The 230686-nt window shown below is 49.6% G+C and carries 232 protein-coding genes, 2 tRNA genes, 1 other RNA gene, 4 pseudogenes and 1 riboswitch (2 of these 240 only partly in view); of the genes and pseudogenes, 154 read left to right on the top strand and 85 right to left on the bottom strand.

Going from position 1 to position 230686, the window contains the following annotated elements:
* From QMO62_RS10905 to QMO62_RS10885, 5 genes are all read right to left on the bottom strand, one after another.
* Positions 1–65 carry the 5' portion of an accessory gene regulator B family protein gene (locus QMO62_RS10905; protein ID WP_284640998.1) on the bottom strand. Its footprint begins 493 nt before the window's first position, so 65 of the gene's 558 nt are visible here — the first part of the coding sequence; its start codon is at positions 63–65; its stop codon lies beyond the left edge, outside the window.
* Positions 62–754: a hypothetical protein gene (locus QMO62_RS10900; protein ID WP_284640997.1), complete on the bottom strand. Its 693-nt coding sequence runs from the start codon at positions 752–754 to the stop codon at positions 62–64. Before QMO62_RS10900 ends, QMO62_RS10905 begins: the two co-directional genes overlap by 4 nt.
* Before the next feature lie 173 nt (positions 755–927).
* Positions 928–1515: a CPBP family intramembrane glutamic endopeptidase gene (locus QMO62_RS10895; protein WP_284640996.1), complete on the bottom strand. Its 588-nt coding sequence runs from the start codon at positions 1513–1515 to the stop codon at positions 928–930.
* Between the two features lie 723 nt (positions 1516–2238).
* Positions 2239–2889 (bottom strand): hypothetical protein, encoded by a 651-nt coding sequence (locus QMO62_RS10890; protein WP_284640995.1) that lies wholly within the window; start codon positions 2887–2889, stop codon positions 2239–2241.
* A gap of 31 nt (positions 2890–2920) precedes the next feature.
* A complete protein-coding gene (locus QMO62_RS10885; RefSeq protein WP_284640994.1) occupies positions 2921–3586 on the bottom strand; it encodes a helix-turn-helix domain-containing protein in 666 nt (221 codons plus the stop codon).
* Between the two features lie 165 nt (positions 3587–3751).
* On the opposite strand from QMO62_RS10885, the gene QMO62_RS10880 reads away from it, so the two are divergent.
* The 3 genes from QMO62_RS10880 to QMO62_RS10870 all read left to right on the top strand — a co-directional run bounded on the left by QMO62_RS10880 (position 3752) and on the right by QMO62_RS10870 (position 7551).
* A complete protein-coding gene (locus tag QMO62_RS10880) occupies positions 3752–4189 on the top strand; it encodes a hypothetical protein (protein ID WP_284640993.1) in 438 nt (145 codons plus the stop codon).
* Positions 4190–4342: 153 nt separating this feature from the next.
* Positions 4343–6382 (top strand): glycoside hydrolase family 15 protein, encoded by a 2040-nt coding sequence (locus QMO62_RS10875; protein WP_284640992.1) that lies wholly within the window; start codon positions 4343–4345, stop codon positions 6380–6382.
* The gene (locus QMO62_RS10870) at positions 6379–7551 is read left to right on the top strand and encodes a glucose 1-dehydrogenase (protein ID WP_284640991.1); all 1173 of its coding nucleotides are present in this window, start codon (positions 6379–6381) and stop codon (positions 7549–7551) included. The genes QMO62_RS10875 and QMO62_RS10870 overlap by 4 nt, the downstream gene beginning before the upstream one ends.
* A gap of 18 nt (positions 7552–7569) precedes the next feature.
* Here QMO62_RS10870 and QMO62_RS10865 read toward each other — a convergent pair whose 3' ends face one another.
* Both QMO62_RS10865 and QMO62_RS10860 read right to left on the bottom strand, forming a co-directional pair.
* The gene (locus QMO62_RS10865; RefSeq protein WP_284640990.1) at positions 7570–8235 is read right to left on the bottom strand and encodes a LysR family transcriptional regulator substrate-binding protein; all 666 of its coding nucleotides are present in this window, start codon (positions 8233–8235) and stop codon (positions 7570–7572) included.
* Between the two features lie 25 nt (positions 8236–8260).
* Positions 8261–8428: a LysR family transcriptional regulator gene (locus tag QMO62_RS10860; RefSeq protein ID WP_284640989.1), complete on the bottom strand. Its 168-nt coding sequence runs from the start codon at positions 8426–8428 to the stop codon at positions 8261–8263.
* 128 nt (positions 8429–8556) lie between these two features.
* Between QMO62_RS10860 and QMO62_RS10855 the strand changes: the two genes are divergently transcribed.
* Complete coding sequence (locus QMO62_RS10855) at positions 8557–9186, top strand: NADPH-dependent F420 reductase (protein ID WP_284640988.1); 630 nt, start codon at positions 8557–8559, stop codon at positions 9184–9186.
* Between the two features lie 12 nt (positions 9187–9198).
* Here the strand turns inward: QMO62_RS10855 and QMO62_RS10850 are convergent, their stop codons facing one another.
* Positions 9199–10056, bottom strand: coding sequence for an AraC family transcriptional regulator (locus tag QMO62_RS10850; protein ID WP_284640987.1), 858 nt, complete (start codon positions 10054–10056; stop codon positions 9199–9201).
* Between the two features lie 60 nt (positions 10057–10116).
* On the opposite strand from QMO62_RS10850, the gene QMO62_RS10845 reads away from it, so the two are divergent.
* The 7 genes from QMO62_RS10845 to QMO62_RS10815 all read left to right on the top strand — a co-directional run bounded on the left by QMO62_RS10845 (position 10117) and on the right by QMO62_RS10815 (position 17098).
* The gene (locus tag QMO62_RS10845; RefSeq protein ID WP_284640986.1) at positions 10117–10545 is read left to right on the top strand and encodes a disulfide oxidoreductase; all 429 of its coding nucleotides are present in this window, start codon (positions 10117–10119) and stop codon (positions 10543–10545) included.
* A 125-nt stretch (positions 10546–10670) separates the two neighbouring features.
* Positions 10671–11969: an alpha-glucosidase/alpha-galactosidase gene (locus QMO62_RS10840; protein ID WP_284640985.1), complete on the top strand. Its 1299-nt coding sequence runs from the start codon at positions 10671–10673 to the stop codon at positions 11967–11969.
* Between the two features lie 116 nt (positions 11970–12085).
* A complete protein-coding gene (locus QMO62_RS10835) occupies positions 12086–13114 on the top strand; it encodes a polysaccharide deacetylase family protein (RefSeq protein ID WP_284640984.1) in 1029 nt (342 codons plus the stop codon).
* A gap of 138 nt (positions 13115–13252) precedes the next feature.
* The gene (gene racE / locus QMO62_RS10830) at positions 13253–14065 is read left to right on the top strand and encodes a glutamate racemase (RefSeq protein WP_284640983.1); all 813 of its coding nucleotides are present in this window, start codon (positions 13253–13255) and stop codon (positions 14063–14065) included.
* Positions 14066–14118: 53 nt separating this feature from the next.
* Complete coding sequence (locus QMO62_RS10825) at positions 14119–15321, top strand: M14 family metallopeptidase (protein ID WP_284640982.1); 1203 nt, start codon at positions 14119–14121, stop codon at positions 15319–15321.
* A 222-nt stretch (positions 15322–15543) separates the two neighbouring features.
* Positions 15544–15777, top strand: coding sequence for a hypothetical protein (locus tag QMO62_RS10820; protein WP_284640981.1), 234 nt, complete (start codon positions 15544–15546; stop codon positions 15775–15777).
* Positions 15778–15907: 130 nt separating this feature from the next.
* Entirely contained in the window at positions 15908–17098 is a 1191-nt protein-coding gene (locus tag QMO62_RS10815; protein WP_284640980.1) for an MFS transporter, read from the top strand.
* Positions 17099–17160: 62 nt separating this feature from the next.
* Here the strand turns inward: QMO62_RS10815 and QMO62_RS10810 are convergent, their stop codons facing one another.
* Both QMO62_RS10810 and QMO62_RS10805 read right to left on the bottom strand, forming a co-directional pair.
* A complete protein-coding gene (locus tag QMO62_RS10810; RefSeq protein ID WP_284640979.1) occupies positions 17161–18270 on the bottom strand; it encodes an AI-2E family transporter in 1110 nt (369 codons plus the stop codon).
* Positions 18271–18285: 15 nt separating this feature from the next.
* Positions 18286–18675 (bottom strand): winged helix-turn-helix transcriptional regulator, encoded by a 390-nt coding sequence (locus tag QMO62_RS10805; protein WP_284640978.1) that lies wholly within the window; start codon positions 18673–18675, stop codon positions 18286–18288.
* Positions 18676–18850: 175 nt separating this feature from the next.
* On the opposite strand from QMO62_RS10805, the gene QMO62_RS10800 reads away from it, so the two are divergent.
* A complete protein-coding gene (locus QMO62_RS10800) occupies positions 18851–19798 on the top strand; it encodes an aldo/keto reductase family protein (RefSeq protein WP_284640977.1) in 948 nt (315 codons plus the stop codon).
* Positions 19799–19856: 58 nt separating this feature from the next.
* Here QMO62_RS10800 and QMO62_RS10795 read toward each other — a convergent pair whose 3' ends face one another.
* Complete coding sequence (locus QMO62_RS10795) at positions 19857–20741, bottom strand: LysR family transcriptional regulator (RefSeq protein WP_284640976.1); 885 nt, start codon at positions 20739–20741, stop codon at positions 19857–19859.
* Positions 20742–20865: 124 nt separating this feature from the next.
* Between QMO62_RS10795 and thrC the strand changes: the two genes are divergently transcribed.
* From thrC to QMO62_RS10765, 6 genes are all read left to right on the top strand, one after another.
* Positions 20866–22146, top strand: a complete 1281-nt coding sequence (gene thrC / locus QMO62_RS10790; RefSeq protein ID WP_284640975.1) for a threonine synthase — start codon at positions 20866–20868, stop codon at positions 22144–22146.
* A 67-nt stretch (positions 22147–22213) separates the two neighbouring features.
* A complete protein-coding gene (locus QMO62_RS10785) occupies positions 22214–22516 on the top strand; it encodes an iron-sulfur cluster assembly accessory protein (protein ID WP_284640974.1) in 303 nt (100 codons plus the stop codon).
* Positions 22517–22553: 37 nt separating this feature from the next.
* Positions 22554–22775 (top strand): YuzB family protein, encoded by a 222-nt coding sequence (locus QMO62_RS10780; protein ID WP_284640973.1) that lies wholly within the window; start codon positions 22554–22556, stop codon positions 22773–22775.
* 99 nt (positions 22776–22874) lie between these two features.
* Positions 22875–24119: an MDR family MFS transporter gene (locus QMO62_RS10775; protein ID WP_372516715.1), complete on the top strand. Its 1245-nt coding sequence runs from the start codon at positions 22875–22877 to the stop codon at positions 24117–24119.
* 75 nt (positions 24120–24194) lie between these two features.
* A riboswitch (cyclic di-GMP riboswitch) is annotated at positions 24195–24284 on the top strand.
* 99 nt (positions 24285–24383) lie between these two features.
* Positions 24384–24656, top strand: coding sequence for a hypothetical protein (locus QMO62_RS10770; RefSeq protein WP_284640971.1), 273 nt, complete (start codon positions 24384–24386; stop codon positions 24654–24656).
* A 99-nt stretch (positions 24657–24755) separates the two neighbouring features.
* The gene (locus QMO62_RS10765) at positions 24756–25568 is read left to right on the top strand and encodes a DUF2935 domain-containing protein (protein ID WP_284640970.1); all 813 of its coding nucleotides are present in this window, start codon (positions 24756–24758) and stop codon (positions 25566–25568) included.
* A 71-nt stretch (positions 25569–25639) separates the two neighbouring features.
* On the opposite strand, the gene QMO62_RS10760 is transcribed toward QMO62_RS10765, so the two are convergent.
* Positions 25640–26494 carry a helix-turn-helix domain-containing protein gene (locus QMO62_RS10760; RefSeq protein ID WP_284640969.1) on the bottom strand — a complete coding sequence of 285 codons (855 nt, stop codon included), beginning with the start codon at positions 26492–26494 and terminating at the stop codon, positions 25640–25642.
* 145 nt (positions 26495–26639) lie between these two features.
* Here QMO62_RS10760 and QMO62_RS10755 point away from each other — a divergent pair, with 145 nt between their 5' ends.
* The 3 genes from QMO62_RS10755 to galE all read left to right on the top strand — a co-directional run bounded on the left by QMO62_RS10755 (position 26640) and on the right by galE (position 30218).
* Positions 26640–27932 carry a Gfo/Idh/MocA family protein gene (locus QMO62_RS10755; RefSeq protein WP_284640968.1) on the top strand — a complete coding sequence of 431 codons (1293 nt, stop codon included), beginning with the start codon at positions 26640–26642 and terminating at the stop codon, positions 27930–27932.
* A gap of 168 nt (positions 27933–28100) precedes the next feature.
* Positions 28101–29015, top strand: a complete 915-nt coding sequence (locus QMO62_RS10750) for a DHH family phosphoesterase (protein ID WP_284640967.1) — start codon at positions 28101–28103, stop codon at positions 29013–29015.
* A gap of 192 nt (positions 29016–29207) precedes the next feature.
* Positions 29208–30218, top strand: coding sequence for a UDP-glucose 4-epimerase GalE (gene galE / locus QMO62_RS10745; RefSeq protein ID WP_284640966.1), 1011 nt, complete (start codon positions 29208–29210; stop codon positions 30216–30218).
* Between the two features lie 18 nt (positions 30219–30236).
* Here the strand turns inward: galE and QMO62_RS10740 are convergent, their stop codons facing one another.
* Positions 30237–31397 (bottom strand): THUMP domain-containing class I SAM-dependent RNA methyltransferase, encoded by a 1161-nt coding sequence (locus QMO62_RS10740; RefSeq protein ID WP_284640965.1) that lies wholly within the window; start codon positions 31395–31397, stop codon positions 30237–30239.
* Between the two features lie 138 nt (positions 31398–31535).
* Between QMO62_RS10740 and QMO62_RS10735 the strand changes: the two genes are divergently transcribed.
* Entirely contained in the window at positions 31536–32174 is a 639-nt protein-coding gene (locus QMO62_RS10735) for an O-methyltransferase (RefSeq protein WP_284640964.1), read from the top strand.
* Positions 32175–32256: 82 nt separating this feature from the next.
* Here QMO62_RS10735 and lepB read toward each other — a convergent pair whose 3' ends face one another.
* The 7 genes from lepB to QMO62_RS10700 form a co-directional block, all read right to left on the bottom strand.
* Positions 32257–32748 carry a signal peptidase I gene (gene lepB / locus QMO62_RS10730; RefSeq protein WP_284640963.1) on the bottom strand — a complete coding sequence of 164 codons (492 nt, stop codon included), beginning with the start codon at positions 32746–32748 and terminating at the stop codon, positions 32257–32259.
* A gap of 27 nt (positions 32749–32775) precedes the next feature.
* The gene (locus QMO62_RS10725) at positions 32776–32982 is read right to left on the bottom strand and encodes a hypothetical protein (RefSeq protein ID WP_284640962.1); all 207 of its coding nucleotides are present in this window, start codon (positions 32980–32982) and stop codon (positions 32776–32778) included.
* Positions 32983–33038: 56 nt separating this feature from the next.
* On the bottom strand, positions 33039–34247 hold the full coding sequence (locus tag QMO62_RS10720) for an MFS transporter (protein ID WP_284640961.1): 1209 nt from the start codon (positions 34245–34247) through the stop codon (positions 33039–33041).
* A gap of 119 nt (positions 34248–34366) precedes the next feature.
* Positions 34367–35119: a metallophosphoesterase family protein gene (locus QMO62_RS10715; protein WP_284640960.1), complete on the bottom strand. Its 753-nt coding sequence runs from the start codon at positions 35117–35119 to the stop codon at positions 34367–34369.
* Positions 35120–35169: 50 nt separating this feature from the next.
* The gene (locus tag QMO62_RS10710) at positions 35170–36138 is read right to left on the bottom strand and encodes an ABC transporter ATP-binding protein (protein ID WP_284640959.1); all 969 of its coding nucleotides are present in this window, start codon (positions 36136–36138) and stop codon (positions 35170–35172) included.
* Between the two features lie 35 nt (positions 36139–36173).
* Positions 36174–36968, bottom strand: a complete 795-nt coding sequence (locus tag QMO62_RS10705; RefSeq protein ID WP_284640958.1) for an ABC transporter permease — start codon at positions 36966–36968, stop codon at positions 36174–36176.
* Positions 36965–37741 carry an ABC transporter permease gene (locus QMO62_RS10700; RefSeq protein WP_284640957.1) on the bottom strand — a complete coding sequence of 259 codons (777 nt, stop codon included), beginning with the start codon at positions 37739–37741 and terminating at the stop codon, positions 36965–36967. Before QMO62_RS10700 ends, QMO62_RS10705 begins: the two co-directional genes overlap by 4 nt.
* A gap of 350 nt (positions 37742–38091) precedes the next feature.
* Here QMO62_RS10700 and QMO62_RS10695 point away from each other — a divergent pair, with 350 nt between their 5' ends.
* Together QMO62_RS10695 and QMO62_RS10690 are read left to right on the top strand one after the other, a co-directional pair.
* Complete coding sequence (locus QMO62_RS10695) at positions 38092–39483, top strand: CapA family protein (RefSeq protein ID WP_284640956.1); 1392 nt, start codon at positions 38092–38094, stop codon at positions 39481–39483.
* Positions 39484–39943: 460 nt separating this feature from the next.
* Positions 39944–41038, top strand: a complete 1095-nt coding sequence (locus QMO62_RS10690) for a citrate synthase/methylcitrate synthase (RefSeq protein WP_284640955.1) — start codon at positions 39944–39946, stop codon at positions 41036–41038.
* A gap of 46 nt (positions 41039–41084) precedes the next feature.
* On the opposite strand, the gene QMO62_RS10685 is transcribed toward QMO62_RS10690, so the two are convergent.
* Entirely contained in the window at positions 41085–42794 is a 1710-nt protein-coding gene (locus QMO62_RS10685; RefSeq protein WP_284640954.1) for a glycoside hydrolase family 2 protein, read from the bottom strand.
* 155 nt (positions 42795–42949) lie between these two features.
* Here QMO62_RS10685 and QMO62_RS10680 point away from each other — a divergent pair, with 155 nt between their 5' ends.
* Both QMO62_RS10680 and QMO62_RS10675 read left to right on the top strand, forming a co-directional pair.
* Positions 42950–43783 carry a helix-turn-helix domain-containing protein gene (locus QMO62_RS10680; RefSeq protein ID WP_284640953.1) on the top strand — a complete coding sequence of 278 codons (834 nt, stop codon included), beginning with the start codon at positions 42950–42952 and terminating at the stop codon, positions 43781–43783.
* 64 nt (positions 43784–43847) lie between these two features.
* On the top strand, positions 43848–44477 hold the full coding sequence (locus QMO62_RS10675) for a fumarylacetoacetate hydrolase family protein (protein WP_284640952.1): 630 nt from the start codon (positions 43848–43850) through the stop codon (positions 44475–44477).
* Between the two features lie 66 nt (positions 44478–44543).
* On the opposite strand, the gene QMO62_RS10670 is transcribed toward QMO62_RS10675, so the two are convergent.
* Positions 44544–45725, bottom strand: coding sequence for an HD domain-containing phosphohydrolase (locus QMO62_RS10670; protein ID WP_284640951.1), 1182 nt, complete (start codon positions 45723–45725; stop codon positions 44544–44546).
* A 149-nt stretch (positions 45726–45874) separates the two neighbouring features.
* Here QMO62_RS10670 and QMO62_RS10665 point away from each other — a divergent pair, with 149 nt between their 5' ends.
* Positions 45875–46711: a DUF92 domain-containing protein gene (locus QMO62_RS10665; RefSeq protein WP_372516714.1), complete on the top strand. Its 837-nt coding sequence runs from the start codon at positions 45875–45877 to the stop codon at positions 46709–46711.
* A gap of 184 nt (positions 46712–46895) precedes the next feature.
* On the opposite strand, the gene QMO62_RS10660 is transcribed toward QMO62_RS10665, so the two are convergent.
* The 4 genes from QMO62_RS10660 to QMO62_RS10645 all read right to left on the bottom strand — a co-directional run bounded on the left by QMO62_RS10660 (position 46896) and on the right by QMO62_RS10645 (position 52273).
* On the bottom strand, positions 46896–49379 hold the full coding sequence (locus QMO62_RS10660; RefSeq protein ID WP_284640949.1) for a beta-propeller domain-containing protein: 2484 nt from the start codon (positions 49377–49379) through the stop codon (positions 46896–46898).
* Positions 49380–49499: 120 nt separating this feature from the next.
* Complete coding sequence (locus tag QMO62_RS10655; RefSeq protein ID WP_284640948.1) at positions 49500–49787, bottom strand: LapA family protein; 288 nt, start codon at positions 49785–49787, stop codon at positions 49500–49502.
* A gap of 296 nt (positions 49788–50083) precedes the next feature.
* A complete protein-coding gene (gene pepF / locus QMO62_RS10650; RefSeq protein WP_284644919.1) occupies positions 50084–51874 on the bottom strand; it encodes an oligoendopeptidase F in 1791 nt (596 codons plus the stop codon).
* Positions 51875–52090: 216 nt separating this feature from the next.
* The gene (locus QMO62_RS10645; RefSeq protein ID WP_284640947.1) at positions 52091–52273 is read right to left on the bottom strand and encodes a hypothetical protein; all 183 of its coding nucleotides are present in this window, start codon (positions 52271–52273) and stop codon (positions 52091–52093) included.
* A gap of 154 nt (positions 52274–52427) precedes the next feature.
* On the opposite strand from QMO62_RS10645, the gene QMO62_RS10640 reads away from it, so the two are divergent.
* On the top strand, positions 52428–54110 hold the full coding sequence (locus QMO62_RS10640) for a thiamine pyrophosphate-binding protein (RefSeq protein WP_284640946.1): 1683 nt from the start codon (positions 52428–52430) through the stop codon (positions 54108–54110).
* A gap of 48 nt (positions 54111–54158) precedes the next feature.
* Here the strand turns inward: QMO62_RS10640 and QMO62_RS10635 are convergent, their stop codons facing one another.
* Positions 54159–54956 carry a TerC family protein gene (locus QMO62_RS10635; protein ID WP_284640945.1) on the bottom strand — a complete coding sequence of 266 codons (798 nt, stop codon included), beginning with the start codon at positions 54954–54956 and terminating at the stop codon, positions 54159–54161.
* 281 nt (positions 54957–55237) lie between these two features.
* Positions 55238–55429 (bottom strand): hypothetical protein, encoded by a 192-nt coding sequence (locus tag QMO62_RS10630; protein ID WP_284644918.1) that lies wholly within the window; start codon positions 55427–55429, stop codon positions 55238–55240.
* A gap of 265 nt (positions 55430–55694) precedes the next feature.
* Here QMO62_RS10630 and QMO62_RS10625 point away from each other — a divergent pair, with 265 nt between their 5' ends.
* Positions 55695–56405 carry a class I SAM-dependent methyltransferase gene (locus QMO62_RS10625; RefSeq protein ID WP_284640944.1) on the top strand — a complete coding sequence of 237 codons (711 nt, stop codon included), beginning with the start codon at positions 55695–55697 and terminating at the stop codon, positions 56403–56405.
* A gap of 86 nt (positions 56406–56491) precedes the next feature.
* Positions 56492–56689, top strand: coding sequence for a cold shock domain-containing protein (locus tag QMO62_RS10620; protein ID WP_284640943.1), 198 nt, complete (start codon positions 56492–56494; stop codon positions 56687–56689).
* A gap of 167 nt (positions 56690–56856) precedes the next feature.
* Here the strand turns inward: QMO62_RS10620 and QMO62_RS10615 are convergent, their stop codons facing one another.
* From QMO62_RS10615 to QMO62_RS10590, 6 genes are all read right to left on the bottom strand, one after another.
* On the bottom strand, positions 56857–57504 hold the full coding sequence (locus tag QMO62_RS10615) for a nitroreductase family protein (RefSeq protein ID WP_284644917.1): 648 nt from the start codon (positions 57502–57504) through the stop codon (positions 56857–56859).
* Positions 57505–57675: 171 nt separating this feature from the next.
* Positions 57676–58770: an efflux RND transporter periplasmic adaptor subunit gene (locus QMO62_RS10610; protein ID WP_284640942.1), complete on the bottom strand. Its 1095-nt coding sequence runs from the start codon at positions 58768–58770 to the stop codon at positions 57676–57678.
* Positions 58771–58786: 16 nt separating this feature from the next.
* Positions 58787–60181, bottom strand: a complete 1395-nt coding sequence (locus QMO62_RS10605; protein WP_284640941.1) for an ABC transporter permease — start codon at positions 60179–60181, stop codon at positions 58787–58789.
* The gene (locus tag QMO62_RS10600; RefSeq protein WP_284640940.1) at positions 60178–60870 is read right to left on the bottom strand and encodes an ABC transporter ATP-binding protein; all 693 of its coding nucleotides are present in this window, start codon (positions 60868–60870) and stop codon (positions 60178–60180) included. The genes QMO62_RS10605 and QMO62_RS10600 overlap by 4 nt, the downstream gene beginning before the upstream one ends.
* Positions 60871–61027: 157 nt before the next feature.
* Positions 61028–62218 carry an MFS transporter gene (locus tag QMO62_RS10595; protein WP_284640939.1) on the bottom strand — a complete coding sequence of 397 codons (1191 nt, stop codon included), beginning with the start codon at positions 62216–62218 and terminating at the stop codon, positions 61028–61030.
* Positions 62219–63580 (bottom strand): multi antimicrobial extrusion protein MatE, encoded by a 1362-nt coding sequence (locus tag QMO62_RS10590; RefSeq protein WP_284640938.1) that lies wholly within the window; start codon positions 63578–63580, stop codon positions 62219–62221.
* A gap of 205 nt (positions 63581–63785) precedes the next feature.
* Here QMO62_RS10590 and QMO62_RS10585 point away from each other — a divergent pair, with 205 nt between their 5' ends.
* The 4 genes from QMO62_RS10585 to pfkA are packed head-to-tail and all read left to right on the top strand — an operon-like array spanning position 63786 to position 66829.
* Positions 63786–64103: a hypothetical protein gene (locus QMO62_RS10585; protein WP_284640937.1), complete on the top strand. Its 318-nt coding sequence runs from the start codon at positions 63786–63788 to the stop codon at positions 64101–64103.
* 37 nt (positions 64104–64140) lie between these two features.
* Positions 64141–64752 (top strand): hypothetical protein, encoded by a 612-nt coding sequence (locus tag QMO62_RS10580; RefSeq protein WP_284640936.1) that lies wholly within the window; start codon positions 64141–64143, stop codon positions 64750–64752.
* Between the two features lie 37 nt (positions 64753–64789).
* A complete protein-coding gene (locus tag QMO62_RS10575; protein ID WP_284644916.1) occupies positions 64790–65815 on the top strand; it encodes a tetraprenyl-beta-curcumene synthase family protein in 1026 nt (341 codons plus the stop codon).
* Between the two features lie 48 nt (positions 65816–65863).
* Positions 65864–66829, top strand: coding sequence for a 6-phosphofructokinase (pfkA, locus tag QMO62_RS10570; RefSeq protein WP_284640935.1), 966 nt, complete (start codon positions 65864–65866; stop codon positions 66827–66829).
* A gap of 73 nt (positions 66830–66902) precedes the next feature.
* Here the strand turns inward: pfkA and QMO62_RS10565 are convergent, their stop codons facing one another.
* Positions 66903–67343, bottom strand: coding sequence for a peroxiredoxin (locus tag QMO62_RS10565; protein ID WP_284640934.1), 441 nt, complete (start codon positions 67341–67343; stop codon positions 66903–66905).
* A gap of 159 nt (positions 67344–67502) precedes the next feature.
* On the opposite strand from QMO62_RS10565, the gene QMO62_RS10560 reads away from it, so the two are divergent.
* The 4 genes from QMO62_RS10560 (at position 67503) to QMO62_RS10545 (ending at position 70431) form a co-directional block, all read left to right on the top strand.
* A complete protein-coding gene (locus tag QMO62_RS10560; protein WP_284640933.1) occupies positions 67503–67709 on the top strand; it encodes a DUF3906 family protein in 207 nt (68 codons plus the stop codon).
* 92 nt (positions 67710–67801) lie between these two features.
* Positions 67802–68335 carry an NADPH-dependent FMN reductase gene (locus QMO62_RS10555; RefSeq protein ID WP_284640932.1) on the top strand — a complete coding sequence of 178 codons (534 nt, stop codon included), beginning with the start codon at positions 67802–67804 and terminating at the stop codon, positions 68333–68335.
* A gap of 94 nt (positions 68336–68429) precedes the next feature.
* Positions 68430–69131, top strand: coding sequence for a uracil-DNA glycosylase (locus tag QMO62_RS10550; protein WP_284640931.1), 702 nt, complete (start codon positions 68430–68432; stop codon positions 69129–69131).
* 151 nt (positions 69132–69282) lie between these two features.
* On the top strand, positions 69283–70431 hold the full coding sequence (locus QMO62_RS10545; RefSeq protein WP_284644915.1) for an MFS transporter: 1149 nt from the start codon (positions 69283–69285) through the stop codon (positions 70429–70431).
* Between the two features lie 75 nt (positions 70432–70506).
* Here QMO62_RS10545 and tatA read toward each other — a convergent pair whose 3' ends face one another.
* The 5 genes from tatA to QMO62_RS10520 form a co-directional block, all read right to left on the bottom strand.
* Positions 70507–70740, bottom strand: a complete 234-nt coding sequence (tatA, locus tag QMO62_RS10540; protein WP_284640930.1) for a twin-arginine translocase TatA/TatE family subunit — start codon at positions 70738–70740, stop codon at positions 70507–70509.
* A 117-nt stretch (positions 70741–70857) separates the two neighbouring features.
* Positions 70858–71052: a hypothetical protein gene (locus QMO62_RS10535; RefSeq protein WP_284644914.1), complete on the bottom strand. Its 195-nt coding sequence runs from the start codon at positions 71050–71052 to the stop codon at positions 70858–70860.
* A gap of 166 nt (positions 71053–71218) precedes the next feature.
* Positions 71219–72055: a YitT family protein gene (locus QMO62_RS10530; RefSeq protein WP_284640929.1), complete on the bottom strand. Its 837-nt coding sequence runs from the start codon at positions 72053–72055 to the stop codon at positions 71219–71221.
* Positions 72056–72101: 46 nt separating this feature from the next.
* Complete coding sequence (locus QMO62_RS10525; protein WP_284640928.1) at positions 72102–72830, bottom strand: DUF4247 domain-containing protein; 729 nt, start codon at positions 72828–72830, stop codon at positions 72102–72104.
* A gap of 24 nt (positions 72831–72854) precedes the next feature.
* Positions 72855–73385 carry a DUF4178 domain-containing protein gene (locus QMO62_RS10520; protein ID WP_284640927.1) on the bottom strand — a complete coding sequence of 177 codons (531 nt, stop codon included), beginning with the start codon at positions 73383–73385 and terminating at the stop codon, positions 72855–72857.
* Between the two features lie 290 nt (positions 73386–73675).
* On the opposite strand from QMO62_RS10520, the gene cshA reads away from it, so the two are divergent.
* The 4 genes from cshA (at position 73676) to QMO62_RS10500 (ending at position 76768) form a co-directional block, all read left to right on the top strand.
* Positions 73676–75259, top strand: coding sequence for a degradosome RNA helicase CshA (cshA, locus tag QMO62_RS10515; RefSeq protein WP_284640926.1), 1584 nt, complete (start codon positions 73676–73678; stop codon positions 75257–75259).
* A 133-nt stretch (positions 75260–75392) separates the two neighbouring features.
* A complete protein-coding gene (locus QMO62_RS10510; RefSeq protein WP_284640925.1) occupies positions 75393–76208 on the top strand; it encodes a YesL family protein in 816 nt (271 codons plus the stop codon).
* 78 nt (positions 76209–76286) lie between these two features.
* A non-coding RNA gene (gene ssrS, locus QMO62_RS10505) (6S RNA) lies at positions 76287–76468 on the top strand.
* 96 nt (positions 76469–76564) lie between these two features.
* Positions 76565–76768, top strand: coding sequence for a transaldolase family protein (locus tag QMO62_RS10500; protein ID WP_284640924.1), 204 nt, complete (start codon positions 76565–76567; stop codon positions 76766–76768).
* Between the two features lie 74 nt (positions 76769–76842).
* Here the strand turns inward: QMO62_RS10500 and xylB are convergent, their stop codons facing one another.
* Positions 76843–78375, bottom strand: a complete 1533-nt coding sequence (gene xylB / locus QMO62_RS10495; RefSeq protein WP_284640923.1) for a xylulokinase — start codon at positions 78373–78375, stop codon at positions 76843–76845.
* Positions 78376–78805: 430 nt separating this feature from the next.
* Between xylB and QMO62_RS10490 the strand changes: the two genes are divergently transcribed.
* A complete protein-coding gene (locus QMO62_RS10490) occupies positions 78806–79195 on the top strand; it encodes a DUF1499 domain-containing protein (RefSeq protein ID WP_284640922.1) in 390 nt (129 codons plus the stop codon).
* A gap of 94 nt (positions 79196–79289) precedes the next feature.
* Here the strand turns inward: QMO62_RS10490 and tpx are convergent, their stop codons facing one another.
* Complete coding sequence (gene tpx, locus QMO62_RS10485; protein ID WP_284640921.1) at positions 79290–79808, bottom strand: thiol peroxidase; 519 nt, start codon at positions 79806–79808, stop codon at positions 79290–79292.
* Between the two features lie 105 nt (positions 79809–79913).
* Here tpx and gltC point away from each other — a divergent pair, with 105 nt between their 5' ends.
* Positions 79914–80813, top strand: a complete 900-nt coding sequence (gltC, locus tag QMO62_RS10480) for a glutamate biosynthesis transcriptional regulator GltC (RefSeq protein WP_284640920.1) — start codon at positions 79914–79916, stop codon at positions 80811–80813.
* On the opposite strand, the gene QMO62_RS10475 is transcribed toward gltC, so the two are convergent.
* Positions 80806–80955 carry a hypothetical protein gene (locus tag QMO62_RS10475; protein ID WP_284640919.1) on the bottom strand — a complete coding sequence of 50 codons (150 nt, stop codon included), beginning with the start codon at positions 80953–80955 and terminating at the stop codon, positions 80806–80808. The genes gltC and QMO62_RS10475 overlap by 8 nt on opposite strands.
* 131 nt (positions 80956–81086) lie before the next feature.
* Here QMO62_RS10475 and QMO62_RS10470 point away from each other — a divergent pair, with 131 nt between their 5' ends.
* On the top strand, positions 81087–82904 hold the full coding sequence (locus QMO62_RS10470) for an ABC transporter substrate-binding protein (protein WP_284640918.1): 1818 nt from the start codon (positions 81087–81089) through the stop codon (positions 82902–82904).
* 60 nt (positions 82905–82964) lie between these two features.
* Here QMO62_RS10470 and QMO62_RS10465 read toward each other — a convergent pair whose 3' ends face one another.
* On the bottom strand, positions 82965–83645 hold the full coding sequence (locus tag QMO62_RS10465; protein WP_284640917.1) for a zinc metallopeptidase: 681 nt from the start codon (positions 83643–83645) through the stop codon (positions 82965–82967).
* 62 nt (positions 83646–83707) lie between these two features.
* Positions 83708–84139, bottom strand: a complete 432-nt coding sequence (locus tag QMO62_RS10460; protein WP_284640916.1) for a MerR family transcriptional regulator — start codon at positions 84137–84139, stop codon at positions 83708–83710.
* A gap of 355 nt (positions 84140–84494) precedes the next feature.
* On the opposite strand from QMO62_RS10460, the gene QMO62_RS10455 reads away from it, so the two are divergent.
* From QMO62_RS10455 to QMO62_RS10445, 3 genes are read left to right on the top strand one after another with little or no spacing between them, the layout of a single operon-like run.
* The gene (locus tag QMO62_RS10455) at positions 84495–85889 is read left to right on the top strand and encodes an ammonium transporter (protein WP_284640915.1); all 1395 of its coding nucleotides are present in this window, start codon (positions 84495–84497) and stop codon (positions 85887–85889) included.
* 35 nt (positions 85890–85924) lie between these two features.
* Positions 85925–87001: a DUF294 nucleotidyltransferase-like domain-containing protein gene (locus QMO62_RS10450; RefSeq protein ID WP_284640914.1), complete on the top strand. Its 1077-nt coding sequence runs from the start codon at positions 85925–85927 to the stop codon at positions 86999–87001.
* Positions 87002–87010: 9 nt separating this feature from the next.
* Positions 87011–87745 carry an exonuclease domain-containing protein gene (locus QMO62_RS10445; RefSeq protein WP_284644913.1) on the top strand — a complete coding sequence of 245 codons (735 nt, stop codon included), beginning with the start codon at positions 87011–87013 and terminating at the stop codon, positions 87743–87745.
* A 38-nt stretch (positions 87746–87783) separates the two neighbouring features.
* On the opposite strand, the gene QMO62_RS10440 is transcribed toward QMO62_RS10445, so the two are convergent.
* Together QMO62_RS10440 and QMO62_RS10435 are read right to left on the bottom strand one after the other, a co-directional pair.
* A complete protein-coding gene (locus QMO62_RS10440) occupies positions 87784–88257 on the bottom strand; it encodes a M67 family metallopeptidase (protein ID WP_284640913.1) in 474 nt (157 codons plus the stop codon).
* Between the two features lie 24 nt (positions 88258–88281).
* Positions 88282–89601 (bottom strand): MFS transporter, encoded by a 1320-nt coding sequence (locus QMO62_RS10435; protein WP_284640912.1) that lies wholly within the window; start codon positions 89599–89601, stop codon positions 88282–88284.
* A gap of 161 nt (positions 89602–89762) precedes the next feature.
* On the opposite strand from QMO62_RS10435, the gene QMO62_RS10430 reads away from it, so the two are divergent.
* Positions 89763–90305, top strand: a complete 543-nt coding sequence (locus QMO62_RS10430) for a TlpA family protein disulfide reductase (RefSeq protein WP_284640911.1) — start codon at positions 89763–89765, stop codon at positions 90303–90305.
* Positions 90306–90365: 60 nt separating this feature from the next.
* Here the strand turns inward: QMO62_RS10430 and cimA are convergent, their stop codons facing one another.
* Positions 90366–91985 (bottom strand): citramalate synthase, encoded by a 1620-nt coding sequence (gene cimA / locus QMO62_RS10425; protein ID WP_284640910.1) that lies wholly within the window; start codon positions 91983–91985, stop codon positions 90366–90368.
* A gap of 187 nt (positions 91986–92172) precedes the next feature.
* Between cimA and QMO62_RS10420 the strand changes: the two genes are divergently transcribed.
* The 8 genes from QMO62_RS10420 to QMO62_RS10385 all read left to right on the top strand — a co-directional run bounded on the left by QMO62_RS10420 (position 92173) and on the right by QMO62_RS10385 (position 102579).
* Positions 92173–93480 (top strand): DNA polymerase IV, encoded by a 1308-nt coding sequence (locus QMO62_RS10420; RefSeq protein ID WP_284640909.1) that lies wholly within the window; start codon positions 92173–92175, stop codon positions 93478–93480.
* Complete coding sequence (mobB, locus tag QMO62_RS10415; RefSeq protein WP_284640908.1) at positions 93477–93980, top strand: molybdopterin-guanine dinucleotide biosynthesis protein B; 504 nt, start codon at positions 93477–93479, stop codon at positions 93978–93980. Before QMO62_RS10420 ends, mobB begins: the two co-directional genes overlap by 4 nt.
* Positions 93981–94119: 139 nt before the next feature.
* Entirely contained in the window at positions 94120–94356 is a 237-nt protein-coding gene (locus QMO62_RS10410; protein WP_284640907.1) for a ferredoxin, read from the top strand.
* A 143-nt stretch (positions 94357–94499) separates the two neighbouring features.
* Positions 94500–96332 carry a CHASE2 domain-containing protein gene (locus tag QMO62_RS10405; protein ID WP_284640906.1) on the top strand — a complete coding sequence of 611 codons (1833 nt, stop codon included), beginning with the start codon at positions 94500–94502 and terminating at the stop codon, positions 96330–96332.
* 151 nt (positions 96333–96483) lie between these two features.
* Positions 96484–98559 carry a FecR family protein gene (locus QMO62_RS10400; RefSeq protein WP_284640905.1) on the top strand — a complete coding sequence of 692 codons (2076 nt, stop codon included), beginning with the start codon at positions 96484–96486 and terminating at the stop codon, positions 98557–98559.
* Between the two features lie 26 nt (positions 98560–98585).
* Complete coding sequence (locus QMO62_RS10395; protein WP_284640904.1) at positions 98586–100205, top strand: stalk domain-containing protein; 1620 nt, start codon at positions 98586–98588, stop codon at positions 100203–100205.
* A gap of 112 nt (positions 100206–100317) precedes the next feature.
* On the top strand, positions 100318–101073 hold the full coding sequence (locus QMO62_RS10390) for an HD-GYP domain-containing protein (protein ID WP_284640903.1): 756 nt from the start codon (positions 100318–100320) through the stop codon (positions 101071–101073).
* 99 nt (positions 101074–101172) lie between these two features.
* Positions 101173–102579: a L,D-transpeptidase family protein gene (locus QMO62_RS10385; RefSeq protein WP_284640902.1), complete on the top strand. Its 1407-nt coding sequence runs from the start codon at positions 101173–101175 to the stop codon at positions 102577–102579.
* Here the strand turns inward: QMO62_RS10385 and QMO62_RS10380 are convergent.
* Positions 102576–102710, bottom strand: coding sequence for a hypothetical protein (locus tag QMO62_RS10380; RefSeq protein WP_284640901.1), 135 nt, complete (start codon positions 102708–102710; stop codon positions 102576–102578). The two genes, QMO62_RS10385 and QMO62_RS10380, sit on opposite strands and share 4 nt — an antisense overlap.
* Positions 102711–102886: 176 nt before the next feature.
* On the opposite strand from QMO62_RS10380, the gene QMO62_RS10375 reads away from it, so the two are divergent.
* Genes QMO62_RS10375 through QMO62_RS10350 form a run of 6 tightly spaced genes read left to right on the top strand, consistent with a single transcriptional unit; the run spans position 102887 to position 107926 of the window.
* Positions 102887–103990 carry a quinone-dependent dihydroorotate dehydrogenase gene (locus tag QMO62_RS10375; protein ID WP_284640900.1) on the top strand — a complete coding sequence of 368 codons (1104 nt, stop codon included), beginning with the start codon at positions 102887–102889 and terminating at the stop codon, positions 103988–103990.
* A 16-nt stretch (positions 103991–104006) separates the two neighbouring features.
* On the top strand, positions 104007–104810 hold the full coding sequence (gene yjbM / locus QMO62_RS10370) for a GTP diphosphokinase (protein ID WP_284640899.1): 804 nt from the start codon (positions 104007–104009) through the stop codon (positions 104808–104810).
* 16 nt (positions 104811–104826) lie between these two features.
* Positions 104827–105249 (top strand): DUF309 domain-containing protein, encoded by a 423-nt coding sequence (locus QMO62_RS10365; RefSeq protein WP_284640898.1) that lies wholly within the window; start codon positions 104827–104829, stop codon positions 105247–105249.
* Positions 105250–105285: 36 nt separating this feature from the next.
* Positions 105286–106320: an ABC transporter ATP-binding protein gene (locus QMO62_RS10360; RefSeq protein ID WP_284640897.1), complete on the top strand. Its 1035-nt coding sequence runs from the start codon at positions 105286–105288 to the stop codon at positions 106318–106320.
* Entirely contained in the window at positions 106317–107132 is an 816-nt protein-coding gene (locus QMO62_RS10355; RefSeq protein WP_284640895.1) for an ABC transporter permease, read from the top strand. Before QMO62_RS10360 ends, QMO62_RS10355 begins: the two co-directional genes overlap by 4 nt.
* Positions 107133–107137: 5 nt before the next feature.
* Positions 107138–107926: an ABC transporter permease gene (locus tag QMO62_RS10350; RefSeq protein WP_284640893.1), complete on the top strand. Its 789-nt coding sequence runs from the start codon at positions 107138–107140 to the stop codon at positions 107924–107926.
* Between the two features lie 72 nt (positions 107927–107998).
* On the opposite strand, the gene QMO62_RS10345 is transcribed toward QMO62_RS10350, so the two are convergent.
* A complete protein-coding gene (locus QMO62_RS10345; RefSeq protein ID WP_284640891.1) occupies positions 107999–109963 on the bottom strand; it encodes a hypothetical protein in 1965 nt (654 codons plus the stop codon).
* A 155-nt stretch (positions 109964–110118) separates the two neighbouring features.
* Positions 110119–110628 carry a thioredoxin family protein gene (locus QMO62_RS10340; RefSeq protein ID WP_284640889.1) on the bottom strand — a complete coding sequence of 170 codons (510 nt, stop codon included), beginning with the start codon at positions 110626–110628 and terminating at the stop codon, positions 110119–110121.
* A gap of 220 nt (positions 110629–110848) precedes the next feature.
* On the opposite strand from QMO62_RS10340, the gene QMO62_RS10335 reads away from it, so the two are divergent.
* The 3 genes from QMO62_RS10335 to QMO62_RS10325 are packed head-to-tail and all read left to right on the top strand — an operon-like array spanning position 110849 to position 113969.
* Positions 110849–112387 (top strand): RsmB/NOP family class I SAM-dependent RNA methyltransferase, encoded by a 1539-nt coding sequence (locus tag QMO62_RS10335; RefSeq protein WP_284640887.1) that lies wholly within the window; start codon positions 110849–110851, stop codon positions 112385–112387.
* Between the two features lies 1 nt (position 112388).
* Positions 112389–113138: a pseudouridine synthase gene (locus QMO62_RS10330; protein WP_284640885.1), complete on the top strand. Its 750-nt coding sequence runs from the start codon at positions 112389–112391 to the stop codon at positions 113136–113138.
* 36 nt (positions 113139–113174) lie between these two features.
* Positions 113175–113969: a Cof-type HAD-IIB family hydrolase gene (locus tag QMO62_RS10325; RefSeq protein ID WP_284640883.1), complete on the top strand. Its 795-nt coding sequence runs from the start codon at positions 113175–113177 to the stop codon at positions 113967–113969.
* Between the two features lie 62 nt (positions 113970–114031).
* Here QMO62_RS10325 and QMO62_RS10320 read toward each other — a convergent pair whose 3' ends face one another.
* Complete coding sequence (locus QMO62_RS10320; protein ID WP_284640882.1) at positions 114032–114130, bottom strand: YjcZ family sporulation protein; 99 nt, start codon at positions 114128–114130, stop codon at positions 114032–114034.
* 197 nt (positions 114131–114327) lie between these two features.
* On the opposite strand from QMO62_RS10320, the gene QMO62_RS10315 reads away from it, so the two are divergent.
* Together QMO62_RS10315 and QMO62_RS10310 are read left to right on the top strand one after the other, a co-directional pair.
* Positions 114328–115428, top strand: a complete 1101-nt coding sequence (locus QMO62_RS10315) for a hypothetical protein (protein ID WP_284640880.1) — start codon at positions 114328–114330, stop codon at positions 115426–115428.
* Positions 115429–115454: 26 nt separating this feature from the next.
* Positions 115455–115592 (top strand): hypothetical protein, encoded by a 138-nt coding sequence (locus QMO62_RS10310; protein ID WP_284640878.1) that lies wholly within the window; start codon positions 115455–115457, stop codon positions 115590–115592.
* 306 nt (positions 115593–115898) lie between these two features.
* On the opposite strand, the gene QMO62_RS10305 is transcribed toward QMO62_RS10310, so the two are convergent.
* Positions 115899–117293, bottom strand: a complete 1395-nt coding sequence (locus QMO62_RS10305) for an RsmF rRNA methyltransferase first C-terminal domain-containing protein (protein WP_284640876.1) — start codon at positions 117291–117293, stop codon at positions 115899–115901.
* 129 nt (positions 117294–117422) lie between these two features.
* Here QMO62_RS10305 and queD point away from each other — a divergent pair, with 129 nt between their 5' ends.
* A complete protein-coding gene (gene queD, locus QMO62_RS10300) occupies positions 117423–117893 on the top strand; it encodes a 6-carboxytetrahydropterin synthase QueD (protein ID WP_284644912.1) in 471 nt (156 codons plus the stop codon).
* 2 nt (positions 117894–117895) lie between these two features.
* A complete protein-coding gene (locus QMO62_RS10295; RefSeq protein WP_284640874.1) occupies positions 117896–118585 on the top strand; it encodes a 7-carboxy-7-deazaguanine synthase QueE in 690 nt (229 codons plus the stop codon).
* 37 nt (positions 118586–118622) lie between these two features.
* Here the strand turns inward: QMO62_RS10295 and QMO62_RS10290 are convergent, their stop codons facing one another.
* Positions 118623–119018 (bottom strand): helix-turn-helix domain-containing protein, encoded by a 396-nt coding sequence (locus tag QMO62_RS10290; RefSeq protein ID WP_284640873.1) that lies wholly within the window; start codon positions 119016–119018, stop codon positions 118623–118625.
* A 195-nt stretch (positions 119019–119213) separates the two neighbouring features.
* On the opposite strand from QMO62_RS10290, the gene QMO62_RS10285 reads away from it, so the two are divergent.
* On the top strand, positions 119214–119423 hold the full coding sequence (locus QMO62_RS10285) for a helix-turn-helix domain-containing protein (RefSeq protein ID WP_284640871.1): 210 nt from the start codon (positions 119214–119216) through the stop codon (positions 119421–119423).
* 88 nt (positions 119424–119511) lie between these two features.
* Here QMO62_RS10285 and QMO62_RS10280 read toward each other — a convergent pair whose 3' ends face one another.
* Complete coding sequence (locus QMO62_RS10280) at positions 119512–120666, bottom strand: GGDEF domain-containing protein (RefSeq protein ID WP_284640870.1); 1155 nt, start codon at positions 120664–120666, stop codon at positions 119512–119514.
* A 164-nt stretch (positions 120667–120830) separates the two neighbouring features.
* Between QMO62_RS10280 and QMO62_RS10275 the strand changes: the two genes are divergently transcribed.
* From QMO62_RS10275 to QMO62_RS10265, 3 genes are read left to right on the top strand one after another with little or no spacing between them, the layout of a single operon-like run.
* Positions 120831–121961, top strand: coding sequence for a glycosyltransferase family 4 protein (locus QMO62_RS10275; RefSeq protein WP_284640868.1), 1131 nt, complete (start codon positions 120831–120833; stop codon positions 121959–121961).
* 18 nt (positions 121962–121979) lie between these two features.
* Positions 121980–123257, top strand: a complete 1278-nt coding sequence (locus QMO62_RS10270; RefSeq protein WP_284640866.1) for a metallophosphoesterase family protein — start codon at positions 121980–121982, stop codon at positions 123255–123257.
* 55 nt (positions 123258–123312) lie between these two features.
* A complete protein-coding gene (locus QMO62_RS10265; RefSeq protein WP_284640864.1) occupies positions 123313–126444 on the top strand; it encodes an AAA family ATPase in 3132 nt (1043 codons plus the stop codon).
* A gap of 363 nt (positions 126445–126807) precedes the next feature.
* Here QMO62_RS10265 and QMO62_RS10260 read toward each other — a convergent pair whose 3' ends face one another.
* Positions 126808–127734: an EamA family transporter gene (locus tag QMO62_RS10260; RefSeq protein ID WP_284640862.1), complete on the bottom strand. Its 927-nt coding sequence runs from the start codon at positions 127732–127734 to the stop codon at positions 126808–126810.
* 21 nt (positions 127735–127755) lie between these two features.
* Positions 127756–128517, bottom strand: coding sequence for a glucose 1-dehydrogenase (locus QMO62_RS10255; protein ID WP_284640860.1), 762 nt, complete (start codon positions 128515–128517; stop codon positions 127756–127758).
* 87 nt (positions 128518–128604) lie between these two features.
* Between QMO62_RS10255 and QMO62_RS10250 the strand changes: the two genes are divergently transcribed.
* Positions 128605–128853, top strand: a complete 249-nt coding sequence (locus tag QMO62_RS10250) for a hypothetical protein (protein WP_284640859.1) — start codon at positions 128605–128607, stop codon at positions 128851–128853.
* A 27-nt stretch (positions 128854–128880) separates the two neighbouring features.
* Positions 128881–129318 carry a hypothetical protein gene (locus QMO62_RS10245; protein WP_284640857.1) on the top strand — a complete coding sequence of 146 codons (438 nt, stop codon included), beginning with the start codon at positions 128881–128883 and terminating at the stop codon, positions 129316–129318.
* Here QMO62_RS10245 and QMO62_RS10240 read toward each other — a convergent pair.
* On the bottom strand, positions 129244–130290 hold the full coding sequence (locus QMO62_RS10240; RefSeq protein WP_284640855.1) for a YkvI family membrane protein: 1047 nt from the start codon (positions 130288–130290) through the stop codon (positions 129244–129246). The genes QMO62_RS10245 and QMO62_RS10240 overlap by 75 nt on opposite strands.
* 167 nt (positions 130291–130457) lie before the next feature.
* Here QMO62_RS10240 and QMO62_RS10235 point away from each other — a divergent pair, with 167 nt between their 5' ends.
* Positions 130458–131072 (top strand): DedA family protein, encoded by a 615-nt coding sequence (locus tag QMO62_RS10235; RefSeq protein ID WP_284640853.1) that lies wholly within the window; start codon positions 130458–130460, stop codon positions 131070–131072.
* Between the two features lie 48 nt (positions 131073–131120).
* Here QMO62_RS10235 and QMO62_RS10230 read toward each other — a convergent pair whose 3' ends face one another.
* A complete protein-coding gene (locus QMO62_RS10230) occupies positions 131121–131816 on the bottom strand; it encodes a DUF4309 domain-containing protein (protein ID WP_284640851.1) in 696 nt (231 codons plus the stop codon).
* Between the two features lie 301 nt (positions 131817–132117).
* On the opposite strand from QMO62_RS10230, the gene QMO62_RS10225 reads away from it, so the two are divergent.
* Together QMO62_RS10225 and QMO62_RS10220 are read left to right on the top strand one after the other, a co-directional pair.
* Positions 132118–132687 carry a xanthine phosphoribosyltransferase gene (locus tag QMO62_RS10225; protein WP_284640849.1) on the top strand — a complete coding sequence of 190 codons (570 nt, stop codon included), beginning with the start codon at positions 132118–132120 and terminating at the stop codon, positions 132685–132687.
* A gap of 150 nt (positions 132688–132837) precedes the next feature.
* On the top strand, positions 132838–133161 hold the full coding sequence (locus QMO62_RS10220; RefSeq protein WP_284640847.1) for a hypothetical protein: 324 nt from the start codon (positions 132838–132840) through the stop codon (positions 133159–133161).
* 68 nt (positions 133162–133229) lie between these two features.
* Here QMO62_RS10220 and QMO62_RS10215 read toward each other — a convergent pair whose 3' ends face one another.
* Positions 133230–133595: a hypothetical protein gene (locus QMO62_RS10215; protein WP_284640845.1), complete on the bottom strand. Its 366-nt coding sequence runs from the start codon at positions 133593–133595 to the stop codon at positions 133230–133232.
* A 111-nt stretch (positions 133596–133706) separates the two neighbouring features.
* Between QMO62_RS10215 and QMO62_RS10210 the strand changes: the two genes are divergently transcribed.
* The 3 genes from QMO62_RS10210 to QMO62_RS10200 all read left to right on the top strand — a co-directional run bounded on the left by QMO62_RS10210 (position 133707) and on the right by QMO62_RS10200 (position 134700).
* On the top strand, positions 133707–133934 hold the full coding sequence (locus tag QMO62_RS10210; RefSeq protein WP_284640844.1) for a hypothetical protein: 228 nt from the start codon (positions 133707–133709) through the stop codon (positions 133932–133934).
* A gap of 55 nt (positions 133935–133989) precedes the next feature.
* Complete coding sequence (locus QMO62_RS10205) at positions 133990–134208, top strand: hypothetical protein (protein ID WP_284640842.1); 219 nt, start codon at positions 133990–133992, stop codon at positions 134206–134208.
* Between the two features lie 108 nt (positions 134209–134316).
* Positions 134317–134700, top strand: coding sequence for a hypothetical protein (locus tag QMO62_RS10200; protein ID WP_284640840.1), 384 nt, complete (start codon positions 134317–134319; stop codon positions 134698–134700).
* Positions 134701–134732: 32 nt separating this feature from the next.
* Here QMO62_RS10200 and QMO62_RS10195 read toward each other — a convergent pair whose 3' ends face one another.
* Positions 134733–134960 carry a hypothetical protein gene (locus QMO62_RS10195; RefSeq protein ID WP_284640839.1) on the bottom strand — a complete coding sequence of 76 codons (228 nt, stop codon included), beginning with the start codon at positions 134958–134960 and terminating at the stop codon, positions 134733–134735.
* 329 nt (positions 134961–135289) lie between these two features.
* Here QMO62_RS10195 and QMO62_RS10190 point away from each other — a divergent pair.
* The 3 genes from QMO62_RS10190 (at position 135290) to QMO62_RS10180 (ending at position 136073) form a co-directional block, all read left to right on the top strand.
* Positions 135290–135373, top strand: a tRNA-Leu gene (locus QMO62_RS10190).
* Positions 135374–135419: 46 nt separating this feature from the next.
* A tRNA-Leu gene (locus QMO62_RS10185) sits at positions 135420–135503 on the top strand.
* Positions 135504–135587: 84 nt separating this feature from the next.
* A complete protein-coding gene (locus QMO62_RS10180) occupies positions 135588–136073 on the top strand; it encodes a GNAT family N-acetyltransferase (protein ID WP_284640837.1) in 486 nt (161 codons plus the stop codon).
* A 42-nt stretch (positions 136074–136115) separates the two neighbouring features.
* Here QMO62_RS10180 and QMO62_RS10175 read toward each other — a convergent pair whose 3' ends face one another.
* Positions 136116–136556 (bottom strand): Hsp20/alpha crystallin family protein, encoded by a 441-nt coding sequence (locus tag QMO62_RS10175; protein ID WP_284640836.1) that lies wholly within the window; start codon positions 136554–136556, stop codon positions 136116–136118.
* A gap of 267 nt (positions 136557–136823) precedes the next feature.
* On the opposite strand from QMO62_RS10175, the gene argS reads away from it, so the two are divergent.
* Complete coding sequence (argS, locus tag QMO62_RS10170) at positions 136824–138545, top strand: arginine--tRNA ligase (protein WP_284644911.1); 1722 nt, start codon at positions 136824–136826, stop codon at positions 138543–138545.
* Positions 138546–138650: 105 nt separating this feature from the next.
* On the top strand, positions 138651–138863 hold the full coding sequence (locus tag QMO62_RS10165; protein WP_284640834.1) for a YqzE family protein: 213 nt from the start codon (positions 138651–138653) through the stop codon (positions 138861–138863).
* Between the two features lie 86 nt (positions 138864–138949).
* Here the strand turns inward: QMO62_RS10165 and QMO62_RS10160 are convergent, their stop codons facing one another.
* From QMO62_RS10160 to QMO62_RS10150, 3 genes are all read right to left on the bottom strand, one after another.
* Positions 138950–139900: a glutamate--cysteine ligase family protein gene (locus QMO62_RS10160; RefSeq protein WP_284640832.1), complete on the bottom strand. Its 951-nt coding sequence runs from the start codon at positions 139898–139900 to the stop codon at positions 138950–138952.
* Between the two features lie 179 nt (positions 139901–140079).
* On the bottom strand, positions 140080–141141 hold the full coding sequence (locus tag QMO62_RS10155; RefSeq protein ID WP_284640830.1) for a YqhG family protein: 1062 nt from the start codon (positions 141139–141141) through the stop codon (positions 140080–140082).
* On the bottom strand, positions 141138–142937 hold the full coding sequence (locus tag QMO62_RS10150) for a DEAD/DEAH box helicase (RefSeq protein WP_284640828.1): 1800 nt from the start codon (positions 142935–142937) through the stop codon (positions 141138–141140). The genes QMO62_RS10155 and QMO62_RS10150 overlap by 4 nt, the downstream gene beginning before the upstream one ends.
* Before the next feature lie 162 nt (positions 142938–143099).
* Here QMO62_RS10150 and lipM point away from each other — a divergent pair, with 162 nt between their 5' ends.
* Complete coding sequence (gene lipM / locus QMO62_RS10145; RefSeq protein ID WP_284640826.1) at positions 143100–143948, top strand: octanoyltransferase LipM; 849 nt, start codon at positions 143100–143102, stop codon at positions 143946–143948.
* A gap of 32 nt (positions 143949–143980) precedes the next feature.
* On the opposite strand, the gene dat is transcribed toward lipM, so the two are convergent.
* Complete coding sequence (dat, locus tag QMO62_RS10140; protein ID WP_284640824.1) at positions 143981–144811, bottom strand: D-amino-acid transaminase; 831 nt, start codon at positions 144809–144811, stop codon at positions 143981–143983.
* 241 nt (positions 144812–145052) lie between these two features.
* Between dat and QMO62_RS10135 the strand changes: the two genes are divergently transcribed.
* The 4 genes from QMO62_RS10135 to QMO62_RS10120 all read left to right on the top strand — a co-directional run bounded on the left by QMO62_RS10135 (position 145053) and on the right by QMO62_RS10120 (position 150054).
* Complete coding sequence (locus QMO62_RS10135; protein ID WP_284640823.1) at positions 145053–147599, top strand: adenosylcobalamin-dependent ribonucleoside-diphosphate reductase; 2547 nt, start codon at positions 145053–145055, stop codon at positions 147597–147599.
* A 251-nt stretch (positions 147600–147850) separates the two neighbouring features.
* Positions 147851–148240, top strand: coding sequence for a carbohydrate-binding protein (locus QMO62_RS10130; protein WP_284640821.1), 390 nt, complete (start codon positions 147851–147853; stop codon positions 148238–148240).
* Between the two features lie 562 nt (positions 148241–148802).
* Complete coding sequence (locus QMO62_RS33550; protein WP_372516666.1) at positions 148803–148949, top strand: hypothetical protein; 147 nt, start codon at positions 148803–148805, stop codon at positions 148947–148949.
* 250 nt (positions 148950–149199) lie between these two features.
* Positions 149200–150054: a GNAT family N-acetyltransferase gene (locus QMO62_RS10120; protein WP_284640819.1), complete on the top strand. Its 855-nt coding sequence runs from the start codon at positions 149200–149202 to the stop codon at positions 150052–150054.
* A 13-nt stretch (positions 150055–150067) separates the two neighbouring features.
* On the opposite strand, the pseudogene QMO62_RS10115 reads toward QMO62_RS10120, so the two are convergent.
* From QMO62_RS10115 to QMO62_RS10105, 3 pseudogenes are all read right to left on the bottom strand, one after another.
* Positions 150068–150247: pseudogene (locus tag QMO62_RS10115) on the bottom strand (DUF6262 family protein); the annotation flags it as partial.
* A pseudogene (locus QMO62_RS10110) lies at positions 150240–150590 on the bottom strand (tyrosine-type recombinase/integrase); the annotation flags it as partial. The pseudogenes QMO62_RS10110 and QMO62_RS10115, both read right to left, overlap by 8 nt.
* Positions 150577–151218 (bottom strand): annotated as a pseudogene (locus tag QMO62_RS10105) (IS110 family transposase); the annotation flags it as partial. The pseudogenes QMO62_RS10110 and QMO62_RS10105, both read right to left, overlap by 14 nt.
* A 310-nt stretch (positions 151219–151528) precedes the next feature.
* Here QMO62_RS10105 and QMO62_RS10100 point away from each other — a divergent pair.
* The 12 genes and pseudogenes from QMO62_RS10100 to QMO62_RS10045 all read left to right on the top strand — a co-directional run bounded on the left by QMO62_RS10100 (position 151529) and on the right by QMO62_RS10045 (position 159358).
* Positions 151529–151987, top strand: a complete 459-nt coding sequence (locus tag QMO62_RS10100; RefSeq protein ID WP_284640818.1) for an NUDIX domain-containing protein — start codon at positions 151529–151531, stop codon at positions 151985–151987.
* A 136-nt stretch (positions 151988–152123) separates the two neighbouring features.
* A complete protein-coding gene (locus tag QMO62_RS10095) occupies positions 152124–152588 on the top strand; it encodes a GNAT family N-acetyltransferase (protein WP_284640816.1) in 465 nt (154 codons plus the stop codon).
* Positions 152589–152716: 128 nt separating this feature from the next.
* On the top strand, positions 152717–153427 hold the full coding sequence (locus tag QMO62_RS10090) for a M24 family metallopeptidase (RefSeq protein ID WP_284640815.1): 711 nt from the start codon (positions 152717–152719) through the stop codon (positions 153425–153427).
* 255 nt (positions 153428–153682) lie between these two features.
* A complete protein-coding gene (locus QMO62_RS10085; protein ID WP_284640813.1) occupies positions 153683–154066 on the top strand; it encodes a hypothetical protein in 384 nt (127 codons plus the stop codon).
* Between the two features lie 131 nt (positions 154067–154197).
* Entirely contained in the window at positions 154198–154710 is a 513-nt protein-coding gene (locus tag QMO62_RS10080) for a GNAT family N-acetyltransferase (protein WP_284644910.1), read from the top strand.
* Positions 154711–154883: 173 nt separating this feature from the next.
* Positions 154884–155372 carry a hypothetical protein gene (locus QMO62_RS10075; RefSeq protein WP_284640811.1) on the top strand — a complete coding sequence of 163 codons (489 nt, stop codon included), beginning with the start codon at positions 154884–154886 and terminating at the stop codon, positions 155370–155372.
* A 598-nt stretch (positions 155373–155970) separates the two neighbouring features.
* Positions 155971–156168, top strand: a complete 198-nt coding sequence (locus QMO62_RS10070; RefSeq protein ID WP_284640809.1) for a hypothetical protein — start codon at positions 155971–155973, stop codon at positions 156166–156168.
* Positions 156169–156564: 396 nt separating this feature from the next.
* Positions 156565–157254 (top strand): DUF2711 family protein, encoded by a 690-nt coding sequence (locus tag QMO62_RS10065; RefSeq protein WP_284640807.1) that lies wholly within the window; start codon positions 156565–156567, stop codon positions 157252–157254.
* Between the two features lie 189 nt (positions 157255–157443).
* Positions 157444–157752: pseudogene (locus tag QMO62_RS10060) on the top strand (ArsR/SmtB family transcription factor); the annotation flags it as partial.
* Positions 157742–158443 carry an MIP/aquaporin family protein gene (locus QMO62_RS10055; RefSeq protein ID WP_284640805.1) on the top strand — a complete coding sequence of 234 codons (702 nt, stop codon included), beginning with the start codon at positions 157742–157744 and terminating at the stop codon, positions 158441–158443. The pseudogene QMO62_RS10060 and the gene QMO62_RS10055, both read left to right, overlap by 11 nt.
* 13 nt (positions 158444–158456) lie before the next feature.
* Positions 158457–158879 (top strand): arsenate reductase (thioredoxin), encoded by a 423-nt coding sequence (arsC, locus tag QMO62_RS10050; protein WP_284644909.1) that lies wholly within the window; start codon positions 158457–158459, stop codon positions 158877–158879.
* A 5-nt stretch (positions 158880–158884) separates the two neighbouring features.
* Complete coding sequence (locus tag QMO62_RS10045; RefSeq protein ID WP_372516713.1) at positions 158885–159358, top strand: ArsI/CadI family heavy metal resistance metalloenzyme; 474 nt, start codon at positions 158885–158887, stop codon at positions 159356–159358.
* A gap of 200 nt (positions 159359–159558) precedes the next feature.
* Here the strand turns inward: QMO62_RS10045 and QMO62_RS10040 are convergent, their stop codons facing one another.
* Positions 159559–159942, bottom strand: a complete 384-nt coding sequence (locus QMO62_RS10040) for a hypothetical protein (RefSeq protein ID WP_284640801.1) — start codon at positions 159940–159942, stop codon at positions 159559–159561.
* 296 nt (positions 159943–160238) lie between these two features.
* On the opposite strand from QMO62_RS10040, the gene QMO62_RS10035 reads away from it, so the two are divergent.
* The 5 genes from QMO62_RS10035 to QMO62_RS10015 all read left to right on the top strand — a co-directional run bounded on the left by QMO62_RS10035 (position 160239) and on the right by QMO62_RS10015 (position 166138).
* Positions 160239–160661: a GNAT family N-acetyltransferase gene (locus QMO62_RS10035; protein ID WP_284640799.1), complete on the top strand. Its 423-nt coding sequence runs from the start codon at positions 160239–160241 to the stop codon at positions 160659–160661.
* A 671-nt stretch (positions 160662–161332) separates the two neighbouring features.
* A complete protein-coding gene (locus QMO62_RS10030; RefSeq protein ID WP_284640797.1) occupies positions 161333–162214 on the top strand; it encodes a TniQ family protein in 882 nt (293 codons plus the stop codon).
* Between the two features lie 214 nt (positions 162215–162428).
* Entirely contained in the window at positions 162429–163088 is a 660-nt protein-coding gene (locus QMO62_RS10025) for a TnsA endonuclease N-terminal domain-containing protein (protein ID WP_284640795.1), read from the top strand.
* On the top strand, positions 163081–165165 hold the full coding sequence (locus QMO62_RS10020) for a TnsB C-terminal domain-containing protein (protein ID WP_284640793.1): 2085 nt from the start codon (positions 163081–163083) through the stop codon (positions 165163–165165). Before QMO62_RS10025 ends, QMO62_RS10020 begins: the two co-directional genes overlap by 8 nt.
* Position 165166: 1 nt before the next feature.
* Positions 165167–166138, top strand: a complete 972-nt coding sequence (locus QMO62_RS10015; protein WP_284640792.1) for a TniB family NTP-binding protein — start codon at positions 165167–165169, stop codon at positions 166136–166138.
* Here the strand turns inward: QMO62_RS10015 and QMO62_RS10010 are convergent.
* The 3 genes from QMO62_RS10010 to QMO62_RS10000 are packed head-to-tail and all read right to left on the bottom strand — an operon-like array spanning position 166135 to position 167624.
* Positions 166135–166449, bottom strand: a complete 315-nt coding sequence (locus QMO62_RS10010) for a hypothetical protein (protein WP_284640790.1) — start codon at positions 166447–166449, stop codon at positions 166135–166137. The two genes, QMO62_RS10015 and QMO62_RS10010, sit on opposite strands and share 4 nt — an antisense overlap.
* Before the next feature lie 3 nt (positions 166450–166452).
* Entirely contained in the window at positions 166453–167199 is a 747-nt protein-coding gene (locus QMO62_RS10005) for an HNH endonuclease (RefSeq protein ID WP_284640788.1), read from the bottom strand.
* On the bottom strand, positions 167196–167624 hold the full coding sequence (locus QMO62_RS10000; protein WP_284640786.1) for a DUF6884 domain-containing protein: 429 nt from the start codon (positions 167622–167624) through the stop codon (positions 167196–167198). Before QMO62_RS10000 ends, QMO62_RS10005 begins: the two co-directional genes overlap by 4 nt.
* 739 nt (positions 167625–168363) lie before the next feature.
* Here QMO62_RS10000 and QMO62_RS09995 point away from each other — a divergent pair.
* Entirely contained in the window at positions 168364–168834 is a 471-nt protein-coding gene (locus QMO62_RS09995) for a hypothetical protein (protein WP_284640785.1), read from the top strand.
* Positions 168835–168878: 44 nt separating this feature from the next.
* On the opposite strand, the gene QMO62_RS09990 is transcribed toward QMO62_RS09995, so the two are convergent.
* Together QMO62_RS09990 and QMO62_RS09985 are read right to left on the bottom strand one after the other, a co-directional pair.
* The gene (locus QMO62_RS09990; protein ID WP_284640783.1) at positions 168879–169136 is read right to left on the bottom strand and encodes a hypothetical protein; all 258 of its coding nucleotides are present in this window, start codon (positions 169134–169136) and stop codon (positions 168879–168881) included.
* A gap of 14 nt (positions 169137–169150) precedes the next feature.
* Positions 169151–169798: an immunity protein Imm33 domain-containing protein gene (locus tag QMO62_RS09985; RefSeq protein WP_284640782.1), complete on the bottom strand. Its 648-nt coding sequence runs from the start codon at positions 169796–169798 to the stop codon at positions 169151–169153.
* An 86-nt stretch (positions 169799–169884) separates the two neighbouring features.
* Between QMO62_RS09985 and QMO62_RS09980 the strand changes: the two genes are divergently transcribed.
* The 6 genes from QMO62_RS09980 (at position 169885) to QMO62_RS09955 (ending at position 174307) form a co-directional block, all read left to right on the top strand.
* Positions 169885–170820, top strand: a complete 936-nt coding sequence (locus QMO62_RS09980) for a YxiH-YxzG fusion protein (protein WP_284640780.1) — start codon at positions 169885–169887, stop codon at positions 170818–170820.
* 17 nt (positions 170821–170837) lie between these two features.
* The gene (locus tag QMO62_RS09975; RefSeq protein ID WP_284640778.1) at positions 170838–172175 is read left to right on the top strand and encodes an SMI1/KNR4 family protein; all 1338 of its coding nucleotides are present in this window, start codon (positions 170838–170840) and stop codon (positions 172173–172175) included.
* A 564-nt stretch (positions 172176–172739) separates the two neighbouring features.
* On the top strand, positions 172740–173096 hold the full coding sequence (locus QMO62_RS09970; protein ID WP_284640776.1) for a hypothetical protein: 357 nt from the start codon (positions 172740–172742) through the stop codon (positions 173094–173096).
* 110 nt (positions 173097–173206) lie between these two features.
* A complete protein-coding gene (locus QMO62_RS09965; protein WP_284640774.1) occupies positions 173207–173521 on the top strand; it encodes a hypothetical protein in 315 nt (104 codons plus the stop codon).
* A 114-nt stretch (positions 173522–173635) separates the two neighbouring features.
* Entirely contained in the window at positions 173636–173776 is a 141-nt protein-coding gene (locus tag QMO62_RS09960) for a CbrC family protein (RefSeq protein ID WP_284644908.1), read from the top strand.
* A 27-nt stretch (positions 173777–173803) separates the two neighbouring features.
* On the top strand, positions 173804–174307 hold the full coding sequence (locus QMO62_RS09955; protein ID WP_284640772.1) for a HEAT repeat domain-containing protein: 504 nt from the start codon (positions 173804–173806) through the stop codon (positions 174305–174307).
* 665 nt (positions 174308–174972) lie between these two features.
* Here the strand turns inward: QMO62_RS09955 and QMO62_RS09950 are convergent.
* A complete protein-coding gene (locus QMO62_RS09950; protein WP_284640770.1) occupies positions 174973–175314 on the bottom strand; it encodes a helix-turn-helix domain-containing protein in 342 nt (113 codons plus the stop codon).
* A gap of 163 nt (positions 175315–175477) precedes the next feature.
* Between QMO62_RS09950 and QMO62_RS09945 the strand changes: the two genes are divergently transcribed.
* From QMO62_RS09945 to QMO62_RS09925, 5 genes are all read left to right on the top strand, one after another.
* Positions 175478–175807, top strand: a complete 330-nt coding sequence (locus QMO62_RS09945; RefSeq protein ID WP_284640768.1) for a hypothetical protein — start codon at positions 175478–175480, stop codon at positions 175805–175807.
* On the top strand, positions 175804–177498 hold the full coding sequence (locus QMO62_RS09940) for a TniQ family protein (RefSeq protein WP_284640767.1): 1695 nt from the start codon (positions 175804–175806) through the stop codon (positions 177496–177498). The genes QMO62_RS09945 and QMO62_RS09940 overlap by 4 nt, the downstream gene beginning before the upstream one ends.
* A gap of 167 nt (positions 177499–177665) precedes the next feature.
* Positions 177666–182255 carry an NACHT domain-containing protein gene (locus QMO62_RS09935; RefSeq protein ID WP_284640765.1) on the top strand — a complete coding sequence of 1530 codons (4590 nt, stop codon included), beginning with the start codon at positions 177666–177668 and terminating at the stop codon, positions 182253–182255.
* Positions 182256–182431: 176 nt separating this feature from the next.
* Positions 182432–183154 (top strand): hypothetical protein, encoded by a 723-nt coding sequence (locus QMO62_RS09930; RefSeq protein ID WP_284640763.1) that lies wholly within the window; start codon positions 182432–182434, stop codon positions 183152–183154.
* Between the two features lie 63 nt (positions 183155–183217).
* Positions 183218–183697 (top strand): hypothetical protein, encoded by a 480-nt coding sequence (locus QMO62_RS09925; RefSeq protein WP_284640762.1) that lies wholly within the window; start codon positions 183218–183220, stop codon positions 183695–183697.
* Between the two features lie 519 nt (positions 183698–184216).
* Here the strand turns inward: QMO62_RS09925 and QMO62_RS09920 are convergent.
* Entirely contained in the window at positions 184217–185272 is a 1056-nt protein-coding gene (locus QMO62_RS09920; protein ID WP_284640760.1) for a hypothetical protein, read from the bottom strand.
* Positions 185247–185837, bottom strand: coding sequence for a sigma-70 family RNA polymerase sigma factor (locus QMO62_RS09915; protein WP_284640759.1), 591 nt, complete (start codon positions 185835–185837; stop codon positions 185247–185249). Before QMO62_RS09915 ends, QMO62_RS09920 begins: the two co-directional genes overlap by 26 nt.
* Before the next feature lie 386 nt (positions 185838–186223).
* On the opposite strand from QMO62_RS09915, the gene QMO62_RS09910 reads away from it, so the two are divergent.
* From QMO62_RS09910 to rsiV, 8 genes are all read left to right on the top strand, one after another.
* A complete protein-coding gene (locus tag QMO62_RS09910) occupies positions 186224–187201 on the top strand; it encodes a LacI family DNA-binding transcriptional regulator (RefSeq protein ID WP_284640757.1) in 978 nt (325 codons plus the stop codon).
* Between the two features lie 151 nt (positions 187202–187352).
* Positions 187353–188669: an ABC transporter substrate-binding protein gene (locus tag QMO62_RS09905; RefSeq protein WP_284640756.1), complete on the top strand. Its 1317-nt coding sequence runs from the start codon at positions 187353–187355 to the stop codon at positions 188667–188669.
* A 116-nt stretch (positions 188670–188785) separates the two neighbouring features.
* Positions 188786–189670, top strand: a complete 885-nt coding sequence (locus QMO62_RS09900; RefSeq protein WP_284640754.1) for a carbohydrate ABC transporter permease — start codon at positions 188786–188788, stop codon at positions 189668–189670.
* Positions 189670–190494 carry a carbohydrate ABC transporter permease gene (locus QMO62_RS09895; RefSeq protein WP_284640752.1) on the top strand — a complete coding sequence of 275 codons (825 nt, stop codon included), beginning with the start codon at positions 189670–189672 and terminating at the stop codon, positions 190492–190494. Before QMO62_RS09900 ends, QMO62_RS09895 begins: the two co-directional genes overlap by 1 nt.
* An 18-nt stretch (positions 190495–190512) precedes the next feature.
* Positions 190513–191970 (top strand): glycoside hydrolase family 32 protein, encoded by a 1458-nt coding sequence (locus tag QMO62_RS09890; RefSeq protein WP_284640750.1) that lies wholly within the window; start codon positions 190513–190515, stop codon positions 191968–191970.
* A 20-nt stretch (positions 191971–191990) separates the two neighbouring features.
* Positions 191991–192974, top strand: a complete 984-nt coding sequence (locus QMO62_RS09885; RefSeq protein WP_284640748.1) for a carbohydrate kinase family protein — start codon at positions 191991–191993, stop codon at positions 192972–192974.
* Positions 192975–194402: 1428 nt separating this feature from the next.
* Complete coding sequence (sigV, locus tag QMO62_RS09880) at positions 194403–194906, top strand: RNA polymerase sigma factor SigV (RefSeq protein ID WP_284640745.1); 504 nt, start codon at positions 194403–194405, stop codon at positions 194904–194906.
* A 1-nt stretch (position 194907) separates the two neighbouring features.
* Positions 194908–195780, top strand: a complete 873-nt coding sequence (rsiV, locus tag QMO62_RS09875) for an anti-sigma-V factor RsiV (RefSeq protein WP_284640743.1) — start codon at positions 194908–194910, stop codon at positions 195778–195780.
* A 90-nt stretch (positions 195781–195870) separates the two neighbouring features.
* On the opposite strand, the gene QMO62_RS09870 is transcribed toward rsiV, so the two are convergent.
* The gene (locus tag QMO62_RS09870; RefSeq protein ID WP_284640741.1) at positions 195871–197157 is read right to left on the bottom strand and encodes an NCS2 family permease; all 1287 of its coding nucleotides are present in this window, start codon (positions 197155–197157) and stop codon (positions 195871–195873) included.
* Between the two features lie 131 nt (positions 197158–197288).
* Between QMO62_RS09870 and QMO62_RS09865 the strand changes: the two genes are divergently transcribed.
* Complete coding sequence (locus QMO62_RS09865; RefSeq protein WP_284640740.1) at positions 197289–198179, top strand: LysR family transcriptional regulator; 891 nt, start codon at positions 197289–197291, stop codon at positions 198177–198179.
* A 53-nt stretch (positions 198180–198232) separates the two neighbouring features.
* On the opposite strand, the gene QMO62_RS09860 is transcribed toward QMO62_RS09865, so the two are convergent.
* Both QMO62_RS09860 and QMO62_RS09855 read right to left on the bottom strand, forming a co-directional pair.
* Positions 198233–198436 carry a tautomerase family protein gene (locus QMO62_RS09860; RefSeq protein ID WP_284640738.1) on the bottom strand — a complete coding sequence of 68 codons (204 nt, stop codon included), beginning with the start codon at positions 198434–198436 and terminating at the stop codon, positions 198233–198235.
* 10 nt (positions 198437–198446) lie between these two features.
* Positions 198447–199613: a YbfB/YjiJ family MFS transporter gene (locus QMO62_RS09855; protein ID WP_284640737.1), complete on the bottom strand. Its 1167-nt coding sequence runs from the start codon at positions 199611–199613 to the stop codon at positions 198447–198449.
* 136 nt (positions 199614–199749) lie between these two features.
* Between QMO62_RS09855 and QMO62_RS09850 the strand changes: the two genes are divergently transcribed.
* From QMO62_RS09850 to cysI, 3 genes are all read left to right on the top strand, one after another.
* Positions 199750–200610, top strand: a complete 861-nt coding sequence (locus tag QMO62_RS09850) for a LysR family transcriptional regulator (RefSeq protein WP_284640736.1) — start codon at positions 199750–199752, stop codon at positions 200608–200610.
* Positions 200611–200807: 197 nt separating this feature from the next.
* Positions 200808–202628 carry an assimilatory sulfite reductase (NADPH) flavoprotein subunit gene (locus QMO62_RS09845; protein ID WP_284640735.1) on the top strand — a complete coding sequence of 607 codons (1821 nt, stop codon included), beginning with the start codon at positions 200808–200810 and terminating at the stop codon, positions 202626–202628.
* 28 nt (positions 202629–202656) lie between these two features.
* Positions 202657–204375 carry an assimilatory sulfite reductase (NADPH) hemoprotein subunit gene (cysI, locus tag QMO62_RS09840; protein ID WP_284640733.1) on the top strand — a complete coding sequence of 573 codons (1719 nt, stop codon included), beginning with the start codon at positions 202657–202659 and terminating at the stop codon, positions 204373–204375.
* A 63-nt stretch (positions 204376–204438) separates the two neighbouring features.
* Here cysI and QMO62_RS09835 read toward each other — a convergent pair whose 3' ends face one another.
* Together QMO62_RS09835 and QMO62_RS09830 are read right to left on the bottom strand one after the other, a co-directional pair.
* The gene (locus tag QMO62_RS09835) at positions 204439–204885 is read right to left on the bottom strand and encodes a YfmQ family protein (protein WP_284640731.1); all 447 of its coding nucleotides are present in this window, start codon (positions 204883–204885) and stop codon (positions 204439–204441) included.
* A gap of 80 nt (positions 204886–204965) precedes the next feature.
* Positions 204966–206381 carry an aminotransferase-like domain-containing protein gene (locus QMO62_RS09830; RefSeq protein WP_284640729.1) on the bottom strand — a complete coding sequence of 472 codons (1416 nt, stop codon included), beginning with the start codon at positions 206379–206381 and terminating at the stop codon, positions 204966–204968.
* Between the two features lie 108 nt (positions 206382–206489).
* Between QMO62_RS09830 and QMO62_RS09825 the strand changes: the two genes are divergently transcribed.
* Both QMO62_RS09825 and QMO62_RS09820 read left to right on the top strand, forming a co-directional pair.
* Complete coding sequence (locus QMO62_RS09825; RefSeq protein WP_284640727.1) at positions 206490–207206, top strand: AzlC family ABC transporter permease; 717 nt, start codon at positions 206490–206492, stop codon at positions 207204–207206.
* Positions 207197–207526: a branched-chain amino acid transporter permease gene (locus QMO62_RS09820; protein ID WP_284640725.1), complete on the top strand. Its 330-nt coding sequence runs from the start codon at positions 207197–207199 to the stop codon at positions 207524–207526. Before QMO62_RS09825 ends, QMO62_RS09820 begins: the two co-directional genes overlap by 10 nt.
* 50 nt (positions 207527–207576) lie before the next feature.
* Here the strand turns inward: QMO62_RS09820 and cobA are convergent, their stop codons facing one another.
* Positions 207577–208350 (bottom strand): uroporphyrinogen-III C-methyltransferase, encoded by a 774-nt coding sequence (gene cobA / locus QMO62_RS09815; protein ID WP_284640723.1) that lies wholly within the window; start codon positions 208348–208350, stop codon positions 207577–207579.
* 358 nt (positions 208351–208708) lie between these two features.
* On the opposite strand from cobA, the gene nirB reads away from it, so the two are divergent.
* From nirB to QMO62_RS09770, 9 genes are all read left to right on the top strand, one after another.
* A complete protein-coding gene (gene nirB / locus QMO62_RS09810; RefSeq protein ID WP_284640721.1) occupies positions 208709–211141 on the top strand; it encodes a nitrite reductase large subunit NirB in 2433 nt (810 codons plus the stop codon).
* Positions 211142–211179: 38 nt separating this feature from the next.
* Entirely contained in the window at positions 211180–211518 is a 339-nt protein-coding gene (gene nirD, locus QMO62_RS09805) for a nitrite reductase small subunit NirD (protein ID WP_284640719.1), read from the top strand.
* 27 nt (positions 211519–211545) lie between these two features.
* Positions 211546–212364 carry a formate/nitrite transporter family protein gene (locus QMO62_RS09800; RefSeq protein WP_284640718.1) on the top strand — a complete coding sequence of 273 codons (819 nt, stop codon included), beginning with the start codon at positions 211546–211548 and terminating at the stop codon, positions 212362–212364.
* Between the two features lie 567 nt (positions 212365–212931).
* Positions 212932–213600 (top strand): HlyD family secretion protein, encoded by a 669-nt coding sequence (locus QMO62_RS09795; RefSeq protein WP_284640716.1) that lies wholly within the window; start codon positions 212932–212934, stop codon positions 213598–213600.
* A 13-nt stretch (positions 213601–213613) separates the two neighbouring features.
* On the top strand, positions 213614–214942 hold the full coding sequence (locus tag QMO62_RS09790) for an efflux RND transporter periplasmic adaptor subunit (protein ID WP_284640714.1): 1329 nt from the start codon (positions 213614–213616) through the stop codon (positions 214940–214942).
* A gap of 11 nt (positions 214943–214953) precedes the next feature.
* A complete protein-coding gene (locus tag QMO62_RS09785) occupies positions 214954–216588 on the top strand; it encodes a DHA2 family efflux MFS transporter permease subunit (protein WP_284640713.1) in 1635 nt (544 codons plus the stop codon).
* A 67-nt stretch (positions 216589–216655) separates the two neighbouring features.
* Entirely contained in the window at positions 216656–218386 is a 1731-nt protein-coding gene (locus QMO62_RS09780; RefSeq protein ID WP_284640712.1) for a hypothetical protein, read from the top strand.
* A 167-nt stretch (positions 218387–218553) separates the two neighbouring features.
* Complete coding sequence (locus QMO62_RS09775) at positions 218554–218994, top strand: MarR family winged helix-turn-helix transcriptional regulator (protein WP_284640711.1); 441 nt, start codon at positions 218554–218556, stop codon at positions 218992–218994.
* A gap of 367 nt (positions 218995–219361) precedes the next feature.
* On the top strand, positions 219362–220411 hold the full coding sequence (locus tag QMO62_RS09770) for an aldo/keto reductase (RefSeq protein ID WP_284640710.1): 1050 nt from the start codon (positions 219362–219364) through the stop codon (positions 220409–220411).
* Between the two features lie 95 nt (positions 220412–220506).
* Here QMO62_RS09770 and QMO62_RS09765 read toward each other — a convergent pair whose 3' ends face one another.
* Positions 220507–220953, bottom strand: a complete 447-nt coding sequence (locus QMO62_RS09765) for an Lrp/AsnC family transcriptional regulator (protein WP_284640709.1) — start codon at positions 220951–220953, stop codon at positions 220507–220509.
* 238 nt (positions 220954–221191) lie between these two features.
* Between QMO62_RS09765 and QMO62_RS09760 the strand changes: the two genes are divergently transcribed.
* The 10 genes from QMO62_RS09760 to QMO62_RS09715 form a co-directional block, all read left to right on the top strand.
* A complete protein-coding gene (locus QMO62_RS09760) occupies positions 221192–221800 on the top strand; it encodes a YitT family protein (RefSeq protein WP_284640708.1) in 609 nt (202 codons plus the stop codon).
* A 260-nt stretch (positions 221801–222060) separates the two neighbouring features.
* Positions 222061–222549: a DinB family protein gene (locus QMO62_RS09755; protein ID WP_284640706.1), complete on the top strand. Its 489-nt coding sequence runs from the start codon at positions 222061–222063 to the stop codon at positions 222547–222549.
* A 209-nt stretch (positions 222550–222758) separates the two neighbouring features.
* Positions 222759–222950, top strand: a complete 192-nt coding sequence (locus tag QMO62_RS09750) for a hypothetical protein (RefSeq protein WP_284640704.1) — start codon at positions 222759–222761, stop codon at positions 222948–222950.
* 218 nt (positions 222951–223168) lie between these two features.
* Positions 223169–223600: a GreA/GreB family elongation factor gene (locus QMO62_RS09745; protein WP_284640702.1), complete on the top strand. Its 432-nt coding sequence runs from the start codon at positions 223169–223171 to the stop codon at positions 223598–223600.
* A gap of 197 nt (positions 223601–223797) precedes the next feature.
* Positions 223798–225609 carry a cache domain-containing sensor histidine kinase gene (locus QMO62_RS09740; protein WP_284640700.1) on the top strand — a complete coding sequence of 604 codons (1812 nt, stop codon included), beginning with the start codon at positions 223798–223800 and terminating at the stop codon, positions 225607–225609.
* Positions 225593–227218: a response regulator gene (locus tag QMO62_RS09735; protein ID WP_284640699.1), complete on the top strand. Its 1626-nt coding sequence runs from the start codon at positions 225593–225595 to the stop codon at positions 227216–227218. Before QMO62_RS09740 ends, QMO62_RS09735 begins: the two co-directional genes overlap by 17 nt.
* A gap of 147 nt (positions 227219–227365) precedes the next feature.
* Positions 227366–228736 carry an ABC transporter substrate-binding protein gene (locus tag QMO62_RS09730; protein ID WP_284640697.1) on the top strand — a complete coding sequence of 457 codons (1371 nt, stop codon included), beginning with the start codon at positions 227366–227368 and terminating at the stop codon, positions 228734–228736.
* Between the two features lie 74 nt (positions 228737–228810).
* On the top strand, positions 228811–229710 hold the full coding sequence (locus QMO62_RS09725; RefSeq protein WP_284640695.1) for a carbohydrate ABC transporter permease: 900 nt from the start codon (positions 228811–228813) through the stop codon (positions 229708–229710).
* A 10-nt stretch (positions 229711–229720) separates the two neighbouring features.
* Positions 229721–230608: a carbohydrate ABC transporter permease gene (locus tag QMO62_RS09720; RefSeq protein WP_284640693.1), complete on the top strand. Its 888-nt coding sequence runs from the start codon at positions 229721–229723 to the stop codon at positions 230606–230608.
* A 10-nt stretch (positions 230609–230618) separates the two neighbouring features.
* Positions 230619–230686 carry the start of a heparinase II/III domain-containing protein gene (locus QMO62_RS09715; protein WP_284640691.1) on the top strand. Its footprint extends 2026 nt past the window's final position, so 68 of the gene's 2094 nt are visible here — the first part of the coding sequence; the start codon lies at positions 230619–230621; the stop codon falls past the right edge of the window.

The following is a 230686-nucleotide window of genomic DNA, read 5'->3' as shown; positions in this document are numbered from 1 at the left end:
GCATTAGGGTTGTTTTTTCTTATTATTGTTGCAATGCAATTAGCGGAGCTATCAATGATGTTCATCGATTTTTGAGCCTCTCATGTTTGTCTCGCAGTAACTTCTTGTTGTGTCTATATGCAATCGTAATTCCAATTAGGAAAAAAACACATAGTCCAATTAAAAGAGCTCCATGCGTTGTAAATCTAGAATACGAAAGAGCGGTCAGCTGAATAACTAGCATACTTAGCACAAGTATTGCAGTTATTGCAAAATTATACTTTTTCATTCCATTTTTCATTGTCATTTCCCTGGTCATGAAATGAAAACCAAACTTACGATAACGAATATAATAAGTGATAACTAGTAAAAGAATTGTTACGATTAAATAAGATGTACTGGAATGCAGAATATTACTGCGTATTAAGGTAGGAGAAGTTAGACCAAGCGTAGTTCCTAATGATACAATGCCATATTCAATGATGCCACCAAGTAACGAGCCTAAAAAAGTAATAAGCAGCGAGTAGTAGACCGGCAAATTAAACAATAATGTAATTAAAATAACTTCTGCTGTAAGCATACTCGGAACCGCATATTCTCGTAGCATAACAATATCTCTTAAATAAAATTGAATTGCGGTCATTGCAAATGAAATAATTATGTATTTGTAGTAATGGTACTTAAGTGGGAAACGAAATAATGAAAGGGTTAGTATCGTTATTGCAAAAAATTCGATGAGTGAAACAGAAAATTTGACAATATAATGCAATAACAAATTAACCATCCTCCTAACAATATAGACCAAAAGATACAATTTATAAATAGACTTAAAGTCACATTTAAAGCAATTTTCGATAATAAAAAAAAATTAATCCAATATTAAGTTTAATACACTACGCAATAAGAAACAAGTAGAAATTTGTCGAATAAAGAGGAAAAAACTCCTGATTAAGTGATTTTAATGGTTTGTGCAAGTATAGCAGCGTAATTCAAAATGATATGTGCATAGATGTTCGGTAAATTGGAAGATTGCTTATAGCTTATATAACAAAGAATCATGCCAACGGCAAAATATGCTAATGCGCGTTGCATTGAAAAATGCGCTAAGGAGAATAGAAGAGAACTTAAAACGGCACCTGAAAAAAAACCGAATTTTTGATGAAGAAAGCCGAATATTATCTTTCGATAAACAATTTCTTCGATGATAGGTCCTATGAGAACAATATTTACAGCCATTACCGCATAATTCGACAACAACTGTTCGGTTAGATTTATCTCAGCCGGAAACATTAGGGCGCAGGCAGCATGTGCATAGACACCAACTTGTATTCCAAGCCATGCCTTTAACATAATTTCTTTACTTATAAGTTGTTGAAAATCAAAAAATTTGATTTCATCTTTCAGTAAATAAATCACAGCAATTATACTAATTAAGGGTAAAAAAGAAACGGTATATTTATTTAAGAAAAATAATGACGGGCCAGGACCTGTAAAGAGAAAAAAAATTACGAGAATCAATATATAGTTTTTATTCATAATTGTTGTATGCCCCTAAGAGTTTAAATCTTTCTGATATAATAATAGTACCAGTATGAAGAAAGAGGAGATAAGTAGTAAAAATGTATAATAAAATAAATTATCATAGAGATATAATATGATACTAATTTGTAGAATAATGAAAGCGCTTATAGCAGTAGTGAATAGAATTTTTTTATTCATTGCATGTAAGGGGATTATTGGATCATTCCTTACATTCAAATAGGAAAAGCCTAAGCGATATTTATGCAAAGACCACGCCAAAATAAAATTAATTCCTGATATTATCCATCCAGGCCAGTTGATATATCCTTGAATATGACTTATTGTTCGCCCCCAATGGAAAGAACTTAACACTAATGAACTCAATAATTCAACGAGCAAGCCAATTGCAAAGGCTGGCGTAGCAATAAAAATGGAGTGAATACATCCAAACTTAAAAATATGCATGAAGCAAAGAACTGTAACTACAGGCATTAAAACAGTTAACAAAAAAGGGGATTCCAGAGTTTGAATACAAACTGATGCAAAAGTTAGGATTAAAGTACTGTAAATCATTTGAGAGATGTATCTGGTAAATGACAATCTATAAATTCCAAGCCCAATCAAAATCAAGCTAAACCACATTGGGATATATGTTAAAGACATTGCAAATATATCGAAAAGCATTGGTGGCTCCTACCTTCAATTTCCAAAAGGGGATTTTGCGAATAGAACTTGTGGTTACTCTATTAGTTCTTTACGATAGGCAATACGGATTCCGATTCCAAAGACGATAAACATAAAAATGTGTTTAATAACAATAAATTCTTCGAAAAAATAGTTAACGAATCCACTAATAGCTATTAGAATCAGAGAAAAAACTGTTATATAGAAAAGATGTTTAGTTAAGCCTTTTAAAATAATAGGATGATTGCGTTGAGAAGTGATAAATGAAAAACCTAAACGATATTTGTTTAAGGCCCAGCAAAGTATAAGATTAAATAAAGTAATAGCTAATCCAATAATCCAATTGTTATTACTCTGTAAATTACTTATGGCAGTTTGATGTTCAAATTTAGACAATAAAAAAGTAAGTGAAAATTCAGCAGCTATATTTATACCATAACTGATGCCAATAATAATTGTTGAGAACCCCCAATGAATGCGAAAAATCAGCCTAAGGCACAAAATGGCACAAATAGGCTGAACGATGGCGGTTAAAAAACCTTTATCGAAATATTGGATATTAGCGGAAATATAGCTTAGCAATAATGCAGAAACGATGATTTGATAGTAGTAATGTTTTAGATTGAAACGGAATACACTTAAACCAAGAGATAAAAGCAGTGTCCAATTGAAAGCATAAATTAAGTAGTATTTAAAAAATTGCATTACCGCTAGCCCCTATTAGTTGAAATGATGATTACATATTCTCTGAAGTTGGTGAGAGGCTCGCGCTTCTACTGATACGCCCGTAATGGAACTCAAGGCTTGAATTGGTATTGTACGCCACGGTTCGAAGCAGCAGATCATGATACTTCTTCTGGCGGATCGCGGTCATCATGACGCTTTTCCCGGAGCCGGATTCATGGAAGTAGAGCTTGCCGCTGCGCTGATCATACTTCTTAATGAAGGTAAAGTTCACGTAAAGATCCGCGTCGACTTTCTTAAAATCATGCTCCTCCAAACGATCCAGAAAACTGCTGAAGTCGATCAAAGAATCGATGCTGTGCGTTTCCACCGAATCTGCCATATGGTAAGTAATGTCCTTGGTGCCGATCTCGATGTACTGCACCTTCTTCAGGTCGACATCGAAGCGGGCCGGAGCCGAAGTTCCGGCAACATCCTCACTCATGAGGTGTCCTGCTTTAATCATTAATTCAGTATATGGGTAGCCGTAAGCGACAGACAGCTTCTTCAGCGTGTCGGGCGACGGAGTAATCTTCTCATTCGTAGAGCGGTTTCTCTCGAGCTCCAGGTCACGAATGTACGCATGGGACAGTCCGCTTTTCTTAGCTGCCTCCCTTAAGGACATCGAACCGCGAAGCGACTCAAGGAATCTCCCAAAATCAGGAATTGGTTGTGCCACTTTGCATTTCCCCCTTTCTAAACATATTGTAATGGACAAGCCGCAGAAATGAAATAGGCAATCTAAAATTCCTTTTAGAATTTAATTATGCCTTGACTGTATGTAATATTAATAATACGATTTAAGTAACTACATCGTTTGAACAGCAGGAGGGGGGAAGTCATTGTGAGAGATAAGATCATGAACCGCTGGAGCACTTATGAGCCCTTCTATGTCCATTTCAACGGATACAAGGTTGCAGATATCGTTATTACTAGCCATGCTCTCAGCAGGTGGAGCGAAAGGGTAGAGGACGAACAAGGCGGTATTGAACATATATGCCATTTTTTGTGGGACAGATTGAAGAATGAATGCGTGCAGCCTTACTATGCGAACGAGAAGGACGTCTATCTGATTGATGACGATCTGGTCATGGTAGCGGAATTCATGCAAATGAAAGATGAGACCGACATTGCCGGAAATCCGTTACATAAAATGATCGTCGTTACATTCCTTGGAAGGGTGTCCCAAGACATTCAGCTTCGGGATCTTAAGGCTTACTATTCATGGCTTCGTCACTCTCGTAGAATGACTTTGGTGAAGCACGGAAGAAAACGAAAATAAATTCATATTAAAACAGTTGGGGACTAGCAGAGGCTGGTCCTTTTTTAATTCATTGTACCAAAAAATACCATTCGTGACTAGGGGGCTGTTTCATGAATAAATTCCTTCCAGTCTCGGGAAATTAGGGATAGTAAGGAAGGGAGTGGCTTATTCATGGCACGTGACTTGCCGATCGGCAATGGCAATGTTTTGATTAACTTTGACGGCAGCTACAATCTCCGTGATATCTATTACCCCTATGTCGGACAAGAGAATCAGGCGATTGATCATTTATCCCATTTTGGGGTGTGGACCGCCGAGGACTTCTTCTGGATCGACCACCCGGAGGTGAAACGGCAAAGCGGCTATTTGAACGATTCGATGGTGACGAATGTTAGCTGTGCTCATGAACGTCTGGGCCTCGACATGCTGCTTCGCGACGGGGTGGATGCTCAGGAGAACGTTTTTGTGCGGAAGGTAACGATGAATAACAAATGGGATCGCGAACGGACAGTGAAGCTGTATTTTCACCTTGATCTTCATTTGTATGGCGTGGGCGTCGGAGATACAGTGTATTATGATCCGGATTTGCGGTCATTGGTATTTTATAAAGGGCATCGCTATCTGTCGCTTTCGTGTGCTGTGGACGGGCAGCAGGAGGCTCGGCCATCCGCCTATGCAATCGGACAGAAGGAAATTCACGGTCTTCAGGGGACTTGGCGCGATGCGGAGGACGGCCGGCTGGGTGGAAATCCGATTGCACAAGGATCTGTCGACGGGACGATCGAGCTGGAGTTCACCGTGCCGGCCGGCGGCAGTACGGTAGCGTGGTTCTGGATATGCTTCGGACGGGATTACAAGGAGATCGCGAAGCTTGAACGGTCCGTCCGGGCTGCCCATCCGCATGCGCTGCTGCAGCGCACCTATAACTATTGGCTGGAGTGGCTGGAGCGGGATCGACATGAGCTTCGTTTGCTCGACAAGGATATCGCGTCCTTTTACCGGAGAAGCCTGCTGATCATCCGTACCAATACGGACAATCGGGGGGCGATCCTGGCGGCGAATGATTCGGATATTTTGAAATTTGCCAAGGATACGTATTCTTATATGTGGCCAAGGGACGGAGCCTTGATCTCCCATGCGCTCGATCGTTCCGGTTATCATGCCTTGACGAAGCGGTTCTTTGGATTCTGTAAACGGGCTTTGACGGAGGAAGGCTATCTGCTTCACAAATATAATCCCGACGGATCGGTTGGCTCCAGCTGGCATCCGTGGATCAATGCGCAGGGGGAGAAGCAGTTCGCGATCCAAGAAGACGAGACGGCTCTCGTTCTTTATTCGTTGTGGCATCATCATCGCTTGGCCCGAACCTTGGACGAAGCCAAAGAGGATTATGAGCAGTTCGTTGTCCCTGCCGCCAATTTCCTGGTGAGGTACAAGGATGCATCGGGGCTTCCGCTCCCTTCCTATGATTTGTGGGAGGAGCGGTATGGAGTCCATTTGTTCACGGTAGCGAGCGTATATGCCGGACTTTTGGCGGCGGCACAATTCGCCGATTACTACGAGGACAAGGCGAGGGCCCAGCATTACAGGGATTCGGCGGAGCAAGTAAAACAAGCCGTTGAGCGATCCTTCTTCTCGCAGCGGGAGAACCGTTTTATTCGTTCCCTTTATTGGAACCATGAGCAGAACACGTACGAGCCGGATTGGACTTTGGATGCGAGTATCTATGCTGTATTCGATTTCGGCTTGTTCCCGGCGGACGATCCCCGCGTAGTCAGCACGATGAAGGCGATTCGGGAAAAGCTGTGGGTGCAGACGGAGGTCGGAGGACTGGCGCGGTATACGAACGATTACTATCATCAGGTGACGAAGGATGTGGGGCGCGTGCCGGGCAATCCTTGGTTTATCTGCACGCTGTGGTACGCCGAATGGGTTATCGCCGTCGCGAAAAGCGAGGATGAACTGAAGGAGGCGGAGGAGCTGCTGCGGTGGACGATGCGCCATTCGCTTCCTTCCGGCGTGCTTGCGGAGCAGCTCCATCCTTTCACCGGCGAACCGTTGTCGGTTTCGCCCCTGACCTGGTCTCATGCTTCGTTCGTAAAGGTCGTCCAGGAATACCTCTCGAAGCTGAAGCTGTTCAAGCATAAGCGGCGCGGCAGGGAAGACGAGAGCGACACAAGGCTGCTGCAAAAGGCGGGTGCGCCGCAATGAAGGCGATTCGAGTGACAGGGATCGGCGAGGCTGCGGAGACAGGTGCCTCTGCGAAGCTGGAGCTGGCCGAGGCGAGTCAGCCGGCTCTGCGCGGGCCGCAAGATGTGCTGGTGCGAGTCCTATGCGTGGGACTTGACGGAACGGATCGCGAGATTATGAGCGAGCATTACGGCGTGCCGGCGACCGGGGAGACGGCGCTGACCATCGGCCACGAGTCGCTGGGCGTCGTGGCCGAGGCCGGGCCGGAGTCGGGCTTTCTGCCCGGCGAGCTGGTTTGTGCGCTCGTGCGGCGGCCTTGCCGCGAGCCGGATTGTGTCAGCTGCCGGAACGGGCAGCAGGATTACTGCGAGACAGGACTGTATGTCGAGCGAGGCATTAAGGGCGCGGACGGGTACCTGTCCGAGTATTATGTCGAGGATGCGCGTTATCTGGTCAGGGTTCCCGCTGCCGCTCTCGCTTATGGCGTGCTTGCCGAGCCGCAAAGCATCGTGGAAAAGGTGTGGGAGGAGGTCCAGCACATCCAGCAGCGGCTCGTCTGGCAGCCGAAGACCGCCGTGGTGCTTGGTTCCGGGCCGCTAGGGCTGCTAGCAGCCCTCACCTGCCGCTGTCTCGGACTCGACACCGTGGTATGGTCCAAGACGCCTGCGGATGCTCCGGCTGCGGAGCTCGTTCGCGCCTGCGGGGGCCTCTTCCGCGAGGCGGAGGAAGGGGCGGGAGCGCTCGGCGCCTTCCTTCAGGGAGCGGGCAAGCGGGCTGATCTGATCTTCGAATGCACGGGCTTCAGCCCGCTGGCCTTCGAGGCGATGACAGCGCTTGGGCCGAACGGCGTCTTGGCTCTGCTGGGAGTAACGCCGGGGAACCGAAGCTTGTGTATTTCCAGCGACCTGATCAATCAGGAGCTGGTGCTGGAGAATAAGTGCATTGTAGGCTCGGTGAACGCTTCGCGGAAGGATTTCGAAACGGGCCTCTACCGCCTGCAGCAAATGGAGGCCAAGTTCCCGGGGGTACTGGGTCGGATGATGACGGATCGGCTTGCACTGGAGCAGGTGACCGCGCTGGAATGGGGGAGCATCGGGATTAAAGCGGTAGTCGATGTGGTTCCCCGTGAGCAATGGTCCGTGTATGTACAGCCGGAAGCGAGCGAGGTTAGCTACAGCTTCTCGGTGTAGGACGGCAGACTTACAAGACTAGACCGACTGCAGCTTGCGCAGGAGCCGCTTGGCAAGTTTCTCTCCCGAGGCGGCCAAGGAGATGCTGCGTTCGAAGCCGAAGTCAACGATCGGGCGAACACAAAGTCCGAGTCCCGAAGCGGCGGCGGCCGCGGATTCAGGGAGGATGGCACAGCCTGCTCCCGCCGCGACGTAGCTGAGAAGCGATTCACCGAAGGAAAGCTCCGCTGTAATGACAGGAGTCATCCGCTGCAGCTGATAGGCCGCGGCGATCGTTTGCCTGACGTCACAGTCGGCAGGATGTACTACCAGCGGCTCGCTGCGGAGGTTTCCCAGCCTCAATGGCGATGCGGTGCCGCTCAAGGAATGCCCTTGAGGTAATACGACCAAATAAGGCTCAGTTAACAGAGGCGCAGCCCAGATAGGGGGCTGCGCATATTTGCTTTCCAGCAGGGCGCAGTCCAAGGAGCCTTGCTGCAGAGCTTTGAGCAGCGCAGCAGAAGTTGGGTACACTCGAATGTCTAGGTGCATCTGCTTTTGCCGGAGACGAAGCACTTTAGGAGGCAGGTAATGCAAGGCGAGACTCGGAAGCGCTCCGACTGTGTATTGCTCGCATTCCCGGTGCACCTGCAGCTCCGCTTCGAGCTCGCGAAGCTCGGCAAGGATCCGGTGCGCCTTCAGCACCAGCTTCTCCCCGGCTTCCGTCGCCTCAATTCCCGCCGGCGTACGGGGGCAGCAGCTTCACGCCGAGATGCTCTTCCAATCGGGCCATTTGCTTGCTAAGCGCAGGCTGCGACAGATGCAGCTTCTCGGCTGCCTTGGACAGGCTTCGTGCTTGAACGGCTTGAACGAAGCTTTCCAGCCAATCGATTTGCATCCTGCCTCACCTCTCAATCTAGCATGATGATATAACTGTTGGTTATACCCTTAATCCGAAGCGGAAGTTCCCGGCACATCCCTCGCATGATACGCTGGGTCTATTCCAAGCGAAAGGGGTAGCATTCTATGAACATCAGTATCATCGGAACCGGCCGCATGGGCCGGGCTCTGGCCGCAGCCTTAAGCTCCGCCGGCAAGGAGATTCAATGGGCCTCCCGATCGTATGACCGGGTTCGTGAGCTAACGCAGGAGCTTGGCATACACGCCGAGCCGGTTCGCATGGAGCAAGCGCTTCGAGCTTCCATTATCATCCCGGCCCTATGGCATCAGGACCTGCTGACCTGGCTGCCTCACCATGCTTCCAAGCTGCAGGGGAAAATTCTCGTCGATATCACGAATCCTTTTAACGCAACCTTTGATGATTTTACAACCGATTATCACACATCCTCGGCGGAGGAGCTCCAGAAGCTTGTCCCCGAAACCAAGCTGGTAGGGGCATTCAAAAACACCTTTTGGGAGGTGTTTCAAAGGCCGGAGCATAACGGACTTTACAGCGATGTGTATGTGACCGGAGATGACGAGGAGGCGAAGCGCTTGGTCATCTCCGTCCTTGAGGGCATTCCGTTCCGTCTCCTTGATGGCGGTGCGCTTCGAAACAACCGGGTTATCGAACGGATGACGCTTTACTCAAGAGAGCTGTCCAAGCGGTATGAGCATTATCCCCATGTGTCTTGGCGGCTTTGGGGCGGACAATAGCCAATGGTTCCCTTATTGCGAACAATCGTAAGGATTGCTGAGGTCCTGGCGGTACTCGGAAGGCGAGCGGCCATACCACTTTTTGAATTGCTTGGAAAAATAGAGCGGGTCGCTGAAGCCGACGGAGGAGGCGACCTGCTCGATGGTGAGCTTCTCGTGCAGCAGCAGCTTGGCGCGCTCCATTCGAATTTTTAGCAAAAAGCTCATGGGCGACATTCCGGTATGCTGCTTGAACATCTTGGACAGATGCGTCCGGTGATAGCCCAGCGTCTGCGCCATCTGCTCAATCGAGATTTCCTGATAGTACTGCAGCGTCAGCCACCGGATCGCCTGCTCCACCTGCTGCTGAATGACGGAGCCCTCCTCCTTCGGGATGCTGGCTTCCGTCTGATTCTGCATGTATTCGCCAAGGATCAGCCGCAAATATCCGCCCGCCAGCATATCGGCGGAAGGCGTGCCGGACTGCAGGGTCCGCATGACCCGGTGATACAGAGCGGCCATCCGGCGCTCCGCAGCGGCAGTCGCCACCGGCTGCCCGCGCGTGATGCCGCTTAGGTTGAGCAACTCCTCCGCGCTGGAGCCCTTGAAGCCGATCCAGCGGTAACGCCAGGGCTCCTGCTCATCGGAGGTATAACTGACCAGCTCCCCCGGATAAATGAAAAAGCTGTCTCCGGCCTTCAACTGGTAATCCTTCCCCAGCGTGCGGAAGGTTCCCCTCCCCGAAAGGACGTAATGAACGAGATAATAATCGAGCACCTGGGGGCCGACGGCGTGCAGAGGGTGCGTCTGCGAAACGCCGCCGAACAGCACCGTGAGCTCTCCTTTGCCGGGACGCGGATTAAAGGAGGTAGACGTATTCATTTCGCTCATATGGTACACCTCTTTCGGATTTGATATGATAGGACTATTGTGAAAGGGGAGACGTGTTATATGAATTGGAAATCAATCGTTCGCGAGAACGGACTACATCTGTCCTGGCTTGTGGCGACGGTGGCGACGGTGGGAAGCTTGTATTTTTCCGAGGTTCTCGGCTACCTTCCGTGCAAGCTGTGCTGGTACCAGCGCATTCTGATGTATCCACTCGTGATTATACTGGGCATCGCTGCGGTGCGCAAGGATCACAAGGTGTTTCTGTACGTGCTGCCGCTTTCGGTTTGGGGAGCGGGCATTTCGCTGTACCATTACCTGATGCAGAAGACCCCTTGGTTCAAAACGGGGGCTGCCGCCTGCGGCCTTGTCCCGTGCGACGTGGACTATATCGACTGGTTCGGCTTCGTTACGATTCCGTTCCTGGCTCTTGTGGCTTTTATCCTCATTACGGTTCTTCAGCTTTTGGTTTGGCGCGCGACGCGAGATTAACTTCATCATAGAAACTACATTTCTCCATGAACAAGTGGTTTGTCTCCATATGCATTCCTTGCGGGTCGGAGTATAGTCGAGATAAGCAAAACAAATCACTTTCCGATCCCAAGGAGGCACTTATCATGTCCAAAATTACTTTCTTAGGCGCAGGCAGCACGGTTTTCGCCAAAAATGTATTGGGTGACTGCATGCTGACCCCGTCTCTTCAAGGCTTTGAGCTGGCTTTGTTCGATATCGATCCGGAGCGGCTCAAGGACTCGGAGAACATGCTGAATAACCTGAAGCATTCCACTGGAAGCGGCTGTACTGTGAAAGCGTATACCGACCGGAAGGAAGCGCTGCGCGGAGCCAAATATGTGGTAAATGCCATTCAGGTAGGCGGCTACGACCCTTGTACGATTACAGACTTCGAAATTCCGAAGAAATACGGTCTGCGCCAGACGATCGCCGACACGCTGGGGATTGGGGGCATATTCCGTAACCTGCGGACGATTCCGGTTATGCTTGATTTTGCCAAGGATATTCAAGAGGTGTGCCCGGATGCCTGGTTCCTGAATTACACGAATCCGATGGCGGTATTGACCAATGCGATGATTACTTACGGCGGCGTGAAAACCGTGGGCTTGTGCCATAGTGTGCAGGTATGTATGCCGCGTCTGTTCAAAGATCTGGGTCTCGAAACGGAAGGGGTAAAAACGAAGATTGCGGGCATCAACCATATGGCTTGGCTGCTGGAGGCGACAAAGGATGGCGTTGATCTGTATCCGGAGATCAAGCGCCGTGCCGCCGAGAAGCAGAAGGAAACGCACCATGACATGGTTCGCTACGAGCTGATGCTCCGCTTCGGCTACTATGTGACGGAGTCCTCCGAGCACAATGCGGAATACCACCCGTACTTCATTAAGCGAAATTATCCGGAGCTGATCGAGCGCTTCAATATTCCTCTGGACGAATACCCTCGCCGCTGCATCCGACAAATCGAACGCTGGAAAACGATGCGCGAGGAGCTTGTTAACGATAAGAACCTGGAGCACAAGCGTTCCAACGAATACGCATCTTACATCTTCAACGCGATGGAAACAAATACTCCGTTCAAAATCGGCGGCAACGTGATGAATACCGGCCTCATTACCAACCTGCCGAAGGAAGCGTGTGTTGAGGTGCCATGCCTTGTGGACCGCAGTGGAGTAACACCAACCTATGTGGGTGACCTTCCTCCGCAGCTGGCCGCGCTGAACCGCACCAATATCAACACGCAGCTGCTGACGCTGGAGGCGGCTATTACCGGGAAGAAGGAGCATATTTATCATGCGGCTCTGCTCGACCCTCACACGGCTGCCGAGCTTTCCATCGACGATATTGTGGCGATGTGCGACGATTTGATCGAAGCCCACGGCGACTGGCTGCCGAAATTCAACTAGGCTCATCAGGAAAGAATCATCCTCTGGATGGTTCTTTTCTTTTCGCTTTTTTGGTAAAATGGAAGGCGAACATCATTTCGCGTGAGGCAGCTTGCCGCTAAAAAGGTGGATAATCGATGAAGCGACAGACGACGAAGTTGACGAAACATGTACTGATAAGCACCCTCCTGGCTTTTGCTCTAACAGCATGCTCCAGTGAGCCTATCGCAGAGCCTGCGCCCTCTGAGTCTCCCAAGACACCTGAGCCGGCAGCTCAAGTCGTGCCTGCCCCCCCGGTACCGGCTCCGCAAGCCGCTATGGAAACGCCGCAGCCCGCTCCGGCTAAGGAAGAGCCCGCAGCCTCGCAGGAAACCGTCCCTTCGAGCGTTTACAACGGAGGCGTAAAGAACCCGGCTGCTGCTGCGATCGGCACGCCTAAGCCCGCTGCCAAGCCCTCCGGGACTGCAGCGGACAAGACCCCGTTATCGTGGTACTACATGAAAAAGCCAAAGGGACAGGTGCCGAACTTCCCGGCAGACACCAAGAAATTCACCGAGGACATGAAGGCCCTCTACGTAGGGACCGGAAAAAAGGTATATTTGACCATCGATACGGGCGGCGCCCTTGGAGATATCGATACGCTGATCCAATCGCTGAAGGATAATGACGCCAAGGCCAACTTTTTTATTGCGGGATATAATGTGAAGAAGAATCCGGATTATGTACGACGGCTGGTAGCGGACGGACATCTGGTAGCTAACCATACGATGACCCATACGGACATGACCACACAATCGGACGAGCAGGTTCGCAAGGAGATACAGGATTTCGAGAAGCTGATCAAGGACGTGACGGGGCAAGACGTACAGCCCTACTTCCGGTTTCCCTACGGAAGGTACAACCTGCACCTGCTGAAGATGGTTTCGGATATGGGATACACCTCCGTATTCTGGTCCACTGCGATGAGGGACTGGGAGCCGCGCAAGAACGGGGCGGAGGATCCATACAACGACATCATGAACAACCTGCATGACGGCAATATCATCCTCATGCACCAAGGCTCGCCGGAAAACATTGAAGCGCTGGACCGCATTGTGAAAGAAGTAAAAAAAGCAGGATATGAATTTGCACTCTTATCGGATATTACTCCTCCTAAAGACCGCTGACCGGCGGTTTTTTCTTTTGTAGAAATCGGATTCGGCTGTTGTTCGTCGGTACCAAACCTTGTCACGCTACATACGCTGTAGGAGAAAGCGAATGTGAAGTGAAGCAACCCATCCTACGGATAAAGGAAGCGAGAGGACGTGCAGCAACCGATAGCCATATTGGATTCGGGAGTCGGCGGTTTGACGGTTGCCAAGGAGATCATGAGGCAGCTGCCGAAGGAGTCGATCATTTACTTCGGCGATACCGCAAGAGCACCCTACGGTCCGCGTCCGGCGGAGGAAGTAGCCCGTTTCACGCATCAGGTCATCGATTATTTATGCGAGCTGTCGCCCAAGATGGTTGTCATCGCCTGTAACACGGCTACGGCCGTAGCACTGGACGAAGCGCGCAGCAGGCTGGCGGTTCCCGTGGTAGGAGTAATTCATCCGGGAGCCCGGGCGGCGATCAAGATGACCCGCAACCAAGTGGTTGGCGTGATTGGAACGGAAGGTACGATCCGAAGCGACGCGTATACGACGGCTCTCCGACAAATCTGTCCGGGTATTCAGGTGATCAGCCTGGCTTGTCCCGATTTGGTGCCTTTAGTGGAGAAAGGAATATTCGATCCCAATGAGGTCGCTCCGATTGTGGAGCGTTCTTTGATGCCGCTGCGGCAGCATCCGATCGATTGTCTCATTCTGGGGTGCACGCACTATCCGTATTTATCGGATTCGATCTCCGAATTCATGGGCCCGCATGTCAATTTAATCAGTTCCGCGGAAGAGACCGCTAGAGAAATCAGCACATTGCTATATCATCGCGGATTACTGGCAGGGGACATGAATCAGGCTGAGCATCGTTATTTTTGCAGCGGGGATCCCCGAATGTTCCGCGACATTGCTGAGAGCTGGCTGCAGCAGAAGGTCGATGTGACTCCCGTGCGATGGGAGGTTCTGAATAATATTTCATAATACGTCATATGCATTAACGAATCCTTGATTGAGGACGAAGGAGGAGCTAAGGCATGACGTTTCCTTACGTAGTGCAGCAGGGCGATACCTTGTATCGCATCGCAAGAAGATATCGTATGAACGTAACGGCACTCCTAAGTGCAAATCCGCAGCTTCAGGAGAATGGGTACATCTATCCCGGGCAAGTGATTCAAATCCCGGTGATGCCCACTAGCATGTATGTGATTCAGGCCGGCGACAGCTTCTTCGAGATCGCCCGGCGCTTCAATATCGACCTTGGGGATCTGCAGGCTGCGAATCCGGGCGTGGATCCCCGGCGTCTGCGCATCGGACAAACCATTATTCTCCCGATAAGCCGTGGCATGAAAATCGTAGACACTTCCAATGAGTACGGATTCGCCGAGCTGCAGGAGGACCTGCAGCTGCTTCAGCAGCGCTATCCGTTTCTCGAGCTGGGCTCCATCGGAACCACTGTCCTCGGACGCTTGATCCCGGTTGTCAGAATTGGAACGGGTCCCAAGGAGGTTCATTACAACGGCTCGTTTCATGCGAACGAATGGATAACAACGTCGCTGCTCATGAATTTTCTCGAGGAATATGCCTATTCCTACGCTAATGGAATCCCGCTTCGGGGCAGGGACGTGCGTGCTTTGTTCGAGCAGACGTCTCTGTGGATCGTTCCCATGGTAAACCCTGATGGCGTCGAGCTGGTGTTTCAGGGAGCAAGTCCGGATAACCCATATTACGCACAGCTGATTGAGTGGAACTTCGGATCCCGCAATTTCTCGCGGTGGAAGGCCAATATCCGCGGCGTCGATCTGAATGACCAATTTCCGGCGAACTGGGAAATTGAACGTGACCGCAGGGAAGTGACCGGTCCGGGTCCCCGGGATTATACCGGGACGGCTCCGCTCACAGAGCCAGAAGCGGCCGCCATGGCAAGTTTTACGGAGGATCATGAGTTCCGGCTGGTTGTTGCATTCCATACCCAAGGACAAGAAATTTATTGGAATTACCGGGATATGGAACCGGAGGAATCGGAGGCGATAGCAGATCGTTTCGCGCAGGTGAGCGGGTACCGGGCAGTAAAGCTTAACGGAAGCGATGCCGGATACAAGGACTGGTTCATACAGGAATTTCGGCGGCCCGGGTTTACGATCGAGGCGGGCATTGGCGTAAATCCGCTGCCGGTCTCCCAGTTCCGGCAAATCTATGATGATGTCATCGGAATCATGCTTGAAGGTTTAATCGTGTAGGACGACAGCTCCAGGGCTGCATTACCTGCTTAAGTAGGCAGGAAGCTGCTGTGGGGCTTTTTCGTGCGAACCGCTTACCCTGGATGCAACCATGACAAGCCCTATGCTTTCATCGTACAATAGAGATGAGCAGTCCGCTGAGTCGCGGATGCTTCGAACGGTCAATCCTGCGATGCAATACAGAACCGGCAGGTTGTCCATACAAGCTAAGGGGGTGCCGACATGTGGAAACGATTGTTGTCCTTGCGATCCTGGGGTCATGTGTTTCGCCGCATTGTGCCGCTGCTGCGTTCGCCGCGTGTGCCGCTGTACGAGAAGCTGCTGTTTGCCGTGCCGGTGCTGGTTTACTGGATCATGCCTGATGTGATGCCGTACCTTCCCATCGATGATATTGCGGTGGGACTGCTGCTTATGAATTGGTTTACGAATCGGGCGGAACGTAAATATGGCGCTTGAATCCATAAGCTTCACAAAATATCCTTAGTTACCTGCGGGTAACTAAGGATATTTCTTTTTAGTGCTTACCTGAACGGCGGCTATCCCTTATAGTGTAGTATGTAGGGCAATCAGAAGGAGATGACATCCTGTGCAGGTCAGCAATCATATCAAGCGGCTGCTACTCATGAATTTATCGGCAACGATCATCTTTAACTACATTGGGATCTTTGTCAATTTGTATGTTTGGGAGAAAAGCAAGAGCATTTTCGATGTTACCTGGCTCAACCTGATTCTCTTTATTTCGTGGAGCATCGCTTTTGCGACCGGTTCCAGGCTGCTTTCACGGTTCTCAACACGTTTCCTAATACGGGGGACGGCTATCGCGGGAGCCTTAACTTTCCTTCTGCTCATGTTCCTGGAGCTGGATAACAAGGTGCTGTGGCTGACACTTCTCGGTCTGCCTATAGGCGTCATGTGGGGGTTTTACGCTTCGGCTCAAAATATAACGCTGACCATTTACGGGAGAGGAAAGGATTTCGAAGGCTACTTCTCCGTGGCCAGCATCATCGGACAGGTCGTTTCCATCCTGAATCCGATTGCCTTTGCCCTGGTCATTAAGTGGCTAGGATACTCGGGCTCCTTCCTGCTCATGTTCTTATTCGTAACGGCACTGCTCACGGTCTCCTTCTTCATTCCGGAGATTTCTTTGTCTCGGGAGCCCGAGCCTTTGTTTCATCGCATGAGATTTCGCCAGGTCTTTACCAGTAAGTCCCTAAGGTACATGGTACCGTCCTGTCTGGCGGCAGGTATTTTCCTGCAATTCCAGGGACTTTTTGCCCTGATCTTTACCTTCTCCGTATCGAGCGACAAGCTGGTGATTGCACTGCTGAACGTGATGTACGCTTGCTCATCCATTACCGCCATGATCATCTACCGACGGGTGCAAGCGAAGGAGGGCTTATGGCTTACGATCGGGATGGCTGCGATCTGCATCGGCTTCCTGATTCCGTTGTTTCCGAAGGCGCCATTGCTGGTGGTTTCCAATATATTGACGACCGTGGGGATGTTTTATTTCGGTACGGTCTGGAACACGAGGCAATTTCGGATCATCTGCCGGCATACCGTGATGGAGCAGGCTCGAATTTTGCTTTGGCGCGAATGGTTTCTGAACGTGTCCCGAATTACGATGCTGGTGCTGATCCTTTTCGTTAAGGAGCTTCGGGGGCCTACCTTCATCGCGTTAATCGGTCTCGCCATTGTTTCGGCTATGCTGATTCCGTATTTCTCGGCCAAGAGCACAGAGGCGATGGAGGAAGCGATGCCGCAGGAAAATGGATGAACATACGACAAAGCCGCCGGCACCTACATGGATGCATCGGCGGCTTTTGCTATGCTATTCGGTTAATCAATCGCGGGCTTATCCGCTTCATACTCCTCGGCAGGCATCCGAATCCAGCGCTTCAGATAGCCTTGCTCGTAAAGTGCCTTGATCAGAATGATAAGGATAGGGGACAGGATCAAGCCCGCCACTCCGAACAGGGAGAGGGAGATGATCATAAACGACAGCATCGTGAAGGCGGAAACCCCCAGCGAATCCCCGGTAATCTTCGGCTCCATAATCTGGCGCACGCCTGTCACAATCACTAGCAGAACCGTCAGCCAGATGGCGAGCGTCGTTTGGCCTACAACGAGCAAATAAATGATCCAAGGGATGAACAGCGTTGCCACGCCTAGCAAAGGAAGCACGTCGAATATCCCGGCGAGCAGCGCGATGGAGAAGGCGTTATGGACTCGAAGCGCGATTAGCGCGATAAAAATGATGAAAAATGTCAAGCTGATCAGCTTGGCTTGCGCTTTTACATAAGTGACAATACCGACGAGCACATTCTCTTTCAGAAACAGGAAAGCCTTCTTGAAGGTCTTTGGTGTCTTCTGGTCGGCGACCCGGCGCCACGTTTCGATCTCGATACTCAGGAAGTAAGCGAGGATGATCGCAATGACGAAGTTGACGACAAAGGTGGAGAAGGAGGTCAGCATCGTGAAAAGCGCCATCAGGAAGGAACGGGCAATTCCGGTGAGCTTCTGTGTAATCTGTGTCGTATATTGACTCACCTGTTCAATCAGATCAGGGGGCAGCATTCCTTCAATCTGCTGCTGCAGCTCACCGCTTCGCAAAATGATTTGATTCTGAAGCACATCGGCGTATTCAGGCAGCTTATCCGTGAGATGTAAGATTTGCGTTGTAAAAATGACGCCGATCCCCGCAATGGCTCCTAAAATGACCAAAACGAAGATTACGGTCGATATCGCTGAGGCAATGGCCTTCTGAATACCGCGCCGGTGCAGGAAGCGGGCGAACGGCTCAATGATCAGGTAAACGACGAACGCCAGAAAAATCGGCGTTGCAATCCGGTACAGGTAGCTGAACAACAGCATGAACAGGTACACGGTTAACACAAGCAGCGCGATGTCGAACGCGGTTTTATAATATTTCCGGTAAAAGGAGAGCATGGTTCACCTCGATCATTAAGGCTTGGAAGCGCCGGTGTCACACCATTTGGCGGCCCACAGCTTCATTTCCTTCAAAATTTGATGCAAATCCTCGCCCTTCGGAGTCAGCTTGTACTCCACCGTAACGGGGACGGTCGGATAAGCCGTGCGTTCTAGCACGCCGTTCTCCTCCAGATGCCGCAGCGTATCGGTAAGCGATTTGGGACTGATGGAAACGATCTTCCTCTGAAGTTCGCCGAAGCGCATGGTTCCTCCGAACAGCTCTCGGAGCACCAGGAAGGACCACTTGCCCCCAATGACATCAAGCGCCCTTTCGATCGAGCATTCGATATGCACCGGCTGCTTGGGAATATAATTGCTGGCTGCTTGCTGACGGGCTGTCGACTCTTTTTCAGGTAATGTCATGTACGTTCAATCCTTTCCCAAAGTTCGTTGTTGTGATTTGAATAGAAGGTAACTTTTAGGTAAGTATATATAATTTATGTAATAATATCAAAAAAACTTCACTACTTTCCAGAAACTTCTGAGCGGGCTACAATGGCTATGAACCTAAATCCATAGTTACTGTAGGAGGTACAAAATGGAATATCGTCGTTTAGGCAGAAGCGGGTTGAAGGTAAGCGAAATTAGTCTCGGCAGCTGGCTCACTTATGGCGGATCCGTCGACAGCAAGGCATCGGAGGCTGTGGTGGACCGCGCGTATGAGCTGGGTATCAATTTCTTTGACACGGCGAATGTGTACCACCGGGGTGCGGCAGAGGAGATCGTAGGCGCCGCCCTGAAAAAATATCCGCGCGAATCGTATGTTCTGGCCACGAAGGTGTTCTTCCCTATGGGGGACGGTCCGAATGACCGGGGCTTGTCCCGCAAGCACATCATGGAGCAGTGTGAGGCAAGCCTCAAGCGGATGAAGGTGGATTACATCGATCTGTACCAGTGCCACCGCTATGATCCGAATACGCCGCTCGAAGAGACATTACGGGCGCTGGATGATTTGGTTACACAGGGGAAGGTGCTGTATGTCGGTGTCAGCGAATGGAGCGCGGTCCAGATCAATGATGCGATTCATATGGCGAAGGAGCTGAACCTGGATCGCATTGTGTCTAACCAGCCGGTGTACAACATGATTAACCGGTATATCGAAAAGGATATAGTCCCTGTCTCCGAACGTGAAGGGGTCGGCCAGGTGGTCTTCTCGCCGCTTGCGCAGGGTGTGCTGACAGGAAAGTACAAGCCGGGCGCACCGCTGCCCGAAGGCTCCCGTGCCACCGATCCGAAGTCGAACGCCTTCATCGGCCGTTACTTGGAGGATGAGCTCCTGCAGAAGGTAGAGAGGCTTGGATTTATCGCTGAGCGGAACGGCATCTCCTTGGCGCAGCTGGCTTTGGCCTGGAATTTGCGCCTGTCGAACATCTCCAGCTGCATCATCGGGGCTTCCCGGCCGGAGCAGGTGGATGAGAATGTCAGGGCGTCCGGCGTGAAGCTGTCGGAGGCGGATCAGCAGGAAATCGAAGACATTCTGGCTTAGTATGGAAAGCCCGCTTGCGCAGCATGGCTGTTCGCAAGGGGCTTTCTTATTTGCCGTGTCAAGACTGGGCCAGGATATACTCGACAAACAAGCTGGAAGCCGGCGATAACAGTCGGTCGCTTCGTGTGCATAGCGCAATCGAGTTGGACATGCTGCAGTCCTCGACCAGTACGCGGCAAACCTCTCCCCGTCGGATCGGCTCGCTGACCTCCAGCGCGGACACGAAGGCCGCACCGAAGCCGGCCGCTACGGAGCGAATCGATTCGGATAGACCGGTAAGCTGCAGTGCGGCGCGAGGGGGCTCCGCTCCATGCAGCCTGCAGAGAGAGAACAGCGCTTCGCGGGCAAAGCTGCCGGGCTCCCGAAGCACGAACGGGACCTTCATCATCTTCGCAAACGTCACCTGTTTCCCTGCAAGCTCATGGCGTGCCGCTACAATAAAAATAAGCTCGTCCCGCAGTAGCTCCTTCACGGTAATCCCGGGGTGCTCCGCGGGACTGCCTCCGATAACCGCGAGATCGGCTTGGTAGTGCAAGAGCCGTTCCATCGCGGAGGAGCTGTTCACCGTGATCAGCTCCATCTCAACGGCAGGCTGCTGCTTAAGAAATGTTGCCATCCATACAGGGAGCAGCTGATGTGCCGGCAGCGAAGTGGCCGCTACGCGCACGCGGCCCGTTCGTCCGCTGCGGTAATCGGACAGCGCAGCTTCCATGCTTGCCTCCAGCGCGAATAGTCTGGATGCATAAGCATGCAGCATAGTGCCTGCTTCGGTAAGCCGGATTCCGCGGCCCTTCGGCTCAAGAAGCGCCAGCGACAGCTCCTGCTCCAGCTTGCGGATTTGGGCGGTGACGGCAGGCTGGCTGATGCGGAGCGCCTCCGCCGCTTTGGTCACACTTCCTAAGGCAGCCGTTTCGTAAAATAGCTTAAGTGCGTGAAGATTCATGGAAATACCCCTTTAAATCATAAGTATTAATTATGAAACAACAACAAAGATATATTAGTTTTATGAATTGCTACCGTCTATTCTAAAGGTAATCCCAGCTTAAGAAAAGGCGGTGCATCAAAACATGAAGTATCAATGTATGAATTGTGACAGGACATATGGCGCGGAGGCGGTATTCAATCCTTACTTATGCGGCTGCGGAGGGGTGTTGGACATTGTTCATGATTTTCGGTCGGTAGACACGGAGAAGCTGAAGAGCTTGTTCGACCTCCGACTATCGGATCGGGTATCCCCTTATGCAAGCGGGGTGTGGCGGTATAAGGAGCTGATCCATCCCGAGCTGCCTGATCCATGGATTACCACTCGGATGGAAGGGAATACAGGACTCTACGAAGCAAGTCCGCAGTTGAGCGATTATGCCGGCTTGCGGACCGTATGGTTCAAGGCGCAGAGCGAGAATCCGAGCGGCTCGTTCAAGGATCTCGGCATGACAGTGGCGGTATCCCATGGCCGCTGGAAAGGCTACCGCGCTTTTACCTGCACTTCCACAGGCAATACTGCCTCTTCCCTTGCTATGTATGCCGCGCGGGGAGGCTGCAGGTCCTATGTCCTGCTGCCTAACCGCCATGTTGCCGCCGAGAAGGCGCTGCAAACATTGGCCTATGGAGCGGAAATCATTACGTTTGACGGAACCTATGACGACGGGATCCGGTTCAGTGAAAGGCATAGCGAGGAGCTGGGGCTCTATGTATGCAATTCCATTAATCCGTACCGGATCGAAGGGCAGAAGGGGATGCTTATCGAGCTGGCCCATTCGCTAGAGTGGCAGCTGCCGGATTGGATCGTCGTCCCCGGAGGAGCGCTCAGTAACGCAACGGCCATAGGCAAAGCCATTCATGAGCTGTATGAGCTTGGCTTCATTCACAGGAAGCCGCGTGTCGCGATCGTTCAGGCGGAGGGGGCAAGTCCTTTTACCCAGATGCTGGCGGCACAGCGAAAGGAGCTCATTCCGGAGCCCAAGCCTTTCACCAAGGCGTCGGCCTTAAATATCGGCAATCCTCCCAGCTGGAGAAAGGCGATTCGCTATGCCATAGACGGCTGCGACGGCGTAACGCTGTCTGTTTCCGATGAAGCTATTCTGCAGGCTAAACGGCTCATCGACCGCAGCGGACTTGGCTGTGAGCCGGCTTCCGCGGCAACGCTGGCCGGTCTTAGGCAGCTGGTTCGGCAAGGGACGATTCACCGGGACGAGACGGCGGTATGCATTCTTACAGGACATCTGCTGAAGGATACCGAGTCGCTTCGGGAGCTGCACCTCGGGGCGACGGATCTCGCCGCAAGCACCCCTTTGAGCGTCGAAGAGCTGATTCTGAGGATACAGCCCGGATTCGACACCGATTGCTAAGCTTGGTTGCTTTCCCGTCTTCATTTCTATACAATAGGGAAAAACGCACATGGGAGCTGTTACTAGGATGAACGTTAAAATTTCCCGCAACGCGGCGAAGGTCCTCCTGGCCGAGATCGAGAAGGAAGAAGACAAAAATTTGAAGCTTCGCGTCTATGTTACGCACAGCCACGGCGACCACGCACATTATGGTCTTGCTATGGATACGCCTACGGAGAAGGACGTTGTCGTTTCTACCGATAAAGGCATCGATGTGATTCTGCAAAAGGACGAAGCGCTGCTGGACGGCGTTCGGATTGATTACTTCTATACTCCGCAGGAGGGCTTCGCCGTAACGAATCCGAGCAAAGGCAATCACGGCGACCATTAATTCGGCTTGTCCCTGCGTATAGAAAGGAAAGGTCCGTATGGCCAACGACATTCGGGTTTGCGACAAATGCAAGCACATGAGAATGAAAACCGCTGTGCCCAAGCTGCAGAAGCTTGCGCCGGATGCGGAGATTAAGATAGGCTGCAAATCCTACTGCGGTCCCTGCTCGCGGTTTGCTTTTATTTACGTGAACGGCCGCTACGTTACCGGAGCTACGGAAGACGAAGCGATAGAGAAGGCGAAGAAATATATCAAATGAAAGAAGAGCCTGTGCAGGGCTCTTTTTTTGTTGTATAATGATCTCCAATTTACCAACCGTTGGTCAATAAAAAGGAGAACGCACAAATTGCTTCCTAAAATGAACTCTGCACAAAAAACGGGTTTTGCCCGTTTCCTGCTCTTTCTGCACGCCTATCATCCGATTGTCCATACCCTGCTCGTCGGTACGATTCTAGCCCGTGCCGCCTCGTCCATGAGTATGCCCTTCCTGGCCATCTATTTGTCCCGAGATGGAATGAATCCGCTGCTCATCGGGGCGATCATCGGCGCGGGCTCTCTGGCGGGGACGGCGGCGGGGTTTATCGGAGGAGCTCTCTCCGACCGTCTCGGACGGAAGCTGATCATGATGATCGCCCTGATCGGCTGGGTCGTCGTCTTCATGGGCTTCGCTGTAGCGAAATCGCCTGCAGCCTTCCTGCTGCTCAATATGCTTAACGGCGTTAGCCGAGCCTTCTACGAGCCGGTTTCTCAGGCGTTGATGGTGGATGTGACGACGAAGGAAAAGCGACTGAAGGTATTCTCGCTCCGATACCTAGCCATCAATGTCGGTGTTGCCGTAGGGCCGCTCCTCGGAGCGTACTTCGGTATGATGGAGGCGTGGCTGCCTTTCCTTGTAACCGCCGGCATTTATTTGGCATATGCAATAGGTCTTTACTTGCTGCTTCAGCGATTCGGCATTCAAAAAATCGAAGGAGAACACAAAAGCCAAGTAACGGTTGCTTCAGCATGGCGCGTCATCACCGGAGACCGGGTATTCCGATTGTATATTATGGGCGGAATCATCGGAGCGATCAGCTATTCCCAGATGACGGTGACCTTATCACAATATGTCGAGCGAAGCGTAACCGACGGAGCGACACTGTTCGCTTTGCTGATGAGCATTAACGCCATTACCGTTGTCGTGCTGCAGGTACCGGTTTCACGGTTCGGGGAGCGCTTCGGCCCGCTTGCAGCGATCGTCGCTGGAAACCTCATGTTTGCCCTAGGCAATATCGGGTACGCCTTTGCGGATTCGTGGCTGCTGTTCATGGTATCGATGTTCTTTTTTACGCTGGGGGAGATATGTAACTTTCCTGCATCGAATGCCCTAATCGACCGGCTGGCGCCGGAGGGAATGCGAGGGACTTACTTCGGGGCACAGTCTTTCACAAGTCTGGGACACTTTATCGGGCCGATCATTGGGGGAGCTGTGCTATCCCACTGGGGCGGGTCTCCGTTGTTCCTGGGATTGGCGGCCTTAACGGTAGGGGGTTCCTACTTTTATTACAAAGGAAATCATTTGTTTAATTTAGGCCTAAAGAACTACGGTAATTCCAGAAATTGAGCACTATGGTTGATATATTCCGTGAGACCTATCTTTTATGCTAAGAATGGATAACAAAAGACAAAATTCGATCGTTCTCGATATGGGCAAAGCAGACGAAAGTCTGTGACGCAAAGCTACAGGGGCTACTACGGAGAAGATGCGTTAAGCCAGCCAGCCGCCGAAGGAAAGATGATTCGCGTATAGATGCGGGCCTCCAGTCCTTGGGACGGAGGTTCTTTTTATGTGTGACAACCTAATTTAAAAGCAAAGAGGGACATGATGATGAAGCAGGAGTTTTGTACGAAGGTGGGCAGTGACGTCGTAGGCTTGTATTTGACGGGCGACGGACCGAGAATGGTGATCAACCGGGAGGAATACGAGCTGACGCGGCCCTGCTGGGACTTGGAGATGGTGATGGGACAGCGTCATCATGTTATTACCTTTTATTGGCGCGGCGAGGTTAAGCTTTCCGTGCGTTTTGATGCCAGTAATGATGTGCTGCTCAAACTGTTTGATTACTTAAGCTATCGGACGGAAAAGGTTCGGTACGCGTAGAAGCAAAAGTTTGTTCAAATGGATAAGCCTCCTGCATACATATTAGGTGATTAAACTAGGGCTGTGAAGATTTCAGCCGGCCTAATAGGAGGAATTCCTGTGCAACCGACCGATTACGCGGCATCGGCTTCATTCGAGCATCGCTTTTGGCTGCAGATTGCGGGCGATCATGCCCGGTTCATTAAGGACGCGTTATCTCCGGATGAAGTACAGGAGATTCAGCGTGCCCGGTTTTACATTGCGAAGCTGGATGAGCTGCTGGAAAAATCCAGGACGGAGCTGGATGAAGCGCAGCTTCAGGAGCTTAGCCGGGAGAGCTATACCCGCGCTCAGGATCTAAGGAACTTCAAGCTCCATCTGCTGCGCAGACACCTTACGGGTAAGATTGGCCTTAAGCTGCCGCCGAGCTTTCTGAACCATATGGTCAATGAAGTGGAGGAGTATTTGCGTGTCCTCCGGTTCCTCGTCTCGGGTCAACCGGCTCCCATGTATAACGAAATCCACCACCATCTGGTGTGGCTTCAGGATGCATTCGGGCATGCCGCTTCGATTGCCGGCGACCTTGATATGGCGGAGCAGCCGCTGATTGAAACCGCCCAGAGCTTCGAATCGCATTTCCGCGATTTTTACATGAAAGCGGTTGAGCTGGCAGGCTACATGCGCGCGAACATTTCGCAGTTTCCGGCACTGGCTCGCTTCAACAAGGAGATTGAGCTGGAGATGGTGCTCTTCAAGGGCTTCCTCCGGGAGCTGGAAGAGATGAGGCTGACTGGCGAGGTGCTGGGTGTATTGACACCGCTAATGGCGGATCATATGGCGCGCGAGGAATGCTATTATTTGACGAAGCTTTCGCTTACGGCCGGCACCAAAGCGCCGGAGTGCGACCCGGGCAAGCCGAGAACGGAAGGATAACAGATAAGGAAGACCGGATCTGAGCAGCGCAAATGCGGGCTCAAGGCGCCGGTCTTTTTTCCGTTGCCGATTCAGCCCTTTTCCGAGCTGCGGTAGGTGCGGGGAGAGACACCTGTCTGCTTCTTGAATACTTTGCCGAAATGGGAGAAATTATCGAAGCCGACCTGCTCCGAGATATCGGTAATGCTGAGCTCGGATTGCTGAAGCAGACGCTGCGCCTCCTTGATTCGTTTGAGGTTCAAATAGTCCGTGAAGCTGAAGCCGGTAATTTCTTTAAATTTGCGGCTGATATGACTGATACTGACATAAAATTTCTCGGAAAGCAGAGGCAGGCTGATCGGTTCGGCGTAATTCGCATTAATATACTGAACGATTTCCGATATTTTTTCATGCATTGGCGAGACATGCTCCATTGGCGCCGTCTTGTTTTTTTGATGATAACGTGCGGCATGCAGCAGAAGCTCGGTTGAGGCAAGCTGAACTGCGAGCTCGTAGCCGGGAGCGGCGGCGTGGATTTCTTCGAGCACGGCCAGCAGCATCCCTTCCAGCTTTAAGCGCTCATGCAGGGGGAGTCGAAGCAGCGGTGCATCAGCCATAAAGGGAGAGCGCAGCAGCTCGGCAAGCTCCGGAGGATGCTGCTCGAAGAAGGACTCCCAGTAATAAATTAAGATGCGATCATGCTCGGGTATGCCGACATCCGAGGTTTTGTGAACTTCTCCCGAGCGAATGAAAATAAGGTCTCCCGCTTCGACAGAGTAAGACCGGTCTTTAATAAAATAGCTCCTCCGCCCGGAAAATAAGTAATAGAGCTCATACTGCGAATGGATGTGGTTAATGGCCATGGTGTAGTGTCCCTTGCGGCGATCGAATTCGACCCCGATCCTCTTGTCCGGCGTGGTGCAACGGAGTTGGTTTGGAAATTGCATCGGCTCATAACGCTCCTTTCCTAGGAACAGTATAACAAAATTTGCGGCATTTGACGCGAAAAGGTTTCATTTGCGGCGAATGTTTTATTTATTTGCGCTATGATTTGATTCAGAGATGGGTTAATCACGAAAGGAGAGAATGAATATGGCAGCAAAAAAGAAATATGTTCAAGTAGGTGTCGGAGGGCGAGCCGAGTTCTTCTACAAGGCGATTGCAACCGATTACAAGGAAACGTCGGAGCTTCTCGCCGTCTGCGATATTAACCAGACCCGCATGAATTACGCCAACAAGCTCCTTACTGAAAAATACGGATACAACCCTGTAAGAACCTACAAAGCTGATCAATTCGATCAAATGATCGAGATTGAAAAGCCGGATGCCGTAATTGTTACCAGTGTGGACCGGACTCATCACACTTACATTATTCGTGCTTTGGAGCTCGGCTGCGATGTCATTACAGAGAAGCCGATGACCGTTGACGAGAAGAAATGCCAGGAAATTCTTGATGCGGTGGAACGCACGGGCCGTCAGGTTCGCGTAACGTTTAACTACCGCTATGCGCCTCATCATACGAAGGCTCGTGAGCTGATCATGAACGGCGAGATCGGCAAGGTCACCTCGATCCATTTCGAATGGCTGCTGAATACGAAGCATGGCGCCGACTATTTCCGTCGTTGGCACCGTGATAAGCGCAACAGCGGAGGCCTGCTGGTGCACAAGTCGACCCATCACTTCGATCTGGTCAACTTCTGGATCGGCTCCCAGCCGGAGGAAGTGTTTGCCTATGGCGACCTGCTGTTCTACGGCAAGGAGAACGCGGAGCAGCGCGGAGAGACGAAATTTTACCAACGCGCTACCGGCAATCCGAATGCGGAAGGCGACCATTTCGCTTTGCACTTGGATAAGAACGAACACTTGAAGGCGCTATACCTTGACGCAGAGCATGAGGACGGCTACCAGAGAGACCAGAGCGTATTCGGCGACGGCATCAACATCGAGGATACTATGGGTGTGCTGGTACGTTATAAAAATAACGCGATCCTGACCTATTCCTTGAACGCCTACATGCCTTGGGAAGGCTATCGGATTGCTTTCAACGGTACCCGCGGCCGGATCGAAATGACCATCGTGGAGCAGTCTTATGTTAACTCCGGTGGCGATAAGGCGCTTGAAGGTGCGTTGAAAGGTAAAAAAATCGTTGTGCAGCCGATGTTCGGAGCTCCCTACGAGGTGCAGGTGGAGGAAGGAAAAGGCGGTCACGGCGGCGGCGACCCTGTGCTGCTGAATGACATCTTCGGTACCCCTGTAGAGGATAAATTCCGCCGCGCAGCGAACCACGTGGATGGCGCCCAGTCGATCTTGACAGGCATTGCGGCGAACCGTTCCATTCGAACAGGCCAAGCGGTAAAAGTGGATGATTTGGTAAAGTTTCACTAAAGTAAATTTAATGTCGAATGAAATCGAATAAAAACCCGCGCCCCGATGCATTTCAAGCATTCGGGCGCTTTTTTTTTCATCCGAGCCCCTATTGTACCGGGAATGTGCAGCGATTATAATGGAATGGTACATAAAATTAGTGCTGTGGAACTAAGGGGAGGAACCGCTGTGCGTTTGATTACTCGTTCCGATTTCGACGGATTGGTATGCGCGATGCTGTTTAAGAAGCTCGGTATGATTGATGAAATGAAGTTCGTTCATCCGAAGGATGTGCAGGATGGACTGATTGAAGTAAATGAAAATGACATTCTGGCTAATGTTCCCTATGTAGCCGGCTGCGGCCTATGGTTCGACCATCATTCCAGCGAGATCGAGCGCAATGCGGAGCAGGTCGGCGTAAAGGGCGAGGTACGTGTAGCACCGAGTGCGGCCCGCGTAGTATACGATTATTACGGCGGCAAAGAACGGTTCGGCGATATCGACGATATCATGGAAGGCGTGGACAAGGCCGATGCGGCGCAGTTTTCCGCCGACGATATTTTGAACCCGAAGCGATGGGATCTGCTGTCTTTCATTATGGATGCACGTACGGGCTTGGGACGTTATCGTGATTACCGGATCAGCAACTATCAGCTGATGGAGGATTTAGTGGATCACTGCGCGACCATGACGATCGAAGAGATTCTGGAGCTCCCAGATGTGAAGGAACGCGTAAACCGCTACTTCGAGCTGGATAAGGAATATAAAGCGATGCTGCAGCAATATACACGGACGGACGGCAATGTCATCATTACGGACCTGCGCGGGGTGGAGACAATTTATCCGGGGAACCGCTTCATGGTGTATGCGCTCTATCCGGAGCAGAACATCTCCATCTGGGCGATCGACGGAAAGGGCAAGCAGAATGCCGTGTTTGCCTGCGGCCACAGCATCATTAACCGCGGAAGCAGGACGGATATCGGCACCCTGATGCTTCAGAACGGCGGCGGCGGCCATAAAGCGGCGGGAACCTGCCAGGTGCCGTATGAGCAGGCGGATGCCGTGCTTGAGCAGCTGATTGCAACGATGAAGTCGAACGGGTAAGCAGCTTGCGGGAACCTTGGCTTGGCGCCTCTTGATGAGGGGCTGAGCTGAGGTTTTTTGTTTCTATACCGCAATGCCTTCTACTTCATCGGATTGGGGTTCTCTTATTCGGTGTATAAACTAACATTGAACTGATGTAAGCGATCGGTTATTGTAGAATTAGGAATTGGAAAAGAGCGGGAGGCGTTGCATTTGGCAATCTTGATCACCGGGGGAGCAGGCTATATTGGAAGCCATACGTGTGTTGAGCTGCTGGAAGCGGGTTATGACATCATCGTAGCTGATAATTTCATAAATAGCAAAATGGAAGCTATGCACCGGGTTCGTGAAATTACGGGTAAGGATTTTCCGGTTTATAACGTGGATTTGCTCCATCGGGAAGGTGTGGAAAAGGTTTTTGCGGAAAATGGGATTGAAGCCGTCATCCACTTTGCCGGACTTAAGGCAGTAGGCGAGTCGGTCCGGCAGCCGTTACGTTATTACCATAACAATATTACCGGTACACTGATCCTTGCGGAGACGATGGCCGCGAACGGCGTGAAGAAGCTGGTGTTCAGCTCTTCCGCGACGGTATACGGGATGCCTGAACGGGTACCGATTGCGGAGGATTTCCCGCTAGGGGCAACGAATCCGTATGGCCGGACGAAGCTGATGATCGAAGAGATCCTAAGGGATCTCTATGTGTCCGATCCGGAATGGAGCATTTCTCTGCTGCGTTATTTTAATCCGATCGGCGCCCATCGTTCCGGTCTGATTGGGGAGGACCCGAACGGTATTCCGAACAACCTGATGCCGTATATTACGCAAGTGGCTATCGGAAAGCTGGAGAAGCTTGGTGTCTTCGGCAACGATTATCCGACGGTGGACGGCACGGGCGTAAGAGACTACATCCATGTCGTTGATCTCGCTATCGGGCATGTAAGGGCTGTGGAGAAGGTCTTGGGCGGCAGGGGAGTGAATGCTTATAACCTGGGAACCGGCCGAGGGTATAGCGTTCTTGAGATGGTAGAAGCGTTCGAAAAGGCGTCCGGCCGTAAGGTACCTTATACTATAGGTCCAAGAAGACCCGGTGACATTGCCGTATGTTATGCCGATCCGGTGAAGGCGAAGGAAGAGCTCGGATGGACGGCAACGCGAGGGATCGAGGAGATGTGCGTGGACTCGTGGCGCTGGCAGTCCCGGAATCCTAAGGGCTACGAATAGGGAACAACCCGCAAAGCCTTAGGCTTGCGGGTTGTTTTTCTTCCAGGCGTTAAGACCGCCTGGAGCAAAGTACTGATATAGGGCGCATTCAATTCGGCCGTTGAACAGCTTCCGCTTCTTGTCCGCTTTCCGCCCGACATAATGCTCGAGCTGCTTGCTGGGGCTAAGGATGAAGGCGGACCAGGTAGGCAGCTGCGTATAAAGATTGCCGAATTGGCGCAGGGCTCGTTCCACTTCTTCCCGGTCGCCGAGACGCTCGCCGTAGGGAGGGTTCGTAATAATGCAGCCGTAATCGCCGCGCGGCTGAGCCTTGCCCACGGGCAGCACCCGCAGGTCGAGCTCGTTCGCGAGTCCGGCCGCCTTCGCAGCCGCTTCCGCTACCTCGATAGCCGATTTGTCGATGTCGGAGCCGATAATCTGCAGCGGAACATCGTCGCGCACGAGATCGAACGCTTCCTCGCGCGCCTGCTCCCACAGCTCCTCCGGCAAGATCGGCCATGCCTCGGAGGGGAACTTGCGCCGCAGCCCCGGCGCGAGGTTCCACGCGATCATCGCAGCCTCGATCGCAATCGTACCCGACCCGCAGAACGGGTCGTAGAGCGGGCGCTCGCCTTGCCAGCGGCTGAGCAGAATCATGGCCGCCGCCATCGTTTCCTTCAGCGGCGCTTCGGTCACAAGCTTTCGGTAGCCGCGCTTGTGCAGGCTCGGGCCCGTCGTGTCCAGCGTCAGCGTGGCCACGTCGTTCAATAGCGCTACTTCGATGACGTAACGGGCTCCGGTTTCCCGGAACCATTCCGTCCCGTATCGCTCCTTCATCTTCTCCACAATCGCTTTCTTCGCGATGCCTTGGCAGGCAGGCACACTCGACAGCTGCGATTTGTGGGATCGGCCTTCGACGGGGAATTCCGCGTCTTCGGGGATCCAGTCGGGCCAATCCAGTGCTTTTGTCCCTTCGAACAGCTCGTCGAAGGTGCGGGCCTCGAATTGCCCCATTTTGATCAAAATGCGGTCCGCTGTTCGCAGCCACAAATTGCAGCGGCAGATGGCCGCTAAATCCGCGGTAAACGTAACGCGGCCGTTCTCGACCGTCATTTCTTCATAGCCCAAGTCCTTGATTTCACGTGCCACCACGGCTTCTAGGCCCATGGGGACGGTGGCGATTAATTGTATTGTAGACATGATCGGGTCACTCCAAAGGGTTGCAGGTTGAAGTCTGGCAGGAAAAGCCATACAATCATTTAGTATAGGACATCCGGCGATGGAACACAAACCGTCCGGAATCGGAAGCGACTCATGTAATCTGGGAGGTAACCGCAAATGGAGACAATATCGGCAGAGCAGTATGTGGAATCCTTGATCAAGGAAGATGAACAGCTGGAGCGAGTAAAAGCGGATATACGAGGGAAGGGCATGCCGGAAATTTCGGTGGCCCCCGGATACGGCACATTACTTACCCTGCTGGTCAAAATGACACGCTCCAATCAGGTATTGGAGATTGGAGCGCTTGGCGGGTATAGCGGCATTTGCTTAGCAAGAGGGCTGAGCAACGAAGGGAAACTTGTATCGCTCGAGCTGAAACAGGAATATGCGGATGTGGCCTTTGCCAACTTGAAGGAAGCGGGTCACGGCCATCAGGTAGAGTATCGGGTAGGCGAAGCGCTTGATAGCTTAAAGCAGCTGGAAGCGGAAGGACGGCGCTTCGACCTGTTCTTCATCGATGCGGACAAAGGGAACTACCCGAATTATCTGGAGTGGGCCATTCGCTTAGCGAACCCGGGAGCTGTCGTCGTTGGCGATAATACGCTGATGCGGGGAAGGACGACGAATCCGGCAGAGAAGGGGAATGCCGTGACCAAGATGCGAATCTTTAATGAGATGATCGTGCAGGATCCTCGTCTTGAGGGCGTGCTGCTCCCTGCGTATGACGGGCTGGCCATTGCCAGGGTACGAGGGTAGCTTGTAGGGACTCGGGGCGTTACCATACCAGACTGAATGGAAACACCCTAAGCAGCCATAGATGTCTGTTTAGGGTATTTGCTCATTTAACGGGCCAGCCGTTGATATTTATGATTTTTCCATTGATGCTGGAAAGCTTTACAAAGCCGATATCCCGGCTATCCGAGCTATTGGATCGGTTATCTCCGAGTACGAAGACGGTGCCGTTCGGAACGGTACTTTCCCTGTAGTTTCTTGTGTTAAAGGGTCGGCCCTTTTGCTTCGCGGAAGCAATAGCTTCCTGGAGATAGGGCTCCTCCAGCAGCTCTCCATTCACATAAACCTGGTCGCCGTCGACTTTGATTCGCTCACCGGGCAGGGCAATAATGCGTTTTACGTAATCGCGCGAAGGTGTTGCGTGAAATACAATCAAATCTCCCCGCTCAAAATTATGGCTCTCATAATACGATGTATCAATGATAATCCGATCCTGAGCGAAAAGGGAGGGCTCCATGGAGGGACCTTCCACAACGAACGGCTTCAGGTCCTGCGTATAAATTGAAACGGCTAATAATAGCGCATAAAACAGCTTCATGGTTTGCTCCCTCTCAATATTGTTTCTCTAGGAAGCCTTCATCCATAATTCCGTCGGAGGGAGAGGCGGACTCTCCAGTCCCGGCAGTGAGGCGGACGGTTCGGATTCCCCGCTATTACTCCCTTGAATGACCTGACTCCTGGATTCCTTCACCTCGAGCTGGCCGTAATAGATAAACATCAGCTCGGCACACAGCAGAATGAACAGTACCTTCTTCACATTAATTCTAAGCAAAAGCAAGCACCTCCGAACAGATTCATTCCACTTGGATTCCGTTAGCATCCGCTCCGTCAAGCGTCTGTAGCGGGCTTCCTACCGGCATGAAGCGAGCGTTGTGCCCAGACGGCATTGCACAGGAGCAGAACACATGTCACGACGAATATCCCTTTAATGCCGATATAACCGCTGACCGCGCCGCCGAAAATCGGCCCTGCCATATTGCCAAGGCTTAGCGCACTGGAGTTAAAGCTGTAGGAGCGGCTCTCCATCCCTGTGGGTGTATATTTACGGATGAGCGTTTGCACCGAGGGAAGCAAGCCGCCCATAAAGATACCCTGCAGGAAGCGTGCCGCAAACAGCTGCCAGATGTTCGTGACCAATGCCTGCGGGATGAAAGCGATGGCTGCGCCTATAAGAGCAATGACCAGAATTCGCTGCTGGCCGATCCGATCCCCGAGCCTTCCTAAGAGGGGAGAGGCAATCATGTTGGAGAAGCCTGTAATCGAGCCGACAAGCCCGGAAAAGAACGCGAGATATTCACCCTTGCCGTGAAGCTCCTGAACGAACAGAGGGATTTGCGGCATCGAGCTGAGTAAGGCGAACTGAATCATAAACGTAACCGTGTAAAGCGAGGGCAGCTCCCGAATTTTAACAAGCTCGGAGAAGCCGGCAAAGATCGATTTGCTCTTGGTGACCGCTGCCTGAACGGCATCAAAATTTTCCTTTACCAGGAGCATGGTCAAGATAGAAGCTGCGCACAGCAATCCTCCGGTAATATAAAAGATCGGACGGAAGCCGATCCATTCCGCCAGGAGTCCGCCGATGAGCGGTCCCAAGATCGTACCGGCCACCCCTCCGGACTGCAGTGTCCCCATGGCGAAGCCCATGTTTTGCTTAGGCGTGTTCGTGGACATCAGTGCCACCGAAGCGGGGACGAAGCCGGAAACCAAGCCGTTCGTCATCCGGAGCAGCAGCAGGTGCAGAGGGGAAGCAGCAAGCCCCATGAGCATCATGACAAGAGCCATGCCGAAGCCGGAACGGAGCAGCATCATCTTGCGTCCATACCTGTCTGCCAGGCCGCCCCAAATCGGCTGAGCGATAAACGACGTAACAAAATTCCCGGCAAAAATAAATCCAGCCCAGATGGCCACCGTATGCGGATCTGTGATGCCCATTTCTTGAATGTACAGCGGGAGGAACGGAATGATCATCGTCATCCCCGCCATGGCCAGAAAGTTTCCGAACCAAAGAACGATTAAGTTAATTTTCCAGCGAGCCAAATCGGTTCTCCTCTTTCCTGTTGCAGGTCCAATATGTCTGGATTTGAACCAATGGTTAATTATTACATCCGAATCTTGCTTTCCCTATTGTACCATAAACAGGCCGCGACCGTACAATTTCAGCCCTCCATTGCGGTCTGCTGCTCGTACCGAAACCGCTCCAGATTGGGAAGCCCCACTTGCTCGGCGATGGCTATGGCCTTGCTGACATCATAGGGTACCCGAACCATGGAGACTGCGAACGGTCCCGGCTCGCGGCAGTCAGAGAGCCCATCCAGGATCACATAGCTCGCCTGAGCGATGCCGTCATAAGGTGCACCGACGCTTCCGGTATTGAACAGCATCAAGCCTTGCTTGTCCTTCGATTTGAACGTCCGATGAAACGAAACATGAATGTCCGCATACCCGACCACATCCGGCGTCACCCCATCCTCACCGGCAAAACTCCCGGTTGCCTCCGTATTATTGAACAGGGCGAGACGTTCCGTCTTGTCGGCTTTCTTCAATACCCTATGATATACGCTCTTCGCCGAAGCATGGAACAGCCGCACCCTCTTGCCGCTAAGCCAAAGATCTGCACAAAAGGGAAGAGTACGTAAATATTCCAGTCGTTCCTTTCCCAATCGGTCTTGCTGCCATAGGCCGGCCTCCTTATCCTGAGGCTCGTTAATCCCAAGGTCCCAATTGCCCTGAACCGTAAGCTCGCAAAGCTCGCGAATCCGGTCTACGGCTTCTGCCGGCTGAGGGCCTTTGCCCACCAGGTCACCCAAGCAAATCACTCGCTTAATTCGGTGACGGCGTATGTCCGCCGCCACCGCCTCCAAAGCGGGAAGATTGCCGTGAATATCCGCTATAATGGCTATTTTCACCATACGGGCAATCCTCCTATAATCTTAATACTTTCCTCTCATTATGCCAGAACTTAGTAGATCTTGTGAATGACCTCTTCAAAATCCGGCTCTTCCATATGTACGTCCATGATCGTACCGTGCTGCTCCAGGCGGCGCAGCACCTCCATAGCCTGCAGCTCCGAACGGTTGCAGTGGACGGTAAGCTCGGTGCCCGATTCCGATACGACCTGGAAACCGACCTGCAAGTCCGGGGGGATTTGCACCCTTGTTGTAAAGGTTACCTTCAGGATCGTAGGAAGACCGATCCGCTCTCTTAGATTATGGATCGTGCCGTCATAAGCGAGCCGGCCGTGGTTAATCACCATCACTCGCTGACAGAGTTCTTCGATGTCATCCATATCGTGGGTGGTCAGCAGGACGGTTTTCCCGAATTCCCGATTGACTGTTGAAAGTAACCGGCGAATGTTCTTTTTGGCTACCACATCGAGACCGATGGTAGGCTCATCGAGGAACAGCACCTCGGGATCGTGCAGCAGTGCAGCCGCCAGGTCCGCCCGCATTCGCTGTCCGAGGGAAAGCTTGCGCACCGGGGTATCGATAAATTCCTTAAGCCCGAGGAGCTCGCCGAGCTCCTCCAGACGTCTCTGTTTATCCTGCTCCTCCACCCGGTACATGGCTGCCAATATATCGAAGGAATCGCGGACGGGCAAGTCCCACCACAGCTGGCTGCGCTGGCCGAATACTACGCCGAGTCTTCCTACGACATGTCTGCGTTCCCGATGCGGACTCCGGCCGCCGATCAGCACTTGGCCCGAGGAAGGATGCAGAATGCCCGTTAGCATCTTGATTGTCGTCGATTTGCCTGCGCCGTTCGGACCGATATAACCGACGAATTCACCTTTGCCGATGGTGAAGCTGATATCCTGCACCGCCGTTTTGTGTGCCAGGTTCCCGGAAAGATAGGCGCGGATGCGCGCCAGCCGGCTTTTATGGGCTGGGGGAATACGGAAGCTTTTATGTAAATGTTGAACTTGGATCATGGTAAAGGAACACTCCTCTCGGGGCCGCCTGACCTTCAGCTGCCCGTACTTTGGTATTTGGTCAAGCCGAGCTGCCAAAAGCGGTACATGAGCAGCAGAAACACGAAAGCAAAAGCCATCACCGCCGGCAGCACCCACCAGCCGTACATTCCCCTGACCACGTAAAGCGTCGGAATATAGTTGGCCATAGCTGTCGGAACGAGGGTGAGCAGGATCCCCTTGAGCCAACCGGGATACAGGTCCAGCGGATATTGCACCGCGGTTCGCGCTGCATCCTCGGTTACATTTTGCAGCTCGCTGGTCCTTGTCATCCAGAAGCCGAACGTCACGGTACCCAGTCCGATGGCAAACAGCAAAACGGCTCCGGTTGGAATGACCGCCAGAAGCGTGAGCGGTATGGCCCACCAAGAGACTTGCCCGATCTCCAAAAGATGGCTGAGGGACAAGGTAAGGATGATGCCTCCCTGAATGAGCTCCCCGGGCATCAGCCGAAAGTTCTGCGTCATCAGCGTGAGCAGAATCGGCAAGGGGCGTATCAGCAGACCGTCAAGGTCGCCCGAAATCAAGTATTTTTCCAGATGGTGTACGTCGTTGGCGAACATGCGGAACAGCATTTTGGAGAGCATGATGGTTGCGTATAAGTAGCCGATCTCGTAGAGGCTCCAGCCGAGAATGCGGTCAAACTTCCATAGGACGAGGGAAATCAGCAGAAAATCCATGGCATTAACGATCGCCGCCAGCAGGGTGGAGAACCAGAAGTTGAACGTATACTGCATCCGGCTCCGTACGCTGGCGCGGATCAGCAGCAAGTACATATGGAAGTAGTTCATCCGCCCTGCACCTCCACTTGACGTCTCGCCCAAGCGGTTGCCAAGAGGCACAGCATGGTAAAGCCGGCTCCCCATACAAGTCCGCCGAGCATGCTGGTCACGGGCTCTAACCCGAGATATATTTTACTTGGAATAAATTGCAGATAAGGATAAGGCGTCCAGCGGCTAACGACTTGCAGCCATCCCGGGAGCCATTCAATTGGGATGAGAAAGCCGGATAGGACGGTCGAAACCGAGTAATGCACCCAATACAGCCATTGCGATTCCGTGGTCCACAAGGACGTAATGCCGATCAAGTAGTTGATGCAGATGCTGATGTAAGCGGCGGATAGAATGGCTCCGATGAAGCCAAGCCAGGTGGAAGCGTCCGCTGGAACCGGAAGAGAGAGGGTGAACAGATAAAGAAGGTAGATAGGCATGGTTTTGTAAAGTAGCTGGTAGGTGATTTGTCCCCATTCACGGCACATGAGCTGGTAGAACAGGTTGACCGGCCGAAGCAGCTCGATGGCGATTTGTCCTGTCCGGACGGAGCGTTCGATGGCCAGGCCATGAGTGACGAAGATTGTGACCCACAGGAAGGCTTGATTAAGGGCAACGTAGTGAACGACGCTCCCGACGGTGTACCCCTCCATAGCAGAGGATTCTCCGATCCCCCTCCATATGGAGACGTAAATAAGCCCGAAGACCGCACTGGCCAAGGTGTTGATGGCATGAGAGGCGCGGTACTGCAGGTTGCGGGAATACGTCTTGCTTGCTAACACGGGAAAAAGCATAGACACCTCCGAGGAATGGTTTGCGTTGGCGCAGGTAACGGCTGCGCGGTTCGCAGTAAGCGGTTTCCTATCTTGGGGTATTCATGCGGTGAAATTGGCGAGAGGATTTCTATGATAGCAAAAATGGATTGATCTGGCAATTACTTTTTTTAATCAATTTTTAAGTTTGTCGACTCATGACCGGAATGGGCGAATTTGGTATAATGGGGTGCACGATGAGGTTGGAAGCAGCTTGTTATGCAAAGGGGTAGGTTGCCATTTTATCACGATCGGAGAAGCAAAAGGAGCAGAAGGAATCAAAGTTTCGCAAGACGTTATGGATCAAGGCAAGCGTCATCGCCGTTCTGACGGTGGGTGCCTTCGGATATTTGGTTTCCTCCCTCGATCCGCCGGGTCAGCAGGCGGAAGCGGAAGCGAAGAGCGGAGTCGCAGCCGGGGGGAAGGCGCCTGCAGCAGGTAACCCTTCAACGGCGGGGGAGAAGCCGAGTTCGGATGTGCCATCCGTACCCAAGCCCCCGGAGAAGGTGAATTTGACGTTTGTCGGCGATATCCTTTTTGCCAGTAAGGTGGAGGATTTGCTCAAGACGAACGGGTATGCGTACCCTTATAAATACGTCAAATCGTATTTGGAAAAAGCCGATATTACGATAGCCAATCTGGAGTCGCCGATTACGGACAGGGGCAAGGCGGAAAGCAAGGAGTATGTGTTCCGCTCGCCGGTACAGGCGCTTCCTGAGCTCAAGAATGCCGGCGTCGATGTATTGAACCTGGCGAACAACCACATTATGGACTACGGGCAAGAGGGTCTATTGGATACATTCGATCATTTGGACACCCATCAGTTTCGAAGAGTCGGTGCCGGACGCAATATCGACGAGGCCTTTACCCCAGCGATCGTTCAGCATCAGGGGATGAAAATCGCGTTCCTCGGATTTAGCCGCGTGATCCCGAGCACCAGCTGGTATGCGGGCAAGAATAAACCGGGCGTAGCGGAAAGCTACAGCACCAAAATGGCTTCCGAGGCCATCCGGAAGGCAAGAGCGGAGGCGGACCTGGTCGTTGTTATCGCTCATTGGGGTCAGGAGCGTAAGGATCGTCCCGTCAAGGAGCAGGTCGATTTGGCTCATACCTACATCGATGAGGGCGCAGATCTCGTCGTGGCAAGTCACCCGCATGTGCTGCAGGGCTTCGAGCAGTATAAAGGCAAATGGATCGCTTACAGCTTGGGCAATTTTATTTTTACTACTAATGAGGTGCCTGCGACTTGGGAAAGCATGATTCTGGAGGCGTCTTGCACGAAGGAGAGAACGTGCGAGCTGCATATGATTCCGATCATGACCAAGTGGGCGCAGCCGATTCGGATGGTGGAGGATCTCGGGCTTAAGCTGTTCGAGAGGCTGTCGCGGGTTTCGTACAACGCTAAGATCGACGAGCAAGGGAACATTCGGGTCGGGCCTGTGAACACGGGATTCCTGGCGCCGGCTGTGGAGGCCGTGCCGCCGACGGTGAAGACGCCTCCGGCCAAGAGCCCGAGCAGCGGTGTAAAACCGACCGAGTCGAAGCCGGCGGACTCAAAGACGACCGATTCAAAGTCAACGACACCTAAGACGGAGGGGAAAAGCACGGCGCCGGCCCAGTCGCCTTCCACGTCGAAGCCGGCAGCCACACCGCCGAAGGAACAGAGCAAAGCTACGGCACCGGCCCAGCAGAAGCCCGCATCGGAATCGCCCGGGGAAAGGTAAAAGAAGGATCGTCAGGAATGCTGTGATAGGCATTTCTAACGATTTTTTGTTTTCATGATAACGAATGTTTACAAAAACATCGGTTGTTCATCCCTAGAAGGCCATCACCTGTTGGGCAAGGGAGGCAATGCTGCTATAGTGCACAAATCTACGACCCAAGAGAGACTTGACCAGGTGATTTGTGCGGATAGGCATCTTTGAGAGAGTGTAATGGCTGAAAACGCGGCATATTGCCCGGGAATGTTGTATTTACGCAGAAATCTTCTTGCTTTGTTTCAGAGCCGAGAAAAAAGTTGTATATTCTCAGAAATGATGCTGTTAACACGTAGAGATTTCAAAAAGGACGTTGTCAGGCATTTTTAATAAATAAATATTATCATGCGAATAAAAACATATAAATTTACATTATTACCAATATGAGTTATTGTAATATCCAAGAAGACTCTTGGAGGGATGCATAATGAATGTGCATAAAGGGTTAGAAGGTATTGTTGCGGGGGAGTCGTCGATCAGTTTAGTGGACGGGGAGAAGGGGTGGCTGGTGTATCGCGGTTATTGGGCAAGGGAGCTGGCGCAAACGAGCAGCTTCGAGGAGGTCGCGTTCCTGCTCTGGAAGGGGCGATTGCCGAATCCCGAGGAGGCAGCTCAGTGGAAAGCGCAATGGAAGGAGCTGCGCGAGCTCCCGGCTTATGTAAGGCAGCTCATTGACGCGATCCCCTCCGACAGGCCGATGATGAGCGTCGTCCAATCGGCGGTCGCTGCCATCGGGTGCGGTCCGGAGTGGCCTCCGACGCTTGAACAGGCACTTACTCTCACAGCGATCGTTCCCACGATCATTGCCTATCGATACAGGCAGCTGGCGGGTCTCAGCTGGACAGGACCGTCAGCGGAGCTCGATCACACGGCGAACTACTTGTACATGCTGCATGGGGCCAGGCCGCAGGACGACCATGTTCGGGCGCTGGATGCCTATCTTGTTCTGGCTATGGAGCATGGCTTTAACGCGTCTACCTTCGCGGGGAGGGTGATTGCCTCAACGGAAGCGGGAATGATCCCGGCGGCGAGCGGAGCGATCGGCGCAATGAAGGGCCCCCTTCACGGAGGAGCGCCATCGGCCGTTATCGAGCTGCTTGAAGCGATGGGCAGCAAGGAGAAAGCCGAGGCGCAAATCCGCGGCATTCTGGAGCAAGGGGGCAGGCTTATGGGGTTCGGTCACCGCGTTTACAAAACGAGCGATCCTCGAGCCTTAGCGCTGCGGGAAGTCACCAAGCGGGTTGCCTCGGGCGACCCTTGGTTTGAGCTTGCGCTTTATGTCGAGGAGACGGCCCTCCGTTTGCTGGAAGAGTATAAGCCCGGACGCAGGCTGTATACCAATGTCGAGTTCTACGCTGCTGCGATTATGAAAGCGATCGGGATGCCGGCGGAGCTGTTCACGCCGACATTCACAGCCAGCCGCATGGTAGGCTGGACGGCGCACATCCTGGAGCAGTCCGCAAATAACCGGATATACCGTCCTCAGTCAGCCTACACGGGGTCATTCCCGTCAAGCGGCTAACATAAAGAAAGAGGTCACTCCCTCTCGGAGGACCTCTTTCCATCCCTTATTTTTCCCCGCTGCGATAAATCGCCCTAACCTCTCGGAACGATTGCTTCGGCTTGCGGTACTCGTTGACGAGACCCTTATTGTTAAAGCTTCGCGCTCTGTCGCGGAACGCGCTCTTGTAGCTCTTCAGATCCCCGCGTACATCGGCGAACTGCCATACATAGGTTCCCACAATGCGAGGATCCTCACGGAAAATCCGCAGCGCCTCCGTGACGATATGCGCCTGATAATCTTCACTGAAGAGACGGGGCTCCCAGCCCGTATCTCCGTAAATACCGGCGCCGCCGAACTCCGTCATCAGCACAGGACGATCTCCTGCGCCCAATGCTTCCGCACGCGCATGGAACTGCTCCAGCATATCCCGGAAGCCGGCCACCTCGCCCTCATACCAGCCGTGATACTTATTGATGCCAATGACATCGAACAGAGGCATCACGATATCCTTGAGAGGATGCATGGTCGCATAGGCTACCAGACGGGACGAATCCTTGCTCCGAACGAGCTTCACAAGCTTCTCGGATATATCCAGCCCCTCCTCGCAGGTGGTGTCAATTTCATTATGGACGGACCAGAACACGATGCACGGGTGATGGAAGTCCCTTTCGATCATTTCATCGACCATCGTATGGGCACGCTGCTGGAATAACGGGTCAACGGTCACTTCCTTCGGCATGAGAGCCCCCCACATCGGGATCTCGCTCCAGAAGACAAGTCCTTGCTCATCGAGCAGATCGATCCAATATTTGCTTTGCGGATAATGCGAGCCGCGAACCGAGTTGCAGCCCATTTCCAGAATGATGTCGAGATCCTTGCGCATCAGCTTCGGAGGGAAGGCAAAGCCCCATTCCGGATGCTCCTCATGACGATTAACCCCCTGCAAATAGACAGGCTCTCCGTTGATGCAGATCTGACGATCGCGAACCTCAATGCGCCGGAAGCCGATGCGATCATACAGATCGTCCCCAGGGATAGCGGCACCGATAAGGTACAGCTCCGAACGCCCGACATTCCATAGACGGACCTGGCTCCATTGCTGCTTCACGGACACGGTTACGGTTTGTCCCGCCGGCACGAGGACTTCCTCCTGATAGATGATTTCCCGGTCCCTCGTTAAGCTCAAAGGCACCTTCCATTCCTCATTGTCTAGGGAGCGAAGCTGAATGCTGAAGCTTACCTCCGCATTGCTGCCCCCTAAAGTGTAGTCGACTCGCAGTTTATCGATGAACACCTTCTCCAGCATCTGAAGCTCCACTGGCCGGATGATACCTCCGTAATGAAACCAGTCGACGGGGTCGATCGGAATCGTTTGCTTTGTCAGCGTACTGTCCGTTCGCACGATCAGCTCATGCTTTCCTGCAGCGGCATTCTCAACGATAAAGTGAAACGGCGTATAACCCCCATAATGGTAGCCTAGATGCACACCGTCGAGATACACATCCGCATGACCTAGAACCGCATGGAAAATCAGCTTCAAAGGTCCGGCTTCCGCCAGTTCGAGCTCAGTCCTGTACCAGGCCACGCCTTCATACTCAAAGAAGCCCATTTCGTTATTCCAGCAGGAAGGAACCGTCACACGCAGCTGCGGGGACGGAAACTGGCGGAACCAGCCGTCCTGTAAGCCGATATTGCTCGGATCTGTAATGAAATCCCATGGACCGCTCAGCTCGCGGGTCGAGCGGATCACATGTTCGGGGAATGTACGTATCATAGGGGATAACCTCCAGGGAAAATATCGATTTATGAGCCCAATGGTATCATGGTCCCCAAGCGAGCTGAATGGAAAAACCGAAAATCTTCTTGTATAAATCGCTTCTCCAATATTATAGTAGAAACAGACTGGAGCCTTATGAGGAGGCGCAACCGATGGCTTATGATCTCAATCGACTTACTTTACACATCCAATGGGTGCTGGACAAGCCTACGCTGCCGGGCTGGATGGATACGCGCAACAATATCGGTGCCCATACCTTTTACTGGATTCATGAAGGGAAGGGCACTTTCCATACGGACCGCGATTATGAGGTGGAGGGAGCATACTTAGCCTACATGAAGCCTGGGCTGCGGATGTCGATGCGCTCGGATGAAGCGTTCCCATTGCAAATGACGATGGTCCTCTTTGATTGCGCGAGTGTGGGTTATGATGTCACGTGGACCGGGGTTGCTCCGCTGAAGGCGCTTGAGCTGCCCTTTCTACGGAAATTCGGGACAGAGCAAGCGAAACGAATCGGCAGCCAATTTCGGCATATTGATAAATGCTGGGTGCCCGGCGGGGCAGGCGGAGCGATGCGCTCCAAAGCCGCCTTGCTGGAGCTGCTCCACGATCTGCACACACAGCAGCACTCAGGCGACGCCAAGCCGGATTCCGCGCAGCAGGCAGTGGAGCTCATTAAGGAACAGCTCGAGACAGGCTACCATACGGACATCAAAATCGAAGAGCTGGCGAAGCAATACGGCATTTCGGTTTCCTACCTCCGCAAAAGGTTTCAGCTGTCGTTAGGCATGAGTCCGAAAGCGTACCACAATCATATTCGTAATGAGCATGCCTGCCGCTACCTCATGTACTCCGATTTGCCGATTAAGGAAATCGCTCAGATCTGCGGCTATTTGGAGGAATATCATTTCAGCAAATCATTTAAGAAAATGAACGGACTATCCCCGACGGGTTACCGGGTCCGCTATCGGCCGCATCCTCGTTGAGATTTTAAACAGGATGGCGTATAATCGGGGCGAACCTATTACTCGGAAAAGGAACGTGCTTCCCATGTATGAATCGATTCGCAACATTTACTGCGTGGGGCGGAATTACGGCCTCCATGCGGCTGAGCTCGGCAACGACATCCCGGAGGAGCCGATGATCTTCACTAAGCCGACTCATGCTCTGACGCCGATGAACGGCAGTGTGATTGAGCTTCCCGGAGATCGTGGAGAAGTGCATTATGAGGCGGAGCTGGTGCTGCATATCGGGCGGAATCATGAGCAGGGGCTGACGATAGATCAATTGGTTGATCGCATGGCGCTCGGGATTGATTTTACGCTAAGAGACGTACAGACCGTCATTAAGAAAAAGGGTACGCCGTGGCTCCCGGCTAAGGGCTTCCTGAGATCGGCTCCGATCAGCGAGCTTCGCCCGTTTCCCGGCTTCGAGAAAGTGAAGCAGGTTCCGTACACCTTGCAGAAGAACGGAATCGAGGTACAGCGCGCCGATCTGAACGATATGATTTTCAACCTGCAGGTGATTGTGGACTATATTGCCCTTCATTACGGCTTGGGAGCAGGCGATATCATTTATACCGGTACGCCGGCCGGCGTAGCGGCCGTGAAGTCGGGCGACCGGCTGGAGCTGTTCTGGGGCGAGGAATCGTTCGGAGAGATGACCGTCAAGCTAATATAACCACCGCAAAGAAAGACCGTCGGACTCACCTTTCACAGCGAGTAAGACGGTCTTTTGCTTTGCGTATTATTTTTCCGCTTCCAGCGCAAGGTCGGAATATTCATCGCGAATCTTGAGAATCTTCGGCAGCTGCTCCATGAACACATCGACGACCTTGGGGTCGAAATGCTGCCCGCGTTCTTCCTTAAACAGATTCAGAATGCGGTCAAGCTCCCAGGCGGCTTTGTAGACCCGTTCACTGCCGAGTGCGTCGAAGACGTCTGCAATGGCGGTAATTCGCCCGTAGATGTGAATCTCATTGCCCTTCAAGCCGCACGGATAGCCGCGTCCGTTCCACTTCTCGTGGTGCTGATAAGCGACAATAGCTGCCGTTTTAAGAATATGACGCTTGGAATTCTTGAGCAGGTTGTAGCCGATCGTGGTGTGCGACTTCATGATGTCGAACTCTTCGTCGGTAAGCTTGCCAGGCTTCTTGAGCACAGAGTCCGGGATCGCCACTTTCCCGATGTCATGCATGGGAGATGCCATCTTCAGCAGATCGGCCTCCTCCTGATTCATTCCTAGCCCAAGAGCGAGAATATAGGAATACTCGGCCACGCGTTTGACATGGTTGCCCGTTTCCTTGGAACGGCTTTCGCCGATTTCCCCCATTGTAAAGATGATTTCCTTTTGTGTTTCCTCAATTTCGTTGGTGAGCAGCGCAGACTCCAGGGATTTCCCTGCGTAGGAGGCTGCCAAGGCTAAGTGCTCCAAATCGCGCTGGCTGAATTCCGCGCTTTCCGTCAGCTTGTTGACGGCTTGATAGGCTCCCATAATCTCTCCTTCATTGTTGCGGAAGGGGATGACCATCAGTGCCTTTGTGCGGTAGCCGGTCTTCTTATCCGTAGCGAGCGCGCCGCTTTCAAGCACATCGCGGAATTCTTCGTTCGTGTAAGCATCATCAATAAAAATCGGCTCGCCCGTCGTGACGGCATGGCCGACCAGGCCGGCTGTGCTGGGGATTCTAAGCTGAGGCACCCCGTGCGCGACAGTAGAGAAGAGCTCATTCTTATTGCGGTCGAGAAGCCATACCGTGCAGCGGTCGGAAACCACCATCTCCCGTCCCATATCCGCCATGAGCATCAATAAGTTTTCCAGCTTCCGTTCGTTGGCGATCTTCGCCGTATAATCAAAAATGACACGAAGCATTTCTTGTGAGTCCAGATCCTTCTTGACTCTTGTCCGCACTAGTTCATAAGCCTCATGCACTCGGAACCACTCCCCGATATCACATTTTTCCATATGAACAAATCATATTATAATGTTTGTAGTCCTGTAAACCATCCGTTTGCTTAAAATAAGTGTTTTATCACACAAAATTCGACGAAATTCACTGATGGGAAGGGGATTTAGCCGTGTTGGATATCGTGGTCGGCTTGCTTTGCAGCGGATTGATTGCAGGGGCCGCTTATGTAAAAAAATCATTGTCCGCTTCGGGGTTTGCCGCCGCTGTCGCGGTAGGCACGTTGTTGTACGCCTTTGGCAGCCTGGCATGGTTCGGAACACTGATTTTTTTCTTCATCACCTCCAGTGTACTTTCCAAATGGAAGCATGCTAGAAAGGCTGCTGCGGAAAGCGGCTATGCCAAGTCAGGCCGCCGTGAAGCAGGCCAGGTGCTCGCTAACGGCGGCATCGGCGTACTGCTGTGCCTTGGGTATGCCATGTGGCCTCATCCGGGGTGGTGGGCGGCTTTTATCGGCGTGATGGCAACTGTAACGGCGGATACATGGGCAACGGAGGTCGGAGGCTTGAGCTCGGCACCGCCGAGGTCTATCATCAGCCTGAAGAAGGTGGAGCCGGGCACCTCGGGCGGAGTGACGCTGTTAGGGCTTTCGGCTTCAGCGGCAGGGGGGCTGTGTATCGGGGCGGTCGCTTGGCTGCTGATCGCGGCGAACCCGGCACAGACGGCAGCCGGCGTGCCTGTTGATGGAACGGCTGCAGCGCTCATGCTGATCGGATTGGCGAGCGGGCTGGCCGGCTCGCTGGCCGATTCCTGGCTGGGGGCGGTGTGCCAAGTGATGTACCGGTGCCAGGTCTGCGGCAAGGACATAGAGAAAAACCGCCACTGCAGTGCAGCGGCGGTTCGAACCCGCGGGTTTGCCTGGATGACGAACGATGCGGTGAATGCGATCAGCTCCGTAACCGGAGGGATAGTCGCCATCGCTTTGTACGAATCCCTAGGCAGCCTGCTGTAACCATAAGTCTACTCGTCGTATTTGCGCGAGTAGGCTTTTTTGGTCACGTATAAAGTTGCCCATGAAACGAGCACACACACGATGATCGCTACGACAATGATGAAAGTAACCATGAGAATGCCTCCAGATCGGGTAATCGTTCTTCCGTCATTGTACCCGATGCATAGGCAAAAACCAAGCTCCGTTAAGGCAGCGTGATTTCGCCTATCTCCTTCAGCGTGGTTAAGTCATTGGCTTTCAGCAGACTTTGAGAAGAACTGTAGAGTGTGTCGCCAATATAGAGCAAACGTTCGATATTGCGATTGCTCGGGTACCAATGGTTCCCCGCTTTCAACAGCTGATCTTCGGTAAGGTGGGTGACTTTGCCCCGCAGCTCGAAGCCGTGCTCCGGATCCAGGCGGTATACATAGGCGCCTTGGAACGCAAATTGCCCATAGGAGCCTGCCTGGCCCTTATCCGGTGCCTCATATACCGTCACTGGGAACGCCAGAAGCTGCTTCTCCTTGGAAAAGAGCAGCGCCTTATGGTTCTGGAGCAGCTCCGAGTAGGTGCCGCGCACCCCGATAACTTCCTTGTGGAGCTCCTTAGGATTCGCGACGTCGGATACGTCGAAGAGAGCCAGCTTCATCCCCTGCACCAGTGCCGTTGTCTGTGCCGTATCGCTGCGGCCCTTCACTGGAACTTCTTCCACTTCCTTACCGAAGCCGATGACATGATTCTCATCATACGGATGGAGGTACTCGCTGAAGCCGGGAATTTTCAGCTTGCCGAGCACGGACGGCGACGCAGGATTCTTAAGATCAATGACAAATAGCGGATCGACTTGCTTGAAGGTAACCATATAAGCGCGGTCTCCGGCATATCGGACGGAGTAGATTTTCTCTCCCGGCGCAAGGTCCTCCAGCTTGCCTACGGTGTTCATCGCTTCATCAAGGACGTACACATTGTTCTTCGAGGTGTTATCGTCGGTTCGCCACATTTCCCCTTTGGTCGTTGCGATCCGGAAGTACCCGTCATGCTCATCCATAGAGAACTGGTTCAGCACTTGCCCGGGCACCTTGCCGCGGCCTTCATAACGTGTTGCTCCATCCGTTAGCCCGAACTTGTAGATGACGCTGTTCATTTCCCTCATCGGGGCGAGGAGCTTGCCTGACGCCTCCGGCTTCCGGTCGATTGCGATAGGCTCCGCTTCACTCACGGTCACATACAGGTGCTTTTCGGAGGCATATACATTTTGCCCTGAGCCGAGGTAGCTTGCCACCGTCATTTTCTGAGACGGCTGATCAAGACGGATGCCGCCGACAAGCAGATAGTTTGGCTCAACGGACTTCGGAAAGTAACGAATATCCTCAAAGCCGATTTTGATAAAATCATCCCCTGCGGCGGAGTCGCGGTAGGAGGGGGTGGATAAGGCTTGCTCCTTCTCCGCCTTCGTAATGGCGGAGAATGCCGCATAATAATTGTAAAAGGACTGATTCGTGATCAAGTACAGAGAGGAACCGATTTTGCGGGAGGTAACATAATAGCCTTCCATCTCCGTTTCACGTACCGGCTTTAGGCTTGTGCGGTCGCCCAGCTCATAGACGATCGTCTTTGTCGTGGATAGTATGGGTCTCACCATGAAGTCCGGTACAATCCGAATTTTTTCAATGGCTTGAGCCTTTACCGTCGATTGGACCATGGGAATGTCCTTAACAGGTTTTTGAGGAGCGGGCTCGACCGCTGCATCGCTTACTACAGCGGGGGTCGATGCGCCCCCGGAAGCGGCAGGCTGAGCGACTGTTTTCTGATAATGGGTATTGCCGATCACAACCAAATGCCGGTCATCCACATAAATTTCACGAGGCTGAAACTGCGGGTCCGAGAACTCCACTGTGCTCAGAACCTTCATGCTTTCCGCTGGATACGCTTGTGTGACGATAATTCGATTGCGGTTGACCTGATAAATGTAGGTACCGTCCGTTTTGATGACATCGGCTTCATCGACGCCTTGCACTTGAACATTGGTACCGGAATAGCCGGCTGTGGATTTCTCCTTGACGGAGACGGAGTCCGATACAGCTCCTGCGGCAGCCTGCGGAGCCGTGGCGGCCGATTTCGATGTCTCCGCAGCAATCGGCATTCGGATGGCCGGGACAGCATAGCCCACACCTGCGCCATTCTGACGCGCTTCCTCCAGGAGCTCCTCCATTCGCTCTATCGAGCCAACGGTAGGTAAGCTTTTGTCCGCGTCAACGACGGCGACACTTTGATTCAAGCCGTCCCAGTACACATTGAAATCAAACGATTCGCTGAAAAACCGCAGGGGAACCAGCAGCTTCCCGCCCTCCGCCTGAATGGGTGCTTCCTCCAGCACGACTAGAGTGCCTTGTCTTGTTGCGGTTGCGCTCCCGGCGGTCAGCTGAATGCTGCGCTCTCCTTTCACGGCGGTCGCCGTATGCGTATCTTCCTTCCACTCCACCGCTACCCCGAGAGCAACCGATAAGTCACGCAGCGGCACCATGAGAGTGCTTCCGATAAGCCGAGGCTTGGCGCTGAACTCGACAGGGCTTCCGTTCAGGCTTAATCGTACGCTTGAACCCGTTTCGGCTTCGATGGGCGAGGCTGGTGCCCCTGAGGTCAGCAGAGCGAGTGCCAGGCACGCCGTAAGCATGGTTCGTTTTCTCACAAAAAAATCCCTCCCTAGTAAGAGCTATTCACTTCCCCAAACGGAAATCACTGGGAAAATGTTTCATGCTCCACTGTGCTTGACCAAAAATTTAATGGAATGGGAGGGCTCTTGTTTTCGTTATTCCGTACTAGTAACATGTTCCGGGCTTGGCGGAGTGACTTCCTTCTCCTGAAGCTGCTTTTCGAGTACTCGAATGCGACGCTGCAGCTTGTACTGCCGAATAAGCCCGATAAAGCCGAAGATGAGTCCCCCAAGCAAGGTAGAACCGAGGATAACTAAAATAAGCGGGATATAGGCTTCGGTGAACAAAAAGTTAACGCGAACGCTTTCCACATTAATTACGGCGAACATGGCCGTTACGATGGCAAAAAGAAATGCGCAAACCAACACCACTTGTGCTTTCATGACATTCCCCCCTCTCTGATTGGAAAAACAGGCTGAAGCCCGTGGACCCGGACTCAGCCTGGAAGTAACTTTAAGCTATTACATCGTCTTAAGAGCTTGCTTGATCAAGACTTCTCAGCTGTAACGTTAAAAGCTCACCTTACAGCGCCACAATGAACAATTCTTAGCGAACAAAGGGGACCTTAAGCTGAAAAATCACCTTATAAGCCGTCAAACCCGGAATCCCGGTCTCTAAGGCTAAATAATCACTTTACAGATAACCGCCGGCTCCGCACCGTAAGGGAAGCGGTAAGCTGTTATTTCGCCAGCTTTTCCATCTCAACCAGCAGCTCCTTGAACACATCCATGGCCTGTTTGATCGGCTCCGGAGAGGACATATCCACACCGGCCTTCTTCAGGATATTGATGGAGTAGTCGCTTCCGCCGCTCTTCAGGAAGCCCAGATAACGGTCTACGGCCGGCTGGCCCTCCTCCAGAATTTGCTTCGCAAAGCTCGTCGCTGCAGAGAAGCCCGTTGCGTATTTGTAAACGTAGAAGCTGTTGTAGAAGTGCGGAATGCGCGCCCATTCCATCTCGATGTCCTGGTCCACCGCCATGTCCTTGCCGTAGTACTTCAAGTTCAAATCATAGTACACCTGGCTCAGCAGCTGCGGAGTCAATGACTCACCCTGCTCCGCTTTTTCATGGATGATCATTTCAAATTCGGCGAACATCGTTTGACGGAATACCGTTGTACGGAACTGGTCCATGTAATAGGTGAGCAGGTACATTTTTTCCTTCGGATCGGTCGACTTCTTCAGCATATAGTCCATAAGCAGCGCTTCATTCAGCGTCGATGCCACTTCCGCCAGGAAAATCGTATATTGCGCATAACGGTAAGGCTGATTCGTGTCGGAATAGTAGGAATGGAGCGCATGGCCCATCTCGTGCGTCAGCGTGAACATGCTGTTCAGGTTGTCCTTATGGTTGAGCAGCACGTAAGGATGCGTACCGTATGCACCCCAGCTGTAAGCACCGTTGCGCTTACCTTCATTCTCGTAGACATCGATCCAGTGATTCTTGAAGCCCTCCTGAAGCACCTTGAGATAATCTTCGCCAAGAGGCTGCAGACTGTCCTTCACGGTTTCCTTCGCTTGATCGAAGCTGATCTCCATATCGTACTCTTCCACGAGCGGAGCGAACAGATCGTACATATGCAGCTTGTCGACCTTGAGCAGCTTGCGACGGAGCTCCATATACCGGTGCATAAGCGGCAGAGACTCATGGATCGTATCGATCAGATTCGTGTACACTTCCTTCTTGATGTTGTCGCCGAACAGGGACATCTCAAGCACGGAAGGATACTTGCGCGCTTTGGCGTAGAATACGTTCTTGGTTACATTCGCTGCGAGCGTAGCGGCGATCGTGTTCTTCTGCTTGGCGTAGGTGGCGTACATCGCTTCAAAAGCATTCTTGCGCACCTCGCGATTTCGGCTTTCCAGGAACTGTATGTAGCGGCCGTGCGTCAGCTCGACTTCTTCGCCTTTTTCATTTTTCACCTTCGGGAATTTCAGGTCCGCATTGTTCAGCATACCGAAGATCGTTCCCGGGGCTTGGGCCAGATTGCCGACCTGGGCGAGCAGCGCCTCTTCATTCTGGCTAAGCACGTGCTGCTTCTGGCGAATCAGCTCCTCCAGCGTTCTCTTGTAAAAAGCAAGCTCCGGATTCGCAACCAGCTTCTGAAGCTGCTCGTCGCTTAAGCTAAGAATTTCCGGGGAAATAAAGGAAGTGGCTTCGCCGACCTCCACACTCAATCTTTTCGATTTATCGGATAAGGCCTGGTAGGTAGGGTCCGCCATGTCTTCATGATGCTTCATATTGGCATACACGTAGAGCCGTTCGGTAGAAAGCGAGATGCGGTCGTCGAGCTCGAACACCGTTTTAATAGCCGCCGGGTCACTCAGCTTGCCTTGATACTGCGATACTTCCTTCAGCTCTTGCTTCACTTGCTCGTATTCCTTATCCCATGCCGCTTGATTCGCATACAAATCCTCGAGTCTCCAGCGGTTTTCTACAGGTACTTCGCTGCGTTTCAGCACTTGATTCATCGGAGCCCTCCTTGGTTCGATCGATGGTTTGGCCTGGCTGATCTCCGGCGAGGCCATAGTTGAGGCCAACGTGCCGGAAAGCAGCATGCCGGTCAGGACTAACGGTACCACACGCATGTTTCGCTCACGCTCCTCCGGTATTTTTCCTAGTTTTACCGGAGCGCGGCTTAAATATTAGTATATGAAAATCATAGCGTGAAGTCTAATTCTCAATGCCTACATCGGGTTCGAAATAAAGCTGTAAATCATCAGAAAAAAGGACATGGAGATCATCACAAGCGCAAGCAAAGCCAAGGGCCGTTTCACCCCGGGAGGAAGCGTATCCTTCTTCCAAATTAAGATGAGGGAGAGGGAGAAGGAAATGATAATAAACGTGATGATGGAACCGGCGTTGCTCATAGGATCACCTCAAGGGCTTAATGGTTGTGGCAAACGGGTAATTACCAAAATTAGGACAGCCTCTACCTCTTCGCTTCCGTGACTCCGAATTCCTGCTTGGGGAAGGCTAAACAACGCAGATAGGAAAATTATGACGAACCTGAGGTGACACATGATGACGCAAATGACAATTGCCCCACCTGCCGCCGAGCCTGTGAACGCCGGGCAGCCCAAACCTTCCGAGCAGTACACGGTAGCGCAGTTTCTGTTAAGACAGCTGCAGGCTTGGGATGTCAAGAGGATCTACGGAGTCATAGGCGATGCCAATTTAAGTGTACTGGATGAGCTTGGAAAACAGAACGACATTCGCTACATTCCATGCCGTCATGAAAGCGCAGCTGCCTTGATGGCTTCGGCAGAAGCGAAGCTTACCGGCAAGGTGGCCGTATGCATGGCCACCAGCGGTCCCGGCATAGCCAACCTGCTGAACGGATTAGCGGATGCTGCAAGTGATTACGCGCCCGTACTCGCCATTACCGGGCAGGTGGGTACGTCCCAAATCGGCACGCATGCCAAGCAGTATATCGATCAGCAAAAGCTGGCCGCCGCGATCGCTAAGCCCTCGGAGCTGGTAGGGCATCCCGATGCGCTTCCGGAGCTGCTGCAGCAAGCTATGACGCAGGCATTATTGAACGGGCAGGTAGCGCATCTCTCCATCCCCAAGGATCTTTACGAACGGAAGGTACAGGGGGTAATCAAGCCGTATGAGGAGCATCTTCATCAGCCTCTCTATGCTCCCGGCGGGGAAGTGGACAAGCTGGCCGAGCTTATAGCGCAGGCGGAGAAGCCCGTGCTGCTGATCGGCCGGGGTACTGCTTCGGTGAAGGCGGAGGTGCGGCAGCTTGCCGAGAAGCTGTCAGCGGCTGTGGTGACTACCCTCCCGGCCAGACCGTTGTTTCCTAACGACCATGAGCTCTACGCCGGGGGATTGGGTCAGGCAGGAAGTGAATCGTCCTCGACCCTGCTTGCCGAAAGCGACTGTATTCTCATACTGGGGGCCACCTGGTGGCCGGACGATTACGTGCCGACGAGGGCGAGAATCCTTCAGGTGGATAAGAGTCGTGCAGCGCTGGGAGCGGGGCATTCTTTGCACAAGGGGATTGTAGGGGATTTGAAGCAGGTCGTTCCGGAGCTCCTGCAGGATGCTAGAATGTTCGCGGCATCGAGGGAGACTTGGAAAGCAAGAGTTGTCCAGGTGACGAACGAATGGAAGGCTCGGCTGGAGGCGGAATGCTCCGGAAACGCGGAACCGTTAGCGCCGCAGCGGGTCATTCAAGCTATAGCCGCACAAGCTCCCGAGCAGGCGATTGTGGCCGTTGACACAGGGGAGCATACCTTGTGGTTCAACCGGATTTTTCAAACCAAGCCGGGGCAGGAGGTATTGCTCTCCGGACGCTGGCGGACGCTTGGCTTTGCCCTGCCGGCAGCGATTGCGGCGAAGCTGGCGGAGCCGCAGCGACAGGTCATTGCTATCGCAGGGGATGGGGGAGCCGTGCAAACGCTGCTGGAATTCCAGACCGCAGCCGAGCAGGAGCTGCCCATTGTATTTGTTATCATGAACAACAGCTCCTACGCCATGGAGAAGAATCGTATGGAGAATGCCGGGATGAGCACACTCGGCAGCATCATTCGCAACCCGGACTTTGCTAAGATTGCGGAGGCCTGCGGCGGGATTGGAAGGAAGGCGAGTCATATGCAGCAGCTCGAAGAGAGCCTGGCGATGGCGATGAAGTCACGGCTTCCCGTGCTGATTGAAGTGGCAACCGCCTCGACACCGGTTCCGCATACGAAGATATAAGGCAAAATAAGACCTTTACCAGTAATTAGGTAAAGGTCTTTTTGGCAATTAGCTTTCCATTTTGACGAGGACCAAACGACCTTTCTCGTCACGGCTGGCGCGGAAGCTGTCTTCCGGATGGATCTTCGCCTCATCCACAAGCTCTTGAGGAATCGTCAGCTGACCATGCTCATTAAGCGATACGAGCGAGCCGTTCATCTTCTTCCAGTAGCCTGCGGCCAGAATGCCCACTGTGACCAGAATAACGATCATCCATTTCAAAGCGGTGTGCTCAGCGAAATAATCCTTCACAAGCAAATCGCCAGTCAGCATTTTACCGGCAGTGAAGGCCAGTACGCCGGATCCGATATACACGATCCATGGATATTTCTCCACCCAGGAGATGAAGAGCGTGCTGCCCCATACCATAATCGGAACACTGATCAATAAGCCGATGATGACAAGCCAGAAGTCTCCATGAGCCGCTCCGGCAACAGCCATGACATTGTCAAAGCCCATGACCGCGTCGGCAACAATTATGGTTTGGATTGCGGGCCACAGCTGGGGCTTGGCCTCGACATTGTGCTCCTTCTTGTCAACGAGAAGCTTGTAGGCGATCCATATCAGCACCACGCCTCCGATGAGCAGCAGAGCGGGAAGCTTGAGGAGCCAGACTACAGCGAGGGTGGCTAGCGCCCGAATGACGATGGCGCCGACGGTACCCCATAAAATCGCGTTGCGTTGATGCTCTTTCGGGAGATTCCGCGCCGCCATTCCGATCACGATCGCGTTATCTCCGGCCAAGACGAGGTCGATTAAGATGATGCTGAGTAATGCAGTGAAAAATGCCGGTGAAAACCACTCCATGTACGACACACTCCTTCAGGTGATTTGTTGAACTACATAAAAATGACCTCTACCAATTATGGTAAAGGTCATTTAAACGCAGAAAAGACCTTTACCTAGTAATGGCAAAGGTCTTGCTAACAACGTGGACGTTGCCAATAAAGCCGGAGTTTCCCTTGCGGGATTCCCGAATTGACGACTTTACTGTAACAGCTACTCCCCTTTGGAGGACATCTTATGTAATTGACATCATTGTACCGAGTAGACAGGCTCTTTGTCAACCCTTTTTTGAGCAGAAAGGACTAAACGCTGCGGAAAGCTTCCATGATCGCGTTATATTCGTCTTCATTACCTGTGAAGTCTTCCTTGCGAAACCGGTGTTCCGCCCAGTGCATCATAGCAGGTCTGCTCAGGAAGGTATGGCAATCCTCGCCCCATTGATCCGATATTTCCCTTAAAATGAGCTGCTTGCCGTTCTCTTCCACCGTGAGCATGTTCCATTTGTCTTTTTTGTAGATGACGTGTTTTTGAATGCCGTGTGCCACTGATCCATTACCCCTAACGTGTATAGTTATAGCTAATTTATCATGTCCGATGCTAGAAAAGCAAAGTACAAAGCGCTTGAAAATTAAATATTGCCACCGCTTGAAGCCATATGGTATGATCTACCAAAGCTTCAGCACGGATCGGAGGGTCTGTGGAAGCTTGAGCCAAGGTCATGCGATGACCATAGCTAGCTGAGAAGAGGAGAGATGAGACATGAGTCAAGTGAAGTATGAACAAATCGGTGTTGCCATGACATGCCGCTCCTATGAGGAGTATATCCGGATGTTTGCGCTGAATCCGTCTGCAGTCAGCACGGGCCCCATTCTTGATGTGGCGGCCGGGGCTTCTTCGTTCGTCGCAGAGGCGTACGCCAATGGGACGGAGGCCGTAGCTGTCGATCCGCAGTACGGGAACGGCTTCGAGGAGATCATAGACCATGCCAGCCGTGAGATTGAAGCCTCCACCGCCAAGCTGGACCGGCTAAAGGAGCATTTAGACTGGACGTTCTACGGCGATCTGACACGGCACAAGGCTATGCGAGAAGCATCCTTGCATCGTTTTGCCGAGGATTTCCGCAGCGGCCGGGAGCAGGGGAGATACGTGGCGGCCACGCTACCCAAACTGCCGTTTGCATCCGATACCTTTCCCCTTGTGGTAAGCAGCCATTTTTTATTTTTGTATCATGAACAATTCGATTATGATTTCCATATATCGGCGATTCGCGAATTATACCGGGTTTGCCGTCCCGGAGGGCAAATTCGCCTGTATCCGGTGATGACGCTCGGCTTCGAGCCTTATCCCTGCATGGATCGTTTGCTGACAGATGTGAGAGCCTTTGGAGGAAAGCCGGTGATCGGTGCAACGGGGCTGCCGTTTATCCCCGAATCCGCCAATTATTTGCGTATTGACAAGGCTCATGAATAAAACGAAGCAAGTTGATTTATCCTTATAATGGTGATATACTTGACACATTCGCCCTTGATGGCGATACATCTAGGAGGTTGTTTTCATTGAAAGGTACAGTAAAATGGTTTAACGCAGAAAAAGGCTACGGATTCATTCAAGTAGAAGGCGGCGACGATGTATTCGTTCACTTCTCCGCAATCCAAGGCGACGGCTTCAAGACATTGGATGAAGGTCAAGCGGTTGAATTCGAAATCGTTGAAGGAAACCGTGGTCCTCAAGCGGCTAACGTTATCAAGTTATAAGATAGATGCTCCTCTGTAGGAGCTCTTATATCATAGCACAGCCCAAAGAGCGGTTCCCTGGAGTTACCTCCGGGAGCCGCTTTTTTGTGTTGCTTTTGAACATCGCGCGGTTGCGATATGAAAAAAACCGGCTGTCGCTATGACAGCAACAGCCGGAGTACTTGTTCCTATTCAATAATGGTCAAAATGTCGTCGATCTCTTTGCGGGCCAATCGGGCCGGACGCTCCGACGGATGTCCCAGCGCAATGACCATGTTGATCTGACACTCCGGGCGAATATTCAGCAGCTCCCGCAGCTGCTCTTGCGCGAGCAGCACCGGTCCGGTCATCGGACAAGTAGCGAGGCCGCGGGCATGGGCCGCCAGCATCAGGTTCTGCGCGGCAAGGCAGCTGCTCTTGATGCCTTCCTCTTCCCACACGGCATCGGATACGAAGCCGATCGGATCGAAGATCCGCTCACGGAACTTGGAGGCATAAGGAGTCGCCAAACAGACGATCAGCACAGGGGCCTGAGAGAAGGCGGTGGCATACGGACCGAACGATTTGACCAGCAGTCGTCCTTCCTTGGACAATCCCTTCTGCTCGGCCTCTTCGCCTTTCTTATGAAGCTGTTCCCAAGTCACGCGCTCGATCTCTTGAATCAGCTCACGGTTCTTAACGGCAATGAACTCCCAGGTCTGAGAATTCGTGTCGCTCGGTGCATACCGTGCGCAATCGATAATTTCGCGTATATCCTCCAACGAAACTTCCTGCTCCGTATATTTCCGGACACTGCGCCGGTCAAGTACGATGTTCTTGAACTCATCATAGTGAATAGTAGAAGTAGTAGTGCTGGTCATTCGTCTTCATCCCTTCAAAGGCTGTCATGATCGCATTGGTTTAGTACCAGGTGTTAAAAGTTACCCTTCATTATAAACGATATGTATGACAGCCCGCAACCTTTTAACACATCAAATCATACATCGAGAAGAGCGGTGATCATTCGATCACTGAAGCACGACGGTTTCCCCCTCCTGCAGGCCGCTAAGCACTTCCGTTTTGTCCGGCGTTTCCAGCCCGATCTGGAGAATCCGCTTCTCCAGTCCTTGCGAGCCCTCAACCATGACGTAATATTGCTCCTTATCCCGTTGGATGGCCAGGGTAGGAATGACCAGTGTGCCTTGCTTCCGGTCCGTTTCGATGGTCGCTGTTAGGCTTAAGCCCGCAATCAACTGCTCATGAGGCTCAAGCGAAATGACGACCTCAAACTGGGCTGCAGCTGCGTTCGCGGCACCGGAATCGGAAGCGGTTTTGGCAAATTTGGACAGACGTTCCACCTTGCCTTGCAGTTTGACTCCCTTCAACGCCTCGACCTTGACCTGAACGGTCATGCCCACCTTCAGGCGGAACAGATCATATTCCCCAACCATGCAGAGCAGCTGAAGCTTAGTAATATCGACAATTTTACCGATACGTTCGTTTTCCTTGACGGATTGGGGCTCCTTCGTATCGTTAAACAGGAAAATGCCCTCCTCCGGTGCAAGGAACTCAGCGGATTTCAGCTTCTCCGTTTTTTGCGTCAGCTGCTTGTAGTTGTGTTCGAGGGTCAAGCGGCTAATGTCCTCCTGCATCCTGCGTGTCTCCGCTTGCGCGAATCGCTGCTTCGCTTCCGTTTCCCCGACAGAGGCAGCGGTAACAGTGGAGATCGTTCCTGTGCTTTCTTGAAATTCGGCAAGCCGGAGATCCATCTCCTGCTTCTTATTTCCCGCCTGAAGCTGCGCGATTTCACTTTGCATGAGGGAATCGTCCAGCCGGAACAGCACATCGCCTTTTTTCACCTGAGCGCCGTCGGTTACGGACCAGCTCTTCACATCCGCGGTGAAAGGGGCATTCACATAGGTTTCCTTCTGATAGGAGGACTTCCCTTTGACCTCAACGGTGCTGACAATATCCTCCCGTGCCGCTTGAAATCGCAGGGCGTTCGCTGTCTGCAAGGAGTTCTGAGGCGGAGGACTTGACGGGTGGCTTTGTATGTAAAGGGTCGCCGTCACACCGACAACCGTCATCACGGCTAAGGAGGTAATCCATGTTTTCTTTTTCATCGTTTTTCTCTCCCGGTTAGTCTCGTTTAATAGCGGTAAGCGCGTCGGTTTTGGACGCTTTGACGGCCGGATAAATGCCGGACAGCACTCCGGTCAACACGGCGAAGAACAGTCCTAACGGCAGAATCCAAGGACTGATGAACAAAAACTCCTGATCGGCTCCCGGCCGGGGAGGGGAAAAGCGCAGGACAACGATGTTGATCCCCCAGATGACCCAATAGGACAGGAGGATGCCGGAGAAGCCACCAAGTAAGCCCAGCAAAGTGGATTCGATCATGAACATGTTGCGAATTTGCCTCAGGTTCGCTCCCAGCACCTTCATAATGCCGATCTGGCGCCGTCTCTGGTAGGTCGACATGGTCATGGCTACTACGATGGAAATCGAAGCGACGAACAGAATGAACAGCCCTACGCCTCCGAACACAAGCCGAAGGATTACCAGCTCGCCGGCCATTCTCTCTTCCCGATGGATGTTCGTCTCCACCGAAAGGCGAAGCTTCTGAAGCAGCTGCTCTACCTCTCGTACATGCTTGCTGTCATCAATTTTCAGCTTGACCTCGTTGTAATCGCCGCCGGCCGCTGTGCTGCGGGGATTCTCGATAGCCTTGCCCCCGTTCATAGCCAGCATGGCGTCCTGCAGACGCTTGCCGAGGGCGGGGGAGACGAAGGCCGTCTTCTGGTTCATGATGACGTCGTCAGGGACGCCTTCGGGCTTTTTCAGCACGCCGACGACACGAAGAGGGATGGGAGTGCCGCTGATTTCTCCCACTCCTTGCAGATGAATACGCGGCGTCAGAATAAGCTGCTTCTGATACAGAGGATAAGCGATCAGCATCTGCTCCCGCCATCTCTGCTCGGCTTCACGACCGGACGGAACTGGATTCGCTTGTCTTCCGGAAGCGGCGGATTGCTGGTCTCTAAGGCCCATGGTTGCACCGTAGCTGAGAATGATGGTGTTCTCGAGCTCGGTGGGGCCTCCCTGATGCATTTCGTAGCCGAAATCGTCGAGCGTATCCAATTCGGTCGCATAGAGCTCATAAATATTGCCTCTCTTGCCATCCACCTCGAACTCATAGCCGTTCAAGGTTTGGTACGAAGCGAGCGCCTTCACATGCGGCAAGGTACGCATCAGCTCGACCTTGGCCTTGGTCAGCTCGTAAGGCTTCGAAGCGTTCGGGTCGGCGCTTCCTCCGTCAGACTCCAGGTTCTGTCCGCTGCGGACCGTAATTTCATCCGTCTTTAAATAGAAGCCCATGGATTTACGGCTGTAATGATTGACGGACTCACCGAAGGAGAGGGCGACGATAATGGATGCAGAGCCGATGGCGATGCCCATCGCGCATAAGGCGGTTACCACGATCCTGCGTTTCAGCTGATCCCAGCCAAGCCGTAAGTAGTCACCGAATTTCATTCGCCGTCACCTTCCCACGATGCGTCCTCGACCAGTCGGCCGTCACGCAGCTGAATGACCCGACGGGTCCGTTTGGCTACCTCAAGCTCATGCGTTACGATGACGAAGGTGATGCCGAGCGTCCGGTTGAGCTCCAGCAGCAGGTCAATAATCTCCTTTTCGGTCTTGGTATCGAGGTTTCCTGTGGGCTCATCCGCGAATACGATCGCCGGCTCCGTAATCAGCGAGCGTGCGATACTGACGCGCTGCTGCTGACCGCCGGACAATTGGGAAGGGAACATCTCCGATTTGTCGCCAAGGCCGACCTTTGTCAGCAGGCTCAGCGCTTTCTCCCGCCGCAGCTTGGATTTCATCCCCTGGAATACAAGCGGCAGCTCGACATTCTCCCGGACCGTAAGATGGGGAATAAGCTCGTAGGCCTGGAATATAAACCCGATATGCGCTCGTCGAAATTCGGCAAGCTGATTCTCATTCATGGTTTCGATGCGATGACCGGAGATCTTAATGCTGCCGCGTGTCGGCTTCATAAGCCCGGCCATTAAATTCAGCAGCGTTGATTTGCCGGAGCCGGAGCTTCCGAGAAGAGCGACGATCTCGCCCTTGTGCACCTCGAAGTTGATTTCTTGAAGCACCGGCGCCGGATCGCCGGCAATAAGAAATTCGTGCGATAATTGTTCTACGGCAAGCACATAACCCCTCCGATTCTAGTTCTGGTTGGTGTTAGACTAGACGTGGTACGCAAGGAAGAGTTGCAGGAATTGGATAAACTTAAGAAATTGTTAAGACTTGGTACCAAAAAAATACCCGACATCAGCATCAGGCCGATCGTCGGGCAGAGAAGTATAATTAGGAGCTCGAGGCTTCCTCAGCCGGCTCTTGATCTTTAAGCACCATGTGAAGCACGATAAAACCGATCATAGCAATAAAGGCCAGAACAGAGCTTACGCTGTACACCGTATGAGGTCCCCAAGTATTAAAGACCCATCCGCCCACCAACCCGCTGAGCAAGCCGGCCAGACCGGACCAGGTGACGGCGAACAGCGCTTGACCGGAGGCGCGAAACTGATCCGGCACGAGACGCTGAATGTAACGGATGACCGTAAACAGGAAGATACCGAAAGACAAGGAGTGCAGCAGCTGAATAAAAATGACAAGACTAGGGTCCGTCACCCGGCTCATTAGCAGGAAGCGTACGGTATAGACAAGACTGCACAGGATCAGCAGCGGAAGCTCCTTGAAGCGGTGGCCGAACCTGCTCAGCAGGAAGAAGATCGGAATCTCCGCGAGTGCCGAGGACATCCAGGACAGACCCACAAGAGATGGGTCCGCTCCGAGACGCTGCAGGAATAGCGCCAGGAAATTATCATTCATGCGATGGGCGACGGAGACGGTTAATACGATCAGCATAAAGGCGAGAAAGGGCCGGGAAGATATGATGGGCAGCAGATTGCTGAAGTCCGGCTTGTTGCGGCTTCCTTCTCCTGCATCCTTAAGCCCTAAAGAAAGCAGGAAGGAGAGACCGATAGTAAACAGGCATAGGTACACGATCAGGTCTGTCCCCATTCCTTTCATCAGCTGTCCGAAGACGAGGGCGGCAAAGGCGAAGCCGATGGAGCCCCAAACCCGGAAGGAAGCGAAGCTTTTGCCCGTGTTGCGTATGCTCAGCAGCGTTAGGCTATCTGTCAGGGATGTCACCGGCGATTGAAAGAAGAAGAATACCGACATCAGTACAAGAAGCAAGGTATAGGCATCACTTTGAAACACAAAAAAGGCCAAGATCCACTGGCCGATCAGGACCAGGATCAATATTTTTTTGACTGTCCGGTACTTGTCGCTCAAGAAGCCCCAGAACAGGTTCGAGCCGATCCCGATCAAGGGGCCGATCGAATAAATCGCTCCGATCTGTAGGGTGGAAAGCCCGCGTGACTGGAAATACAACGGGAAATAAGAAACAATGACGGCCATCGTCATATAGCAGGAAAATGAAAACGTTCGAAGCACGGTAAAAGAAGAAAACAAAGCATTCCGATCCTTCATTTATTGTCCACTCGATTCTGCATTCATAGCATTTTTCACCGCCGCCGGATGCGGCAGTCTTCCTTCCGTCCGGCCGGCAAGCCAGATCACATACATCACCACGGCAACCTCGGCCAGCACGCCAAGCGATTGTGCGAAGGCGCCGATGCCTCCGTTCCAGCCCGGGAACAAAAGAGAGGTCACAAGCAGCGTAATGAGCGTAATGCCGACATTTGAAGCTTGAGACCACACCATGACCTTCGTTTGTCCCCGCAGCATCAGCAGACCGTTGCCGAAATCCAGAAGAGGGAAGATCAGCGTCATGATCATGAACACCTTCAATGTCGATATGCTGGCTTCCTGCAGCCGCTCGTTAACCCCCATGACATGCTCCAGAAACCAAGGTCCTGCGGAGGTATAAGACAGTATGGCGATGAGCAGGCTGGGAATAAGCCACAAAATAAAGAAAAAGCGCCGCACGGAAGCTGCGTCCTTGCGGTAAAAGTTCATTACAATTTGATGTGTATAGGAGAAAAAGCTCATCACCAGCTGCGCCAGGCTCGCCGCTATAGCGAAGGAGGCAATGGCCAGCTTGATGTCCGTTGTTTTGCCGAGAAAGGCATTAATGGAAGGCCCGACAATAACGGCGAGCAGCGACGAATACAGCAGCGGCCGGTAAAATTGAAAAATTTGCGCTGGCTTGCTGACGTCATGATCTTCCTTCACTTCTGGAATCGAATGCTTCAGTAAGGATCTCCCTTCCCAGAAGCTGACGGCGGCTTCGACGGCCATACCTGTAAGGAAAATGATGGCCCCTACGGTCCCGCTCTCGACGCCTTTATGAATAAAGTAGAGAGAAAGCAGGTACATGCTGAGCAGCCTGACAAGCATGCCGATGGTAAGCCATTTGGTACGAAGGTTATAGATGATGATCCCATGATAGAGACAGCGAATCCCCGAGAAGATGCTGACGAACATGAGAACGCGGTACACCTCCAGCATCGGCTCGACCATGCTCTCTTCCGCGCCGAAGATATGGCGGAAGATCCAGGGACCGAGAGGCGAATAGCTGATCGTTAACCCCAAACCGAAAATGGCTCCGAGCACGCTCCAGCCTACGATGGACATGGCCCGAAATGACCGGCGGTCGCGAACGAGTGCCGAGCAGGTCTGCCGAAGCAGGACGGCAGGGCGTTCGATAATCCCCAGAATGCTAAGCGGCAGCGCATAGCTGGCGATGATAATTTCCGGTTGGGCGGATCGTGCCAAGGTACTATTGATGATGACATGGGAGATCGTTACCAGGCTGGCCGAGATGCCAAGCGGTATGAAGAAGGCGAGCAGCTGCCGGAACGAGATCCTTGTTGCTTGTGGCTCAGTCATGCTGTTGTCCCCCGCATTAAGTAGATGGTATACGCCGTATCGTTAACATTCCTAACATTATAGCACGAACGAAGGAATCGTGAGTGAAAAAAATTCGGAATGCCACTGGCTTCGTACGGGGGGTTCGTGATACATTATTATAAATAAACTGCTATAAGCCTTGCGATCCTTCCGTTCGGCGGAAGGTAGAAAGGAGAGAATTACCATGTCTTATACCTTTGATCTTGACCGGCGCTTAGGAATTCCGCTTCCGCATCTTCTGAAGGAGTGGGAGGATTACACCGAGTATGAGCAAGCGGATATTTTGCTGCAGTGGGAAAGAATCCGCGGTACGATTCCAGAGCAGATCAAGAAGCTGGAACGGATTATTATCTTGAAGCAGGATCAGCTGAACGGCGAGGATCACTTTCCGACCTCCTGCCGTTTAAACAGCGAAATCGCCGAGCTGGCCAGCACCATCAACGAGCTGCATTTGTGGTTTCGAGTGAATCAGGATATCTCGTCCGGCAGGACGCATCAATAGAGCAAATCTCGGCAGCAGCGTAAGGAGGGCATTACGTTTGAGTTGGACCGAAACGTTACACAGGCTTGCAGGGTCATTGACCGCTCACAAGCCTTCGCTATACCCGGCTGAGGAATGGGACGATTTGAATGATATCAAGATCGGCAAGCTTTCTGTCGACGGGTTTCAAGGAGAGCAGCGCACTTACGCCCTGGCTGTGAAAGCAGGCCTTCATCTGTTTAACGAAAGTTTGGATGCCTCGCATGAGCTTTCCCAGAGCCTTCATCATCCTACAGGCAGCTTCTGGCACGGCATCATGCATCGCATGGAAGGGGATTACAGTAACGCCAAGTATTGGTTTCGCATGGTCTCCTCCCATCCGGTTTATGAGAGATTGGCGAAGGATGCCTCTCAGTACTTAAAAGAGTGCAGCCTGTCGGACATTTCGAATGCGCCAATTCGTGAGAAGCTGGAGAAGTTGAGCGGCGCATCGGAATGGGACCCCTACGCATTCGTGGATCTGGTGGAGCATCAAGTGACTGTCGCACGCGAGGCGGGGGCAGAGGAGCTGCTGCAGCATATCCAATGGCTTGAAATGAGGCGGCTTTTGCAGTATTCTTACGCTCAAAGCGGCGGTGGAGGTCAGTTGATTGAACTTCCAGAGCACTAGCCTACAGCCTAAGGCGCCGGGAAATCCGCTCCGTCTGATGTATTGTGTGTACCGCTATATCCTGCCCGGAGTTCGGGAGCAGCTCGCCTCCTGGAGGGAGCTGGCCGATCGGATGCCGGACCCGGAGTTGCGAACGCAAGCGATTGCCAGTATGACCAGCAAGCAATTCCACTGCGAAGGCGGGGCTGTCTATGCCGCGGCCCATTTGCCGATGCGGCATGTGCTGATCCCGCTCATTGTTGCGTTCCAAACGATCAGCGATTATTTGGACAACCTGTGCGATCGGAGCACCTCGCTGGACCCGGTTGATTTTCGCCGGCTGCACCAATCGATGTTGGATGCCGTAGACCCCGCAGAGCCTCTTCATGACTATTATGAGTTTCGTGAAGAGAAGGACGACGGCGGTTATCTGTATGAGCTGGTCAAGACGTGTCAGGCCAGTATTCGGATGCTGCCCTCCTATTCCGTTGTTGCAGAGGAAGTAAGGCATTTGGTCGGACTGTACTGTGATCTCCAGGTGTACAAGCATATTCGCCATGACCTGCGTGAAGCCGCGCTGGATGAATGGTGGAGCAAGCACGCATCGGCCTATCCTGCCATACGCTGGAATGAATTCGCCGCCGCTACCGGTTCGACGTTAGGGGTTTTTATGCTGTTTTTGGCGGCATCCCAGCCTAAGCTTCAGCCTGACTCGGCAAAACGGATTCATGAAGCTTACTTTCCTTACATTTGCGGCTTGCATATTTTGCTTGATTATTTGATTGACCAAGAGGAGGATCTGATCGGGGGCGACCTGAACTTTTGCAGCTATTACGGGGGCATGGATGAAACGGTGGACCGCATTGCGGAGATCGTTCGTCAGGCCCATGCGAAGGTGGATCTGCTGGAAGCGCCGAAGTTCCATAGGATGATTATCGAGGGCTTGCTAGCCCTGTATTTGTCCGATCCCAAGGTCAGCAAGCAAACTCAGGTGAAGCGCATTTCCAGGCAGCTGATGAAAGGAAGCCCGATGATGCGGATGTTTTTCCTGGTAAACAGCGTATGGATCCGGAAGACGTCTTAATTTATAGAATATACAGAATGTGCTATTGCACAGAGGAGGAGCCTACTTATGACAGTGAAAAAAATTGCCGTTCTTACCAGCGGCGGAGATTCGCAAGGAATGAACGCCGCTGTTCGCGCGGTTGTGCGCAGCGGCTTGTACCATGGACTGGAGGTATTCGGGGTTCAGCGCGGCTACGCCGGTCTGATCAATGACGACATTCGTCCTATGGACCTGCGCAGCGTCGGCGATATCATTCAGCGCGGCGGAACCATTTTACAAACGGCTCGCTGCAAAGAATTCACTACACCGGAAGGCCAGCAGCTGGGTGCGGAGAATCTCCGCAAGCACGGCATCGACGGTCTGGTGGTCATCGGCGGCGATGGCTCTTACCAAGGGGCTAACAAGCTGAGCAAGCTCGGCATCAAAACGATGGGGCTGCCGGGTACGATCGATAACGACATTCCGTTTACCGACTTTACGATCGGGTTCGATACGGCGGTTAGCATCGTTGTGGACGCCATCAATAAGCTTCGCGACACGATGAGCTCTCACGAGCGTTCCTCGGTTGTAGAAGTCATGGGCAGACATTGCGGTGATATTGCCCTGTATGCAGGCCTGGCGAGCGGAGCCGAAACGATTCTGGTTCCGGAGGTGCCTTATGATCTGGATGAGATATCGAAACGGATGGCCGAAAATTTCAAACACGGCAAGCGACACAGTATCGTTATCGTAGCGGAAGGCGTGGGCAAGGGCGAGGACATCGCTCGAGGCATTACGGAGCGTAATGGGATCGAGCCGCGCGTTACCGTGCTTGGTCACATTCAGCGCGGCGGTACGCCTACGCATAATGACCGCGTTCTGGCCAGCAGTCTCGGCGACTTTGCCGTGCGCAAGCTGATCGAGGGAGATTCCGGCAAATCCTGCGGTATCATGAAAGGCGAACTGGTCGCAACGGATATCGACAAGGTGGTTCATACGAAGAAGGATTTCAACATGGAGCTGTATGAGCTGAGCAAGCGTTTGTCTCAATAAGATAAGCCGATAAGAAAGAAGGAAGCAGGCCGGTGGGATGGGTCCCATACGCTTGCTTCCTTTTTTAATGCGGTTACTTGTTACGTTCAAGCACCGCAAGGATTTCTCCTGTAGGACGGTTGCCTTTCTCCGCATAAAGAATGCGGCCGTCTTTCCCGATCACATACACTACTCGCTGCTGACCGAACAGTCCAAGGATTTTGCCGACGTCATAAAGCTGGCGGATCGCTTGATCGCGGTCAACTACTAGCGGAAAATCATACAGGAATTTCTTCGCAAAGGTTTGATGTTCCTCTAAAGTGCCTGGATTGATTCCCAGCACCAAGGCGTTATATTCTGCATACAGCGCTGCAGAGTCGCGAACCGCACATAACTGCTTGGTGCAGATCGGGGTTTCATCCTTCGGGTAAAAAATAAGTACAATCGGTTGCTTACCCAAATATTCCTGAAGAAGGATCTGACCCTTCGTGCTGTGAGCTGTAAAGGCAGGTGCGGCTTGACCGACGGACAACATGGGGAAGTCCCTCCTTTTTTTCGACCGGCTCGCAGCCGGTTATTCCCAACATGACTTCATTGTATAGAAACATATACGGGCGGGCAAGCCGAGGCTTGCTTCTACAAGATTTTTCCGTTAGGATGGGGGAGCAGTCCATCGACCCAAGGAGGACATTGTATGTATATGTATAAAATGGAAGTCGAGCTTCGGACCCATTCCATCCATGTGATCGTGATGGCCGAGAATGACGCTCAAGCCTTCGAATACTTGGAAGAGCTGCTTGTTCGGCATTACGTGAAAAGCCCGGAGGTGACCGAGGCAAGTATTATCGAGAAAAAGCGTGCGGTCAAGGGCTCAGGCTATGTGATTGAGGCCTCCTCGTAAACAACTGCATCCGGAAGTTTTTGGATTGACTTACTCATACTTATAATACTAAAATGTATGTCAAGTTGACGGAGAGCAAAGGAGAGGGACTTATGAATATTATCATATTGGCGGGAAGCAACCGGAAAGCGGCAACAAGCACTTTGCTTTCCCATTATATTGCATCGCAGCTGAAAGAAAAGGGAGCTACGGCCCGGGTGTTTGATTTGTACGAGAAGCCGATCCCCTTTTATTCACCGGATACGGAATCGTCCGACGCCAACCTGCTGGAGATGAAGGAAGCGCTGCTTCGCGCCGATGGCATTGTTCTTGCAACGCCCGAGTATCACGGGAGCATGTCCGGCGTTCTGAAGAACGCGCTCGATCATGTCGGCTTCGATTATTTTGACGGTAAGGCCGTGCTTTCGGTCAGCTCTGCGGGAGGAGCGGTCGGCGTCAGCTCGCTTCAGCAGCTGCAGACCATTGTACGGAATGTTCACGGGATCAATTGCCCCGAATGGATCTCGATTGGCGGCGAGCAGCGTGCCTTCAATGACAACGGTGAACCGGCGGATGAGAAAACAAAAGCTCGGGTTGAAAAAACAATCACTTATTTTGTAAAGCTAGTACAAACGGTTCGACATTAAGTGTATAATAACGACAAAAAGAATGTCTGCCGGGCGGCATGCCTTGAAGGGCATTTTTTTTGTGCACATTAAAAGTTATCGGAGTGAGCTTACGATGGGTGTGGATTTGGGAAATGATTGGTCGGCCCTGTTGCAGGAAGAGTTTCAAATGCCTTATTACTTGGAGCTTCGGGAGTTTTTGAAGAAGGAGTATTCGCAGCAAACGATCTATCCGTCCATGCATGATATTTTTAATGCGCTTCGGTACACAAGCTATGCGGACACGAAGGTCGTGATCCTTGGTCAGGATCCTTACCACGGCCCAGGCCAGGCACATGGACTCAGCTTCTCCGTTCAGCCGGGCATCCCTCTGCCTCCCTCCCTGCAGAACATGCTAAAGGAGCTGCGGGACGACCTCGGCTGCACCATGCCGGATAACGGCTGCCTTGTGCCATGGGCCCAGCAGGGGGTTCTGCTGCTGAATACGGTATTGACCGTTCGGGAAGGTCAGGCTGCCTCCCACAAGGGCAAAGGCTGGGAAACGTTCACCGACCGGATCATTTCACTGCTGAACGAACGGGAACAGCCGGTCATCTTTATTCTGTGGGGGAGCCATGCGCAAAGCAAGCTGGGTCTGATCACCTCAGGCCGCCATCATGTGCTGAAATCGGTCCACCCAAGTCCGCTTTCCGCACATCGCGGCTTCTTCGGGAGCAAGCCTTATTCGCAAGCAAACGCCTTGCTGGAGCGCATGGGACGAGACAAGATTGAGTGGCAGCTGCCGAGTCTCCATGCCGCCAGGATCGGATCTGCTTGATCTTTCGATTCTGTATCGAGGTATAGTGTTACAACGAGATAAATATCCCCGGGCAGCCGGTGCGATCCATTAGGAAAGTGGTGCGAGACCTGTGAGTACACCCGAGAAAGAAGCATCAGCCTCAGAGCCTTCTGCAGCCGAAGTGTCCGGTATGGCCAAGCAGCTATGGACACTAAGGGGTTTGAATTTTTCATATTATGCAACAACGGCGGTGCTTCTTCCGTTCCTGCCGATTTATTTTCTCAATCAAGGCTTTACATCAGCACAAATCGGTATCCTCATGACGATTGGACCGTTCGTAGCGATTTTTGCCCAGCCGTTTTGGGGATATATGAGCGACAGGTATAACTCCCTCAAGAAAATTATTTTTCTGCTGTGGGCACTTACCATCTTGTCCAGCGTCGGCATGTTCTTTACAACGGGGTATCCGTATGCGTTGACATTTACTTTGCTGCTGTACTTTTTCATGCTCTCATCCGTTCCGTTATTGGACAGCCTGACGATCAAGTCCGCGCTGCAGGCAAGGAAAAGCTACGGCTCCATAAGGCTATGGGGCTCCATCGGCTTCTCGTCAACGGCCGTGCTGTCGGGTTGGCTGCTGGGCTTATTCGGAGGCTTAGGGAGCATGCCTTATGTGTATTGGTCCATTTGGCTGCTTCCGATTTTGCTTGTTTTTCTCCTCAAAGACGAGAAGGGGCCGGGACAATCCATCGATTTCCGGCAGCTGGCCGGCGTATTGAAGAACAAATCGTTCTTATGGTTTCTGCTGCTCGTCCTCCTGATCATGATTCCGCACCGAATGAATGACGGCTTGTTCGTGCTTTATTTACAAGACCGCGGCGGCACGGACACGATGGCAGGGCTTGCATGGGCGCTTGCGGCGGTAAGCGAAATCCCTACCTTCGCCTTGTTAGGCCGCTATATGCATAAGTTCAATGAGCTGGCCTTGCTGTTTATTGTTTCCGTGTTATACACCGTTCGATGGGTGCTGTACGGATACATTACGGATCCTTTTGCTTTGATGTTCCTGCAGGCTACGCATATGATCACCTTTGCCGTATTTTGGCTGGTTGCCGTGCATTACGTGGACCGGATGGTGCCGGAGGAGCTTCGCTCTACAGGGCAAGCCATGCTGTCTGCCGTATTTCTCGGCGTTGCGGGCATTACCGGCGGTTACGTCGGCGGCCTCATTAAAGATAACTGGGGCGGGGAGGATATGTATTTCTTCGGAGCTGTCTTAACGGCAGTCGCCGCTGTTCTGCTGCTGTTCACGCATCTGCGAAACTGGAGAAGAGTCTAGAGCCCTTTCCATACCCAAAAGCCCTCCATCATCCTGACCGGAAAATGGAGGGCTTCATGTTTGCTGCGAAAACGTTTATTTCGGCTGGTTCGTATTCTGCATAGTTGGGGGAGCTTCATTCGAAGAGGTGAGCTCCTTCTTTGTTTCCTTGTCTTCTATCGTAGAGCTATTGCCTGCGGTTGCATCCTTAAATTCACGAAACATTCTGCCGAAGCCGCGTCCGAGCTCGGGAAGCTTGCTGGGTCCGAACAACAGCAGCGCCACAACGACGATCAGTACGATATGCATTGGGGATAATAATCCACTCATGGGGTACACCTCCGGTAACAATACTTATCTCTATCATACCATTAACCGAGCCAAGCCTGCTAATGATTTTTTACGAAACATTTACAATTTCGAAAATAGGAAGAAAAACGCCTACCTTCAGTGAAGATAGGCGTCCTTCTGATGTTCCGAAATGCTGTATTGAATGATTTCCATGGCATCCTCGGCCTCTAAAGCCTCTAGACCGTGGCGAAGCACGATCTCGGATTCCAATTCCGAGCGTTTAAGAAATGGGTACAACTCCGGCGTTAATTTCATCACAATGATTGACAACTTAACGGTTTCCACAAGCATCACCCTTCCCATATCATCATCTGGTGTTGATAGATCAGGAGCCTCTTACGGAAGTGACACAGGTAAAGCCGAGCAGCAGAGGATGAGACATGTAGTGCCGGTGAAGCTTCTTACATTATAACATAAAATCCGAAACTATGTAGGGGCTGCGATTATTAAATATTGGTTAGGAGCTTCGACGGAATAGCCCCATGACCCCAACGGTTTCGACAATATTGACGAAGGCTTGAGGATCCCATTGCCGGACGACGCGCTGCAGCTCAAGCAGCTCGTAGCGTGTCGTTACCGTCATCAGCATATGCTGAGGCTGCTTGGTATAGCCGCCTTCCGTTTGGATCACCGTAACCCCCCTCTGGATCTTTTTCATTTTTTGCATCAGTAGATCCTTCTTGCGAGTGACGATGAACACCGTAACCTTCATATGTCGAATATGAATCGTATCGATCATTTTCCCGGTAATAAATATCGAGAGCATGGAATACAGGGCCAGATCCCAATTCTGCTTGTAATAACCCAGAGCAATGATGACGATCCCGTTTAACCCGGTCAGGAAGGTGCCGAGAGAGAAGTCCCGCTTTCTGGTAAGGATCGAGCCGATAATGTCAAACCCGCCGGTGGAGCCGCCCGCACGCATGGAGATGCCTGTGCCGACGCCAATGAAGACGCCGCCGGTGACGGCTGCGATCAGCAGGTCCTTGACCAGCGGGGTTTGGGGCAGCAGCTCCATAAACCAAGTGGTGAGAGCTACGGAAACAACACTGAGCAGGATAAAACGGCGCCCGATCGTGCGAAGTCCCCATAACAGAATGGGAAGGTTGCCGATCAGAAACAGAAGGGCAATATTCCAGCCCGTTAAATAACCGACGAGCATCGAGATGCCGGACAAGCCGCCGCTGAGCATTTGATGGGGAATGAGAAACCAGTTAAAGCTTGCGGCGATGCATGCGGACCCCAGCGCCACCACGAGGAGAGGACCTAGGGATGATTGTAATAAACGAAGCAAGGGAAACACCTCCATCCTTAGTATGAAGCGTTCCCCTAGCTTCCAATCATTTTTTCTTAAAAGATCCTGTTCGCTTGCTTGTGCTGGGCTTGCTGGCGCTCGACGAAGGTGCTTTGTAGGTTGGTGTGGAGCCGTCGCTTCGTCTCACCTGTCCGGTGCTTTGGCTTGGTGTCTTGCTTCCGGAAGGCGTGGAAGAGAAGCTGCCTTTTCGTTCGGTTGTCGCCGGCGCGGCAGCAGGACTCTTCGAGCCGGAAGAGCTGCCGGAGCTTCCCGAAGGATAAGGCACGGATTGATACTTGCCGTAATCCTGGTACCTTTTGGTGGAAGTGTAGCCTCGGTAGTCGTACTTGCCGCCGCTGTGCTTCCCGGACCAATCGCTTCCGAAAACCGATTGGATGAGAGCGGCCGTCAAGTAGCCCTGAAGGAAGGAGGAATCGTAATTTTCCTTGGCATATTCAACCGAATCGACTTCAATTAACGTATTCTCCTGCTGATTCGGGTCCTTTTGCAAATGAATGATTTTGCTGTCATACACAAGGAACATTTGCTCGGTGCTTTCCTTGCTGATTTCCTTAGGCTTTTCCTGCTCGGCCAGCGTGCCGGCTACGGTGACAACATCGGTTCCTTCGGCAAGATAAACCTTGGCCGTGCTTTTCCCTTGACCCTGAACATCAATTAATGAATAGTGCTCTTTAATATAGTTACCTGTATTGCCGCAGGCGGTGAGCAGCGCAATCACCAGCAGCAAGGCTATCAGACGGTATCCGTGCTTCACCTAGAGCTCCTCCTTATAGGCAATTTAAGTTCCCTTCATAAACTGAATCTGAGATGCGGGCGTACGCTGACCCAGCATAGCGACATATTTGCCGTCCTGCCATTGCAGGAAAAAATAACGGTCCCCGCTGCCGAAGTATCTCCAGATCATTACTTCGTCGTTTGAACGAAAGTCGGTGCGTCCTTCCGTACGGATCATGTCCTTGCGGTAATGCTCCAGCTCGAACAAGCTGCCGTCACCCAAATCCAGCTGGGTAGGGACGTCGTTCGGATCATCTAAGGACCCTTCGACGAATTCGCATAAAAAACTGTCATACGTTCGACCTTTTTCAATCAGCAAGCATGAAATTTGTTTGCCGTTTTGAATATAATAGATAAAGCGGTGCGGCTCGAAGCCGCGATCGAAATATATCCCTTTCCCGGATACAACGTATTCCTCGAGGTCTACACGGACGATGTCACCGACCCGGGATTCTTCGATCGGGTTACTTTGCCGGGCAGGCGGCTCCTGCTGATTGCTTTTGATTAGGGAACTGACTCGTTTCCATATCGACATTTAGAACGCTCCTTTGCGTGGCTTCCGTGATTTTCGCTAGTACAGCGATCCTTCAACATACATTATACTACGAAGATGACCCTCTTGCGTTTCGAATTGAATTGGCGCTTGTTGGATTATGTCTTGGGTATATGTTATAATACGGAAGATATTCTTAAGTACGGCTTTGACAGTTTCGCTTAAGTCTGTGCGGATGAGCGGTTCATGTGGAGATAAGAATGAAGTACGATAGGAGTCGCGCTTAAGGGTATATATAAAAGAGACCCCCTCTAAAAGGAGAATGAAATCATTTGAAAACATTTAGTGAATTTGGTTTAGAGCCGAAGGTATTGCGTGCCATCACGGAGATGGGCTTTGAAGAATCCACGCCGATTCAGGAAAAAGCGATCCCGGTATCGATGGAAGGCCGCGACCTCATCGGACAAGCGCAAACAGGTACCGGTAAGACGGCTGCCTTCGGTATTCCGCTTGTAAACAAGATTGACGTGAAAGAAGATCGTATCGTAGCACTCATCATGTGTCCAACACGCGAGCTGGCCATTCAGGTTGCCGACGAAATCGAGAAGCTGGGCCGCTTCAAGGGAATTCGCTCCCTTGCGATCTACGGCGGTCAAGATATCGTTAAGCAGATCCGCGCGCTTCGCAAGAAGCCGCAGATCATTATCGGTACTCCAGGGCGCTTGCTCGACCATATCAACCGCAAGACGATCAAGCTGGATGACGTTCAGACCGTTATCCTTGACGAAGCGGACGAAATGCTGGACATGGGCTTCATGGACGATATTCAATCGATCCTGAAGCTGGTGCCGGAAGAGCGCCAAACGATGCTGTTCTCCGCTACGATGCCTGCCAACATTCGAAAGCTGGCTGACCAGTTCCTGCGTAATCCGGAGCATGTATCCGTTATTCCTAAGCAGGTTAGCGCTCCGCTGATCGATCAATCGTACATCGAGCTTCATGAGCGCCAGAAGTTCGAAGCGCTGTGCCGCCTGATCGATATGGAAGCACCTGAGCTGGCGATCATCTTCGGACGTACGAAACGCCGCGTGGATGAGCTGTCGGAGGCTCTTCAGAAGCGCGGTTATACGGCGGAAGGTCTTCACGGCGACCTGTCCCAGAATCAGCGTGATAACGTTATGCGCAAATTCCGCGACGGCAGTATCGATGTGCTCGTAGCTACGGACGTAGCTGCCCGCGGTTTGGACGTATCGGGCGTAACACACGTTATTAACTTTGACCTCCCTCAGGATCCGGAAAGCTATGTTCACCGTATCGGCCGTACGGGCCGTGCAGGGAAGGAAGGCGCAGCCTATACTTTCGTCACACCGCGCGAGATCGACCACCTGTACTTTATCGAGAAGGTGACTCGTCACAAGATCAAGCGGAAGCCGGTGCCGACTTTAGCCGAGGCGATCGAGGGCAAGCAAAAAATGACGGCGGAGCGAGTTCTGGATGTGCTTCAGAACGATGAGCATAACGAGTATAAAGGTCTTGCGATTTCCTTGCTCGAGTCCCATGATTCCGTTCATTTGCTGGCGGCTGCTTTGAAGCTGCTCACAGGGGACAAGAAGGAAATCGAGATCGAGCTGACTCCGGAGGATCCGTTGCGTGCCAAGAAGAGAAGACCGGACGTGCGCAGCGCGGGCAGAAAACCATCGGGTCCTTACGGCACGGCAGGCGGCGCTCGCGGCGGCTACGGCGGCGGCGGCGGCTACCGTGGCGATCGCGGGGGAGATCGCGGCGGTCGTCGTGACGGCGGCGGCTACCGTGATCGTGATTATCGCGGCGGCGGCCGTTCGGAAGGCCGCGGAGAGCGCAGCGGCGGATATTCCCGTCCGTCCAGCAACCGTTCGAACGAAGAAACCTTGGTATAAGAAAGACGGAAAGGCGAGGCTGCGGTTTAGAGCCTCGCCTTTTTTCTTTTCTTTGAAGGTTTCTGGAGGCTCGGCTACCTTGGAGCGGCAAAATACGCTATAATAGACCATATACCTGAAGGAGGGCATCATATTGGAATTTCGAGGCATAATGGGCGGGTTTTACCGAATATCCGAGTGGATTATGCGTCTCTCGGTCATTAACGTCTTATGGATTATCTGCGGTATTCCGTTCTTCCTGCTGGGGCTGATTTTGCTGCAAGCCCAGACGACGGAACAAATTTTGCAAACGTTTCTATTAATGGCCATCGTCGCCCCTTTCTTTCTGTTTCCTTCCACAGCTGCGATGTTTACCGTCGCTCGCAAATGGCTGACGGGCGAGGAAGATGCACCGCTGTTCAAAACCTTCTTTCGCGGCTACAAGGAAAACTATGTGCAGGCTATGCTTGGCGGTTTGATCTATGTTCTGCTCGGAGTCATTCTGTATACGAACTTTAAGTTTTACGGTACACAAGCGGGTGCTTTCGGCGTTCTGCGCTTTCTCGTGATATCGCTTACGGGGCTCTTGTTCATTTCGGTATTCCATTTCTTTTCGATATTGTCCCATCTTCACATGAAGATCTGGCAGATCATCAAGAATGCGCTGCTGATTACGATCGGCAATCCGGTTCGTTCGATTTCCATGCTTGTGCTGAACGGCGTCATCATGTATTTCAGCTTTACGCAGTTTACCTTCCTGATCCCATTTTTTATGGGCAGCTTGGTAGCGGTAGTTTCCTTCTGGCACTTTAACCTGATCTTCGGCAAGCTGCAGGAGAAGCAGCAGCAGCTGGCGGACAAGGAAGCGGAAGCAGCTTCAGAGAAGGAGCTCGAGGAACCGGCGGAAGCCGTTTCGTCGTCGGAGAATAAAATCAATCCTGCGGATCATACTAATACCGATAAACCGTAAATTGCCGTGAATCCCAGCAACTGATGCGGACTCGGAGGTTTACTTTCAACCCGGAACACCCTATAATAGGGATACAACAAAATCCTGCGATGTACGTAACGGTCTTAAAGTTGTTTTGAACCAATGACTGTTTCTAGGGAGACCTACATCGAACCGTTGCTGACCTGCCCTCGAAAAGGGACTTCAAATTCGGTTCTGCGGACACCCACCTGCGAGAGCGGGTTTGAAACACTAGACCGGACGGCATTCGCGGGTTTTTTTGTGCGATTTTTTTTGCAACGGTGAAGGAAAATTGGCTCGATAGCGGGTAATATGCCCATCAGTCAGGAAGTCATCAGCTGAATGCCGATGAGATGGTGGAGCAGGGACGTAAGCTGGCTGAGCTGGGTGAAGGCATCGTTGGCAAGGTGCCGATGTCTACGGACGGTTTAAAGGCCACGAAGCGCCTCATAGAGCTCGGAATCAAGACGAACGTAATCTCTGATCTTCAGGTCGCCTCAGGCGCTTCTGGCGGCAAGAGCGGGCTCGAAGGAGATCAGTCAAATCTTCAAGGTACATAATCTTTCCTCTGATTCTAAATAAATAAATAACCCGAGCCCCTGATGTAGGAGCTCGGGTTTTTGCTATGGAATGCTTAGCCTTCGTTCACCAGGTCGCTGAGCTGATGGAACGTATCCTTCAGAGTCGGATACAGCGTCCTGTAAATACGGTAGTAAGCCTCATAGCGCTGACGATTGGCGTCATTCGGCTCAACGCGGTCAACCACCTGGATCCATGCCTCGCAGAGGGAGGAGATGTCCCGCTGAAGAACACCGGAGGCTGCCATCACTGCCGCACCATAGGCCGGGCCGTCTGTGGAGTTGACCGTGACGACAGGATAGCCGAAAATATCGGCGATCATTTGGCGCCAGAACAGGCTTCTGGCACCTCCGCCATTAACGCGAAGCTCCTTAATCTCAATGCCGGATTGTTTCACAAGCTCCATGGAATCCCGCAGCCCGAAGGTGATGCCCTCCAGCACGGCACGGGTCAAATGCGCTTTCGTATGGCGCAGGTTGAGGCCGATAAAGCCGCCGCGGGCCTTCGGGTCCGGATACGGTGTCCGTTCTCCCGTAAGATAGGGAACGAACAGCAAGCCTTCACTCCCTAACGGCGCCGTTTCAGCCAATGCTGTTAAATACTCGTAAACATCCCGGCCTTCCGCCTTGGCCTGCTCCAGCTCTTCGTAGGCAAAGTGGTTCTTCCACCACTGGAAGGAACCCCCGGCGGCCAGCATTACGCCCATGCGGTGCCATTTGCCCGGCACGCCGTGGCAGAACGAGTGCAGACGGCATTCCTCGTCTGCTTGATAGGTGTCGTCATGTACGAAGACGACACCGGAGGTGCCGAGCGCGACGGACGCGATCCCCTCGCGCACAACACCAACGCCGACCGCACCGCAGGCTTGGTCGCCGCCACCGGCTACGACCGGCGTTCCGGCCGCCAGCCCGGTCAACGCCGCTGCGGCCGGAAGCACGTGGCCGGCCACCTCGTTGCTTTCGAAGAGCGGCGGGAGCCATTCCGCAGGAAGGGCCAGCCGCTCCAGCACCTCGGAAGACCAGCGGCGGTTCGCTACATCCAGCAGCAGCGTGCCGCTGGCGTCGGCCATATCCATGCCGAAGGCTCCGGTCAGCTGCAGGCGGACATAATCCTTCGGCAGCATCAAATGCGCTGTCCGCCGGTAGTTTTCCGGCTCGTGATTCCGCAGCCACACAGCCTTCGGCGCCGTAAAGCCGGTCAGCGCCTTATTGCCTGTCAGTCGTCCTAGTTCTTCCTTCCCAACGACTTGCTCAATCCACTCACACTCTTCCGCTGTCCGTTGGTCGCACCAGAGTAAGGCAGGGCGGACCACGTTCAGCTCGGCATCGAGGAAGACGGAGCCGTGCATTTGCCCGGAAAGTCCGATGCCGGCTACCTCTTCACCGCGGACTTGACACTTCTCCAGAAGCTCGCGGATACAAGTGCTGCTTCCGTTCCACCAGTCCTCCGGCTGCTGCTCCGCCCAGCCCGGCTGCGGCTGCAGCAGCGGGTATTCTACGCTGTGACTGCCCTTAACGGCACCTTGCTCATCCACGAGAATGCACTTGACGGCAGAAGTCCCTAAATCAATCCCCAAAAAATAAGACATATCGGTCACCCCACGAAGGATACTTACTTTGTTTAATGAATAAACAAATGTTAGTTTATACTATTCGCAGTGAACGATGAAAATCCTGCTTCTCCCCAGAGCAGACACAAATTTATTTTTTACCATGAACAAGCACTGCTTTTCTTTAAAAGGAAGGATGTAACGAAGGGATCCCCTTATCGATATGAATGAAAATCGTTGGCATAGCCTTATGCTTTGTTCGATATACTCTAATTAATGAAAAAACCATTGAAAATCGTTGGCTTACTTCTCCATTACCTCTTTCTCTTACATGAAATCAGTGATATGATAAAAGATAGTGTTACCGGATAGGCATGACGTACTAGAAACAATTACTTCAATGGGTGTGCTTACCTCAACTTTTTGTTACTTTCAGGGGGAGCATGCAAACTAAATAGGAGGGAAAGCTTTGCTGAAGCGTACCTTGATCGGACTGATTCGCAGTCATGAAACTACCGGAGAGAAAGCGAAGGATCCGGCGCTCAAAACCCGCTATTATAAAATTTCGATGGATCAGGCATGGGATGAAATCATCAACATGTTCAAGAAGCTTAATGGGTACAAGCTTCTTCATGAAGTGAGAAGCGTAGGGGAGATCGTGGTCGAGAAGAGAACGATCACAGGCAGGACACAGGATATTACGCTGACCCTATTTGGCATCAACCCTCTGAAGACGGCGGTTGATATTTATTCCGCATCGCGCGGCTCATTAGGTGATCTGGGCTCCAATTATCGGACGATTCTCGACATCTACAAGCACATCGACAAGAAGCTTGCTGCATATAAAATCAATGATTAACCTGTCTGAAACGAAAAAACAGCACGGAAGTCGAGGCTTCCGGCTGTTTTTTTGTGCAGAAATGTTCGATTGCGCAAAGCATGCGCTGCCGATATTAAACGAGCTTCTTCACAGCTTCAATCGCTGCTTCGTAGTTCGGATGCTCGGTCATTTCGCTTAGGTACTCTACATATTGAATGGTATCGTTAGCGTCGATTACGAAGATGGATCTCATATCGAGAGCCAGTTCTTTAATCAGCACGCCGTATGCCGTACCGAAGGAATGCTCTTTGTAATCGGACAAAGTAACGACTTTATCAATGCCTGCGGCACCGCACCAGCGGGATTGCGCGAAAGGAAGATCCACGCTGATCGTCAGGACAACAACATTATCGCCGAGCTTTGCTGCTTCTTCGTTGAAACGGCGAGTTTGGGCATCGCACACGCCTGTATCCAAGGAAGGTACTACGCTGATCAGCTTCACTTTTCCTGCATAGTCAGCCAGGGAAGCTGTTTCAAGCAAGTTTTTGTTCACTTTGAAGTCGGGAGCCTTGTCGCCGACTTTGAGTTCCGGTCCGACGAGAGTGATCGGATTGCCTTTCAGCGTTGCTACGCCTGTACGCTCTTGTGCCATAGTTACGTTGGCCTCCTTATAAGTACCTGAGAATGATTGGTATTTCACCGTTACTTATTATAAACTTAACGCAAGGAACTTGTCCAATTTGAGAGGAAGATTTACTTGGAATTAAGACAGCTTCAATATTTTGTGAAGGTGGCCAGAAAACAGCACGTCACGCAAGCGGCAGAGGAGCTTCACGTGGCGCAGTCGGCCGTAAGCCGCCAAATCCACCAGCTGGAGGAGGAGCTGGGGGTTCAGCTGTTCATACAGAAGGGGCGAAACCTGCAATTAACCTCGGTCGGCAGACTGTTTCTCGACCGGGTGGAATCGATTCTGGCCGATCTGGAGCGGGCGAAAAGCGAAATCCATGAATTCCTGAACCCTGAGGCCGGAGAGATTCGTATCGGGTTTCCTCATAGCCTTGGCATCTATTTACTGCCGACCGTCGTCGCCGAGTTCCGCAAGGATCATCCGAATGTAAAGTTTCGGCTCCGTCAAGGCACCTATAACAGCTTGATCCGCGATGTAATGAAAGGCGAAATCGACCTTGCCTTCATTTCACCTTTTCCCGAGAAGCATGAGCACGTAAGCGGGGAGCTGCTGTTGCAGGAGGAGCTTTATGCCATTTTGCCGCAGAGTCATGTGCTGTCCCAGCATCAATCGATTCGCTTAGAGCAGCTGAAGGATGATTCCTTCGTTATGTTTAGCGAGGAATACTCCTTGCGCTCCATTGTGTTTGAGGCGTGCGCTAAGGCTGGATTCGTGCCGCAGATCGGGTTTGAGGGGGAGGAGACGGATACGATTCGCGGCTTGGTCGCCGCCGGGATGGGGGTTAGTCTGTTGCCTGAGATGGCGTTAACGGAAATCAGCCAGCTGCAGCCGGCGAAGGTTCGTGTTATCGAGCCTCAGGTGACGCGAAGCGTGGGGCTGATTCAGCGGACAAGGGAACGGATTCCCCTCGTCGCCGAAGTGTTTCGACGGTTTCTGCTCGATTTTTTCCGGGATCGTAAGCTTACATAATCGATAGCCCGGTGCTGATAGCGATAGTAAACCATGAGACAAGCGGAGCCTGTAAACTGGGGGTTCCGCTTTTTTTATTGCGCCCTTCATATTCTCTCGAATTTTGTAGCATTTCCATTTCCAATTGTAACGGTGACAGCATGGCGAAGCGCCTCCTTCATACATCCGAATTCATATTTTCTATGTTTAATTTCATTATAGCTTGCTAAAGGTGAAAGAAAATTGTAGCATTTATTTTAAATCTTCATCTTTTGGGGAATGGAGGGTTAGAAGGTGGATGATTACTATTTAAAGCTTCGCAAGCAATATACGGTCGTGGCAGAGGAAGAGTCCTTTGAGATCACCCTGCCGGAGCTCACAGACATTTTTCAATGCTCGGCCAGGAATGTCAATTTGGTGCTCAGGCGTATGGAACAGGAAGGCTGGATTCGCTGGGAGCCCGGAAGAGGGAGAGGGCACCGGTCCAAGCTGACTTTTTTGATAAAGGCCGAAACCGTAGCCCTGCAAACAGCCCAAGCCTATGTGAAAAAAGGTGTCATTCAACAGGCCTTCGCCTATTTGGAGGAGCAGGCGCATCTGCCCTATGTGAAGGAGCAGTTCGCCTATTGGCTGGATACGATGTTCGGCTATCGGCCGGAGGTGCGCAACGAACAGACGCTGGATACGCTTCGGCTGCCTTATTGCAAGCCGATTCCGTGCTTGGACCCTGCGCATTTGACCTTTGTCATCGAATGCCAAATGGCCAGGCAAGTTTTTGATACGCTGGTGAACTATAACAATGAGACGGACACCATTGAGCCGGGCTTGGCGCATTACTGGAACAGCAATTCGCTTAACACGGAATGGACCTTCTATCTCCGCAAAGGGGTTTATTTTCACCATGGCAAGGAGCTGACCGCTCATGATGTCCGCTTTACCATTCAGCGCTTGCGCGGCGAGGAAGGGAACTCACCCTTCCGTTGGCTCTTCGAAGGAGTGGAAGAGATCGTCGCCTTCGATAAATATACGGTGCTCTTTCGTCTTCGGCGGGCTAATCCGTTGTTTCTCCATCATTTAAGCCTCGATCGGGCTTCCATCGTTCCTGAGGATGCGGTAACGGAGCTGGGAGATGTCTTTCGCCGCCAACCGATAGGAACCGGGCCTTTCAAGGTCGTTCAGCACGACGAGAATATGATCGTTCTGGAGGCGTTTACGAGGTATTATGACAAGAGAGCGCATCTGGATCGGATTGAGGTATGGTTCACACCGGAGCTGGAGCGAAAGGCAAGTCATCTGGAGCCGGTATCTTACCAGATGCGCTATCACGTCGGCAAATCCGCAAGCGAGGTCCCAAGCGGCTGGAATGTGGTGGAGACGATCGGCCGCGATTGTACGTTTCTTACCTTTAATTTGAGGCGGGAAGGTTGCCACCAGCGGCTGGGCTTCCGTAAAGCTTGTCTGCACGGATTGGACCGGCGCGCGCTGATTGAATCAATGAGGGGGATGGAAGGAACGGCCGCCATCGCTCGCTGGTTCTATGATCAATTGGGTGAAAGAAGTGATACGGATGAGCAATATGATCCGGTGTATGCAAGGAAGTGCATGGAGGAGAGCGGTTATCAAGGTGAGAGGCTGCTTTTAGCTATATCGCCATCCTTCCAAGAGATAGCGGAGGAAATCCTGCGGCAATGGGGTGAGCTGGGCATTCAGGCGGATCTGCAGCTGATTCCTTACGAGCATGAGGAGCGGGCGAGGCTCCTTAGCGAGGCTCATGTAAGCATGTCTTGCAATGTGATGGACCATGATCCCGAGCTGTCCATTATCGAGATCTTCTTGGCGGATAACAGCTGTGTCAGACCTTATCTGGGTAAGGACGTGCAGCAGCAAATCGAATGGTTGATCGACAGGCTGTACCAAGAGGGTTCCTCCTTAACGAGAAAAGACTACCTGCGCAAGGTACAGCAGATGATAACGGATCAGTCCTATATATTGTTCCTGTTTCATACAAGCCAAAGGACCGTTCTACATCCCTCGTTAAAAAATATATCGCTCAACTCGCTTGGCTGGGTGCACTTTCGGGATTTATGGTTTGAGCCTTCTTTCGAGAGCTAATGAAATGGAAAAAGCCGTCCGGCCTCATGATAAGGGCTGGACGGCTTTTTGGTGTTGTTCTTAATCGTCGGATCGATTGAAGATCCAGATATATTCTAAGAGCTGGAGCACGGAGATCAGCGCCGCAGCAACATACGTAAGTGCAGCTGCATTCAGCACCTTGGAAACCCCGCTCTCCTCGCTGTTGCGGATGAAGCCTGCTGCAACCATGTTGTCGCGTGCACGGGACGAAGCGTTGAATTCAACAGGCAGCGTGATCAGCTGGAAGGCGACGGCCGCACTGAACAAGATGATACCCAGCAGAATCAAGCCGGAGAACTTAAACAGGAAGCCTCCGAGCAGAAGAAATGGAGCGATTCCCGACGAGAAATTCACGATAGGAAACATCTTGTGTCTGGCGACCAGCATCGGATAGCTGACCTTGTGCTGAATGGCGTGGCCCACCTCATGGGCCGCAACCGATACGGCGGAAATCGATCTTTCATAATAGACGGGCTCAGACAGGCGAACCGCTCTGGCGATAGGGTCGTAATGGTCTGTCAGGGCGCCGGGCACTGCTTCTACAGGCACATCGTAAAGCCCGTTCTCATCGAGCATGCGGCGGGCTACTTCGTAGCCGGTGAGACCTGATTCTACAGGTACGTCGGAAAACTTGTTGAACGTTCCGCGAACGCGGAAGCTGGCCCACATGCTAAGTCCGAAGGCGGCCAAAATCAGGATGGTCCACGGTGTGAATAACATTGCTCTACACTCCTTTTATTGTATTGAAGTAAGAAAAGCTTCCTAATAAAGAAGCTCGTCGGTTACGAAAGGGGGCCTTTCCCGATCAGAAGAAGCAGTGCTTCAATACAAGCTGCAGTCGGACGGGTCAGCATCTTATTCAGATTCTTAAGCTGCGAGGGCTTAAGCTTCTCCAAGAGCGGTCCGATTTCCTTCGCTTCCTTCTCAAGCTGCTGAAGGAGGTGGGACAATGATGTCAGCTTATCTGTCACAATCTCGTCGTGACTTACTTTGTCCAACTGCCGAATGTTCAGCCTGATCTCCTCAAGGGTAAATTTATCCCTTTTCATCTGTTCAATACGTTTCAGCCGTTTCAAGGTTTCATCATTATATAGTCGATAATTCGTGTCGGAACGCTTCTCCGGTTCTATGAGTCCGAGCTTCGTATAATAGTCGATCGTTCTGGGGCTGACCGCCGATAAGCGTGCCAGCTCACCGATTCTGTATAGCTTCATATCCCCATGGTCTTCCACCTCATTTTATGTACAAGATACATTCTTTAGTATCATGATATCGAATTGAAACCATACAGTCAAACGTTATACTTCAGAAAAATAAGGCAGGTTCATGACATTGTCTTAAACGGAAATAAAAAACAGTTTGATGTTAGATTTGATCAGTTAAATAGTTGAAAACCAATGACAAAGTCACGAAAAAGCCGAATTATGTCTGTTTTATGTTAGGTTATTTTTCGTTTTTCAATATATTTTAGCGAAAAACCTATTGTCAAATGTACTTTGCATGTATATAATGACAATAAGATTTTCAAAACATGTTATATAAACTAACATTAAAGAAGGAAGTGGTCACATGTTTAAGAAATTGCTCATGTCAACCGGCCTCTTGTCCCTGCTGGCTCCCAGCATGGCATTCGCTGCGGAAGAGGGTCCCACCGTTACTCAGCTTCAAGGAGCTGTTGACGCCGTGTGGGTCATGCTGGCAGCCATCCTGGTTATCTTCATGCAAGCTGGCTTCGCCCTATTGGAAGCAGGATCGACTAGAATGAAGAATGCCGGGCACGTTGCCGGTAAGACCGTATTTACCTTCGGTATTTGTGCCATCGCCTTCTGGGCCATCGGCTTCGGATTGGCTTTCGGTGATGGGAACAGTTTTGTGGGGATGACCGGATTTTTTGTAAACGGTACGGAAGAGCAAGCCGCCGCAGCCTACGGCGCCTTATCCGCTTCCGACGTTCCGATCGGGATCAAGTTCTTGTTCCAGCTGGCCTTTGCCGGAGTCTCCCTTGCCATTTGCTTCGGCGGCTTTGCCGAACGGGCTAAGCTGTCCATCTACTTTATCTTCGGAATTTTGTTTACAGTACTGATTTACCCTGTCGTTGCTCACTGGATCTGGGGCGGCGGCTGGCTCGCAGGCCACGGCAAGCAGGACTTCGCAGGCTCTACCGTAGTTCACTTAACCGGTGCTACTGCAGCTCTCGTTGCTACCATTATGCTGAAGCCTCGTATCGGGAAATACAATAAAGATAAGACCCCGAACCTGATCCCAGGCCATAACCAAGTATTATCCGTTCTCGGCGTGATCATTCTTTGGATCGGCTGGTTCGGCTTCAACCCGGGCTCCACACTGAGCGCCATGGGTGACGGCTTCTTCGGTTACATCGCAATGACAACGAATATGGCTGCTGCAGCAGGCGGTATTGCAGCGATCATCATCGCATGGATTTATTTCGGCAAAGCGGATATCCCAAGCATGCTGAACGGTGTATTGGCAGCCTTGGTAGCCATTACAGCTTCTTGCGCTTTCGTTTCCGTTAGAGATGCTATCATCATCGGTGCCGTTGCAGGTATTCTTACCTTCTTTACAGCACAATGGTTTGAAAAAGCAGGAATCGACGATCCGATCTTCGCTTTCTCCGTACACGGTATTGCAGGGATCTGGGGAACACTTGCCAACGGTTTGTTCGCTTCTCCGGAGCTCGTTGAAAAGGTAGGCGTAGGTAAGCCGGGCTTGTTCTACGGCGGCGGACTTCACCAGCTTGGCGTGCAAGCGCTCGGTATTGTGTCCTGCTTCGCCTTCGTTGTTGTCGCTTCCTTCATTATCCTGTATATTCTCAAAGTAACGATGGGTCTTCGCGTAACGGAAGAAGAGGAAATTATCGGTCTCGACTTGTCCGAGCACGGTACTTACGGATATCCGGAGCAAATGAAAAAAGCGGCTCAAGGTAACGCGACGCACTCGATATAACAGGAACGACATTTTATGCAAAAGGGGATGCCGCTATGGAACGTCTCTCATTAGAACCCATTCGCCTTCTGCTGTCCGAGGCATCCGACATAGGGGAGCTGAGGATAGAGCGCGACCGGTTGCATGAGGAGTTTCAGCGGCATCTCCTCTCTATGTCTCCGCTATCCTGGAACCGGCTGTTAAACGAAGTTCACGATTTGATCATTGGGCGTGTAGTCATCCTCGCGGAAGCTCAGATGAAAGAGGAAGGCAAGCCGGCTCCTCTGCCTTATGCTTTCCTGCTCTTTGGCAGCGGCGGCCGCGGGGAGCAAACCTTATGGAGCGATCAAGACAACGGGCTCATTTACGATGATCCTGTTGATGAAGCTCAAGCTTTCGAGGCTGAGCAATATTTTACCGAGCTGTCGATTCGGATTTCGGAAGGCCTGGAGCAGGTAGGCTACCCTCCCTGCAGCGGAGGAGTCATATGCACGAACGATAAATGGCGAAAACCCCTTAGCGGCTATCGGGCTATGTTTCGCGAATGGCTGGAGGAGCCTCATTGGGAGAATATCCGGTATTTGCTGATCGGCGCCGATATGCGAACGCTGTACGGGGAGCCGATGCTGGGATATAGCGTGCTGGATGATCTTTATCGTGAGGTTGCCGGTAAGCCTGCCTTGCTTGAGCATATGCTGCACAACACGCTGCATCACAAGGTGTCGCTTGGTTTATTCGGGCAGCTGATTAAAGAGCGTTACGGGGAAGATGCCGGCGGAGTGGATATCAAGTATGGTGCTTACATTCCCATTGTGAACGGGATCCGGCTGCTCGGTATCGAAGCGGGTCTGCGGGCTTCGGGCACGGAGGAGCGGATCAAGGGATTGATGGCGAGCGGCTTCGTTGAAGAGGAGATCGGCCAAGACTGGCTGGAGGCTTGGTCGATCGCACTCCAGCTGAGATCGCTGACACCGTATCAGGTGGAGGACGGTCATTATACGACACGCGGCAAGCTGACGTCAGAGCAGCTGACCAAGGAGAGAGTAGCTGCTTTGAAGCTGTGTCTTCGCATCGGAGCGGAGCTGCAAAAGTATGTCAAAAAAAGCGTTCATAATGAGATAGACAAAGGTTAGGTGAGCGAAGTGAAGGACATGAGGCCTGCAGGGAGAATGTGGCATTTGTATAAAATGGGAGGGATCACTCCTGCCATAACATCCATGTTTGATGTGCAAAGTGCTCAGCAAATGGCATTCATTCGTTCCGTTATGAAGGAGCAGCGGCGTAATTCTCTTTACGACATTTCATTGGATACGGTAGAACTGGTGGTTTTCGATCTGGAGACCACCGGTTTTTCGCCGTATAACGGCGATGAAATTATATCCTTCGGGGCTGTAGCCGTAGAGGGAGACACCATTCTGGAAGGGGAAGCCTTCTATAGTCTGGTGAATCCGAAGCGGGCCATACCGCGAGAGATTGAAGCGTTGACGGGGATAACGAACGAAATGGCCATGGATGCTCCGGATCTGTTGCAGGCACTGCGCGGCTTTCTGGAGTTTGTTCAAAAAAAGGTGTTGGTCGCCCACGGCTCCGGACACGATAAGCACTTTTTGAATTCCGCATTATGGCGCACATCCAAAACGAGCCTATCCCATCGATTGCTGGATACCATGATGGTTGCCAAGTGGCTTCATCCCAAGCTTCCAAGCTACGATCTGGATACTTTACTGAATATGTATGGTATTGAAATTTTCAAGCGTCATCATGCATTGGAGGATTCCCGGATGACTGCCAAGCTCTGGGGCTGCTTCCTAAAGGAAATCAGAGAGAAAAATATTGCAACCTTGGGCGATCTGTACGCCCGCTTAAGCCATCACTAGAACACCCCAAGCAATTACTTTGGAGGTGTTTTTTTGTTTTAATTCACAATATAATCCAGTTCTTCATATTGGCCTCCGGATGTGTAGCGGTATCCCCGCATCGAGGGAGTACCGGTCTCTTGGAGAGAAATAATCCAGTGGCTGGGCAAGGTATACCAGGGCGTGCTGAGATCCATAGCGGAAGGGATTGGGGGTCCACTAGGATGCGAATGGACGATGCCTAGAAGCAATCGGTCGTCCCTTTGCTCTGACAGTGCCGCTATCACCTGAGCGGGCGCCATAACGAAGTGTGTCTCAGGGGTTTGGGCACAGTTGGTAACGGGCATGAATTCGTGAATCTTATACTGGATGTCCGAAGCCTCCCGCTTCGTACCAAAAACAAAGCCGCATGCTTCATGCGGCTTTTGCTGTATGCAATAAGTCAAAATCCCGTTGATGACTCCGGGGCAAATGCCCCATTTTTCGCCAATCGCCATTCGTTCACCTGTCCCGAAAACACTGTATATATCCACTATACAATAGCCGGAACGCTTTGACTAGGCTTCCTCCAACTTGCCTTTCGGCCGGATCAGGAAGAAAACAAGTCCCAAGGTGATGACAGCCAGAACCGTAACCGTAATGAACACGATTCGATCGGAGATCTCCATCATCCAGCCGAACAGCGGAGGTCCGAACGCCACCCCAAGAAACCGTAAGCTGCTGTATAACGAGGTGATGATTCCGCGCTGATCTTTCTTGACGGATCCGGTGATCATGGTATTTAAGCAAGGGAGCAACAATCCGGTTCCGATACTGCTTAAGGTAAGCAGCCCGATAAACAAATACAGATTATCGCGATTGATGAAAATACAAAGACCGAGCGATACGGACATTAAGAGCATCCCGATATTCATCAGCCAGCGCATCAGCGTACCGTTCTTCTTGATAAGAGACCCGGTTGTGTAGGATGTGATGACCATGCCGAGCAATGGAATCGCGAGAACAAAGCCTTTTTTGACGCCATCGATGTTAAAGGGAGGGGCCTCCAGAATATCGGACAAGTAGAATAGCACACCGAACAAAATAAACAAGGCAAGAGACCCGGCGAAAAAGGAGGTGATCAGCCAGCGGCCCTTTTCCTTCATCGTATTTCCAATCGTATGAATATACTCTTTAAGCTTCGGCGGAGCCTTCTCGCGCTTCGGCTCCTTCAGTAAAAATATTACCGCCAGGATGGAAATGAGACAGAACACGGGGAAAGCGAAGAACGGCGCGTACCATACAATTAAAGCAAACAAGGAACCGAGGATCGGACTGATGACCTTACCCGTTCCATTGGATGCTTCCGTAAGGCCGACCGCCTTACTTTCCGTTGCTCCCTTATACAAGTCGCCGGCCAGGGCCATAGCTATGGGGGCTGTCCCGGCAGCGCCGAAGCCCTGTATCGCTCTCGCGATAATAATGACTGTATACGAATTCCAGACGGCGCCGAAGCCTGCTAATACTCCCGCTGCGCCATAAATGATGAGCGAAGGAATGATGATAGCCTTGCGCGAGAACCGGTCCGATAAGTAGCCGGCAACGGGAATGACGAGCCCCGCAGTAACGGAAAATAGCGTAATCACGAGGCTGCTTTGAAATTGGCTGATGCCGAGCCGTTCCTGCATCTCGGGCAAAATCGGCACGAGCATCGAGTTCCCCAGCACAAGGACCAAAGGTACCGTCGCGATGGCGATAAACTCCCAGATCCGCCCTTTGGATTCGCCCTTTTTCTTAGACTCCCCTTGCTTCTTGGTTTTCGAAGGAGGGGATACTTCTTCTTCATCATCTGAGCGGTCGAAACCGATGATTAGCCGTTTTGCTTTTGTTTTTTCCATGCCGATCTCTTCTCCTCTACAGCTTGGATGTAGTTCAGGTCAGTGATAATGTACCCATGTGGGAATGCTGTCATTCTTTCCGAGTTTTGGGATGTGCCGTGAAAGCTTTGGGCAAAAGTCGGGGATACTGAGGGTAAAACGAACATCGGCGGGAGGAGCTTATGAAAAAGACAATACCCTTGATGTTGATTGCCGTTTTTCTGGCAACCATGGCCATCCTTCAGACTGTAAAGCAGGATAGCGGGCAAGTGCAGATGGCCGCGGCGAAGAAGCCGCCGGAAATCGCGATTGCGAGACCCGTACCAAGCTTTGTATTAAAGGATTCACAAGGAAAGGAATTTCATGTAGGAGGACGGCGCGATAAGCCCCTGGTGGTTAACTTCTGGGCTTCCTGGTGCGGGCCGTGTCATGAAGAAGCGCCGAGTTTGCAGCAGATGTACGCCAAATATAGCGATCGGATCGATCTGTATGCGGTGAATGTGACCAAAGGGGATCGGGTGGAAAGCGCGAAAAAATTCGCAAAGCAATATGGCTTTACGTTTCCGGTGCTGTTCGATGTGCAGGGAAAAGCGGCCGACGATTATCGGTTGATGTTTGTTCCGACAAGCTTCCTTATTGATAAAAATGGCAATCTGGTAGAAGTTATTCACGTGCTCCCGCCGGAAGAGCTTGAAAAGAAAATTCAGCGTTTAATCGGAGCATAGGCTTCAAGCGGCATGCAAAAAAGCTCCACTTGGGCCATGGCCAAGCAGAGCTTCCATTTCTTAGTGGTTCACCAGCCCGAGTCGCTCTCGGGCTTCTTCCTGCTGTTCGATTCGATGCTGCCCCATCAGAGCATATCGAATGCTGTCCGCCAGCGCATACCAGCTGGCCTCGATTATATTGTCCGAAACGCCAACCGTATTCCATGTGTACTTCTGGTCGGTCGATTCGATTAGAACGCGAACCTTCGCAGCTGTTGTATCCTTTTCATCCAAGACGCGCACCTTGTAATCGGATAAGTACATATCCTGAATTCCAGGGTAATGCTGAATCAAGCACTTGCGTAGAGCGTTGTCCAAAGCGTTGACCGGACCGTTCCCTTCGGCAGCGTTGTAGATGGTTTCGCCATGCACCTTCACCTTGACGATGGCTTCCGATACGACCGCTTGATTAGGGGAGGATTTACCAACCATAATCTTGAACGATTCGAGAGTGAAGACTTCTTCCAATTTGCCGTAGGCATCGCGGATGAGCAGCTCAAGAGAGGCGTCGGCGCCTTCGAATTGGTACCCTTGATGCTCCATGTCCTTGATCTGTTCGATCAGCTGCTTGGTTTGTGCATTGTTGATATCGAAGTCCAGCCCCAGCTCCTGTGCCTTGAAGACCAAGTTGCTTTGCCCTGCCAGCTCCGACACCAAGACGCGCTGCTTATTTCCGACCAGCTCCGGAGTGATATGCTCATAAGTGCTGGAATGACGCAGGATAGCGGAAACATGAATGCCTCCCTTATGGGCGAATGCCGCAGCGCCGACGAAAGGCTGGTTTACCGGCATGTGCATGTTGGCCACCTCGCTAACGTAACGGGCTACGCTGGAGAGGCTTGCCAGCTGCTCCTCGGAAATGACATCGTATTTCAGCTTCAGTTGAAGGTTCGGGATAACGGAGCACAGATTGGCGTTGCCGCAGCGCTCGCCGTATCCATTGATCGTTCCCTGTACCTGAGTAGCGCCGGCCATTACGGCAGCTAAACTGTTGGCTGCTCCGAGCTCGCAGTCGTTATGGGCGTGAATGCCGATTGGGGTTTTGACCGTCTGCTTCACTACGGTAACGATCTCCGTCACTTCGTGAGGGAGGGATCCTCCGTTCGTATCGCAAAGCACGATCCAGTCCGCACCGGCCTCTTCAGCTTTCTTAATCGTCTGCAGTGCATAGTCCGGGTTGTTCTTGTAGCCGTCAAAGAAATGCTCTCCGTCATAAATAACCTCAAGGCCTTTGCTCTTCAAATATTTGACGGAGTCGTAAATCATGGAAAGATTCTCTTCCAGGGTCGTTTGGATTGCCTTATGTACATGGAAATCCCACGACTTGCCGAAGATGGTGGCAACGGAAACGCCGACCTCGAGAATGCGGTTCAAGTTCACATCGTCTTCGGGGAGTGTGTCCTTGCGGCGCGTGCTGCCGAAAGCCGTGATTTTCGCATGCTTTAAAGGCAATTCCTTCACGCGGTTGAAAAATTCAATGTCCTTGTTGTTGCTTCCGGGCCAGCCGCCCTCAATATAAGTAACGCCTAAAGCATCCAGCTTCAAGGCGATTTTCAATTTATCTTCCACGGACAGGCTGATGCCTTCCCCTTGTGTGCCGTCACGCAAGGTTGTGTCAAAGATTTTAACCGTGCTTTTCATCTACCTTCCTCCTGACGTATCCATTGCAAGCGCTAAGTATAATTTATAATTATAGCACAATATTTACATGAAAGGGTATGTTTTTCGCGAAAATAGAAGAGGCGGTTTGCCTTGATTTCCTTACGGGGCCAAGTATAGACTAGATTTAGGAGGAAGGAAAGTCTCAATAGTAAGGTGCTGGTGTGACATGCATTTGAAAGGCTCCGATGTAGAGAGCAGTTATCCTGTCAAGGGTAGAGTGATCTTGCACATGGATATGAATGCGTTCTACTGCTCGGTGCATGAAGCCGTGGAGCCGGATAAGTACCGCGGCAGGCCGATTGCCGTTTCGGGCAGTGTGGAGCAGCGCAGAGGCATTATAGTAACCTGTTCCTATGCCGCGAGAGCCGTTGGGGTAAAAACGGGTATGCAGGTAAGGGAAGCGCTGAAGCTCTGCCCCGAGCTAGTGCTTATTGCTCCCGATTTTGAGCTGTACCGGCGGTTTTCCAAGCGCTTCATGCAAATAGCTTATGAATATACACCGATGATCGAAGCGATGTCCATCGATGAGTGCTACATGGATATAACGGGCTCCAAGCAGTTTGGAACGCCGCTCGAGATTGCGGAACGGATTCAATCGCGCGTTCGAAATGAGCTTCAGCTGCCGTGCTCCATCGGCGTCGCGCCGAACAAGCTGCTGGCCAAGATGGCATCGGATATGAAGAAGCCGAACGGGCTTACGGTGCTCAGAAAGCGTGACGTCCCCGTGCTGCTGTGGCCGCTGCCTTGCGCGCAGCTGTACGGGATCGGCAGGAAGACGGCCGAGAAGCTGAAGCGGCTGAACATCCATACATTGGGTCAGCTGGCGCAAGCGGACGAGCGGCTTCTGTCGGAGCGCTTCGGGATCATGGGCCCTGTTTTGAAACGAGCTGCCAACGGAGAGGATGATTCCCCGGTTAACCCGGAGCAGGAGCAGAGCAAATCGATCGGCCATACGACCACATTGCCTACGAATTATACGCGGCGCGAGGACATTGCCCGCGTATTCCTCAATCTCGCCGACCAGGTCGGCCGGCGGCTCCGAAGGCAGGAGCTCATGGCGAATACCGTGCAGATTACAATCCGCGATCCTGACATGAAGACGATCACACGCGCCGTGAAGCTGCCTAAGCCGTCTGAGAGCAGGGAGGATTTTTACCATACGGCTTGTAAGCTGTTCGAGCAGCATTGGCCCGATGGGAAGCCCGTACGTTTGCTGGGAGTGACGCTGCAAAATTTATCGGCGAAGAAGGAGACGGCGCTTCAGCTCGATTTATTCGATTACGAGAAGGAGCCCGTGAAGGAAAAGCTGACCCAGGCGATGGACGCCATCCGCGATAAATTCGGCGAGGGAGCCATTCTGACGGCGGGGATGCTGGGAGACGATCCATCGACCCTCATCCGCAATAAAAGGCTGCGAGGCACATCCCTGCAGATGGATCATTTAAAGGACAAGGGTTGGGAGGAAGAGCTATGACAACCGTCATCGGCTTCGGAGGCTATTCCGGCAGCGGGAAGACGACACTCATCACTCGTTTGGCGGAGCATTTCGAGCGAAATGGTCTTAGGGTGGCCGTAATTAAGCATGATGCACATGGGCATTATAAAGAAGTCGCGGGAACGGATTCGGCCGCATTTATTTCCTCTGGCGCTTCAGCGGTGTTTGTTGTTTCACCGGATCGGGTCGCTTCGTTTACAAAGTCGGCCATTAGCCTGAATAACGTATTGGAGCATGCCGAGCAGCATGCGGACCTGATCCTTGTCGAAGGCTTCAAGCAGGAGGGCCATCCCAAGCTGGCGATTTTCAGGGATGCGGAACAAGCAAGCATCGTGCAGAAGCTGAGCCCGGATCCGATCGCTTGGGTCACGCCTTGCCCCGGGGAGGCCAAGACGGTACCGGAGGTTCCGGTATTCCATCCTGACGACATTACAGCCATCGCTAGATTTATTGAAAATAGAATGCAGCTGAAAACCTAGCGGATCAGCGGATTAAGTGTTGCTAATCAGCCCTATAACGATTGGTTATCAATAGCTTAGCTACTTTCTATTTGAACTTTGGAAGCTTTTATATTATATTTTAGGATGAGGTTAGACAATTAAGGGAGGATTTTTGAACATGGCGAAATATACTTGGGTAGAAAAAGAAACTTGCATCGCATGCGGCGCTTGCGGCGCAACTGCACCTGATATCTACGATTACGACGATGAAGGTCTCGCTGAAGTAATCTATGACGGCGACGGCAACAAAGGTAACACAGAAATTCCTGAAGATCTTTACGATGATCTGCAAGATGCACAAGACGGCTGCCCTACTGATTCCATCAAGGTAGCAGACGCTCCTTTCAATAAGTAATAGTGACTAGTTCCATAGTCCTGATAAGGCTCGTTTCCGTGAAGGAAACGGGCTTTTTTCGTGTTGTTTTTACATTTTTTTTAACTTCTTTTCCTATTTCTATGGTAAGATATTAAGCAATAAGCACGAATGAGGGGGCTGTCATGAAGAAAGGGGTCAGCAAGTCTGGCGTCATTGTTTTAGGGAATGGATTCATTGTATTGATGTGTCTGGTAATGCTGCTGACGGGCTCCTTGAAGGTGCTATCGAATCAGGTATTCGATTTCAATATGTCGACGTCCATGAGTCAAGAGCCGCATGAGGATATCGTCGTTATAGGGATTGACTCCCAGTCGATTAAAGAAGTCGGGCCTTACCCATGGGACCGCTCGGTGTATGCCAAGCTGATCAGTCAGCTGGAGGCGGCGGGGGCGAAGGTGATCGCCTTCGATATCGAGCTGTATACCGAGAGCAAGCCGGAGAGCGATATGGCACTTGCCGTCGAGCTGTCCAAGCACAGCAATATCGTTTTGCCGTCGCATGCCAATACGGAAGGGACATTCGACCGTTCCCTGAAGGTAAAGTCGGGAGAACTGTTGTCGGTGGAGACGATTCAGCAGCCGATTCCCGCCTTCCGGCCTTATGTGAACAAAGCGCACATCAATGCGACATTTGATACCGATGGCGTGGTGCGCTCGAACTGGCTGCAGATCAATACGCCGGAGGGAGTATTTCCTTCAATGGCTCTTGCGGTCGCACAGCTGGCCGGCGCGGATGTCAGCAAATTTCTGGATTTGCCCTTGATCGACGGGCGGCCCAAATCGGAGATGATCATCCGATGGGATGCGAAGGAGTTTGACTTCGAAACGATCCCCTTCGCTAAAGTATTGAACGGCAGCGTGCCTCCGCAGACGTTCAAGGACCGGCTGGTGCTTGTGGGCTATACGGCTCCCGGCTCCGATGAAGGGATTACCCCGATCGAGAATCACATGCATCTGGTCTATGCTCACGCAAACATTCTGAATCAAATTCTCAAGAATCAAGTCGTCACTCCGGTGAACGAGGTTCTTCCTCTTGGATTAGCGGCACTGATCATTCTTTTGTTCGGAATCTTCACCTGGCGGCTGAAGGCGATTGCCGGTGTGGTGCTGGTGTTCGTAGCAACCGTCATCTTGTTTGCCGGGCAATACGTCATCTTTGCTTACTCCGATCAATATGTGGATGTGATGCTCGCGGTTGTCAGCGGCATCGTCGCATACCTCGGCAATATCTCGATGAAAACATACTTCGAAACGAAGCAAAAAAATTACATAACGAAACAGTTCGGGCGGTACATCTCTCCTGATTTGGTTAAGGAAATTGCAACCAGCGAGCAAGAGATCCAGCTTGGAGGGATCAGCAAGGAGCTGACGGTGCTGTTCCTGGACGTACGGGGCTTTACGCCGCTTTCGGAGCGATTGAAGCCGGAGGAGGTCGTTGACTTTCTGAATATGATGTTCAACCTCATTACCGAGCGGGCGCTGGAGAACCACGGTACGATTGATAAGTTTATCGGGGATGCGGCGATGATTCTGTATAATGCGCCGCTGGATGTGCCGGATCATCCTTACTATGCGGTTAAGACCGCATATGAGATACAGAAGGGCATGGAAAAGGTACGTGCCGACGTTCAAGAGAAATACGGCGTCACCATCAGCGTAGGGATCGGCATCAACACAGGGGATGTCGTTGTAGGCAACATCGGATCGTATCTGCGGGTAGACTATACGGCCATTGGCGATAACGTCAATACGGCGGCGCGGATCGAATCGAATACGCAGCCGAATCAGGTTCTCGTGTCGGAGGCCACATACGAGCTGACCAAAGAGTATTTCGAGTACAATTTCGCCGGCGAAAAGCTGATGAAGGGGAAAAGCGTGCCGTTGAAGCTGTTCGAGGTATTGGGTGTGAAGGGGGCGCCTGCTTCGGCTCAAACCAAAGGAGATCAAGCTTCCTGACATAGCCGGTTATTGACGTGAAATTATATTTCGAAATTGTGAAAAGTTTCATTGAATCTTGGAATGACAAAAATTAGAATAGAACTAGAATGTGCAATGTTGTCGATTTTTTTGGAATACGGAATGGGAGAGGAGTATCATCGTGGGGAGAATGAGGCTTAGGTTACAAGATTTCAGAGCTTTTCTATCATTATTTACAGCAGCCACCCTGTTTTTATCTACACTAATCACTGTCTTTGCTCCGGCAGCTTATGCCAAGTCGGTACGCGCGGCGGTTGTCACGGAGGTTACCGGGGATGTGCAGGTGAAAAAGGCAGGGGGTTCAAAGTCCTATTCCGTCTATACGGATATGAACTTGAACCAAGGGGACATGATCATTACGGGATCTTCCTCATCTGTGGCTCTCAAGGTCGTTGACATGGCGGATGAAGTGACGATCGGCGAAGATTCCGAAGTATACATATCGGAGCTGACTACAGATGGCGGAGGCAAGGTGTCCAAGCTGAAGGCTTGGTCCGGCTCGGTCTGGGCCAAGGTCAAATCGCTTGTCAGCTCGGAGGATGAATTCGAGGTTCAAACCCCGACAGCGGTCATGGGGGTTCGAGGCACGCACTTCCTCACCATTATTAATAAGAAAACCGGCGAAACGACAATGGTTGTAGCGGCGGGTGTAGTTCAGGCCAAAACCGTAACGGCGCAGGAGGGCGAAGAACTCAAAACGTCCCTTCAGGAGGCCAAGCAGGTGCTTGTCTATCCTGCTCAACAGATTAATCTTACGAAGCGCGATGAGGTACAGGATTTAAAAACAAAGGTCGAATTCATCAATGTGGACCAGCTCGTTAAGCAAGCTCCGCCAAAGGTGCTGGAAGCGATCATCAAGAATAAGGCGGAGATCGACCAAGAGAACAAGGAGTTTCTCGAGAAGCAGAAGCAGCAGCTGCAGCAAGGTGCAATCAAGCCGGCTGACAGCACGCTGTTCATTAAGGATCTGGATGAATTGAACAAGGTGGCCAAAAACCTTGACAATATCGTCGGCAACATTGCGAAGGATGCCATTGATGCTAAGAAGATCGAACAGAAAACGATCGATGAAGCGAACAAGAAAATTGAAGATCCTTTGAAAAAAATTGATTTATCCAAGGTAGAGAAGCTTGATAAAACGGCCGGACAAGATCCTGAGGCAGAAAGGCTAAGGAAGGCTCAGGAGGCGGCGACAGCTTCAGAGCTCTTGAGACGCCAGCAGGAAGAAGAGCGTAAGCTCTTGGAAAACCAGCAGCGTTTGTCTGCGCTCTTGAAGCAGATTGAAGATGCAAAGCGTAAGCAGGACGAGGATAACAAGAAGGCGCTTGAGGAGCAGCAGAAGAAAGCGGTACAGGATTATGCTTCTTCTGATGGAAAGACCGGTACACAAACGGGCGGACAGACAGGCGGCCAAACGGGAGGTCAGTCCGGAAGCGATTCAGGCGGCTCCGACGGCAGCACAAATTCCGGCGGCACAACACCCAATGCTCCGACGGTAACTTCTACCCTCACAACAACGGCGAATCCGGTCATTCTGAAGTTCAAAGCTGAGGCGGACGCAGTGGTACAGGTGTACTACGGCACAAATCTTCTGGGTCAGGTGAATGGTTTAGGCACGGCGACAGAGGTATCCCTGCAGTTGTCCCTCCAGGCGGGAATGTATAGCGGACTCACAGCAAAAGCGGTTCGCTCGGGCTTGTCCAGCAGCTCGGTGAACATTCCGACCTTCGAGGTGCTTCCGAACGTAAAGCTGACCAGCAGCGGAAACAGCAAGGTTGCCATTACGCTGGAGAACTTTAACGGTCTGAAGAGCTTATATGCGGTAGAGGCACATCTGCTGTATGACAATAACGCTTTTACATATACGGGCACCGCGAACAATGAATGGAACGATCAGCCGGATACGGTGTTCAACGGCGCACAAACAGCTGAAACGGTACGTCAGGTTACAGGCAGCACTCAAAGTGAGCTGATCTACGCGGGTACGCAATTTATGAGCTCTACCAGCACGGTGGAACCTCAGAACATAGCGGTGCCTAAGGAAGGCAAGCTGCTTGCCGATATTACCTTGACTCCGGTTAGCGGTGCCAACAGTTCTGGCATAGTGAAGCTGATCTATGTCAAGGTCGTAGATAAGGCCGGTAATGAAGTGTTTATTTATCAGCCTGCTGAGGGCAGCGAGCAATCCGTTACCGTAATGAAGTAAGGTGCAAGCAAGTGAAAGGAGAACATATGAAAAATTCAAAAAAATTGCTGGCGGTTCTCGTTGCTGCTTCCGCATTGTTCGGCAGCTCCTCGGCCTACGGGGCATCCCTGGAGAAAGATGCGGTCATCGGCAGCAACGATCAGATATTGACGAATGTTAACACTTTGGCGGGACTTGGGGGCTTCGGCGATTATAACGGAGCGCGGCTGACAGCCACGTTCCGTTCCCCGGCCGGCTTGGGACTGCTTCCGGACGGTACTATTTTGTTTGCCGATTCCCGCAATCACAAGATCAAACAGCTGAAGGACGGGAAGGTTAGCGACTTCGCTGGAATTTACGTCCACAAGGATGCCAAAGGCTTCCCTGAAGGAGGCATGCTTGACGAGAAGAAGGATCTGTCGCTCTTCAACGAGCCCAAGGGAATCGCTGTAGATGCCAACGGGAATATCTACGTAGCGGATGCCGGCAATCATGCCGTTCGTAAAATCGACGCATCCGGCAAGGTGACGACGGTAGCGGGTACGGGTGTGCTTGGCCATAAGGATGGGGCAGGCAAGGAAGCTCGGCTTTATTATCCTACCGATGTGGCTGTTGCTGCGGACGGAACGATCTACGTAACGGATTCCCTCAATCATGTGATTCGTAGCATCACGCCTGCAGGACAGGTCAAGACGCTGAATGCCTTATCCAATCGACTTATAGAAGTATCTCCGGGGCAGGTAGTTCCGGCCGGCGATTATTCGGACGGAAGTCTGGCAACCGCTAAGTTTAACGAACCGACCTCTTTGGTTTTGGATGCCAAAGGCAATCTCTATGTGAGTGACACAGGCAATCAAAGAATCCGTTACATTGATCTGGCGCAAGGCAAGGTTAGCACGGTAGCGGGAAGCAGCGTCAACGAAGCGAAATCAGGCCTTTATGAGAAAAAAGAGCTGTTTGCACCGGGCGACTATGCTGACGGTGAGGCGCTTAAAGCTTTGTTCAACGCTCCTCAAGGCCTAGCCCTGACGGCCGAAGGCGGATTGTTGATTGCCGATTCCGGCAACAATGCAGTTCGTTATTTGGCGAATGGTAAAGTCACTACACTTGCCGGTGCTTCCAATCTGCTGTCCGGGGAATTGGACGGCATTGATCGCGGCGCCGGGTTCCATAAGCCGACGGATGTGGCCGTACTGGCTGACGGAAGCGTTGTCGTGGCAGATTCATTTAACAATAAGCTTCGCAGCGTTAGCCTTTATCAGCTTCCTGCCGAGCTGCCGAAGGATGACAGCGTGAAGGTCGTTCTTGGCTCCCAATGGGTCCAGTTCGATGCGCAGCCGGAAATTTCGGAAGGACGTACCATGGTTCCTGTTCGCCTCATTACGGAAGCGCTCGGATACAAGGTTACGTTCGATGATGATACCCGTGCAGTACAGCTTTCCAAGGATGGCAGGACCATCGAGCTTTATGTAGGGAAAACCGGAATCAAGCGCTTGGAAGAAGGAAAAGAGGCCGTGCAGAAGGCGACGGACGTAGCACCGTATATCAAAGAGGACCGTACCTATGTTCCGATTCGTTTCTTCGCGGAAGAGATCGGCTTGGATGTACAGTGGCATAATGATACGCGAACGGCCATTATCCGCGAAAAAACAACGATTAAGCCATAAAGTAACAATCGATAAAGACCTGGCTGTAGGAGCTTATGTCTTCCGCTCTTCACAGATTAGGTCTTTTCGGCTATGATAAGAAAAACTATGCTGCAGGACGGGAGGTGAACACGTGACGGATATCGCACCTTATTTGAAACGAATAGAAGAGCTGGAACGAACGAATAGGGAGCTGCTATTGCTGCTGGAATCCGCGACTGAGCTGAACCGGGGAACCTCGGAGGAGGATCATCCTTTCTCCATGAGTGTGATACACTCTTTGGTTTTGGCGTTAGACTCGAGAGATCCCTATACAGCAGGACACTCGTCACGTGTTGCCCTATACTCCTTATGGATCGCCCGTAAGCTCGGGGTATCCGAAGAGGAATGCAAGCATTTTCACAGAGCGGCGCTCATGCATGATATCGGCAAGATCGGTGTACCGGATCGCATTCTTCTGAAGTCCGACAGCTTAAGCCAGGAAGAGTTCCAAGTCATGATCTCCCATACGACGATCGGTGCGAGAATTCTCTCTCGGGTGGAACCGGAGGAGCGGATGATCCAGGCTACACAGGTAGCCAAATACCATCACGAGAAGATGGATGGCTCGGGCTATCCCGAGGGGCTGAAAGGGACGGCAATCCCCTTCTACGCACGTATTGTAGCTGTAGCGGACGCTTTCGATGCTATGACGACCGATAGGCCGTATGCTAAGGGCAGAAGCTACAAGGAAGGCGTGGACGAGATTATCCGCTGTCGGGGCACTCATTTTGATCCCATGGTGGTGGATGCGTTCCACAGTGTCATGCTGGAGAAAAATTACTTCATGAACGAGAAGGATCGGCACCTTCTGGATATGATTGAGGAGCAAAAGCATCTTTTGCCTTAGGGCAAAGGGTGCTTTTTTGCATGGATTCATGTCTTTATTAATTAAATGTGTAATTCATCCGATATTATATGGGAGAAGGTGGCAGAAAGGAAGGCTGCTGTGAAAACGAAAACTACGGACGAGAAGCTCGAGCAATTTTTTCGGGAAGATCCGTTATATTTAAAAAAATATGTGAAAGAGCATCCCGAGAATAAAATGGCCTGGTATTTGCTCGGCCGTGAATATGAAGCCCAAGGGAAGCAAGGAAAGGCTTTGTACTGCTATTCCCAGGCTGGGGAAATTTATGAGGCGTTCGAGAATCAAAGGGTGGAGCTGCCGGCAGAGGAGCTGAAGCCTCTGGAGCAATGGAGGGCAGAGCAGAAGCGCCGGGCAAGGCGCTCGCGGCTGCGTCTGTGGATGACGGTACTGGCCTCGCTGATGCTCACCCTCTATATTCCACGGATCAAGCCTGAGAATACGGTCGATTCGCTGCCGCTACCTGCGAATGTGACGGCGCAGCAGGCTCAGCAAACCCAGGTTTATTATTTGACCGGTGACAAGTCCAAAATTAGGGTGGCAGCTGCCCTGCAAACCATGCTGCTGCAGGAACGAATACAACGACTAGGTATTCTGGTGCGGGGGGCCCCTTTAGGGAACAGTGATTGGATCAGCTGGTCTCAAAAGCCGGAACCGCTTCTTTCCGTAGAAGCCGGGGCAACCGGGGCGCAGCAGCAAATCAGCTACTACGACCAAGAAAGCTGCCAATGCGAGCCGGGGGACAGCAGCATGGCAGCCGGCATTCTTCCTGTATGGCAGTTACAGCAGGAGCAAGAGCTTGTTGTACGATCCGCCGTTATCGCCTATCGAGACCGGAACGGAAACATTCCGGAGGAGCTTTCCCAAGTGAGTCAGCCCTATCCTAACAATATGCTGCCGGGGGTATCCGAGGCCATGCAGACATGGTATGCCCGGGAGAAGGAGAAGCTGTCGGCGGAAATCTTACAGCAGGGGAAGCCGGCAGTAAACCCAAAGCAGTCTCAGGGAAATAACCCGTCACCAAGCGGCGAATTGACGAAGCCATTCACCGAACCGCTGCGAATCATAGTAGATAAGAAGACATACCGGCTTGCGGTAGTAAGCGGAAAGATCGTACTGCGCAGCTATCCCGTGGGACTTGGCGGAAGCCGTACGCCGGAGGGGGAATTCACCATATCGGAGAAGGTGCGTAACCCGAACGGCAAATCGAATGGGGAATTCGGCAGCCGCGGGATGACCTTGTCGGATACGCTGTATGCGATCCACGGTACGAACAAGCCTGCCAGCATCGGCAAGGATCAATCCCTTGGATGCGTGCGGATGCTGAAGGAGGACGTCGAGGAGCTTTTCGATATGGTGCCTCTTGGCACCAGTGTAACGATCGGAAGCGGACTCCTGCCGTCTGAGGTAAGCCGCAGCCCGCAGCCTTGGCGGCTCCCTCAGCTGACGGAGGAGTCGAATCCGGGGAAAGTATACAAGTGGCTGAACTAAGAGTTAAGAATGAGGAGAACGGTCATCAGTACAATGATACCGGCGAACACGGAACCGACCCAGATCGCTAATTTTTTGTTCGGTCCATCCTTCTGTCTGCGCTGCAGGACGGGAGGTTTCTTTTTTTGCATTGTAGTCAGCCCTTCCATTTCAGGAGTTTGTGCATATTTTATCATATTGTAAACGTTTTAGGCAGATGGGAAATCCAGCTTGTCCTCTTTATTTTTCGTTCATAAAACGCTAAACTGTCAAAGAGAGATGTTGACCGTTCGGTTATTTTGTTGAAACAAGGGAGAGGACGACGTAAATGCTGTATAAAACGCTTGGCAAACCGATATTTTTTCGAATGGATCCGGAAAAGGCACATCATATGGTGATTGACGGACTGCATACCGCGGGTAATATTCCTGGAGGGCGGAAGCTGCTCAGCCTGATGTACGGCGTTCCGGCTTATCCGGAGCTGGAATCGAAGCTGTGGGGGATTACATTCGCGAACCCCGTCGGCCTCGCAGCCGGGCTCGATAAGAATGCCAAAGCGGTGCCGGGCTTCTCCAATATCGGCTTCGGCTTCATGGAGGTCGGGACGGTAACGCCGAAGCCGCAAGTAGGCAATGAGCTTCCAAGGTTGTTCCGTTTGCCGGAGGATGAAGCGTTAATCAATCGAATGGGCTTCAATAATGTCGGGATTGAGGGAATGAAGCGGAACCTGCGTAATCAAGGCAGCCGAACGATCCCGCTGGCTATCAATATCGGCAAGAACAAAACGACCCCGAATGAGCAAGCGGAGGATGACTACCGCAAATGTATTCAGGGCTTATATGGCTACGGTGATTTCTTCGTAGTCAACATAAGCTCTCCAAATACGCCCGACCTGCGAAGCCTGCAGCATGGCGACGACTTATCCCGTCTGCTGGCAGCCGTCAAGGACGAGATCGGCAAGCAGCATGCCATGTTCGGCGGCAAGGAGAAGCCGGTGCTGGTGAAAATCGCTCCGGACCTGGAGGCTCATGAAGTTGAGTACATGGTAGAAACGATTGTACGCAGCGGCGTATCCGGCGTTATTGCGTCCAATACAACCATCGCCCGCGACGGCTTGCGGCATGGAAACCGGAAGGAGACCGGAGGGCTTAGCGGAAGGCCGCTCACCAGCCGCTCAACGGAGCTGATCCGCACCATATATAAAGCCACCGAAGGGAAGCTGCCGATTATCGGATCGGGCGGCATTTTCTCTGCGGAAGATGCATATGAAAAAATACGGGCCGGGGCCAGTCTGGTCGAGGTATATACGGCGCTTATTTACGAGGGTCCGGGTCTGCTTCGTCAAATCAACCGTGGGCTTCGCGATTTGCTTCGAAAGGACGGCTTCAAGAACGTGTCCGAAGCAATCGGGTCAGGACATCAAGGGAAGTAAGATGGGAGGAAGACGGATGGACGGACGTGACTGGAAGAAGTTTTTACTGCCATATGAGCAGGCGGTAGAGGAATTGAAGGTCAAATTCAAGACATTGCGTCAGGAGCTTAAGAGCAGAGAAGAGTACTCGCCAATCGAATTCGTCACCGGTCGGGTGAAGCGCATCTCGAGTGTGCTGGATAAGGCTAAACGTTTGAATGTACCGATGGAGTGTCTGGAGACGGGAATTGAGGACATTGCCGGCATCCGCATCATGTGTCAGTTTGTCGAGGACATTGAGCGCATGCGGGATTTGATTGCCCGCCGTGAGGATATGACCGTTCAATACGAGAAGGATTACATTACGAATTTTAAGCCCAGCGGGTACCGCAGCTATCATATTATTGTCGAGTATCCCGTTCAAACGGCTCTTGGGGTGAAAAGGGTGCTGGCGGAAATACAGCTTCGGACGCTGGCTATGAACTTTTGGGCGACCATTGAGCATTCGCTTAACTATAAATACCGGGAAAGCCTGCCTGAGCAAGTGGTGTCCCGCCTAAGCAAAGCCGCAGAGGCTGCATATAAGCTGGATCAGGAAATGAGCAGCATCCGGGAAGAAATTATGGAAGCCCAGAAGCTGTTTGAGGATAAATCGAATATCGTTTCGCGAGTGCTGAACGGGATTCAGGAGCTTTATTTTTATCACCGGGTAAGAGAGGCGGCCCAGTATCAGCTGCGCTTCAACGAGCTGTGGGAGACCGACGATGTGTGGCATCTGAAGGAGCTGTCACACCAGATCGATGAGGCGGTTTCCAGGGCGAAGAAAGGCTCTTACACGTAAAAGGAGCGGAAATGAGATGAGGTCGTACGACCCGTTATATGTACAGTTCGTTTACTATTTCAACGTTCCGCGGGATTATTTCGAGTGTCACGAGGTAATGGAGGAGCTCTGGCTCGAGGAAGGGCGAGATCCGTTATATCAAGGCCTGCTGCAGGTGGCAGTGGGCCTTTACCATTACCGGAACGGAAATCATGGCGGTGCCGTTAAGCTGTTCACAGCCGCTGTGGAGAAGCTGCAAGGACAGGGAGAGATCACTCTCGGAGTCGATCTCGGCAAGCTGGTGGAGGAGAGCCGGGAGTATCTTGATAAGCTGCATCGGGCGGAGACGGAGCCGTTCGCCTTTTATGATTTGGATATCCGTATTGTGGATGCAGAGCTGGAAGCGCTGGTGGAGGAGCTGCGTTTGTCGCCCCCCACACCTGAGGAAGAAGGGCACTAAGCGTTAATCTGCTGCAGGAAGGAGGCGTGGAGAAGGTTGATTCGAGTCGAGCATTTGTCTAAGCATTTCGAGGTGCACGAAAGAGAGCCAGGCTTCGCAGCATCCCTGCGGAGCTTGTTTCATCGCAAATACCGGACGGTCAAGGCTGTGGAGAATATTAGCTTCCATATCCCCGAGGGGCAAATCGTCGGTTTCCTCGGGCCGAACGGCGCAGGCAAAACGACGACGATGAAGATGCTGACCGGACTCCTGCATCCTACCTCGGGAACGATTGAGGTAGCGGGCTATGTGCCTTGGGAGCACAAGAACGCGTTCAAACAGCGAATCAGTCTTGTTATGGGTCAAAAGAGTCAACTGATCTGGGATGTTCCTGCGGCGGAAAGCTTCCTGGTCAATAAAGCGATCTATGAAATTCCGGATGCGGAATTCAAGCTAACCCTGGAGCAGCTAACCTCGATGCTGGAGCTTGAGGACGTGCTCAAGAAGCCGGTACGGCAGCTGTCGCTGGGCGAACGGATGAAATGCGAGCTGGCCGCATCGCTTCTGCATAAGCCGGATATTTTATTCCTGGACGAGCCGACGATCGGTCTGGACGTGAAAATGCAGGAGGCCATGCGGCGGTTTGTACAGCAGTATAATCAGGCTTACAAGGCAACGATTTTGTTAACGAGTCATTATATGGGAGACGTCACGGCGCTCTGTGAGAGAGTGATGGTGATCGGTCGCGGGCAATTGCTGTATGATGGCGGAATGACAGAGCTCATCGACCGGTATTCGAGAAAGAAGCGGGTCATCCTGCAGCTGAGCCCGGAGCTGGCAAGCGAAGAGCTGAAGCGACGGATGGAGCAAGCTATTCTCGAGCTGGAGCTATCGGCGAAAGCAGCTCTTGCGGAGTTTCCCAAGGTGATCCTGGAGGTGCCGAGGGAGCAAGTATCGTCTGTTTCCGCAGCGCTCCTGGGACGATTCCCGGTCATGGATCTTACGATTGAGGAGCCTTCCATGGAATCCATCATTGGGCGGGCTTACACCGCTGAAGCAGAGGACAGCTCTGAACGGGTAAGGCCATCATGAACTCGTGGCACGCTTTCAGGGAAAAATACCGGATGCTGCTTCAAGTAGAATGGTCTGTTATGCTGGCGTATCGAAGCGAGAGCGTCATCTGGATGATCGGATCCTTCATTCAGCCGCTAGTAAGCTTATCCGTTTGGCTTTCGATCAATAACAGCGGCGCGGGCACTGGGCTAAGCGCCAAGGATTACATCGTGTACTTCCTCGGCGTGCTCGTGGTGGAACGACTAACGAGATCTTGGGATGTATGGGAGCTTGACAGTGAAATCCGACAGGGCACTTTATCTGCGAAGCTGCTGCGCCCCTTTCATCCGATTCATTGGAGCATAGCTCAAAACCTGGTGTATAAATCGTTCTTTGCGTTACTGCTGATTCCGGCTTGGATTATGCTTGGCTTGGTTTGGCCAATGGCAAGGCCTCCGGCTGATGCCGTCTCTCTCGTTCTTACTTTAGCCGCTGTACTGTGTTCGTCAGTCATGTGTATTCTAATCGGTTATTTGTTCGGCATGCTGGCATTCTGGACGAATCGCGCCACCTCGATCTATATGCTGTACGAGGGGATTCATCTGTTTCTGGCCGGCAGAATTGCCCCGTTGTCCCTGTTTCCGGCGGAGGTTGCGAGAATCGCCTCCTGGCTGCCGTTTTACAGTACCGTCGGCTTCCCTGTGGACCTGCTGACGGGAAGGCTGGCCGGACAGTACGGGCTCATCTGGCGCGGCTTTGCCGTTCAAGCCGTATGGATGCTGATCCTTGGGCTGTTATTTTGGTGGCTGTGGCAGAGGGGCCTGCGAAAGTATAGTGCCGCGGGAGGATAAAACAAGTGAACAAATATTTGCGATGCTTGCGTGAATTTTTCCGGGCATGTCTTGTGGAGGAATTTGAATATCGGGCGAACTTCGCAGCCAATATTATGACTACGCTGTTCTGGCTGCTAGTAGCCGTGCTGACCTTGCAAATTTACTTTTTCCGAACGGATACGGTGGGGGGCTGGTCCTATTACGAGGTGCTTGCTCTCCTTGGCGTCTTTACGGCGATCCGCGGCTTTATCGAGTTCTTCCTGCAGCCGAACATGACCCGGCTGGTGAGCCATGTACGGACCGGAACGTTAGATTATGTGCTTACCAAACCGATCGACACCCAGTTCTATGTCAGCTTCCGGCATTTGGTTTTCTGGCGTCTGTCGGATGTGGCTCTCGGCTTCGGCATGCTCATCTACTCCCTATGGAAGCTGGGGACGGTACCGAGCGTCTCCGAGGTTCTGCTGTTTATCGTTGTGTTTGTATCCTCGCTGCTTGTCGTTTACTCGCTGTGGATGGCCATGATGACGGTATCGTTCTGGGCGGTGAAGGTGGATAATCTCAGCTTCCTGTTCACTTCCTTCTTCGAAACGGCGCGTTTTCCCGTTTCCGTCTACGGCGGCGTGCTTCGATTTGTGCTGACGTATGTTTTTCCCGTAGCTTTCATTACGACCTTTCCTTCGGCTGCATTGGTAGGAAGGCTGAGTTATACGGAGGGAATCGTCAGCGTGCTCGCTGCCGTAGTATGCCTTGCGGCATCAAGGTGGTTTTGGCGGCATGCGCTCAGGTCTTATACCAGTGCCAGCAGCTAGCGGAGATGGCTTCAGCGGACTAACAGAAAACGGGTGCGGCATCTACCAATGTCGCACCCGTTTTTCTTAGCTTTAAGACTTCGTAAGCTGCTGAATTTTTTCTTTGCCGATCCCGTCCCAAATCACTTTAGGAATCTGTTCCCGTTTCATGCGCGTTTCTATATTGTGGCCGCTTCTCGGTTTAAGATGGATATCCGATGCGTTCGTGGCGCCGACTTTTGCTTTTTCCGCTCCGGGATGACCATGAACGACGAAGGTTTCATTTAATCCATTTCCCGCTACGGTACATGTGACTTCCTTTGTTTTGGATCCGGCATTGCGAACATTGCCGTATGTGATCGTATGGTAGTTCTCATCGACCAGAACAGCAAGCATCCGAATCCATTTCTCAAATTGGCCGTCCTTGTTGATATTGGCCATCATACGGCTTTGGATCGCAAGCTCCAGCGTTGCCGCGTTTGAGCCATTCGGCCACGCCGTATGCTCCATCAGCACGCGCGCCTCGTTCCACTCGGCCTTCTCGCATAGTCTTAAGGCGGCAAGCAAATCCTGGACAGCAGCAGCTTTGGGAGATAAGGTCACGAGCAGCCCCATTTTGTCCACATGAGCCTTCTCATATGGGGGAGCGGCCTGCAGCAGATCGACAATCTGTTTGACGGTGTAGACCTGAACAAGGGTGATAAAATGGGCGACTGCCGTCGGGTCTGTACAATACGTCTGAAATTTGCCGATGTACTTGGACAGCTCGAGCAGGATCGGTCCGGGAACATTGGCGAGAAACAATGTACGTAGAAATGACATGTAGATCGGATAGCTTAAATAAGGAGCGAGACCGGCGGCCTTAAGCATCTGCAGAAGCTGCCCGATTTGCTGCGTCGTGAACACGTTACTCAAACGAATAAGCTTGTCCACATCTTCGCTGAAATCTCCGAAAAGCTTTTCTCCGTCCTTGCCGAGCATCACAATGTCCATAACGATACTGGCATGTTCAATGGAGTTATATGCCTTACTCAATACTTTCTCGGCTAACGGGTGGAAATGGACCGACTGATAATAGTCCGCGTACTTGCTCTTCAGCTCGTCGTAGTCCTTCTCATACCCCGGTCCCTTTGCCTCCTTGCGCAGCAGCTCCGCCTCTTGGGTAATTTCGTCCAGCTTTGGTTTGGCGAGTGCTTGCTGTTTTTCTTCAAGCAATTTACTTCTAAGCGTTTCGGTTTTGGCTTTCTTTACTTTGGTATCTTTAGAGGCCTCGTCTTTCTTTTCTTCTAAGGCAGCTTTCTTCTTCTCGGTTTCCTCGGTTTTAATATGACGCAGCTTGTCGTCCAGCTCCAGGTCGGCTTTTTTCTTCACAGCGGAATCTACTCGTTCCTCAAGCTTCTCATTAAAGTTAAACTTTTTGATCCGGCTCAGCTTCTTCTGAGCAGCCTCAAGCGATTCCGATTTCACCACGGTTTGGACGGCAACGTTCAAATGACTCTTATTGTCCCCTATTTCGTCCGCACAAGAGCAGATCACTTCCAGCTGGGCATCGGATAAGGAAACCGAGCCCGCCGCTTCTTTAGCCTTCAGCATAAGCTTCAGCATTTGCAGGTAACGGTCATCAGCCGCTCCGGCATTTCGGTCGGCGATCGCTGCAAGCTCCAAGCTTGCATGGGGAAGGTTCAGAAACTGCATCGTCATCTCAGCCCGTTCCTCGGTAGCGAACGCACCCGGTATTTCCACAGCGACAGGCATTACAAGGGGCAGTCCGTATTTCTCCAGCATGTTGTTGATAATGCCTGTTCGCGCAACGTCCCCGCCGGCCAAATCCAAACTGATCGCCCCGTAGGACTGCAGGTCATTTTGCTTCTGAACTGTCGCTGCTGTAGAGGTTGCTTTTTTAAGCAGCTGCGCGACTGCGTGGTTCCCCAACTTGCGTTGAAGCGACATCATGCTTTCCAGGGGTCCCGGCATCGTTCTTCCCGACCGTTCCGGCGCGTACTGCCGAGATGACGATGCTAGGTCCTTGCGTTTTGCCGTAAGCTCGCCTCTGTGCATCCGTTCTCCCCCTGTTTTTCCATTTCCTTCATCATAAACGGTGCAGGAAATCCGGTCAAACCAAAACAATCATCAGCACCTCAGCAGGCAAAAGAAAAGCCGTAAGGGCAAAAAAAAGACTCGGCATCGTTTCGGATGCCGAGCTGCGGGAAGGCTTATTTTTTGTTATACTTCTCAAGAAATTGCTTGTAAGTCTCCGGAGTATGGCCCGCTTCCCCGTTGGAAGCTACGCCGCCTACCAGCCGCTCCACTTCTTTGCCGCCCTTATAGTATACAAGGGTTGGCGTGTACTCGATTTTATATTGGTTCCAGCCTTGCTTAAACTCTTCCAGGTTGTATTGCTTTAAATCGATATTCATATCCTTCGCCATCGGCGCTAGAATAGGAGTCGTTCTTTTGCAGTGCGGACATGTGGATGCGTAGAAATAAATAAAGAAGTCCTCTTTATTATCGACCTTCTGCTTCAGCTGCTCCGGTAAAATCAGGTTCTGGTAATTCGGATCGTCCAGCAGCTTAACGGTCTCCACGTTCAGTTTATCCGGCGAAATTCCGTAAGGATTGTCCGCATATTTGGCATTCTTCGCCTGATTCGATTGCTGGTTTACGATGAATAGTGCCCCGAACAAAACAACGACAATAGATAAATAAATGGCTAGCTTCTTCACTTATGCCCCTCTTTCCTTATCAATGAATAGTCACTAACAAAATATTCGATATGATGGCTTATCATTCCTTCCTCTCATCTTACATGATTTTTGAAGGTTTTTCGACAGTTTGTTTTCTGTGACGGGAAGGGCTGTTGCGGTCATATGGGAGAAGAAGTACAATGGGGAGAATGCGGCGTACCGCCGGGATAAACCATAACTAACAAGCGAGTTGATCCGGATGGGGGCTTATGTGCCCAAGGTGTTTTTGGATAAAATGAGCCGGCTGCTGGAGCAGGAAATGCCGGCATTTCTAGCCTCCTATGAGGCGGAGCGACTGTTCGGACTAAGGGTGAACCTGCTCAAGCTGACTGCGGAGCAATTCCTGAAGCTGACCAGCCTGCAGCTAAAGCCGATCCCGTGGGTGGAGAACGGGTTTTACTATAATGAGGCGGGACGCCCGGGCAAGCACCCGCATTATCATGCAGGGTTATATTACATACAAGAGCCAAGCGCGATGGCGCCGGTGGAGCTGCTGGATGTTCATCCGCAGCAGCGGGTGCTCGATCTATGCGCCGCTCCCGGAGGCAAATCGACGCAAATCGCAGGCAAGCTTCAAGGAACGGGAGCGCTGGTAGTTAACGATATCCACCCGGACCGTGTGAAGGCGCTGGTGAAAAATCTCGAGCTGAGCGGCGTCCGCAATGCGGTTGTGTTGAACGAACAGCCGGATAAGCTGCAATCGGCCTTCGAGGGGTATTTCGACCGCATCCTGATCGATGCCCCTTGCTCCGGCGAGGGGATGTTCCGCAAGGAAGAGGAGATGGCGAAGATGTGGGAGCCCGGCTGGGTGGAGCGCTACGCGGCCATGCAGCGGGATCTGCTTCGGCAGGCGGCGCGCATGCTGGTTCCAGGCGGCAGGATGGTTTACTCTACGTGCACGTTTTCCCCTGAGGAGAATGAAGCGATGATCGCCGAGTTTCTGGACGGGCACCCGGACTTTGCCGTGCTGCCGGTGGAAGACCGGGGTTACGGCTGGAGCCCGGGGCGGCCGGACTGGGTGGACGGCCGCCTGGACCGCCGGGGCGAAGTCGCCGGCACCGTGCGCCTGTGGCCGCACCGCCTGGAGGGCGAAGGCCACTACGCGGCGGTGCTGGTTCGCCGCGGCGAAGCGGCGCCTGCGGGAGCGCGCGAGAGCGCAGGCGGGCGCGAGCTGCGGGCGGCCGCGGTCCGCGAGAGCGCGAGCCCGCGCGGCGAGCGGCTGCAGCGCCGCAAGGGCGACCCCGCCGCCGGCCGCGGCACACGCCCGCCCGCGCGCGGCGCCTCCAGCGCAGCGGAGCCGCTGGAGGCGTTCCGCCGCTTCGCGGCGGAGAGCCTGGCGGCCGAGCTGCACGTGGCCGCCGTTCAGCGCGGCGACCACCTGTACGCCGCGCCGCCGGAGCCGATGCCGGATCTCGCCGGCATCCGGGTGATCCGCCCAGGGTGGTACCTGGGCGAAGCAAGCCGGCTGCGCTTCGAGCCGTCCCATGCCTTAGCCCTCGGGCTAAGTCGGGAGGACGCGCTGCGCAGCGTGAGCTTCACGGCCGCCGACGAGCGGGCCGTGCGGTATTTGAAGGGGGAGACGCTGCATCTCGCCCCGGAGGAGCTGCACGTCGCAGCGCCGGACGTGCCGGCTAAGGGCTACTGCCTCGTCTGTATCGACGGCTTTCCCGTCGGCTGGGCCAAATGGCAGGACGGGCTCCTCAAGAACGAATATCCCCCAGGCTGGAGGTGGACCTGACATGAAAACAACGATGCGGCTGGACAAGCTGCTGGCCCATACAGGCTTCGGGACGCGAAGCGAAATCAAGCTCCTCGTGAAGCGTGGGGCGGTGACCGTGAATGACAAGAAGGTGAAGGATAGCGGGCAGCAGGTGAACCCGGAGCAGGATCACATCTCGGTGGACGGAGAGCCGGTAAGGTACCGGGAGTTCGTCTACCTGATGCTGAACAAGCCGCAAGGTGTCGTATCGGCTACGGAGGATAACCGGGACCGGACGGTGATCGATCTGCTGGATGAGCAGTATGCGCATTTTGAGTTGTTCCCCGTGGGACGCCTGGATAAGGACACGGAAGGACTGCTCCTGCTGACCAATGACGGGAAGCTGTCACACAATTTGCTTTCCCCCCGCAAGCATGTTCCGAAAACGTACTACGCCGACGTGCAAGGGAAGGTAACGGAGGAGGATCAGGCGGCTTTCCGCGAGGGGGTCACCTTGGAAGACGGCTACCGGACGATGCCCGCCGAGCTTCGCATTCTGGAAGCGGGGGATCCGGCTCGTTCGGTGCCTTCCCGGATCGAGCTGACGATTATGGAAGGGAAGTTTCACCAGGTGAAACGGATGTTCGAAAGCGTAGGCAAAAAGGTGCTTTTTCTCAAACGGCTTTCTATGGGGCCGCTGGAGCTTGACCCCGAGCTGCCGACAGGTAGCTGCAGGGAGCTCACGGAGGAGGAAGTCCGGAAGCTTCAAGCGCACGGGGGAGAATCGTAGCAGGAAGACGAATCAACGGGAGAGGGGGAGTAACAAGTGAAGTATCGCATCATAGCGTTGGACATCGACGGAACGCTGTTGAATGATCAATATGAAGTAACGGAAGCGACCATAAGGTCCATCGAGCGGATTCATCGCGCGGGTACGCAGATTGTACTGTGCACCGGCCGCAGTCCCGAGAACAGCATCCCCATAATGAACAAGCTGGGGCTGGAGGGAGTGCTGATTACGCATAACGGTGCTGTGACCGTGCAAACCCCGGGGTTTCAGGTGCTGCACCAGTTCAGCTTCCCTATCGGTAAAGTAGAGCCTTTGATCCGGTTTTGCCGAGAGCAGGAAGTGCATTTCGATGTGAATGACGCAGAGCATCTCTATGTAGAACGTGCCGGTGAAGAGGAAGCGGCCATGTACGAGAAATATATGGTGCGGCCGGTAGTAACGGCCGATGTGCTTCAGCTTCGGCAGCCTATGGTGAAGCTGACCGTCTTCGGCTCGGAGGAGCGGATGGATGAAGTCGAGCGCCAGTGGCTGGAATCGGGGCTTCCCGAGGGCTTAGTCATGATCCGCAGCGGCATTCATTTTATCGATGTCATGCTGGAGGGCGTCTCCAAGGGGACTGCATTAGAAAAGCTGGCGGAACAGCTTCAGGTCGGAAGGGAAGCTATTCTGGCCATGGGCAATTATTATAATGATATCGATATGATTGAATTTGCCGGGCTGGGGGTAGCCATGGACAATTCGCCCGATGCGGTGAAGGAAGCGGCGGATCTTGTCGCTCCGTCCAATAATGAGGATGGGGTATCCCGAATATTGCAGGATTTCTGCGTATAGCCCGCCGAAACGCCAAGAAAGGCTTGAACCCCTAAGGGCTCAAGCCTTTTCGCCGTCCTCCATTAAACACCGAATACGCCGGAGCGCAGGATAATCACGAGCAGGATGTACAGGACAAGAATAGCACCTACAGAAGTGTAAAATCCGCCGACATGACTCATTGTAATTCCTCCTCTTTATTCTGTAAGATTCACCGGTCCGGCATTTCCCGTTGCTTAACCGGTTCTGATATATCCTATGTCATTTGCCTCTGCCCGGTCTGGACGAATGCCCGTGTACGCATAGATTTTGGGCGGTTAGGGATATCCTAACGCAGTAGGGATTCCAACCATTCTCTCCCTATTGGAGGCGACGCTGCATGACAGATGTGATGCTGAGACCGGATTTGAAAACAGCCGGCGGCGAAGTAAGCGATGTTCTATTCAAAAATCGGTATGTTGGTACATTGACGCTCGTGTATCGGGAGCAAGGACGCATCTCCGGCTCACTCCAATTGGAGAAAGAGGTCTTGTCCGAAGAGGATACGGAGCAAGTGTATGACTTCGTCCACCTTCATGTCCAGGCGCTCCTTCATGCTCTAGGGGCGCGAGATTGCGAAGTGATGGTGACGTACAGCACCTTCGACCACGTGATCGCCGCGGAGCGTCATGACGAGATGCTCGACGAGGAGACGCTGCTGGCCCCCGACGATGCGGATTACGACTATGACTGGATCGATAACGATAACCGGTATGAGGACGAGCCTCCGGCTTCACGCGATGAGTACTCCATGGAGTATGAGCTCGTCATCGTAGGAGAATCCCGCAATGCCGTCGAGTATCATGTATATGATCAAGAGCAGAATTGGGTAGCGGAGGCACTCGTGCGCATTCTTGGTTCGGACGTAACGGGAGCCGTTCACTGGATGCTGGAGCCGGAAGAAGAGGATATCGACACGATTACCGATCTCATTGTCCATGACTTCGACTCGGAGGAGATCGACACCTTTGTGCTGGATATGATTTACGATGACAAGGTGCTGGAAACCATTGAGCTGACCCACGAGGAGCTGCTGGATGAGGCGGAGGAAGAGGCTTTGTTCCTGCTAGAGCCGCTCGACGAGGTTGTACTCGTCGAGGATGATCTTGAGGAAGTTGACATACTGCAGGCGGGAATCCATGCGGAGGACTATTCCGTTGTGCTCGCCAGAGACGACGGCGATGTGCTGACGTATGAAATATACCAGCAATCCCGCGGCGGGCTGCCGATCGGCACCGCAACGGTGGATATTAGCCAGAAGCAGTTGACCGGCTTTATCGATTTCCGCGATCCGGGAACGACAGACGACCGTGAATACATCGCCACGATCCTGATGCAGGAGCTGGACAAAGAAAAAGATTACGATACCATCAATCTGAGCATGATGCACCGCAACCGGCTGATTGAAGAAATGATGTTCGAGAGCGAGCAGGTTCACTAATCCATTAAGAAGGGACTGTCGGCGCGATGGACAAAGCAACCCAAGAGGGCATGAAAAATCTCGATGTGACGATGACGGCGGCAGATCTGGTGAAAAACGCCTCATCCCAACAGAATGCTGAATTTAGCGAGAAGGAACAGAAAAACAAGAAGTCGAAGCGCTAAACAAAGAAACCGGTACCCGTAAGGGCGCCGGTTTCTTTGTATGTGCTGCTTCTGTCCGTGATGAATCAATAAAGGACTTTCAAGGCGTTAATCCAAGAAAATCAGGCCAATCTAATTCCATAGCGGATTTTCGGGGACTTATTGTGAGCTCAGAGTGAACTTTTACGGTTTTTGCTACTTACTGGCTATAAATAACGCCCTGACAAACCGTTATGTCTAAGCCTTCCCTTCAGGTTTTTCAGCGAAATAAATCCTTCAAAATCCGCTAATCCACGATCGGACATGCTGACAGCTGGCCTGTCGGGATCAGCTCATTCGGCGCAAGCCCTTCGGATAATGATTCTTCACCTGGGTCCCTGTCTGCTTTCCCCAGCCGAGAGGTATATCGTCGACGGCGACGATGATCCAGCCTTGTCCCTGCTTACCGCTCTCGAGCTGCTCTCCCCGCAGGTACTGCATCGTCTCAGGAGAGCTTTCCCGCAAGGGCAGAACCTGCTTGGCGAGGCTGGAGGCGGAACGAAGACTGAGCGCTAGTGCATGTGCAGGCTCAATGCGATCCTTCTTCACCTCGGCCAAATGCAGTCCGGGCCTCAGCACCTTCAGTCCCTTCAAAGAAGCAGCCCCGAAGCCGCTGCCGGCCGGCACAGGCAGCCAGTACAGCTGATCGCCGAACAGCAGCGGCTCGCCTGTCGCAAGGGAGAATTCCTTACGTAAGCAGGCTTCCGCGAAAGCCTGAAACAGCTTCATGGCCGCTTCCTCCGGCCGCGCAGCCCCTCGTTTTCCCCGAGCAGGACGTTCCTTTCCTCCATCGGCAGGGATCACTTCCGCTTGTTCACCCGCAAGCCGCAATACGGCAACGAAATGCCCCTCGCCCCGGTGAACATGAGGCCATATTCGTTCGGTCCGCTCCAGCACCAGCTGCGGAAATTGCTTAAGGAGAGACTCGATGACCTGCTCGTTCTCCTGCTCATTAAACGTACAGGTGGAGTAGCCGAGCCTCCCGCCGGGCTTGAGCATGGTGATTGCAGCAGGTAAAATGTCCAGCTGCCGTTCGGCGCACATCGCTACATGCTCCGGCGACCATTCTTGTATCGCCTCCGGATCCTTGCGAAACATGCCTTCCCCCGAGCAGGGCGCGTCGACCATGATCCGGTCGAAGAACGAAGGGAAGCGCTCAGCCAGCTGGTCGGGGGCGGCATTCACAACAACCGCATTCGCAATGCCCATCCGTTCGATATTTTCCGCTAAGCTTTTTGCACGGACGGGATGGATCTCATTAGCGATTAACAGCCCCTCGCCGCGAAGCTTGCCGCCGATCTGCGTTGATTTGCCTCCGGGGGCGCCGGCCAGATCCAGCACAAGCTCGCCGGGCTGAGGGCTCAGCAGCTCTACCGCCGACATGGCGGACGGCTCTTGAATATAATACAGCCCGCCGGCATGGTAAGGGTGCTTGCCGGGTCGGCTCTCCTCCTCGTAATAAAAGCCGTTCTCGCACCAGGGCACCGGTTCGAGACCGAACCGTTCCTTCATTAGCTCCACCGCCGCTTCAGCAGACTTTAACGGGTTTAGCCGAAGCCCTTGCGTTCTGGGATGCCCATATGTCGCCAGAAACGCGTCCGACTCCCCGCCGAGAAGCCTTCTCATTTGTTCCTGATATGCCTGCGGCAGCGTAATCTGCGTAACCTCATTCGTACTGTGCAAGACTTGTCCGACTCCTTTACCTTCCTCATCTCATGTTATAAATGATATTATACTCAATAGATGTTATTGTGAGAAGCGAGAGCGCCGTGCTATAATGGTGTGTGTTTTTTGGGGGAGAGGTGAATGACAATGAGCTATGAAATTCCTAGGAAGGTGCAAGCCTTAGGCGTTGATATACAGAAAAACCAGCTGAGATACCACGACCGCGATGTGCTGGTATCCAAGGAATTTACCTTCGACAGCGCGCATCATCTTCATTGCTACGAAGGGAAGTGCCAAAGCCTGCACGGACATACGTACAAGCTGCAGGTTGTGATGAGAGGCAAGGTGGATGAGCGGGGCATCACCATCGATTTTGCCGATATCAAGAGGATTGCCAAAGAGCGGGTCATCGACCGGCTGGACCATCGATATTTGAACGAGGTACTGCCGCCGATGAATACCACCGCCGAGAATATGGTGGTTTGGATGTACGAGCAGCTGGATGAGGCCTTGAAGGACGAGGGGTTGTTTCCCGCCATACGTCTGGAGGAGGTACGGCTGTGGGAGACTCCGACGAGCTACGCAGCCGTAACGGCATCCATGATGGGAGAGGGATAAGCATGGTGAATCCACTCAGCATTAAGCTGCCGATGGTAGAGATTTTCGAGACGGTGGAAGGAGAAGGCACGCGGGCCGGCTTCCCGACCATTTTCGTCCGTTTGTTCGGCTGTAATCTTCGCTGCACCTGGTGCGATACCAAATACAGCTACCCGCCCGGGGAAGCGGAGATGGTGCTGACGATCGGGGAGATCGTAGAGGAAGTAAGGAAGTACCGGTCCACGCATGTGTGCCTGACCGGCGGAGAGCCGCTCCTGTACGGAGATCGTTCGGCCGCTTTAATCGAGGCGCTCGTTGCGACGGGGAAGCTGACCGACCTTCACATCGAGACGAACGGCGCGGTCGATCTGGCGCCCTTCCTCGAGAAAATTCAACATCCCATCGTTCGATACATTATGGACTTTAAGCTTCCGGATTCAGGAGAGATGGAGCAGATGCTACTCTCCAATCTGCCCTTGCTGCGGCCGCAGGACGAGCTGAAATTCGTCATCGGCAGCGAGCGCGATTTCTTCACCGCCAAGGAGCTGCTGGAAAAGCATCCGACCAAGGCGCTGCCGCTCTTTAGTCCCGTATGGGAAACGATGCCGCCGGAGAAGCTGGTGAGGCTCATGCTGGAGCACAGCTTGACCCATGTGAAGCTGAATATGCAGCTGCATAAGATCATCTGGGACCCGGCGGCTAGAGGGGTCTAAGTAAAGCGAAAGCCTGATCACCGAAGGGGTTCCCCTTTCAGGAATCAGGCTTTTTTCCTTTTTGCTTCTCCCGCCAGAACAGTGCCGTCAGCATCCGTTCGATCCACTCTTTATCTTCCTCGGATAAATCCATCCCGTCAAAGCTCAAATCATTTTCCTGCAAAAATCGCCTAAGATTCACACGCGGCTTCGTATAGCCTTCCTTAGACTCCGGTGCGCCCGTCTCCAGATAGCCCGCCGCTTTCATCAGCTCCGTATAGGGGATATGCAGCCCTTCCGAAAGCTTCATCAATACCTCGGGCGAGGGCACGCCTCGATTGCCGTTCTCCAGCTGGGAGATGTAGGCTGCGGAAACGCCGGAGCGGTCCGCCAGCTCGCGGATCGTAAAGCCCTTTTCCTTCCTCAGGTCCCGAAGCTGCTCGTAAAAGTACATCCGTACCACCCGTCATAGAAGTATAGTATCATCCAAGTTCAAGGCCTTTGGTAAATTTAGGATAACGATAATATAATAGCAGTAAACTATCGTAATCGCAATTGAATTGTCAAATACAAATGTAAACAAAAATGGTTGCACTAGTAAAATGAGATTGCTATAATCATGGTAGATGTTGGGAGGGGTGGGAGCGGGATGGTGAAAATTAGGGCCAAAACGAACGCCATAATACGGGCACGCATCGCCAAGGGGATGACACAGCGTGATTTGGCCGCACAGACAGGGCTAAGCTATGCTTATATCAGCTTGCTGGAGCGATCGGTGAAGCCCGTCGGCCCGGGTACCGCCAAGAAAATCAGTGATCTGCTGGAGCAACCGATTGATGAGCTGTTTCTTATCGAATAACGCGGGTCACGGTACAAAGAAACGGACTTTCATACGCATCCGCTGCATGAAAGTCCGCTTTGCCGTTGTCGATCCCCATTTTTTACTTTTACGCGGAAAATAAAATGACCTTGTTCTTGCCGGTCGTTTTGGCCTGATACATGGCCTCATCGGCTTCCTTGATCAGCTGCTCCGTCGAGACACCCTTATGGTAAGCCGCTAGTCCCATGCTCACCGTTACGATCGTTTCCGACTCCACTCGTGCCCGTATTCGCTCCGCAAGCTCTCCCGCGTCCACTTCAACGTCAGTTACAAGCACAACCATCTCCTCACCGCCGTACCTTCCGCAAACGCCGATATCCTCCGCTTCCTCACGGATAATCTGGGCTACCTGCTTCAACACCTGATCGCCCATGGCGTGCCCCTTTGTGTCATTGAGCTTCTTGAAGTTGTCGATATCGCTGAACAGGACGGATACCGGTATTTTCTGAAGAACATATTGGCTGACCCGTTTATAGAAGTATTTGCGGTTATACAGCTTGGTCAACCCGTCGGTAATCGACGAATTGTAGATGGCCTGCATGATTTCGATGACCCTTTCCACAATGAACAGGAACAGCACGATGTAGAAGAAAACCGGCACCACAAGCTCGAGCAGCATAAGCCCGGCCTGCGTGCCTCCGAACAAATATACATTCGCGACATGAATCATATGAGCGGCAAAATAAATCGTCAGCATCATCTGAAATTTCCCGTTCTGGCCGATGCGCGGGTTGACCAGCATGAAGCTGAGGAAGATGAGCAGAAACAAATACAGCTCCGGACCGAGCGTCCGGATCAGGCTCAGCTGCGCTCCGCTGCCCTCAAGCCACACGGGTACATACCAGTACGTCATTGAAATGGCAATCGTGGCGGAGAGAAACAGCCCGAAAATGATGAAATCCCGTTTGCGCGTAACGTTATACAGCTGATAGATGCCGATATTGATCATGACGAAGGACAGCAGCTTCAATAGCAGCTCTATGTAGATGCCGGTTTCGCCGGACTCCGTGCTGAAGGCTTGCCCGAGCAGCTGCCCGTATTGGATCAGGACGAGGCCGAGCGCCAGCGCGATGGAGAAGTAGCCGATTTTCCTGCGGGACATAAGCAGCCGAAACGAGACCAGCAGGCTCATCAGCAAAATGGAGATCATCATGCAGCGGATCATCACCGCTCCGAGCGGACCGAATATTATAGTACTGAGAGTAACATCAGTAAGCGTCATCAAATGGAAAAAGCCTCCGTCCTCGGGGTTTGTTACTCTATCATTATAGCAAACATATATTCGTTTGGTGAAGTCTGATCTTGTCGGAATACAGTGAAACTGATAGGATGATAGAGTGGCGGCAGTTGTCATTTTTTTGTCCGCAAAACATCCGGGAGGGTAACATGCAAATACTTCAGGCACTATTTTTTCCGCCGGAGCAGCCGGGCGGAGTTTCATCCATGGTTCCTTTTATGCTGGATCGATTTAATAAACGAGGCTGGGAGATGGAGCTGTTCTCGCTTCCGAAGCGAATCCGCGGCAAGGGGACGGAGGAGGTCGCCTTCGCCACATTCGATTGGACGATTTATGCGGGTCATCCGATAGTAGATAAATATATTCAAACCTATAAGGATTACGTATGGTGGACGAAGATGCGGATCAAGAAGCGGTACGATCTCATCCATGCCCATCATCCGATCGCTGCGCTGGTCATGAAGCAGCTGTTCCCGGATACGCCGGTGCTCATGACGATTCACTCGAGCTATGAACGGGAGCTCATGCTGAACGGGAAAATTCAAGAGGGCGGTCCGGAGCATTTGTTCCTTACCTCCATTTATCGGGAGCTGGAGGACCGGCTGGATCAGCTGTTTACGGTCTCCAACTCCTTTAAACAATATTTGTCGGATTATGTACAGGAGCCGGAGCGGATCGGGGTCATTCCGAACGGCTTTGACGAGAAACGCTTCCGCCCTGTGCACCATGAGAATCAGGTGCCGCAGCTGATTACGGTATGCCGTCTGGTCCCGGCGAAGGGCCTGGACATTCTGCTTAAGGCTTGCTCCGAGCTGAAACGGCGCGGTCACACGTTCGTGCTGCACCTGATCGGCGACGGACCGATGCGGCCGAACCTGGAGGAGCTTGCGCAGGAGCTCGGCATTTATGAGGATACGATTTTCTACGGATACATGCTGCATCCGGAAGACTTTATGCCGTTTTTCGACGTATTCGTGCTTCCGTCTCGGGCGGAAGCCTTCGGATCGGTTTTCGCCGAAGCGTCGCTGTGCGGTCTTGCGGTGGTCGGGACCGATGTGGGCGGGATCGCCGAGCAGATCGAGCACGGAACTAACGGTTTGCTGGTGCCGGTAGACGATGTCCAGGCGCTGGCGACCGCCCTGGAGAAGGTGATCGGCGACCCGATCTACAGATATAATATGGCTAGAGTCGCACTGGACCGGGCGCTGAAGTCTTATTCTATGACGACGGTCGTTCAGCAGCTGCGCAATGTGTACCGTACGTACCGTAAGAAATCATAGGTTGGGCGAGGGATGAGCATGCTTCGATTCATACATGCGGCGGATCTGCATCTCGACAGCCCGTTCCGGGGCTTGACGGGGCTGCCGGATAAGCTCAGGGAGCGGGTGAAGGCTTCGACCTTCCTCGCTCTCGAGCGTTTGGTCGCGTTGGCCGTACGGGAGCAGGCGGATGCCGTGCTCATCAGCGGCGATGTATACGACCTGAAGGACCGCTCGCTGAAGGCGCAATTTCAATTTCAACAGGCAATGCAGACGCTGGCGGGGCATGGGATACCCGCCTTTTTGATTCACGGAAATCACGATCCGCTGCTGGAGGGACATGCCGCAAGGCTGGATTGGCCGTCTACGGTCAAGGTTTTCGGCTGTGAGCAAGTGGAAAGTGTTGTGCTGCGGAACCGTGCGGGGGAAGAGGTATCCCGCATTTCGGGCATTTCCTTCGGACAGGCTGCCGTGACGGAGAATCTGTCCCTGGGCTTTCGCCGCTATGAGGACGGCTTATACCATATCGGGCTTCTTCATACCAACGTGGACGGGGATGCCGCGCATGACAATTATGCGCCTTGCCGGCGCTCGGAGCTGGCAGCCAGCGGGCTGGACTATTGGGCCCTGGGGCACATACATACTCGAGCGGTGCTTCAGGAACGGCCTTGGATCGTATATCCGGGCAATCCCCAAGGCAGACATATCCGCGAGACGGGAGCGCGCGGCTGTTATCTCGTGGAAGTGGACCGTGCAGGGGAGACGAGACTGAGGTTTGAGGCGCTGGATGACGTTCGCTGGCTGGAAAGTGTGATCGATGCCGGAGCAGCGGCAACGGAGCAGGATGTAAAGGATCTGCTGGAGATAAGTCTGGAGGGGCTTCGGGAGGAAGCCGGTGAGCGGGCTGTCTTGGTTCGCCTAGTACTTGAAGGCCGCGGACCGGTCAAGGAAATGCTTCGACGCGGCGGTGCCCTTGGAGAGCTGACGGCCTATCTCAGGGGGCGCTGTCTTCAGCTGCAAAGCGATATGTGGATCGTATCGGTGGAGGACCGGACGCAAAGTCCGGTAGATCAGGAGCGCTTGCGGGGTGAACCGGGCTTCCTCGGGGATATGCTGCGGCTTGCGGAGGAGCTGCACAAGGACCCGGACGGCCTCGCCGGCTTCGCGCAGGAGGCGCTCGAGCCGCTGTTGACGCAGCAGACGCTTCGGTCTTTGCTGGCTTCGGTAAACCCGGAGGAGCTGTCGGTGTGGCTGCAGGAAGCGGAGGAGCTGGCCGTAGTGCTGCTGCAGGCGGACGGCCCGGGGGGTACCGGATGAGCATAGTGCCGGTGGACGATTCGATGCACTGCGGTAAGGAACGGAGGAGCATAGCATGAAAATCGAACGCATGGAAATTCAGGGCTTCGGCGCTCTCCGGGAGCGGGAGCTTCGGACGGATTCTCAGGTCACGCTGATCTATGGCCGTAATGAGGCGGGCAAGAGTACGCTGACCGGTTTTATCCGCGCGATGCTGTTCGGCTTCCCGGCCAGAGGCTCTGCCACCCGTTATACCCCCTCATTCGGCGGTATGCACGGCGGTGCGCTTGCGCTGGTTGACGAGGAGGGGCAGCGCATCCGGGTCGAACGCTGGGACGGGGCGTCCGGCAGCGGTCGCGGCAAGGGTTCGGCGTCAGGGACGGTTCGCGTCATCTATGAGGACGGACGGATCGGGGGCGAACGGGAGCTGGCGGAGCTGGTCCGGGGCATGAGCGCGGAGCTGTATCGCAGCTTGTTCGCCTTCGGCCTGACGGAGCTGCAGGAGCTCCGTACGCTGCATAGCGATGAAGTGAGCGCTTATTTGTACAGTGCGGGGCTTGGTGTGGGCAGCTCTTCCATTCGCCAAGCGGAGAAGAAGCTGGCCTCCGAGCTGGAGCAGCTGTATAAGCCCCGGGGCCGGATGCCGGCGATGAACCGCTCCCTGGAAGGGCTGGAGCAGGCGCAAAGGGAGCTACGCCAGAGTATGAGCTTATCGGAGCAATACGATAGGCTTCGAGAGGCTGCGTCGCAGCTGGAGGAGCAGATTGTCCGAAGTGAAGCGGAGCTTGGCTTAAAGCAGCATGAGCTGGAATGGCTGAAGAAATGCCTGAAGGCAAGGCCGCTATGGCTGCGGCTGCGCGATGCGGAGGAAGAGCTCGCCGGGCTGAAGGCCGTAACGGAGCTGCCCGAGGATGCCGTGCGCCGGATGGAGTCGCTCCAGGGCGAGCTGGCACAGTTGACGGCCGAGCAGGATAAGCTGCAGCGGGTAGCCGCCGAGAAGGCTCGCCTTATGGAGGAGCTTGAAACGGAGCGGGATGAGACGATGCTTGCAGAGCTGCCGAGGCTGGAAGCGCTGCTGGAGGAGCGGCCGGTCTATGAGGAGACGAAACGGCAGCTGGCCGAGGCGGAAGCGGAGCTCAGGGTCGGCGAGCAGGAGCTGGAGCGCTTGCTTCGGCTCGTTAGTCCCGAATGGCAGGAGGCGGATGCCGCCTCCTTGGATTCCTTCGTGCTGCTGAGGGAGCAGGCTCTGGAGCTGCGCGAGGCTCAGCGCGCCTGGCAGCAGGAGGAACGGCAGCTGCAGCGCGATCAGGAGAGTCTTCAGGATGAGCTGGAGCTGCGCGGTGACGCTTCCGGTTCGGATTCGGACGAGGCGGCGGATTGGGAGCAGCTGCTTCACCAGATCCGTTCGGTGAGAAGACGGTATCATCAATGGAAGGAGGCACAGCTGGAGCTGCGTTACGCCGAGGAGGCCGAGGGCAGTGAAGCAGGCTTGTCCGGCTCGACGCGAGCCGTGGTGTATGTCCTGGCGATGGCTGTGCCTGCGGCGGTCGCCTTCGTTGGCCAGCCGGGGCTTGCCGCTGCGCTGCTGGTGCTGCTGCTCGGCGGCAGCCTCCTGCTGACGCGCCGCCGTCACCGCGCCGGCGGTCTGCCGCGGCTTGCAGAGCTGCGCGCTCGGCTGCAGCCGCTTGAGGCGCAGCTGCAGCGGGAGCTCGCCCAGCTGCAGCGCAGCGGCGTGCCCGGCGAGCAGGCTGCCGCTGCGGAAGCGGCAAGCGCCCCCTTCGGCGCCGCCTGGGCGCCGCGCGGGCAGCGCGAGCCGCGGGACAGCGCCGGCTGGCCGCTGCCGCCCGAGCGCATCGAGCCGTGGCTCGACGCGCTCGAGGCGCAGCTGCTCGCCGCCGGCGCGCTGCACGCCGGCCGCCGCGCCGCCGCCGAGCGGCTCGCCGAGCTGCGCGCGCAGCAGGCGCAGCTGGCCGTGCGCCGCGAGCGGCACGCCCGCGCCGGTGCCGCGCTGGCGGAGCGCCGCGCCGCGTGGCTGCGCGGGCTGCGGCTGCCTGCGGCGGCCAGCGCCGAAGCGGCGCCGGAGCTGCTGCAGCTGGCGGAGCAGGCGCAGCAGCAGCTGCAGCGGCAGCGCCGCCAGCGGGCGCGGGTGGCCGCGCTGCGCGAGCAGGCCGCGCGCTTCGAGGCGGCCGTGTCGGCGCTGCTCGGCGCGGACGCTGCGCGGCAGCCCGGCGTGGCGCTGCGGGAGCGCCGGCAGGCCGGGCAGCGCCAGCTGGAGCTGCGGCGGCGCAGCGAGGAGGCGGCGCTGGAGCGGGCCGCCGCGCTGGAGCAGCTCGCGCTGCTGGAGGCGCAGCAGGCCCGCGTCGCCGCGCGGCTCGCGGAGCTGTTCGCCGAGGCCGGCGCGGACGGCGAGGAGGCGCTGCGCCATGCGGAGCGGCAAGCGAAGCAGCGGGAGCAGCTGCAGGCCGAGCGCCGTCAGACGCTGCTGGCGATCCGGGCATGGTTCACGGACGAGCAGCTGAGCCGGCTCGAGGAGGAGATGGCCGTCTCCGATGAAGCCGAGCTTCAGCGCCGAGGCGGCGAGGCTGCCGAAGAGACATCGCGCCTGTCGCAGCGACTGGAGGAGCTAAGGGAGCTGCGAGGCCGCAGGAAATACGAGATGGAGCGGCTGGAGGACGGTGCCGATCATGCCGACAAGCTGCAGCGGGTGGAGGAACGAAGGTCGGAGCTGATGGAGCAAGTAAAGCGCTACGCGGTCCACGCCATGAGTGCCGCGCTGATCTCGAAGGCAAAGCGGCTGTATGAGCAGGACAAGCAGCCCTCGGTCATGCAGAGGGCGTCGGAGTATTTCGAACGTATGACGGGCGGACGGTTCACGAGAATTGTGGCGCCGATAGGAGAGCAGACGGTGCTGGCCGAAAGGGCGGGAGGAGCCTTGGTGGAAACCGCCCGGCTCAGCCGGGGAACGGCGGAGCAGATGTACCTGTGCATTCGTCTGGCACTGGCGGACGAGTATGCCGCCAGCGGGCTTAAGCTGCCGCTGGTGATGGACGATATTTTCGTCAATTTCGACGAGGAACGTTTGGAGCACAGTCTCCGTTTATTGCAAGAGCTGGCGGAACGGCACCAACTATTGCTCTTCACCTGCCATGAGCATGTGCGTGACCGGTTTGTGCGCTTCTTCCCTAGGGAGACGGTCATCGAGCTGTGAATATTTATATAGGAAACAGGCCTGACGTTGAAAAAAGAAGCTTCCGCTCCTTCTTCCTTCGGCAGGCCTGTTTTTGTTGCTTTCCCTAGAGGGTGCAAAGCTGCTACAATGCAGAGATTTGTGCGAATCGGCAGCAAAGCTTGCCGCTTCGAATCCCGTGGCCCTGGAATTGTGCTATAGAGCAGCTTTGTCAGCCCGTTGGCGGCGAAACACCCGGGAACCTGCCTTTACTTGCTGCACAATCGCACAAATCGAGCTTATTTCGTTTGGAATAATGGAGAGAAGCTGCCTATTTGCAGAAATGGCGCTCAATCGCCAGTCCAAGCTGGCGCAATCCGTCCGCACGCAAGAGTACCATACATATCAGGCCGCAAGCCTAAGCAGCACCATACCCAGAATCGCGCAGCTGAGGCCCGCCACCTCCAGGCGGGTGAATTTCTCCTTCAACACGAGCCGGGCGTACAGCAGCACCATCACCACGTTCATCGCAAGAACGGCCGATACGAGACCGGTGATACCGAGACGAAAGGCCGGCAAGGCGAACATCATCCCGCAGATGTTGGTAATCCCCACGAGCATTCCCCACAGGAACGACTTGCGGGAAGGCCACATGACCGGGATTGTCGTCTTGACGCTTTCACTCTCGGCAGCAGAAGCTGCGGCCACCTCGGAGGCTCCTGCCGCAAGCTCGATCCGCGCCTTGCGGCTGCGGTCCAGCCACCAGGAAAGACCGAACAGCAGCGAGCCCGTGGCGTACATCGTTACGAGCACGGGAAACGTAGAGGCACCCGCCAGCGTCGCTTGCTTGGAAGTCAGGTCCGTCAGAGCGAAGAACAGCATTGTAAGCAGGCCCCATTGCGCTCCCTTCAGGTTGCGAAGCGACAAGTCATTAGAGTACCTCAGCATAATGATTCCCGCCACGATCAGCAGGAAGGTGGACAACTGCACCGAATTGAGCGTTTCCCCCCAGAACAAGTAAGCCAGCACAACCACAACGACAGGAGGGAGTGCCGTAAAAATCGCGATCAGCGAAGCCTTGGCCACTGCAAAGCCCTTGTACATGGAAGCGTTGGCTACATAGGAGAAGAGCCCCATCAGTACACCCAGCCAAGCTTCTACCGTCCAAGGCTGCCTTACAACCATCCCGGCCGCCAGAGCGATCAGCATCCCGGAGACATACACACCAAGCAGCATGACATTCCGGTCAATCGGCCGTTTGGACGTCCATTGGTACAAGATACCGCGAAGCCCGAAGCTCAGGGCGGAGGCGGCAGCGAAGACAAACCACATGTTGTAAGTACCTCCCGTATATTACTCTTCGTAGATCATTTTTACGGTCATGCCGCCGTCGATGACGAGATTTTGACCTGTAATAAAGCCCGCATGTTCTCCGCATAAATACAGACAAGCCCCGGCGATATCGTCGGGACGGCCGACCCGGCCTGCAGGATGCTGCTGACGGTCCCGCTCCGAATGGACAGGAACCTCGGCCTTTGAGGCTTTCTGCCAGTCTCTTGTCTCAATCCAGCCCGGGCTGATGGCGTTCACGCGAATGCCATAAGGGCCAAGACTTACCGCCATGGCGTGGGTCAGTGCCAGGATCCCGCCCTTGGAGGCGGAGTAGGCTTCCGTATTCGCCTCCGACATCAAGGCTCGGGTGGAAGCGATGTTGATGATAACGCCGGAGCACTGTGTCTTCATGGCGGCTGCAGCCTTCTGAGAGCAGACGAAGGTTCCGCGAAGGTTTACGCCAAGCACCCGGTCCCAGTCCGCCAAGGACAGCTCCAGCATCGGACCGTTTCGGCTGATACCGGCATTGTTGACCAGAACATCGATCCGTCCCCAATCATGGAGGGTCGCATCCAGCCATTGATGCGCCTCCGACTCGCTGCCGACATCCGTTCTAACGAACATCGCTTCACCGCCCGAGCGCCGAATTTGTTCAACGCATTCGCGTCCGGCTTCCTCATCGGTATCGGCTAAGGACACGGCATAGCCCGCCTGCGCCATTTTGAGCGCAACCGCCTTGCCGATCCCCTGTGCGCCTCCGGTAATCGCCGCTACTTTTTGCATCTCTAGTTTCCCTCCCGCAACCCATTGCTTTTCATAGAGTATATCGAATACTATAAGGTGAATACAAGTGACCGAGGAGGGACCGGTTTGGCTGAGCATGACCCTAAGCGCACCTTTACGTACCGGGACGGCTGGAAGCGCTCCAAGATCTCTTCCCATACGGATAACGAACCGGCAGTACCTCATGCCGACCCCGGCTGGAGACGAATTTCCTGGATGTTTCGCCCGGCGCCGTTTCTGAACGGCAGCGTGTTGAAATATGCATGGTACGTTTTACCGGTACTCATGTTTTTAATGTTCCAATGGATGGTATGGATCCTTGCCCGTTTAACCTGATATTTTTATTCTAGAGGTGACCTGAATATGCCTACTGCGCTTGCCATCGTCGGCGCTCTGCTCGGTTTGCTCGTGACCGGGATTGCCGTATGGACGGCCTGGCTCCTGCATAAAGCTCCGGTGAAGCCGGAAGCACAACAAGCAAAAGGAGAGTCCGCTGACTCCCCCTTGCCCAAGCAAGCCCACATGTTTCTTCAGTGGACGGTTTTCGATTACGCCGTCTTGACTCTCTTTCTATTAGGCACACTGCTGCTGGGTATGAACCTGCTGCAGGCACTGCAGGATGCAGCCAGCTTTCCGCCATATCACATCCCGTATTTACTGTGCGGGGTTATTTTCAGCTTCCTAGGGATGCTGATGATCGTTCTCCGTTTGGCAATGACGATGTCGCTAGCTCGGGGTAACCGTCCGGCGCCTGTACCAGATGAGCATCACCAGCCAGCCCATACTGAACATGCCGAATAGCGGGTATAAGGTGGAGAGCAGCGACTTGAAGCCGATCTGGCTCACCATGTAGCTAAGAAGCAGAATCAGCAGTATCGAGGTGCTGCTTGACAGCTTGGTCCGCTGTTCAATCTGCAGGGACAGCCCGTATACATCCGCCAGAAACGTCGTGAAGATTTCGCTGTAGATGACGAAAACGAATAACAGCTGCAAGCTCGATCCCAGACGGAGCACGACTTCCCCGAGCGGAATTTGGTAGGACGCGATGCCCGGCATGTGAGAGGACAAAATAAAATGTCCGGCGAAGAGCATCAGACCGATGCTGAGGCCTCCCCATATGCCTCCCCAAAGGATGATGGAGCGGTCTTTCATCTTAGCTCCCAGCGGAACCAGGACAGCCTGTGCCATCGAAAGGTTAAAAGCGGAATACAGCAGCGGAGCGAACCAGATCCGCAGAAGCGGGTAGTCGCTTTCGAGATGCAGCCAGTTGTCCGCGCCGGGCGTGTCCATCGTTAAGCCGACCAAAACGGCTGTGAGCACAATCATCACGGGCACTACGATCGTATTGATCGCCATGATCCCATCCATGCCCTTCATCAGAAGCAGGTACGTAAGCACTAAGGTAAATACTAGACCGAATTGGTAGGACATCTGCAGCTGCTCGGAAAAAACGGAGCCGGCTCCGGCCAGCATGACCGTGCTGACCCCGAACAGTACGATCAGCATGAAATGGCTGACCCAGACGCCCAGCCTTTCCCCGAAGAGCAGGCGGTTCATGTCCTCATAGGAGGTGGCGCCAAGCTCGGCCGACAGCTGCATAACCTTCGTACCGAGCCAAATAAAGAGGAAGGTGACGATGGCGATGGTCAATGAGGCCATCCAGCCATACCTTGTAAAAAACTGTAAAATCTCCTGACCCGTAGCGAAGCCTGCTCCAACAATCGTGCCGATATAGGTGAAGCTGACCTGCAGGATGCTGCCCCATTTTTTCATAGAATCGTCGTACGGCTCCCTTCGCACAGCTTGTATACTATCAGCGTATGAGATTCGGACAACCGTCATGACATATTGCTTGGGAAAATGTCAGGTTTCTGTTACAATGAGGAGGGCTTGTCTTTCCTGCGGGGGGATAGGCGCATATTTCAACTGGAGTGTGTCAAGTGGATTACCTTCTGCAGCTTATCGAGCATTATGGTTATATTGCCTTATATTGCCTTTTGGCGCTTGGAATTGTCGGCATTCCCGTTCCCGACGAAATATTGATGACAACGGTCGGCTCTTTAACGACGGGTGAGGATCCCTTGTTATCTTACAGCACTTCATTTCTAGTGTGCTACGCAGGAACGATGACCGGCATGCTGGTCAGCTATACGCTGGGCAAGCGGGTCGGCAAGCCGTTTCTGTACCGGTTTGGCAAATGGGTGAAGCTTACTCCGCAGCGGCTGCTCATCGCAGAGGGATGGTTTCAGAAATACGGACTGTGGGCTGTAGCCTTCGGGTATTACGTGCCGGGCTTTCGTCATTTCACCTGTTACTTGGCGGGCGTAAGCAACGTGAAGCTTTGGCGTTATCTTTTGTTTGCCGGCAGCGGAGCGTTCGTATGGGTGCTTACCTTTTTGTCCTTGGGCCATTTTATCGGAATTAATGCACCGATCGTGCTTGACGTCATTCATCAATATATGGGCGTTAGTATTCCTATTATTCTTCTGGTTATCGGTATTATCGGCTATCTGCTGTGGCGTAGACACAAAAAACGGACCTACTTTAAACTGTAAAAAAACAAAGCCTTGGCGGCCCACTTAGAGGGGAACCAAGGCTTTTTACTATTCGGCAAACAGTTTAATGGAATTGACGGTCTGCGTTTTGGGGTCCAGGTCCAGCTTAAGAATTGCACCCGAGGCTTTGTAAGTAATGACGAGTCCGGTGGTTGAATGCGGCTTGCCAAGCGCTTCCTGTACCTCGCTTACCGTCCCGCCGAGCCGCAGTCCCCCGAGTCCGGGATCAAGCTCTTTGCTTCTTACATCGATAAACTCGACCTTCTTCTCCGTAGAGAAGCCGATCAGGAAGTCCTTGTAATCATATACGGTTATCGGGTCGGCCTCTTCATCCATGACGAACTGCTCCTTCGGCTTGCCGAATTTCTCTTCCACGGTGGCGGAGGAGGTTTTCAAAGTAAGGCCGAGCAGGGTAGGCTTCGCTTGGGTATAAGGCTCGCTGATGTCGATTTTCGGTTTGCTTGGTTTGGAGGCTTCTCCGGTTACGCCTTGCTCCGTCTTGGGCGGCGTTTCGGTGCTCGCCAGCGTTACTTTATCATGAGGCTGCTCGGCTGTTGCTTCCGGCTCCTTCGTTACGGGCAGCGTACTTGCACTCGGTGTCGGAGTCGGCAGTGCAGGCTCCGTTACCGCTTGCGGCGGCTTCTCTACCGAAAGAACGGGCTGCTTCTCCATACACCCCGTCAAGAGAGTGGAGCTCATCCATAATACGGATGTCAAACCGATCCAGGCTTTGTGTATGGTCATCCCGATCTTCCTTTCCGTTTCAACTTTCGCTGGGTTAACCTTATCCATCATACTCCGTCAGGTAGCACTTCACAAAGGGCAAATAGGGGCAAATCCAGCCAAATACCGTGAAAATGCGGCATTTTCATTTTCAAGATGCTTCGTTCGCGCCGCCAGACCATGTTTCATTGTTTCTATATAGAATAGACGGTTTTTTTTCAAGAAAGTTTCATTTTTTGAAAGAAAAAATAGACAACACTTGAAACACGCTTTGCCGTTATGATAAGTTTACGACAAAGGTTTGCAGATGGAGGCTGGATAGATGGATTTGTTGAAGAAAAAAATTCAAGAGGTTGGCGTCGTGGTTTCAAGCGAAGTGATCAAGCTGGATGCGATCCTGAATCATGCGGTGGATCCGGTGCTTACGACAGCGATGGGCAAGGAATTCGCCAGACTGTTTCGGGAGGAGCGGGTGACGAAAATTTTGACGATTGAATCGTCGGGTATTCCGATTGCGTTCGCAGCTGCTCAGGAGCTGGGCGTTCCCTTGGTTTTCGCACGCCGGAAGAAGACGCTGAATACGGACACCGAAACGTACTGCGAACGAGTACCTTCGTTCACGAAGGGCTTTGTTACTGATATTATGGTTGCGAAGGAATTCCTGAATGAGACGGACCGCGTGCTGCTCATCGACGATTTTATTGCCAACGGCGATGCCGCGCGCGGATTAATCCGCATCATTCGCCGATCCGGAGCTGCCCTGGTAGGGGTAGGCATTGCAGTGGAAAAATCATTCCAAGCCGGCGGACGGACCATCCGGGAATCCGGCGTAAGGGTGGAATCGCTCGCTAAAATCGCCTCGCTGGAAGGCGGCAAAATCAGCTTTGAATAATTGGCACCCATGGGGGCCTAGCAACATTTGCATTGCTTATTTCCGAATGCAAAGCCTTCCCACCCTGCTGTTTTTCCTATATAATTGTACTCAAGCAACCGGGGTAAGCAATAATTTCATTACTCGGCGATCATGGAGGAGGGCATTACGATGGGGAAAGAGATACCGGCGGATTTTTTTACGACCAAATTAATGGAGGCCAAAGTTCATTTCGAACGTGCCCTTGATTGTAAGCATACAGAGTTTGATGACCTGTATCCCTATATGATTGAGCATCCCCAATTTTTTTGGTATAAGCGCTACGTTGCATGGTCGGAGCTGTTAACCGTTGTCAAGCTTTGCAAAGAGCTGGACATTGCGTGGGAGGATCAGTTCTCTACGCAGCAGATCGAGTACATTAACCGTCGTGTGATGTCCAGCAAGGTACTGGATTACTGGTTCGAAACGAATGACTCTCGCGAGCACGTCGGGTAAACCGCACTTATATAATGAAACCTGTAGACTGTCGCCGATAGGCGAAGACTACAGGTTTTTCTTTTTGCCTATACCCAGCGTTCATTGCTTCCACTCTCATCGAAATCTTTGCCAAAGGCTGTACCGCCGAGCACATTCATGCTTTCAATATGCTTGCGCGTCTCCGGAGTTCCCAGCTCGTGGAGCTTCCGATAGATAGCCGTCAGATTGAAGTCGTAGATGTCGTTCTCCTTGTCCCGATGATATTCCCTGTAGGGGATGTGGGAGCGGAAGGCCGTAGCTTGCTGCGCTTCAGATGCCTCCTCGAACAATTCCTGCAGCTGGTCGATCTCCTCCTCGGTAGCTTCGATTTCAAATTCGTAATTGCCGATCATGTCTTCCGGCTCTAGAATTTCTCCGCTTCCTACGGCAATATAGTAGGTTTTCTTATCCATTCGGGGCTCACTCCCAGTCCTGTAGTCCATTCGGTTTTATTGTGTCCCGAATTTGGTGTATTCTTAACATAGGCGCTATAAACAAGTTTATCCAAAGGAGGAGACCTATCGATGTTGACCGATGAACAGCTGGATGCATTTCGTGTGGCAGGTACGCTGGTTCGTGTGATAAGGGATGCCGATCTGGCCAATGATGTGAAGGGCTATGTCGTCGCCTGGGATGATCAATCCATGCTGATCCGAAGGCCCAATCGCCGGGTGCTGAAGCTGAATCGCTCCTATTACGTGCAGCCTTTTGCCGAGCCGAGAGCGGAGCTGTGGACGCCACAGGGAGAATGAATCGATATTCCCTGGGACATCCTACTTCGTAGTTGATGGTTTGGGAGGAATGGCTGTGAGCTATGGATTGCCGAATGACTTTATTGAGCTGAGCGATCATTATGTGCTGAGGGTGCAGGCCACAGCTGACGGGGCATATGAAGGACAGGTCATTATGCTGAATCCGGCTCGTCCCGGAACGGGGACGCATCTGTTTCAAGTGCAGGCAGAGCCGGACGTCTCGTCGTTAACTTCGGCAGCCCAGCAGGGACTGCGAGCGTTGCACGAGGGCTGATTTTAACGCTGCCGCCGAAGCTTTTACATACAATTAACATAGGGGCTGAACCTCGTTGACATTTCGGTTGTAAGCTGTGATTAAACACAGAAACCGGGAGTGTGAGTCATGATGACGGCGAGGTATGACGAAGTGGAAGTACATATTTATCAGCTGAATAATTATCGCAGGGACCACTGGGGAGTGTATTCGGGAGAGCCGGTTACGGACCCGGCAAGATTTCACTTGGCGCACACCTCCAAAAGGCTGCAGCGGACAGGCTGCTCAGCTCATGAAGTGCTGGAGGCATTGTGGGCGGATATCCACACATGGTCACGATTTCACGCGGACATTGCGCTGCAATATATGGGGGTTGACTTGTTCGCAAGTGACGTTGTGGTCGTGAGGAATGTGGCCTATCTTCGGAAAGCCGAGGGCTGGCAGAGGCTGGATTGGGATGAGTTCCTTGCCCGGACAAGCCCATCGAAAGATCGCTTGATTATGGTAGGCTAGTAGTTTGGGGGTCCTGCGGGACCTTTTTTTCGTTAGCGGCCCTGAAGCAAAGCGGAAAGAAGCACCAGCAGACCGAGCGTAGCCAGCATACCGATGCCGATAAAGGCAAGTCCGCCGACGATCAAGAGCAGTCCCGGAAAGACCAAGCAGATCACGATGGTCAGCCCGACGATCCCGAAGAGCGTCCTTAAGGTTAGCTTGCACAGATTCCATAGAAGCAAGGCCAGCAGTACCCCGCCGGCTAGTTGAACGACAGCCATCCGAATTCCCCCTTCGTTCTACGATATGCTTCCATTCGCCTGGCAAGAACAACTTTGGCATAGGATAAGCTCCTTCCGCATATGCTGTATTCCATACTTTGTCTCATTAGAGAGAGGAGGCCGACCTTATGGTAAGGGAAGGTTCCGCTTTGAAGGGAACGGTATACGGCATCTTGTTTACCATCCCATTCTGGGCTTTGATTGTTTGGGGTGTGTGGAGCTGGCTGCACTAGCCATATTTATTGTGAAAAAGGGTTTGACTTCGATCGGAAACGGTGATATTATACTTCTTGTCCCCTTGAAAGGGTCGCAGGTGTAAATGAGAATATGCGGTCATGGCGGAATTGGCAGACGCGCTAGATTCAGGTTCTAGTGGTAGCAATACCGTGGAGGTTCGAGTCCTCTTGACCGCATTCCTTTCTTACTTATTTCAGCGAATACCTTGCATGGCGCACATACGCGGTCGTGGCGGAATTGGCAGACGCGCTAGATTCAGGTTCTAGTGGTGTAACAGCCGTGGAGGTTCGAGTCCTCTCGACCGCATCCGATTTGCAACGATCAACCACTTGCTATCATTAGATATCAAGTGGTTTTTTCATTTCATACGAGAGGAAGACCGGATAGATCATGAGAATTCGAATGGCAAGCTTAGAGGACGTCCCGGCGATCCTGGATATTTATAATGAAGCCGTATTGCATACCGTAGCCACTTTCGATACCGTACCCAGAACGCTGGAGCAGCAGCTGGAGTGGTTCGGCAAGCATGGTGCGATGTATCCTGTGCTTGTCGCCGAGCAGGAGGGAGCTGTGATCGGCTGGGCTTCGTTAAACCAATATTCGGACCGATTGGCCTATGCGAGAACGGCGGAGCTGTCGCTATACATCATGGAGGGCCAACGGGGGAAGGGCACCGGACGAGCGCTGCTGGGCGCGGTGCTGGAGGCCGGTAAAGCCGGCGGGCTGCATACCGTCTTATCCCGCATCGTGGAGGGCAATGATACCAGCATCCATTTGCACCGTGCCTTTGGCTTCGATCTGGTGGGTACCATGCGCCAAGTGGGCTTCAAATTCGACCGCTTGCTGGATGTAGTATTGATGCAGAAGATGCTTTGAATAAGAAGAGCCTGAGGCGGCCGCCTCAGGCTCTTCTCTGGCTTAGTGAAAATCGACATCGATCCGCTGGCGATTCGTCGGCTTAGCCTTCGGCATCCGGATTTCGAGGATCCCGTTGCGGTACGAGGCGGTTGCGCCTTCCGTCTGTACTTCGACCGGCAGGCTGACCGAGCGGTGGAAGCGGCCTGTGTATCGTTCGGTACGGTGCATCTGCTCTTCCTTGATCTCGTTTGAGCGGCTGATCTGGCCGGAGATGGTAAGCATGCCGCGCTCCATCTGGATGTCTACGTCCTCCTTGCGTTCCAGACCGGCGATTTCGCAATGCGCGACCACCTCATTATCGGTCTGATACACGTCCATTCTAGGGGCACCGAATTCCTGCTGGAAGCCGAAGGTCGACGGAAAGCCTCCTCCGAGCATCCGGTCCAGGTCTCGGCGCCATTGCTCTACTTGACGGAACGGTTCGAATGGAAGTAAAGGCATCGTAGTTCCTCCTGTTCAAGATGAGTAATAGGTAAGGCTGTTACAGGTTAGATATGTCGCAAACGGAAGGGAATTATCCATGCAAAGTTTGGCTGTTCCGTCAGAAGGAGTCAGGCTATCGCCTTGACTCGTTTTTCACGTAACGTTATAATGTAAGTTATGCTAGAACTGGCAACGGAAGCTTACGGGGCACCCCTGATGGGGTGCTTTTTTACCTAGACTGCAGCCGAGTTCTTTACCGGTATCGGATGAAAGGGGAACCTTATGATGGATGTAAAACAATTGCTTGCCGACCAGCTGGCGGCTCAAGTCCCGAGCTTGAGCGTAGCGGAGCTGGCCGATCTGATCGAATACCCGCCTAACCCTCAAATGGGGGATCTTTCTCTTCCTTGCTTCAAGCTGAGCAAGCAGCTTCGCAAGTCGCCGCAGGTCATTGCCGAGGAGCTTAAGTCGAGCTTCCAAGCGCATCCTGCATTTGGCGAAGCGCAAGCCGTCGCCGGCTACTTCAACATCTTCCTGGACCGCAGCTGGTTCGCAGCGGAGGTGCTGAAGGAGGTGCTGGAGAAGCGGGAGCGGTACGGCTCGCAAAATATCGGACAAGGACGGAACGTTGTAATCGACTTCTCCTCGCCGAACATCGCGAAGACATTTCACATCGGACATTTGCGTTCTACGGTGATCGGTAATGCGTTATATAAAATTTTTGAGTTTCTGGGCTATAACTCGGTCGGCGTGAATCACCTCGGAGATTGGGGAACCCAATTCGGCAAGCTGATCGTCGCTTACAAGATGTTCGGAGATAAAGCGGCGGTCGAGGCCGAAGGAATTTCGGAGCTGCAGCGCATTTACGTGAAGTTTCACGATGAGGCGGATGCGCGGCCGGAGCTGGAGGACGAAGCCAGAGCCTGGTTCGTGAAGCTGGAGCAGGGCGATCAAGAGGCGCAGGAGCTGTGGCGCTGGTTCGTGGACATCAGCTTGAAGGAATTCGAGAAGATGTACGACCTGCTGGGTGTGAAGTTTGATTCCTATCGTGGAGAAAGCTTCTATGTAGACAAGGTGCCTGCGGTCATTGAAGAGCTGACGGAGAAGAAGCTGCTTGAAGAGGATGAAGGAGCGACGATCGTTCGTTTGGATGCATTCGATATGCCTCCTGTGCTGATCTTCAAGAAGGACGGCAGCACGCTGTACCATACCCGCGATATCGCTGCCGCTTTGTTCCGCAAGAAAGAATACGATTTCGAAAAGTGCGTCTATGTAACGGATGCAGGTCAAAGCCTGCACTTCAAGCAATGGTTCAAGGTCATCGAGCTGATGGGCTACGAATGGGCTTCGCAGCTTCAGCATGTGCCGTTCGGCAAGGTGAGTCTGGAGGGCGCGAAGCTGTCCACGCGTAAAGGGAACGTCATTCACCTGGAGGAACTGCTCGGCAAAGCGATTGAGAAGACCCGCGAAATCATCGAGCAGAAAAATCCGTCCATGCCGAACAAGGATGAAGTGGCCCGCAAGGTCGGCGTCGGGGCGATCATCTTCAACGATCTGAGCAACAACCGGATCAAGGATATCGTATTCTCCTGGGAGGAAGCCTTGAATTTCGAGGGCGAGACAGGGCCTTATGTCCAGTATACCCATGCGAGAGCAAGCCGTGTGCTGCGCAAATCGAATGATGACGTCTCGGATGCATTCGATCTGGCTGCGGATCAGCTGCATACGGAGCATCTTCACAACCCTGAGGCTCAGGCTGTGCTCAAGGAGCTGTACCTGTTTAAAGAGCGGGTAGAGCAGGCGATGCATAAGCTGGAGCCGTCGATCGTCAGCCGATACTTGGTCGATCTGGCGCAGCGTTTTAATCATTTTTATCATGAGTGTCCGATTCTTAAGGTGGAGGATGCTTCACTGCGCGCGGCACGCTTGGCTATTGTCAAGGCGGTTCAAATCACCCTGCGCAACGGTCTGGCCTTGATCGGTCTGGACGCACCGGAAGAAGTCTAATGATACACAGCCATACCTGCTTATCTGCCGCTCAGCGGCGGAAGCAGGTTTTTTTGTTTGCGCGGAAGTGGAATGGGCCATAATGGGAAAGGGAGGTGCTTAGTCATGGCAAAAAGCGATGAACTGGTCAAATATGTCACGCAGCGGGTCGTTCAATATATCGAAATGCCGAAGGAGGTTCGCAAGCAGGTGCGGGCCACTCAGCGTGAGGGACGCGAGCACTGGGAAACCCGGTGGTTCGGGATGCTTCCGTTGGCGCTGCGTATGTGGACGAAGCCTTTGAGGCATCGGCTGGCGAGGGACAAGCAGGATGAATAAGACGGAAAATAAAAAAGGAAAAGCTTCTCAGCTCCTTTCGGAGGGATTGGGAAGCTTTTCTATATAGGGAAAAGGAGGAGAAAAACCTAAGGGAAGAAATAACCTGCGGCATCCATCGCTTCAAACGGCAGGAACCGTTCGTCGTCCTGGTGAACCCGCAAATACCGGCTGCTGTCGGACCATTCCTGGAAGCCGGTAACGGCAAGCGGAACGGTAATCCGTCCGTCAAACAGCTCCGCTGCGAAGGTGAGTCTCCGCTGACTTACCAGGTCAGCTTTCAGTTCCTGATAAGGATGATGTACCTGCACGCCCGTTTCGTCCGGCTCCACTACCCACGGCAGCTTCGCATAAGGATCGAACGGTGCGGTCGTACCAGTTTCTATTATTGTATGCGCAGGCTCCGGTTTTGTGAACGCATTCATGGAGCCGGACAACATCGATTCTTGGAGAACGTCTTTGGTCAGAGGCAGCAGCTCGCCGGTCTTGGCGTCGATGTATAGCGGCTCGCCGGAGTTGCCTTCTAATGTCAGCTCCCATACCGCCTGCAGCGGACTGACATACCATCTAACTAAGGAGGAAGGGATAAGTTCCTGCTGCATCAAGGTTTGATACAGCGTTTGTAAGCTGAAGAGCGGATAATCGCCGTTGCCGTATTCCGTTAACTGATACGTTCCCTCTTGCGAGGCGTGGACGATCATATAGCCGATTTCTTGGCCGTTTGATTTAACCAGAATGACCCAGCCATGGGAGCCCGGACCTAGCGGGTAGCTTGTCCACGTAGCTTGCTGCCAAGACTCGAAGCCCTTCTGTGCGGCAAGCTGCTGAAAGAACCGATTCACCGCTTCATTCAGCGAGGGGGCTGCGGGCAGCTGCTCATTCGGCGGGAGCGCCTTTTGGACGGCTTGCTGTATGGCCTGCTGCTGCGAAGATACGGAAGGCACCGCCTCCGGCACAGCCGAGGAGGTGGGCGGCCACACTGCCAGGAGGCTTGTCCCCAGCAGCAAAACAGCCAGCCGCATCGCTTGAAATTTCATCATGGTTCACCTGCTTGCGTTTGGATTTGGTGGGTAAAGGCCCTGGCCCTATGCGCTTGCCGGCGAGAATATGCCTTTATTGTAAATCATATGCCGGTAAAAAGTTTGTTAGAACTTGTAGGCGGCTCCAAAAAAGTTTTCCCTATATTGTGCGTTTGTTCGCACATTTCGCCAGGAGTTCGCTAGGAGATGGCTCCATTCGCAGCCGGGAAATGAAACAAACCGCAGTTGATGACGGAAATGTGGATCCGCGGCTGGTACTGCCATTCGATCTCTTGCTCGCGGCCTTGATATTGGGCTTCGATTTCCGGCCTTTGTTCTTCCTCAGCAGCCTGCAGCAATGGCTCATAGTAGGCTCGGATTCGATCCAGCTCGTCTTGAAGACGCAGATTTGCCTCCTCCGCCCAACGATGGTCATATCCGCTCAGCTTTTGCTCCAGATGCTCCTCCAGGAACAGGACAGCGCGCTGCAAAGCGATCTTATCCGGTGTGACATACACGTGATTCGGCAGTCGGGGTGTCATTTTCTTCGTACGGATGCTATCGTGAAACCTTTCTCGAATTTCTCCGGTTTGCAGATGGATCCCGATGGAATGGATCTCGCTTCGCTTCATGTCGCAGGCGAGCTCTACCTTAAAGTTCACGGCAAACCAGGATTCGTAGGGCTTTGTCGGCGCGTTCTTCGGCTGCTCCGGCACATAAGCCTCGAACAACCGGACGAACCTTCCTTTGCTTCGGACGGCAGCGAAGATTTGCTCGAGCCTGCGGCTCCCGAAGGTCAGCTCGTCCCGCGGGATCCGGGCAGTGAAGCTGGTCGGCACGAAGCCGAAGTAGCGGCCGAGAATGCTGTCTCCTTGCTGCGGCGGAGTGCCGGGCGCGGGCTGTCCCGATGCAACGACCGGCTGACCGGGCGCCGCCGGTGCTGTTTGCGGGGCAGCGGCAGGCTGGACAGGGGCCATGCCTGGCGGCGCGGCCGCTGGAGCCATGCCGGGCATCATGCCCTGGGGCTGAGGGTGCAGCTCGCGGTAGGCTTCGGGCTCGAAGATGAGGGTGCAGGTCATCGTTTCCGGCGTTACGCCGGTCCGCTCGACGAAGCTCCAGTAGTAAGGGCGATGATTCAAGTCCTTATCCGCGGAAGGGGAGAGCTTGACCGTCACATAAGCAGGGTGCTTCTCGACAATGTCGCATTGCTCCGCCTCCAGATAACGCATCACATAGCTTCGAATGTGCTCCGTTTGCATCATGGACGAGTGTCCTCCCTTCCCTCGGCCACGGTTTGACCTACCGCATTCAGCATGGTAGCCAGGCGGCCCGTTTCCGAGGCTTCCTGCTCATACTCATCCTTCACTTCATAGAAGGAGCGTCCGAGATCATCCATCTGCTTACGAATATCGTCTTCGCTGCTCGAGGTGAGAATGAGCTTCGCGAGATGAGTCTCCAGCGACGTCTTCTTCTCGAAGCGTTCCAGAATCGTGTCCAGTCCTCCGATGACGAGCTCGAACATGTTGATTTTTTCATGAAGGAGGTTCAGGATATGTTCCTCGATCGTTCCAGTCGTTGACAAATTATAGATCTTCACATCATCCTTCTGCCCGAGACGATGAACGCGGCCGATCCTTTGTTCCACGCGCATCGGGTTCCACGGCAAATCGAAGTTGATCATATGGCTGCAGAACTGCAGATTGATCCCCTCGCCGCCGGCTTCTGTCGCTATCAGCACCTGGGCGCGGTTGCGGAACAGATCCATCATCCAGTCCTTTTTGCCCCGGTTCATGCCGCCGCGGTAAGGGACCGCCGTTATTTTGTGTTCTTTCAAATATTGAAGCAGGTATTCCTGAGAGGCTCGGTATTCCGTAAAAATAATGACCTTATCATTGATCTGCTGAATCAATTCGATGACTTTATTCGCCTTCGTGTTCGCCTTGATGCTTCGAATGAGCTCGACGAGCTCCCAGATTTTGGCCCGGAGGGGAGAATCCTCAGCCGTTTTCTTGAACAGGTTCACGAGGGTGATAAACACGGCGTCACGGCTTGAGCACACCTCCCGCTGAAGCGTCACCAGCGCCAGAATGCTGCTGATATCGCCGGCAGCATCCTCGTAACGTCCCTTGACGAAGTTCGTGACGCCGTCGTAAAGCGCTTGCTCCTCCGGAGAGAGCTGAAGCGGGATGTTGCGGACGATCCGCTTCGTGAAATTCACGTTGCCGTCGCTGCGGCGGTTGCGGATCATGACCTTGGACAGCTCCTGCTGCAGCTGATCCTCGTTCTTCGGAACGCGCTTATCGACCACGAAGTTGGCTTGGAAGCTCGTTTGTCCTCCTAACTGGCCGGGCTTCAGCAGGGTGATTAGGTTGTACAGCTCCTTCAGGTCGTTCTGCACCGGGGTGGCGGTCAGAAGGAGACAATATTTTTTGCGAAGCTCATTTATAAATTTATAGTTGGTTGTTTTCTTGTTCTTCAGCTTGTGCGCCTCGTCTACGATCAGCATGTCGTACTCGAGTCCGAGCACGATGTCTCTATGAGGATCGCGCTTGGCGGTATCCATAGAGGCTACGACGATATCATTCGATGCCCACATGTATTCCTTCTTCTGCGCTACGGCGGGGATGCCGAACTTCTGATTCAGCTCCCGGACCCATTGCAGCACAAGGGAGGCGGGGACAAGAATAAGGGCTTTGGTCACCAGCCCGCGGATCATGTATTCTTTTAATATAAGGCCGGCTTCGATCGTCTTACCGAGTCCCACCTCATCGGCAAGTATGGCGCGTCCCCGCATCTCGGTGAGCACCTTCTTGGCCGTATCGATCTGATGGTCCATCGGTACCAGATTCGGGAGGTGAGTAAGGCACTGGAGCTCGTCGAAGCTGCGGATCAGCGCCGATTCCTCCGCTTCATAGGCAAGCTGGAACATGGTCCAATCGTCCCAAGGGCCGTTTTTCATCGCTCTGGCGTGCAGCTCCTCGAACCACTCTCTGTCAAAATGAAGCTGCACATGGTCGTTCAGTTGTCGCACGTGTTCTTTTGACTGGGTTGATTTCATCGGTGCACTCCTTTGCGGTCTGCGGATATCTATCAGAGTTAAAATTTAGTATGTACGAAAAGGGCGGCTTTCAAACCAAACGCGAATGCATTATGATGATAGGTAGCGTTCTGCCTTTTTGGCAGGAGGTGCGGTAAGCAGGACAGAAGGAGTGAGCAGATTATGAAGGAAGAGGTATGGCGTTTGGTCGATTCGGGAGCATGCTCTCCCGCTTATAATATGGCGCTGGACGAAGCGATTCTTACCGCGCACAGTGAAGGCTTGGTGCCTCCGACCGTCAGATTCTACGGCTGGTCGCCTGCGTCGCTATCGATCGGGTATTTTCAGAAGGCGGAAGGGGAAGTAGATCTTGAGCGCGTGGAGCGGGAGGGGCTCGGCTTCGTGCGAAGACCGACCGGCGGCCGTGCGGTGCTGCACGATCGGGAGCTGACGTACAGCATCATCGTGGCTGAGAGCTATCCGGGGATTCCGCGAGGAGTAACGGAGGCCTACCGGGTGTTAAGCGAAGGGCTGCTGCTCGGCTTCCGGCACCTGGGGCTGGATGCTGCGATGGTGTCCTTGGCGTCGGAGGAGGAGCAGCGTCAGTACGCGTCGATGGGCTCGGCGGCTTGCTTCGATTCGCCTTCATGGTACGAGCTGGTTGTGGAAGGCAGGAAGGTGGCCGGCAGTGCGCAAACCCGGCAAAAGGGTGTGGTGCTGCAGCATGGCTCGATTCTCCTCGAGCTGGATGTAGAGCAGCTGTTCGGACTGCTTCGGTTCCCGAGTGAGCGGGTGATGGAGAGGATGAAACAGCAATTTGTTAAAAAGGCTGTCGCGATCAACGATATCCTGAGGGACCTAGGTCGCCCGGCGGTGGAGCTGGATCAAGTGAAGGAATCGTTTGAGAGAGGGTTAGCCGAGGGGCTGAACGTTCGGTTCGAGCGGGAAGATCCGACCTCGTACGAGGTGGAGCTGGCGGAGCAGCTTACGGCGGAAAAATACGGACATGCGGAGTGGAACCTTCGGAGGTAGCCTTTAGGGGCTTCTCCGAAGGTTTTTCTTCCTTATTGCGGTATTGTGGATTCAAAGGCTTGCTGCAATCGCTTAGTAACGGGGCCGGAAGTACCTTGGGCTACGGGGCGATTGTCGATCGAGACAACGGGTGTGACCTCTACGGTTGTACCGGTAATGAATACTTCGTCGGCATTGGCCAGCTCGTCTAATGTGAACGCATGTTCATGAACCGGGATCTCCAGCCGGTGCGCCAGCTTCAGGACGACAGCTCTCGTAATGCCGTGCAGGATCAGGTGGTTGGCCGGATGTGTGTAAACGGCTCCGTCCTTGACCATCATGATGTTCGAGGCGCTGCATTCGGTTACCGTGCCGCTGCGATGGAGAATGACATCGGAGGCGCCTTGGTCAAGGGCATGCTGCTTGGCCAGTACATTCGGGAGCAAATTCAGTGTCTTCAGGTCGCAGCGGAGCCAGCGAATATCTTCCATCGTTACTGCGGCAATTCCTGATTGCATGGTGTTTAGAGGGCGTTTCACCTCGGTCGTATAGGCCATGAGTACAGGTTCGGCGTCCTGCGGGAAAGGATGCTGCCGCGGGGCAGCGCCTCGTGTGATCTGGAGATAGACCGTACCCTCCTCCAGCTTGTTCAGCTGAATAAGCTTTTGGACTTGCTCCTGAAGTTTGTCCGTATCGGCAGGAAGGGGGATGCGAACCTCCTTTGCCGTGCGATGAAGTCGGTCCCAATGTCCTTGAGGCGCATAAAGCTGTCCGTTATAAACGCGAAACACCTCATAAATCCCGTCGCCGAAGTAGTATCCGCGGTCCTCCGGAGAGATATGGAGTTCCTCCTTAGGAAGAAACCTGTCTTGATATAAATACATAAGGGCCTCCTGAATGGGTTCTGTTATGTTGGTGGGAACATATGTTTGATACCTGTTTTAAAGCGTGGTAAGATGTATTTAGGGTAGCAAGGGTACACAGAAATGTCAAAGATGAGGAGGAATAAAGAGAGAAAAATCACAGACTTGTTATTGCGGACACAATATATTGTATAGTATCATTGTTATTACATACTACATATTGTGATTCCTATATAGGGATATATTTTCGGGAGGGTTCCGGGTGAAGACGATGCAGCGTATGAAGCTTGAGGGGTTAAGCGAGAAGATTTTTTTAGACCGTTACGCTATGAAGAAGGCGGACACGAGTGCGACTGCGGTTGGGGACACGGTCCTGGTACTGACGAAGGATGATCCGAAATTTCCGGCCAAAGAGGTCGGTGAGGTGATCAGCCGTGAAGGGCAATCCGTGAAGGTAAGGCTAAGGAATGGAGAGCTGGTTGATTCCTCTGTGGAAAAGCTTACGCTTACCGTTGAGACGACACCGGAGCAAATGTGGGACCGTCTCGCGTCGGCCATGGCTTCTGTTGAAGCCCCGGAAAAGCGCAAGGAATGGACCGAAAAGTTCCGCTATGTGCTGGACGATTGGAAGCTGGTTCCGGGGGGCCGGATCGCTGCTGGGGCAGACGCCAGCGACGAGCTGACCTTGTTCAACTGTTACGTCATCCCTTCGCCCAAGGACAGCCGGGGCGGGATCATGGCTACGCTGTCGGAGATGACCGAGATCATGGCACGCGGAGGCGGCGTAGGGATCAACCTATCCTCATTGCGCCCGCGACGAGCTATCGTTAAAGGTGTGAACGGTTCCTCCAGCGGAGCGGTGTCCTGGGGCGGCTTGTTCAGCTACACCACGGGTTTGATTGAACAGGGGGGCAGCCGGCGAGGGGCGCTTATGCTGATGATGAACGACTGGCATCCCGATGTCGTGGACTTCATAACCGTGAAGCAAACCATGGGGCAGATTACGAACGCAAACCTCTCTGTCTGCGTCAGCAACAGCTTCATGAAGGCGGTGAAGGAGGACCTGGACTGGCAGCTGCTGTTCCCGGATACGAGCGACCCGGATTACGATGAGCTATGGGACGGGGACCTTGACCGTTGGAGAAAGCTGGGCAAGCGTGTAGTGGAATATCGTACGGTCAAGGCCCGCGAGGTCTGGCACACGATTATCGAATCCGCTTGGAAGTCGGCTGAGCCGGGCGTCGTCTTTATGGAGTACTATAACCAGATGTCGAACAGCTGGTATTTCAACCCGATCATTTGTACGAATCCGTGCGGAGAACAAGGCCTGCCTGCGTGGGGAGTCTGTAATTTATCCGCCGTAAATTTATCGAAGTTCTACGATGCCGACAAGCATGATGTGGACTGGGAGGAGCTCGGACAGGTCGTACGATATTCGACGAGGTTCCTCGATAACGTGATCAATAAGACGCCTTATCATTTTGAGGAGAATCGTGTAAATCAGCAGGGGGAACGTCGTGTAGGACTTGGGACCATGGGCCTCGCCGAGCTGATGATTAAGCTCCGGATCCGGTATGGCAGTCCCGAATCGCTGGCATTTCTCGATAAGCTGTACGGGTTTATGGCCAAGGAAGCTTATCTGGCCTCGTCGGAGATCGCTGAAGAGAAGGGATCCTTCTCCAACTTTGAGTCCGAGCCGTTCTTGCAGAGCGGGTTTATGAAGAACATGGTTGCAGCGTACCCTGAAGTAGGCGAAGCCATTAAGCAAAAGGGAATGCGCAACGTTACGGTTATCACTCAGGCGCCGACGGGCAGTACGGGGACAATGGTGGGCACTTCCACGGGAATTGAGCCGTATTTCGCCTTCGAGTATTATCGCCAAAGCCGTTTGGGCTATGACAAGCAGCTAGTACCGATCGCTCAGGAATGGATGGACCTGCATCCCGGGGAGGAATTGCCGGATTACTTCGTAACCGCAATGAACCTGTCGGCGGAGGATCATATTCGAACACAAGCAGCCATTCAACGCTGGGTGGACAGCTCCATATCCAAGACAGCCAACTGTCCGGCTGATTTTACCGTGGAAGAGACCAAACGACTGTATGAGCTGGCGTTTGATCTAGGCTGCAAAGGCGTCACCATTTATCGCGACGGCAGCCGGGACGTTCAAGTGCTCTCTACCGAGAAGAAGGAAGAGGAGAAGGAGAAAGCGCAGGAAGCAAAGGATACTTCCTTGCCTACGGCTGCCGAGGTCCTTCCTGTTACGGAACGGGTGATCGATAAGGAATACAAACGCCGCCCTCAAGTGCTTCGGGGCGCTACGTATAAGATCAACACGCCGTTCGGCATGGCGTATATTACCATTAACGATATGAACGGCAGTCCGAGTGAGATCTTCCTCAATGTCGGCAAGGCCGGCTCGGACGTATTCGCGATGTCGGAGGCGCTGGGCCGCGTCTGCTCGTTATTCTTGCGTTATGGAGATCACGGGAACAAAACGCAGCTGCTTATCAAGCATCTGAAGGGGATCGGAGGCTCAGGCGCCATCGGCTTCGGGGTGAACCGGGTCGAATCCATTGCCGACGCTGTGGCAAAGGCGCTTGAGATGCATGGAGAAAGCTATGATGCTGCGGATGCTTATATCACGGCTACCCGCGAGGTGATAGTTGCGGAATCGGAAAGTGTTGCTGCTTCGGCACCGGCGGTTCAAACCTCGCTAGACCTTTGCCCTTCCTGCGGCTCGGCTTCGTTGGTCAATACAGAGGGGTGCAAGTCCTGCAGCCAGTGCGGGTATAGCAAGTGTAGCTAAATGTGATATTCCAGGATTAATTGGAATTTTTTGTGAAATTCCAGAATTAATTGGAATTGTAACATAATTCGTTAGACGGTTTGGTCCATAATTCATTGGAATTTGATTTTCATACAATATAGTGTATATTTATACAATTGGGTCAGGGATATCAATCAAATCCCTGGCCTAGTTTTGTTTTTCTGTAAACACATGTACTTGATGTAATGGAATATATAGATTCTTGAATGGACTATAAATCTAAATAACCTATGAGTTGCTACTACCATGCTATTCTGCTGAGCAGCATTAATGATGGGGATTGGACAGCCGCCTCCAAAGTTGATTTTGGCGCAACAGGCGCCGGGACATTTACAGCCAATGTTGCCAGCGGTTCCGGCGGAGGAAACATAGAGCTGCATCTCGATAGTGCGGATGGCCCGTTAATTGGTATACTTCCTATTTCCAACACAGATGGGGAAAATAGCTGGAAGACAAAAACTACCAGTATTTCCGACGCCCCGGGTGTTCATGACCTGTTTATGGTATACTGGGGAGCAACGACCGGTAATCTGTTCAAGGTCGATTATTGGCAATTGGAGCAAAAGAGCGCTGCTCATCATCTTGCTGCAATCAATGCTTCCAGCGATAAACAAAAATAATAAAAGCCTCTTGTTGTGCCATACGGATTGGGAGATCAAGTGGAGCTTGCATATAATCAAGCAAGAAATTATACTGTCCATTCGGAGTAATGCTGTAATATTTATCCAAGGCAAATGTCCAAAGAAAATAAAGTCCTAGACTGGGAAATTATCAAGACCTTGGGGAGAAATATTTATTAAAATAAAGGGGTTTACATATTACTCATAACTAATATGTAGAACCTATTATTTTCCGGACTGAGGAAAATGGTATTAATCGAGGATCGATCGCTACACTAACGAGCGGCTTAGTTCCAAACATTTACATTAGTTGCAGGAAACAATCAAATATTATCGAATGTAATATAGAGAATAGACACTGATAATTTTTGAAAGAGAGGTCTCAGATTATGGGTAAATCTACGATCTGCTCCATGCAAAGTCTTGATCTATAAACAACGGCGGTTGTTTGTATGGAGCCAGGATTTATTTTACCGCCTTAATATCAGCGTTTTGCGATAGTTGTTTATAGGATAGGCTTTGCAACCTTAAATTTTAATTAATTTTAAGGAGCAGAGCTATCATGAAGTATGTAAACGCCGATATCATTTTTCCAGAAGAACTATTAAAGGAAATACAGAAATATATCCATGGTAGCATGGTTTACGTTCCAACTCCTGAAGGACAACGGAAGAAGTGGGCGAAAATTCAGGGAGTCGAAAACATTTGAGCCACAGAAACGAGAAAATACGTCAACAATATATCGATGGTTCAACAATAGATGAACTCTCTGATCAATTCTGTCTTTCCAACGATAGTATTAAAAAGATCATTTATTCAAAAATATAGGTCATAGAAATCACATCAGATCATATGATGTGATTTTTTGTGTAATAAATGATTCTGAACTATCTTTTCTATATTTTTAAACTGTTTCCTTTGCTACGATTGAAAAAACACCTTTCAGGGAGGACATTAGGATGTCATTACAAGTTCGTCCATATTGCACCGAATTAGAGGATACAGTTAAAAATTTAAGTCACAAAGCATGGATACTTTTTAAGTACAATAAAGATTACGATCATCAGAGGATGAGTTGTGTTTTTAATGAGGACGGTAATTTAATTAGTGTGGGATACCTACGGCATGGAATAGCGGATGATCATGATGTATTCGAAATCGAAATGCCCACTAATGAATTAGCTTTAAATCGTTTAAATGAAGTGAGAATGGCTCTTTACCCTATATTCTTAAATATGTGTCATAAGCTCCGTAATCCAAACAAGAAAACAAAACTGGTTGCGTGGAAAGACTTTTATGGTGACAGAGAATTTTACGAAGAGAAGGGTTTTATCCCTTATCAAACATATTATTTAGCAAAGAGTTCACTTGAAAAACCGATGCCTGAAGTCAGAACGCCTGTTGGAGTTGAAGTTAAATTTCACCCGATGGAATCCAAAGAGGAAAGAATCAAATATACAGAACTAGAAAATCAATTTTATCAAGGTGTTGTATACAGAAGTGTAAATATGTTGGAATGGATGATGGGTGGGCCAGAATTACATACAATTTCTGCATTTGAAGACGATGAACTTGTTGGCAGCGTTATGTGTTGGCAAACTGGTGCAGTTGAAAGATTATTCGTAATTCCTCGTTGGCGTAATAAAGGGTTGGGTGAGTTTCTCATAACGAAGGGTTTTGAGTATCACATTAAGAATGGTCGAAACGAAGTTTATTCGCTGGTTAATGAACAAGATGAGGAAGCTATGAAGTTGTTAGAGTCAATGGGGTATACCTTTCCTGTAAGATTAGAACTCAAGGCATTGGATGTTTAGAAATAAGAATTATATCTATATGGTTATATAAACTTGCCTTTGAGACGCCCGACTCTTCTGACACGCTATTAAAATTGATGCCCTTGTTGGCTCGTATAAGGCGTTTAATCGCTTGGTCTACCTTTTCCAAGGTATTCGCCTTCCGCTTTTCATGAATGCTCTTCAGATGGGCTGTACGGTCGTAATTAGCCATTTCCAGCACCCACCTTTCTTTTTATACGGTCTTGCCTACCGAAAATGATATTGCCTTCTTGAAGGTTATTTAAAATGCCTTGGTATCGAAGTAAGTTTTTCTCATGTTTTTCAGCCATATCCTCACGACCATGTTGTTTTGCTGCCTCAATCGCTCTCGATGTGGTTTTAATATGCAATTCATATTTCTGTACATCCAATTCAGAGAAGCCAATGGCTAAATCCTTACATGGGCTTCCTCCGTTGCACGTCAAGCAAGGTGGTGCTTCCATGTGAGGACAGTCTCCTTTCAAGCGAGCGTGACATGTTCCGTAAGGGTTATCCATCGCATTCAGAACGTCCTCTCCTTGAAGTGAGCAGGGATGCAATACTGGATTTAAGCTGGCTCACGTCGGTTTGTAGGACCGATTGTGAAGTGGGATACTGGCTTAAAAACTTGAGTGAAACCTTAGAATAAAGGGCTCCAAACACACCTTTGTACTCTGGAAACACTTGATCCAAGACTGCATGAAACTGCAACTTCGTTTGTACACACATGTTAGACAGGGCTTCGTGTTGACGTGTTAGAGAGCGTAAATTGAGCAGTTGAACGCCTCTTTTTCTAAAGTCCTGAAACTCTTCTTTGTAATACAATTCCCCTAGTAGGTAGGCATCTGCGGCATCCGTCTTCACTCTACGAAGATTAGATTTCCTTAATCTGTTGGAAATGAGCGGATTAATGACGATATACTGGCAATGATGCTCCTCTAAATATTGAACAACAGGGCTTTGATAGTGACCGGTTGCTTCTAAAATAACGATAGGTTGTGCCGCGGTCTTCTCTTGAAGATCCTGGATCATTCGAAGAAGGAGCGACAATCCTTCCTGTGTATGTTCAAATTTAAAGACTCCTCCTTGAGGCTTACCACGATCTAAAAAAGCCTGACCATGACTCTCAGCTTTTTAAATATCTAGACCGATAACTGGATTCATTTGATCTCTCCCATAAATAAATTTTCCGGTAGCCCCTAGACCTTCTTGTATTCCATAGCATCGCTTGTTATACGGGATCTACGTCCCAACCAGCCTCAAACATGGTAGTAACAAGTAGGGGTGAACATTATAGCTGACGGGATCAAGTCCCACGGGCAGGTACGTTCGACCCGGCTACGTATAATCGTCGACCCTAAAATAAAAAGGATCAACCAGTAATAACTGGCTGATCCCATAATACGAAAGGGCAGTTTTGCTCAATAATTGCTGCCTATGCCTATGGTACAATTTGGGTAAGGCGGGACTTAAAATGACAGGTATTATTAATAAAAATGGCTACGAGTTTATAGAGTGCATTACATTGAATGAACTTGAACTAACAAATTATGAACCGTTGGCAGGTTCATACGCGGTGGTGAGATTCGACGGTAAATATCTTATTTGTTTTAATACATGGAGAAAACAGTGGGAAGTACCTGCCGGAGGAAGAGATGACAATGAAACAGCCAAAGAATGCGCTATACGAGAGCTATATGAGGAAACAGCGCAGGTTGTTCAAGATATGGATTATAAGGGTCTACTGAAGGTTAGGAAACCAGACGGAGCAATAAAATATAATCCAATTTTCTTTGCTGAACTGGATTCCATAGCCCCGTTTAAAGTAAATCACGAAACAGATAAAATTTTACTTTGGAATTTAACTGAAGAGGTTGGTTATATTGATGATGTTGATAAGGCAGTTCTTGAATGGTGTAATTCATTACGTTAACTGGGAACGATATTTTAATTCAAACACATTAAAAAGCTAACGCGAGATATTGGCAGCCTTATTACAACTAACGGGCTGTTATCATGAATCTCATAAAATATGTAAATAAGTATTTCTTTTATTGGGGGTAATGAACGTGGTTTTTCAGTTTTTAGATTTTGACTTCATTAAAGGTAGGGAAATAAGTTTATGCATCCATGAAAAAGTTCCAGGAGATGAAGGAAAGGGATTTGTCCCTGCCTATAAATACAACATCGTCCTTATTGAGTCTAATGAGATAATGGGTAAAATTGATGTGCGGATTGGAAACAATGAAAATCTTTACTACGGTGGACATATAGGTTATTCGATAATCGAAAAATTTCGAGGTAATCATTACGCTGCAAAGGCTTGTCTGTTAATTAAACAAGTAGCTTTGGTACATGGTATGGAAAATCTAATAATTACATGTAATCCAGATAATATTCCTTCGAGAAAAACATGTGAGTACATTGGTGCTAAATTGAATGATATTGTAGACCTTCCTCCTTATAATGACATGTATCTTGAAGGAGAAAGACAAAAATGTATCTATAAGTGGTGTTTACTAAGCGACGGGTAACGTTAGCGGAATAACCAGGGAGCAGACCGACGGGCAGCTGCTCCCTGGTGTCGTTGCAGTAACGGGCAGATACTTAAAACAAAAGGAAGAAATTAATAACGACTCTTTACGTTAAAGGTGGGTTATTTGTGGAGCATTTGTCTAAGTATCTACATGTTCAATCTATCGCTAAATCTACAATAAGTGAGTTAACGAATGTAATTAAAGAAGGCATTTCAGAACGCGAAATCGCTTGTAAAGCCGAAGACATTATGAGAGCAAAAGGCGTAAATAGTTTTTGGTATCATGGCGTAGGGGCATTTGTTCACGTTGGAAAGAGAACAACCATTTCCGAATCAGGCAAGGGTTATAAGCCTTCGGAAACATTAGTTAGCAAGAATGATATTGTAACTGTAGACCTTAGCCCGGAGTTTAACACCTATTGGGGTGATTATGCCCGAACGTTTATAATCATTGATGGAAAGGCTGACGGTGTAGACGCATTAGAATGGAGTAATAATGATTTCCAGCTTTTGGATGGAGTAAAAGTTGAAGAGAAACTTCATAAAATGTTTATGAATTATATCAAACCAGACATGACTTTTGAAGATGTTTACCTGCATATGAATGATGTAATAAACCAATTCGATTATACAAACCTTGATTTTGCTAGAAATGTGGGACATACAATTGAGTTTAATAAGGATAACAGGAGATATTTTGAGTCGGGAAATAAGACTAAGCTTAGTGATCTAACTCTCTTTACATTTGAACCACATATTAAGCACAAGAACGGAGAATACGGATTTAAGAGAGAGGATATTTATTATTTCCGCGATGGCAAATTGTTTGTCTTATAAAGATAAAGATTGAGTTAACGGGAAACGATAGCGCAATAACGAGGGAACGGATCGCCGCGCGGCAGCTGCTCCCTGGTTCGCGTTAAGCTAAATGGCAGTTTAACGCAACACTTGCCTTATTGACTTCGTCTTCTGTATGGAACGGAGGGATCGGAGATAAATCAAACACTGGTAAGATCAGTAGGTTATGTGGGATTATTATTGTGTGTAATGTATTTGGTGTACAAATCGACCTTGTTTTGGAATCAACTAGGCATGCAAAAACAAACCGTTTCATTCCTCAGAGCAGTTCAGGAGCAAAATTACGAGAGAGCAGCGGAACTGTTTGGCTGGGAAGGGCGAAAAACCGAGGGTAGTAAGGCAACCTCTTGGGAGCGACTGGCTGAAGTAGAAGGGGTTCGGCTACTATCGTTCAGCAACGTTCGAGCTGAATACGACGATGGTTGCTATTGCACGGGTCATGCAGAGCTGACCTTCCAGGTGAATGAAAAACCTATGCAGGTTAGTGCTGTGATTGCGTTTGGAGTAGGTGCAAAGCCGAAACAAATATGTGCGATTACACCCTCCGGGATTCAGGGTGGATCCATTCCCCAACTTGCGGCATGGAACTCATTGGCATGCGGAAATAGTTCGTTTTGAGTTACTGAACTATCTGGGAACGTTACTGGAATAACCAGGGGGCAGACCACCGCGGCAACTGCTCCCTGAACAACGAGAAGAAAGAAATTTTTGAAAGGTTATTGATATAATAGAAAGGTGGGGGATTTTTAATAGAAACAAAACGTCTTATAATTAGAGAAATGATGCAGTCCGATTATGATGCATTGTGCGGAATATTATGTGATGAGGAAGTAATGCGTGCTGCTTATGAAAGTGCATTCAACTTAGAACAAGCACAAAGTTGGCTTAACAGACATCTTAAAAGATATGAAGAGTATGGTTTTGGACTTTGGGCTGTTGTATTAAAAGAAACAAACGAAATGATTGGTCAATGTGGCTTGACAATGCAAGGCTGGAGAGAAAAAGAAATTTTGGAAATAGGATTTTTGTTTCAAAAAGCGTATTGGCACAAAGGTTACGCAACAGAAGCGGCAATTGCTTGCAAGGAATACGCTTTCTCAGTTCTTAATGCAAATAGGGTTTGTTCTATTATTAGGGACACAAATATAGCCGCTCAAAAAGTTGCTGTTCGAAACGGTATGAATATTATTGATAAAGATACTAAGAATTTTAGGAATATAGATATGGAATTTTTTCTGTATTCTGTAGAGCGAACAAAATGAGCATAATTTAAAATTTACTACAAATGGCAAAACAACCTTTAAACGGAAGGTGATAGCTCAATCAAGACGCGGCTGCAAGCATTTATTCGGTAGCCACGTTAAACTAAAGGGAGGATAACTTTGTTAAATGGTGAATATCTCACATAAATATTATCTAAAAGTAGGTAATCTGAATGGTGAAAGTTCGTGGCAAAAGACGGTATTATCGGAAAATAAAAAATCGGATTCAAAATTTTAACCACCACTTATCTGAAGAAACCAGTTGGTATAGTATGTGGCATATGCACTTTGATGGGAAAGGAATAAGTGAGAAGGCCAAGGACAGAAGAAGCCACATCAAACATTACATTGAGTTATTCCAGAAAATCAATACTTCAGATTTATCGAACTCAAAACCATTTCAAGTCTGGATATTTTTAGATTCTGAGTATCCTACATGTGATGCATTGTACTTACATACATCTAACCCACATAGTTCATTCCCTTACACAAACCAAGATATTGCTTGGCTAAGCGATGAAAAGGAAATCCCTGAAATACTGAAGGGTATAGTTAATTTAATTGAATTTGAAGTTGGGGAGTACAGGCAATCTGACGGAAAAACTGATTATTTTATTCGGATGATTAATTTGGGTATGAGTCTTAAGGATTCGTTGAGTTAACGGGGAACGATAACGCAATAAAGGGACATCAAGAGGAGGTTGCTGCAAGACCGGCAACCTCCATTTTGTTAACTGGCAGGATAATTTAACCAATTTACGAATGTTTAAAATATTGAGGTGTTTGCTAAGTTCGCTGAAACATAAGGTTACAATACCATTAATCTAACGATGGAGGAAATATAATTGATCAAACAACAGAAACTGTCGATTTTCCTTTTATTTCTAGCTATCGCATTCATATTAGGCGGCATGGCATCCAGGTCATTTTTTGAATACTCACCAGCTATTGGTTGGATTGCTGGCGTAATACTACTGTTCACCAGCACTAAATATGCTTTTAGAGCATACAAGAACACTAGAATGAAATCATAAACCAAACCAGATTTTATGGGGATAGTATTATTTTGATGGGTAACGAAGGGAGCTAAAGTCGATGGAACACGATAGAGAGATACAAGAGCTTAAAGAACGCCTTAGCATATTCGAGTAACGACTCCAGATCGCAGCGGCAGCTGCCCCAAAATCCATTGAAGTTAAGGACAGTTTAATGCAATTTAGTGTGGTACAATATGGAAAAGTGTAAGAACGGAGTGAAGGTTTGGATAAAGATGTTATGTGGGGAATTTTTGTTTCTGAAGATGTTAATCGTTTTCCAAACTACTTTCCCATCGCTTTCTACGAGACTCGTGAAAAGGCAGTCGAAGTAATTCAAGGATTACCAAAAGATTTGAACTATGATTTGCTCAAATTGCCACTGAACAGCATTTTTGCTTATTTTCACAAAAAAAAGCGGTAAGTTGGTAGGTATGGATGGTATTTACCACGAGCACTTTCATTTTAAGGGTGAACATAAAAGCGATAATTAAACATTGAACTGGACGGCGAACAATAGTTGAACCGAATAAGTGAGCGGTATGTCGCGGCATCTGCCCCCTATTTCATTGAAGTAACGGGAGTTTAATGATATAGATGAGAGCTTAAAAACTTTGGAATTTGTAAAAGCAATAAGAATGGTTTAGAGGTACTTCTACAACAACATGGCGCGGACGGTTATAAAGAGAAATGGATAAACCATGACTTCCCTTTGATGGAGTATCTATTGTTGATGGATTACCTTCAGAGGGCAAGTACCTTAAGCTAAACGGAGAACGATGGTCATTGGTTGTTTAATTCCTGCGTGAGGGGTATTAATTTGGATTACATATGGTTTAACTATGAAAAGCCAATCTTAGAACAGCTTCCATATCCGTTCACAGAAGCGGCAATTTTGCTCAATCCGTTTATTCAAATGCCAATAGGATGGGCGGATGTGAAAAAGAAGAGCGAAAATGATCACATTTACCCCGAATTAGAAGAATCTCTGCAACTTGGTAGACCCAAACCGTGGAAAGAAGTGCTAAATGATACAGGAATACAATCCTATGAGGAATTAGCTGTTGCCCTTAAGACTTCAATTTTAGCTTTAAAAAAAGAGTATGCTCGTCCTGATTTGGCAACTCAACTCAGTAACAACCTATGCACAGACCTTTATTATCCTCGTGAAGATAATATATCTGAATTTTTAGTCTCAGACATTCTCGATGTACTGTGTTCTAATGGTGCTGACACTTTGTTATATTCTGCTCCTATTTTTGACCAGTCTGGTGAGCTGATGATCAAGAATATGACTCAAGCTGAATTATGCTGTGAGGTACCACTTAAGGAGATAATCATTACAGACAAACAAATGGAATATGCATTTTTAAGTGTTTTTGACTCTTTTATTACTATATTTCTCACCAGAGAGAAGAAAATTGAAAAAATCATCAATAAAAAGAAATGGGAAGCAGTAATCTGCGGACCAGAAACCTATATTAGTTGGTATTTTGGTAAAATTGATTAAGCGAAGGGAGACGTTAGCGGAATAACCAGGGAGCAGACCGCAGCTGCTCCTTGGTGTCGTTGAAGTAACGGGCAGGATAGTATTAATCAACTTTTTTTGATATTATGATATTGACTCACAAGAAAAGTAATGGTAAATTCAGTTTAGACAATAAATCAAAAAAAGTTGATTAATAAGGTGATGACCTCTATGAATGAAGTTTCGCTCAAAGAATACGAATCCAAATTCAAAGCACTCGCCGATGAAAAGCGGCTCCAAATCATGTACGAACTTACTCAACGCGGAAATACTTGCGTTTGCGATCTCACCAGTATTTTCGAAATGTCTCAATCCAAGCTGTCGTATCACCTTAAGATACTGCTTGATGCTGGGTTTATTACCAAGGAGACGCGTGGCACATGGAGTTATTACGAAATCAATCAAGAACAGGTAAGCCATATCCTCTCTGAAGAGCTGTGTTGTATTTTCAAACCAGCCCGAACAAGTAATGGCTGTTGTGGTGGGACAAACGAAAAAGAAAAGACAAGTAATAGCTGCTGCGGCGGGACAAATGAGAAAGAAACTAATTGCTGAGTTTATCGGCACCTATTTTTTAGTTTTTGCCGGTCCTGGAGCAATGGTGATTGATGAGATCACGAAAAGTATCACACATCTAGGAGTTGCGCTGACATTCGGGCTGGTTGTCACTGCTCTTATCTATACGTTTGGTCATATATCAGGCGCCCATTTTAATCCCGCGGTAACGATTGGTTTTTGGGTACGGGGAGATATTTCTCTTCGGGATAGTTTGTTCTATATCGTGATTCAATTCGCCGCGGCGATCACTGCTTCATATACGCTTTTTCTTTTGTTTGGCAATGTTGCTAATTTAGGCGCCACCCTGCCCCTTTCGTCAGAAAGCCAATCATTTGTTTTAGAGTTTATTTTGACATTTGTACTTGTGACCGTTATTTTGGGGTCAGCTGTACATGGTAAAGCGGTGAGAAGCTTTGCTGGTATATCCATTGGCGCTACGGTCGGGCTGATGGCGATGTTCGCGGGTCCGATCTGTGGAGCCTCTATGAATCCTGCACGTTCACTTGGACCGGCATTGGTTTCAGGAACTACGCAACATTTGTGGTTATACTTAGTGGCTACTGTCCTTGGGGCAATTGCTGCTTCGCTAGTATATAAAACACTGCATGAATAAGGGGCTGGATCAATTGGAGAAGAAGCTAGTTTATTTTCTTTGTACAGGTAATTCCTGCAGAAGCCAAATAGCAGACGGATTTTTGAAGGTGCTGGGAAGTGAATACTACGAAGTTAAAAGCGCGGGTCTTGAAGCGCATGGGCTAAATCCTCGGGCTGTTCAAGTGATGAGGGAAGCAGGAGTTGATATTTCAGGCCATACCTCGGACGTAATCGATCCCGAGATCCTAAAACAAGCAGACTACATTATCACGCTTTGCGGTCATGCTAACGATCATTGTCCAATGGTTCACAACGATAACGCACAAAGATGGCATTGGGGCTTTGAGGACCCGGCCAAAGCGAGCGGTACGGAAGAAGAAATCATGGCAAAGTTCCGCGAAGTTAGGGAATCCATTAAAAATAACATTGAAAAATTTGTGAAAGAAGGTAATTGAGGATGATTAAACGGATGCACGTAGCGGTAAACTGCAGCGACCTTCAGAAATCTCTCGACTTCTACAAAGCTTTCTTTGGCACTGAGCCGACGAAAGTAAAAGAAAATTATGCGAAATTTGAGCTGGATAATCCAGCACTACATTTTTCGTTAAATGTCCGTCCTTTTGAAAAGAACGGCGTTCTTAACCACCTGGGCTTTCAAGTCAATGATACCCAAGAGGTCCTGGAAATTGGTGATCGCCTTCGGGAGTCGGGGCTTTTGCTTATTGATGAAATGAACACGACATGCTGTTATGCGGTGCAAGATAAAGTTTGGGTACATGACCCTGATGGTAATGCGTGGGAAATCTTTTTCACAAAAGAGGATTCTGAATTTGAAAGTGCTGGTGAACCACGTGATGCATCGCTCTGCTGCGCTCCTTCGTCCGGTCCGGTAGCCATTGAATTTGGATCCTTCAAGAAAGAGGGATGTTGTTAAACTATCTGGGAACGTTAGCGGAATAACCAGGGAGCAGACCGCCGCAGCAGCTGTTCCCTGATTTCGTTGAAGTAACGGGGAGTTTAGCACAAAGTAATGTGGTAAAATTAGGGCATTAAAGGCATGGTAGTAATCGAAAAAACGCAGTTTAGGCGATGATCCCGACATCCCTAAATTGCGTCTTTCACTTTGTTTATGATTCAGTTAAATGGGCGCCGAATAACTTTGATTATGCGTGCCCCTCTACTAATCAGTTGCTGCGCCTTTGCCACGTTGATTTTTACGAGTACCGCGACATCGGTAGAATTTTCCACGTCAAATACCGAAAATATTTGGCCATTCGCGAAAAGTACGCCTTTCAGTTCAACATCTTTCCCTCGAGACGGTCTCGGAGCAGTACTTTGAATTTTGCAGCGCATGACACCCGCACGAATGAGACGGCGAGCTTGAAAAGCAGTCGCTCTTATAGCGAATATCGGGTCGATTTCGACTCCTGTTGTTTTTGCTTCAATTTCTGCAATCAGAAAAAATTGATTTCCTATCTTAGCGATACAATTCGAGCCAATGAAAACCGGATTTGCCACTGTTCATCACCCCCTCGGCGCATTGTATGGGGATCATGAACATTTAGAAACGGACAAACACATAGGGTCCATATTTTAATTAATGTATCCGGATTTGAGGTGCCATCATGGGCTTCAATAAAGTAACTGGGAACGTTAGCGTAATATAGGGAGCAGATCGCTACGGCAGCTGCTCCCTGGCCGCGTTGAACTAAGGGCAGTCTAGCTTAATTATATGTATTCTTTACGGCCCGAAATCTGGGGTTCAATGGTAAACTAAAGCTATTATCTATAGCTAGGTTGAGGGAGTGTTCTGCGTGGAATTGCAAATATGTGACGAGACAAATAATACCGACAAGTCTTATGTCGTAAACAAAATGATTGAATTTAATCTAAAGCATTTCCCTGATGATTTGAAGGGCAGATACCAGGTAGTTAACTTATATTTGAAAGATGTTGACGGAAATATTTACGGCGGGTTGGTCGGTGTAATATGCTGGAATTGGTTAGAGGTACAGTATCTTTTCGTAGATGATGCTTACCGGAAATTCGGATACGGAAAGAAATTACTATCAGAGGCCGAAAAGATTGCTAAAGAGAAAAAGTGTGATTTTATAAAATTAGATACCTTGAGCTTTCAAGCGTTAGATTTCTACAAAAAACAAGGATTTGAAGTGTTTGGAACGATACATAACGCTGGCAGGCACACTCATTATTATTTGAAAAAAGACATCACTTAGAAAAGTTATATCATTACGCTATCGGAAAACGTTAGCTTAATGGCCAGCGGCAGTCTAGGACTTTATTTTCTCGTCCTGGGCTTTCGCTGTTTCTTTTTCTAGGATTAGTCTATTACTTATTTTATTGAGTTTGAGGGTTTGGCGACTCAAAAAGCCGCGTGAAATAAAGAAATCCAGTCTAATACTTTATTTTCTGCTGACAGCAAACGTGGACTCGGTATCACCGATAGGGGATTTGCGCGTAAATGTAAATCCTGTTTCTACATTAACCTTACCATCTATCTGCCGGGCAATGGGGCTTTACTTGCAGCCGGTTGGAGGCGCGAATCAGGTTATGCTCCCAGTTTTCCGAATGATGGGAGTAAAGGATTTGGTACGAGGTTCTTATGTCATTTATTTGAACGACATGCCGATTTATTATCGTCTGCAAATAGACTTATCACGACGAAAATCTAAAGGTTATATATTACGGCTTTCTGAACCCAATTCAAACATGATGTGTAGATCTTTTACTTATAGTAAAGAACTCTTAGCCCTAGGTAAGATGATTCATCATTAGTTAGACGATTTGTTCCACAATTCGTTCGAAAAAAATACACTGAACTGAATATTTATTCGCAAAAAAGCCTAACCTTCTGAGAGTTAGGTTTTTTTGTATGGAGGTAAAGTTAATGATATTAATAAGCAACAAACTTAAAAATAGACCCTTCTATTACGAGGATGAATCTTTTGAAGGATATCTTTACAGAGTTGCGGAAGCTAATTATATATCACAAAATATGTTAATAAGCGAGTATGGAATCAATGATTTATTAAAAAGGAGCGGTAATGATATAAATCAGGTGGTGAGGTATATTAATGAACAAAACTACCATGATTATTCGAATAAATCATTCCAATTCATTAGTGAAAATGGTTTATATCTATCATGTTTTTGGAAACAAAAGTATTCTAAATATTGTTCATTATGTTTAGCCGAGCAGCAATACCACCGTATTCAGTGGATGGTTGCGCCAGTTATTGCATGCCCTAAACATTGTGTAGAACTTCAAAACTCCTGTAAGCGTTGTTACAAAAATGTTACCTACATAGACGTAATAAAAGATACTTGCTCAAACTGTTCATGTAAACTATCAAATTTCTTTACCTTCAACGTTAAGGATAAAGGAAATTCCATGTTAATGTTTGATAATATTACCATAAGTGGGTTTGTGTTCAATTATATGAATGTATTTGATTATTATATGTTTATAAAGAAAATAAGTTGGTTTATAAACTATCATATCAGTAGTAAGGAAGATCAAATTTATACTGATCTTGATAAAGGAAAAAACAAAACAGGTTGGTATGTTAAAAATCTATGGAATTTAAACAAACTAATGAACACAGTTTATGAAGTAACGAGTGATTGGCCAAATAACTTTTTCAAATATTACATCTCACTTCCGCGAATTAAAAAAAATAAATTTTTTTATTTAAGAAACTACGTAACAGCAAAAACAAAGGTACACCAGACTCTTGATGTTTTTTTTAAGAGTTACAAACTTTTCTAATAATTGATATGGTTTTTACAGAACAGCGCACGCTCCTAAATTAGAGTCGTTTAAGTCAAATACTCTTTCTTACCCGGACAATACCATAGTCCGGGTTATTGTATTTCGTCCAACATTATTCTAAAGAATCAATTTCAGAGATCCTAAACGTTTAGGTAAAGTTTGAACTGGAGAGACTGATTCTAACGAATTCTGGAACAAAGGGGGCTTATACATGAAAATTCCTGTCAGAAAAATCAGGCCGACTAGGGGACGACATTATAGAAGTAAAATCGGCTCGTCCAAAAGCCTGAAGATCATACATGCCGAGAGCCTTCTGGAACGAGATTATGTTCGACTGTGCAATTACGACCCATCAATTATTAAAATATATTACCAGCCGGTAGGGATACGGTTTCATTATGATGGTCGGAAGCGTCGGTACTTTCCTGATTATTTGATTGTTACTCGGGACAATCGTTATTACCTAGTAGAGGTAAAGTTAAAGGAGTTTGTTGGATCAAATTTAAACCGTGCAAAATTTTATGCAGCGACCAAGCTGTGTGAAGAAAAAGGCTGGAGTTTTAATGTCGTTACGGAAGACCAAATTCGGCCAGGATATTTACAGAAGAACCTTAGATTACTTCATGAGGTGAAACGGCATAAAATTACCCCAGCTGTAGCTGAATACATTAAAGTGATGTTAGAACATATGGGACCTCAAACTGTTAGTGAGTTGCGGAAGGCATGTGAAATAGTCGATGCTTCGATGTTCATGCTCAATCTTCACAAATTAATATACGCAAGTGAAATCAGTACAGACTTAATACATAAACCTTTGAATGATAATTCAGTAGTATGGGGATTGCCCCGAAAGGAGGATGCGTGTGGCTAGGAATCGTTTTTCATATGGAACAAAGTTTTTGTTGGACGGGATGGAACATATGGTAAAACGTTCTGAGCGAAATGAAGTTGTCGTTGAACTTATTAAATATAAGGAAACCAAGAGCATTCCCCTGAGTGAGTTGGAGGAAGCTTTGTATGAAGATCGACTAGTGTTTCAAGATTTAACAGGAAGAGCCGGCAAGGTCAAATTGGATGTTAGTCAACTGAATGATAAAGAACGAGAATTACTTAAAATGAAGCTAGATGTTCTTCATCCGGTTATTCATGGGTATTTTCACAATATAAACCTTGATGACTATTTAAAATCCCTTCGTGAAGATAAATGTTACAAGGTGTCTAAGGCCTCTTTTTATAATTGGAAAAAGCTCTGGGAGCGTTATGGTGATGCACGTTATTTAGTTGACCTGAAACCTGGACCCAAAACACGGCATACTGAAAAAGAAGTAATGGCTTCATTAGAAAAAATCATGGAGGAGAATCTCTATACAGGTGAAGATGTCATTTACCGGCAGATTTATCGGTTATATACGGATAGTATTAATAAAGTGAATGAATTAAGGAATGATGATCAAAAGCAAGTTCTTCGATCATTTCAGACGATTTGGAGGATATTGAAAGAAAAACGCGATTGGTATCGCCAAAATAAAGCTAGAGATGGTCATGTCGCAGCAAAGCTGGAACGTGATGGTTCTAGGAGTATGACGGAGAAACCTACCCGACCGTTACAGCGGGTAGAACTTGATTGGACACCAGTTGATATATATTTAGTTGATCCCAAAACTCTTGAAAGGAAGAAACCCTGGATTGTTTACGCAATTGATGTATTTAGTGGCGAGCCCTTGGGTTTTTATATCACATTTGAATACCCTGATACGTTTGCCATCAAACAGTGTTTGTTACATTGTTTTTTACCAAAAGTATATTTGGAAAAGTTGTACCCCGAAGTTCAGAATGAATGGACTGCTTATGGAATTCCTAAGGAATTGGTAATTGATAATGCCTCACAAAATAACTCTTACGAATTGGAAGAGATATTCGACTTCTTTGGAATCGAACCACTTTATCCTGAGGTTCAGGCCGGCCATAAGAAAGGAACGGTTGAACGCGGTCTAAAGTCCTTTAATGATATAGTTCATACACTGAAAGGAACGAGTTTTTCCAATATTTATAAGAAAAAACAATACAATTCTAAAGGCGAAGCCTGTATTACACTCCAAGCATTTTATTACATTGCTCACATTATATTTGTCGATATGATATCACACAATTGGAGCCATAGCCGAATGGGTGGCACTCCACATCAAATTTGGGAGAAGGCATTCTCAGATGATCCCAGTCTTATTAAAGAATTGCCTATTAGTAGAAAAGAAATTACCTTGGCGTTGTGTGCAGGCAGGGAAAAGAGAAAAATTCAAAATAAGGGGATTGTCCTTGAGGAAACGTGGTATACAAGCGATGAACTTATGAAATTACGTTATCGCTTAAAACAAAATGGTGATGACGATACCCAAGTAGTGGTGAGGTTTGATTATTCCAACATTAAGAAGGTTTATATCGAGGATCCCTATGATAAAACCTTTATCGAGGCATATATAGACCCCAATCGTATGCATGATTTTAAAAAACATTACGATGTGGATCCGGTACTTCCCCTTCCTTTTCAACAGATGAAAGCGATCTGTTTATCCGAGGGAAGGAAACGCCGTTCTTTTGACGATTCTCATATTATCAGTGCTCTAACCAAGTTGAAACAAATTCAAAAAGATCAGAACAAGGACAAGCGAAGTAATTACAAACAAGCTCTTGCTGAAGAAGCTCGAATAATCGAGGGACTTGCCCTACAAAGCTTTAATTACGAGGACTTAGGTCTGCCCGAAAATGCCGAAACCCTTCAATATATAGGAGAGATAACAGAGGATGTGATCAAGAAAGAACAAATACGTTCTGAAGAAAGAGCAATTCATCGGGCAGTCGAAAACAAGGTGGATGAAAAAATTCTTGATCATGTGAATTCGACCATGGATGATGATTTGCCAGATTACGGGGTTTCCCGATTAGGAGGATAGGATGCAGAACTATATCCGCTTGAATGGATCACCCATAACCGAAGAAGATTTACAAATTCGACTTTCGGACCTTAAGAAAATTGTTGTTCATCACCGGAGGTTTCTGGAGCTCTATCAGGTAATTCGCGACTCTCATTTATTAAAGAACGGCGCCGCGATATTAGGTGATACCGGTGCAGGTAAATCCACGTTATTTAAGACCTACGAGGAGGGTCACCCACGGACGAAAAAAATAAAGATACTTAAAGGCCACAAAACTGAGTGTGACATAGTTCCGGTCCTTCGCGTAGAGTTAGATTCAAATTCTAAGCCTGCGAACGTTGCGTCGAAATTATTGCAGCAACTAGGTGATCCCTTTTATGATAAAGGGACAGAGAAGCAGCTTACTGCTCGGGTAAAGGAACATATTAAAGATGCTGAAGTTGAGCTGTTAATCATTGACGAATTGCAGCACCTAATCGATACAGAAACACAACGTGTAATAAGGAAGGCTGCGGATTGGCTAAAACAACTTTTGAATGATATTAATATACCGATAATCTTTGGTGGCATTAAGGAAGATGCGAAGCGAATCTTTGCTTCAAACCGCCAGTTAGATGAAAGATTTCCACATAAGCCTTCATTCTTTGGTTTTAATTATCTCACTGATGACCAAAGAAAGGAGTTTAGGGGATTTTTAAAAAGTATGGATCTTCAGTTGCCACTTCCAGAAAGGTCACATCTATATGATCCTTTACTTGCGGAGAAAATCTTTTACGCTACGCTAGGAATACCCCGAACACTGTACCATCTACTGCACCATTCGCTAATATATGCTCTAAGGTCAGGAAAGGATAGGCTGGAAGAAAGCGATTTAGAGAATGGATATACTTTGCTGTCATTTGAAACCAGACCCAAGGTTGTTAATCCATTTCATGGGAAGGCATTTGACTTGAATGTTGCTTTGGAGAAAGAAAAGCCGAGCAAAAACTAGCTCGGCTTATATCCCATTTCTAATAATCGATTACGCGCGGCGTTTTTTTCTGAATCTGAGAAGATGGGACTAAATTCTTCATGATAGGCGACAAGGGCTTCAACTGTAAGGTCCATTCTGCCTCTTTTCCATAATTCAGAAAACCCATCACTCGGTGTATTGGACAGTACAAATTTCTTTGCTGTCCTTACTGACTCATCAGGAGAAGTAAGCATTTGAACGAAGCGGTTGGCATTATACCCTAAGTCTTTCTTAGCTGTTTGGTAAATTCCCAGCATTGCCCGGTGAAATTTGAGTTTTAATTCATCCAAAGTCTAGTCCTCCTTACGGCTTATAAAGTTTTTAAGCTCGTCCATGTTAAGCCATGGACGCTTTCTGTGAAGCATACGATGACAATTCGAGCAAACCAATGCAATATCTTCAACTTTAGCGTTATATTCTCCTGTAATCTCTGAGATTGGCATAGTATGATGACCTTCTATAAAATCTTCACCAATTTGTCCATACTTTTCCTTGAATGAGAAATCGCAGACCATACATTTAACTTCGCCGTTCATACGCTTTTTATGATATTCTTTAGCTGCTTTGATCAAATTGGGGTTTCTTTCGATAACACGGTGTTGTCGATATACTCTCTTTCCTTCTGGGAAAAGGGCTGCTTCCTCTTCATCTACTTGAAATTGAATTTCAGGAATTCCCCATAAGGAACGATTGTAACTCAATTGTTCATGATTCAATAAAGAAAGCATTGCAACAGGATCTTTGCTTGCCTTTACATAAGGTAGTTGCGCCAATAAAGCCATTATGAACGAGGAACGATGACGAGCACGACCTGGAATATCTTCTGCTGTCAATGATGTCTCTTTAACTAATGCATTCCAAGTATCTTCAATCCATTCTTTCCAAACCAGTTGTGGTGCGGATTTGGTTGTGACAAAAAATCCGTCCTCCGTAACCTTATTAACGATGTTTTTTTTGCCTTGTATAAGTGTTATTACCACGTGATCATTTTCTTTCAAGACGGATAATATATCATTCCAGACTATGTTAAAGGGTTTCAAAGAAGAGCCTCCTTATACCAGTGCTGCTGCTTTCCAATTCCAAGACCTTTTAAGGGACGTACGCACTGATATCCCGCGTCCTCTAGTAGTGGTATGAGGTATTTGACGTAATCATCGCTGGCGTGGAAATAAAACACTGGCGAATTAGATGAGAATTGTTGTTGTATTTGTAATAAAACTTTATGTGCCCATTTTTTCTTATTCGATATTGAGGTGGATTTTAATGTTTGGTCGTAAGGTTCAAGAATGTCAGATGGAGCAACAACCCCATGCTTCGCGCTTAAGATAAACCATTTGTCATAATGAGTGTTACAAAATGATGATGCGAATTTAAAAAGTTGAGATTCCGCATAAAGCGAGGCAGCTTCACAAGGGTAAGACTTTTTCTTCTTAGAGCATGAAACAAAAGCAATTCGTTTTTCCATCTATTTGTACCTCACATATACAAATTATGAATATATTATACATCTGAACGGTGTTATTAAATATAGAAATATTAATGCAGTTAACAGTTATTTATACAGTCAGCATAATCCACCATATGTTAAAATAGGAAGCATCCGCAGGTTGTCACGACATCGCAAATCAGATATTAGAAGCAATAAAGAACGGAAGTGAGTAATGTGATCACAATTAAAGAAGAATCCTGCTTTTATTATTTAGGATTAGTTATTGGACTGTTTTCAAGAAATGAAATAATTACTTGGGCTGATAAGATAATAACCGAAAGTAAATTCAAGTATCCGTACGAGATTATTGATATCTCCCTATCCGGTAATAGATCCACTGAGGATGTTGCATCTTTATTGAAATCAGCATATGGGTCGGAAAAGTTAAATGAACCGCTGTATAGAATGCTTGGCTATTAATACACAACGTATAACAAAAAAGTAATCTCAGCTGATGAACTTTATTCGTTTATTTTCAGAATACAAATGCAAAGCATGGTATTCATAATTGACGAGAGCTTAGTAAACAAACTAGATAGATTAAGTGATAATTATTATTTGGCGACCGAGGGTATATACGGTAATAAGAACGAAGCAATAGATGAGCTATTGGAGTATCTAAAGCAGTATGAAAAATACTATCATGAAGATTAATGATGCTGTCTATAAGCCCCATAACTATTAGGAAGCAATAACTACTATAGAGGTAATCACCATGAAGCAAATAATTATTAGCGATTGGATACTTGAGGTGGATGTTAAAGCAACGAGGGAGTACTATCAATGTCACCCTAAAATTACTGATGGTTGTGATTGCATCTATTGCAAGAACTTCGTTGCAGCAGTTGAACTAATGCCTCAGGACGTCGCGTCTTTTTTCGAAAGCTTAGGAATTGACCCAACAAAAGAAGGCGAAGTTTCTGAGTACTGCGAGAACACAGATGGAACTCACCTATATGGAGGATTTTATCATGTAGTTGGGAATATAATTAATGGCCCGGACTGTTGGGTTAATACAGATAGCGAGGTAAATCATTTATCATCAAACTTGCTCGAGATAAGTGGTTTTTCTTTCGGTTTTACTTATACAATCAGCTTACTACCGGCCGATTTCCCTAAGCCAGCTATACAATTGGAGTTTCAAGGGAATGTACCTTGGATTCTTGAAGAAAAGCCGGATAGTTAGTTTTCTTAATTAATTATAGTTACAGTGGCGATGTCCCTTCCAGCTCAAAGCTTAAAATTGAAGTCTGGTATAAGCAGGTGCGATGGAGCTTCGTCAACAATAAAGTCAACTAGAGCATATGTATTCCAGGTACCTTCAATAAATGATGTATTCTTAACTAGCACCGTCCAAGTCTCACCCATCAATTTCTTACCCTGGATTTCCCCAAAGTTCACAACGATATCTGAAATCCATTCATTAACTGGGTGCTTACTAGGGTCTTGATGCCATTGAATAATTGCTCTTACTGATTTTCTTTCCAAGCTGTTACCCCTGCTCATTCGTATTCCTGTATCGTCGAATCTAGCCATACTTCGATTTTTGATTCATATTTTGAAAAACGAAATCCATAAGGGAGTGCTAGGTAGGGCAGTAAATCGGTCCTCTTGAAAGCGAGATGATAATAATGAACAACCATGAGTGACTGGAAATTGCCATCATATTGATCGGTTGTAATATACCACCCGGTCATATGATCGGGGCTGGGATACCTGACACCTTCACAATCCATCCCTTCATAGACCCCTCTTGAAATAGCCACTTTTTGCCCGAAAAATGGAAATAAAGTTTTTGTGTTCTTAGAGTTACATACCTTCTCCTGCATTTGTATAAGATTCGCCGAATATTCGATTCCTTCGGTGAACATTCCATCTTCGTTAACAAACTCCCAAAGGTCATAACAAGAATCAGAACTTGGTACAAATTTCAACAACCATGAGTAGTACGCTATCGTCTGTTCTGGTTTGATAACTGCTTTTGTATTAAAAATGTAATCAATTAAATAAATAAGAACTTTGTGATATTCCATCGTAGTTCTGTCTTTATTAGCAACTTTGATTTCAAAACCAGACACTGATTCTAGCCCATTCGTTACGTAGTAATCAGCGTCATATTGTAACTTTATACCCTTGTGCTTAATTTCCATAGGCGTACCTCTTTTATAATTATTTGATCAAGTCATTATTAAGGAATGGTATAATATTGGAAGGACTACATTAAGGAGTATGTTGTATGAACAAAACACGGAAAGTCACTCTAACCCCTGTACACGATATATCAGAATATATGCACCATAGCAAAATCGTATCCTGTTCTCAAGGACCTCATGTTAACGAATATTATATCTTATTTATTGATGAAGAGCCTCAGAGGATCGATGGAATGTTTGTTCAATCCAAGACCGACAAGCCACACGATTACAGAATACTAACCATAAAAAATGATACTTACACTGAAGTGTACTTACCTAAACAAAAATATAATTATCACTTTGTTCAACCTATGGGAGACGATCAACTAATTCTAGTCGGAGCAAGATGTCGGTATTATAGTGAAAACAACTTCGAAAAAAATGGAAAGATCATTGATTATTACGGTGTGAAAAAAGACGAAATCTTATTGGGGGATGGAATACAAACCATCCAATCTTCGAAGAATAGCACTTTATGGACTGGTTATTTTGATGAAGGTGTCTTCGGTAACTACGGCTGGAATGAACCAGTAGGAGCACCTGGATTGATTGCTTGGAATCGTAAGGGCGAGGTGATTTATAAAAATACTTCGTTTGATATATGTGACTGCTATGCATTAAATGTGATTAGCGATGATGAAGTATGGTTTTATTATTATACGGATTTCCAACTTGTACGGTTATATCAGCAACAGCACGAGACATATAACCCAAAGATATCAGGTGCGAGTGGATTTTTGGTATATTGCAATTATTTTTTGTTTGATAAGGGGTACGGCAAGCACAGCAAATATGTATTACTTCAAATGAAAAGCAACGGAAGTATGAAGGAACTGTGTGAAGTTACATTGGTCAATGAGACAGGGGAACTTATTCAGTCTGCTTATCGGGATTTCAGAGGGGACACCGTACTCATCCGAGAGAATCATTTGATTTATCGGCTTCGTTTAAGTGATCTTATACAAACATTAGTTTAGATAACGTGGGGGAAATGATGAATCAATTTAAACAATATCAAGCTAAATGGGAACAAACCCAACAGCAAATACACTCTATTGGAGGTAAAGGCTCTCAACTAGTCGTGGAACCTCCCGCAACAATAGAACAAATTGATCAAATTGAAAATAGACTTGGCTACAAATTACCTGAAAGCTTTCGAAATGTTTTACTTCACTACTCCAAACATGTCTATTTTCGATGGTTTTTCCCCGACGAAACGATAGTCCCGGTTAGGTTCAGGGAGATTTTCGCTGGTGAATTAGGCTGGAATACGGAGTGGATCGAGGATTTGTCATCCATTTCAGATGATATAGGAAACGGTTACGGTGAAAGCTTAAAATACAAGTTATCTTTTTTCATGGTCGGCAACGGAGATTATTTATGTTTGGATATGAATCAAGAAACAACTCCGGTTGTTTATTGGAGCCACGAGGAAGATGAAATTTACTACATAGCAGACTCATTTGAAGACTACATTTGCAATGCTACTGAGTTACATTGTGTAGGTTCAGAAGTATGGCAATTGGACTACTTTCTGACTCCCGATGGCTTGGATCCTAAGTCGAAAGCTTCTTTCGATTGGTTGAGTTGGTTTGATACTTTAACTTCAACAAAGCTAGAGGCTATTTCTCACTCTGTACCTGATTTACTTGAATTTATTTTAGTTAGAGGGCCGGTCGAAGAGATTATGTCTGTTCTTAACACACATAACCCCGCTGAAGTCTTTGATCATATTCTTATAAAACTACCAGATGTTGAGCCGAAGCAGGTCAATGCGTTATGTACTGCAATTGGTGAAGTATTAAACATCAACGCCGCAGATTGGGTTAGACAGTTGTGGGAAATGGATGTTCCTTTCTTAAATGTGTATCAACGTTCCTGCCTAACTTCCCGTTGCCTCCCGTTGAAAGAAGGACTTGCGTTGGTTTTTAACTACTTAGAACAGACCCATCCAGGTCGTATCCCTTCCCCAGAAGCTAAGCAGCATTTAGTTCATTTCCGCTCTAACCACGTGATAAAGTGGATGTTGGATAAAGTCACGCTGCCTGTTAACATCGGATGGGATACTCTGTATGCTTTCTCTGAACCTGAATGGACTGATGTGGTTCAATGGTTTAACTTAGAGCAACGCCATCAAATGACTGTACTTAACGCATTACATTTGATTTACTGCAAAGAGAAAAGCAACAATGAACAGTTGGATATTCTTCATAAGCCTTCCATTCCGGAAATGAAGAACTTTTTAACACAAATGAAGGATAAAGAAATTCTTCACAACAAGAAAAGAATTTACGATGACATTGTTCATTCCTTACACGAAACCGTAAAGTAATTTGCCGCGGCAATCTATCAAGTTGAAAATGTGAATGTAAATTAGTAGATAACTCAAAGTAAATTTGTAAAGGATTATTAAATCATGGTGGATTCAAGATTCAGGGATTCAGGTCAAAGCATTTATCATTTTCTTTGGAAATCAGATTTTGTGCTTATTGAATGTCCTTATTGCTCGGAATGTGCAAAGGGGATCAATCTAAAAGATGAAAATTCCGAGTTCAAGTTCACTTGTCGTCAATGTGGAGTACTGAAAAAAACAGGTGTTAACTCATCAGGAAGCGGCACATTTATGGGATTTCATCTATGGTTGAGAACAAATTGTAGAGGCAATTTACTATGGGCGTATAACGAAGAACATCTAGATTTTTTAGCTCATTATATTACGTCCTCTTTACGGGAAAGGATCCCCAATAAAAATCAGAGTTTGGCAAGTAGGCTCCCCGAATGGATTAAAAGCAGAAAGAATCGTCTAGAACTTACAAAAGGTATCGAGAGGCTTAGAATTAAGCTCGAAAGTAGTAATTAAATAAATGATTTATTGACGTAGTCGGGGGATTATTTCATGGACATCTTTCCAGAAGAACATGAATTAATTGATATTTTTGAGTGTGAACCGCAATTATCATTAGAGGAACTTGATATTCCAGACTATTATAAACAGTGGAGGTTCGTTCTGAGACGACAAACTGATGTGCTTGAATTTGAAGTAGAACCAAGCATTTCATACGTTTATTTGAGATGGCATCAAGAAAATAAAGTTTTAATGGAACTTTCCTTAGAAGAAGTTCATGGAATGGAAATTAAGAAACAGGAAAATTCAGAATTTGTTTTGTTATCGTTTCGTGAAGAATGTCTAAAAGCTCTAACAATTAGGACTAAACCTTACATAGCAATCGTTTGGGGAACGGTAAAAACGTAAGCTACGGTCTGCATTTATGGCAAGGTAATAAACAAAGAAGGAAAACAATGAATTACATTGCATCAAAATGTTATATATTTTTAAGCAGGCATATCAAATAAGGGGTTATAATGGAAATTCGTTACTTAATTCTTATTCTTGTTGGGTTTATAGTTGTTTTCTTTCTTGCTTCCGGAAGCCTTGAAAATGCACACCAAGATGAGATTAAACGTGTTCTGTCAGAAAAAAAAGCTAAAGTCATTAAGATAGAGAAAGTGACTGATAAAAAGGAATTACCTTTCGAGACGACCAGTTATAATGTCGTATATAAAATTACATATGAATTAAACGGAGAATCGAGAATTGCTTGGTATAGGGGCACTAAAACGGTTAACGATATTCATTCATCAACAAGAAAGGGTCTTAGTGAGAAATGGTTGTTTTAATACCGCATTGCCTCCACCCTATTTTTCTTCTGAGGATAGACGGGTTTTACCGAGATCTGAATAAAGAAAGAGATACCTAGGCTCTGAGATAAGCCCCGAAGTCATCGGTATGCTATCTGTAGTGCTTTTGGTGATCGGCTTTTTTGTAACAAAAAAAGTGAATATGTGTATAAAGATCCATTCTATAGAACAGCAGATGTCGAAGGCATTTGCCCATGGTGTATTGCTGACGGGAACGCCGCGAAAAAATGTTAGATTTGACATAAGGGGACGGATAAAAGCGTGAATTTAGAATTATTACGAGAAGCAATTGAAAGTAACAAAATGAATACAGTTGAAAGCATGTTGGAGGAAATAAGTGAACTTAAACTCGAAGAAGCTATTCCCCTGCTTATCGAGTTTTTAAAAACCACGCAGAGCAACGTTTTAAGAAATTCTATTGCAATTACTTTAAGTGATATCGGGAACGAGCAAGCCGTTGAGCCACTGGTAGAAATGATAAATCATCCAATAACACTGGGAGCAAGAGGTACATTGTTTTATGCATTGAAACCATTTGATTGTTCTCCTCATTTAGAAATGCTGGTTTATCATTTGATAACAGGTAATTTCGAAGTCCAGTTTCATGCTTACGAACTCATTATGGAGAAAATTCATTCAGGGATATCAGACGATGTATTGTTAAGATGTATTCAAAAAGTAAGAGCGCGTATAGACGAAATAGAACGCCAACACGATATACATTCAGATATTTTAGAAAAGTTAATTTCTCTTAAGGAAATATAAACCATATATTACAAAGGCGGTTTTCTAATGGTCAAAATATCAACATTCGAATGACAAAGCCAATTATTAAAGTAGGTTGTAATCCTACAGCAAAGACTTGGGACATTTGTCATTTCGTGTTCATTACGAATAACGAGGTAATTGAGGTTCTATCGCATTATTGTCCCAATGTTCGTACAGTACCAGTAGTAGATCATTAACTGACAATTGGAGCGTGGTACATAATTGAAAATTTTAAATGTAACCTCCGAAGGGTTAACGTATCTTGATGACTCCAATAACAGCATATTTATTGATTTCAAGGTATGTAATGAACATTGGATTATGTACAACAAGAGAACAAATAATTGGACCGATGACGAAGCCGCAGAGTTTAGATACAGAAGCAAATGTATTGGGCGCCGCGATATTTGTGGAAAACCATGTTATTTTACCTTTTTCACTAAGCCGTTTACTAAGATTGAGTTTACTGGTTTTAGAGCAAAGGAAAAGTTCATGGATTTACAAATGGAAATTCTTAATGCCGGTTGGACCACTTTTGATTTGAGTTGAACTAGTTGAAGTTAATACTGCCTGAAATTTGAATAAGTGCGCAACAGTGTTTGTAATTTACAAAGGGCAACCACCTAGGATCTTTAGGAAGATCCTGCGTAGCTGCCCTCTTTTTAATCTTTAAAAACCTCTTTCAGGATTGTTTTTGCTTTTTTTACATCCTTGATGTCACGCCGAAGTAGCAATTGAACGACTTCTTGAATGTCCTCTTCCTTCTCTGAAACCGGAATGTCTATGTTTTTAGAGTAATTAAAAAGCTCATGAATCTGGACGTCTAAGGCTTCAGTGATTTTCGATAAATTCAGTAAAGAAATGTTCTTCTCAGCCCGTTCGATACCACCTATGTAAGAAAAGTGAAAGCCGGCCTTTTCCCCAAGCTGCTCCTGGGAAAGGCCTTTTTCTTTCCGTAAATCTCGGATCCTGGCGCCCACAAATTTTAGAATGTTTTCGGACATGACTACACCTCTTATAGAGAAGTGTAGACAAAGGTCCTAACGAGAAACATACAGTGATTGTTATCAAAATAAATATTGATACAAATATGTATCATTACTGTGTTTGTAGGACATAATACTTAATAATAGATTGATAGATTAATAGATATAGGATGGTGATAAAATGCTTTCACGTGAGATACTTCCTTTAGACTATGCGACGATTACGAAAGAAGGTATTAGTTTCAACGGCAGTTTATTTACTACAGCCTTAGCAATTAAGCAGCAATGGTTCCTGAATAATGAGAAGGAACTACAATCAATTCCTGTTTGTTTCAATCCGGACGATCCCAGTACTCTTATACTACTTATTGAAGGTATTGGCTTAGTTCGTGCGGTAAAGGTTCCCGACCAAACGCCAACTGAAGAAGCATCCGTTCAGTTGTATTTCTCCGATTTTGTTGAACTTAAGGCAAGATGGAGAAGAAGAAAAAATAGAAAGCGAAGCAAATGAATCTGCTTCGAAATCGACCGGATATAAGAGCTCATGAGAGTCTCGCCAGCTTCGTACATAGGATATCGATTGCCAATCACTATCCATCGGTCTCCACAATAGCCACCGCACTAAATATCAAAATGAATCGCTTAAACAACAACGAGTTTTCTCCTCACCAGTTACTCCTTCTTCAAGGAATGACCGGACTACCGTTCGAAACATTGCAGGATCATACTTGTTACAGATTAGAACAAATGCTTGGCATTAATCATTTTGCTAAATTCATCATGAAGAATCGGGTTAAATACTGCCCTTATTGTTTTCAGGAAGATAGAATTCACAAGTACACCTGGAGCTGTTATCCTTTAAATATTTGCGTTAAACATCAGATGTTCTTGTTAGAAGAGTGTAGTTCCTGTAAGGGAAAAATCTTACTACGGAATTTACTTTCTGAGAAATGTCAATGTGGATACTTATATAAAGATGCTCATCCCATAGCAATTGAGAATGACGTCATTTTAAAGTCACAGACATTTCTTTACGAGTCTTGCTTCAATTCAGATTATTCGCAGCCGTTCCTTTCATTATCTTTTAGAGACACTTTAGATATATTCTCCGCCAGTTACCATTTACTCGAGGGAATGAATAGTTACTTAGGTGATGAACTAATGATAAAGGCCTTCTCTAAACAAAAGGATGACAATAGAAGCAGTAAAACGCAGGCTCATGCTTTTAGTAACGCATTTTGGATGTATATGGATTTTCCTAATAACTTCTATAAAGTATTAGACGACTTTCGCGCTTTAAAGCACCCTCCGACCATGTATGAACAGAAAAAACAATTTGAGAAGGTGTTGGAATTTGAGTCACTATCGGAAATTATATCGGCCTATCATAAGTTTTGGCTTGAGAAGATAGATCAGGGCATTGTTCGTAAAGATTTCTCGGTATTCAAGAAGCAGCCAGAGTTATTAAAGCGACGTAAATATTTGCGTAAGGATAAAATACGTACCGCTGTCGGTATGAGTTATGGAACGATTACCGAATTGAACAAACAGAATGAAGTAACCATGCAAATTCTTGATGGTGGAAGCCATTCCAAATACCTTGTAGATAAAAACTCGTTCGAAAGTGTTTTACATGAAACTCAACACCTAATTACAAAGCAAGAAGCTGCTTTAATACTCGGTATTCAAAAAGACTCTATTCCTAAATTGATATCTGCTGGAATTTTGAAAACTTATCGTAAACCCACACATCGATTTGAGGCGTTATCAATTACAGAGGTAAAAAACCTTATGAAGGAGTGCCGCGGCAGATTTGTAAAAGGAAAAGTTAAGGGGATTGGGTTTCATGAAGCGTTATTGAAATATTCCGTGTGTGGGATGTCCATTGTTCGAATCATCAATTTTACTAAGGCTGGAATGCTGAGACCTCGAACTAATGTGGTTGATGGAACATTGGCAAATAACAATTATTCGGAGAGGGAACTTGAAGAATGTGTTGCAATTATCAGAAAGGAACAAATCGACTCGCATGGATATTACTTATCTGATGTTTTAAAAGTATTAAGGATTGGGGAAAAACGGGCATGGAAATTAATAGAAAGCGGAGAACTAAAACCTATTCAAATAGTTACGTTAAAGGATGGTAGAAAAAGATATTTATTTAATAAAGATGAAATAGAAAATTTAAGGTGTACTTGCTAATAATTTTACTATATATAAAAATGCGAGAGACAAACATACTAAATACAGTAGTGGTAAAAGGAGGAATTTAGCCGGATTAAGTCGAAAAATACATGGTTAAAGAATAGCTTTGGGGGATAAACATATTATCAAACTATATCCATCATTGATGAAGGTGAGATGACAAGATGGCATTCGAGAAAGGTGGCCGCGCCGACAAGCTTGGTAATCGTTACGAGGGTCTTTGGGTTGCCAATAAAATGCTTGATATTTTAGATGGTACGATCCGTTCAATTGTTGTAGAGGCAGTTGGGGAGGACGAACAAGGAGCAGAGCTTTGGCTTGAGTTATTTGGTGGTACAAGACAAGCTCATCAATGTAAGGCTAGAAACGGGAGTAAAGAATATTGGTCAGTAAGTGATCTAGGGAATGCTGGTGTTTTGGGGAATCTTCAAAAACAATTGGATCGTTCCGGTAATCACGAATTTGTTTTCGTATCAGGTGTTCCTGTAACAAAACTTGGTGATATCTGTGATAGTGCAAGAAACTCAAATGGGGATCCAGAGATTTTTTATAAATTCCAGATTATTGGGACTGGAAAACCTCGAACGAAAGTTTTTCAGGATTTTTGTTCGATGTTATCTTTAGATTATACTAATGAAACCCACAGAGCAAGAGCTTTTAGTTATTTGCTTAGAACTAGGATAGTTCTATTTCCTTTTCATGACAGCGACATACACACAAGAATCAGGTACACACTTACTGGTGAAGCAAAGTCAGTCTTGAAATTACTGGCAAATTATGCCGAGGATAATGAGTGTTTTGGTCAAAACGTTTATCAAGATATGCTGATTGAGTACCTTGAAAAAAAAGACATTCTAGCAAAAAATCTGTCGACAAATATGAAAGTTTGGCCCAAAATTGCTGACTTGGTTTCTGAATTTAAAGAATCAATCCAACCATTATTTGTAAGGGATTGCTTAATTAAGCGTAATGAAACGGAACAATGTTTATCAATGTTGGATAATAAGGGATTCATTATTTTGCATGGTGACGCTGGTTATGGAAAAAGCGGTGTACTCTATGAGCTTACAGAGAAGCTACAAGAACGAAATATACCCGTGTTTGCTGTTAGAATAGATAAGAGAATCCCCGAAAATACTACCCGACATTTCGGTAATGAAATGGGATTACCTGATTCTCCAGTGTTTTGCTTATCAGCAGTATCTGGTGTACGTAGCTCGGTAGTTATCATTGATCAATTAGATTCTATACGGTGGACAAGTATTCATTCATCAAATGCACTAGAAGTATGCAAGGAGCTGGTGAACGAAGTATCTGCTTTAAGACGAAATGGCCATGACATTAAAATCGTTATTTCTTGTCGCACTTTTGATCTACACCATGATCCAGAAATAAGACACTGGCTTCAAAGAAAAGATACAACCGGGAATGATATTTGGGGAAAAGTAGAAGTAACTAGTATTGACTATAATGCTGTTAAATCAATTGTAGGTTCGTTTTATGAACACCTTACGGAAAAGCAAATAAATCTATTATCAAACCTCCAAAATTTATATTTGTGGTGTCGGCTTTCCGAAGAAGGTTACTCAAATAACTTTTCAAACACTTATGATCTACTTAGAAGTTTTTGGGAATTTATATATCAAAAAATAGAACGAATAGGTATTGGGTCAACTGAAATTAAAGATATTCTTAGTAAATTGGCTGATTTTATGAGCAGTTCTGGTAAAAACTCTGCCCCATCACGCTTGTTATTAGGGCTCTCTCAGAGTGCCGTACAAGCATTAAAATCTAACAGTGTAATTCAGGAAGAGGCATCACGTATAAGTTTTTGTCACCAGAGCTATTTGGATTATTTAGTTGCTACTAAAATTGTCGAGGAAATGGACATGGGTAAGGACATTTTCCATTGGGTTGGTTCTAAAGAAAATCAAACATTATTTAGAAGGGATCAACTAAAGCAGGCAGTAAATATTTTACTTCAAGAGCAAACTCAAAATGTTATCCATATAATAAGTAAAATACTTGATTCATTAGAGGTTCGTTTCCATCTTAAACATTTAGTGCTAGAAGTTATTACCTCAATGGCTCATGAAGATATTCTTATTGATGAACTGTTGATTGAATTAGTTCAAGAGGACAAATGGAGATACTATATTCTTGACCTTTCATTTAATCAACCAGAAGTTATAGATCTTTTCGTTAATAGCAGCTTTATTAATGAATGGATAACAACATCTTCGGATAGGCAAAAAAATGCCTTTCTTCTTCTTAGATATGCAAAAGACGTAAGGCCAGATGTAGTTGCTGAGCTTTTAGAACCACATTTGTATAAGGGAGAAGAATGGGAGAAATATATTGCAAATGTTATGGGCTTCGACATAGCAACAGATTCTGATAGACTGTTTGCATTTAGGTTAAAATTAGCAGAGAAACAGATATTCCCTTATATAATTAAATGGGAGTCAATTTGCATATCACATCCTAATAGAGCATTAGATCTTATCAATGAAATGATGAAATTACATAGATTAGATGCTATACAGAAATTAAGAATTGAGAAGTGGCACGACCATGATATGAGGTCTCTTAAGAAAATGGCAGAAGAACATTCGGAATTAACATGGGATTATTTACTTCGCTATATTAATGAATTTACCGATAATGATTATGATCACTATAAACTTACAAAGTGGGAACGAAGAAAGAATGAATATGATGTTATAAATGGGATTATAAAAATTTTAATATATGCTGGTCAATCGATGTCTCAAACGAAGCCAAATCTTTTTATTGAGAAGATTAGTTCGCTAGCGAATTGTCAATCATTCATTGTTCAACTAATACTGATTAAATGCCTTTCTAACCTTCCTAAGGAATATTCAGACTTCGGTATTCAATGGTTGATAAATCGTTCTTATCTAATGGAAGCAGAAAGACGTTTTGATAATATTATGTTTAAAAATGTAGGGATTTTAATTGAAAGGCTATCTCCAAATTGCAGCCAATTGATGTTAGCAAAACTTGAAAGTTGGATTATTAATTACCATGAACCAGATGAGTTAGAAAAAGCTAAAAATTACTTAAAGCATAGAAAAAATGGATTGTATTATCATTATTGGGGCTATGCTCAATATGTATTGTTATCAAAAGTACAACCAAGTCTGTTAAGCAAAAGTGGCCGGGAGATGATCAGATGTTTACGAAGGAAATTTGATGATGTTTCACCAAATCAGTTGCTTAATGAAACTCAAACGCGCGGCGGGTCAATTGGTTCTAAACTGGATAGAAACCTCTATAAAATTAAAAATAAATCATGGATTAAAATAGTAAGTACAAAAACTCTTCCTGTTGAACGGGGAGGATTTAATTGGAAGCGCATTGATGATGATAATTGGGTTGAATCATCTGTGTGGCAGTTCTCAAGGTCATTGGCAACTGCAGCAAAATTAGAACCAGAAAGGTTTGGGCAGCTAGCTCTTAGTTTCCCAAAAGATATTCATCCATCCTATATAGTAGCAATTCTAGACTCCTTCCAATTACAAGAACCAGAATCAAGCATTCCAGAGGAACTAAGAGAAACATGGACTGCGGCCTCATTCTCTACGATACTAGCTTTTATAGAACATTTTAAACTTACAGAAGACGCACAAACTGCAAAAGCATTATGTTGGTTGTTTGTGGAAAGGAAAAGAGAGCCATGGCCGAAAGAACTAATAACGAAGTTAGTTTACATCGCTAAAAACCAATCAGACTTAGAGATTGGAAAGTTAAATGTGCATAAATCCGATTGGGATCATGATATGACCACTGTTAGTCTTGATGATCTTTACACAAATACAATTAATTGCGTAAAAGGAGTGGCTGCGAAGGCAATCGGAAGCATTTTATGGCACCAACAAAGTTTGTTTAAAGAGGTTTGTCCCGCTATAAGAAGTCTAATTAATGACCCTCACCCAGTTGTTAGAATGTCATCTATAGCAGCATTGCTTCCAACATTAAATATTGATCGTGAATGGGCGATTGATAACTTTTTTATTGTTGCCCAAAGTGACCTCAGATCGGTTTGCTCAAGGGAAGCAACACATTTTATTTCGTACACAATATTATCTTATAAATCCATGTATAAAGAATTGTTTCGGAAGATGATTAATTCTGATAATGTAGAAGTTGCATCCCACGGCGCAAAATTAGTAACTTCATCTTTTATATTTCATCAATTATTTGAAGATTTGGTTAGGGAATGCAGTTCCAGTCATATATACTTGAAAAAGAGTGTAGCGTCAACAGCATCAGAATATATTAGTGATTCATATGCCTCCGATGTTTGTCGACAACTATTAACCGAGTTTATTGAAAGTGAGGATTGTGAGGAACTTTCTGATGAGATATCGAGCATGTTTAGGTCTAACATATTGGAAGTGCCTGGTAATAGAGAGCTTGTAAATAGATACTTATTATCAAATGCATTTAACGATAGATCCCTCTTCATACACCACTTGGAAGAGTATGAGGGCGACCTATTATTTTTCAGTGATGTTATTTTTAACTTATTTGAAGCTTTTATCAATAATAAAGATAGAACCTCATACAGATTTGATTATTGGCTTGAGGATGCAATAACCTTGCTATTAAGACTGTATGACCGGGCTAAGGACAATAATCATGATGTATTTTCTAGATGCCTTGACACCTGGGATGTGCTTTTCGAAAGCAGGATAACTAGTGCACAGAAAATCGTAAAAGTTATTTGAGTAAAATTGGCCGGTTAAATATCTCTATAGAGTTACTAAAAAGACATAATAAAAAGCCTCGGGAGTACCTAGAGGCTTTATGTCGTTGCATCATTAATAATTGAAAATGTAGAGTGGATGTAATACTTTAAATATAGAAGTAGATTAGTTGATTTCATCTTAAAGGGAGTGATAGCATGAATATCGATTGGGGAACTTTGATTATTTCCGTACCTGCTACATTAGTTATTCTTGGGACTTTTCTAAAACTAATAGTAAATACTTACATTGACAGCAAATTTAAAGAAAAGCTTGAAACACATAAGCAAGAATTACAACTAATTGCCGAGGCAAATAAATTTGATTTTCAAAGAAGAATGCAGGACTTTAATCTTTATACTACGAAGAGGCATGAAGCATATATGAACATTTATGATAAATTTCTACATGCTGATGGTCATATAAGAGGATTAATGGGACTTCAAAATAGACCAGATTATAACGAATATAATTCAGATGATCTTGATAGAAGATTGAGGAACTTTGATTTGTTGGAAAACAAGATAAATGAGTTTAAACGAAAATGGCAAGAATGCACCTCACAAAACAGATCATATCTCATTCAAGAAATCGAAGATTATTTAAGAATGGTTGAAATTCAGAAAGCAGGACTATCACTAACAGAGGCAAATAATTATTTTTTAACTAAAAGATTGTATATTTCAGATAATGTAATGGCACTCCTTACATTAATAAATTCATCGCTTAGAAGTTATGTGACTGGACTTCAGTTTTTACATTCTCACCAAGTTCCATTTACAGAGATGAATGAGCTTGAAACAACTATTATAAATAAAATGGACGAATTACGTGTGACAATAAAAAAAGAACTAAGAACAGGTGATTACGAAAGTAATTAAACTGAATTAGCTTTATACAATGAAATTTAATGATAAAACAATAATGATGAGAGGATGTTCATTTTGGCTTATCATGGCACATTAGCTGGGGATAAAATTTTACTTGACGGAGCGTTAGTTCCAACCAATGAAGAAAATAGTGTTTATGGCTTGAGTGATGAAAATGAGCTCAGTTTAAAAACATCCGCAGGTTATGTTTATCTTGCATTAGAAATTGAAAAAGCATATGAATTTGCATTGGTATCAATTCTTAAAAAGGGGTTAACTTTCCAAAAAACAAGTATTTATATATTTGAAGTTGACACTACTGGTATTGAGATATATCCAGATTATGATGAATTAGGAAGATTTGAAGAAAATCTTAGAGTGGCGATTACTGAAACAAAAACGTATGCAGTGAAGGAAGAGCTTTTACTAGGTAAACATGTGTTAAGATATAGAAAAATAGATGTTACTAATTATAATGAAGGTTGTGAGATAACAAACGCAGGGAAAATAAATGAGTATCCTTGGATCGACCTGGTTAGAAGTTCTCCAGATTAAGACTAAAATTCTTCTTTGCTGATGAAGATATGTCTATAATAACGAAAATTAAGCTTCTTTGCGACCCTGACCGGGAAAATAAAAGAAGATATGATATACCTTCTTATTTTTCGTTTATTAGTCTTAATGTGAAATGCGATAAGGATTTTGCTAGTGGAAAAGAGCATATTATTTATTGCATGATGGATGCTCATGAACCTAAGTCGAGGCGTTAAAATACCGACTCTCGTATGAAGAAAATAAGTGTTTTATCTATGTATATTTATACAGTAGGGTTAAATTTTTTTCCAGCGGTTTCTGCAACAAACCACCATTTTTAGCCGCGGTGTATAGAAAATTCTAATCAATTCTGGAATATCACAATTTTTAGAGAGAGTAGAGAGTCATGAAACTTAAAAACCCGCAGGAAGGACATTTTTCATTGAAAATGCCTTCTTGCGGGTCACCGTTTAGAGTCGAGGTTATAATCAACTAGTCCCCGACCACCTACGATGGTTGTGATCTATTACCCTTCACTAGTTATTTCTTCGAGGATGCTTCCGCTTTGTGTTCAATAATTTGCAATACTTTTGGTTCAACAGCTTTTAACAGTTGTTCGTTGGAAAGATTGCTTTTTGGAACATAGCCACTATTTTCGCCTTGAATTTGTAAATCAACCTGTGTTTTAGCAATGACATCAACCACTTGTTGTCTAGATACATTTTTAGATGCTGCAATTTCCACAACCGATTTACCTTTTGCTAGTTCTTGCTTTAAATCCGTTGGGCTAATTTTTAGTAAAGAAAACAGTTTTTCATCATTTAAATAGGCATCAGCAAAATAATCAGGCTTACTATTTCTAGAGAAGAAACCTTCTACTTTAATGTTTGAAGGTGCAGTCTCCCCTCCGATCAGAGAAACACTGATTGTATTGCCCTGAACAAATACCTGGTAGAACGGTGTTTTTGATCCCTTTTTGGTGTAATTCAACATAAACGTTTTATGATCCGGGTTCTCCATTTGCTCCATAGCAAACTCGTATTCTTCGATGTTGCCATACATTTTATCAATGAGAGAATCTACCTTCGACTTGATTTCCTTATCGGTTAAAGCAGTGAGCGGCTTCTCCTTAGGCTCCCAATTCTCTTGATTCACGTGTTCAATCTCACCCGTAATACCGTTTGTATGAAGGGTAATCTTTTTGCCGATCCCTCCTTTTTCCTGCAATGTGATGCTTGTTTGGACACCTTGAACGCTGCTAGCATCGATAATCTCAAACGATTTTGTTTCTGGAATTGCGCTATACAGCTTCTCAAGAGTTGCTTTGCCCACTTCATCCACCTTGACCTGCTCAGCAGTTATTGGTGCTCTAGTAAGCATTTCAATCAGGGGAGGGGCCGCAAATGCTGCGGTTGGAATCAAAATCGCAGCAGCAACTATTCCGCCAACGAATCGTTTTTTCATGGTTATTTCGCTCCTTTTTCGTTGCAAATATTGAGAATAGGATTGTTCTATTCGTTTGGAAATGGCTGGAGGACACTCCATAGTTTCCCCCACTTTGTGCAGATGTTTACGAATTTTGCGTTCGATAGTCATTGATTTTTTCCATCCTTTCCGGGGGGAGATTCCATAAGTTTTTTCGAAGCGACTGAAGGCCAGCATGATATCTGGACTTGACTGTACCCAGTGGAATATCGAGCAAAGTTGCAATTTCCTCAAGAGTATAGTCGTGAAAAAAGCGGAAGATAATCACTGTCCGCTGTTTATCGGTCAGTTTTTGGATTGCCTGCGATATCATTTGGTTCGTCCCATCCATCAACACAGTAGGTTGATCCCAATGAGACTCTTCCCGAGAAAAGGCACGAATGCGTTCAAAAATTCGGAATCTCCGCCAGCTCTTGACCCGAAATCTCTGCACTTGACGGATTACCAAGCCGTGTAGCCAGAAGCGGAAAGGTCGGTTCGTATCGTAGTTGGCAAGTGAGGTCCACATTTGCATATAGATCTCATTCATAATATCTTCCCGATCCTGCTGATGATTCACCAGAAAGGAGACTGTCCGGTAGATGTCCTGATAAGTGGCATCATACATCGTATGAAACGCTTGTTGATCACCATCCTTCATTTTTATTAGTAATTGGTACATGTATTCACTTTGCATTCAGAGGGCCCTCCTGAGTAAGCAGCTTACACACTATATTGTCTCTTTATCGAAAAAAGGTTCGGTTCTCTTCATGGGTAAATTAGGATTGTTATTCAATACAATCCCTCTACTCAGGGAAATCGAAATTGTATGTTGCATTATGCAGAAAATAGCGCTGTAAGAAACCTTCCCTTATCATACAATACACATTATGATGAAGTCCTCGCGGACCGGCTGAGTGTAATAAGCTTTTTCATGATCAAAAGTCTAGTATGAATATATGTATATAAACAAGCCGCCGGAAATTCGCCAAGTTTGCGAAGGCCGGCCGTGCCTTGTCTTGACTCATTCGATTACGTTATAGTATTGAATATTACTGAGTTTCATTGGACAAGGAGCAGGCTATGGCGACCATTCACGATGTTGCGGTGAAGGCGGGCGTTTCGGTAACGACCGTTTCCCGGGTGCTGAACAACCGGGGATATATTAGCGAGGAAACAAGGCGCAAGGTTTATGCATGTATGGAGGAGCTGAATTACCATCCGAACGATATCGCGCGTTCGCTGCTCAGCAAGCGGTCGAATCTGATCGGACTCATCATTCCGAGTGTGTCGCATCCCTTTTTTGGCGAGCTAGCAGGCTATATTGAGTATTATGCTTACAAGATGGGCAGCAAGATTTTACTTTGCAACTCCCAGCTCGATCCGGTCAAGGAGCGGGAGTATATCGACATGATGAGCCGGAACCGGGTGGATGGCATCATTATGGGAAGTCACACACTGGAAGTCGATGAATACAAAAATTTGAAGGGGGCAGTCGTTTCGTTCGACCGCCAAATCGACGAGCGTATTCCATATGTCAGTTCCGACAACTATATGGGAGGACAGCTGGCAACCCGTTTGCTGATCAGCAAAGGCTGCCGCAAAATCGCCCACATATGCGGTAATCTGGAGCTGAATTTGCTGGCAAACCGGCGTACGGACGCTTTCCTGGAGGAGGTACGGCAGCACGGCATCGAGCATATCGTTGTTCAAACCGATAAGAACGTGTTCGATCAGCAGCAATATGAGAAAATGATTGAACGTATGTTGGTCGAGGATCCGGACATTGACGGAGTATTTGTGACGAGTGACATTATTGCTGCATTTATAATTAAAATTTGCCACAAGCTCGGACGCAGGGTGCCCGAAGATGTACGTATCGTCGGTTATGACGACGTCAGCGGGGCAAGCTGGCTCACTCCGGCGCTGACAACGATCAGGCAGCCGCTGGAGGAAATGGGCCGTCTCGCCGTCGAGCTGCTGCGTAGGCAGGTGGAGGGAGAGAGTTGTGAACGTGCCGTGACCCTTCCTGTAGAGCTGGTGGAGAGGGAAACAACGTAACCTAAGAAGCGGGAGGACGTTCTTACGTAGGGAAGAACGTCATTTTTATTTTATTGTATGTCAAAGGATTGACATGTCAAACCTTTGACATATATAATAGGCCCATGTAAGCGATTTAATTACCAAATTCATTCGAATGGGGGATTGTTCAATGAAAAGAAAACTAGCTTTCATCGCTCTTGCACTCTCGCTTGCCGTAACGGCAGCCGCTTGCAGCGGCAAAGACGGCGGCTCAGCACCTTCCAGTGCCGCCGAAAGCAGCTCGGGGGCCAAAGAAGTAAAGATTACTCTCCTTAACTCGAAGGGTGAGATCCAGCAGCCGCTGGAGGAAGCAGCAAAGACGTTTAAGCAAGATCATCCGGGCATTTCCGTGGAAATCCTTACTACAGGCACAGGTACATCTCCGTTCGAACGAGCATCTACCCTATACGCGTCAGGGAATCCGCCGACCATCACTATGCTGGATCCGTCCGATGTTACGAAATTCAAAGATCGGATACTTGATCTGTCTAAAGAGAAATGGGTAGCCGACTCGATCGATAACAGTCTTACGAAAGCGGAAGACAAGGTGCTTGACTTCCCGTTTGCGGTAGAAGGCTTTGCCTTCATCTACAACAAGCAGGTGCTCGATAAAGCGGTTGGCGGAAGCTTCGATCCGGCGACGGTTAGGACGACGGCCGAGCTTGAGGAGCTGTTCAAGAAGATCGAGGCCTCCGGCAAGAGTGCGATTCACATCTCCCCGATGGACTGGTCACTTGGGGCACACTACTTGAACTTCCTGTATGCGGATCAATCGAAGGATTACGCTGGGGTGGAGAAATTCATCACGGAGCTGAGATCAGGTAATGCGAAGTTGGCAAGCAATCCGGTGTTTAACGGACTGATCGATACGTTCGATTTGATGATGAAGTACAACAAAGAGAAGGCGAGCCCGCTGACTCCTACCTACGAGAATGGTGCGGAGGCTCTGGCGAAAGGCGAAGTCGGTCTTTGGTTCATGGGCAACTGGGCTTGGCCGAATATTAAGGGCTCCGATACAGCCGGGGGCAAATATGGCTTCTTTCCGGTGCCGGTCAGCAACAAAGCGGACGACTACGGCAATACACAGATCGCTACCGCTGTCACCAAGCGTTTGGTTGTCGACAAGGAACGCAGCACGCCGGATCAGCAATCGGCAGCGAAGAAGTTTCTGGAATGGCTCGTCTACGAGAAGAACGGACAAGATTTCCTTGTGAATAAGGCCAATATTATTCCGGCATTCAAGAGTATCGCGCTTGAGCCACAGGATCCTCTGGCCAAGTCGATTAAGGATTACATGGGCAAAGGCAAAATGGTCGTCGGCATGACGACGCTGCCTGCAGATCATTGGAACAAAGTGGGGGCGGCCATGCAAAAATATCTCGGCAAAGCCGGGGACCGGGCTACGCTTGCCAAAGATATCGAGAGCTACTGGAAATCGGTAAAATAAGGTTCTGAATTGGGAGGCTGCGGATAAGTGAAGGTAAGATCAACTTATCCGCCGCTAACCTTCTTTTTTAGAACGGTCCAAGGCTATGATTTAATCAACGAAAGAAGGGATATTGCATGATAGCGGAAAAAGGTGGGTGGGCGAAGCTGAGGTCCCGGCTGCTGTTTACCGGCCCGACTCTATTCGCATTTATAACTGTGGTGATCATTCCCTTTCTGTATGGGATCTACTTGACGTTCACAAACTGGGACGGTATATCGACCACGCAAACCTTTGTTGCTTTCGACAACTATGCCGCCGTTTTTAAGGATATACAATTTTGGCAAGCGTTTGGGCTCACGCTAAAGTATGTATTCTCTTCGGTAGTGCTGATCAATGCGGTTGCATTTGCTTTTGCCTATGCGCTTACCTCCGGGATCAAGGGAAGCAGCCTGTTTCGCGCCGGTTTTTTTCTGCCGAATCTGGTAGGGGGCATCGTTCTTGGCTTCATTTGGCAATTCGTATTCAATCATGCATTGGTGAAAATGGGACAGGGGCTGGCGCTTCCGCTGCTTCAAGGGTCTTGGCTGGCGCAGCCGGATAAAGCAATGTGGGCACTGGTCCTTGTAACGGTTTGGCAGTATGCCGGATATATGATGGTCATCTACATTGCCGGTTTGATGAACGTGCCGAGAGACATTTTGGAGGCGGCGGGCATCGACGGAGCAACCGGGTGGACCAAGCTGCGGAGCATGGTGCTGCCGCTAATGGTGCCTTCGTTCATCGTTTGTATCTTTTTATCGCTGCAGCGGGGGTTTATGGTGTATGATCTGAACCTGTCGTTGACCAAGGGCGGACCCTTCAATTCGACAAAGCTGGTTTCGATGCATGTGTATGAGAAGGCGTTTTTGTCCCGGGATTACGGGGTGGGGCAGGCGGAGGCGTTCGTGCTGTTCCTGATGGTTGCCGCGATCACGCTGCTTCAGGTGTATTTCAGCAAGAAGCTGGAGGTGGAAGCGTAATGGCGCTCAAACAATCGCTGCAATGGTTCAAAACCTCAGTCTTGACGTTAATCCTGCTGCTCTTCGTAACACCGTTCCTGATGATTCTCGTCAACGCGTTTAAAGCGAACAAAGAAATTACTTCCCGGCCGCTATCGCTCCCCGTCGAATGGAAAACGTCGAACTTCGCAACCGCCTTCGAGAAAATGAATTATATGCATTCGTTTACGAACTCGCTGATCGTTACGGTGTTCAGCGTGGCGCTGATATCCGTTTGCGCGGCCATGACAGCGCATTATATCGTAAGGAACAATACGCGGCTTAACCAACTGTTGTTCCTGTTAATGGTCGCTTCCATGATCATTCCGTTTCAGGCGCTGATGATTCCGCTTGTGAAAATCTATGGTGCACTCGGCATGCTGAGCAGCAAGGCGGCGCTAATCTATATGTATATCGGCTTCGGCAGCCCGCTGGCCGTCTTCATATACCACGGATTTATCAAAGGCATCCCCTCGGAGCTCGAAGAGGCGGCGATGATTGACGGCTGCACGCGGCCGCAAACCTTTTTCAGAATCGTTCTGCCCGTACTAATGCCTACAACGGTTACCATATCGATATTGAATGTTTTGTGGATTTGGAACGATTTTTTATTGCCTTTCCTGGTACTGATCGATAAAAATTCACGGACGCTGCCGCTGTCCACATTTTATTTCTACGGTTCGTACTCCGTTGATTACGGGCCTCTAATGGCGGGACTGCTGCTTACCGTGCTGCCGGTCATCGTTGTTTATTTATTCGCACAAAAACACATTATACAAGGTGTCATGCAAGGATCTATTAAATAGAAAACAGGAGTGGAAGAGATGGACTACACCAAAGAAAGGGCAGACCGTTTTATCCAAGAAAACAAGCATCTCCTGAGGAGCGACTACCGGCTGAACTATCATCTGTTGAGCGAATTCGGCTGGATGAACGATCCGAACGGTTTTGTTCAGTATAAAGGTACGTATCATTTGTTCTATCAGCATTATCCGTATGAGCCGCGTTGGGGACCGATGCACTGGGGGCACGCCGTCAGCCGTGATCTGATCAAATGGGAGTATCTCCCGGTCGCTCTTGCCCCGGATACCGATTTTGACAAGGACGGATGCTTCTCCGGCAGTGCGATCGAAAAGGACGGCAAGCTGATCTTGATGTATACCGGACATGTTGTGACTGGGCCGGATAAGGATAATCATTATGCGCAGTCTCAGGGTATTGCGGTGTCGGAGGATGGGGTACGCTTTGTAAAATCGGAACGGAACCCCGTGATCGGCGCAGACCAAATTCCGAGTGGATCGAGCAAGAAGGATTTTCGTGATCCCAAGTTGTTCGAAAAGGACGGCAGCTATTACGTCGTGTTAGGCTCCAACGACGGTGAAGGCAACGGCCAAGTTTTGCTGTATCTTTCCGCCGATTTGCTTACCTGGGAATTTGTGAGCGTGATGGCGAAAAGCGGCGGAGACCTTGGCGATAATTGGGAGTGTCCGGATTTGTTCTCCTTAGGGGAGCGCGATGTGTTGATCATGTCGCCGCAGCGCGTGCCTGCGCAAGGAGACAGCTTCCGCAATCTTCATTCCACTTCCTATATGGTCGGTCTGCTGGATATAGGGACAGGGAAATTCTCCTATGACGAGTACCATCCGATCGACCACGGCTTTGATTTCTATGCGCCGCAGACGACGTTGGATGATAAGGGCCGCCGCATTATGATCGGTTGGATGGATATGTGGGAGTCCGATATGCCGACCCAGCAAGGTCATTACTGGGCGGGGGCGATGTCGCTGCCCCGGGAAGTGGTGCGGGACGGTGACCGATTGAAGTTCCAACCAGTGGAAGAGATTGCAGCGTACCGGACGAACCTTTACGAGGCTTCGAATGTGATGCTGGATGGGGAGCGGGATCTGGAGGCTTCCGGAGACAGCTATGAGCTGCAGGTTGTTATCGATGCCAGGGATGCGGAGGAATTCGGCTTAAAGCTTCGTACAGGCGCAGGGGAAGAGACCGTGGTTGCCTATCGGGCCGGCGACCGGACGCTCCGGTTAAACAGGGACCTTTCGGGCATCGGGCCGAAAGGGGAACGATGTACGAAGGTAGAACTGCGTGGCGGAAAGCTGGCTCTGCGGATTTTTGTAGACATGAGCTCTGTGGAAGTGTTCGTCCAGGATGGGGAACAGGTGATGACGGCGCGCATATATCCCGGACCGGAATCGCTTGGGATCAAGGCGTTTTCAACTGGCGAATGCGTGCTGGAATCGTTCCGCAAGTGGGATATACGCTAGGAGTAGAAGGGGAACGGATCATGGGGAGAGTATTCTCGATCGGGGAGGCACTGATCGACTTCATTCCCGCTGAAAAGGGCGTCCGGCTGAAAGACGTCAGCGCCTTTGGAAAAGCGGCGGGAGGAGCGCCTGCGAACGTCGCGTGCGCGGTAGCGAGACTAGGCGGCCGAAGCGGTTTTATCGGGAAGCTGGGAACAGATGCTTTCGGAGATTTTTTGGTAGATACAATGGAGAGTGCCGGGGTGGATACGCGGTATGTGTTCCGTACGGGGGAAGCCAATACGGCTTTGGCGTTCGTTAGCTTGAAGACGGATGGCAACCGCGATTTCTCCTTTTACCGGAGTCCGAGCGCGGATATGCTGTTATCGGAGGAGGAAATCAACGAGGGCTGGTTTGAAGCGGGCGACATCCTTCACTTTTGCTCGTGTGACCTAGTCGAAGCTCCTGTGAAGTATGCGCATCGCAAAGCGATCGCCGCCGTTAAGTCGAGAGGCGGCTTCGTGAGCTTCGACCCTAACGTCCGGCTCCCGCTATGGAAAGATGCGGAGGAATGCCGGAGGACGATTCATGAGTTTCTACCGCTAAGCCATTTGGTAAAAGTGAGCGAAGAAGAGCTTGAATTCATTACCGGCCTGTCGGACGAGGAGCAGGCGATTATCTCCTTGTTTCAAGGAGATGTGCAGCACGTGATTTATACACGCGGGGCGAATGGGGCCGATTGGTACTCAAAGGACTTTACCGCGTCTGTGCCGGGCCGTAAGGTGACGGCTGTTGATACGACCGGTGCGGGGGACGCTTTCGTCGGGGCGCTGTTGTATAAACTGCATTTGGAGCCGCAGGAGGGGCGTTTGGACGTTATCGGCTATGGGCAGGCGCTCGGGATCTTGTCGTTTGCGAACGCGGCGGCGGCAATCACGACAACTCGGGCCGGCGCCGTTCCTTCGTTGCCGTCGCTGAGCGAAGTGGAAGCCGCGATAGCTGCATGCCCACCTTCTTCTTTATAGTAGTCTCAATGAAGGTGAACTTCCTTACCTTTTCCCATAAAGAGCTTTATCAGTGGATATAAAATAAAAGCCGAGGAAAAAGAGATGATGCTTTACGACAGTGAACTGGATGTGCTCAAAACTGGGGTCGGGTCCTCTTACAACTCAACTGTGTACTACCCTGACCGCGTTCAGGTACTAAATAATGGCACTACGTGGAGTTGTGGGCTGTGATAGGCCATAAGCTAAATGCCCTTGGCGATGACCTACTTTTTTGGGACGCCAGAATGCAGTTCTCCTCATAGCTAGCTGTTCGTACCGTCAATATAGATTTCACTAAGAGTAGTATATCTCAGTTAAACGTTCAAACAAGAATAATAAAAAGAAGCGGGACATGATGTTACACGAAACCCGCTTCTCAGCATAATTCTGATATGTAATTTGGATGGTATTAATCTATAGGAACAATGAATCATATAAGCGAATCATATTGGATTATGCAGGTTCGGGTCGGTAGAGAAGCCATTTTTAGCACTTTGAAGGACAATGCTATGTATGGTCATCTCGACTAGTCTTTACTTCTTAGATACCCTACCAGTGATAAAATGGCGAAAACAGCCAGTGTATGAGACCAGAATGCAGCATTTTCTAGACTAAGTCCAAAGAAAGTGGTCTCTTCTTTAACATAAAGCATCATCAGTGTTATTTCTTCACGGAGCAAAATGCATATGACTATTAATGCAAAGAACAGATTTTTCATTTCTCTCACCCCTTTGAAGAGTTATATAAAATGCTTATGGGTTTGGCACGATATAATATGCCAAACCCATAAATCATTGATTCGAATATCGTTTCATTATCTCTTTTCCCTTCCTCTCTTTTATTGTATATACCAGATATTACAAGAGTTATATTGTCAAAGGAAATACCGGAATTAAACTAATGATACAAAACCCCCTCAAGGGGGAGGTTTCTCTCAAAACTAAACGGCCTTAGTCCATTGATTTCAAGACTAAGGCCGTTTTACTATACACTTTTTTTTGAGGCATCTCGCTATAATCTAAGATAGAGACGGCTTCCCGAACGCTTACCTCCGGTCTCTGAAGCAAAGGGCGGATAATATGCTCTTGCACCACGGCAAGCTCGATCATCGTGTCTAAATAAAACAATCGATACCGGTTTACGCCAGCCGTGAATTCACTTGATTTAAGTCAGAGCTATGAGATAACATGGCTTGCAGTGATTTTTCGGTTTTGTCTAAGGAAAGATCGGCGTTCATGAATGGGTATCCTTCCTTCCCATTTCGGAAAGTTTTCCCTATGTTACCCGCAAATTCCTATCCTTATTCGATGAGTAACGAAGGTCCGATCCAAACTTTTTACAATACTCATGCGTCATACTTGTGAAGTGAAATTCAACGTTGCATAGGAAAGGGGTGGTACTTAATAAATGAGTACCAGCATGGAACAAACACTTATTCGCTGTATCACGGAAAACAAAGAGAGTGTTTATCGACTAGCTTTCAGCTATGTAAAAAATAAGGAAGACGCACTTGATATTGTTCAGGATTCCATTCAAAAAGCATTTGTATCGTTAAGCCAACTAAAATCGGAGAAATCGATTAAGAGCTGGTATTACAGGATTGTCGTGAATACCTCGCTGGACTTTTTAAGAAAGCAAAAACGGCTTCTTCCTGTTGATGAGGCAACCTTAGAAATGCATGCTCCGCTAACAGAAGATGTGTATTCGGACATCGATTTGAAAAGGGCTTTGAATGATTTGCCCCCTGCCTATCGCATCATTATTATACTTAGATATTTTGAGGATTTGAAAATAGAAGAGATAGCAGAGATCCTACGTGAAAACAAGAACACCGTAAAAACTCGATTGTATCAAGCACTCGGCAAGCTTCGATTTAAAATGAAGGATGAAGACATGGAGGAGGTTCAATAAAATGAATAAAGAGTTGGAGAGCTTGAAGCAGGAGTATCAAAATATCCCTATTCCAGACGAATTGGATTTTATAGTGAAGAAGGCAATCAAGCAGGGAAGAAAAAGTAACGGAAGGGTAAGATGGATGACCGCAATAGCCGCAATGGTTGTTGTCATGACAGGATTGAATACCAGTCCTACCTTAGCAAATACATTGTCCGGAATCCCCGTGGTAGGTTCTTTGGTAAAAGTGCTCACTTTCAAGCAATTTCAAGTGGATGAAGAAAATGCCCAAGCTACGATACAAGTACCTGCCATAACGAACCTTGATAACTCCACGTTGGAAGCTTCTTTAAATAATAAATATCTTGAAGAAGGAAAGAAGCTATACGATGAATTTATGGTAGAGCTGGAGAAATTAAAGCAAAATGGAGGCGGACATGTAGGGCTTAGCAATGGTTATGTAGTAAAAACCGATAATGAGCACATCCTTTCCATCGGCAGATTTGTCGTGAATACCGTGGGTTCCTCCTCCACGAAATTCAAATACGATTCCATCGACAAGAAGAAACAAATTTTGATTACCTTGCCTAGTTTGTTTAAGGATGACCGCTATATTCAAGTAATCAGTGAGAATATAAAGGAGCAAATGAAACAGCAAATGAAGGCAGATCCGAAAAAGGTCTATTGGGTAGAGGGCGTCCCAAATCAAGTGAATTCCTATTTTACAACGATCACAAGAGAGCAGTCCTTTTACATTAATAATGAGGGTAAACTGGTCGTATCCTTCGATAAATATGATGTTGCTCCCGGCTATATGGGGGTTGTAGAGTTTATCATTCCTACCACTGCGCTTGCTGATGTGTTAGTCAGTGACGAATACATTAAAAACTAGAGTGTAAGCAGGCAATAGCATTTTATAATAGTCACAATGAAGCCCTCGCGGTCTGCGAGGGTTTAAGTGTTTGAATTTTATGAGTTTCACTTAAAATACGTACGGAATAACTATATTGCTCATAAACAGAAGGGCAATCATATATAGTGCAGGATGAACCTCCTTACCTTTCCCCATAAAGAGCTTTATCAGTGGATATAGAATAAAGCCGACGGCCATACCATCTGCAATACTATAAGTTAATGGAATGAGTACAATAATTAAAAGTGCCGGAAAGCTCTCTGTTAAGTCTTCCATTGAGATATGAACAATATTTTGCAGCATAAGAAGCCCTATTAATATGAGAATGGGCGAAACCGCACTAGCCGGAACTATTTTAATCACAGGTATAAACAGGATAGAAATTAGAAACATAAAACCGGTAACAATGCTCGTTAACCCCGTTTTTCCACCGGCTGTTATTCCTGCAGCTGCTTCCACGGAGGCTACAGTGGGACTTGTACCCAAAATCCCAGAAGAAAGAACGGAAACAGCAGTAGCCTGGAGAGATTTCTTGCTGCTTTCCGTACGGTTTAGCATTTTGCTATGCCCGTGTATCAATCCGATATTTTCAAACACAATGACCATTGCAAAAGAGAGGGATGTAAGCCAGAACATAATATTTCCTGCTTGTCCCCACGATATTTGTCCAAATACCCCAAGGTATTCATGAAAAGACGGCATGGAAAAGGACCCCGCCTCAACCGCAGCTCCTCCTAGCCAAATGGATAGAACAGCAGTAATGATTATGCTTAATAATAGGTTTCCCGGTACATTTTTTATAAATAATAAAATGGTAATAAGTAAACCAATCAAGGTTACGATTACTGTCGGACTGCTTAAATCCCCAATGGCCAGAAGCGTGTGATCAGAGCTTGTAATAATACCGGCATTTTCAAAACCAATTAAAATCAATAGAATTCCAATTCCGATTGTAATGGCTTCTTTTAAAGAAGTAGGAATGGAGGAAGTAATCACGTTCGCCAACGGTGTAAAGGCTATAACGACAAAAATCAGTCCGGAAACGAAAACCATGGCCAACGCTTCCTGCCACGAAAAGCCCCCCGATTGAACAATGGTATAGGTAAACATCGCATTAAGACCCATTCCAGGAATAATTATAAGAGGGGCATTGCTCCATAATCCCATCACTAAACATCCAATAAAACCGGTTACTATCGTTGCAATGATACCAGCCTCCATCGGGATTCCTGCTACAGTTAAAATCGTCGCGTTAACTATAATGATATAGGCCACTGTTATATATGAAATAAAACCGGCGGAAATTTCTTTTCCAATCGTCGTATCATATAGATTAAATTTAAAAAAACGCTCCATATTCATCACCTTCCTTCGTCCTACTACGCATATCAATTGAATTTGAAGGTAATCATAACATGGACACAAGTATTCGAAAAATATATAATTCGTATGGAAACTATATATTTTTTGAATAGTAGGAGAAAGCTATGGAGATAAAGCAATTACGGTATTTTATAGCAATAGCTGAGGAAAAGAATATAACGGCTGCTGCCGCTAGGCTGCATATGTCTCAGCCACCTCTAAGCATGCAGTTAAAGCAATTAGAAAATGAGCTTGGTGTTAAATTGTTTGACCGAAGTGGTAAAAGTATGGAATTAACCGATAAAGGAAAAGCACTCTACCATAAAGCATTACATTTGGTGAACAATGTAGAAGAAATTAAAAATGAATTACGGGAAACAGAGGAGGGAAAAAGAGGTGTAATTGCAGTAGGGATTAACACCTTATCTTTATCAGGGTTTTCAGAAGTGCTCCAATCCTTCCACAAAAAGTATCCCTTTGTTTCGTTAAAAATTGTTCAAAATGACTCTTATTACTTGGCAGAAATGATAAAAACAAGGGCCATTGAAATGGCGTTTGTACGCCTTCCACTGGAACATCGTGGATTGACTTACCATCATCTCATTAACGAGCCATTTTTTTTCGTAACCAATAAGAAAATACATACTACTATTTCCTTAGAGGAGATGTCTCATTTCCCTCTTATCATTCCAAGTACGGAGGGTTTGGGGATTTATAGTACGATTCTTGAAGCGTTTACTAAGCAAAACCTCCAGCTAAACAAAATAGCCGAATGCTCCGATATGCATACATTAATGGAATTAGTGAATGGGGGAATAGGGGCAACGATTGTTCCAAAATCTGTTCTGGATGTCTATAAGGATAAAGTTCTTTACTCCATACCGATAAATAACGCCGATCTGATGTCTTCTTTAGGAGTCATTTGGCTTGAAAACCATTATGTTTCTACACCTGCCAAAAACCTCGTAGGACTAATAGAGGAGTACTATAGACTTTCGCAAATGTCTTTGAGGTAATAGGCTGCCGGGTGGCAGCCTGCTTTCGCTATTTGACATCAATTGAAATTGAACTACTGTCCATTTTTTCTGCGAACGGTTATGGATTCTCCTGCTATTCCCCAATTATCGGTGTTAACCTCGTCAATTACCACAACTGTGGTATTCGGGTTTTTGCCAAGTACATCCACTAGCAATTGAGTCGCTCCCTTAATAAGCAATGCTTTCTTTTCCGGAGTTACATTTTCATTTGTTATTTTGATATTTACGTACGGCATCATATCACTCCTATTGATTTCTCATACTGGCATTCTTCTCATAATGAATTCCTGTTACAAGTAAACACGCACCAACAAAAACTACTATTCCTGCCCCGGTTAAAGCGGAATGGAAATTATGACTTTTCGATGATAACATTCCGGCAATGGTCGGTCCTATCATTTGTCCAATCGCATAAACAGCTGTTAGATAGCCAATGATTCGACTGCTGTTAGCCGGACTCATTTGACGTACTAATGTCGTGGCAAGGGTTGTTATCCCCATAAACGTTGCGCCAAATAAAAAAGCACTTAAGACTAGGCCCGTTTCGGACATGATAAGGACAGGAATAGCAATCCCAATTGATTGTATAACCATGGCAAGCAGTAAGGCCCTAACGAATCCCCATTTTTTCCCTACAGAAGACCAGATAATACACGATGGAGCAGCGGAAAGTCCCACGATCATCCAAACGAAAGCAGCATCCCAACTAAAGCTTGGAGTCTTCTCGGCAATGGATACGATAAATGTACCTGTGACAATATACCCTAATCCTTCTAATCCATAGGCTGCAATAAGCCATGGAATCCACTTGACTGGGGGTACCTGCTTATGAATTTGTGGTTTGAGCTTCCGGTCATGGATAAGGTGCGAATCTTTAAGCCATATCCATACGAAGAATGTCAGGATAACACTAATGCCGGCCAAACCTATCCAGGAGCCTTCCCACTTGAATGCCCGATGTAAACTCGGAATGATCAGCCCTGTTAAAAAGATTCCAAGTCCTACGCCTCCGTAGAAAAAGCCTGACCAGTTTGTTTTGTCTTTAGCCGCAAGTTGATCTAATACTATGCTTGAAGCAAGGACAAACACGAAAGCACTGGCAAGTCCGGATAAAAACCGAAGGACATACCATAGCAAATAAGAGTCTCCTAATCCCATGTATGCCGTAGTTAAAATACTGCCAATCAAACTTAACCTTAGAACCATCGTTCTATGCCGCTGCAAAGGAATAATGCCTGTCAACATAGCTCCAAGCAAATATCCTGCGTAATTACTTGTAGCAAGGTAACCGGCAACTTCATTTGAAAAAGAGAGATCATTTTGCATAAGGGGAAGAATGGGAGTATATGCAAACCTTCCTATCCCCATAGCAATGATTAATGAAAATATTCCTCCTACTAACAGTTTGGTCAATTCCTCATCTCCCTATAAAAATTGCCTCATCTATATTATATCCCTGTTTCGCTATATGATATAATACGGAAAATAGATAATTGCCATCTCTAATACAGATGGCTGCCGAAACCATCTCACCAAGGGGCGATTCCGTATGGATTTACACGCATTAAAAGTTTTTCGGTTGGTCGCCCGGATGGGCAGTATTTCTAGTGCGGCGCGAGAACTGAATTTTGCACAATCCAACATCACCACGAAAATTCAACAATTGGAAAACCATCTTCAAACGACCCTGTTTTATAGAAATAATCGTGGCACTACCTTAACACCTAAAGGAAGGATGTTACTGACCTATGCGGAAAAAATTTTTCAGCTTATAGATGAAACGAATAAAGCGATGAAAGATGAGGAGATCCCGAAAGGTCCCTTGATTATTGGATCGATGGAGACCACTGCTGCCGTTCGCTTACCTTCACTGCTTTCAAAATATCATCGCGAATATCCCGATGTAGACCTAACGTTACTAACAGGACCAACGGAACAACATATCCAAGGAGTACTTCAATACGATCTGGATGGAGCCTTTGTGGCGGGACCCGTAGATCATCCGGAATTGATTCAGAAGAAACTCATTGAAGAGGAGCTGGTGCTCATTACGGATATGCTGCATCCGTCCATGTCATCGATAAAGGATATTCGAACTCGAACTCTGCTTGTATTTCGTTCAGGATGCTCTTATAGAGCCAAACTGCAGCAATGGCTGCATCAAGAAGGTATTACTCCAAATAAAATTATGGAATTCGGTACACTGGAAGCCATTCTCGGATGTGTATCGGCAGGGCTAGGGGTCAGCATGCTTCCTTATGCTGTCGTTGATAAATATGTACAAGACGGAAGTCTTAAACAACATCCCATTCCGAACCCATACGGAAAAGTCGATACGGTATTCATCTACCGAAAAGATACATTTATGCCTACATCGTTAGTAAGATTCATTGATATGTTTGGTTATTAGAACGTTAAAAGAGCACACTGTCCTAAAGAAATACTTTCTTATAGCATTCATCAGAAATCGTTATGTTTAAGATCGTCTTTTTTCCAGATGAATATGGTATAGTTTCCATAAGGTGATTTAACACTTACGGGTATGGCATAACGGCAGCCCGTCAGTCCATGATTTCGCAATTTTGAACTAATGTGGGGTGGAGAGCGTTGCAATTACAGGTAAATAACAGTCCGTTTAACCAGGAGCAGGTTGACCTTCTGAATCGACTTCTTCCGACGCTGAACGCGACGCAAAAGGTTTGGCTGAGCGGATACCTCGCCGCGTCGGCACCGATTCAGACAACCGCCGGCACTCTCAATGAGTCACATCCGGCGGGTGCTCCGGCAGTAAGCAAGGAAGTGACCATCCTGTATGGCTCACAGTCCGGCAATGCGCAGGGGCTTGCGAAGAAATCGGCAAAAGTGCTTGAGGCGAACGGATTCCAAGTCAACGTTTCGTCGATGAGCGATTTTAAAACGAATCAGCTCAAGAAGGTGCAGCAGCTTCTCATTGTTGTCAGTACGCATGGGGAGGGCGAGCCGCCGGATAATGCAATCTCGTTCCATGAGTTTCTGAATAGCAAGAGGGCGCCGCAGCTGGATGGTCTGAGATTCTCGGTGCTGGCGCTTGGCGACAGCTCGTACGAGTTGTTCTGTCAGACGGGCAAAGATTTCGATACCCGTCTTGAAGCGTTGGGCGGAACCCGGTTGTATGAACGGGTAGATTGCGATGTTGACTACGACGAGCCCGCGGCGGAGTGGCTGCAAGGCGTGGTGAACCGCTTGAAGGAAGGGCAGTCGGGAGCGGGAACGGCATCCGCAGCTGTTCCGGCAGCTTCGGCAGGGATCGCATCGGAATCCGCATACTCCAGAACGAACCCCTTTCCGGCGGAAGTGCTGGCCAATGTGAATTTGAACGGCCGCGGTTCTAATAAAGAAACCCGCCATATTGAGCTTTCGCTCGAGGGCTCCGGGCTCACTTATCAACCTGGCGACAGTCTTGGCATATACCCCCACAACGACCCGGCGCTTGTGGATCTGCTGCTGGAGCAAACGAAGTGGGATCCGGATGCGCAGGTTGCCATCAACAAGCAAGGCGAGCTCCGACCGCTCCGTGAGGCGCTCATCGAGTATTTTGAGATTACGGTCCTAACGAGACCCTTATTGGAAAAGCTAGCGCCGCTGGCCGTGAATAAGGAAGCTCTTGAGCTGCTGGAGGCCGGCAATGAAGAGAAGTGCAAGGCCTATATTCACGGACGCGATCTGGTGGATTTCATCCGCGATTATGGCCCGATACAAGGCAGCGTTCAGGATGTGGTTGCCCTTCTCAGAAAAATTCCTGCAAGGTTATATTCGATTGCCAGCTCGCAGGCGTCGAATCCCGACGAAGTGCATTTAACCATCGGAGCGCTTCGTTATGATGCGCATGGGCGTGAGCGTAACGGTGTCTGCTCCGTCCTTTGTGCCGAACGTCTGCAGCCTGGGGATACGATTCCGGTATTCATCCAGCACAATTCGAACTTTAAGCTTCCGGATGACCCGGGTACACCGGTCATTATGGTGGGACCGGGCACAGGAATCGCACCTTTCCGCTCCTTCATGCAGGAGCGCGAGGAGATTGGCGCTACCGGCCCATCCTGGCTGTTCTTCGGAGATCAGCATTTCGTGACCGACTTCTTGTATCAAACCGAATGGCAGCGGTGGATCAAAGACGGTGTCCTGACCCGTATGGATGTTGCGTTCTCCCGCGATACGGATGAGAAGGTGTATGTCCAGCATCGTATGCTTCAGCATAGCAAGGAGTTGTTCGACTGGCTTGAGCAGGGCGCGGCTGTTTATATCTGTGGAGATGAGAAGCATATGGCCCGGGATGTACACCGGACACTGGCGGAAATCATCGAAACGGAAGGCGGCATGAGCAGAGAGCAAGCGGAGGAATATTTAGCGGCGTTACAGAAGAACAAGCGATACCAGCGAGACGTGTATTGATTGTGGATCGAGAGGAGTGTTAGTTAGCATGGCGAATACGAAATTAAGCAGGCCAGAGGGATCCCCTAGCGATGTCGAGCGCATTAAACGCGAAAGCAATTATTTGCGCGGCACCCTGGCTGAATCGATGCTGGAGCCGCTTAGCGCCGGTATCTCGGATGACGATAACCGACTGATGAAATTCCATGGCAGCTACTTACAGGACGATCGGGATTTGCGGAACGAACGACAGAAGCAAAAGCTCGAGCCCGCCTACCAGTTCATGCTGCGTGTACGTATGCCCGGCGGCGTATGCCAGCCGGGGCAGTGGCTCATGATGGATGAATTAGCCCAGAAATACGGGAATGGCACTTTAAAGCTTACGACGCGGCAGACGTTTCAAATGCACGGGATTTTGAAATGGAACATGAAAAAAACGATTCAATCGATCCATCAGGCGCTGCTTGATACAATTGCTGCGTGCGGGGATGTAAACCGGAATGTCATGTGTAATCCGAACCCGTATCAATCGGACATTCATGCTGAGGTGTATGAGTGGTCGAAGCGGTTAAGTGACGATTTGTTGCCAAGAACGAGAGCATATCATGAGCTCTGGTTGGATGAAGAGCTCGTAGCCGGGACTCCCGAGCAAGAAGAGACTGAGCCGATGTACGGTCCGCTCTATTTGCCGCGGAAGTTTAAAATCGGTATTGCAGTACCGCCATCGAATGACGTGGATGTCTACTCCCAGGACTTAGGGTTCATTGCGATTATCGAGGATGGACGGCTCGCAGGCTTCAACGTTGCCATCGGCGGTGGAATGGGGATGTCGCACGGCGACAAGGAAACCTATCCGCAGCTCGCGAAGGTGATCGGCTACTGCAAGCCGGAGCAAATCTACGACGTTGCCGAGAAAATCATTACGATCCAGCGCGACTACGGCAATCGGTCACAGCGCAAGAACGCCCGTTTCAAGTATACGGTGGATCGGCTCGGGCTGGAGAACGTAAAGGAAGAGCTGGAACAGCGCCTAGGCTGGAGCTTAAGCGAGGCCAAGCCGTATCACTTTAACGATAACGGCGACCGGTACGGCTGGGCGCAGGGCGTTGGGGACAAATGGCACTTTACGATGTTCGTCCAGGGCGGACGCGTAACGGATGCCGAAGGCAGCCCGCTGATGACCGGCTTGCGTGAAATTGCCAAGGTGCACACCGGAGATTTCCGCTTGACCGCCAATCAAAACCTCATTATCGCCAATGTAACGCCGCAGAAGAAGGCGGAAATTACAGAGCTGCTCGAACGCTACGGACTGAATGACGGCAAGCGTCATTCCGGTCTCCGCCGCAGCTCAATGGCCTGCGTGGCGCTGCCTACCTGCGGTTTGGCCATGGCTGAAGCCGAGCGTTATCTGCCTGTGCTCATCGACAAAATCGAGGGGATTCTGGACGAGAACGGGCTTCGGGACGAGGAAATTACGATCCGGATGACAGGCTGTCCGAACGGCTGTGCACGCCATGCGCTGGGGGAAATCGGTTTTATCGGAAAAGCGCCCGGCAAATACAATATGTACCTGGGGGCCGCCTTTGACGGCAGCCGTTTAAGTAAGATGTACCGGGAAAATATCGGGGAGGATGAAATTCTCCGCGAGCTTCAGCTGCTGCTTCCACGATATGCGAAGGAAAGAGAAAGTGGGGAGCACTTCGGCGACTTCGTCATTCGTGCGGGTATTATCGCCGCGACGACGGACGGCACCAATTTCCACGAGTAAGCCATATCCTAGAAACAAACAAAAACGGCAGAAGGGCAACAGCCTTCCTGCCGTTTTTTTGTGTCAAATCAGCCCTTCTTGCGTATTCAAATGCTTGTGCAGGTGCTCGGACACAAGGCTATAGGCAATTACCTTATTTTTATATTGCCGCGCTATATAAATATCTCTGTTGTTAATGAATGCGTAGAGAGTAACCTCATTTTTGCCTAGCTTCGTTTCTAGGATGACAGGGAAGCCCTTATTCTCCGGGTTCAAATGTAGTTGCTCGGTTCCCGGCCAAATATAATGCTTTTCCATAAAGACAGCTTCATTTAATAAATGAACAATTCGAGCTTTTTCGTCTCCTTCAACGTTCCTTCCCCGATAGGACACGGTGACGGTTTCCGCATTCAGTTTGATATGCACTTGAAATTTACTTACTAACCATTCTACGGAAGCCGTGGGTAGACAAGTAATCAGTATTTTAATGAAACAGACGAGAATCGTCGAAATGATCAAAGCCCAAGTCATAACGTCCACCTCCTTAACGCAATATTATTCGCAATCATGGTTTTATCTTAATACGATTGTCTCGATGAGGAACCATCCAATCATGAATAGTTTTGACCATCCATTTCGCTTACCTGCTCCTTCAGGATCTCCAAACCTTTTTTTAGTTCCTCCAAGGAATGGGTAGACGATAGTGCTATTCTCAAATATTGGCTTTGCTTACCGGCCCCGCTCAAAAACCGATCGGAATGATAAACGCGAATCCCCTTGTCCAGAAAGAAGCTCTCGATGTGTGACGCATTACCCTTACCCGAGAAGGGCAGCCATCTATAAAAGCTTAACGGATGACCCGTGTCTCGAGAAATCGGGAAAAACTCTGTAAACAGGTTGTTGGCCGATTGCGCCAGCCGGATTTTCTCCGCAACGATGGCATCCGCTTTACCGGATACAATAAGCTCTGTAATGATCTCGGCATCCAACGACGATGTCTTGACGTTAACATTAAAAATCGCTTCCCTAATCTTTTCTTGATACGCATCGCCAAACACCATATAGGCAATCCGGAGACCGGAACAGATGGACTTGGAGGTGCTGCAAATATAAACCGTTTGCTCCGGAAGCAGCTGAAACATGGGCTGTCCGTAATCCTCACTGATACCTGCTGCCAGAAACGCATGAATATCATCTTCAATTACTATCAAATGATGCTTTTGAATAATAGCCGCGAGTTCTTTTTTGCGTTTTTCCGGAATCATGACAGTAGTAGGATTAGAACAAGAAGGCATCAAAAATACGCCGTGCACATCCAATTGAAGGCATTGATGTTCAAGCTCATCCGGCAGCATTCCGTGCTCGTCACCGGGAATCGGTACTAATTGAATATGAAACATTCTCGAAATTTCTATAAAATTCGCAAAAGTATAAATATCAACGGCAATCCGGTTTCCCGGTTCAAATAGAGCTACTAACGTAATGGCAAGCGCATTCTGTGCTCCGGAAACAATGGCCATATGTTCTGTGTCCGCATGGATGCCGAAGGCTTTCATCCATTCTAGACCCGCTATTTTTTGATGTGGAATTCCTGTAGGCTCGTTGTAATTGAAGAGCTGTTCCAGATAACGTTTCTCCGTCACTCTTTTTGCAGCTTCAGCGACCGTAGTATTCGTCTGCTCAAATGAAGCGACAAAGCCAAGATCGATACATTCCTTTGAAATTTTATCTTTTGAAATAGTGATAGAGCGAGCCGCGCTGGGGGAAACAAACGTACCGCTGCCTGTAACGGCATAAATGAAGCCTTTTAGTTCGCATAGCTTGTAAGCGCGTGTAATCGTTGTGAAGTTTACATCTAAAAAGTCGGCCAACTCCCTTTGCGGCGGTAGCTTGGTACCGGGAGCCAACAATCCGTTCGTAATGTCATGCTCCAGCAATATGGCGAGGGAACGATAGAGGGGACGCTTCAATGCCCGTTTGTCGGGCTTCCACGACATGGGGTAATCTGTAAAGGAATTTATCGGCATAGGTACCTCACAAAATTGTAATCCATACAATTATAACATTGATTGTATGGATTCTCGCTGCTACTATTGCAGAATAAAGTAATCGTGCTGAGGAGATGCAAGCTACCTATGATTAACAAAAAAGAAATACAATTGGCATTTCGTACAGCCTTTCCCTCTACTGTCCCCATTTTAACCGGTTTTTTATTCCTGGGGATCGCTTATGGCATCTATATGAATGTGTCGGGTTTTGGAGTGGGGTATTCTTTTCTAATGAGCCTGCTTATTTTCGCCGGTACGATGGAATTTGTCGCCGTCCAGCTTTTGCTTGGTGCTTTTCATCCGTTAGGCGCGCTGTTCCTCACCTTACTGGTGAACGCACGTCATCTTTTTTATGGGATATCCATGCTTGAAAAGTATAGAGGGACAGGACGAAAAAAGTTTTATCTGATATTTGGGATGTGCGATGAATCTTTCTCCATCAATTACACAGCCGCGATACCGCAGGAGGTGAATAAGGGATGGTACATGTTCTTCGTCACTGCACTGAATCATGGCTACTGGGTGGTTGGGGCTTGTCTTGGCGGTCTATTCGGATCGCTGGTGCATTTCCAATTGGAGGGTCTTGAGTTTGTTATGACAGCGCTATTTGTCGTCATTTTTATTGAACAATGGTCAAGAGAGAAGGCGCATCACAGTGCACTGCTGGGTTTGGGATTATCATTGCTATGCCTTATCCTGTTTCAGAGCAGCTTTGTCCTCCCCGCCATGATCGGCATTCTCTTGATACTTACCTTGACGAGGAAACAGCTAGAACAGAAAACAGGTGAAAGCACATGTCAATGACGTTAGCAGAGCAAATGATCACGATTGGAATGGTCATTCTGGGAACCATGATGACCAGATTTATTCCATTTCTTATTTTTCCTTCAGGCCGGCCGACTCCGGCTTATGTGAAGTATCTCGGCAAAGTATTGCCCTCGGCGGCTATAGGATTATTGGTTATCTATAGTATCAAAGATGTCAATTTGTTATCCGGCCACCATGGTGTACCCGAGTTGTTCGCGATTACCATAGTTAGCATTCTGCATGTCTGGAAAAGGAATATGTTTTTATCCATAGCAAGCGGCACTTTTGTTTATATGGTTTTGATTCAAGTGATATAACCCCCAAAATCCACTCCATTGGCTTCGGCTCGGGAGTGGATTTTGCTGTTTTACCATGCTTCCATAGGCGAACCGGGCTGAAACCATTCCAGCCGGGACTGCATATGGACTACGTCGCCGACTAATATGATGGCCGGATTGGCAATCCGGTTGAATTCACTCAGCTGCGGAATGGTCTGCAGCGTCCCGATCACGGTTTGCTGATCCTTCGTAGTTCCCCATGAGATGATCGCCACCGGAGTGTCAGGCTTCCTTCCATAGGTGATTAATTGGTCGCAAATATATTGAATATTTTTAATGCCCATATAGAAAGCAATCGTATCAATGCCTGTAGCGAGAGCGGACCATTTTTCCGGCGATATGGTATTTCCATGACAAAGATGACCGGTAACCATGGTAAAGGAGGTCGCTACCTTACGCTGAGTAACCGTTATGCCGGCATAAGCGGGCGCTGCGATACCGGCTGTGATCCCCGGTACGATTTCGTATTTGACTGAGCTTGCATTAAGCGCTTCGATTTCCTCATTAATGCGACCGAATACGCAAGGGTCGCCCCCTTTCAAGCGGGTAACCGTGTTCCCCTCCAGCGCTTTACTCAGAATGATTTCATTAATCTCTTCCTGCTTCATCGTATGGTCGTTCGGGCTTTTCCCGCAGTAGATCAGCTCCGCGCCGGATTTCGCATAGGTAAGGAGCTCCGGGTTCGCCAACCGGTCATAAATAATGACATCCGAGCTCTGGATGCACTCAAGCCCTTTCACCGTAATTAATTTCGGATCACCGGGTCCGGCACCTACAAAAAAAACTTTTCCCGCGTGCTGCATGTCGAACCCTCCTTAAAGTAATCGAAAATGTAAGCCAAGCTATCATGTCATGATTAGTGACATAGGCTATTGGTTTTCACTATAAAGGAGATGTTCGTTTGTTTCAATACATTTTTTGAAAATAGCTATTTGAACTAAAGAAAAGGCGAACAAATATAACTATAAATAGACAAACGTTCGTATTTATTGGTGCCGATAAATAAAATCGATAACAAAAATTAAATTCAACGGGTTGATTTGTCGTGTTTTGTGAGTTATAGTTAAAAACAAGAAATGTCATCAAACATAACATATAAATCGAAGATGCAGGAAATTGTTTGGTTTATGTGCGAATATGTAACATGAGAGGAAGGTTGTTATGAAGAAAAAGCTGATTCTTATCGGTAACGGTATGGCTGGGGTTAACGCAATCGAACAACTGCTGAAGCTGGTGCCTAATCAATACGAGATTACGGTATTTGGAAGTGAACCGCACCCGAACTATAATCGAATTCTGCTGTCTTCCGTCCTCGCCGGGGATGCAAGCATTAACGATATCGTTATCAATGACTGGAGCTGGTACAAGGAGAATGGAATTACTCTGCATACCGGACAGACGGTAACGAAAATTGATACGAAGCAGAAGACAGTTACAACGGATAAAGGTCTATCGGCAAGCTATGACGATCTTATCATTGCAACGGGCTCACTTCCTTTTATGCTTCCTTTGCCCGGCGCGGATAAGGAAGGCGTCATCGCATTCCGTGACATCAACGATTGTGAAACGATGATTGAAGCGGCGAAGAAATACAAGCGCGCCGTAGTCATCGGGGGCGGCTTACTCGGGCTGGAGGCGGCACGGGGACTTCTTAACCTGAATATGGAGGTTTCGGTCGTTCACATTTTTAGATACTTAATGGAGCGGCAATTGGATGAAACGGCTTCTCGTATGCTTCAAGCGGAGCTGGAAGGTCAGGGAATGCAGTTCCTGCTGGAGAAAAATACGGATTCCATCCTGGGGGCGAAGCGGGTAACGGGAGTCCGCTTTAAGGACGGCACGGAAGTGAAAGCGGACCTTGTGGTTATGGCTGTCGGCATACGCCCGAATGTATCGCTTGCTAAGGAAAGCGGTGTGGAGATTAACCGCGGGATCGTCGTTAATGATTATATGGAAACGAATATTCCGAATATTTATGCAGTAGGCGAATGCGCTGAGCATCGCGGTGTCGCGTACGGCTTGGTCGCTCCTTTATTCGAGCAAGGTGCCGAATTGGCCAAACGGCTTGCGGGAGTATCCTCAGAAGGGTATCAGGGATCGGTTGTCTCCACGAAGCTGAAGGTGTCGGGAGTGAATGTATTTTCAGCCGGACAGTTTGTTGATGCTCCGGGAACAAAGGCGTTCCGTGTTCAGGATGATTTTGACGGAGTTTATAAGAAAATTGTCGTCCAGAACGGCAAGCTGATCGGTGCGGTATTATTCGGCGATACAAGCGATGGCTCCAAGCTATTCTCCATGATTCGGAATGGCGAAGATATTTCCGGTAAGGAGAAGGAGCTCATCCTCGGTGCCCAAGGCGCCGGCGGCAAATCCGGCTCCGGTCTCGATTTCGTAGCGGCCATGCCGAATGATGAGATCGTTTGCGGCTGTAACGGGGTATCGAAGGGCACGATTCTTAAGGCTATCGAAGAAAAGGGCTGCACCAGCGTCGGCGACGTCAAGTATTGTACCAAGGCGACAGGCAGCTGCGGCGGCTGTAAGCCGCTGGTAGCGGATTTGCTCACCTATGCTTTAGGCGCCGATGGCGTTACCGCTGTGAAGGAAGGCATTTGCGGTTGTACCGCGCTTGGACGTGAGGAAGTCGTTACTGCGATTCGCGGCATGAAATTGACTACCTCGAAGGAAGTCATGAATGTCCTTGGCTGGTCCAATCCGGAGGGCTGCTCGAAGTGTCGTCCGGCGCTCAACTATTATCTTGGTATGATCTGGCCGGAGGAGCACGAGGATGAGAAAGAGTCCCGATTCGTTAACGAGAGAAACCATGGCAACATCCAAAAGGACGGAACGTATTCGGTCATTCCTAGAATTCACGGCGGGGTGACGACGGCCGAGGATCTGAAGAAAATCGCCGATGTAGCCGTCAAGTATAATGTCGAGACGGTGAAAATAACCGGGGCACAGCGCATCGGGCTATACGGCATCAAGAAAGAGGATTTACCTCAAGTATGGGATGAGCTTGATATGACTTCAGGCTTTGCTTACGGCAAATCACTACGTGCCGTTAAGACCTGCGTAGGCTCTACGTGGTGCCGGTTCGGAACGCAGGATTCGATGAGCATGGGCATTGAGCTGGAGAAGCGGCTTGAGCGGATCAGCACGCCGGCCAAGACGAAGGTGGCCGTATCGGGTTGCCCGCGGAACTGTGCCGAAGCTACAATTAAGGATCTCGGTGTCGTTGCGATCGATGGCGGATGGGAAATCTATGTAGGCGGTAACGGCGGTACGGATGTTAGACCTGCGGAGCTTCTTGTCAAGGTGAAAACGGAGGAAGAGGTCATTGAATGGACGCTGGCTTACTTCCAATATTACCGTGAGAACGCAAATTATAATGAGCGCACGTCGAAGTGGATTGAGCGAATCGGATTGGAAGCGGTGAAGAAGGCATTGGAAGCTCAAGAAGAAAGAGCAGCCCTCAAGGAGCGTTATGAATTCAGTGCAGGACTTATTGAAGATCCTTGGAAGGAAATCATTGAACAAGAGAAGCTGAATCGCAACTTCGGCGTGCTTCAACCGATTGAAATCACATCCATCTAGTCCGAGTATAATGAATCTTTTCGTTGGGGGGAACCGGTATGAATCGTTATGTCATTGGACATCTAAGTGAGATCGAAGAAAGAAGAGCCCGCGTCGTCTATATTGAGGATAAGGAAATTGCCATTTTTAAATTAACGGGCGGGGAATTGCGGGCGATTGAAAACCTGTGTCCGCACAAGAACGGCAAATTGTCGGAAGGTATCATATGTGATCATCACGTGTACTGTCCGCTGCACGACTGGAAAATCAACTTGAACGACGGTCTTGTCCAAGCGCCGGATGAAGGCTGCGTCAATTCATATCGTGTCGAGGTTGAAGAAGCAACGGGGAATATCGTGCTATATACGACGAAGGTAGGGGCGAACATCGCTTCCTAGTGAGTAGAGTGTTAGGAGGGTGCATCCGTGAATTATGTGAAGCCTCAGGAAGTGCTTGAGCAAATGGTGCAGGTCGGCGCCGGCAAAACCAAGCTTTCCGTGAAGGATTTATTGATCCGGGGATTTTTGGGCGGAGCCATCTTATCCTTTGCAACGACGCTAGCTTTTACGGCTACGATTCAAACAGGGCTCGGCATCATAGGCTCTCTCGTTTTCCCCGTCGGGTTTGTCATCATCGTTCTACTGGGGCTGGAGCTGGTTACCGGCTCCTTCGCACTCGCTCCCTTGGCAGTACTAGAGAAACGGGCGACCGTAGGCGGGATGTTAAAAAATTTCGGCTGGACTATTGTCGGCCATTTGGCCGGATCACTCGTGTATGCAGCTTTGTTCTATGCGGCGGCTACGAATTTCGGTCATTCGGAGCATGCCGTCATTACCTATATTGTGAAAGCGGCGGAAACGAAAACAAACGGTTACTCAAGTCTCGGTTTTGACGGCATGATTGCCGTGTTTGCCAAAGCGGTCCTTTGCAACTGGATGGTAACGCTTGGGGTTGTTATGGCCATGACGTCAAGCTCAACTACAGGGAAAATAGCAGCGATGTGGCTGCCGATCCTGACCTTTTTTGCACAAGGCTTCGAGCATGCTGTCGTTAACATGTTTGTGATTCCTGCGGGTATGATGTATGGGGCTCATGTAACCGTTAGCGGCTGGTGGTTATGGAATCAGCTTCCCGTGCTGCTCGGTAATTTTGTCGGCGGGATTCTGTTTACAGGAATTCTGCTTTATATAACGCATGCCAAGGGAGATCGGACTCTTGCGAAGCAGCGTTCCAAAGCTGCCTAGAGGATCACTACTATGAAACGGACGGGAGTGTTGAACATGATACAATTCATCCTGACAATTCCATTATTTATAGCGGTACTTCTGAATTGGGAAGTAACGGAATCTCCGAACGAAGCACAGTGGTGTTCCTGGTAACATCCTTCGATTCATCCAAGCACGTCCTGTGGGGACACCTCGAAAGAGGTGTCTTTTTCTGCTGCCTGCCCTGCATTTCATTTTCCACTGAGGTTTCGGGTGAAGCACCCTATTTCGCTTCGATTCAAGAGGATAGCCCAGTATTCAAAAGAGATCAGCACATTATTTGCGTTTTTTTGTTTAAAATTGGCTGTTGTCGTGTTTTCTACCGATTTCTAAGGATTTCTTTTAAAAGAAATGTGTGCTATATTTCAAACGTAAATATTTCGCAAGGCGAAATATCAAATAGTATAAAATTTACCTTGGCGAAATAAAATCAATTGAAACTCAATAAGGAGGACCAGGAAAGAAGAAAAACGCGCAAGAAAAAGTTTGTCTGAATTCTGCACTGAAGTACGACAGCCTAAATTGTAGGGATAAGGAGTAAACAGGATGAAGAGAAAATTGACTCTGTATATCATTTTAGCTGCCATTGTCGTTGGTGGCGGAGGAATCGGCGGTTACTTCTGGTATGAGGGGGAGAATTTCATATCGACGGAGGATTCCCGTCTGGCGGGAGATGTGTATCGCGTGATGCCTCGAATTACCGGCAAAGTGACTTCTCTTCAGGTGAAGGAAGGCGACCAAGTGCTGTCCAATCAGATCATTGGCTCGCAGGACAGCAACAATTTATCCACCAGTAACCTGGATCAGGCGATGCTTCGGTCTCCGATCGAAGGAACGGTAATTAAAACGATGGTGAAGCCGGGCGAGGTCGCATCACCTGGGCAAACGGTAGCGATGGTGGTGGACAACAGCAAATTATACATATCAGCCAATATTGAAGAAACCGATATTCACCGGATACATCCGGGGCAAAAGGTAGATATTCATGTGGACACCTTCGCTAATGCTACTTTAACAGGAACGGTGAAGGAGGTAAGTAAGGCGACGGCGTCGACCTTCTCCTTGCTTCCATCCATGAATACGAGTGGAAATTTCACTAAGGTTACCCAGCGTATACCGATTAAGATTGAGATCGACGATCAGCTCGGTCTGGAGCTGGCACCGGGGATGAGCACCACCATTAAAATTCACCTAAAGAGTAATGGTGCAAAGTAGAGGAGAGCTGAACATGAATAAACCATCAGGTAAAATTTGGCTTCCCGCCGTACTGGCGCTTTCCTTGGCCGGGGCGGTAACCGGCTGCAATACGACGGGCAATTTGAAGGCTGATACAGCCTCAGCCGCACAAGCCCCCGTTAGACTGATGAAGCTCGGAGCGGCAATGGCTTCAGGCTACGGCGGCAAAATCGCCCCCGATCAAGAAGTCAAAATCGTGAGCAAAATTGCGGGGAAGGTGTCGGAGGTGCTCGCTCAGGAAGGCGCCGAGGTGAAGAAGGGCGACATCCTGATTCAATTGGAAACCTCCGACTTGCTGCAGCAGGTCAAGCAGGCGGAATCGGCGGTTATTGCAGCTCAAGCGAAATTGGATGACGCGCGAAACGGTACGCGGTCCCAGGAGCTGCAGGCGGCAGAAAGCGCGCTTCGAGCTGCGGAAGGCGGATATGAGCAGGCTCAGGCGGTTGTGGAGCAGGCGAAGGCCGGATTCGACCTGGCGACGAAGACCTACAATCAGCTGCGTAACCAATATGACAGCAACTCGTCGGTAACGAAAGAAGTGCTGGAGCAGGGCACTTTAAATTATGAAAAGGCAAGAACGAGCTACGTGCAGGCCCAGGCGGCGGCTAAAGCGGCGGGAGCCCAAGAGGATGCCGCGCGCTCCAAGCTGCAGCTGGCTCGCGAAGGGGCAACGGAAAATACGTTAAAAGCGATGCAAGCCGAGGTAGACCGGTTGACCTCCGTACTGGAGCTGGCAAACAGCTCACTGAATAACGCTTCGATCACGGCGCCATCGGACGGCATGGTTGTGAAGCGCGGCATCCAGCCGGGCGAGATGGCCCAGCCGGGAACACCCCTGTTATCCATTGTGAATATGAAGCAGGTGCAAATCGAGCTGAGCGTAGCGGATACCCAAATCGGACAGGTGAAGACGGGGACGCCGGTTCAGGTCAAAGTGCCGAATGTCGTGGATACTGTGTTCAACGGAACCATCACTTTCGTTAGCCCGGTATCCAATGCCAACAGCAATACCTTCCCGGTAAAAGTGACCGTAGACAATAAGGAGGGGAAATTGTTCGGAGGAATGGTCGCCGAGGTGTATACTCAGGACGCTTCCGCTGCCAAGCTGGAGGTGCCTGCGTCTGCGATTATCAAGAAGGACGGCAAGGAGTACGTCGTGCGTTCCGATAACAAGACCGCTCGTCTTGTAGAAGTGAAGACCACGGAAAAAGGCAAGGATTGGGTATACGCGGAGGCAGGTGCCCATCTGGCTGCCGGACAAGAAATTGTTGTGAATCCGGATCCCGCCACGTCGGACGGCGCAGCCTTGAGAACGGAATAGGAGGTCTTCGTATGACCGAATCCGCAGTTCGTCCGGCCAATGAAGCTTCCGACAAGGGAATGTGGCTGGGGCTGATCGCCATTGTCCTCGGGACGTTTGTTTCCGTCCTCAACAGCAGCTTGATGAACGTAGCTCTTACGAAATTCGTTGCCGTATTCGGCTCCGATGTTCAGACCATCCAATGGGTAATTACCGGCTTTATGTTATCCTCCGCCGTTGTGATTCCTATGAGCGGCTATTTGGGGGCGCGTTTCGGCAATAAAACCGTTTTTCTTTACTCCGTAGCGGGCTTTACCGTCGGGTCGGCCCTATGCGGAATGGCATGGAGTGATTTTTCCTTAATCTTGTTTCGGATTATTCAGGGGTTGGCCGGCGGATTTATTATGCCGATCGGCATGTCGATTATATATTCGACGTTTCCGCGGGAGAAGACGGGGACCGCTATCGGTTTATGGGGTGTGGCCGCGATGGTTGCTCCGGCTCTCGGACCGACGCTGGGCGGTTACATGATCCAGTACTACAGCTGGCGCTGGCTTTTCTTTATTAATGTACCGATCGGTATTTTCGCTGTGATCATGGGCAGAATCCTGCTTCAGGAATCCGCCAGGCAGCAGGGGCTGAAATTCGATACGCTGGGCTCGCTATTTTCCATTACGTTCTTCGGTTCGCTTCTGCTCGCCTTGAGTAAAGGGCAGTCGGAGGGCTGGACCTCACCGTTCATCGCCAGTCTGTTATTCGTGTCTGCCGCCAGCCTGCTGCTTCTTGTTTGGGTTGAGCTTGGCGTTAAGCAGCCGGTAATGGATATCCGGATCTTCAAGAATGTTCGCTTTACGGTTAGTGTCATTGCATCCAGTCTGGTGCAGATGGGGATGCTGGGCGGGATGTTTTTGACGCCGCTGTATTTGCAGAACGTTCAGTCCATGACCGCCGTGCAGACGGGACTGGTGCTGCTGCCACAGTCGATCGTCATGGCCATCATGATGGCGATCAGCGGTAAATTGTTTGACCGGTTCGGTATATCCGTAGGCATTGCCGGACTCCTCATTCTTGGAATCACTACGGTAGACTTTCACATGCTGACGACCGAAACGCCGCGTTATTGGACGGAATCCCTACTGACGATCCGGGCGATTGGCATCGGTCTATGTATGATGCCGCTCACCACCGCCGGAATGATGAGCATTCCGAAGGAGCAGATCGGCAATGCCTCGCCTCTGTCCAACGTTTGCAGGCAGGTAGCGGGCTCTATGGGGATCGCCATATTTACCGCCATCATGGGCAGCCGCCAAACCGTTCACACGCAGCACATTATCGAAAGTGTGCCGGCGGATTCCACCGTGGCGCAGGATACGATATCCTCCATCGCCGGGGCGCTTTATCAAGGCTCGGTGGATATGGCGACGGCAACAGGTGCGGCGACTTCCTACCTGATGGGCTTTATCCAAAGGGAGGCGCTGACCCGTGCGATTGCGGATACGTTCTTTATTTCCGCGATTCCGGCGTTTCTGTGCATTCCCGTCGTGCTCCTGTTACGTGATCGGAAGAAGGCGGCACCTGAAGTGCTCCAGGAAGAAGATTTGGTCCCGGCGAAAGACGAGCTCAAAGCTCCTGCGCCTGTGAAGCAGGAAGTCGGGGTTACCGGGTAGCGGAACAAAGCATCGGACATAGATTCATAACAGAGGAGAAAGGTTAGATATGAGAGGAGACATCAAGATGAAATTTGGCAAGCAGGCGGCCGTACTGGCCCTATCCATAGCAATAACGGCAACCTTCCACGCCCCGGCATGGGCTGACTCCGGTGCAGGCTCTACCGTTTCGGCGGTAAGCACGTATTCTTTAACAGGCACAGTAAGAGCAGAGGTAAAAGGAATATCGATTAACAAACTGTCCGAGGAGACGCGGATTGGCGTCATCGTTAGGCTATATAACGACGAAATTACGGAAAAAAGGGTGCCCGATTACGAATTGCGTTTACGGACCTCGGACGGGGCGGTATACACCTTGAAGGCCAGCAGCGCGAATGACCCTTCCATCCAAGCGAAAGCAACGGCGGATGTAACTTATGCAGCGACGATCTCGCGTTCGGATAACCTGTCCGTGAGCGAACTGGCCTTCGTCGAGGTGGATGATTTTGTGTATCCGAAAAAAGAGACCGCGCTTCTCACCATACCCGTTACCGGTCGTGTATGGAACGCTGCGGTGGGGGATTTGACGGATGATTCCCAAATCATCGATTGGGGGACATCCTTTGGCATCCCTGCCTCCTTATCCCCCTTGCGGTATACGCCGGTCAGCTTAAGCAAGGTAAATGATGCGAAGGGGGCTTCCATGCTGCTTACGCTGCTGGCAGAGAATCCTTCCTCCATGACGGAAACCATTCCCGGCTTCCGTATGGACGGGAAGGCGGAAGCGCAGATCTTTGCCGGACAGCGAGTGGAGCAAGGCGTACTTACGTTGGCGGCTGGCGAGAAGAAGTACATTCATTACGCGATTCCCGTCAACAATGATACCGAGCTGTCCGGGCTCATCTTGATGACAACGGATGTCTTTGTCCCTGCTGCCCGGCAAGGACAGGCGGTTCAGCCGCTTTCCTTCGACACGGGCCGGCTGAAGGTCCTGGCACCTGCCGGAGGGGCGACCGCGGGAGCCTCGCTTGCCGATTACGCGCCACGGACACCCATTGCGTTCGATCCGCTCAACCGGATCATCGATGCGCAGACGGAGGTTTCGCTTGTCGACCTTCAGCGGCACGAGAACGACGGCGATGGGTACCAAACCGTTGTAGCTAAGTTCAAGCTGACCAACCTTAGCGATCGGACGATCCCGCTGCCGGTATTCCAGGCAGAGATCTCCGGCGGAGACGGAGCCCGGTATGCCGGTTCAAGGCAAACAACGGCTCCGGCCAATCTCATGCCGAGACTAAGCCATGTCGTCAGTTATGCATTTGCCCTTCCGAAGTCGGAGCATAGCGAACAGCTCGGTATTCATTTGCTCGATGCGGTGACGGCGGCGCCTTACAAAACTACGATTGCCGCGGTGAAAACCGGCATTACGACTACAAACGACAGCGACGTCATGATGTTCTATCCGTACAGCGTGAAGCTGCATGACTGGTTCTTAGGCGCATATACGAATGCCGGTCAAGCGCTGTCCTATTCTTATAAGCTGAGAATGAATCTCTCCTTAACCTCGGAGGACGATGTAGTTACGGATCAAGGATTTTCGAAGCTGAAAATTGAGCTGCAGGATAGCCTCGGACGGGTACTCGGTTCCCAAACGGTTCCGTTCAACGGCCCGAACAAGCTGATTGACGGGACGCAGACGATTAACATCAGCAATATTCGGACAGAGCAAGTAGAATATCCGCTCACCGTAAAGCTCTATGAAACCTTTGAAACTCCGGATGGGGAAGCGAAGCGTTTTGTCAAAACTTTGCAGCAATAATGAACTGTATTAGGGCAGCCGTTGCTTACTACGTATAAGACGGCTGCCTTTTTTTACAGAAGAACGGGGTAAAACGCTAGTGGACTTTCCCGCCAGTTGGCGGCCCAAAATATGTATGATATAGTTTGAACAGAACAATTGCAGAAAGCTATGACGGAGGGCATACCATGGAGCAAGCACTGCCCATCAGCTTGGCAACAATGAAGCTAAGCCGCTCGTATACGGCTACGATGGAGAAAATTTTTCTCAAGGAATTTAAGCTGACGAAACCCCAGATGTTGTGCATTTCGGAAATATCCTACGGACCGAAAACGATCGGACAGATCACGGAAGCCATGCATCTTTCTTATAGCACCGTATCCGGAATCATCGATCGGCTGGAGCGGGACGGCTGGATTCGGCGCGTTCGCGACAAGGAGGATCGCCGTGTTACCTGGATTCAAAAAACGGAACAGCTGGAGCAAATCAAAGTGTCTTTGTTCGAACATCAGCAACGCTTCTACAGCTCTGTTCTGGAAGGGTTAGAGCCTGCAGAGCTGGATCGGATGCTGCAATCGTTACATCTTCTAAGCGAGAGATTGGAGAAGAAGGTTGCAGAAGAGAAGTAACTCTCTCTACTTTCATTTGGATGCGTTTTCTTGGAAAACAAAAAAAGCTGCCCGGAGACAGCTCTTCCATACCGCTTACAGCGTATTTTCAAGAAAAGTACGCACTAGGAGAAAAGGCAGTGCACCGATCGAAACCATCCCGAACAGCATACCTTTGACTATTTCTTTTACATGTGTCATGTGAACCAGCTCCTAGTAGATAGAATCTTTCATTCGTTTGCTATGGAATAATTGTACGAATTATCAGACAATTTGTCAAAGGAAATTTGTCCGAGTTGTGGCTACGGAAGTCCATTTATCTATCATATGTGTGATTAATGATACTAGTGGAAACGAATTAACGTAAATCGGATTTGGGGGGCGCAGGATGAAGGTTCGCAGACTTGGAACATCGGAGCTTCAGCTTAGTGTACTTGGTATGGGCTGCTGGCAATACGGGGGAGGGGATTATTGGGGAGCCCAAAGTCAAAAGGATGTAGATGAAGTAGTACATCATGCACTGGACCGGGGGATCAATTACTTCGACACGGCGGAAGTCTATAATAACGGTGAAAGTGAAATTTCGCTGGGCATCTCGCTTAAGGGGCGCAGGCACGAAGCGGTCATCGGAAGCAAAATCAATACGGCCAACGCAAGACCTGATTTGCTGCGAGAGGGCTGCGAGGCGAGTCTCAAGCGTTTACAGACCGACTATATCGACCTTTACATGCTGCATTGGCCGATTTCACCCTTATCGATTCAACACTTTTCCTCAAGCAGTGACTTGATTCAAAGTCCTCCTACGGTAGAGGAGGTTTTCTTTACCCTTCAGGAGCTGCAACGGGAGGGGAAAATCCGTTATATCGGGATCAGCAACCATGGTGTTGAGCAAATGATGGAGGTTCAAGCAACGGGGGTAGAGGTGGTTTCCAATGAGCTGCCTTATAATTTGATATCCCGTGCCATCGAAGAAACGATCCTGCCCTATTGTGTGAATCAAGGAATAGGCGTGATCGGATATATGCCCTTGCAGCAAGGTGTACTGACAGGGGAGCATAACGAGCTTTCGTCAGTGAAGCCTATGCAGGCGAGATCCAGGCATTTTCATCACAGTCGGGGAACAGGGAGCCGCCATGGAGAAGAAGGAGCCGAGGTCGAGATCCATAAAGTGCTGAACGAGGTTCGAATGATTGCCGCTGAGCTGAATGTAACGATGTCGGCCCTTTGTCTTGCCTGGGCTGTCGCTAACAGCGGGATTACAACAACGATCGTGGGCTCCCGCAATGCAGCTCAGCTGGAGCTGAATGCCGCTGCTGCGTCCTTGAAGCTGGAACGTGATGTGATGGATCGGTTGAATCGAATCAGCGAGCCGGTGCTTGCCAAGCTCGGAAGCAGTCCGGACTACTATGAGAATCGGTTTCACAATCGAATAAGATAGTTCGAGACAAGAAGCACTCCTTCGAATGCCGTTGGCTATTTGAGGAGTGCTTCCGCTTTTTCAACGTTCATGGTTTAAGTGAGTATATGACTTATTTATTCTTCCTTGGTTGGGAGAATGGGACGGTAGGAAACCGGGGACGTCAGGATAACGGACGTGTTCACGTAATTACTGTATTGCATTAGCCGATCCACAAGCACTCGAAGGCCATCCATGCCGTTTACGGCAGCCTTGATAACATAACCGATGTGTCCGGTTACCCGATGGCACTCCAGCACGTCCTGTTCCGCCACAATCATGTTCTCCCATTGTTTTGCAGGAATTTTTAAATCGCTGATTTGGATAAATAGCAGCGTATTCCTTCCGCAGGCTTCCGGCGATACACGCGCCGAGAATCCCACGATAACCCCTTTTTCCTGCAGGCGGTGCAGCCGCTCCGTGATACTCGGTCTGCTCAGCGACAGTTTCTTGGACAACTCGCTCACGGTAATGCGCGCATCTTCCTGCAAAATTTCCAACAACGAAATATCGATTTTGTCCATGCTCTTGCCCCTTGATTTCAATATGTAATAAATGCTAACAAAAAATATTCAAAATTTAAAGGACATCGTGATTTATACAATCGAAAATGCATGTAATTCTCATGATTCTTATTATAACATGTAAACAAACGCCGTCGGGGGATACGTACGTACTGAACACGCATATCCAAGATCGATAAGGCGTAGGAAATCTGTGCGGCATTCTTTAATCCGACCGCGCTGAAAGGGGAAGCTCATCATGAATCGTCCGTTATCCATCGCGGCAGGCTGCTTGCTCATTAGCCTTGGACTCATTGTGCTAAAGCATTCGGAGGTCGTCACGGGCGGAACGGCAGGACTGACGTTAACGCTCTCCTACATGTTCGAAATCCCGTTCGCTCTGTTGTTTTTCATCGTTAATCTTCCATTTTATTTCGTTGCGGTTATCCAGATGGGATGGAATTTCACGTTGTCCACGATGGTTTCCGTCATGCTGGTGACGCTTATGACCGCTGTCGATCGATGGCTGCCAGACTTTGTACTCAATATGTTTATTGGAACGTTGGTCGGTAGTATCCTTTGCGGCATTGGATTAACGACACTGCTCGTCAACCGCGCTTCATTAGGCGGGGTTAACATTATGGCTTTGTTTTTGCAAAAACGATATAAGATGAATCCGGGTACCGTAAACTTCGTATTTGATTCAAGCATTGTCATTCTCGGCTTTTATTCCGTAGGAGCGTTGCAAGGTGCACTGTCGATAGCTTCGGTATTCATCGTTTCGAGCATAATCGGTCTTTATAAGAAGAAAATATTTGCAGGAACCCAGCTTTCGGCAAATAAACCTAGTCAGACCGTTGTCGGTTAAAGAAAATGAAGAACCGGAGAACATTCAACCGATTTCGTACCACAGTCAGGGAGCAGATTGCCGCGGCAGCTGCTCCCTGCTCTTGATAAAACCTGCTTAACAAGACAACCGCAGCCGGCCGAAAGGCCGGTTTTTTCATGTGGGAGTGCCCCCAGGCACACATTTTTTTGCGGGTGAACTTAACATAGCAATTTATAAGAAATAGGCTGTGAATTCCAATGTTATCATCTTTATATACCAACAGTTCAAGGAGGCTTTGTATGATGTATAGAGATAGACTGATCGCAGAATTACGAGAGGAAGGAGCAATGACCAAGAAGGTTCTGGAGCGGGTACCGGCCGCCAAGCTTTCATGGAAGCCGCATGAGCGTTCTATGAGCTTAGGTCAGCTTGCTATGCATATTGCGGGCTTGCCTCATGGCATAGCCGAGCTGTTGAATGAGCGGGTACGTGAAATACCGGTCGTGCCTTTGCCGGAAGCGAGGGGAGTAGAGGAAATAATAGCCGCTCTGGACGAGAGTCTGAGCATTGCCGAAGCCAAGCTTGCTGCTTGGGGAGATGAGGGGCTCATGGAAAGGTGGAAGCTAACCAAGGATGGCATACCGCTCTTTGAAGTGCCTCGAATCGAGATGGTGCGAACGCTCATGTTGAATCATTGGTATCACCATCGGGGGCAGCTTACAATATACCTTCGCATGTTGGATGTTCCGCTGCCGGCCTTGTATGGTCCTACTGCTGACGAAAGCTGATTTAATCAAACGACTGAATTCCAGGTCACAATCCACTTACGTAAACAGAGTTATCGCAGGACGAGCGGACTGGAAATAGATTGACAATAACCGGCCCCGATGATATGGTTAGGACGTACAGAAGACATTCCGTCTATACAGCGGGGTGTCTTGTTGTATTTCTATGGATTTTTTACATTTAATGTATAAATTAAAGGAGGTGACTACAGATGATTCAAGTCAAAGAATTTATTGACACGGATTCGTCTTACGCAGAGGCTCGCGCGAATTTATTTCTAGCCGAATTGAAGGAAGAGCAGGTTGTCAACGTATGTTACGGCACCATCGTGAAGCCTGCGATTGGCGGAGCGGGCATTCAGCGAAGCTGCATCCTCGTTGTTTACAAGGTGGATAACAACTAACACCATTAGGTTAGCTTCTTATGAAAACGGGAGGGTGTCGGCCTTGAAATCGAAAACGGAAGCCTTCTTTCAACTGCTGTCCGTGATCTCTACGCTTATGATAGCGGCCCTTTTGCTTTATTTTATTTTACAACAAACGATTTTATAGAAAATGGAGGTTTTGTATATGGGGCAAGTGTCTCGAAGCTGGTGTTTTCTTATTTGGGGTGAAATCTACTATGAACCTTAGCAGCGCGTATGAGCTGCGGGAGAGGCTTACGAAGCAGCTCATCTTTTTTGACGAGCAAATGCCGTTGTTTCTTGCTTCCTACTACCCTGTCTACAATAGGGAAAAGACATTGATGGATAAAAGCGTTGAACAGTACGTTCAACTGTTGGAGCGGTTCCTTCAGCTGGACGACGCTTCGCTTACTCAAATTTTGAATCAAATTGCTCTCATCGGGAGCAGCGTCACCGTTCGTCATGATGACGGATCCCACGAGGTGTTTAAGGTCGTACTCCCTTCGGAAGTCGATCCGGACGATAATAAGGTGTCATTCTTCTCGCCGCTCGGCAACCAGCTGCTGTCTAAGGCCGAAGGGGAGACCGTCACGATTCAAACCTCCGCGGCTGAGTATCCTCTTCAAATCGTGGAAGTCAAATTTGAATAGAACCCATTGCGGGGAGAGGCTGCGGCGGCAGCTTCTCCCCGTTTTTCATGCGAACCGAGTCGTCAGCAGTAAAAAGTTGCCCACAAGCATATTCATTCCCCATGTTCCCCATAGCCGTTCTACCTTATAATACAAGGAAGACCCACAGCGGGGGTTGAACCTGTACAGACTTTCACGAGAGGTGCTGGAGTTATCTTATGAAGCAGCGCAGAGGGTGGTCCTTCCTTGTACAATGGATCTATTCGATTTCACTAAGACATAGAATCTGGTTTGCTTTCGTTATTCTGATCATATGCGGGCTGCTGTCCACGGGAAGTATAGCCTACTTGATTGCGGCCAAGGAAATTCAACGGAATGCCTTTCAGTCGAGTCAGGATACCGTGAACCAATCCGCCCAAATCGTTAACGAAAGGCTGAAAAATATCGGCATTGCCGTAAGGGCATTAATGTTTAGCGATGCATTCAAGAAGGTACTGACCGATGTGCAAAATGGAGACACCACGAGGTATTATCAATCGCTGACTTCGCTGCAGCCCGTATTCTCACAGGTCAAATTTAACGACATGATGATTGACAGTATTCTGATTGCTACACCCCACGGAGACTACTATCCTACCTCAAGTGTTCGTAGTGCGGATTATTCCTTCTACCGATCCGATATGTATCTGCAGTTCCAGCAGCAAAAACGGGGGTTTTGGAGCAAAGGTCATATCGATCCCTTCTTTACGGATAAAAAGCGAGTCATCTCGCTCGTTGTAGAGGGGGTCAATGATTTAGGTGACAAAGCAACCGGGGTTTTTGTCGTAGTGAACGTGAAAGAGGAGGACCTGCTGGAGCTCTTTATGCAAAATTTATCGCAGACGAATACTTCCTATTTGTTTATCGATGCGGAAGGCAGTGAGATTAGCTCGAAGGGTCTGGCGGGGCCGGGCTCCTGGATCGGGCAGCCGGAATTTGTCCGGCAGTTCACGGAACACATGACGGGTTCGTTTTTCTACAGCAACGATAATAAGGATTACCTGGTGAATTACGCCAGGCTCGATGTGAAAGAGGATTGGATGATCGTCGGCATACAATCCAAGGAAGAGCTGCTTGCTAGGCTCAATGGTATCAAGAGGGCCACCACCTATGTCATTATCGGCTTTGTTGTGCTGTCGCTCTTCATCTCAAACAGCTTGACACAGCTGCTGCTGAAGCCGTTATTTCGTCTTCAGAGGCTGATGAAGCGGGTCGAAGAGAACGATTTGGGGGTGCGGTTTGAGAGCGCCTACACGGACGAGGTTTCGCAAGTAGGCTTTCGCTTTAACCGGATGCTGGATGAGCTGAAGCAGCTGATCGAGGATGTGAAGACTCGTGAGCGGGACAAGCGCAAAGCCGAAATCAAAGCGTTGTCTGCACAGATGGATCCGCATTTTTTCTACAATACGCTAAATACGATTTATTGCAAATCGGTGCTGGGGGAGAACGAGGACGTCAACGAGATGATATTGGCTCTATCTCAGATGTTCCAGCTCAGCCTTAGCGGCGGCAGGGACATGATTACGATTCGGGAAGAGCTGGAGCATGTCCGGCAATATTTGGCGATCCAGCATAGGTCCTATGAAGAGCTGTTCGTATGCCGGATGGAAGCGGAGGAGGAGGTCATGGATTGTCTCGTCCCCAAGATTATGATTCAACCGCTGATTGAGAACAGCATTCTGCACGGGTTCCAGGACCGGTCCTCCGGCGGTGAAATTTTGCTGCAGGTACGTGCCAGCGAAGCCTGGCTTCACATTCTGGTGGAGGATAACGGACAGGGATTGGAGCCGGAGCAGCTGCTTCGGGAGATGGCCGCCCCGACTACCGCTAACAAAGGGTATGCCCTTCGCAACATATACCACCGTCTTCAGCTGTATTATGGAGAGCAGCAGCGCATGGAGATTAGCCGCACAGAGACGATGGGAGCTAGTATCGAGCTATGGCTGCCACGCTTTACAGGAGGAGAGAATACGTATGATCCGACCGCTTAAGCTGTTCATTGTGGATGATATCCGAAGTGTCGTCGATATGATTAGAAACAAAATTCCTTGGTCCGATCACGGGATCGAAGTCGCGGGAAGCGCCTTGAACGGGGAAGAGGCGTTGAAGCTGATCCGTGAAGCGCAGCCGGATATCGTCCTCACCGACATTCGTATGCCGAAAATGGACGGACTTGAGATGACCCGCCAAATCCTCGACATGCTCCCGAACAGCAAAATTATTATTTTGAGCGCCTATACCGATTTTGAATACGCCCAAAGGGCCATTCAGTATGGGGCCGTCGATTATATTAAGAAGCCTTTCTCCGTCGATCAAATTGTGAATGTCGTGAAGAAGGCGAAGGAGGTTTGGGAAACCGAGCAGCTGAATCGCTCGCATGTGCTCGAGCTTGAGCGGAAAATCAAGGAAAGCATGCCGGCGCTGCGGCAGGAGTACTTATCGTTATTGGTGCACCACCAAACCGAGGAGAAGGAGCTGCAGTCGTGGTGGGGCTTTCTGGATATGGAAAGCATCGCGCCTCCCTATGTCGTCATGACGATTCAGATTGATCAGTTTACCCGTAAACAGGGCGAATCCTCGGTGAAGGATCTGGAGCTGATTCGCTTTTCTCTGCAAAACATTGTAGAAGAAACGATACATGCTTATACCCAGGCCGTCATATTCAGAGAGGCGTTCAACCGTTATATCTGCATGATCCAAGCTCCTACGGAAGAGATGGCGGTGACGATAGCCGAAAGCTGCTGCAGGAATATTGCAGCGTATACGAAATTCACGATATCCATCGGTATCGGTTCCCTGGTTGCAACCGTGCGGGACCTTCCGCGAAGCTATCAGCAATCCTTAAGCGCGTTATCCTACCACTTTTACACCGGAGGGAACGGTGCCTTCAGCTATAAGGAAAGCACTCATGACGAGCAGGCCAGATGGGTGTATACGGAAGAAAGCGCGAGCGAGTTTTTGTTCGCCTTCCGGTCGGGGAACCGGGAGAGATGCATGGAGTGGGCGACCGAAGTATTTGATGAGATGGGGAAGGCGGTCGTCTTCTTCGAGCCTATTGTTGTCGAAGGGCTTCTGCAGGGGCTAGCGCTGCGGATGATGAGCATCCTTCTCGAGAAGTTCCCGCGGTCTCAGGTCGAGGACTTCGAACAGAAGCTGCATCAAGTGAAGCAAGAGGAACGTACGGCACTTCAGGAGTACCGGGATTGGTTTCTCCAGCTGTGCGAGATCGGCTGCCGCATCATTATGCAGGAACGGACCAGCGAGTCGCAGAAAATCATTTACCGCTCTGTGGAGTATATTCAGAATCATCTGCATCTTGATCTGACCTTGGAGCATTGCGCGAAGCAGGTCAACTTGAGCTGGGGTTATTATTCGAACTTATTCAAGAAGGTGATGGGCACGCCGTTCCAGCAATTCGTTACCCAAGCCAAAATGGAACGCGCCAAATCGATGCTCATCGAGGATTATCAGGTCCAGGAAATCGCTCAGCAATTAGGCTACGAACACAGGCGATATTTCAGTGAAGTTTTCAAGAAGCAGGTCGGGCAAACCCCGACGGAGTTTAAAGAAGCGTCCTTGGGCAAGTCCTCTCAGCCTTGAGGACTTGTTTTTTTCTCTTGCGGCGGAAAGAAAGTAGAAAAAGCTGCCCCTGAACGCGAGGCTGCCGCATTTGCGGAAGGAAGCCGATCTTTTATAGTAAGGATATAAGCGGTAAGGTGCTTAGACATACAAAAGGGAGGGCAACACATGATCAGAAAAATGGGATTCGTCACCGTAAGCAGCCTGCTGGCCGTAAGCTTGGCAGCCTGCAGCAGCACAACACCGCCGGCGGGAAAGCCGGGAGAGCAAGCCGGAGGCACTGTTTCGAAGGAGAAGAAGAAGCTGGTCTACTGGACAAATGACCGTCATGATATGGATTATATCAAGGGTGTCGTTCAAAAATTCAATGAATCGAATCAAGACAGCATTGAAGTGGAAATGGTCGTGAAAACAGAGGATTTCAATCAGGCTATCGACCTGGCCTTCGCCTCGGGACAAGCACCCGACATTATTCGGGTGAAGGAGAACACGATTCAGCCTTTCGTGCAAAAGGGCTATCTAAAGCCGATCGATACTTATGTAACCGAAGACATGAAGAAGAAGTTTCCGGTCATCGACGATTTCAACCGGCTTGACGGGAAGCTGTACAGTCTCCCTAACTACGGCTCCACTTTAAGACTTGTGTATAACAAAGATCTGTTCGCCAAAGCGGGCTTGACCGCACCGCCGAAAACACTCAAGGAAATGGTCGACTATGCCAAAAAAATTACAGCGGTGGGCAAGGCTAACGGCTCCTATGGCTTCGCCCAAAATTTCAAGAGCCCGGAGAGTGCATTGAATCGTTCGGCCAGAGTGATCGCAGAAGCCAGCGGCATAGGCGGGCTGGGGTATGATTTCAAAACGGCGAGATATGACTTCACAGGATTTAAAGAAATTATTCAGGCCTTCAAGCAGATGGTAGACGACGGAAGCACACTGCCGGGAATGGAGTCGCTCGATATCGATCCGCTTCGCGCCCAGTTTGCGGAAGGAAAAATCGGAATGTACATTTCCTTCTCCTCCGAGCCCGGCGTATATAAGAGCCAATTCCCTGCCAAGATCGATTGGGCTGCAGCTCCGGTCCCTACGATCGACGGTACGGTGAAGGGCGCCACATCCTTCCTTGGAGGACAATGGCTGTCGATCAGCAGCACGACCAAAAATCCCGACCTGGCATGGAAATTCATGCAGCATATGTACAATGACGATGTGTTGAAGACGTATCATGAGAACGGATTTGGCTTGTCGATGGTTCCGTCGATCTCTTCCGCAGCGAAGAAGCCGGATATCAAGGGCATCGAGGGCTTCCTGCCTAACGGTATGGACGGCACCTGGCCGCTGAACCCTCCGGTAACCGTAGAAGGAATAAAGAATACCGACGCCTTCTTTAAATACATGATCAGCGGCGGGAACCTGGACGAGATTATCGCCGATCTGAATAAGCGTTACAATGATGCGCTGGATAAGGCGATCGCCAAGGGCAGCGTTCAAGCGAAGCCGAATCCAAGCTTTGATCCGATGAAGCTGGTTTCGAAATAAGCGCAGCTGAGCAGAGAGTGGAGCTTACCCTCCACTCTCGTTTTCTTAAGACAGAACCGGCAGGGGGAATACGTATGGATAAGGCAAGTCGTATTGGTTTTTCATATGCGTTTATAGCGCCAAGCTTGCTGCTGACCCTGGTATTCGGAGTATATCCGATCCTATGGGCGATTCGCTTCATGTTCTATGAGTATAGAGGCTTCGGGGAGCCGACCTTTACCGGCTTGGATAATTTTCGGCGGCTTCTCGCCGATACGCAGTTTTGGGAATCGGTTGTCAACACGTTCATCTATGCAGGCGGTAAGCTGATTATTACGCTTCCTTTATGTTTAGTGCTTGCGGTGATCCTCAACGGCAAGCTGAAGGGCCGCAACCTGCTGCGAGCCGTTTATTTTATGCCGACGATTATTAGCTCGGCCGTTATGGCTGTCGTGTTCTTTATTATTTTTAACTCTTACAACGGCATCTTGAATCAATACTTGCTGAAGTTTCATATCATTTCCGAACGAATTGACTGGCTTGGACCTAAGCATGCCATGCTGACTACGATTTTGATTGCCGTGTGGGGTGCCGTCGGCAACTACATGCTCCTGTTTCTTGCCGGTCTTCAGAATATACCGAACGATGTGTACGAAAGCGCGTCTCTGGACGGAGCGTCCAAAGGGCAGCAGTTCTGGTACCTGACGCTCCCCATGCTGGGTCCGGTGCTGCAAATCGTCATCATGCTTGCCATCATCAATTCGCTGAAGGGCTATGAAAGCATCATGGTATTGACGGAGGGCGGACCCGTAGGGAAGACTGAGGTGATGTATCTGTATGTGTATAAGCTGTTCTTCCCAACCCCTTCCTCCGGCTCGATTACGGAGCAGCAGTTTGGCTACGGCAGTGCGGTAGGCTTTACGACAGCGGTCATTGTAGGTATCATCACACTCGCTTATCACCTCATGTCCCGCCGGTTAAATCAACTTCAATAAGGAGGACGCTATGAAGACAGAAGCATATGGAAGCAAAGCTTCTCTACCGGCCGTCCGGACCTTCTCTTTAGGGAGGGTGGGGGGCAGGCTGCTGCTTTGGAGCTTTTTGCTGATCACGGCATTACTGATCGTTTTTCCCGTACTCGTTACTATTCTCGGTTCGTTTATGTCCAATGCCGAACTAACCGTTGGCGGCAAAATGTTTCCTTCCTCCTGGCATGTGGAAAATTATGCGGAGGCATGGGTTCAGGCAAACTTCGCCCGGTTTTCCTGGAACAGCTTGTTCCTGAGCACGACAACAACGGTGGGCACGTTAATCGTGGCGTCCATGGCCGCTTACGTTGTTAACCGGATGACGTTTCCGGGCAAGGCCTTGTTCATTGCCATCCAAGCCTCCACGATGTTCATCTCGATAGGGGCCGTCGTCATCCGCCCTCAATATGAACTCATGATAAAGCTGAATCTGCATACAAGCTTATGGGGCGTTGTCCTAATCCTGATCAGCGGTCACGCATATATCTTTTTTATTCTGCTGAGCTTTCTTACCGGCATTTCGAAGGAATTGGATGAAGCGGCTCGGATCGACGGCTGTTCGGACTTCGGCATTTTCTGGAAAATCATTCTGCCGCTGCTGCGTCCGGGGCTTGGTGTGGGTGCGCTGTTTACCTTCTGCGGCGCCTGGAACGAATATTTGCGGCCGCTTGTGTTCACCTTAACGAACCCGAAGCTTCAAACGTTGACGGTCGGACTATCCTACCTCAGATATGGTTCATCGGCGGCTCTCCAAACACACTATATGCTGGCCGGCGCGTGCTTATCGATTTTGCCGCTGCTGATCGTATATGTGTTTGCGAATAAATCGTTTATGCAAATGACTGCAGGCTCGCTGAAGGGATAAGGGAACCGTAATGGATAACAGAAGAATAGAACGACTGAGATCCAATGCCGCCTCGCCGGGTTATGCCGAGGCAGTCGG

The organism is Paenibacillus silviterrae (assembly GCF_030167925.1).
Lineage (GTDB): Bacteria > Bacillota > Bacilli > Paenibacillales > NBRC-103111 > Paenibacillus_G > Paenibacillus_G silviterrae.
Note: the sequence above shows the minus strand (reverse complement) of the source record. Positions and strands in the feature narration are given on the sequence as shown.

Coding starts and splice junctions, on each gene's coding strand:
- QMO62_RS10270 (WP_284640866.1), top strand. CDS start 121,980: ATGCTTCGATTCATACATGCGGCGGATCTGCATCTCGACAGCCCGTTC.
- QMO62_RS10640 (WP_284640946.1), top strand. CDS start 52,428: ATGACGCAAATGACAATTGCCCCACCTGCCGCCGAGCCTGTGAACGCC.
- QMO62_RS10000 (WP_284640786.1), bottom strand. CDS start 167,624: ATGGAAAAACGAATTGCTTTTGTTTCATGCTCTAAGAAGAAAAAGTCT.
- QMO62_RS09980 (WP_284640780.1), top strand. CDS start 169,885: ATGAACAAAACACGGAAAGTCACTCTAACCCCTGTACACGATATATCA.
- QMO62_RS10825 (WP_284640982.1), top strand. CDS start 14,119: ATGACGTTTCCTTACGTAGTGCAGCAGGGCGATACCTTGTATCGCATC.
- QMO62_RS09745 (WP_284640702.1), top strand. CDS start 223,169: ATGAACCTTAGCAGCGCGTATGAGCTGCGGGAGAGGCTTACGAAGCAG.
- QMO62_RS10430 (WP_284640911.1), top strand. CDS start 89,763: ATGAAAAAGACAATACCCTTGATGTTGATTGCCGTTTTTCTGGCAACC.
- nirB (WP_284640721.1), top strand. CDS start 208,709: ATGAAGAAAAAGCTGATTCTTATCGGTAACGGTATGGCTGGGGTTAAC.
- QMO62_RS10120 (WP_284640819.1), top strand. CDS start 149,200: ATGTCATTACAAGTTCGTCCATATTGCACCGAATTAGAGGATACAGTT.
- QMO62_RS10735 (WP_284640964.1), top strand. CDS start 31,536: ATGGAGACAATATCGGCAGAGCAGTATGTGGAATCCTTGATCAAGGAA.
- QMO62_RS09740 (WP_284640700.1), top strand. CDS start 223,798: ATGAAGCAGCGCAGAGGGTGGTCCTTCCTTGTACAATGGATCTATTCG.
- QMO62_RS10450 (WP_284640914.1), top strand. CDS start 85,925: ATGGAACGTCTCTCATTAGAACCCATTCGCCTTCTGCTGTCCGAGGCA.
- tatA (WP_284640930.1), bottom strand. CDS start 70,740: ATGAGTGGATTATTATCCCCAATGCATATCGTACTGATCGTCGTTGTG.
- QMO62_RS10630 (WP_284644918.1), bottom strand. CDS start 55,429: ATGCTCACGGTGGAAGAGAACGGCAAGCAGCTCATTTTAAGGGAAATA.
- QMO62_RS10610 (WP_284640942.1), bottom strand. CDS start 58,770: ATGAAAAAGAAAACATGGATTACCTCCTTAGCCGTGATGACGGTTGTC.
- lipM (WP_284640826.1), top strand. CDS start 143,100: ATGAAGGAAGAGGTATGGCGTTTGGTCGATTCGGGAGCATGCTCTCCC.
- QMO62_RS09865 (WP_284640740.1), top strand. CDS start 197,289: ATGGAGATAAAGCAATTACGGTATTTTATAGCAATAGCTGAGGAAAAG.
- QMO62_RS10810 (WP_284640979.1), bottom strand. CDS start 18,270: ATGCTCTCCTTTTACCGGAAATATTATAAAACCGCGTTCGACATCGCG.
- QMO62_RS10355 (WP_284640895.1), top strand. CDS start 106,317: ATGAACTCGTGGCACGCTTTCAGGGAAAAATACCGGATGCTGCTTCAA.
- QMO62_RS09950 (WP_284640770.1), bottom strand. CDS start 175,314: ATGTCCGAAAACATTCTAAAATTTGTGGGCGCCAGGATCCGAGATTTA.
- QMO62_RS10435 (WP_284640912.1), bottom strand. CDS start 89,601: ATGGAAAAAACAAAAGCAAAACGGCTAATCATCGGTTTCGACCGCTCA.
- QMO62_RS09915 (WP_284640759.1), bottom strand. CDS start 185,837: ATGCAAAGTGAATACATGTACCAATTACTAATAAAAATGAAGGATGGT.
- QMO62_RS10200 (WP_284640840.1), top strand. CDS start 134,317: ATGATGACGGCGAGGTATGACGAAGTGGAAGTACATATTTATCAGCTG.
- QMO62_RS09930 (WP_284640763.1), top strand. CDS start 182,432: ATGAATATCGATTGGGGAACTTTGATTATTTCCGTACCTGCTACATTA.
- QMO62_RS10770 (WP_284640971.1), top strand. CDS start 24,384: ATGAAGCAGGAGTTTTGTACGAAGGTGGGCAGTGACGTCGTAGGCTTG.
- QMO62_RS09895 (WP_284640752.1), top strand. CDS start 189,670: ATGGCGCTCAAACAATCGCTGCAATGGTTCAAAACCTCAGTCTTGACG.
- QMO62_RS10395 (WP_284640904.1), top strand. CDS start 98,586: ATGAAAAATTCAAAAAAATTGCTGGCGGTTCTCGTTGCTGCTTCCGCA.
- QMO62_RS09940 (WP_284640767.1), top strand. CDS start 175,804: ATGAATCTGCTTCGAAATCGACCGGATATAAGAGCTCATGAGAGTCTC.
- QMO62_RS10590 (WP_284640938.1), bottom strand. CDS start 63,580: ATGACTGAGCCACAAGCAACAAGGATCTCGTTCCGGCAGCTGCTCGCC.
- QMO62_RS09860 (WP_284640738.1), bottom strand. CDS start 198,436: ATGCCGTACGTAAATATCAAAATAACAAATGAAAATGTAACTCCGGAA.
- QMO62_RS10890 (WP_284640995.1), bottom strand. CDS start 2,889: ATGCAATTTTTTAAATACTACTTAATTTATGCTTTCAATTGGACACTG.
- QMO62_RS09755 (WP_284640706.1), top strand. CDS start 222,061: ATGATGTATAGAGATAGACTGATCGCAGAATTACGAGAGGAAGGAGCA.
- QMO62_RS09750 (WP_284640704.1), top strand. CDS start 222,759: ATGATTCAAGTCAAAGAATTTATTGACACGGATTCGTCTTACGCAGAG.
- QMO62_RS10605 (WP_284640941.1), bottom strand. CDS start 60,181: ATGAAATTCGGTGACTACTTACGGCTTGGCTGGGATCAGCTGAAACGC.
- QMO62_RS10075 (WP_284640811.1), top strand. CDS start 154,884: ATGGTGAAAGTTCGTGGCAAAAGACGGTATTATCGGAAAATAAAAAAT.
- sigV (WP_284640745.1), top strand. CDS start 194,403: ATGAGTACCAGCATGGAACAAACACTTATTCGCTGTATCACGGAAAAC.
- QMO62_RS09725 (WP_284640695.1), top strand. CDS start 228,811: ATGGATAAGGCAAGTCGTATTGGTTTTTCATATGCGTTTATAGCGCCA.
- QMO62_RS10800 (WP_284640977.1), top strand. CDS start 18,851: ATGGAATATCGTCGTTTAGGCAGAAGCGGGTTGAAGGTAAGCGAAATT.
- QMO62_RS09835 (WP_284640731.1), bottom strand. CDS start 204,885: ATGACTTGGGCTTTGATCATTTCGACGATTCTCGTCTGTTTCATTAAA.
- QMO62_RS10295 (WP_284640874.1), top strand. CDS start 117,896: ATGGTGAATCCACTCAGCATTAAGCTGCCGATGGTAGAGATTTTCGAG.
- pfkA (WP_284640935.1), top strand. CDS start 65,864: ATGACAGTGAAAAAAATTGCCGTTCTTACCAGCGGCGGAGATTCGCAA.
- QMO62_RS10175 (WP_284640836.1), bottom strand. CDS start 136,556: ATGCCTTTACTTCCATTCGAACCGTTCCGTCAAGTAGAGCAATGGCGC.
- QMO62_RS10520 (WP_284640927.1), bottom strand. CDS start 73,385: ATGTCGATATGGAAACGAGTCAGTTCCCTAATCAAAAGCAATCAGCAG.
- QMO62_RS10230 (WP_284640851.1), bottom strand. CDS start 131,816: ATGACCATACACAAAGCCTGGATCGGTTTGACATCCGTATTATGGATG.
- cimA (WP_284640910.1), bottom strand. CDS start 91,985: ATGAAAAGCACGGTTAAAATCTTTGACACAACCTTGCGTGACGGCACA.
- QMO62_RS10225 (WP_284640849.1), top strand. CDS start 132,118: ATGGATTTGTTGAAGAAAAAAATTCAAGAGGTTGGCGTCGTGGTTTCA.
- QMO62_RS10215 (WP_284640845.1), bottom strand. CDS start 133,595: ATGGATAAGAAAACCTACTATATTGCCGTAGGAAGCGGAGAAATTCTA.
- QMO62_RS10330 (WP_284640885.1), top strand. CDS start 112,389: ATGAAAACAACGATGCGGCTGGACAAGCTGCTGGCCCATACAGGCTTC.
- QMO62_RS10315 (WP_284640880.1), top strand. CDS start 114,328: ATGACAGATGTGATGCTGAGACCGGATTTGAAAACAGCCGGCGGCGAA.
- QMO62_RS10290 (WP_284640873.1), bottom strand. CDS start 119,018: ATGTACTTTTACGAGCAGCTTCGGGACCTGAGGAAGGAAAAGGGCTTT.
- QMO62_RS09825 (WP_284640727.1), top strand. CDS start 206,490: ATGATTAACAAAAAAGAAATACAATTGGCATTTCGTACAGCCTTTCCC.
- QMO62_RS10400 (WP_284640905.1), top strand. CDS start 96,484: ATGAGGCTTAGGTTACAAGATTTCAGAGCTTTTCTATCATTATTTACA.
- QMO62_RS10785 (WP_284640974.1), top strand. CDS start 22,214: ATGAACGTTAAAATTTCCCGCAACGCGGCGAAGGTCCTCCTGGCCGAG.
- QMO62_RS09910 (WP_284640757.1), top strand. CDS start 186,224: ATGGCGACCATTCACGATGTTGCGGTGAAGGCGGGCGTTTCGGTAACG.
- QMO62_RS10310 (WP_284640878.1), top strand. CDS start 115,455: ATGGACAAAGCAACCCAAGAGGGCATGAAAAATCTCGATGTGACGATG.
- pepF (WP_284644919.1), bottom strand. CDS start 51,874: ATGAATCAAGTGCTGAAACGCAGCGAAGTACCTGTAGAAAACCGCTGG.
- QMO62_RS10220 (WP_284640847.1), top strand. CDS start 132,838: ATGGGGAAAGAGATACCGGCGGATTTTTTTACGACCAAATTAATGGAG.
- QMO62_RS10130 (WP_284640821.1), top strand. CDS start 147,851: ATGAGTTGCTACTACCATGCTATTCTGCTGAGCAGCATTAATGATGGG.
- QMO62_RS10740 (WP_284640965.1), bottom strand. CDS start 31,397: ATGTCTACAATACAATTAATCGCCACCGTCCCCATGGGCCTAGAAGCC.
- QMO62_RS10875 (WP_284640992.1), top strand. CDS start 4,343: ATGGCACGTGACTTGCCGATCGGCAATGGCAATGTTTTGATTAACTTT.
- QMO62_RS10335 (WP_284640887.1), top strand. CDS start 110,849: ATGGGGGCTTATGTGCCCAAGGTGTTTTTGGATAAAATGAGCCGGCTG.
- QMO62_RS09995 (WP_284640785.1), top strand. CDS start 168,364: ATGAAGCAAATAATTATTAGCGATTGGATACTTGAGGTGGATGTTAAA.
- QMO62_RS10710 (WP_284640959.1), bottom strand. CDS start 36,138: ATGATCCAAGTTCAACATTTACATAAAAGCTTCCGTATTCCCCCAGCC.
- dat (WP_284640824.1), bottom strand. CDS start 144,811: ATGTATTTATATCAAGACAGGTTTCTTCCTAAGGAGGAACTCCATATC.
- QMO62_RS09945 (WP_284640768.1), top strand. CDS start 175,478: ATGCTTTCACGTGAGATACTTCCTTTAGACTATGCGACGATTACGAAA.
- lepB (WP_284640963.1), bottom strand. CDS start 32,748: ATGAAGCTGTTTTATGCGCTATTATTAGCCGTTTCAATTTATACGCAG.
- mobB (WP_284640908.1), top strand. CDS start 93,477: ATGACAACCGTCATCGGCTTCGGAGGCTATTCCGGCAGCGGGAAGACG.
- nirD (WP_284640719.1), top strand. CDS start 211,180: ATGAATCGTTATGTCATTGGACATCTAAGTGAGATCGAAGAAAGAAGA.
- QMO62_RS10690 (WP_284640955.1), top strand. CDS start 39,944: ATGAATGTGCATAAAGGGTTAGAAGGTATTGTTGCGGGGGAGTCGTCG.
- QMO62_RS10155 (WP_284640830.1), bottom strand. CDS start 141,141: ATGATGCAAACGGAGCACATTCGAAGCTATGTGATGCGTTATCTGGAG.
- QMO62_RS09965 (WP_284640774.1), top strand. CDS start 173,207: ATGGAAATTCGTTACTTAATTCTTATTCTTGTTGGGTTTATAGTTGTT.
- QMO62_RS10150 (WP_284640828.1), bottom strand. CDS start 142,937: ATGAAATCAACCCAGTCAAAAGAACACGTGCGACAACTGAACGACCAT.
- cysI (WP_284640733.1), top strand. CDS start 202,657: ATGGCGAATACGAAATTAAGCAGGCCAGAGGGATCCCCTAGCGATGTC.
- QMO62_RS10565 (WP_284640934.1), bottom strand. CDS start 67,343: ATGTTGTCCGTCGGTCAAGCCGCACCTGCCTTTACAGCTCACAGCACG.
- QMO62_RS09900 (WP_284640754.1), top strand. CDS start 188,786: ATGATAGCGGAAAAAGGTGGGTGGGCGAAGCTGAGGTCCCGGCTGCTG.
- QMO62_RS10595 (WP_284640939.1), bottom strand. CDS start 62,218: ATGAAGGATCGGAATGCTTTGTTTTCTTCTTTTACCGTGCTTCGAACG.
- QMO62_RS10475 (WP_284640919.1), bottom strand. CDS start 80,955: ATGCTGTCACCGTTACAATTGGAAATGGAAATGCTACAAAATTCGAGA.
- QMO62_RS09850 (WP_284640736.1), top strand. CDS start 199,750: ATGGATTTACACGCATTAAAAGTTTTTCGGTTGGTCGCCCGGATGGGC.
- QMO62_RS10465 (WP_284640917.1), bottom strand. CDS start 83,645: ATGTTATTCACACCGTGGACCATCCTGATTTTGGCCGCCTTCGGACTT.
- QMO62_RS10245 (WP_284640857.1), top strand. CDS start 128,881: ATGCCTACTGCGCTTGCCATCGTCGGCGCTCTGCTCGGTTTGCTCGTG.
- QMO62_RS10855 (WP_284640988.1), top strand. CDS start 8,557: ATGAACATCAGTATCATCGGAACCGGCCGCATGGGCCGGGCTCTGGCC.
- QMO62_RS10165 (WP_284640834.1), top strand. CDS start 138,651: ATGGCAAAAAGCGATGAACTGGTCAAATATGTCACGCAGCGGGTCGTT.
- QMO62_RS09760 (WP_284640708.1), top strand. CDS start 221,192: ATGAATCGTCCGTTATCCATCGCGGCAGGCTGCTTGCTCATTAGCCTT.
- queD (WP_284644912.1), top strand. CDS start 117,423: ATGAGCTATGAAATTCCTAGGAAGGTGCAAGCCTTAGGCGTTGATATA.
- QMO62_RS10365 (WP_284640898.1), top strand. CDS start 104,827: ATGAGGTCGTACGACCCGTTATATGTACAGTTCGTTTACTATTTCAAC.
- QMO62_RS09790 (WP_284640714.1), top strand. CDS start 213,614: ATGAATAAACCATCAGGTAAAATTTGGCTTCCCGCCGTACTGGCGCTT.
- QMO62_RS10795 (WP_284640976.1), bottom strand. CDS start 20,741: ATGAATCTTCACGCACTTAAGCTATTTTACGAAACGGCTGCCTTAGGA.
- QMO62_RS09730 (WP_284640697.1), top strand. CDS start 227,366: ATGATCAGAAAAATGGGATTCGTCACCGTAAGCAGCCTGCTGGCCGTA.
- QMO62_RS09780 (WP_284640712.1), top strand. CDS start 216,656: ATGAAATTTGGCAAGCAGGCGGCCGTACTGGCCCTATCCATAGCAATA.
- QMO62_RS10100 (WP_284640818.1), top strand. CDS start 151,529: ATGACAGGTATTATTAATAAAAATGGCTACGAGTTTATAGAGTGCATT.
- cobA (WP_284640723.1), bottom strand. CDS start 208,350: ATGCAGCACGCGGGAAAAGTTTTTTTTGTAGGTGCCGGACCCGGTGAT.
- QMO62_RS10160 (WP_284640832.1), bottom strand. CDS start 139,900: ATGATGAAATTTCAAGCGATGCGGCTGGCTGTTTTGCTGCTGGGGACA.
- QMO62_RS09920 (WP_284640760.1), bottom strand. CDS start 185,272: ATGACTATCGAACGCAAAATTCGTAAACATCTGCACAAAGTGGGGGAA.
- tpx (WP_284640921.1), bottom strand. CDS start 79,808: ATGGCACAAGAGCGTACAGGCGTAGCAACGCTGAAAGGCAATCCGATC.
- QMO62_RS09870 (WP_284640741.1), bottom strand. CDS start 197,157: ATGGAGCGTTTTTTTAAATTTAATCTATATGATACGACGATTGGAAAA.
- QMO62_RS10685 (WP_284640954.1), bottom strand. CDS start 42,794: ATGATACGTACATTCCCCGAACATGTGATCCGCTCGACCCGCGAGCTG.
- QMO62_RS09795 (WP_284640716.1), top strand. CDS start 212,932: ATGAAGAGAAAATTGACTCTGTATATCATTTTAGCTGCCATTGTCGTT.
- yjbM (WP_284640899.1), top strand. CDS start 104,007: ATGGACGGACGTGACTGGAAGAAGTTTTTACTGCCATATGAGCAGGCG.
- QMO62_RS10550 (WP_284640931.1), top strand. CDS start 68,430: ATGGGTGTGGATTTGGGAAATGATTGGTCGGCCCTGTTGCAGGAAGAG.
- QMO62_RS10835 (WP_284640984.1), top strand. CDS start 12,086: ATGAAGCGACAGACGACGAAGTTGACGAAACATGTACTGATAAGCACC.
- QMO62_RS10455 (WP_284640915.1), top strand. CDS start 84,495: ATGTTTAAGAAATTGCTCATGTCAACCGGCCTCTTGTCCCTGCTGGCT.
- QMO62_RS10645 (WP_284640947.1), bottom strand. CDS start 52,273: ATGAGCAACGCCGGTTCCATCATCACGTTTATTATCATTTCCTTCTCC.
- QMO62_RS10265 (WP_284640864.1), top strand. CDS start 123,313: ATGAAAATCGAACGCATGGAAATTCAGGGCTTCGGCGCTCTCCGGGAG.
- QMO62_RS10560 (WP_284640933.1), top strand. CDS start 67,503: ATGTATATGTATAAAATGGAAGTCGAGCTTCGGACCCATTCCATCCAT.
- QMO62_RS09905 (WP_284640756.1), top strand. CDS start 187,353: ATGAAAAGAAAACTAGCTTTCATCGCTCTTGCACTCTCGCTTGCCGTA.
- QMO62_RS10705 (WP_284640958.1), bottom strand. CDS start 36,968: ATGAACTACTTCCATATGTACTTGCTGCTGATCCGCGCCAGCGTACGG.
- QMO62_RS10025 (WP_284640795.1), top strand. CDS start 162,429: ATGAAAATTCCTGTCAGAAAAATCAGGCCGACTAGGGGACGACATTAT.
- QMO62_RS10715 (WP_284640960.1), bottom strand. CDS start 35,119: ATGGTGAAAATAGCCATTATAGCGGATATTCACGGCAATCTTCCCGCT.
- QMO62_RS10210 (WP_284640844.1), top strand. CDS start 133,707: ATGTTGACCGATGAACAGCTGGATGCATTTCGTGTGGCAGGTACGCTG.
- QMO62_RS10405 (WP_284640906.1), top strand. CDS start 94,500: ATGAAGAAAGGGGTCAGCAAGTCTGGCGTCATTGTTTTAGGGAATGGA.
- QMO62_RS09830 (WP_284640729.1), bottom strand. CDS start 206,381: ATGCCGATAAATTCCTTTACAGATTACCCCATGTCGTGGAAGCCCGAC.
- QMO62_RS10840 (WP_284640985.1), top strand. CDS start 10,671: ATGTCCAAAATTACTTTCTTAGGCGCAGGCAGCACGGTTTTCGCCAAA.
- QMO62_RS33550 (WP_372516666.1), top strand. CDS start 148,803: ATGAAGTATGTAAACGCCGATATCATTTTTCCAGAAGAACTATTAAAG.
- QMO62_RS09935 (WP_284640765.1), top strand. CDS start 177,666: ATGGCATTCGAGAAAGGTGGCCGCGCCGACAAGCTTGGTAATCGTTAC.
- QMO62_RS10775 (WP_372516715.1), top strand. CDS start 22,875: ATGAACTCTGCACAAAAAACGGGTTTTGCCCGTTTCCTGCTCTTTCTG.
- QMO62_RS10055 (WP_284640805.1), top strand. CDS start 157,742: ATGGCTGTTGTGGTGGGACAAACGAAAAAGAAAAGACAAGTAATAGCT.
- QMO62_RS10410 (WP_284640907.1), top strand. CDS start 94,120: ATGGCGAAATATACTTGGGTAGAAAAAGAAACTTGCATCGCATGCGGC.
- QMO62_RS10845 (WP_284640986.1), top strand. CDS start 10,117: ATGAATTGGAAATCAATCGTTCGCGAGAACGGACTACATCTGTCCTGG.
- QMO62_RS09820 (WP_284640725.1), top strand. CDS start 207,197: ATGTCAATGACGTTAGCAGAGCAAATGATCACGATTGGAATGGTCATT.
- QMO62_RS09735 (WP_284640699.1), top strand. CDS start 225,593: ATGATCCGACCGCTTAAGCTGTTCATTGTGGATGATATCCGAAGTGTC.
- QMO62_RS10345 (WP_284640891.1), bottom strand. CDS start 109,963: ATGCACAGAGGCGAGCTTACGGCAAAACGCAAGGACCTAGCATCGTCA.
- QMO62_RS10820 (WP_284640981.1), top strand. CDS start 15,544: ATGTGGAAACGATTGTTGTCCTTGCGATCCTGGGGTCATGTGTTTCGC.
- QMO62_RS09765 (WP_284640709.1), bottom strand. CDS start 220,953: ATGGACAAAATCGATATTTCGTTGTTGGAAATTTTGCAGGAAGATGCG.
- QMO62_RS10275 (WP_284640868.1), top strand. CDS start 120,831: ATGCAAATACTTCAGGCACTATTTTTTCCGCCGGAGCAGCCGGGCGGA.
- QMO62_RS09720 (WP_284640693.1), top strand. CDS start 229,721: ATGAAGACAGAAGCATATGGAAGCAAAGCTTCTCTACCGGCCGTCCGG.
- QMO62_RS10780 (WP_284640973.1), top strand. CDS start 22,554: ATGGCCAACGACATTCGGGTTTGCGACAAATGCAAGCACATGAGAATG.
- QMO62_RS10870 (WP_284640991.1), top strand. CDS start 6,379: ATGAAGGCGATTCGAGTGACAGGGATCGGCGAGGCTGCGGAGACAGGT.
- QMO62_RS10755 (WP_284640968.1), top strand. CDS start 26,640: ATGGCAGCAAAAAAGAAATATGTTCAAGTAGGTGTCGGAGGGCGAGCC.
- QMO62_RS10380 (WP_284640901.1), bottom strand. CDS start 102,710: ATGCAAAAAAAGAAACCTCCCGTCCTGCAGCGCAGACAGAAGGATGGA.
- QMO62_RS10635 (WP_284640945.1), bottom strand. CDS start 54,956: ATGGAGTGGTTTTCACCGGCATTTTTCACTGCATTACTCAGCATCATC.
- argS (WP_284644911.1), top strand. CDS start 136,824: ATGGATGTAAAACAATTGCTTGCCGACCAGCTGGCGGCTCAAGTCCCG.
- QMO62_RS10545 (WP_284644915.1), top strand. CDS start 69,283: ATGGCCAAGCAGCTATGGACACTAAGGGGTTTGAATTTTTCATATTAT.
- QMO62_RS09890 (WP_284640750.1), top strand. CDS start 190,513: ATGGACTACACCAAAGAAAGGGCAGACCGTTTTATCCAAGAAAACAAG.
- QMO62_RS09770 (WP_284640710.1), top strand. CDS start 219,362: ATGAAGGTTCGCAGACTTGGAACATCGGAGCTTCAGCTTAGTGTACTT.
- QMO62_RS10260 (WP_284640862.1), bottom strand. CDS start 127,734: ATGTGGTTTGTCTTCGCTGCCGCCTCCGCCCTGAGCTTCGGGCTTCGC.
- QMO62_RS10860 (WP_284640989.1), bottom strand. CDS start 8,428: ATGCAAATCGATTGGCTGGAAAGCTTCGTTCAAGCCGTTCAAGCACGA.
- QMO62_RS10555 (WP_284640932.1), top strand. CDS start 67,802: ATGAATATTATCATATTGGCGGGAAGCAACCGGAAAGCGGCAACAAGC.
- QMO62_RS10285 (WP_284640871.1), top strand. CDS start 119,214: ATGGTGAAAATTAGGGCCAAAACGAACGCCATAATACGGGCACGCATC.
- QMO62_RS10195 (WP_284640839.1), bottom strand. CDS start 134,960: ATGGCTGTCGTTCAACTAGCCGGCGGGGTACTGCTGGCCTTGCTTCTA.
- QMO62_RS10280 (WP_284640870.1), bottom strand. CDS start 120,666: ATGACGCTTACTGATGTTACTCTCAGTACTATAATATTCGGTCCGCTC.
- QMO62_RS09985 (WP_284640782.1), bottom strand. CDS start 169,798: ATGGAAATTAAGCACAAGGGTATAAAGTTACAATATGACGCTGATTAC.
- QMO62_RS10085 (WP_284640813.1), top strand. CDS start 153,683: ATGCAAAAACAAACCGTTTCATTCCTCAGAGCAGTTCAGGAGCAAAAT.
- QMO62_RS10535 (WP_284644914.1), bottom strand. CDS start 71,052: ATGCTTGTGGAAACCGTTAAGTTGTCAATCATTGTGATGAAATTAACG.
- QMO62_RS10320 (WP_284640882.1), bottom strand. CDS start 114,130: ATGAGTCATGTCGGCGGATTTTACACTTCTGTAGGTGCTATTCTTGTC.
- QMO62_RS10760 (WP_284640969.1), bottom strand. CDS start 26,494: ATGCAATTTCCAAACCAACTCCGTTGCACCACGCCGGACAAGAGGATC.
- QMO62_RS10625 (WP_284640944.1), top strand. CDS start 55,695: ATGAGTCAAGTGAAGTATGAACAAATCGGTGTTGCCATGACATGCCGC.
- QMO62_RS10255 (WP_284640860.1), bottom strand. CDS start 128,517: ATGCAAAAAGTAGCGGCGATTACCGGAGGCGCACAGGGGATCGGCAAG.
- thrC (WP_284640975.1), top strand. CDS start 20,866: ATGAAGTATCAATGTATGAATTGTGACAGGACATATGGCGCGGAGGCG.
- QMO62_RS10180 (WP_284640837.1), top strand. CDS start 135,588: ATGAGAATTCGAATGGCAAGCTTAGAGGACGTCCCGGCGATCCTGGAT.
- QMO62_RS10575 (WP_284644916.1), top strand. CDS start 64,790: ATGTATTGTGTGTACCGCTATATCCTGCCCGGAGTTCGGGAGCAGCTC.
- QMO62_RS10700 (WP_284640957.1), bottom strand. CDS start 37,741: ATGCTTTTTCCCGTGTTAGCAAGCAAGACGTATTCCCGCAACCTGCAG.
- QMO62_RS10805 (WP_284640978.1), bottom strand. CDS start 18,675: ATGACATTACCTGAAAAAGAGTCGACAGCCCGTCAGCAAGCAGCCAGC.
- QMO62_RS10460 (WP_284640916.1), bottom strand. CDS start 84,139: ATGAAGCTATACAGAATCGGTGAGCTGGCACGCTTATCGGCGGTCAGC.
- QMO62_RS09975 (WP_284640778.1), top strand. CDS start 170,838: ATGAATCAATTTAAACAATATCAAGCTAAATGGGAACAAACCCAACAG.
- rsiV (WP_284640743.1), top strand. CDS start 194,908: ATGAATAAAGAGTTGGAGAGCTTGAAGCAGGAGTATCAAAATATCCCT.
- QMO62_RS10680 (WP_284640953.1), top strand. CDS start 42,950: ATGGCTTATGATCTCAATCGACTTACTTTACACATCCAATGGGTGCTG.
- QMO62_RS10895 (WP_284640996.1), bottom strand. CDS start 1,515: ATGAATAAAAACTATATATTGATTCTCGTAATTTTTTTTCTCTTTACA.
- QMO62_RS09785 (WP_284640713.1), top strand. CDS start 214,954: ATGACCGAATCCGCAGTTCGTCCGGCCAATGAAGCTTCCGACAAGGGA.
- QMO62_RS10585 (WP_284640937.1), top strand. CDS start 63,786: ATGTCTTATACCTTTGATCTTGACCGGCGCTTAGGAATTCCGCTTCCG.
- QMO62_RS10015 (WP_284640792.1), top strand. CDS start 165,167: ATGCAGAACTATATCCGCTTGAATGGATCACCCATAACCGAAGAAGAT.
- QMO62_RS10675 (WP_284640952.1), top strand. CDS start 43,848: ATGTATGAATCGATTCGCAACATTTACTGCGTGGGGCGGAATTACGGC.
- QMO62_RS09970 (WP_284640776.1), top strand. CDS start 172,740: ATGGACATCTTTCCAGAAGAACATGAATTAATTGATATTTTTGAGTGT.
- QMO62_RS10420 (WP_284640909.1), top strand. CDS start 92,173: ATGCATTTGAAAGGCTCCGATGTAGAGAGCAGTTATCCTGTCAAGGGT.
- QMO62_RS10030 (WP_284640797.1), top strand. CDS start 161,333: ATGATATTAATAAGCAACAAACTTAAAAATAGACCCTTCTATTACGAG.
- QMO62_RS10375 (WP_284640900.1), top strand. CDS start 102,887: ATGCTGTATAAAACGCTTGGCAAACCGATATTTTTTCGAATGGATCCG.
- QMO62_RS10655 (WP_284640948.1), bottom strand. CDS start 49,787: ATGAAAGCACAAGTGGTGTTGGTTTGCGCATTTCTTTTTGCCATCGTA.
- QMO62_RS09775 (WP_284640711.1), top strand. CDS start 218,554: ATGGAGCAAGCACTGCCCATCAGCTTGGCAACAATGAAGCTAAGCCGC.
- QMO62_RS09885 (WP_284640748.1), top strand. CDS start 191,991: ATGGGGAGAGTATTCTCGATCGGGGAGGCACTGATCGACTTCATTCCC.
- xylB (WP_284640923.1), bottom strand. CDS start 78,375: ATGTCTTATTTTTTGGGGATTGATTTAGGGACTTCTGCCGTCAAGTGC.
- QMO62_RS10240 (WP_284640855.1), bottom strand. CDS start 130,290: ATGAAAAAATGGGGCAGCATCCTGCAGGTCAGCTTCACCTATATCGGC.
- QMO62_RS10850 (WP_284640987.1), bottom strand. CDS start 10,056: ATGAGCGAAATGAATACGTCTACCTCCTTTAATCCGCGTCCCGGCAAA.